The organism is Paractinoplanes maris (assembly GCF_023544465.1).
GTDB lineage: Bacteria > Actinomycetota > Actinomycetes > Mycobacteriales > Micromonosporaceae > Actinoplanes > Actinoplanes maris.
On sequence record NZ_JALPVL010000006.1, the window covers coordinates 1 to 230,686 of the forward strand.

At 70.2% G+C, this 230,686-nt stretch carries 198 protein-coding genes, 3 tRNA genes, 1 other RNA gene and 2 pseudogenes (1 of these 204 cut by a window edge); 91 read left to right on the forward strand and 113 right to left on the reverse strand.

The features are described from left to right. Nucleotides 1–896: 896 nt before the first annotated feature. Nucleotides 897–2,108, reverse strand: a complete 1,212-nt coding sequence (locus NAG42_RS44140; protein ID WP_284045527.1) for a chitosanase — start codon at nucleotides 2,106–2,108, stop codon at nucleotides 897–899. Nucleotides 2,109–2,324: 216 nt separating this feature from the next. Between NAG42_RS44140 and NAG42_RS17955 the strand changes: the two genes are divergently transcribed. From NAG42_RS17955 to NAG42_RS17980, 6 genes are all read left to right on the forward strand, one after another. Further along, the gene (locus tag NAG42_RS17955) at nucleotides 2,325–3,506 is read left to right on the forward strand and encodes an ROK family transcriptional regulator (RefSeq protein WP_250031459.1); all 1,182 of its coding nucleotides are present in this window, start codon (nucleotides 2,325–2,327) and stop codon (nucleotides 3,504–3,506) included. Between the two features lie 69 nt (nucleotides 3,507–3,575). Beyond that, nucleotides 3,576–4,844 (forward strand): ABC transporter substrate-binding protein, encoded by a 1,269-nt coding sequence (locus NAG42_RS17960; protein WP_250031460.1) that lies wholly within the window; start codon nucleotides 3,576–3,578, stop codon nucleotides 4,842–4,844. Nucleotides 4,845–4,849: 5 nt separating this feature from the next. Then, nucleotides 4,850–5,743, forward strand: a complete 894-nt coding sequence (locus NAG42_RS17965) for a carbohydrate ABC transporter permease (RefSeq protein ID WP_250031461.1) — start codon at nucleotides 4,850–4,852, stop codon at nucleotides 5,741–5,743. A 40-nt stretch (nucleotides 5,744–5,783) separates the two neighbouring features. After that, entirely contained in the window at nucleotides 5,784–6,668 is an 885-nt protein-coding gene (locus tag NAG42_RS17970) for a carbohydrate ABC transporter permease (protein WP_250031462.1), read from the forward strand. After that, nucleotides 6,665–7,921 carry a family 4 glycosyl hydrolase gene (locus NAG42_RS17975; protein ID WP_250031463.1) on the forward strand — a complete coding sequence of 419 codons (1,257 nt, stop codon included), beginning with the start codon at nucleotides 6,665–6,667 and terminating at the stop codon, nucleotides 7,919–7,921. Before NAG42_RS17970 ends, NAG42_RS17975 begins: the two co-directional genes overlap by 4 nt. Further along, nucleotides 7,918–8,931 (forward strand): N-acetylglucosamine kinase, encoded by a 1,014-nt coding sequence (locus NAG42_RS17980; protein WP_250031464.1) that lies wholly within the window; start codon nucleotides 7,918–7,920, stop codon nucleotides 8,929–8,931. The genes NAG42_RS17975 and NAG42_RS17980 overlap by 4 nt, the downstream gene beginning before the upstream one ends. 84 nt (nucleotides 8,932–9,015) lie before the next feature. Here the strand turns inward: NAG42_RS17980 and NAG42_RS17985 are convergent, their stop codons facing one another. From NAG42_RS17985 to NAG42_RS18000, 4 genes are all read right to left on the reverse strand, one after another. Continuing rightward, nucleotides 9,016–10,197, reverse strand: coding sequence for a tetratricopeptide repeat protein (locus tag NAG42_RS17985; RefSeq protein ID WP_250031465.1), 1,182 nt, complete (start codon nucleotides 10,195–10,197; stop codon nucleotides 9,016–9,018). 352 nt (nucleotides 10,198–10,549) lie between these two features. Beyond that, nucleotides 10,550–11,023, reverse strand: a complete 474-nt coding sequence (gene ispF / locus NAG42_RS17990; RefSeq protein ID WP_250031466.1) for a 2-C-methyl-D-erythritol 2,4-cyclodiphosphate synthase — start codon at nucleotides 11,021–11,023, stop codon at nucleotides 10,550–10,552. Between the two features lie 9 nt (nucleotides 11,024–11,032). Continuing rightward, entirely contained in the window at nucleotides 11,033–11,728 is a 696-nt protein-coding gene (gene ispD / locus NAG42_RS17995) for a 2-C-methyl-D-erythritol 4-phosphate cytidylyltransferase (protein ID WP_250031467.1), read from the reverse strand. A gap of 34 nt (nucleotides 11,729–11,762) precedes the next feature. Beyond that, complete coding sequence (locus NAG42_RS18000) at nucleotides 11,763–12,248, reverse strand: CarD family transcriptional regulator (protein ID WP_030443670.1); 486 nt, start codon at nucleotides 12,246–12,248, stop codon at nucleotides 11,763–11,765. A gap of 336 nt (nucleotides 12,249–12,584) precedes the next feature. Here NAG42_RS18000 and NAG42_RS18005 point away from each other — a divergent pair, with 336 nt between their 5' ends. Continuing rightward, nucleotides 12,585–13,355, forward strand: a complete 771-nt coding sequence (locus NAG42_RS18005) for a hypothetical protein (RefSeq protein ID WP_250031468.1) — start codon at nucleotides 12,585–12,587, stop codon at nucleotides 13,353–13,355. Between the two features lie 82 nt (nucleotides 13,356–13,437). Here NAG42_RS18005 and NAG42_RS18010 read toward each other — a convergent pair whose 3' ends face one another. The 4 genes from NAG42_RS18010 to NAG42_RS18025 are packed head-to-tail and all read right to left on the reverse strand — an operon-like array spanning nucleotide 13,438 to nucleotide 16,882. Next, entirely contained in the window at nucleotides 13,438–13,896 is a 459-nt protein-coding gene (locus NAG42_RS18010) for a DUF6023 family protein (protein ID WP_250031469.1), read from the reverse strand. After that, complete coding sequence (locus NAG42_RS18015; RefSeq protein ID WP_250031470.1) at nucleotides 13,893–14,954, reverse strand: type III polyketide synthase; 1,062 nt, start codon at nucleotides 14,952–14,954, stop codon at nucleotides 13,893–13,895. Before NAG42_RS18015 ends, NAG42_RS18010 begins: the two co-directional genes overlap by 4 nt. Before the next feature lie 51 nt (nucleotides 14,955–15,005). Continuing rightward, nucleotides 15,006–16,160: an acyl-CoA dehydrogenase family protein gene (locus NAG42_RS18020; RefSeq protein WP_250031471.1), complete on the reverse strand. Its 1,155-nt coding sequence runs from the start codon at nucleotides 16,158–16,160 to the stop codon at nucleotides 15,006–15,008. Beyond that, nucleotides 16,157–16,882 (reverse strand): methyltransferase domain-containing protein, encoded by a 726-nt coding sequence (locus NAG42_RS18025; RefSeq protein WP_250031472.1) that lies wholly within the window; start codon nucleotides 16,880–16,882, stop codon nucleotides 16,157–16,159. The genes NAG42_RS18020 and NAG42_RS18025 overlap by 4 nt, the downstream gene beginning before the upstream one ends. Before the next feature lie 46 nt (nucleotides 16,883–16,928). On the opposite strand from NAG42_RS18025, the gene NAG42_RS18030 reads away from it, so the two are divergent. From NAG42_RS18030 to NAG42_RS18060, 7 genes are all read left to right on the forward strand, one after another. Continuing rightward, the gene (locus tag NAG42_RS18030; protein WP_250031473.1) at nucleotides 16,929–17,756 is read left to right on the forward strand and encodes a UbiA family prenyltransferase; all 828 of its coding nucleotides are present in this window, start codon (nucleotides 16,929–16,931) and stop codon (nucleotides 17,754–17,756) included. An 87-nt stretch (nucleotides 17,757–17,843) separates the two neighbouring features. Next, nucleotides 17,844–18,560: a hypothetical protein gene (locus NAG42_RS18035; RefSeq protein ID WP_250031474.1), complete on the forward strand. Its 717-nt coding sequence runs from the start codon at nucleotides 17,844–17,846 to the stop codon at nucleotides 18,558–18,560. A 32-nt stretch (nucleotides 18,561–18,592) separates the two neighbouring features. Then, on the forward strand, nucleotides 18,593–20,011 hold the full coding sequence (radA, locus tag NAG42_RS18040) for a DNA repair protein RadA (RefSeq protein WP_250031475.1): 1,419 nt from the start codon (nucleotides 18,593–18,595) through the stop codon (nucleotides 20,009–20,011). 73 nt (nucleotides 20,012–20,084) lie between these two features. After that, nucleotides 20,085–21,275 (forward strand): DNA integrity scanning diadenylate cyclase DisA, encoded by a 1,191-nt coding sequence (gene disA / locus NAG42_RS18045; RefSeq protein ID WP_250031476.1) that lies wholly within the window; start codon nucleotides 20,085–20,087, stop codon nucleotides 21,273–21,275. A 30-nt stretch (nucleotides 21,276–21,305) separates the two neighbouring features. Continuing rightward, the gene (locus NAG42_RS18050) at nucleotides 21,306–21,638 is read left to right on the forward strand and encodes a hypothetical protein (protein WP_250031477.1); all 333 of its coding nucleotides are present in this window, start codon (nucleotides 21,306–21,308) and stop codon (nucleotides 21,636–21,638) included. A gap of 106 nt (nucleotides 21,639–21,744) precedes the next feature. Further along, nucleotides 21,745–22,284, forward strand: coding sequence for a hypothetical protein (locus tag NAG42_RS18055; RefSeq protein WP_250031478.1), 540 nt, complete (start codon nucleotides 21,745–21,747; stop codon nucleotides 22,282–22,284). A gap of 161 nt (nucleotides 22,285–22,445) precedes the next feature. Then, entirely contained in the window at nucleotides 22,446–23,063 is a 618-nt protein-coding gene (locus NAG42_RS18060) for a DUF6518 family protein (protein WP_250031479.1), read from the forward strand. Between the two features lie 499 nt (nucleotides 23,064–23,562). Here NAG42_RS18060 and NAG42_RS18065 read toward each other — a convergent pair whose 3' ends face one another. The 4 genes from NAG42_RS18065 to NAG42_RS18080 form a co-directional block, all read right to left on the reverse strand. Continuing rightward, nucleotides 23,563–24,081 carry a 2'-5' RNA ligase family protein gene (locus NAG42_RS18065; protein ID WP_250031480.1) on the reverse strand — a complete coding sequence of 173 codons (519 nt, stop codon included), beginning with the start codon at nucleotides 24,079–24,081 and terminating at the stop codon, nucleotides 23,563–23,565. A 15-nt stretch (nucleotides 24,082–24,096) separates the two neighbouring features. Then, nucleotides 24,097–24,882, reverse strand: coding sequence for an adhesin (locus NAG42_RS18070; RefSeq protein WP_250031481.1), 786 nt, complete (start codon nucleotides 24,880–24,882; stop codon nucleotides 24,097–24,099). Between the two features lie 82 nt (nucleotides 24,883–24,964). Next, on the reverse strand, nucleotides 24,965–25,501 hold the full coding sequence (gene def, locus NAG42_RS18075) for a peptide deformylase (protein ID WP_250031482.1): 537 nt from the start codon (nucleotides 25,499–25,501) through the stop codon (nucleotides 24,965–24,967). Next, complete coding sequence (locus NAG42_RS18080; protein ID WP_250031483.1) at nucleotides 25,498–26,001, reverse strand: glycine cleavage system transcriptional repressor; 504 nt, start codon at nucleotides 25,999–26,001, stop codon at nucleotides 25,498–25,500. Before NAG42_RS18080 ends, def begins: the two co-directional genes overlap by 4 nt. Nucleotides 26,002–26,022: 21 nt before the next feature. On the opposite strand from NAG42_RS18080, the gene NAG42_RS18085 reads away from it, so the two are divergent. From NAG42_RS18085 to NAG42_RS18095, 3 genes are all read left to right on the forward strand, one after another. Then, nucleotides 26,023–26,919 (forward strand): HhH-GPD family protein, encoded by an 897-nt coding sequence (locus NAG42_RS18085; RefSeq protein WP_250031484.1) that lies wholly within the window; start codon nucleotides 26,023–26,025, stop codon nucleotides 26,917–26,919. Between the two features lie 147 nt (nucleotides 26,920–27,066). After that, nucleotides 27,067–29,562 (forward strand): alpha-L-arabinofuranosidase family protein, encoded by a 2,496-nt coding sequence (locus NAG42_RS18090; RefSeq protein ID WP_250031485.1) that lies wholly within the window; start codon nucleotides 27,067–27,069, stop codon nucleotides 29,560–29,562. Nucleotides 29,563–29,571: 9 nt separating this feature from the next. Beyond that, nucleotides 29,572–30,978: a glycoside hydrolase family 43 protein gene (locus tag NAG42_RS18095; protein ID WP_250031486.1), complete on the forward strand. Its 1,407-nt coding sequence runs from the start codon at nucleotides 29,572–29,574 to the stop codon at nucleotides 30,976–30,978. Nucleotides 30,979–31,095: 117 nt separating this feature from the next. On the opposite strand, the gene NAG42_RS18100 is transcribed toward NAG42_RS18095, so the two are convergent. The 10 genes from NAG42_RS18100 to NAG42_RS18145 form a co-directional block, all read right to left on the reverse strand. Beyond that, nucleotides 31,096–33,618 carry an ATP-dependent Clp protease ATP-binding subunit gene (locus tag NAG42_RS18100; protein WP_250031487.1) on the reverse strand — a complete coding sequence of 841 codons (2,523 nt, stop codon included), beginning with the start codon at nucleotides 33,616–33,618 and terminating at the stop codon, nucleotides 31,096–31,098. Between the two features lie 379 nt (nucleotides 33,619–33,997). Then, the gene (locus tag NAG42_RS18105) at nucleotides 33,998–34,354 is read right to left on the reverse strand and encodes a histone-like nucleoid-structuring protein Lsr2 (protein ID WP_250031488.1); all 357 of its coding nucleotides are present in this window, start codon (nucleotides 34,352–34,354) and stop codon (nucleotides 33,998–34,000) included. Between the two features lie 149 nt (nucleotides 34,355–34,503). Further along, nucleotides 34,504–36,012 carry a lysine--tRNA ligase gene (gene lysS / locus NAG42_RS18110; protein ID WP_250031489.1) on the reverse strand — a complete coding sequence of 503 codons (1,509 nt, stop codon included), beginning with the start codon at nucleotides 36,010–36,012 and terminating at the stop codon, nucleotides 34,504–34,506. Nucleotides 36,013–36,065: 53 nt separating this feature from the next. Beyond that, a complete protein-coding gene (locus NAG42_RS18115; RefSeq protein ID WP_250031490.1) occupies nucleotides 36,066–36,824 on the reverse strand; it encodes a type III pantothenate kinase in 759 nt (252 codons plus the stop codon). Nucleotides 36,825–36,859: 35 nt separating this feature from the next. Then, nucleotides 36,860–37,711 (reverse strand): carboxylating nicotinate-nucleotide diphosphorylase, encoded by an 852-nt coding sequence (gene nadC, locus NAG42_RS18120; protein ID WP_250031491.1) that lies wholly within the window; start codon nucleotides 37,709–37,711, stop codon nucleotides 36,860–36,862. Between the two features lie 14 nt (nucleotides 37,712–37,725). Then, nucleotides 37,726–39,369: an L-aspartate oxidase gene (locus tag NAG42_RS18125; RefSeq protein ID WP_250031492.1), complete on the reverse strand. Its 1,644-nt coding sequence runs from the start codon at nucleotides 39,367–39,369 to the stop codon at nucleotides 37,726–37,728. A gap of 62 nt (nucleotides 39,370–39,431) precedes the next feature. Then, nucleotides 39,432–40,337: a septum formation family protein gene (locus NAG42_RS18130; RefSeq protein WP_250031493.1), complete on the reverse strand. Its 906-nt coding sequence runs from the start codon at nucleotides 40,335–40,337 to the stop codon at nucleotides 39,432–39,434. A gap of 155 nt (nucleotides 40,338–40,492) precedes the next feature. Next, nucleotides 40,493–40,921: an aspartate 1-decarboxylase gene (gene panD / locus NAG42_RS18135; protein ID WP_250031494.1), complete on the reverse strand. Its 429-nt coding sequence runs from the start codon at nucleotides 40,919–40,921 to the stop codon at nucleotides 40,493–40,495. Then, complete coding sequence (gene panC / locus NAG42_RS18140; protein ID WP_250031495.1) at nucleotides 40,921–41,751, reverse strand: pantoate--beta-alanine ligase; 831 nt, start codon at nucleotides 41,749–41,751, stop codon at nucleotides 40,921–40,923. Before panC ends, panD begins: the two co-directional genes overlap by 1 nt. After that, entirely contained in the window at nucleotides 41,748–42,614 is an 867-nt protein-coding gene (locus NAG42_RS18145; protein ID WP_250031496.1) for a Rossmann-like and DUF2520 domain-containing protein, read from the reverse strand. The genes panC and NAG42_RS18145 overlap by 4 nt, the downstream gene beginning before the upstream one ends. Nucleotides 42,615–42,786: 172 nt before the next feature. Between NAG42_RS18145 and NAG42_RS18150 the strand changes: the two genes are divergently transcribed. Together NAG42_RS18150 and NAG42_RS18155 are read left to right on the forward strand one after the other, a co-directional pair. Then, nucleotides 42,787–43,755 (forward strand): SAM-dependent methyltransferase, encoded by a 969-nt coding sequence (locus tag NAG42_RS18150; RefSeq protein ID WP_250031497.1) that lies wholly within the window; start codon nucleotides 42,787–42,789, stop codon nucleotides 43,753–43,755. A 17-nt stretch (nucleotides 43,756–43,772) separates the two neighbouring features. Next, nucleotides 43,773–44,897 carry an NADH-quinone oxidoreductase subunit D gene (locus NAG42_RS18155; protein ID WP_250032107.1) on the forward strand — a complete coding sequence of 375 codons (1,125 nt, stop codon included), beginning with the start codon at nucleotides 43,773–43,775 and terminating at the stop codon, nucleotides 44,895–44,897. A 3-nt stretch (nucleotides 44,898–44,900) separates the two neighbouring features. On the opposite strand, the gene NAG42_RS44145 is transcribed toward NAG42_RS18155, so the two are convergent. The 4 genes from NAG42_RS44145 to NAG42_RS18180 all read right to left on the reverse strand — a co-directional run bounded on the left by NAG42_RS44145 (nucleotide 44,901) and on the right by NAG42_RS18180 (nucleotide 49,038). Beyond that, nucleotides 44,901–46,412, reverse strand: a complete 1,512-nt coding sequence (locus NAG42_RS44145) for a hypothetical protein (RefSeq protein ID WP_284045528.1) — start codon at nucleotides 46,410–46,412, stop codon at nucleotides 44,901–44,903. A gap of 94 nt (nucleotides 46,413–46,506) precedes the next feature. After that, on the reverse strand, nucleotides 46,507–47,505 hold the full coding sequence (locus NAG42_RS18170) for a glycine betaine ABC transporter substrate-binding protein (protein ID WP_250031500.1): 999 nt from the start codon (nucleotides 47,503–47,505) through the stop codon (nucleotides 46,507–46,509). A 127-nt stretch (nucleotides 47,506–47,632) separates the two neighbouring features. Next, nucleotides 47,633–48,346, reverse strand: a complete 714-nt coding sequence (locus NAG42_RS18175; protein ID WP_250031501.1) for an ABC transporter permease — start codon at nucleotides 48,344–48,346, stop codon at nucleotides 47,633–47,635. Then, complete coding sequence (locus tag NAG42_RS18180) at nucleotides 48,343–49,038, reverse strand: ABC transporter permease (RefSeq protein ID WP_250032108.1); 696 nt, start codon at nucleotides 49,036–49,038, stop codon at nucleotides 48,343–48,345. Before NAG42_RS18180 ends, NAG42_RS18175 begins: the two co-directional genes overlap by 4 nt. A 35-nt stretch (nucleotides 49,039–49,073) precedes the next feature. Here NAG42_RS18180 and NAG42_RS18185 point away from each other — a divergent pair, with 35 nt between their 5' ends. Further along, the gene (locus NAG42_RS18185; RefSeq protein WP_250031502.1) at nucleotides 49,074–50,072 is read left to right on the forward strand and encodes an ABC transporter ATP-binding protein; all 999 of its coding nucleotides are present in this window, start codon (nucleotides 49,074–49,076) and stop codon (nucleotides 50,070–50,072) included. 2 nt (nucleotides 50,073–50,074) lie between these two features. On the opposite strand, the gene NAG42_RS18190 is transcribed toward NAG42_RS18185, so the two are convergent. The 7 genes from NAG42_RS18190 to folP form a co-directional block, all read right to left on the reverse strand. Beyond that, the gene (locus NAG42_RS18190) at nucleotides 50,075–50,566 is read right to left on the reverse strand and encodes a hypothetical protein (protein WP_250031503.1); all 492 of its coding nucleotides are present in this window, start codon (nucleotides 50,564–50,566) and stop codon (nucleotides 50,075–50,077) included. Between the two features lie 68 nt (nucleotides 50,567–50,634). Further along, a complete protein-coding gene (locus NAG42_RS18195) occupies nucleotides 50,635–50,919 on the reverse strand; it encodes a hypothetical protein (RefSeq protein ID WP_250031504.1) in 285 nt (94 codons plus the stop codon). 31 nt (nucleotides 50,920–50,950) lie between these two features. Next, entirely contained in the window at nucleotides 50,951–52,186 is a 1,236-nt protein-coding gene (locus NAG42_RS18200) for an ABC transporter permease (RefSeq protein WP_250031505.1), read from the reverse strand. A 141-nt stretch (nucleotides 52,187–52,327) separates the two neighbouring features. Then, on the reverse strand, nucleotides 52,328–52,846 hold the full coding sequence (locus NAG42_RS18205) for a DUF3180 domain-containing protein (RefSeq protein ID WP_250031506.1): 519 nt from the start codon (nucleotides 52,844–52,846) through the stop codon (nucleotides 52,328–52,330). Beyond that, nucleotides 52,843–53,370, reverse strand: a complete 528-nt coding sequence (gene folK, locus NAG42_RS18210; RefSeq protein WP_250031507.1) for a 2-amino-4-hydroxy-6-hydroxymethyldihydropteridine diphosphokinase — start codon at nucleotides 53,368–53,370, stop codon at nucleotides 52,843–52,845. Before folK ends, NAG42_RS18205 begins: the two co-directional genes overlap by 4 nt. Continuing rightward, entirely contained in the window at nucleotides 53,367–53,729 is a 363-nt protein-coding gene (folB, locus tag NAG42_RS18215) for a dihydroneopterin aldolase (RefSeq protein ID WP_250031508.1), read from the reverse strand. Before folB ends, folK begins: the two co-directional genes overlap by 4 nt. A gap of 5 nt (nucleotides 53,730–53,734) precedes the next feature. Continuing rightward, nucleotides 53,735–54,586, reverse strand: coding sequence for a dihydropteroate synthase (gene folP / locus NAG42_RS18220; RefSeq protein WP_250032109.1), 852 nt, complete (start codon nucleotides 54,584–54,586; stop codon nucleotides 53,735–53,737). A gap of 341 nt (nucleotides 54,587–54,927) precedes the next feature. On the opposite strand from folP, the gene NAG42_RS18225 reads away from it, so the two are divergent. From NAG42_RS18225 to NAG42_RS18255, 7 genes are read left to right on the forward strand one after another with little or no spacing between them, the layout of a single operon-like run. After that, nucleotides 54,928–55,221 carry a hypothetical protein gene (locus NAG42_RS18225; RefSeq protein ID WP_250031509.1) on the forward strand — a complete coding sequence of 98 codons (294 nt, stop codon included), beginning with the start codon at nucleotides 54,928–54,930 and terminating at the stop codon, nucleotides 55,219–55,221. A 1-nt stretch (nucleotide 55,222) separates the two neighbouring features. Beyond that, the gene (locus tag NAG42_RS18230) at nucleotides 55,223–55,585 is read left to right on the forward strand and encodes a hypothetical protein (RefSeq protein WP_250031510.1); all 363 of its coding nucleotides are present in this window, start codon (nucleotides 55,223–55,225) and stop codon (nucleotides 55,583–55,585) included. A gap of 34 nt (nucleotides 55,586–55,619) precedes the next feature. Beyond that, nucleotides 55,620–59,261 carry an ATP-binding protein gene (locus NAG42_RS18235; protein ID WP_284045530.1) on the forward strand — a complete coding sequence of 1,214 codons (3,642 nt, stop codon included), beginning with the start codon at nucleotides 55,620–55,622 and terminating at the stop codon, nucleotides 59,259–59,261. Between the two features lies 1 nt (nucleotide 59,262). Next, nucleotides 59,263–61,227 (forward strand): DMT family transporter, encoded by a 1,965-nt coding sequence (locus tag NAG42_RS18240; protein WP_250031512.1) that lies wholly within the window; start codon nucleotides 59,263–59,265, stop codon nucleotides 61,225–61,227. Nucleotides 61,228–61,231: 4 nt separating this feature from the next. Further along, the gene (locus tag NAG42_RS18245; protein WP_250031513.1) at nucleotides 61,232–61,777 is read left to right on the forward strand and encodes a hypothetical protein; all 546 of its coding nucleotides are present in this window, start codon (nucleotides 61,232–61,234) and stop codon (nucleotides 61,775–61,777) included. Beyond that, complete coding sequence (locus NAG42_RS18250; protein WP_250031514.1) at nucleotides 61,774–62,889, forward strand: M23 family metallopeptidase; 1,116 nt, start codon at nucleotides 61,774–61,776, stop codon at nucleotides 62,887–62,889. The genes NAG42_RS18245 and NAG42_RS18250 overlap by 4 nt, the downstream gene beginning before the upstream one ends. Beyond that, nucleotides 62,886–63,491, forward strand: coding sequence for a hypothetical protein (locus NAG42_RS18255; protein WP_250031515.1), 606 nt, complete (start codon nucleotides 62,886–62,888; stop codon nucleotides 63,489–63,491). The genes NAG42_RS18250 and NAG42_RS18255 overlap by 4 nt, the downstream gene beginning before the upstream one ends. Before the next feature lie 3 nt (nucleotides 63,492–63,494). Here NAG42_RS18255 and NAG42_RS18260 read toward each other — a convergent pair whose 3' ends face one another. Then, nucleotides 63,495–64,031, reverse strand: coding sequence for a hypothetical protein (locus tag NAG42_RS18260; protein WP_250031516.1), 537 nt, complete (start codon nucleotides 64,029–64,031; stop codon nucleotides 63,495–63,497). A gap of 154 nt (nucleotides 64,032–64,185) precedes the next feature. Between NAG42_RS18260 and NAG42_RS18265 the strand changes: the two genes are divergently transcribed. Both NAG42_RS18265 and NAG42_RS18270 read left to right on the forward strand, forming a co-directional pair. Further along, entirely contained in the window at nucleotides 64,186–66,765 is a 2,580-nt protein-coding gene (locus tag NAG42_RS18265; protein WP_438872422.1) for an FtsK/SpoIIIE domain-containing protein, read from the forward strand. Then, complete coding sequence (locus NAG42_RS18270; RefSeq protein ID WP_250031518.1) at nucleotides 66,762–67,445, forward strand: hypothetical protein; 684 nt, start codon at nucleotides 66,762–66,764, stop codon at nucleotides 67,443–67,445. The genes NAG42_RS18265 and NAG42_RS18270 overlap by 4 nt, the downstream gene beginning before the upstream one ends. A 1,036-nt stretch (nucleotides 67,446–68,481) precedes the next feature. Here the strand turns inward: NAG42_RS18270 and NAG42_RS18275 are convergent. Further along, nucleotides 68,482–68,883 (reverse strand): RidA family protein, encoded by a 402-nt coding sequence (locus NAG42_RS18275; RefSeq protein ID WP_284045531.1) that lies wholly within the window; start codon nucleotides 68,881–68,883, stop codon nucleotides 68,482–68,484. Between the two features lie 205 nt (nucleotides 68,884–69,088). Here NAG42_RS18275 and NAG42_RS18280 point away from each other — a divergent pair, with 205 nt between their 5' ends. Next, on the forward strand, nucleotides 69,089–69,313 hold the full coding sequence (locus tag NAG42_RS18280; RefSeq protein ID WP_250031520.1) for a DUF5808 domain-containing protein: 225 nt from the start codon (nucleotides 69,089–69,091) through the stop codon (nucleotides 69,311–69,313). 283 nt (nucleotides 69,314–69,596) lie between these two features. On the opposite strand, the gene NAG42_RS18285 is transcribed toward NAG42_RS18280, so the two are convergent. Beyond that, nucleotides 69,597–70,070: a MarR family winged helix-turn-helix transcriptional regulator gene (locus NAG42_RS18285; RefSeq protein WP_250031521.1), complete on the reverse strand. Its 474-nt coding sequence runs from the start codon at nucleotides 70,068–70,070 to the stop codon at nucleotides 69,597–69,599. Between the two features lie 64 nt (nucleotides 70,071–70,134). Between NAG42_RS18285 and NAG42_RS18290 the strand changes: the two genes are divergently transcribed. Continuing rightward, nucleotides 70,135–70,638, forward strand: coding sequence for a carboxymuconolactone decarboxylase family protein (locus NAG42_RS18290; RefSeq protein WP_250031522.1), 504 nt, complete (start codon nucleotides 70,135–70,137; stop codon nucleotides 70,636–70,638). On the opposite strand, the gene folE is transcribed toward NAG42_RS18290, so the two are convergent. The 6 genes from folE to dacB form a co-directional block, all read right to left on the reverse strand. After that, entirely contained in the window at nucleotides 70,639–71,286 is a 648-nt protein-coding gene (gene folE, locus NAG42_RS18295) for a GTP cyclohydrolase I FolE (protein ID WP_250032113.1), read from the reverse strand. It lies immediately after the preceding gene. Next, nucleotides 71,283–73,298, reverse strand: coding sequence for an ATP-dependent zinc metalloprotease FtsH (ftsH, locus tag NAG42_RS18300; RefSeq protein ID WP_250031523.1), 2,016 nt, complete (start codon nucleotides 73,296–73,298; stop codon nucleotides 71,283–71,285). The genes folE and ftsH overlap by 4 nt, the downstream gene beginning before the upstream one ends. A 309-nt stretch (nucleotides 73,299–73,607) precedes the next feature. Continuing rightward, complete coding sequence (gene hpt / locus NAG42_RS18305; protein ID WP_250031524.1) at nucleotides 73,608–74,183, reverse strand: hypoxanthine phosphoribosyltransferase; 576 nt, start codon at nucleotides 74,181–74,183, stop codon at nucleotides 73,608–73,610. Between the two features lie 138 nt (nucleotides 74,184–74,321). Continuing rightward, nucleotides 74,322–75,263: a tRNA lysidine(34) synthetase TilS gene (gene tilS / locus NAG42_RS18310; protein ID WP_250031525.1), complete on the reverse strand. Its 942-nt coding sequence runs from the start codon at nucleotides 75,261–75,263 to the stop codon at nucleotides 74,322–74,324. Further along, nucleotides 75,264–76,325 carry a zinc-dependent metalloprotease gene (locus tag NAG42_RS18315; protein ID WP_250031527.1) on the reverse strand — a complete coding sequence of 354 codons (1,062 nt, stop codon included), beginning with the start codon at nucleotides 76,323–76,325 and terminating at the stop codon, nucleotides 75,264–75,266. It lies immediately after the preceding gene. Nucleotides 76,326–76,378: 53 nt separating this feature from the next. Next, complete coding sequence (gene dacB, locus NAG42_RS18320; protein WP_250031529.1) at nucleotides 76,379–77,584, reverse strand: D-alanyl-D-alanine carboxypeptidase/D-alanyl-D-alanine endopeptidase; 1,206 nt, start codon at nucleotides 77,582–77,584, stop codon at nucleotides 76,379–76,381. Nucleotides 77,585–78,837: 1,253 nt separating this feature from the next. Here dacB and NAG42_RS18325 point away from each other — a divergent pair. After that, nucleotides 78,838–79,341, forward strand: a complete 504-nt coding sequence (locus NAG42_RS18325; RefSeq protein WP_250031530.1) for an inorganic diphosphatase — start codon at nucleotides 78,838–78,840, stop codon at nucleotides 79,339–79,341. 106 nt (nucleotides 79,342–79,447) lie between these two features. Here NAG42_RS18325 and eccD read toward each other — a convergent pair whose 3' ends face one another. Beyond that, nucleotides 79,448–80,884 carry a type VII secretion integral membrane protein EccD gene (gene eccD / locus NAG42_RS18330; protein ID WP_250031536.1) on the reverse strand — a complete coding sequence of 479 codons (1,437 nt, stop codon included), beginning with the start codon at nucleotides 80,882–80,884 and terminating at the stop codon, nucleotides 79,448–79,450. A gap of 163 nt (nucleotides 80,885–81,047) precedes the next feature. Here eccD and eccCa point away from each other — a divergent pair, with 163 nt between their 5' ends. Both eccCa and mycP read left to right on the forward strand, forming a co-directional pair. Beyond that, the gene (eccCa, locus tag NAG42_RS18335; protein ID WP_250031537.1) at nucleotides 81,048–84,995 is read left to right on the forward strand and encodes a type VII secretion protein EccCa; all 3,948 of its coding nucleotides are present in this window, start codon (nucleotides 81,048–81,050) and stop codon (nucleotides 84,993–84,995) included. A 174-nt stretch (nucleotides 84,996–85,169) separates the two neighbouring features. After that, nucleotides 85,170–86,432 carry a type VII secretion-associated serine protease mycosin gene (gene mycP, locus NAG42_RS18340; protein WP_250031538.1) on the forward strand — a complete coding sequence of 421 codons (1,263 nt, stop codon included), beginning with the start codon at nucleotides 85,170–85,172 and terminating at the stop codon, nucleotides 86,430–86,432. A 154-nt stretch (nucleotides 86,433–86,586) separates the two neighbouring features. Here mycP and NAG42_RS18345 read toward each other — a convergent pair whose 3' ends face one another. The 5 genes from NAG42_RS18345 to NAG42_RS18365 all read right to left on the reverse strand — a co-directional run bounded on the left by NAG42_RS18345 (nucleotide 86,587) and on the right by NAG42_RS18365 (nucleotide 91,357). Next, a complete protein-coding gene (locus tag NAG42_RS18345; protein WP_250031540.1) occupies nucleotides 86,587–87,765 on the reverse strand; it encodes a MarP family serine protease in 1,179 nt (392 codons plus the stop codon). Nucleotides 87,766–87,799: 34 nt separating this feature from the next. Beyond that, nucleotides 87,800–88,525: an NUDIX hydrolase gene (locus NAG42_RS18350; RefSeq protein ID WP_438872413.1), complete on the reverse strand. Its 726-nt coding sequence runs from the start codon at nucleotides 88,523–88,525 to the stop codon at nucleotides 87,800–87,802. Nucleotides 88,526–88,577: 52 nt separating this feature from the next. After that, a complete protein-coding gene (locus tag NAG42_RS18355) occupies nucleotides 88,578–89,123 on the reverse strand; it encodes a TlpA family protein disulfide reductase (protein ID WP_250032117.1) in 546 nt (181 codons plus the stop codon). A 176-nt stretch (nucleotides 89,124–89,299) separates the two neighbouring features. Continuing rightward, complete coding sequence (gene nth, locus NAG42_RS18360; RefSeq protein WP_284045572.1) at nucleotides 89,300–90,097, reverse strand: endonuclease III; 798 nt, start codon at nucleotides 90,095–90,097, stop codon at nucleotides 89,300–89,302. A 54-nt stretch (nucleotides 90,098–90,151) separates the two neighbouring features. After that, nucleotides 90,152–91,357, reverse strand: coding sequence for a CapA family protein (locus NAG42_RS18365; RefSeq protein WP_308201159.1), 1,206 nt, complete (start codon nucleotides 91,355–91,357; stop codon nucleotides 90,152–90,154). A 205-nt stretch (nucleotides 91,358–91,562) separates the two neighbouring features. Here NAG42_RS18365 and NAG42_RS18370 point away from each other — a divergent pair, with 205 nt between their 5' ends. The 3 genes from NAG42_RS18370 to NAG42_RS18380 all read left to right on the forward strand — a co-directional run bounded on the left by NAG42_RS18370 (nucleotide 91,563) and on the right by NAG42_RS18380 (nucleotide 95,871). Beyond that, complete coding sequence (locus NAG42_RS18370) at nucleotides 91,563–92,240, forward strand: Crp/Fnr family transcriptional regulator (RefSeq protein ID WP_020515203.1); 678 nt, start codon at nucleotides 91,563–91,565, stop codon at nucleotides 92,238–92,240. A gap of 296 nt (nucleotides 92,241–92,536) precedes the next feature. Next, nucleotides 92,537–93,868 (forward strand): carboxyl transferase domain-containing protein, encoded by a 1,332-nt coding sequence (locus NAG42_RS18375; protein ID WP_250031544.1) that lies wholly within the window; start codon nucleotides 92,537–92,539, stop codon nucleotides 93,866–93,868. Further along, entirely contained in the window at nucleotides 93,865–95,871 is a 2,007-nt protein-coding gene (locus NAG42_RS18380) for an ATP-binding protein (protein ID WP_250031546.1), read from the forward strand. The genes NAG42_RS18375 and NAG42_RS18380 overlap by 4 nt, the downstream gene beginning before the upstream one ends. Here the strand turns inward: NAG42_RS18380 and NAG42_RS18385 are convergent. From NAG42_RS18385 to sp36, 5 genes are all read right to left on the reverse strand, one after another. After that, nucleotides 95,848–96,789: a serine/threonine-protein kinase gene (locus NAG42_RS18385; RefSeq protein ID WP_250031551.1), complete on the reverse strand. Its 942-nt coding sequence runs from the start codon at nucleotides 96,787–96,789 to the stop codon at nucleotides 95,848–95,850. The two genes, NAG42_RS18380 and NAG42_RS18385, sit on opposite strands and share 24 nt — an antisense overlap. 31 nt (nucleotides 96,790–96,820) lie before the next feature. Beyond that, the gene (locus NAG42_RS18390) at nucleotides 96,821–100,471 is read right to left on the reverse strand and encodes an adenylate/guanylate cyclase domain-containing protein (protein ID WP_250031552.1); all 3,651 of its coding nucleotides are present in this window, start codon (nucleotides 100,469–100,471) and stop codon (nucleotides 96,821–96,823) included. After that, entirely contained in the window at nucleotides 100,468–101,274 is an 807-nt protein-coding gene (locus NAG42_RS18395; RefSeq protein ID WP_250031556.1) for an MBL fold metallo-hydrolase, read from the reverse strand. The genes NAG42_RS18390 and NAG42_RS18395 overlap by 4 nt, the downstream gene beginning before the upstream one ends. Before the next feature lie 109 nt (nucleotides 101,275–101,383). Then, a complete protein-coding gene (locus NAG42_RS18400; protein WP_250031558.1) occupies nucleotides 101,384–101,869 on the reverse strand; it encodes a RidA family protein in 486 nt (161 codons plus the stop codon). A gap of 64 nt (nucleotides 101,870–101,933) precedes the next feature. Next, nucleotides 101,934–102,089: a Sp36 family protein gene (sp36, locus tag NAG42_RS18405; protein ID WP_127498762.1), complete on the reverse strand. Its 156-nt coding sequence runs from the start codon at nucleotides 102,087–102,089 to the stop codon at nucleotides 101,934–101,936. Between the two features lie 118 nt (nucleotides 102,090–102,207). Here sp36 and NAG42_RS18410 point away from each other — a divergent pair, with 118 nt between their 5' ends. The 3 genes from NAG42_RS18410 (at nucleotide 102,208) to bagB (ending at nucleotide 105,321) form a co-directional block, all read left to right on the forward strand. After that, a complete protein-coding gene (locus NAG42_RS18410) occupies nucleotides 102,208–103,110 on the forward strand; it encodes an Rv0361 family membrane protein (protein ID WP_250031559.1) in 903 nt (300 codons plus the stop codon). 23 nt (nucleotides 103,111–103,133) lie between these two features. Further along, nucleotides 103,134–104,087 (forward strand): ATPase BagA, encoded by a 954-nt coding sequence (bagA, locus tag NAG42_RS18415; protein WP_250031563.1) that lies wholly within the window; start codon nucleotides 103,134–103,136, stop codon nucleotides 104,085–104,087. Between the two features lie 124 nt (nucleotides 104,088–104,211). Then, nucleotides 104,212–105,321: an ArsA family ATPase gene (gene bagB / locus NAG42_RS18420; RefSeq protein ID WP_284045576.1), complete on the forward strand. Its 1,110-nt coding sequence runs from the start codon at nucleotides 104,212–104,214 to the stop codon at nucleotides 105,319–105,321. 7 nt (nucleotides 105,322–105,328) lie between these two features. Here the strand turns inward: bagB and NAG42_RS18425 are convergent, their stop codons facing one another. Continuing rightward, complete coding sequence (locus tag NAG42_RS18425) at nucleotides 105,329–105,631, reverse strand: WhiB family transcriptional regulator (RefSeq protein WP_127498770.1); 303 nt, start codon at nucleotides 105,629–105,631, stop codon at nucleotides 105,329–105,331. A gap of 346 nt (nucleotides 105,632–105,977) precedes the next feature. On the opposite strand from NAG42_RS18425, the gene NAG42_RS18430 reads away from it, so the two are divergent. Continuing rightward, the gene (locus tag NAG42_RS18430; protein ID WP_250032120.1) at nucleotides 105,978–108,380 is read left to right on the forward strand and encodes a penicillin-binding protein; all 2,403 of its coding nucleotides are present in this window, start codon (nucleotides 105,978–105,980) and stop codon (nucleotides 108,378–108,380) included. A gap of 64 nt (nucleotides 108,381–108,444) precedes the next feature. Here NAG42_RS18430 and NAG42_RS18435 read toward each other — a convergent pair whose 3' ends face one another. The 4 genes from NAG42_RS18435 to pyrE form a co-directional block, all read right to left on the reverse strand. Further along, complete coding sequence (locus tag NAG42_RS18435; RefSeq protein ID WP_250031570.1) at nucleotides 108,445–108,711, reverse strand: hypothetical protein; 267 nt, start codon at nucleotides 108,709–108,711, stop codon at nucleotides 108,445–108,447. Nucleotides 108,712–108,987: 276 nt separating this feature from the next. After that, nucleotides 108,988–109,728, reverse strand: a complete 741-nt coding sequence (locus NAG42_RS18440; RefSeq protein WP_250031572.1) for a hypothetical protein — start codon at nucleotides 109,726–109,728, stop codon at nucleotides 108,988–108,990. Then, nucleotides 109,725–110,033 carry a PadR family transcriptional regulator gene (locus NAG42_RS18445; protein WP_250031574.1) on the reverse strand — a complete coding sequence of 103 codons (309 nt, stop codon included), beginning with the start codon at nucleotides 110,031–110,033 and terminating at the stop codon, nucleotides 109,725–109,727. Before NAG42_RS18445 ends, NAG42_RS18440 begins: the two co-directional genes overlap by 4 nt. A gap of 39 nt (nucleotides 110,034–110,072) precedes the next feature. Next, complete coding sequence (gene pyrE / locus NAG42_RS18450; protein ID WP_250031577.1) at nucleotides 110,073–110,597, reverse strand: orotate phosphoribosyltransferase; 525 nt, start codon at nucleotides 110,595–110,597, stop codon at nucleotides 110,073–110,075. 127 nt (nucleotides 110,598–110,724) lie between these two features. On the opposite strand from pyrE, the gene NAG42_RS18455 reads away from it, so the two are divergent. From NAG42_RS18455 to NAG42_RS18465, 3 genes are read left to right on the forward strand one after another with little or no spacing between them, the layout of a single operon-like run. Next, the gene (locus tag NAG42_RS18455) at nucleotides 110,725–111,885 is read left to right on the forward strand and encodes an FIST signal transduction protein (protein ID WP_250031578.1); all 1,161 of its coding nucleotides are present in this window, start codon (nucleotides 110,725–110,727) and stop codon (nucleotides 111,883–111,885) included. A 3-nt stretch (nucleotides 111,886–111,888) separates the two neighbouring features. Continuing rightward, the gene (locus NAG42_RS18460) at nucleotides 111,889–114,096 is read left to right on the forward strand and encodes a putative bifunctional diguanylate cyclase/phosphodiesterase (RefSeq protein ID WP_250031579.1); all 2,208 of its coding nucleotides are present in this window, start codon (nucleotides 111,889–111,891) and stop codon (nucleotides 114,094–114,096) included. Nucleotides 114,097–114,156: 60 nt separating this feature from the next. Continuing rightward, a complete protein-coding gene (locus NAG42_RS18465) occupies nucleotides 114,157–114,456 on the forward strand; it encodes a hypothetical protein (RefSeq protein WP_250031581.1) in 300 nt (99 codons plus the stop codon). A gap of 58 nt (nucleotides 114,457–114,514) precedes the next feature. Here the strand turns inward: NAG42_RS18465 and NAG42_RS18470 are convergent, their stop codons facing one another. Beyond that, the gene (locus tag NAG42_RS18470) at nucleotides 114,515–114,967 is read right to left on the reverse strand and encodes a GatB/YqeY domain-containing protein (protein WP_250031582.1); all 453 of its coding nucleotides are present in this window, start codon (nucleotides 114,965–114,967) and stop codon (nucleotides 114,515–114,517) included. A 26-nt stretch (nucleotides 114,968–114,993) separates the two neighbouring features. Here NAG42_RS18470 and NAG42_RS18475 point away from each other — a divergent pair, with 26 nt between their 5' ends. Next, on the forward strand, nucleotides 114,994–115,890 hold the full coding sequence (locus NAG42_RS18475; protein WP_250031584.1) for a metallophosphoesterase: 897 nt from the start codon (nucleotides 114,994–114,996) through the stop codon (nucleotides 115,888–115,890). 72 nt (nucleotides 115,891–115,962) lie between these two features. After that, nucleotides 115,963–116,039: transfer RNA gene (locus NAG42_RS18480), tRNA-Pro, on the forward strand. A 58-nt stretch (nucleotides 116,040–116,097) separates the two neighbouring features. Here the strand turns inward: NAG42_RS18480 and NAG42_RS18485 are convergent. The 5 genes from NAG42_RS18485 to NAG42_RS18505 all read right to left on the reverse strand — a co-directional run bounded on the left by NAG42_RS18485 (nucleotide 116,098) and on the right by NAG42_RS18505 (nucleotide 120,539). Then, a complete protein-coding gene (locus NAG42_RS18485; protein ID WP_250031585.1) occupies nucleotides 116,098–116,328 on the reverse strand; it encodes a hypothetical protein in 231 nt (76 codons plus the stop codon). Nucleotides 116,329–116,380: 52 nt separating this feature from the next. Then, a complete protein-coding gene (locus tag NAG42_RS18490; RefSeq protein WP_250031586.1) occupies nucleotides 116,381–117,577 on the reverse strand; it encodes an NUDIX hydrolase in 1,197 nt (398 codons plus the stop codon). 312 nt (nucleotides 117,578–117,889) lie between these two features. Continuing rightward, nucleotides 117,890–118,213 carry a divalent-cation tolerance protein CutA gene (gene cutA, locus NAG42_RS18495; RefSeq protein WP_250031587.1) on the reverse strand — a complete coding sequence of 108 codons (324 nt, stop codon included), beginning with the start codon at nucleotides 118,211–118,213 and terminating at the stop codon, nucleotides 117,890–117,892. Next, on the reverse strand, nucleotides 118,210–119,265 hold the full coding sequence (locus NAG42_RS18500; RefSeq protein ID WP_250031592.1) for an aspartate-semialdehyde dehydrogenase: 1,056 nt from the start codon (nucleotides 119,263–119,265) through the stop codon (nucleotides 118,210–118,212). Before NAG42_RS18500 ends, cutA begins: the two co-directional genes overlap by 4 nt. A gap of 8 nt (nucleotides 119,266–119,273) precedes the next feature. Beyond that, nucleotides 119,274–120,539 (reverse strand): aspartate kinase, encoded by a 1,266-nt coding sequence (locus NAG42_RS18505; RefSeq protein ID WP_250031594.1) that lies wholly within the window; start codon nucleotides 120,537–120,539, stop codon nucleotides 119,274–119,276. A gap of 223 nt (nucleotides 120,540–120,762) precedes the next feature. Here NAG42_RS18505 and NAG42_RS18510 point away from each other — a divergent pair, with 223 nt between their 5' ends. The 7 genes from NAG42_RS18510 to NAG42_RS18540 all read left to right on the forward strand — a co-directional run bounded on the left by NAG42_RS18510 (nucleotide 120,763) and on the right by NAG42_RS18540 (nucleotide 129,162). Then, complete coding sequence (locus NAG42_RS18510; protein WP_250031596.1) at nucleotides 120,763–121,548, forward strand: hypothetical protein; 786 nt, start codon at nucleotides 120,763–120,765, stop codon at nucleotides 121,546–121,548. Between the two features lie 179 nt (nucleotides 121,549–121,727). Further along, a complete protein-coding gene (leuA, locus tag NAG42_RS18515; RefSeq protein WP_250031611.1) occupies nucleotides 121,728–123,461 on the forward strand; it encodes a 2-isopropylmalate synthase in 1,734 nt (577 codons plus the stop codon). A gap of 110 nt (nucleotides 123,462–123,571) precedes the next feature. Beyond that, a complete protein-coding gene (locus tag NAG42_RS18520; protein ID WP_250031613.1) occupies nucleotides 123,572–124,210 on the forward strand; it encodes an HNH endonuclease family protein in 639 nt (212 codons plus the stop codon). Next, nucleotides 124,210–124,611 carry a hypothetical protein gene (locus NAG42_RS18525; protein ID WP_250031615.1) on the forward strand — a complete coding sequence of 134 codons (402 nt, stop codon included), beginning with the start codon at nucleotides 124,210–124,212 and terminating at the stop codon, nucleotides 124,609–124,611. Before NAG42_RS18520 ends, NAG42_RS18525 begins: the two co-directional genes overlap by 1 nt. A 129-nt stretch (nucleotides 124,612–124,740) precedes the next feature. After that, entirely contained in the window at nucleotides 124,741–126,204 is a 1,464-nt protein-coding gene (locus NAG42_RS18530) for a calcium-binding protein (RefSeq protein ID WP_250031617.1), read from the forward strand. 109 nt (nucleotides 126,205–126,313) lie between these two features. Next, entirely contained in the window at nucleotides 126,314–127,774 is a 1,461-nt protein-coding gene (locus NAG42_RS18535) for a calcium-binding protein (protein ID WP_250031619.1), read from the forward strand. A gap of 17 nt (nucleotides 127,775–127,791) precedes the next feature. After that, nucleotides 127,792–129,162: a calcium-binding protein gene (locus NAG42_RS18540; RefSeq protein ID WP_250031621.1), complete on the forward strand. Its 1,371-nt coding sequence runs from the start codon at nucleotides 127,792–127,794 to the stop codon at nucleotides 129,160–129,162. Nucleotides 129,163–129,222: 60 nt separating this feature from the next. Here NAG42_RS18540 and NAG42_RS18545 read toward each other — a convergent pair whose 3' ends face one another. The 9 genes from NAG42_RS18545 to ffs form a co-directional block, all read right to left on the reverse strand. Next, entirely contained in the window at nucleotides 129,223–130,260 is a 1,038-nt protein-coding gene (locus NAG42_RS18545) for an ABC transporter ATP-binding protein (protein WP_250031623.1), read from the reverse strand. A gap of 15 nt (nucleotides 130,261–130,275) precedes the next feature. Then, on the reverse strand, nucleotides 130,276–131,316 hold the full coding sequence (locus NAG42_RS18550; protein WP_250031626.1) for an ABC transporter ATP-binding protein: 1,041 nt from the start codon (nucleotides 131,314–131,316) through the stop codon (nucleotides 130,276–130,278). A gap of 11 nt (nucleotides 131,317–131,327) precedes the next feature. After that, the gene (locus NAG42_RS18555; protein ID WP_250031627.1) at nucleotides 131,328–132,329 is read right to left on the reverse strand and encodes an ABC transporter permease; all 1,002 of its coding nucleotides are present in this window, start codon (nucleotides 132,327–132,329) and stop codon (nucleotides 131,328–131,330) included. A 150-nt stretch (nucleotides 132,330–132,479) separates the two neighbouring features. Next, complete coding sequence (locus NAG42_RS18560; RefSeq protein WP_250031628.1) at nucleotides 132,480–134,231, reverse strand: ABC transporter substrate-binding protein; 1,752 nt, start codon at nucleotides 134,229–134,231, stop codon at nucleotides 132,480–132,482. A gap of 92 nt (nucleotides 134,232–134,323) precedes the next feature. Further along, nucleotides 134,324–135,328: an ABC transporter permease gene (locus NAG42_RS18565; RefSeq protein ID WP_250031629.1), complete on the reverse strand. Its 1,005-nt coding sequence runs from the start codon at nucleotides 135,326–135,328 to the stop codon at nucleotides 134,324–134,326. A 411-nt stretch (nucleotides 135,329–135,739) separates the two neighbouring features. Beyond that, on the reverse strand, nucleotides 135,740–136,333 hold the full coding sequence (gene recR / locus NAG42_RS18570; protein WP_250031630.1) for a recombination mediator RecR: 594 nt from the start codon (nucleotides 136,331–136,333) through the stop codon (nucleotides 135,740–135,742). 4 nt (nucleotides 136,334–136,337) lie between these two features. Beyond that, a complete protein-coding gene (locus NAG42_RS18575) occupies nucleotides 136,338–136,661 on the reverse strand; it encodes a YbaB/EbfC family nucleoid-associated protein (RefSeq protein WP_250031631.1) in 324 nt (107 codons plus the stop codon). Nucleotides 136,662–137,256: 595 nt separating this feature from the next. Beyond that, entirely contained in the window at nucleotides 137,257–141,246 is a 3,990-nt protein-coding gene (locus tag NAG42_RS18580) for a DNA polymerase III subunit gamma and tau (RefSeq protein WP_250031632.1), read from the reverse strand. Between the two features lie 99 nt (nucleotides 141,247–141,345). Beyond that, nucleotides 141,346–141,440: signal recognition particle sRNA small type (ffs, locus tag NAG42_RS18585), an RNA gene on the reverse strand. Nucleotides 141,441–141,521: 81 nt separating this feature from the next. Between ffs and NAG42_RS18590 the strand changes: the two genes are divergently transcribed. Next, nucleotides 141,522–141,609 (forward strand) — tRNA-Ser (locus tag NAG42_RS18590). Between the two features lie 50 nt (nucleotides 141,610–141,659). Here NAG42_RS18590 and NAG42_RS18595 read toward each other — a convergent pair. The 3 genes from NAG42_RS18595 to NAG42_RS18605 all read right to left on the reverse strand — a co-directional run bounded on the left by NAG42_RS18595 (nucleotide 141,660) and on the right by NAG42_RS18605 (nucleotide 142,793). Then, a complete protein-coding gene (locus tag NAG42_RS18595; protein ID WP_250031633.1) occupies nucleotides 141,660–142,001 on the reverse strand; it encodes an STAS domain-containing protein in 342 nt (113 codons plus the stop codon). A gap of 186 nt (nucleotides 142,002–142,187) precedes the next feature. Continuing rightward, entirely contained in the window at nucleotides 142,188–142,397 is a 210-nt protein-coding gene (locus NAG42_RS18600; protein ID WP_249999950.1) for a hypothetical protein, read from the reverse strand. Between the two features lie 306 nt (nucleotides 142,398–142,703). Continuing rightward, nucleotides 142,704–142,793: transfer RNA gene (locus NAG42_RS18605), tRNA-Ser, on the reverse strand. 133 nt (nucleotides 142,794–142,926) lie between these two features. Between NAG42_RS18605 and deoD the strand changes: the two genes are divergently transcribed. Beyond that, entirely contained in the window at nucleotides 142,927–143,643 is a 717-nt protein-coding gene (gene deoD, locus NAG42_RS18610) for a purine-nucleoside phosphorylase (RefSeq protein WP_250031634.1), read from the forward strand. 140 nt (nucleotides 143,644–143,783) lie between these two features. Here deoD and tadA read toward each other — a convergent pair whose 3' ends face one another. The 4 genes from tadA to NAG42_RS18630 all read right to left on the reverse strand — a co-directional run bounded on the left by tadA (nucleotide 143,784) and on the right by NAG42_RS18630 (nucleotide 145,464). Beyond that, nucleotides 143,784–144,236 carry a tRNA adenosine(34) deaminase TadA gene (gene tadA / locus NAG42_RS18615; RefSeq protein ID WP_250031635.1) on the reverse strand — a complete coding sequence of 151 codons (453 nt, stop codon included), beginning with the start codon at nucleotides 144,234–144,236 and terminating at the stop codon, nucleotides 143,784–143,786. After that, on the reverse strand, nucleotides 144,233–144,745 hold the full coding sequence (locus NAG42_RS18620; RefSeq protein ID WP_250031636.1) for a tRNA adenosine deaminase-associated protein: 513 nt from the start codon (nucleotides 144,743–144,745) through the stop codon (nucleotides 144,233–144,235). The genes tadA and NAG42_RS18620 overlap by 4 nt, the downstream gene beginning before the upstream one ends. A gap of 89 nt (nucleotides 144,746–144,834) precedes the next feature. Then, nucleotides 144,835–145,008, reverse strand: coding sequence for a hypothetical protein (locus tag NAG42_RS18625; protein ID WP_250031637.1), 174 nt, complete (start codon nucleotides 145,006–145,008; stop codon nucleotides 144,835–144,837). Between the two features lie 126 nt (nucleotides 145,009–145,134). Beyond that, entirely contained in the window at nucleotides 145,135–145,464 is a 330-nt protein-coding gene (locus NAG42_RS18630) for a hypothetical protein (RefSeq protein ID WP_250032122.1), read from the reverse strand. A gap of 431 nt (nucleotides 145,465–145,895) precedes the next feature. Here NAG42_RS18630 and NAG42_RS45505 point away from each other — a divergent pair, with 431 nt between their 5' ends. The 3 genes from NAG42_RS45505 to NAG42_RS18645 all read left to right on the forward strand — a co-directional run bounded on the left by NAG42_RS45505 (nucleotide 145,896) and on the right by NAG42_RS18645 (nucleotide 148,178). Then, nucleotides 145,896–146,402: a M23 family metallopeptidase gene (locus NAG42_RS45505; RefSeq protein ID WP_438872423.1), complete on the forward strand. Its 507-nt coding sequence runs from the start codon at nucleotides 145,896–145,898 to the stop codon at nucleotides 146,400–146,402. A 239-nt stretch (nucleotides 146,403–146,641) separates the two neighbouring features. Then, nucleotides 146,642–147,592, forward strand: a complete 951-nt coding sequence (locus NAG42_RS18640; protein WP_250031639.1) for a prephenate dehydrogenase — start codon at nucleotides 146,642–146,644, stop codon at nucleotides 147,590–147,592. A gap of 10 nt (nucleotides 147,593–147,602) precedes the next feature. Beyond that, entirely contained in the window at nucleotides 147,603–148,178 is a 576-nt protein-coding gene (locus tag NAG42_RS18645; protein WP_250031640.1) for a DinB family protein, read from the forward strand. On the opposite strand, the gene mtnA is transcribed toward NAG42_RS18645, so the two are convergent. Further along, a complete protein-coding gene (gene mtnA, locus NAG42_RS18650; protein ID WP_250031641.1) occupies nucleotides 148,150–149,112 on the reverse strand; it encodes an S-methyl-5-thioribose-1-phosphate isomerase in 963 nt (320 codons plus the stop codon). The two genes, NAG42_RS18645 and mtnA, sit on opposite strands and share 29 nt — an antisense overlap. 40 nt (nucleotides 149,113–149,152) lie before the next feature. Between mtnA and NAG42_RS18655 the strand changes: the two genes are divergently transcribed. The 10 genes from NAG42_RS18655 (at nucleotide 149,153) to NAG42_RS18700 (ending at nucleotide 160,798) form a co-directional block, all read left to right on the forward strand. After that, complete coding sequence (locus NAG42_RS18655; protein WP_250031642.1) at nucleotides 149,153–150,211, forward strand: PHP domain-containing protein; 1,059 nt, start codon at nucleotides 149,153–149,155, stop codon at nucleotides 150,209–150,211. Between the two features lie 19 nt (nucleotides 150,212–150,230). Then, the gene (locus NAG42_RS18660; protein ID WP_250031643.1) at nucleotides 150,231–151,901 is read left to right on the forward strand and encodes a DUF885 domain-containing protein; all 1,671 of its coding nucleotides are present in this window, start codon (nucleotides 150,231–150,233) and stop codon (nucleotides 151,899–151,901) included. A 627-nt stretch (nucleotides 151,902–152,528) separates the two neighbouring features. Further along, the gene (locus NAG42_RS18665; RefSeq protein WP_250032124.1) at nucleotides 152,529–153,536 is read left to right on the forward strand and encodes a hypothetical protein; all 1,008 of its coding nucleotides are present in this window, start codon (nucleotides 152,529–152,531) and stop codon (nucleotides 153,534–153,536) included. Continuing rightward, nucleotides 153,523–156,447 carry a sensor histidine kinase gene (locus tag NAG42_RS18670; RefSeq protein WP_250031644.1) on the forward strand — a complete coding sequence of 975 codons (2,925 nt, stop codon included), beginning with the start codon at nucleotides 153,523–153,525 and terminating at the stop codon, nucleotides 156,445–156,447. The genes NAG42_RS18665 and NAG42_RS18670 overlap by 14 nt, the downstream gene beginning before the upstream one ends. Next, a complete protein-coding gene (locus NAG42_RS18675) occupies nucleotides 156,444–156,914 on the forward strand; it encodes a roadblock/LC7 domain-containing protein (protein ID WP_127498838.1) in 471 nt (156 codons plus the stop codon). The genes NAG42_RS18670 and NAG42_RS18675 overlap by 4 nt, the downstream gene beginning before the upstream one ends. Further along, nucleotides 156,911–157,372 carry a DUF742 domain-containing protein gene (locus tag NAG42_RS18680; RefSeq protein WP_250031645.1) on the forward strand — a complete coding sequence of 154 codons (462 nt, stop codon included), beginning with the start codon at nucleotides 156,911–156,913 and terminating at the stop codon, nucleotides 157,370–157,372. Before NAG42_RS18675 ends, NAG42_RS18680 begins: the two co-directional genes overlap by 4 nt. Next, nucleotides 157,350–157,976, forward strand: coding sequence for a GTP-binding protein (locus NAG42_RS18685; RefSeq protein WP_250031646.1), 627 nt, complete (start codon nucleotides 157,350–157,352; stop codon nucleotides 157,974–157,976). Before NAG42_RS18680 ends, NAG42_RS18685 begins: the two co-directional genes overlap by 23 nt. Nucleotides 157,977–158,084: 108 nt before the next feature. Then, entirely contained in the window at nucleotides 158,085–159,194 is a 1,110-nt protein-coding gene (locus NAG42_RS18690; protein WP_250031647.1) for a hypothetical protein, read from the forward strand. 210 nt (nucleotides 159,195–159,404) lie between these two features. Further along, on the forward strand, nucleotides 159,405–160,436 hold the full coding sequence (locus tag NAG42_RS18695; RefSeq protein WP_250031648.1) for a UDP-N-acetylglucosamine 2-epimerase: 1,032 nt from the start codon (nucleotides 159,405–159,407) through the stop codon (nucleotides 160,434–160,436). 11 nt (nucleotides 160,437–160,447) lie between these two features. Continuing rightward, nucleotides 160,448–160,798, forward strand: coding sequence for a hypothetical protein (locus NAG42_RS18700; protein ID WP_250031649.1), 351 nt, complete (start codon nucleotides 160,448–160,450; stop codon nucleotides 160,796–160,798). Here the strand turns inward: NAG42_RS18700 and NAG42_RS18705 are convergent. Further along, nucleotides 160,795–161,541: a dienelactone hydrolase family protein gene (locus NAG42_RS18705; protein ID WP_250031650.1), complete on the reverse strand. Its 747-nt coding sequence runs from the start codon at nucleotides 161,539–161,541 to the stop codon at nucleotides 160,795–160,797. The two genes, NAG42_RS18700 and NAG42_RS18705, sit on opposite strands and share 4 nt — an antisense overlap. A 70-nt stretch (nucleotides 161,542–161,611) precedes the next feature. On the opposite strand from NAG42_RS18705, the gene NAG42_RS18710 reads away from it, so the two are divergent. Continuing rightward, nucleotides 161,612–162,169: a TetR/AcrR family transcriptional regulator gene (locus NAG42_RS18710; RefSeq protein ID WP_250031651.1), complete on the forward strand. Its 558-nt coding sequence runs from the start codon at nucleotides 161,612–161,614 to the stop codon at nucleotides 162,167–162,169. Nucleotides 162,170–162,286: 117 nt separating this feature from the next. Here the strand turns inward: NAG42_RS18710 and NAG42_RS18715 are convergent, their stop codons facing one another. Continuing rightward, nucleotides 162,287–162,883, reverse strand: a complete 597-nt coding sequence (locus tag NAG42_RS18715) for a TetR/AcrR family transcriptional regulator (protein WP_250031652.1) — start codon at nucleotides 162,881–162,883, stop codon at nucleotides 162,287–162,289. Between the two features lie 120 nt (nucleotides 162,884–163,003). On the opposite strand from NAG42_RS18715, the gene NAG42_RS18720 reads away from it, so the two are divergent. The 4 genes and pseudogenes from NAG42_RS18720 (at nucleotide 163,004) to NAG42_RS18735 (ending at nucleotide 168,853) form a co-directional block, all read left to right on the forward strand. After that, nucleotides 163,004–164,596 carry an MDR family MFS transporter gene (locus NAG42_RS18720; RefSeq protein ID WP_250031653.1) on the forward strand — a complete coding sequence of 531 codons (1,593 nt, stop codon included), beginning with the start codon at nucleotides 163,004–163,006 and terminating at the stop codon, nucleotides 164,594–164,596. 223 nt (nucleotides 164,597–164,819) lie between these two features. Continuing rightward, a complete protein-coding gene (locus tag NAG42_RS18725) occupies nucleotides 164,820–166,412 on the forward strand; it encodes a tetratricopeptide repeat-containing diguanylate cyclase (protein ID WP_250031654.1) in 1,593 nt (530 codons plus the stop codon). A 110-nt stretch (nucleotides 166,413–166,522) separates the two neighbouring features. Then, on the forward strand, nucleotides 166,523–167,341 hold the full coding sequence (locus NAG42_RS18730) for an SAM-dependent methyltransferase (RefSeq protein WP_250031655.1): 819 nt from the start codon (nucleotides 166,523–166,525) through the stop codon (nucleotides 167,339–167,341). 1,274 nt (nucleotides 167,342–168,615) lie between these two features. Continuing rightward, nucleotides 168,616–168,853: pseudogene (locus tag NAG42_RS18735) on the forward strand (DUF397 domain-containing protein). Nucleotides 168,854–169,330: 477 nt separating this feature from the next. Here NAG42_RS18735 and NAG42_RS18740 read toward each other — a convergent pair. After that, nucleotides 169,331–170,224: a Sco1979 family transcriptional regulator gene (locus NAG42_RS18740; RefSeq protein ID WP_250031656.1), complete on the reverse strand. Its 894-nt coding sequence runs from the start codon at nucleotides 170,222–170,224 to the stop codon at nucleotides 169,331–169,333. A 295-nt stretch (nucleotides 170,225–170,519) separates the two neighbouring features. Between NAG42_RS18740 and NAG42_RS18745 the strand changes: the two genes are divergently transcribed. Together NAG42_RS18745 and NAG42_RS18750 are read left to right on the forward strand one after the other, a co-directional pair. Then, nucleotides 170,520–170,843: a hypothetical protein gene (locus tag NAG42_RS18745; protein WP_250031657.1), complete on the forward strand. Its 324-nt coding sequence runs from the start codon at nucleotides 170,520–170,522 to the stop codon at nucleotides 170,841–170,843. A 1,579-nt stretch (nucleotides 170,844–172,422) separates the two neighbouring features. Beyond that, entirely contained in the window at nucleotides 172,423–172,734 is a 312-nt protein-coding gene (locus tag NAG42_RS18750; protein WP_250031658.1) for a DUF3040 domain-containing protein, read from the forward strand. 22 nt (nucleotides 172,735–172,756) lie between these two features. Here the strand turns inward: NAG42_RS18750 and NAG42_RS18755 are convergent, their stop codons facing one another. Continuing rightward, nucleotides 172,757–173,596 (reverse strand): phosphoribosylaminoimidazolesuccinocarboxamide synthase, encoded by an 840-nt coding sequence (locus tag NAG42_RS18755; protein WP_250031659.1) that lies wholly within the window; start codon nucleotides 173,594–173,596, stop codon nucleotides 172,757–172,759. 132 nt (nucleotides 173,597–173,728) lie between these two features. Here NAG42_RS18755 and NAG42_RS18760 point away from each other — a divergent pair, with 132 nt between their 5' ends. Further along, nucleotides 173,729–174,817 carry a DNA cytosine methyltransferase gene (locus NAG42_RS18760; protein WP_250031660.1) on the forward strand — a complete coding sequence of 363 codons (1,089 nt, stop codon included), beginning with the start codon at nucleotides 173,729–173,731 and terminating at the stop codon, nucleotides 174,815–174,817. A gap of 7 nt (nucleotides 174,818–174,824) precedes the next feature. Here the strand turns inward: NAG42_RS18760 and NAG42_RS18765 are convergent, their stop codons facing one another. The 10 genes from NAG42_RS18765 to NAG42_RS18810 form a co-directional block, all read right to left on the reverse strand. After that, on the reverse strand, nucleotides 174,825–175,253 hold the full coding sequence (locus tag NAG42_RS18765; RefSeq protein WP_250031661.1) for a very short patch repair endonuclease: 429 nt from the start codon (nucleotides 175,251–175,253) through the stop codon (nucleotides 174,825–174,827). 60 nt (nucleotides 175,254–175,313) lie between these two features. Continuing rightward, a complete protein-coding gene (locus tag NAG42_RS18770) occupies nucleotides 175,314–176,006 on the reverse strand; it encodes a DUF6339 family protein (RefSeq protein ID WP_250031662.1) in 693 nt (230 codons plus the stop codon). After that, nucleotides 176,003–176,893, reverse strand: coding sequence for a hypothetical protein (locus NAG42_RS18775; protein WP_250031663.1), 891 nt, complete (start codon nucleotides 176,891–176,893; stop codon nucleotides 176,003–176,005). Before NAG42_RS18775 ends, NAG42_RS18770 begins: the two co-directional genes overlap by 4 nt. After that, nucleotides 176,883–178,730 carry a hypothetical protein gene (locus NAG42_RS18780; protein WP_250031664.1) on the reverse strand — a complete coding sequence of 616 codons (1,848 nt, stop codon included), beginning with the start codon at nucleotides 178,728–178,730 and terminating at the stop codon, nucleotides 176,883–176,885. Before NAG42_RS18780 ends, NAG42_RS18775 begins: the two co-directional genes overlap by 11 nt. After that, on the reverse strand, nucleotides 178,727–179,713 hold the full coding sequence (locus NAG42_RS18785) for a PD-(D/E)XK motif protein (RefSeq protein ID WP_250031665.1): 987 nt from the start codon (nucleotides 179,711–179,713) through the stop codon (nucleotides 178,727–178,729). The genes NAG42_RS18780 and NAG42_RS18785 overlap by 4 nt, the downstream gene beginning before the upstream one ends. Continuing rightward, nucleotides 179,710–182,271: a Z1 domain-containing protein gene (locus NAG42_RS18790; protein ID WP_250031666.1), complete on the reverse strand. Its 2,562-nt coding sequence runs from the start codon at nucleotides 182,269–182,271 to the stop codon at nucleotides 179,710–179,712. The genes NAG42_RS18785 and NAG42_RS18790 overlap by 4 nt, the downstream gene beginning before the upstream one ends. 227 nt (nucleotides 182,272–182,498) lie before the next feature. Then, complete coding sequence (locus NAG42_RS18795; RefSeq protein WP_250031667.1) at nucleotides 182,499–183,113, reverse strand: DUF305 domain-containing protein; 615 nt, start codon at nucleotides 183,111–183,113, stop codon at nucleotides 182,499–182,501. Then, complete coding sequence (locus NAG42_RS18800) at nucleotides 183,098–183,904, reverse strand: lytic polysaccharide monooxygenase (protein ID WP_250031668.1); 807 nt, start codon at nucleotides 183,902–183,904, stop codon at nucleotides 183,098–183,100. The genes NAG42_RS18795 and NAG42_RS18800 overlap by 16 nt, the downstream gene beginning before the upstream one ends. A gap of 89 nt (nucleotides 183,905–183,993) precedes the next feature. After that, nucleotides 183,994–185,295 carry a HAMP domain-containing protein gene (locus NAG42_RS18805; protein WP_250031669.1) on the reverse strand — a complete coding sequence of 434 codons (1,302 nt, stop codon included), beginning with the start codon at nucleotides 185,293–185,295 and terminating at the stop codon, nucleotides 183,994–183,996. Then, nucleotides 185,292–185,978 carry a response regulator transcription factor gene (locus NAG42_RS18810; protein ID WP_250031670.1) on the reverse strand — a complete coding sequence of 229 codons (687 nt, stop codon included), beginning with the start codon at nucleotides 185,976–185,978 and terminating at the stop codon, nucleotides 185,292–185,294. The genes NAG42_RS18805 and NAG42_RS18810 overlap by 4 nt, the downstream gene beginning before the upstream one ends. 36 nt (nucleotides 185,979–186,014) lie before the next feature. Here NAG42_RS18810 and NAG42_RS18815 point away from each other — a divergent pair, with 36 nt between their 5' ends. Genes NAG42_RS18815 through NAG42_RS18825 form a run of 3 tightly spaced genes read left to right on the forward strand, consistent with a single transcriptional unit; the run spans nucleotide 186,015 to nucleotide 187,542 of the window. Next, nucleotides 186,015–186,614 carry a DNA mismatch repair protein MutL gene (locus NAG42_RS18815; protein ID WP_250031671.1) on the forward strand — a complete coding sequence of 200 codons (600 nt, stop codon included), beginning with the start codon at nucleotides 186,015–186,017 and terminating at the stop codon, nucleotides 186,612–186,614. A 50-nt stretch (nucleotides 186,615–186,664) separates the two neighbouring features. Further along, complete coding sequence (locus tag NAG42_RS18820; protein WP_250031672.1) at nucleotides 186,665–187,075, forward strand: phage holin family protein; 411 nt, start codon at nucleotides 186,665–186,667, stop codon at nucleotides 187,073–187,075. Then, nucleotides 187,072–187,542 (forward strand): DUF3618 domain-containing protein, encoded by a 471-nt coding sequence (locus NAG42_RS18825; RefSeq protein WP_250031673.1) that lies wholly within the window; start codon nucleotides 187,072–187,074, stop codon nucleotides 187,540–187,542. Before NAG42_RS18820 ends, NAG42_RS18825 begins: the two co-directional genes overlap by 4 nt. Here NAG42_RS18825 and NAG42_RS18830 read toward each other — a convergent pair. The 4 genes from NAG42_RS18830 to NAG42_RS18845 form a co-directional block, all read right to left on the reverse strand. Continuing rightward, nucleotides 187,520–188,530, reverse strand: coding sequence for an SGNH hydrolase domain-containing protein (locus tag NAG42_RS18830; protein ID WP_250031674.1), 1,011 nt, complete (start codon nucleotides 188,528–188,530; stop codon nucleotides 187,520–187,522). The genes NAG42_RS18825 and NAG42_RS18830 overlap by 23 nt on opposite strands. Then, nucleotides 188,517–189,737: an acyltransferase family protein gene (locus NAG42_RS18835; RefSeq protein ID WP_250031675.1), complete on the reverse strand. Its 1,221-nt coding sequence runs from the start codon at nucleotides 189,735–189,737 to the stop codon at nucleotides 188,517–188,519. The genes NAG42_RS18830 and NAG42_RS18835 overlap by 14 nt, the downstream gene beginning before the upstream one ends. 105 nt (nucleotides 189,738–189,842) lie before the next feature. Continuing rightward, nucleotides 189,843–190,211, reverse strand: coding sequence for a MerR family transcriptional regulator (locus NAG42_RS18840; protein ID WP_250031676.1), 369 nt, complete (start codon nucleotides 190,209–190,211; stop codon nucleotides 189,843–189,845). Between the two features lie 39 nt (nucleotides 190,212–190,250). Next, nucleotides 190,251–192,122 (reverse strand): glycoside hydrolase family 30 beta sandwich domain-containing protein, encoded by a 1,872-nt coding sequence (locus NAG42_RS18845; RefSeq protein ID WP_250031677.1) that lies wholly within the window; start codon nucleotides 192,120–192,122, stop codon nucleotides 190,251–190,253. Between the two features lie 86 nt (nucleotides 192,123–192,208). Here NAG42_RS18845 and NAG42_RS18850 point away from each other — a divergent pair, with 86 nt between their 5' ends. After that, entirely contained in the window at nucleotides 192,209–193,210 is a 1,002-nt protein-coding gene (locus tag NAG42_RS18850; protein ID WP_250031678.1) for a LacI family DNA-binding transcriptional regulator, read from the forward strand. A 7-nt stretch (nucleotides 193,211–193,217) separates the two neighbouring features. Here the strand turns inward: NAG42_RS18850 and NAG42_RS18855 are convergent, their stop codons facing one another. Together NAG42_RS18855 and NAG42_RS18860 are read right to left on the reverse strand one after the other, a co-directional pair. Further along, nucleotides 193,218–195,110, reverse strand: a complete 1,893-nt coding sequence (locus NAG42_RS18855; protein ID WP_250031679.1) for a hypothetical protein — start codon at nucleotides 195,108–195,110, stop codon at nucleotides 193,218–193,220. Between the two features lie 98 nt (nucleotides 195,111–195,208). Beyond that, complete coding sequence (locus NAG42_RS18860; RefSeq protein WP_250031680.1) at nucleotides 195,209–195,565, reverse strand: STAS domain-containing protein; 357 nt, start codon at nucleotides 195,563–195,565, stop codon at nucleotides 195,209–195,211. 210 nt (nucleotides 195,566–195,775) lie between these two features. Between NAG42_RS18860 and NAG42_RS18865 the strand changes: the two genes are divergently transcribed. After that, entirely contained in the window at nucleotides 195,776–197,842 is a 2,067-nt protein-coding gene (locus NAG42_RS18865) for a PhoX family protein (RefSeq protein WP_250031681.1), read from the forward strand. Nucleotides 197,843–197,949: 107 nt separating this feature from the next. Further along, entirely contained in the window at nucleotides 197,950–200,031 is a 2,082-nt protein-coding gene (locus NAG42_RS18870; RefSeq protein WP_250031682.1) for a PhoX family protein, read from the forward strand. A gap of 40 nt (nucleotides 200,032–200,071) precedes the next feature. Here the strand turns inward: NAG42_RS18870 and NAG42_RS18875 are convergent, their stop codons facing one another. The 3 genes from NAG42_RS18875 to NAG42_RS18885 form a co-directional block, all read right to left on the reverse strand. After that, nucleotides 200,072–201,841 carry an SMP-30/gluconolactonase/LRE family protein gene (locus NAG42_RS18875; protein WP_250031683.1) on the reverse strand — a complete coding sequence of 590 codons (1,770 nt, stop codon included), beginning with the start codon at nucleotides 201,839–201,841 and terminating at the stop codon, nucleotides 200,072–200,074. Nucleotides 201,842–201,864: 23 nt separating this feature from the next. Next, on the reverse strand, nucleotides 201,865–202,917 hold the full coding sequence (locus NAG42_RS18880; RefSeq protein ID WP_250031684.1) for a hypothetical protein: 1,053 nt from the start codon (nucleotides 202,915–202,917) through the stop codon (nucleotides 201,865–201,867). A gap of 69 nt (nucleotides 202,918–202,986) precedes the next feature. Further along, complete coding sequence (locus NAG42_RS18885) at nucleotides 202,987–205,905, reverse strand: ATP-binding protein (RefSeq protein WP_250031685.1); 2,919 nt, start codon at nucleotides 205,903–205,905, stop codon at nucleotides 202,987–202,989. A 100-nt stretch (nucleotides 205,906–206,005) separates the two neighbouring features. Between NAG42_RS18885 and NAG42_RS18890 the strand changes: the two genes are divergently transcribed. Further along, nucleotides 206,006–206,851, forward strand: coding sequence for a class I SAM-dependent methyltransferase (locus NAG42_RS18890; protein WP_250031686.1), 846 nt, complete (start codon nucleotides 206,006–206,008; stop codon nucleotides 206,849–206,851). Between the two features lie 114 nt (nucleotides 206,852–206,965). Here NAG42_RS18890 and NAG42_RS18895 read toward each other — a convergent pair. Further along, nucleotides 206,966–207,340: pseudogene (locus NAG42_RS18895) on the reverse strand (glycerophosphodiester phosphodiesterase); the annotation flags it as partial. 354 nt (nucleotides 207,341–207,694) lie between these two features. Here NAG42_RS18895 and NAG42_RS18900 point away from each other — a divergent pair. The 4 genes from NAG42_RS18900 to NAG42_RS18915 are packed head-to-tail and all read left to right on the forward strand — an operon-like array spanning nucleotide 207,695 to nucleotide 212,423. After that, nucleotides 207,695–209,149, forward strand: coding sequence for a type III PLP-dependent enzyme domain-containing protein (locus NAG42_RS18900; RefSeq protein ID WP_250031687.1), 1,455 nt, complete (start codon nucleotides 207,695–207,697; stop codon nucleotides 209,147–209,149). Continuing rightward, entirely contained in the window at nucleotides 209,146–210,453 is a 1,308-nt protein-coding gene (locus tag NAG42_RS18905) for a pyridoxal-phosphate dependent enzyme (protein ID WP_250031688.1), read from the forward strand. Before NAG42_RS18900 ends, NAG42_RS18905 begins: the two co-directional genes overlap by 4 nt. Further along, nucleotides 210,453–211,655 (forward strand): aminotransferase class V-fold PLP-dependent enzyme, encoded by a 1,203-nt coding sequence (locus tag NAG42_RS18910; RefSeq protein ID WP_250031689.1) that lies wholly within the window; start codon nucleotides 210,453–210,455, stop codon nucleotides 211,653–211,655. The genes NAG42_RS18905 and NAG42_RS18910 overlap by 1 nt, the downstream gene beginning before the upstream one ends. 39 nt (nucleotides 211,656–211,694) lie before the next feature. After that, nucleotides 211,695–212,423 carry a class I SAM-dependent methyltransferase gene (locus NAG42_RS18915; RefSeq protein ID WP_250031690.1) on the forward strand — a complete coding sequence of 243 codons (729 nt, stop codon included), beginning with the start codon at nucleotides 211,695–211,697 and terminating at the stop codon, nucleotides 212,421–212,423. A gap of 55 nt (nucleotides 212,424–212,478) precedes the next feature. Here NAG42_RS18915 and NAG42_RS18920 read toward each other — a convergent pair whose 3' ends face one another. From NAG42_RS18920 to efeU, 6 genes are all read right to left on the reverse strand, one after another. Next, entirely contained in the window at nucleotides 212,479–217,254 is a 4,776-nt protein-coding gene (locus NAG42_RS18920; RefSeq protein ID WP_250031691.1) for an ExeM/NucH family extracellular endonuclease, read from the reverse strand. A 238-nt stretch (nucleotides 217,255–217,492) separates the two neighbouring features. Beyond that, on the reverse strand, nucleotides 217,493–219,067 hold the full coding sequence (locus tag NAG42_RS18925) for a DHA2 family efflux MFS transporter permease subunit (RefSeq protein ID WP_250031692.1): 1,575 nt from the start codon (nucleotides 219,065–219,067) through the stop codon (nucleotides 217,493–217,495). A 145-nt stretch (nucleotides 219,068–219,212) separates the two neighbouring features. Beyond that, nucleotides 219,213–219,602 (reverse strand): BlaI/MecI/CopY family transcriptional regulator, encoded by a 390-nt coding sequence (locus NAG42_RS18930; RefSeq protein WP_250031693.1) that lies wholly within the window; start codon nucleotides 219,600–219,602, stop codon nucleotides 219,213–219,215. A gap of 18 nt (nucleotides 219,603–219,620) precedes the next feature. Then, entirely contained in the window at nucleotides 219,621–220,862 is a 1,242-nt protein-coding gene (gene efeB, locus NAG42_RS18935; protein WP_250031694.1) for an iron uptake transporter deferrochelatase/peroxidase subunit, read from the reverse strand. Between the two features lie 62 nt (nucleotides 220,863–220,924). Then, nucleotides 220,925–222,058, reverse strand: a complete 1,134-nt coding sequence (efeO, locus tag NAG42_RS18940; RefSeq protein ID WP_250031695.1) for an iron uptake system protein EfeO — start codon at nucleotides 222,056–222,058, stop codon at nucleotides 220,925–220,927. Nucleotides 222,059–222,087: 29 nt separating this feature from the next. Beyond that, on the reverse strand, nucleotides 222,088–222,954 hold the full coding sequence (gene efeU, locus NAG42_RS18945; protein ID WP_250031696.1) for an iron uptake transporter permease EfeU: 867 nt from the start codon (nucleotides 222,952–222,954) through the stop codon (nucleotides 222,088–222,090). A gap of 243 nt (nucleotides 222,955–223,197) precedes the next feature. On the opposite strand from efeU, the gene NAG42_RS18950 reads away from it, so the two are divergent. After that, nucleotides 223,198–224,772 carry a glucuronyl esterase domain-containing protein gene (locus tag NAG42_RS18950; protein ID WP_250031697.1) on the forward strand — a complete coding sequence of 525 codons (1,575 nt, stop codon included), beginning with the start codon at nucleotides 223,198–223,200 and terminating at the stop codon, nucleotides 224,770–224,772. 56 nt (nucleotides 224,773–224,828) lie between these two features. On the opposite strand, the gene NAG42_RS18955 is transcribed toward NAG42_RS18950, so the two are convergent. After that, nucleotides 224,829–226,781 carry a WD40 repeat domain-containing protein gene (locus NAG42_RS18955; RefSeq protein ID WP_250031698.1) on the reverse strand — a complete coding sequence of 651 codons (1,953 nt, stop codon included), beginning with the start codon at nucleotides 226,779–226,781 and terminating at the stop codon, nucleotides 224,829–224,831. 252 nt (nucleotides 226,782–227,033) lie between these two features. Between NAG42_RS18955 and NAG42_RS18960 the strand changes: the two genes are divergently transcribed. The 3 genes in view from NAG42_RS18960 to NAG42_RS18970 are tightly spaced (each overlapping or abutting the next) and all read left to right on the forward strand, a layout consistent with a single transcriptional unit that may run on beyond the window. Next, nucleotides 227,034–228,884: an SCO2524 family protein gene (locus NAG42_RS18960; RefSeq protein WP_250031699.1), complete on the forward strand. Its 1,851-nt coding sequence runs from the start codon at nucleotides 227,034–227,036 to the stop codon at nucleotides 228,882–228,884. After that, nucleotides 228,884–229,801, forward strand: coding sequence for an SCO2523 family variant P-loop protein (locus NAG42_RS18965; RefSeq protein WP_250031700.1), 918 nt, complete (start codon nucleotides 228,884–228,886; stop codon nucleotides 229,799–229,801). Before NAG42_RS18960 ends, NAG42_RS18965 begins: the two co-directional genes overlap by 1 nt. Beyond that, nucleotides 229,798–230,686, forward strand: partial view of an SCO2522 family protein gene (locus NAG42_RS18970; protein ID WP_250031701.1) — the 5' portion only. It continues 83 nt past the right edge of the window; 889 of the gene's 972 nt are visible here — the first part of the coding sequence; it begins with the start codon at nucleotides 229,798–229,800; its stop codon lies off the right edge, out of view. The genes NAG42_RS18965 and NAG42_RS18970 overlap by 4 nt, the downstream gene beginning before the upstream one ends.

The following is a 230,686-nucleotide window of genomic DNA, read 5'->3' on the forward strand; positions in this document are numbered from 1 at the left end:
GGCACCTGCGAGATCAGCACCCCGAGCGAGACCTGATCAGGACGCACCATCGGGCGATCCACCGCATCCGCTGTCATGACCGGTGATCCAAGCCATCACCACAACCGAAGTCACCACACCACGCCGAACAACCGGGCTACCAGCTCAACCAAGATCAACTTAAGCTACGCGGCATTGGGGCTTGGGGGCTCTCCGGGCAACGGCGCCGTAGCGAATCGTGAGGGAGGGCTGCCGTCGCCCGGAGAGCCCCCAAGCCAACAGCCACGCTATAGAAAAGCCCTCCGATGCCGACCGCTGCCGTCACAGCATCGGCTCGACGGTCGGGGCCACCAGCTCCGCCTACGGGCCGAGCACCGCAAACACCATGCTGAGCACGCCGCCCCCGCCAGGCTGACGCATCACCCGAGTGGCGAGCCCCACCACCCTTTTCCCAAGCATTCCGACACCACCCCTACCCACCACCCAGCCCCATCGCCGCGCAGCGGCAAGCATTCACCTCGACCAAGACGTACGCCGAAGGCGAAAGCAACCGGCATTGTTAAGTTCCCGCACCCCACCACCCACGTAGGCCTGCTGAACCGTACCGCCCAGCTTCGTCCCCAACGCGGCAGCCAGATCCCTCACCCGCCAGGTGACCGCCACCCCGACCAGCCACCCACCAGCCGGTGACCCAGCTCCATGCCGCCGGCAAGCTCGCCCGCAAGGGCGCGGGCAGGGGTGAGCAAGCAAGGCCGTAACTGCTCCTCCAGGCCCTGCTTGCTCACCCCTGCCCGCGCCCGTCCACCGCAAGCAAGTCCAACCCACCCAGCGAACCAGCCGCACCCACCAGCACCGGGAAAACACACCGGGGCCGGAGCCGCAGAGCGACCCCAACCCCGGTTCCCCAGACCATCACGTCAGCCGATGTGGAAACTTTCGCCATAGACAGCGAAGTCCAACGGCGTATTCAGGTCGAAATTGCTGTTGCTGAGGAAGCGACGCTGAGCTGTGTCCACACGAGAGGTGTCGGAATGCGCCTCCTCTTTTTTCATCTCGATCACGCGTTCGTCCAGGAAGGCGTTCAGCCAGGCGCGCTCGTCGCCGCCCTGCGCCGGGGGTTTCGCCCTCTTCAGGGCCTGGGTGCGGATGGCGCGCATTCCTTCGTAGCCGTGCATGACCGCCGCGTCGTAGTAGGCGAACTGGCCCAGCGCCCGCACCCCGTCGTTTTTACCGTCGCGCACTGACGGGTTGAAGTAGACCCTGTCTCGCTCTGCTTCTTGCGCCGCCTGGAAGCGGGTGTCGGCGGCTGCCGTGCGCCAGTCGTTCGTGAAGTTGGGGTCCAGCCCCGCGTGTGAGGCCGTCCCGTTGACGTTGCGCAGCGCCGGCAGGTATTTGGCCAGCACGTTTCCGGGCACCGCGTTGGTGTAGGCCTGCACGAGTTCCAGCATGTCGCCGGTGCCTGAGCAGAAGCCGATGATGCCCGCCGTGTAGCCGCGGCCGTCGCCGATGTCCTCGATGTAGCGGAACTGGGCCCGCCAGTCGAGCGACGAGTTCTCCGCCGCCGACACGAGTTGCATGGCTGCGTCTTTCTTGGCTGGGTTGTCCAAGTTGGTCCCCGTCGGTGCGGTGGTCGGCGGGGTGGTCGGTGCCGTCCCGCCGGGCAGGGTCCAATTCTGGTTGGCGGTTCCGGAGCACGTCCAGATCTGCAGGCGGGTGCCGTTGGCCGAGGTGTTGCCGGTGACGTCCAGGCACTTGCCGCTGCCCGTGTTGACCAGGGTGCTGCCCGCGACCGACCACTTCTGGGCGCCGGTGGCGTTGCAGTCGTACAGCTGGATCTTGGCTCCGTTGGTGGTTGCCGCGGCGGCGACGTCGAGGCATTTGCCGAGCGCCCGGATGCTGCCGTCGGTGTTGCCGACGGTCCATTGCTGGGCTCCGGAGTTGTTGCAGTCGTAGAGCTGGACGGCGGTGCCGTTGGCCGAGTTCGCACTGGCCACGTCGACACACTTGCCGCCCAGGCCCTTGATCGGACCGGCTGTCGCGGCACTGGCCGGAAGCAGCCCATAGATCAGGGCGGCTCCGGGGACGGCCAGGGCGACGGTGGCGTAGAGGACTCTCCTTGCGCGGATCATGGCTCTTCCGAGCGAGGGGGATTCGTGGGGATGGATCGCGCGATGAGGAGAGACGCTAGAACAGTTAAAAAGGTTTATCAATAGCCTTCGATCGACTCCTCTAGGCTGGCGGGCAGGTTGACGGCCGGACCTTGACACCCGTTGGCGGTCCGCCTACCGTCCCGGCTAACTGTTAGTCAGTTTGCCTATCGCCACATCGCACCGGGAGCCGCCGCCGTGACCCGTCTGGCTGGTTCGTCCAAACTGCTGCGCGCCATGAACGAGAGCGCGGCCCTGGCCCACCTGCTGGACCCCGGCATGCTCACGCGGGCCGATCTGCGCAAGCTCACGGCCCTGTCGACGCCGACGATCTCCGAGGTGCTGCGCCGGCTCACCGAGGCCGGCCTGGTCAACGTGGTCGGCCACAACAGTGGGCGCCCGGGGCCGAACGCCGAGATCTACAACGCCAACCCGGACGCGGCCTACGCGGCGGCCGTCTCGGTGCGTGACATCGGTGCCAGCGGCGCGCCCTCGGTGGTGGCCGCGCTGTGCGACCTCACCGGCGAGGTGCGCGGGCGGGTCGAGCAGCGCATCGACTTCCTCACCACCGACCCGCTGACCGCGCTGGTCGAGGTGGTGGCCCGGCTCCGCGAGGAGGCCGGCGTCCCGGCCGACCGGATCCGGCACGTGCAGTTCGGCGTGGCCGGCTCCTACGACCCGCACACCGAGACGATCCGGCACGTCGACGTGCCCGGCTTCGGGCGCACCGGCCTGGTGCCGCAGCTCGCGGCGGCACTGGGCACGCACGTCGGTGTCGACAACGACGTCAACCTGGCCGCGATCGCCGAGCGGCAGCGGGGCGTGGGCCGCGAGGCCGACGGCTTCGCCCTGCTCTGGCTGGGCGAGGAGGGCCTCGGTCTGGCCATCGACATGGCCGGCACGCTGATGCGCGGCGCGCGCGGCGGGGCCGGCGAGATCGGCTACATGCCGCTCTACTCACCCGATTCGTCGCACCGCAAGCTCGACCTGCAGGACCTGTTCGGCGGGGCCGCCATCCTCGAGCTGGCCCGGGACTGCGGCGTTCCCGGGCGCACTCCGGCCGAGGTGGTCCGGTCGGCCGCGGCCGAGCCGGCCAACGGTGGTGACTTCCTGATCGCGCTGGCCGACCGCATCGTGATCGGCCTGGCCGCGGTGATCGCCGTGCTCGACCCCTACCTGGTGGTGCTCTCCGGCCCGATCGCGCAGGCCGGCGGGGCGCCGCTGCTGTCCGCGGTGACCTTCGCGGTGCGCCGCGCGGCCCCGCTGGAGAGCTCGATCGCCGTGACCTCGATCGACGACGACGCGGTGCTGCTCGGCGCGCTCGACGCCGGGCTGATCGCGGTCCACGAAACCCTCATCGACACGATCCGCTCCTCTTAACCCTCATCTGAGAGGCCCACAGTGAACAAACGGCTCTCGCATGCCCTTTTTGCCCTAGCAACAGCCGCTTTGCTGACGACCGCCTGCACACCGGCTCCGAAAGAAAACAAGATCGCCGACCCCGGTACGGAGGTGTCCGGCACCGTCGAGCTGTGGCACTTCTTCACCGAGCGCGAGGCCGACGCCGTCGCGCAGGTCGTCAAGGACTTCGAAGGCAGCCACCCGAACATCAAGGTGACGATCAAGGCGGGTCAGGACGACTCCAAGGTCACCCAGGCCATCGGCGCGGGCAACGGCCCGGACGTCGGCCTCTCCTACTCCACCGACATCGTCGGCAAGTTCTGCTCGTCCGGCGCGTGGGTCGACCTCAAGCAGTACATCGATCGCGACAAAGTGGATCTGAACAAGCTCAACGCGACCACCCGCTCCTACACCGAGTTCCAGGGCAAGCGTTGCGCGATGCCGTTCCTGGCCGACGCGTACGGCATGTTCTACAACAAGGACCTGTTCGCCAAGGCCGGACTGGACGGGCCGCCCAAGACACTGGACGAGCTCACCGCGTACGCGAAGAAGTTGACCGTCAAGAACGCGGACGGGTCGCTCAAGACCGTCGGGTTCCTGCCGCTGTACGACTTCTACGAGAACGCCGCCTCGCACCTCGCACCGGCCGTCGGGGCCCAGTGGCTGACCGCCGACGGCAAGTCCGCGGTCGGCACCGACCCGGGCTGGAAGACGCTGCTGACCTGGCAGAAGGACCTCGTCGACTGGTACGGCTACGACAACCTGCAGAAGTTCCGGGCGAGTCTGGGCGACGAGTACAGCGCCGACAACGCGTTCCAGAAGGGGCAGGTCGCGATCAACATCGACGCCGAGTACCGCCTGGCCTTCGTCAAGGACCAGGCCCCCCAGCTCAAGTACGGGGTGGCGCCGATCCCGACGAGCGACGCGGCCCACTACGGCGGCGGCTACGTGACCGGCAACATCCTGGGGATCAGCAAGAACGCCAAGAATCCCGAGGCCGCCTGGGAGCTGATCAAGTATCTGACCACCGACGACAAAGCGGTCATCAAGCTTTCCGGGCTGCTCAAGAACATCCCGACCACCACCGCGTCGATCGCCGACCCGGGGCTCAACGCGGACGCCGACTTCAAGACGTTCATCGACATCTTCACCAACCCGAACTCGTCGACCACACCGCCGTCGGCCTCCGGTCCGGCCTATCAGGAGACGTTCGGGCAGTTCCTCAACAGTTACCAGGCGGGCAAGATCAAGGATCTCGACGCCGGCCTCACCGACGCCGACAAGCAGGTCAACAGCGTCATGACGCTGGGCGGCTGACCGAGATGGCGGCCAAACCCTGGGGCGTACGGGTCCGGAGAGGTGCCACCACACTCTCGTTCCTCGCGCCGGCGCTGATCGGCATCGCGGTGTTCTTCCTGTACCCCCTGGGTTCGGCGGTCTACTTCTCGTTCACGAAGTTCGACCTGCTCTCGGTCCCGCAGTGGGTCGGGCTGGACAACTACCGGCGGATGGCCGACGACCCGTTCCTGCTCCAGTCGATCCGCAACACCCTGTGGATGGTCGTGGTCTTCGTGCCGGTGCGGATCATCGGCGCGATCGGGCTGTCGATGCTGCTCACCCAGTTGCGGCGTGGTGCCGGGTTCTTCCGCACGCTGTTCTATCTGCCCGCGCTGGTCCCGCCGGTGGCCGCCACCATCGCGTTCGTCTACCTGCTCAAGCCGGGCACCGGACCGGTCAACCACTTCCTGGCGACGATCGGCATCGAGGGCCCGCTCTGGTTCAACTCGCCGGCCTGGGCCAAGCCGTCGCTGGTGCTGCTCGGCCTGTGGGCGATCGGCGATCTCATGGTGATCTTCCTGGCCGCCGTGCTGGGTGTGCCGTCCAGCCTCTACGAGGCCGCGTCGCTGGACGGCGCCAACGCCTGGCAGCGATTCCGGTCGATCACGCTGCCGACGATCCAGCCGGTGGTGCTGTTCGCCGCGGTCACCGGCGTGATCTACACGTTGCAGTACTTCGACCAGGCCGCGGTGGCCGGCTCGATCGCCAGCGGGCAGGCCACCGTGGGCGGCGGGATCTCGTCGAACTTCGGCTTCCCGGAGGGCTCGACCTTCACCTACCCACTTTGGCTCTACACCGTGGGCTTCCGGTACAGCGCCCTGGGCTACGCGAACGCGCTGGCTATCGGGCTCTTCGTGGTCGCGCTGGGGTCACCCTGATCCTGCTGCGCCGGGCCAAGGCCTTCTCCGGGGAGGAATCGTGACGGCCGTACTCGACCCGCCCGCGGTGCTGACCGCGCCGACGCCGGACCGGCGGATCAAGCGGCAGCGGCGGATGGCCTGGATCGCCAAGCACAGCATCGCGATCGCGATCAGCGTCATGTTCGTGACGCCGGTGGTCTACCTCGTGCTGCTCTCGCTGATGACCAGCGACCAGGCGCTGACCGCCGACTACTGGCCCAACTCGTGGCACCCGGAGAACTACGTCCGGGTCTTCGAGGTGACCCCGCTGCCGCGCTATCTGCTCAACACGGTCATCTACGCGGTGTCCTCGACGGTCCTCGTGCTGCTGTCGAGCGTTCCCGCCGCGTACGCGCTGGCGAAGTTGAAGTTCCGGGGCAGCAACGCGCTGTTCCTGCTGGTGATCTGCGTGATGATGCTGCCGCCGCAGGTCGTCACGGTGCCGCTCTATCTGATGTGGGCCAACGCCGGCCTGACCGGTTCGCTGTGGCCGCTGATCGTGCCCGCGCTGTTCGGCGACGCGTTCTGCATCTTCCTGCTGCGTCAGTTCCTGCTCACCATCCCGAGCGAGTATCTCGACGCGGCCCGGGTCGACGGCTGCGGCGAGTGGCGCACGCTGCTGCGGGTGGTGCTGCCGATGGCCCGTCCCGGCATCGCGGCGGCCGGGCTGTTCCAGTTCTTCTACTGCTGGAACGACTATTACGGCCCGCTCCTCTACACCAGCGAGAACGAGAGCGCGTGGACCCTGTCTCTCGGGCTCGCGTCGTTCCACAGTGTTCATCACGTGGACTGGAACCTGGTCACGGCGGCAACGGTGCTGGCGATGGCCCCGCTCATTGTCATTTTCTTCTTCGCCCAGCGTGCCTTCGTCCAAGGCATCACACTGACGGGATTCAAAGGTTGAAGATCGCAGTCATCGGGGGCGGCTCGACGTACACCCCCGAACTGGTCGACGGGTTCGCCCGGCTCGGCTCCATGGTCACCGAGCTGGTGCTGATCGACCCGGCGGCCGACCGCCTCGAGATCGTGGGCGCGTTCTCCGCCCGCATCCTCGAGCACCACGGTCACCCGGCCAAAATCTGGTGGACCACCGACCTCGACGCGGGGGTGACCGACGCCGATGTGGCCGTCATTCAGTTGCGTGTCGGCGGCCAGCAGGCCCGCATCGGTGACGAGACGTTCCCGCTCGGCTGCGGTTGCGTCGGCCAGGAGACGACCGGGGCCGGCGGGCTGGCCAAGGCCCTGCGGACGGTGCCGGTCGTCCTCGACGTGGCCGAGCGGATCCGCCGCCGGGCCAAGCCGGGCGCCTGGATCGTCGACTTCACCAACCCGGTCGGCATCGTCACCCGCGCCCTGCTCGACGCGGGCCACCGCGCCGTCGGTCTGTGCAACGTGGCGATCGGCTTCCAGCGGCGCTTCGCCGGCCACCTGGGCGTCGACCCCTCCGCGGTCACCCTCGAACACGTCGGCCTCAACCACCTGACCTGGGAACGAGCCGCCTATGTGGACGGTGTCGACCGGCTGCCGGAGCTGCTCGGCACGCACCTGGCCGACCTGGCCGCCGAGGTCGACCTGCCCGAACAGGTGCTGCGGACCCTGGGCAACGTCCCGTCCTACTACCTGTCGTACTTCTATGCCCACGACCGGCACGTCCGCCAGCTGCTGGAAGGACCCACGCGCGGGCAGCGGGTGGCCGAGATCGAGGCCACGCTGATCGAGATGTACCGCGACGTGTCGCTGGTCGAGAAGCCCGCCCTGCTCGGCGAACGCGGCGGCGCCTACTACTCCGAGGCCGCCGTCGGCTTGATCGCCTCCCTGCACGGTCACGACGACCGAGCCGTCCACTCGGTCAACGTCCGCAACGAGGGCACGCTGGCGTTCCTGCCCGACGACGCCGTCATCGAGGTGTCGGCCCGGGCCACCACCGAGGGCCCCTCGGTGCTCCCGGTCAACCCGCTCCCACCGGACCTGGCCGGCCTGGTCGCGCACGTCTGGGGGTACGAGGAGCTCGCGCTCGACGCGGCCCTGCGAGGCGGGCGCGAGCGGGTCTACCACGCCCTGCTGGCCCACCCACTGGTCGGACAGCACGAGAAGGCCGACCAGCTGACCGACCGGTTGATCGCCAGCGGCCGGGCCCATCTCGCGTGGGCCCGATGAGAGCGCTCTATCTGGCCGTCGACGGGGGCAACTCCAAGACCGACGTGGTGCTGGGGACGGCCACGGGGGAGGTGCTGGCGTACGTCCGCGGCGGCACGTCGTCGCCGCACAACATCGGCCTGGCCGGCACGGTCACCGTCCTCGACCAGCTGATCCAGGCCGCGCGGGCCCGGGCCGGGCTCGCCCCCGGGACGCCGGTCGACGTGGTCGCGGCCTACCTGGCCGGCGCCGACCTGCCGGCCGAGGTGGCGGAGCTGCAGACCGCGCTCACCGCCCGGGCGTGGGCGCTGGACACCATTGTGGACAACGACTGCTTCGCCCTGCTGCGCTCGGGCACCTCGATGCCCGACGCGGTCACCGTGGTCTGCGGCGCGGGCACCAACTGTGCCGGCCGCGCCGCCGACGGCCGTACGGCCCGGTTCGTCGCCCTGGGTCCGATCTCCGGCGACTGGGGCGGTGGCCACGACCTGGCCGAGCAGACCCTGCGCCTGGCCGCCCGGGGCGAGGACGGACGCGGCCGGCCGACCGCGCTGAGCGCCGCGGTGGCCGCCCACTTCGAGCGCCCGACAGTCGAGGCGGTCTCGATCGCCCTGCACCTGGGCGAGATCCCGCGCGACGAGATTCCCCGGCTCTCGCACCTGCTCTTCGAGGTAGCCGCGGCCACCGGCGACGAGGTGGCGGCCGAGCTGATCACCCGCCAGGCCGAGGAGATCCTGGCCCAGCACCGGGTGGCCGCCACCCGCCTGGACCTGCTGGATCGCCCGCACACGCTGGTGCTGGGGGGCAGCGTGCTCCGGGCCCAGCACCCGCAGCTGCACGGTCGGGTGGTGGCCGGCGCTCTCGGTCAGGCCCCCAAGGTGGAGATCACCGTGCCGGACATCCCGCCGGTCGTCGGCGCGGCTCTGCTCGCCGTGGACGCCCTCGGTCAGTCCGCCGAGGCCGAGGCGCGGCTGCGGGCTGCCCTCGACAACGCGGAACCCGAGCGCGCCGACCGGCTCATCGCCGGGTGAGCACGCGGCGGCCGGCTCATCGCGGCGGCCGGCTCATCGCGGCGGCCGGCTCATCGCGGCGGCCGGCTCATCGCGGCGGCCGGCTCATCGCCGGGTGAGCACCAGCAGTTCGGCCACCGCGGCCAGGACCATGGCGGCGACCAGCGACACGATGCCGCCGACCACCGCATAGACGACCAGGACCAAGGGGGCGACGAAGCCGATGTAGGCCGCCCCGGCCAGCGGACGGTTGTGGGCCCGTAGCCGGCTCAGGGCCGCGCCGACCGGCTCGGGCACCGTCCGCCGGAGCCCGATGAGGAGGCCGATCACGATCAGCACGCCCACCAGACCGGCCCAGACCTGCGAGATCCCGTCGCTGGAGAGCGTCATGAGCCCAGCCATGACACCGGCGATCAAGGTGGCGTTGGCGCCGTAGACCACTGCCTGACGCACCGCGGCGGCCGACGGCTCGGACGGGTCGAGCACCGGGCCCGACGGCTTGCTGATCGACGGCTCGGCGGCCCAGCTGCCCGAGCCGCGCTGGGGCTCCTCTTTCGGCTCGGGCCGGTCGGGTGCCTGGTAGGCCCGCGGGAACGGCTCGGGGTAGTCGCCCACCTGCTCCTCCCGCACGTCCGGCTCGGCCTGGGCCTGAGCCGACAGCGTCGCCTCGTCGGCCAGTGCCTCGAGAGCCTTGGCCCAGCGCCGGCGTTCGAATCGGACGATGCCCATGTCGTGCTGGGCGTCCCCGATCGCCGGGTCGAGATCAAGAGATTGCGTGTACGCCCGCTGGGCCAGATCGAACAGCCGGAGCCGAGCCGCCACGACCGCCAGGACCAGATGCGCCTCGGCGTCGGCGGGCGCGATCCGCACCGCGTTCCAGGCCGCGTTCAGGGCCTCCTGGCCGTTACGCGACTCGCTGAGCAGAGCCGCGCCCGTCCGCTGGGCATACGCGTCGGCCGGCCACTGCGCGAGGATCCCCGAGGCCACCCGGGCGGCGTCGCCGTATTTCTGGCTGTCGGTGAGCGCCATGGCCCGGACGACCAGGTTGGTGATGGTGTCGGGGGCGGCCGCCACGGCTTTCTCGGCGGCGCGCAGGGCCTCGGCCGGTTGCTCGGCGGCCAGGTGGATGCGGGCCAGCGTGGCCAGCAGGCCGGGTTCATCGGGCGCGGCCGTCAGACCCGCGGCGACCTCCTGGGCGGCCTCGTCATACCGTCCGAGGTCGGCGAGCAGGAGAGCACGCTGGCGGTATTCCTCCGGCGTGGTCTCTGGTTCCAGGGGCGCGGCCACACTTCGAGCGTAGGCGCTACCACGAAATAGCGTGTCCCGGGGTGAGCCGCGTCCGTCAGCCGCCCGTGGCGAGCGGTCACCAGCCCTGTCCGCCGGGCCGCGAGGTCGCCGAATCGCCGGGCCGCGAGACCGCCGGGCTCGCCGGGTCGCGATGCCGGCGACGAACAGCACGGGCGACAGCGTGCGCGGTCGCCGGGCCGCCGGGCCGCCGGGCCGGGGGCTCGCCCGGTCGCCGGGCTCGCCGGGCCGCGGGGGCGCGGGGCCGGGGGGGCGCGGGGCCGGGGGGCGCGGGGCCGGGGGTCGCGGGGTTGCGGGGCCGGGGCCGCCGGGTCGCCGGGGCCGTCGGCCGCGCTCAGTCGCGGGTGATCAGGGCGATGGCTGTTGCGGCGAGGCCCTCGCCACGGCCGGTCAGTCCCAGGCCGTCGGTCGTGGTGCCGGAGACGGTGACCGGCGCACCCACCGCGCCGGAGAGCACGTCCTGGGCCTCGGTGCGGCGCTTGCCGATCTTGGGATGATTGCCGATCACCTGGATCGAGACGTTCACGATCTCGAACGATGCCGCCCGCACGAGCCGCGCCGTCTCGGTCAGCAGGGCCACACCCGAGGCACCCGCCCACTCGGGCCGCGACGTGCCGAAATTACTGCCGAGATCACCCAGCCCCGATGCCCCGAACAACGCGTCGCAGGCCGCGTGCGCCGCCACGTCGGCGTCGGAGTGCCCGGCCAGCCCGGTCTCCCCCGGCCACAGCAACCCCGCCACCCAGCAGGGCCGCCCCGGCTCGAAGGCGTGCACATCCGTCCCGATCCCGACCCGCTGGTTGATCACGCGGTCAGGTTACTGGGGCAGGTGCAGGAGGGCCTCGGCCAGGATCAGATCGAGCGGACGAGTGATCTTCATCGACAGGTCGGAGCCGGGAACGCAGGTGACCGGGAGCCCGGCTTTCTCGACCAGGCCGGCGTCGTCGGTCAGCGGGTCGGCCGCGGCCGCGTGGGCCTCGGCCAGCACGCTGTGGCGGAAGCCCTGCGGAGTCTGCACGCTGCGCAGCACCGAGCGGTCGACCGTGCCCAGCACGGTCTCGTCAGGGGTGACTTCCTTGATGGTGTCGACCACGGGCAGCACCGGGATGACCGCGGGATGCCCCGCGCGCACGGCCGCCGCCACCGACTCGATCACCGCGGGCGGGGTCAGAGCACGAGCAGCGTCGTGGACGAGCACGATGCCGACCTCGGGCGGCACGACGGCCAGAGCCCGGGAGACGGATTCCTGTCGCTCGGCCCCGCCGGCCACCACGGTGACCGGCGCGACCGGCGCCAGAAGTGCACGAACCGCCTCGATCTCGGCCGTCGGAGCGGCGACCACGATGAGACGGACCGACGGGGAGGCGGCCACCCGGCGAACCGCGTGGACGAGCAGCGGTTCCCCGGCGAGCAGGCGCAGAGCCTTGGGTCCGCCGGGACCGAGCCGTAGGCCGGCACCCGCCGCAGGAACCAGGACCGCGACGTCACCGCGGGCATTGAGCTTCGCGGTCACGTCGCGGTCCTGTGGTTCAAGGTGGGGGTGTGGATCAGGCCTCGGTGAGGACCTTGTCGAGGAGAACCTCAGCCTCGTCCTTGGTGCTCTTTTCCGCCAGAGCGACCTCACCGACCAGGATGTCGCGAGCCTTCGCGAGCATGCGCTTCTCTCCGGCCGAGAGACCACGCTCGCGCTCACGACGCCACAGGTCACGAACAACCTCGGCAACCTTGAGAGGATTGCCGGAGGCAAGCTTCTCGAGGTTGGCCTTGTAACGCCGCGACCAGTTGGTCGGCTCCTCGGTGTGCGGAGCGCGGAGGACGTCGAAGACCTTGCCCAGGCCCTCCTCGCCAACCACTTCGCGCACGCCGACGATCTCGGCGTTCTCAGCGGGCACCCGCACGGTCAGATCGCCCTGAGCGACGCGCAGCACGAGATACTGCTTTTCTTCGCCCTTGATGACCCTTGTTTCGATTGCCTCGATGAGTGCGGCCCCGTGGTGGGGGTAAACAACGGTCTCGCCGACACTGAAAACCATAGGTTCGAAGCCCCTTTCGCTGTGTCTAGGGTAACACGCTCAGGCAGCTATGTCCTGCCCAGCCGGTCACTGTTAGTGCAGCTCAGAGGCCCTGTGATGGGCGTTTCTGCGGCTTGACAGACGGGCCGGGAGCTGCCTCAGTGACGCTGGGTGATCGTTTGGTGACGGCAATAGCGTGCGAGTCGGATATTTCGCACCTACGGCGTTTGTGAGGTCAAGCTTATCGCTAAGGTCCGGAAGCGCGCACTACTGGCGGTCGGGGCCCGGGTGAGGAAGGCTGGGGTGCAAGGTCCCCGACCGAAGAGCGACTGGGTCGGCCCGGGGGGAGGGTGAGTCATGGCTGGTGCGAGCGACAACGGCGGATGGTCGTCGGATGGCGGTTCGCCCGACGATCTGCCCGACCTGCCCGAGGAGTGGGGCGTCATCGTCATCCCGGACGACTTGTCCGAGCTGTCCGACGAGGTCGACGCCATCCGGGCCGAGTTGCGCCTGTCCGATCCACCGACCCGCTGGCAGCGGTTCCTGCGCCGGCCCGCGATGCGCCGGGTGCGCCGGGTCGCCACCACCGCGCTGCGGGCCCCGGTCCTGATCATCTCGCTCGCCGTGCTGGTCACCGTGGCCAGCCTCTTCGCCTCGGCGTGGCCCGGCCCGCCTCGCCAGCCGGTGGTCCAGCGCACAGCCACCTCGAGCCCTGAGCGCGCCACGACCCTGCCCGCGCTCGAACTGCTGGCGTCCGACGGCCAGACGGTTCCGCTGCGGGGCCGGCTACCGGCGGTCATCCTGCTGGTCGACGGGTGCGACTGCACCGGGCTGATCTCCGACACGATCGACGCGGTCGGCCCCGAGATCGCCGTGATCACCGTGACCGCCGCGACGGCTTCGGCGTCCGCCGCCGGCACCCCGCCGACCGGCGCCACGCCCCCGGCCAACGGCAAGACCGTGCGCATGCTCAACGACCCGGCCGGCAGCCTGCGCGACCACCTGCGCCTCACCGCCCCCGACACCACGGCCGCCGCCGTGCTGGTCGACCGCCGCACCAACATCATCCGCGTGGTCCCGCGCACGCTCTCGATCGAAGACTTCCGCTCCGACCTGGCCCGGCTCTGACCCCTGGCCCGGTCCTCGCCGATCAGACCGGGCGGCGGCTGGGTTGGGCGGCGGCTCGCGCCCCGGGGATCGGCAGGGGGCGTCAGCTGACGACGCGCTGCAGGGAGTAGCGGAAGACGACCGGGCCGACGTCGCCGACCACGACGTGCAGGCGCATCGCGTCGCCCAGGCCGACCTTGAAGCTGTCGGGCGCGCGGTCTTCCGAGCAGCGCAGGCCCAGACCCGAGTCGCGGCCGGTCTGGCTGAGGCTGACCCGCACGAACGATTCCGGTCCACCGCGACAGATCAGCGACACCTGGTATTCGCCCGTCTCGACGGAGGTCTCGAAGGACTGGTCGACGCCCGCCTGAAGCGTCATCGTGCTCGCGTCGGCCTGGGTGTCGGAGTCGGGCAGCTCCCGCTCCACGGCCGCCCGCCACGCCTCGACCTCGTCGTTGCCGCGGTCGGGCGGGGCGGACAGGAACCACCAGGTCGCCCCGCCGGCGACCAGCAGCGCGGCCGCCGCATAGAGCACCGCGCCGCGTTCCCGCTCACCTCTCACATCGTGACTGTAGAGGCCTCGAGCAGCGTCCCGTAGAGCGTGAGCCCGGGCCCGAAGGCCAGCATCACCACCCGTCGCGGCGGGTGAGCCCGGCGGCGCAACGCGTCGAGCACCAGCAACACGGTCGGCGACGAGCAGTTCCCGTACGCCGAGAGGACGCCCCGGGACGCGTCGAGCGCCTCGTCATCGAGACCGAGTTGTTGCTGAACGACGTCCAGAATCTTGGGGCCGCCCGGGTGGATCGCCCAGCCGTCGACCTCGCCGATGCTCAGCCCATGCCGGCCCAGCAGATCATCGACCAGTTTGCGGACGTGCAGCTCGAGCACCGCGGGCACACGGGGCGACAGCCCCATGCGGAAGCCCAGGTCGGTCACCTCCCACGTCATGTGGTCGGCCGTGGTGGTGTCGGTGACCGCGGTGACGTCGCACAGGGTGTAACCCGGACCGTCCGGGGTGAGCACCACCGCGGCCGCGGCGTCGGAGAAGAGCGCGTGCGACACGATCTGCTGGAGGTCGGTCCGGGTGCTCGCCGGCTGCAGGTGCAGGCTGGTCAGCTCGGCGCAGAGCAGCAGCGCCGGCCGGCCCCGGGCGACCACGAAGTCGGCCACTGAACCGAGCCCGGGCAGCGCCGCGTAGCAGCCCATGTGCCCGATGAAGAGCCGCTGCACGGTCGGCGACATGCCCAGGTCGCGAGCGAGCAGGATGTCCAGGCCCGGAGTGGCGTAGCCGGTGCAGGAGCAGACCGCGAAGAGGCCGAGCTCGTCGGCCCGGACGCCGGCGTCGGTCAGGGCCCGCTCCACCGCCTCCTTGCCGAGCGGCACGGCCTCGACCTGGTAGCGGCGCATGCGCTGCTCGGTCGACCACTCCGAGACGTCCTCGAGCAGGGGGCTGACCGCCGCCTGCCGGGTGCGCACGCCGGAGTTGGCGAAGATCCGCTTGCCGAGCGCGCGCTTCTCGGGGGTGTAGTGCTTCGCGAAGAAGCCTTCCCATAGTTCGTCCTGCACGGCAGGCGGCGGCAGAGCTGTTCCCAGCCCTGCGATGGTCGCGTAGCGATTCACTTGTGCCTCCCCGGCCTGAACCCCGCCGCCCCTGCCCTGATCGATACAGCGTTACCAGCGCGGCGCTGAGCCTTCCGAATCCGCGTCGCCGCCGAGGGCATCTACCCCCAGCCAATCGGCACACACATCACTGGTAGCCGGTTGTAGTGATCCGGCTCTCGCGTCCCGATAGAGACGCTCCAGCGGGTGGCCGCGGCGCATCGCGGACGTGCCCGCCGCCTCCAGCATCGAGGCGGCCACCTCGGCCGCGGTCGTGCCGGCCAGCAGCTTGGCCCGCCACACCCAGCGGTTGGTCTCGGCCTCGCCGGGCTGCTCGTCGACCCGGCGGGCGGCCTCCAGGACGGCCAGGTGGGCCGCGGCGACGGCGGCGTCGGCCCGGCCGATCCGCGACCGGATGGCCGGCAGGTGGCCGAGCTTGCGCTCGTTGACGTGCTCGACGGCGGCGTCGACCGCGGCCCGGGCCACCCCGACGTAGACGGCGGCGTAGCTGGCCACCATCCAGTGCGGGGCCAGCTGGGCCACGACCAGGGCCAGGCCCTCGACCCCGCCCAGCAGGGCGCCGGCCGGGACGGTGACGTCGACGTGCAGGTCGTGCGAACCGGTGGCCCGCATGCCGAGCGCGTCCCACGTCTCTTCCACGCGCAGACCTTCACCGGCGGGCACGAGGAACTGCGAGACCTGGCTGGGGTCGGCGACGCTGCGCGCGGCGACCAGGTAGGCGTCCGCGTGCCCGGCCCCGGAGCAGAACGTCTTGGAGCCGCGGATCCGGTAGCCCCCGTCGACGGCCTCGTAGGAGGTGGTGAGCTGGGACAGGCGGGAGCCGGCGCCGCGCTCGCTCATCGCCACCGCGTACCACTTGCCGTCGGCCGCCGCCCGGAGCGCGTCGTCGCGGGCCTGGAGGGCCTCGGGCGGCAGACCCAGGGCGTCGGCCAGCTCGTCGGTGACGCCGGCCAGGGCGCCGGTCACCGAGGCGTGCATGTTGAAGATCAAGGCGGTGGCGCCGTTGCCCCGGGCCAGCTCGTGCGCGGTCGCCGCGTACTCGGCGAAGCTCGCGCCGGAACCACCCAGCCGGGCCGGGACCATCAGGCCGAACAGGCCCGCGTCGCGCAGGTCGGCGAAGTCGTCGGCCGGAAAGCTGCCCTCCCGATCGTGGGTGGCGGCGCGGGCCGCGAACCGGGGCGCGAGCCGGCGGGCTTCCGTGGTCATGCGTACTCCTCTGCCTTGCGGCCGCGGCCCTGATAGAGGACGGCGGTGGAGCGGGTGGGGACGATCCGGCCCAGGGGACGGCCGTTGGGCTCTCGGCGCGGTCCGAGCCAGCGCAGCAGTCCGGGCATGCTCGGCCGGGCGCCGCGCACCTCCAGCCGTACGCCGTGGGAAGCGCACTCCGCGGTCAGCCGGCGCGGATCGACGAAGAGCGCGGGATCGTGGAGCCCCACCGGGGCGAGGCCGATCAGCTCGCCCAGGGTGACCGTCACGAAGCGGCTGAGCGGGTTGTCGTTGACGGTGTCGAGCACGAGCAGCCCGCCCGGCTTGAGCACCCGGCACAGCTCGGCGACGGTGCCCGGCAGGTCGGTGACGTGCTCGAGGATCTCGCCGGCGGCCACCACCTCGGCCGAACCGGTGGCCAGCGGCAGCGCCGTCACGTCGGCCCGGACCGGCCGGACCCCGCGGGTGGCCGCGTGGGTCAGCCCCGACGCGCGCAGGTCGACGCCGATGTGCCGATAGCCCTTGCCGGCCACATGCGGGGCGAGCAGGCCCCCGCCGCAGCCGGCGTCGACGAGCACCGCCCCCGCGAACGGCGCCGGCGGGATCAGCCGGGCGCGGGCCTCGGCCAGCCAGTGCAGCAGTTCGAAGTCGCCGCCCGGGCGCCACCACTCGCCCGCCAGGTCGTCGTACTGACGCGGGTCGTTACGCGGCATCGACGGCATGTGATCGAGCGTGGCATGACTACGGCACACCCGCCACACTGCTCGCATGTCCCGAGCCTTGGCAGTGATCAAGTCGTCCCATCCGGAGCCCGGTGGCGCGGTCACCGTGGCGATGACTCTGCTGGCGATCGGGGTGGGTCACCGCGGCTGGTCGATCCTGGGCGTCTTCGCCGCGGTGGGCGCGACCCAGCTCGCGGTGGGCTGGGTCAACGACTGGCTCGACGCCGACCGCGACCGGGTCACCGGGCGCACCGACAAACCGGTCGCCTCGGGCGCGGTCTCGCGGCGGACGGTCGGGGTCGCGGGGCTCGTCGCCGCGCTGGCCATCCCCCTGCTGGGGCTGCCGTTCGGACTGTGGCCGACGATTCTGATCACCCTGGTCGGCATCTTCGCCCTGCTCTACGACTGGCCGCTGAAGTCGACCGCGTTGTCGGTGGTGCCTTATGTGGTGGCGTTCGGGCTGCTGCCGGCTTTCGTCGTGGTGGCGCTGCCGGGCCATCCCGCGCCGCCGGTGTGGCTGGTCGCGGCGGGTTCGCTGCTCGGCGCCGGCGCGCACTTCGCCAACGTGTTGCCCGACCTCGCTGATGATGCGGCAACGGGCGTACGTGGTCTGCCTCACCGCCTGGGCGAGACCGGATCGGCGATCGTGGCCGCGCTGCTCCTTCTGGCGGCGACCCTCACGCTGGTCTTCGGACCGGCCGGGCCACCGTCATGGCCGGGCTGGGTGGGGGCCGCGGCCGCCGTCGTGGTGCTTCCGCTGGGGTGGGCGGCCACCAGGCGGGCCAAGGGACGGGGGGTGGCCATGTTCCGGGCGGTGATCGTCGTCGCCCTCATCGACGTCCTGCTGCTCATCTTCAGCGGCCGGGTGGTGTGATTGGACGGGTCGCCGCACGCGCTCGATCGCCGACCTTTAGGCTGAGCCTGTTTGAGGTGTCGAGCTTCATCAGCTTGGAGGATCGTGATGCGCTCGCTGGGAACCCGTCGTGTCGCCCTGGCCGCGGGTGCCGCCACGGTCGCCGCGATGGCGCTGGGCGGCTGCTCGGCCGGTCAGGTGGCCGAGACCGCGCTCCTGCAGTCCCCGATCTCGGGTCTCAACACGCAGAGCCCCGACGGCCGCGTGCTGATCCGCAACCTCCAGGTGGTCTACAACGACCCCGAGGGCTACCCGGCCAACGGTGACGCCTCGCTCGAGATGGCGCTGTTCAACCAGACCACCGAGCCGGTCACCGTCCTGATCAGCAGCAAGCCGCTGCAGAACGAGACCGAGGGCATCGTGTCGGCCCGCCAGATCGGCCTCACCGGTGGGGCCGCGGCCGCGTCGCCGAGCCCCAACCCCGAGCCCTCGGGCAGCCGGCCGTCGACCGACGAGCAGCCCGGCGGGGTCAACCAGCCGTCGGTGCAGCCGAGCCTGCCCAGCGCGCCCGCGTCCGCCCCGGCGGCCGAGGCGCTGCAGCCGGCCCGCATCACCCTCCCGCCCCTGAGCAGCGCGACGTTCCTGCCCGAGGACGATCAGAAGGTCTTCGCCACCGGCCTGAGCGACGAGCTCAAGCCAGGCAACTCGCTGAGCCTGGTGTTCGAGATCAGCGGCTACTCGCAGCCGCTCGAGATCCAGGCGCCGTTCGCCATCCCGCTGTCGCCGGCCTCGCGCGCGCCGGTGGAAGTCGAGGAGCAGGAGTAAGAACTGTCGTACCGCCCCGCTAGCTTTGCGGGGTGACAACGTCCCGCACGTCGGCCAAGGCCGCTCGCCCCACTTACGTCTGTGACGCCTGCGGCCACCAGCCGCCCAAGTGGCTGGGTCGCTGTCCCGAGTGCGGCGAGTGGGGCTCGGTCATCGAGTCCGCCGTGACCACCCCGCTCGGCGCCGGCCGGGTGGTCAGCTCGCGCATGCCGGCCGAGCCCGCACGTCCGATCGCCACGATCAGCGCCGCCCCGGCCCGCGCCGTGCCGACCAACGTGAGCGAGCTCGACCGGGTGCTCGGTGGCGGTCTGGTGCCCGGCGCGGTCGTGCTGCTGGCCGGCGAGCCCGGTGTGGGCAAGTCCACTCTGCTGCTCGACGTGGCTCAGCAGTGGGCCGCCCACTCGGGCACACCGTCGCTCGTGGTCAGTGGTGAGGAGTCGGTGAGCCAGGTCCGCCTGCGCGCCGAGCGCATGGGCACGCTGCACGACCGGCTGTATCTGGCATCCGAGAGCGACCTCGGTGCCGTGCTGGGCCACCTCGACGCGGTCAAGCCCGGCCTCCTGGTGCTCGACTCGGTGCAGACGATCTCGGCCCCGGGCACCGAGGGCGTCCCCGGCGGCGTCACCCAGGTCCGCGCGGTCACGGCCGCCCTGGTCGGCGTGGCCAAGGAGCGCGGCATCGCCACCGTCCTGGTCGGCCACGTCACCAAGGACGGTCAGGTCGCCGGCCCACGGGTGCTCGAGCACCTGGTCGACGTGGTGCTGCATTTCGAGGGTGACAAGCATTCGTCGCTGCGGCTCGTGCGCGGGGTGAAAAACCGTTACGGCGCGGCCGACGAGGTGGGCTGCTTCGAGATGAACGAGAGCGGCATCGCCAGCCTGCCCGACCCGTCCGGCCTCTTCCTGACCCGATACTCCGAGCCCGTCCCCGGCACGTGTGTGACGGTGGCCATGGAGGGCCGCCGCGCGCTGGTCACCGAGGTGCAGGCGCTGATCGGGGCCGAGGTGCAGGGCTCCCCCCGGCGTACTGTCTCCGGCCTCGACAGTGCCCGCCTGGCCATGGTGCTGGCCGTGCTCGAGCGCCGCACCAAGCAGCTCAAGCTCTACAACCGTGAGGTCTTCGCGGCCACGGTCGGCGGCATCCGGCTCACCGAGCCGTCGGCCGACCTGGCGATGGCGCTCGCGGTCGCGTCCGGTGGTCTCGACCTCGCGATGGCACCCCACCTGGCGGCGATCGGCGAGGTCGGGCTGACCGGCGAGATCCGGCGGGTCGGGGCGGTCGGGCGACGGCTCGCCGAGGCGGCCCGGCTCGGCTTCAAGGTGGCGCTGGTCCCGCCCGGCTGTGCCACCGAGGGCCCCAAGGGCATGGAGGTCATCGAGGTGAGCGATCTGCGCTCGGCTCTGCAGTCGGCGGCGCGCGCCTCGGCCGCCTCCGGTGGTGACCGACGGTGAGTTTTGATCACGCTACGGAGCATTCATCGAACCACGGCTCGTTGCGCTGGATGACAGTCCGTAGAATGTCCAGGTGCCGCTCGACCGCGATGGTTCCAAACCCGCTGCCGCCAGCCCGACGCCCCGACCCGGCGTCAACGGGTCGGCGCATCGTCCGGCGGCCTCCACCGCCGGGCCCGGCCTCACGGGCGGCGGGGTGACCGCCGATCCGCTCCGCGCCAATCTGGCCCTCATGGCGCCGGGCACCGCCCTGCGCGACGGGCTCGAACGCATCCTGCGCGGGCGCACCGGCGCGCTGATCGTGCTCGGGCACGACGCCGTGGTCGAGAGCATCTGCACCGGCGGCTTCCCGCTCGATGTCGAGTTCTCCGCGACCCGCCTGCGAGAGCTGTGCAAGATGGACGGCGCGGTTGTGCTGTCGAGCGACGGAACCCGCATCGTGCGGGCCGCCGTCCACCTGATGCCCGACCCGGCCATCCCGTCGGAGGAGTCGGGCACCCGCCACCGGACGGCCGAGCGGGTGGCCAAGCAGTCCGGCTTCCCGGTCATCTCGGTGAGCCAGTCGATGCACATCATCGGCCTCTACGTGAACGGTCAGCGGCACGTCCTGGACGACTCTGCGGCCATCCTGTCGCGGGCCAACCAGGCGCTGGCCACCCTCGAGCGCTACAAGCTGCGCCTCGACGAGGTCTCCGGCACCCTGTCCGCCCTGGAGATCGAAGATCTGGTCACCGTGCGTGACGCGGTCGCGGTCGTCCAGCGGCTCGAGATGGTTCGCCGCATCGCCGACGAGATCTCCGGCTACGTGGTCGAGCTGGGCACCGACGGCCGGCTGCTGGCCCTGCAGCTCGACGAGCTGATGGCCGGCGTCGACTCCGACCGCACCCTGGTGATCCGCGACTATCTGCCCACCGGTCGCAAGTCCCGCACGCTCGACGAGGCGCTGGTCGAGCTCGACCTGCTGACCGCGACCGAGATGATCGACCTGGTGGCCGTGGCCAAGGCGATCGGCTATCCCGGCGCCAGCGACTCGCTCGACGCCGCCGTCTCCCCGCGCGGTTTCCGCCTGCTGGCCAAGGTGCCGCGCCTGCCCACCCAGATCGTCGACCGCCTGGTCGACCATTTCGGCAGCCTCCAGCGCCTGCTGGGCGCCACCGTCGAGGACCTGCAAGCAGTCGATGGCGTGGGCGACGCGCGGGCCCGGGGTGTGCGCGAGGGCTTGTCCCGCCTGGCCGAGGCCTCCATTCTCGAGCGCTACGTCTGACCGTCCGGCGGTGCGTCTGCCCTGGGCCGGGTGGCCGCGGCCGGGGTGGTGTTCGCCTATCGCATGGGCGTCCACGTGACGCAGCTGCTGGTCGGCGGGCTCGAACCCTATCCGCTGTCCGCCTATTTCGTCTCGCTGACCGTCCTCGACGCCGCCGTGGTCGTCCTGCTTCTGCGCCGACCGGCCGCGGGCCTGGTTCTCGGCGCGACAGTTCTGGCCACCGACGCGCTGGCCAACTACGTGGTTGACCGGTCCGAGGCAATCACCCCGGGCCGGGCCGGCCAGGCGGTGATCAGCATCCTGACCGTCGCGTTGATCGCCGCTTTACCCCGGACACTGGGCGCGATCCACGGCCGGGCCTAAACCGATCGCGCCGAGCCGAAACCGGCGACACAGTGGTGGGGTGTTGCTGACGGTTGCCGGTTCGAGTTGTTCGGGGAAGACGTCCGCCGCGCGGCGCTGTGCCGCGGTGGCGGGGCTCGTGATGCACGACTTCGACGAGATCGGCGTGCCGTCCGGGGCTGACACGGTGTGGCGGCAGCGCAGCCTGGAGCAGTGGGTGCTGCGGGCGGTCGACTATCAGCGGGACGGGCTCGACATGCTGTTGCTGGGGCAGTCACCGCTCGGCGAGGTGCTGGCCAGCCCGTCGGCGGTCGAGCTCGACGGCATCGCGGCGTGCGTGCTCGACGTGGGCCCGGATGAACGGTGGCGTCGACTGGAGGAGCGCGACCCCGGTAAGTGGTCCGATCAGGCGAAGCGGGCCTTTGTCGAGTGGGCCCGGTGGCATCGCGGGCACGCCGCCGACCCCCGGCACCGGCCGTCAGTGATCACCGACGGAGCCTGGGCACCGATGCGGTGGGAGCGCTGGGCCGAATGGTCCGCCGGGGATCGGCGGTGGGTGGTGCCTGTCTTCGACACGACCGACGTGCCGGTTGAACAGTCGGCTGCGGCTCTGCGGGCTTGGGTGGACGACGCGCGGGGCCGGCGCTCGGCCCTTTCACTCGGCTGACTGCGGCGGGGGGGGGCGGCGCTCGGCCTTTCATGCGGCTGACCGCGGGCGAGCCGGCGCTTGGCCGGCGTGAGGCTCTTTCTTTCGGCTGACCGCGGTGCGGCTGGTGTCCGGCTGGAGTTCGATGTGGGCCGGGCTGGAGGTTCCTAAGATTTTCGATCATGGTGAGCAACCGGATCGTCGTCGTGGTAGCGCCCGTGGCCGGCGTACTGCTGGGCGTTCTCGACTTCGTCTGGATCAAGTACGTGCCGTCCCCGTTCGGTGGGCTGGGCAACTCCCTGGCCGTGTGGGCGGTGGCGGCTTTCCTGCTGACCCGGGGGTTCCGGTGGTCGCTGCCGGTCGGGATTCTGGGCGCGATCGTCTGCCTGGTGGTGGCTGTTCCGAGCTATTACCTGGCGGCCACACTGATTCAGAACGACGACTGGTCCAACCTGTACAACGCCAACTCCTTCCTGTGGATGGGGTTCGGCGTCGTGGCCGGGGTGGTCTTCGGCGGCACCGGTGTGCTGGCGCGCACGCCCGGGCGTCTGCGGCCCGTGGCTCTCGCCATGCCGGCGGCCGTCCTGTTCGCCGAGGCGGTGATCGCGGCCCGGCGCATCGGTGACCCGTCCTACGACACCACCGGTCAGGTCGGCTCGGTGGCCGTCCTGGTCGGGCTGGGCGTGATGATCACCCTGTTGGTGGGACGTTCGTGGGCTCAGCGCGGCCTGGCGCTGCTGATCGCCCTGCCGCTGACCGCGATCGGCTACGTGCTGCTCTCCGTCACCGGCTTCCGCTGACCGGCGCCTTCCTTGCTCATCGCGTCCGCGGCCTGACACTCGCCCAAATCGGTCTGGTCGGCGCGCGTATCGATCGGCCACGGCTCCTGACACTCTCTCACGTCGACCTGCCGGGCCCGCTCATCGATCAGCCATGGCTCTTGGCACTCGCTCACATCGACCGGCCACAACTCATGCCGCTCCTCTGAAGTCAATCTGCCGGCCGTGTCGCCTCCAGCGGCCACGATTGGTGGCACTCCCCCGAGCCGATTCGCCAAGGCGCGCATTCAGCCGCCACGACTCCCGACACTCGCGCACGTCGGCCTGCCCGGGCCGGCACACGATCGGCCACATCAGACACTCGCCCGCGTCGACCTGTCCGCCGCGCGCACCACTCCCCGCACCGCTCACATCGACCCGCCCGCCGCGCGCATCGGGTGGCCAGGGCTCTTGGCGCTCGGCTGCGTCGATCTGTCCGGGTGGCGCGTCGACGGGACACGGCTCCGGAGGGGTGCGGCGGTCAGGAGCTGAGGGGCTCGGCGATGTCGTTGGCGTGGTCGGTGACCGAGGCGCCGGTGACTGTTGCTCGCAGTGGGAGGATCTCGAGGCAGCGGCGGATGGCCGGGGCCATCTGGGGGTTGGGGACGCGCATCGAGATGGTGCAGTGTGGCACCCAACGGCCGGGGCGGTAGAGATCCCAGACCTCGACCCCGGCGGCCTCAAGGCGCTCGTGGACCTCACGGTGGTGGTTCAGCAGCTCGGTTGTGGGGGTCACGCCGAGCCACAGCACGCGGCCCACGAACTGGCCGACGAAGTCCAGGTCCAGGGTGAGGCCGCGGCCTACGGGCAGGCCGTTCAGCGCCTCGGCCACCGCGGTCGGGGAGAGGGTGCGCGCGGCGGCCAGGGAGACGTGCGGGCGGTGCTTCTCCTGCAGCAGGGTGGCCAGCGTCGGGATGCCCTCGGCTTCGAGCGCGCGCCACAGGGTGCGTACCCGGCGGGTGGCGTCGACGTCCAGGTAGAGCTCGAGCGCGGCGACCACTGGCGGTGGGCCGGCTCAGGACGTGATGGTGAGGGTGACCGGCTTGCTGACCAGGGTGCCCAGGCGGGCGCGCAGCTCGAACTGGCCGGGCGGCGGGTTGGGACCGGCGGGCGAACCGCCGGTGCAGGTGCTCGACTGGCGGCCGTTCCAGGTGACCTTGTAGGTCAGCTCCTGCCCGGCCGGGAGCTGGCGCACGTCGCCGCCCTTGGCGGTGCTGCACGTGTCGGACGACCAGTATTTGTGGGCGCCCTGATCGATGTAGAGCTCTTGCGGGTCGGCTCCGACGTCCCGGGCGCAGGCCCGCTGGCCGACGTTCTTGATTTTGAGCTCTATCTGGATCGGTGCGCCCCGCTTGAGGTTCGTGCTGGACGGGATCGGGGTCACGGCGAGCTCACCGTCGGCGCAGGATCCGTCGGCCGGCACGTTGACGTTGTTGTTCGACCCGGCGCCGTTGGGGCCGGCGCCGTTGGGGTCGGTGCCGGTGCCGCCGGTCGGGGGCAGAGTCGGCTGGGCGTCGTTGCCGGGTGACTGGGTCTGCAGGTCACCGGGGGCGGGCAGCGACGGGCCGGTGCCACCGGGCACACCGTCGACGAACGTCGGTTCCGGTGAGCTGGGCGCCGAGCTGGGCAGTTGTGTCGACGACGAGGTGTTCTGGCCGCCCTGGCCCTTCTTCGGGTCGTCCTTGTCGCCACCGGTGCAGGACACGAACAGCACGATGATGCCGAGCAGCACTGCGCCCAGCACGACCGCACGACGCCGCCAGTAGACGGCGGAAGGAAGGGGACCAACCGTCGCTTTCATGATGGGCAACACCGTAAACCCGTGTGCCCGCGAGGACCGCGCGACGCGCCGACGCGGACGCGACTGCGACTCGCGAAAATACCTACAGGTAAACCTTGCGCTGGTAGATCGCGTGCGCCCCGGCGACACGATCGAGGAACAACTTTCCGTCGCAGTGATCGATCTCGTGTTGCAGCGCCCGCGCCTCGAAGGCGTCGGTGGTGATCTCGACCGCTTCGCCGGTGCCCGGGAGCATCGCCGAGACCACGACGCGGCCGGCCCGCTTGACGTCCCCGGTCAGGTCGGGCACGGACATGCAGCCCTCGCGCCCGGCCTTCCAGCGGCTGGCCTCGATGACCTTGGCGTTGCAGAGGACGAAGGTGCCGTGCGTGGTGGCCGCCTTGGGGTGACCGGTCACGTCGACGGCGAAGATCTGGGCCCCGACACCCACCTGCGGGGCGGCCAGGCCGACGCAGCCGGGTGAGATCCGCATGGTGGCGACCAGGTCGGCGGCGAGCTGGACGATCGCCGGGTCGGCCGGGTCGACCTCGTCGCCGACCGTGCTGAGCACCGTCGCCGGGGCGCTGACGACCGGGAGCACGGTGCCCTCGGGGCCGTCCCAGGCCACCGGCGAGGTCACAGGATCTCCGACTCGGCGCGTCGCAGGGTCACCTCGACGCCCAGCTCGGCGGCGGCGACCGCGAGTTGCTCGGCCAGCTCGCCGGCCGAGCCGGCGGGCAGGTCGACCTCGGCCAGGAGCACATAGAGGGTGCCGGCCAGCCGGGTGCTGAGATCTGTGATGTTGCCGCCGGCCGCGGCGACCACCCGGGTCACCGCCGCGACGATGCCGAGCCGGTCGGCGCCGTGCACGCTGACCACGTACGGCTCGCCGCCGGCCTGGCGATCGTCCTCCGGCTCGACCGAGCTCACCGAGGTGACGACCCCGCTCAGCGACTCGAGCGCCTCCACGGCCTCCGCGGACGAGGGGCCGGTGCAGACCAGCGTCATCGTGAAGTGGCCGCGCAGGCGGGTCATCGTGGAGTCGGTCAGGTTGGCGCCGACCGCGGCCAGCGCCTCGGCGACGTCGGCGACGATGCCGGTCCGGTCCGGACCGATGACGGTGATGGCGAGCTCATGCACCTGCTTACAGTAAGACCTGCCATGACTCTTGCTGATGACGCCATCACGTGGTTCGACCAGAATGCCCGCGATCTGCCCTGGCGGCAGCCCGACACCACCGCCTGGGGTGTGCTGGTGAGCGAGGTGATGCTCCAGCAGACCCCGGTCGTGCGGGTGGAGCCCGCCTGGCGCTCCTGGATGACCCGCTGGCCCACCCCGGCCGACCTGGCCGCCGACCCGCCGTCCGAGGCCATCCGCATGTGGGGCCGGCTCGGCTATCCCCGCCGGGCGATGCGGTTGCACGCCTGCGCGGTGGCGATGGTCGAGCGGCACGGCGGCCGGGTCCCGTCCGATCTCGAGCAGTTGCTAGCGCTGCCGGGCGTAGGGACGTACACCGGACGGGCGGTGGCCACCTTCGCGTACGGGCAACGCCATCCCGTGGTCGACACGAACGTGCGCCGGGTGGTGTCCCGGGCCGTCGAGGGCAAGCCGGACGCGGGCCCGTCGACCACCGCCGCCGATCTGGTCGCGATGGCCGAGTTGCTGCCCGAGGAGCCGGCCCGGGCCGCGCGGGCCAGCATCGCTTTCATGGAGCTGGGTGCGCTGGTCTGCGTCGCCCGCTCCCCCCGTTGCCCCGAGTGCCCGTTCGAGGACGTCTGCGCGTGGCGGCGCAACGGTTCGCCGGCTCTCGAGGGGCCGAGTCGCAAACCGCAGCGGTACGCGGGAACCGACCGCCAGGTACGCGGGCTGCTGCTCGAGGTGCTGCGGCACGCGACCGGCCCGGTGCCCCGGCAGCGCCTCGATCTGGTGTGGAACGACGACGTCCAGCGGGCCCGGGCACTGGCCGGCCTGGTTGAGGACGGGCTCGTCGAGCCGCTCGACGCGGAGGTCTTCGTGCTCGCCGGGGACGCTCCGCGCGTACCCCCGCAGTCTCTGTAATTGGCACCTGACTTTCCGGGGGCTTCCGTCTAGAGTGAACGCTCACATAGACGTTTATCACGCGCACAGTGCCTTCTAGGTGCATCTATGGATTTATCACCTGGCGCTGGGATGTGATGTTGTGCGCGCGAACAACGGGAGGATCCGGTGGCCCGCACCCGAACCCGCACAGCCGGCGTGATTGCCGTTCTGGCCGCTCTGCCCCTGGCGGTCGCCCCACCGGCCGCCGCCGCGACCGACCCCGACTACACGATCACCGTCGATCCGCGATCCCCCGGCGCATCGATCAGCGACAACATGTACGGCGTCTTCTTCGAGGACATCAACTACGCGGCCGACGGCGGGCTCTACGCCGAGCTGATCCGCAACCGCTCGTTCGAGTTCCAGGCCGCGGACAATCAGTCGTACACCGGTCTGACCAGCTGGACGGCGACCGGCACCGCCGCCACCGTCGACGACGACGCCCGGCTCAACGAGCGGAACCGCACCTACCTGCGGCTGACCGGTGCGGCCGGCGTGACCAATGCCGGTTACAACAGCGGCGTCGCGGTCGAGAAGGGCGAGCGCTACGACTTCTCCGTCTGGGCCCGGTCGGACTCCGGCTCGCCGTTGACGATCTCGCTGACGACGGCCGACGGCACCGCGCTGGCCACCGCGCTGAAAATCAACGTCAAGAGCGACACCTGGTCCCGGTACGAGGGCACGCTGCGCGCGACGAGCACGAGCGACACCGGGCGGCTGTCGGTGTCGGCGATCGGCACCGGCACGCACCGGCTCGACATGGTGTCGTTGCTCCCGCACAAGACGTACAAGGGTCACGGCCTGCGCAAAGATCTGGCCGAGAAGGTGGCGGCACTGCGCCCGGGCTTCGTCCGGTTCCCCGGCGGCTGCCTGGTCAACACCGGCAGCCACTACGCGTACGACGCCGCCTCGGGCTTCCCGCGCGCCCGGTCCTATCAGTGGAAGGACACGGTCGGGCCGGTCGAGACGCGGGCCACCAACGCGAATTTCTGGGGCTACAACCAGAGCTACGGGCTCGGCTACTACGAGTACTTCCAGTTCTCCGAGGACATCGGTGCCGCGCCCTTGCCGGTCGTGCCGGCCCTGGTCACCGGCTGCGGGCAGAACCGCGCCACCGACGACCCGGCGCTGCTGCAACGGCACATCCAGGACACTCTCGACCTGATCGAGTTCGCCAACGGGCCGGTCACGTCCACCTGGGGCAAGCTCCGGGCGCGGATGGGCCACCCGAAGCCGTTCGGCCTGACCATGGTCGCCGTCGGCAACGAGGAGAACCTGCCCGAGGAGTACTTCGCCAACTTCGTGAAGTTCGAGGCCGCGATTAAAGCGAAGTACCCGAGCATGACGGTGATCAGCAACTCCGGGCCGGACGACCAGGGCGTGACGTTCGACAACCTGTGGGCCAAGAACCGCGCCCACGGGACCGACATGGTCGACGAGCACTACTACAACAGCCCGAACTGGTTCCTGCAGAACAACGAGCGCTACGACTCGTACGACCGGAACGGGCCCCAGGTCTTCCTGGGTGAATACGCGTCGCAGGACGCCAAGTTCTTCAACTCACTGGCCGAGGCGGCCTACATGACCGGGCTCGAGCGCAACGCCGACGTGGTCAGAATGGCCTCCTACGCGCCTCTGTTCGCCGACATCGACAACGTGCAGTGGCGGCCCGACCTGATCTGGTTCGACAACGACGAGTCGTGGGGCTCGACCAGCTATCAGATGCAGAAGCTGTTCATGACCAACGTCGGCGACCGCGTCGTGCCGTCGTCGGTGACCGGTGGCCGGGTCGTCCAGCCGCAGCCGATCACCGGCCGGGTCGGGTTGTCGACCTGGCGTACGGCGGCGAAGTACGACGATCTGCGGGTGACCACGCCGGACGGCACAGTGCTGGTGGCCGACGACTTCAACGACGGTGCGGACGGCTGGAATTCGCTCAGTGGACGTGGCACGTGGGCGGTCACCGACGGCGCCTACACGCAGACCGACCTCGCGGCCGAGGACACGATGGTCGCCGCGGCCACCAACATCACGGCGACCGACTACGACATCAGCGTCAAGGCGACCAAGACCGCGGGGGCCGAGGGCTTCCTCATCCCGTTCGGGATCAAGGACTCGGGCACCTGGTACTGGTGGAACCTCGGCGGCTGGAACAACACCCAGGGCGCGATCGAGAAGGCGACCGGGTCGGCCGCGGCCAAGGAGCAGCTGCTCACCCGGCCCGACACGATCACCACCGGCCAGACGTACGACCTGAGGATCGAGGTCCGGGGCACGAAGGTGACCCTGATCCGGGACGGCGAGGTCTGGGGCAGTTTCGACGACAACCAGGTCACCGAGCCCTTCGCCCAGGTCGTCACCCGCGACCTCCGGTCGGGCGAGCTGATCGTCAAGGTGGTCAACGCGTCGGCCTCCGCCGCTCTCACCAAGATCGACCTGGGTGGCCTGCGCGTCGCCCCGACGGGCCGGATGACCGTGCTGGCCGGCGACCCCGGCGAGCAGAACACCCGCTCGGCCGAGCCGATCCAGCCCGTGACCACCACGGCCCGGGGCCTCGGCTCGACCTTCACCCGGGCGTTCCCGGCGAGCTCGGTCACCTTCCTGCGCCTCCGGACCCGATAGGAGACTTCGATGACATTCGCGTTGAGCAGGCGCACGCTGATGCGCGGTTCGCTCGGGGTCGCAGCCGGGACCGGCCTGGCCGGGCTGGGCGCGGCCGGGACGGCGGAAGCCGCCGTGCCACGGACCGACGCCGAGATCTACGGCGTGCCGACCGCGCAGCCGCTGGTCACCCAGCGCGCCGACCCGTTCATCACGCCGCGCACCAACGGCCGGTACTACTTCACCGGGTCGGTCCCCGAGTACGACCGGATCGCCCTGCGCGGCTCGGCCACCCTGGCCGGCCTGTCGGACGCCGCCGAGACGGTGATCTGGCGGCGCCCGGCGAGCGGCCGGATGGCCGGGCACATCTGGGCGCCGGAGCTGCACCGCATCGACGGCCGCTGGTACGTCTACTTCGCGGCCGGCGACTCCGACGACGTGTTCCGGATCCGCACGTACGTCCTGGAATCGCCCCTGGCCGATCCGCTGGACCCCACCGGATGGCAGCTCAAGACCCAGCTCCGGACCGAGTGGGACGGTTTCACCCTGGACGCGACGACCTTCGCGCACCGCGGCCGCCGCTACCTGGTGTGGGCGCAGAGCGAGCCCGAGATCGCGGTCAACACCAGCCTCTACATCGCCCGGATGGGGACGCCGTGGTCGCTGGCCACCAAGCCGACGCGGATCACCACGCCCACCCGGGACTGGGAGATCCAGGGGTTCCGGGTGAACGAGGGGCCGGCCGTGCTGATCCGCAACGGCCGGGTGTTCCTGACCTTCTCGGCCAGCGCCACCGACGCCCGTTACTGCATGGGCCTGCTCACCGCGGACGCGGACGCCGACCTGCTCCGGCCGGAGTCGTGGGTGAAGACACCCGACCCGATCTTCGTCACCAACCCCGAGACGCACCGCTACGGGCCGGGGCACAACTCGTTCACGGTGGCCGAGGACGGGCGCACGGACGTGCTGGTCTACCACGCCCGCGACTACCGCGACATCACCGGCGACCCGCTCTACGACCCGAACCGGCATGCCCGGGTGCAGCGGCTCTACTGGCATCCGGACGGCACGCCGCTGTTCGGCGTGCCGGTGGGTGACGGCGGCCCGATCGTGCGGATCTCACCGGCCGACCGCCCGGACGACTTCGTACGGCATGCGGCCGACGGCGCGATCGTGGTGCAGCGGGCCCCGCGTGACCTGGCCGCAACCCAGTTCCGGTTCGAGGCGCAGGACGACGGCACCGAGGTGCTGCGCTCGGTCGATCACCCGTCGTCGGTCGTCGGGAGCGATCTGCGGCTGGGCTCGGCACCGGTGAAGCTCCGGCGGGAGACCACCCGGACCGGGCTCAAGCTCCGGGTGGAGAGCGGCGGATACCTGCGCATCGCCGGCTCCCGTGTCTCCGTCGGCCCAGCCGGGACAGTCCTGCGGCTGAGCTGACGGTATACGCCCGCGTACGCGTTCCCCCCACCGCGTGCGCGGGCCCTCCCGGATGTCGCCCCGGGAAGCGCAACGGCCCGGCTGCTGAGCAGCCGGGCCGTTGTCGTGGAACAGTGCTTACTCCTCGGTGGTCGCCGCTCCGAGGTCGGCCGGAACCGCGTCGGGAACCGCGACGCCACGGTCGGCGCCGGTGAACGTGAGCTTGGACTTCTCGATGTTCTCCGGGTCGCCCTCGCAGTCCACCACCACGATCTGGCCGGGGCGCAGCTCGTTGAAGAGGATCTGCTCGGACAGGGTGTCCTCGAGGTCGCGCTGGATCGTGCGGCGCAGCGGCCGGGCGCCCAGCACCGGGTCGAAGCCCTTCTTCGCCAGGTACTTCTTGGCGTTGTCGGTCAGCTCGAGGCCCATGTCCTTGTTCTTGAGCTGGCCCTCGATCCGCGACGTGAAGATGTCGACGATCTGGAGGATCTCGTCCTGGCGGAGCTGGTGGAAGACGATCGTGTCGTCGATGCGGTTGAGGAACTCCGGGCGGAAGTGCTGCTTCAGCTCGTCGTTGACCTTGACCTTCATCCGGTCGTAGTTGCTCTCGACATCCTCCGAGGCCTGGAAGCCCAGGGAGACCGCCTTGGCCACGTCACGCGTGCCGAGGTTGGTGGTCAGGATGATGACCGTGTTCTTGAAGTCCACGATGCGGCCCTGACCGTCGGTCAGGCGGCCGTCCTCGAGGATCTGCAGGAGCGTGTTGAAGACGTCCGGGTGAGCCTTCTCGATCTCGTCGAAGAGGACCACGGAGAACGGCTTGCGGCGCACCTTCTCGGTCAGCTGGCCACCCTCGTCGTAACCGACGTAGCCGGGAGGGGCACCGACGAGGCGGGACACCGTGTAGCGGTCGTGGAACTCCGACATGTCGAGCTGGATCAGCGCGTCCTCGGAGCCGAACAGGAACTCCGCGAGCGCCTTGGAGAGCTCGGTCTTACCGACACCGGACGGGCCGGCGAAGATGAACGAGCCGGACGGGCGCTTGGGGTCCTTGAGGCCGGCCCGGGTGCGCCGGATCGCCTTGGAGACGGCCTTGACCGCGTCCTCCTGGCCGATGACCCGCTTGTGCAGCTCATCCTCCATGCGGAGCAGCCGGGAGGTCTCCTCCTCGGTCAGCTTGTAGACCGGGATGCCGGTCCAGTTGCCCAGGACCTCGGCGATCTGCTCGTCGTCGACCTCGGACACGACGTCGAGGTCGCCGGCCTTCCACTCCTTCTCCCGCTGCGCCTTCTGGCCCAGCAGCTGCTTCTCCTTGTCGCGCAGCTGCGCGGCCCGCTCGAAGTCCTGCGCGTCGATCGCGGACTCCTTGTCGCGGCGCACCTGGGCGATGCGCTCGTCGAAGTCGCGGAGGTCCGGCGGCGCGGTCATCCGGCGGATGCGCATCCGGGCGCCGGCCTCGTCGATCAGGTCGATCGCCTTGTCCGGCAGGAAGCGGTCAGAGATGTAGCGGTCGGCCAGCGTCGCGGCCGCCACCAGGGCGGCGTCCGTGATGCTGATCCGGTGGTGAGCCTCGTAGCGGTCCCGCAGGCCCTTGAGGATCTCGATGGTGTGCGCCAGCGACGGCTCGCCGACCTGGATGGGCTGGAAACGGCGCTCGAGAGCGGCGTCCTTCTCCAGGTGCTTGCGGTACTCGTCGAGGGTGGTGGCACCGATGGTCTGGAGCTCGCCACGGGCCAGCATCGGCTTGAGGATGCTCGCCGCGTCGATCGCGCCCTCGGCGGCACCCGCACCCACCAGGGTGTGGATCTCGTCGATGAACAGGATGATGTCGCCCCGGGTGCGGATCTCCTTGAGCACCTTCTTCAGGCGCTCCTCGAAGTCACCGCGGTAACGGGAACCGGCGACCAGCGCACCGAGGTCGAGCGTGTAGAGCTGCTTGTCCTTCAGCGTCTCGGGCACCTCGCCCTTGATGATGGACTGCGCGAGACCCTCGACGACCGCGGTCTTTCCGACGCCGGGCTCACCGATGAGAACCGGGTTGTTCTTGGTGCGGCGGGACAGCACCTGCATGACCCGCTCGATCTCCTTCTCGCGCCCGATGACCGGGTCGAGCTTGCCCTCGCGGGCGGCCTGGGTCAGGTTGCGCCCGAACTGGTCGAGGACCAGGGACGTCGACGGCGCGGCCTCGCCCGCCGCCGCACCGGCCGCGGCCGGCTCCTTGCCCTGATAGCCGGAGAGCAGCTGGATGACCTGCTGGCGGACCCGGTTGAGGTCGGCGCCGAGCTTGACCAGCACCTGGGCGGCGACGCCCTCGCCCTCACGGATCAGGCCGAGCAGGATGTGCTCGGTGCCGATGTAGTTGTGGCCGAGCTGGAGCGCCTCACGCAGCGACAGCTCCAGCACCTTCTTGGCCCTGGGCGTGAACGGGATGTGCCCGCTCGGCGCCTGCTGGCCTTGACCGATGATCTCTTCGACCTGTTGCCGGACGCCCTCCAACGAGATACCCAAGCTCTCGAGAGCCTTGGCGGCGACACCCTCGCCCTCGTGGATCAGGCCGAGCAGGATGTGCTCGGTCCCGATGTAGTTGTGGTTGAGCATCCGGGCCTCTTCTTGGGCCAGGACGACAACCCGTCGCGCTCGGTCGGTGAACCGCTCGAACATGCCCTCGTGCTCCTCACGTGCCGTGCGCCAATGCTGAGCTCGTCTCAACAGCTGGCGGGGCCAGCGCACGGGCATCGGTGATACCCGTACTGACAACTCTATCGCCGCCGGGTGGTCTTGCTGGGCCCTCGCGGCCCCTCGAAACCTTCCGCAACGTTGATTTAGCCAACTTCGCACGCTCAACCGCTGTTCCCCCAGCGGAACGGCTACGCGGACAGCGAAATCGCGATACCGACATCCACAGGCTGTGGACAACTTCGTCCCCACCTGTGGATAACCCTACGTCGGCCGACCGAAGAGCGACCGAAAAAGCAGCGGGTCCGCCACACCATGTGTGGCGGACCCGGCTGAGTCGGTGGGACCGGCGTGGGCACGGGGGTCAGTTGCGGCCCGGGCCCTTCGCGTGGAACTCGTCGACGATCTCCTGCGGAATGCGTCCCCGGTCGGAGATGTCCTTGCCGGACTTCTTGGCCCATTCCCGGATGGCCTTGTTCTGCTCGCGGTCGGCGGTGGCGCCACCCCGGCCGCGGGCGGCCCGGCCCCCCACGACCACTCCGCCCCGGGCGGCCTTGGCACCGGCCTCCACGTACGGCTCGAAGAGCTCCCGCAATTTGGTGGCGTTCTTCTCCGACAGGTCGATCTCGTACTGAATGCCGTCGAGCGCGAACTTCACCGTCTCGTCGGCGTCGCCCCCGTCGATGTCATCAACCAGCTTGTGAATGATCTGTTTGGCCACGCGCCGCTATCCTCCCGGACACAGGTTCTCCCCAATGCAACGCACAGACAATAACGCCAAGGCGGCATCGTCCGTCAATGGAGGCCGGAACATTTCCGGTGACGGAGAGTTCCGACCTCCAGTGGCCGCGGGGACGAACTCGACGGTGCTTACTCCGGACGCACGAGCGGGAAGAGGATCGTTTCCCGAATGCCCAGCCCGGTGAGCGCCATCAGAAGGCGGTCGATTCCCATTCCCATGCCACCGGACGGCGGCATTCCATACTCCATGGCCCGCAGGAAATCCTCGTCGAGCTGCATCGCCTCGGCATCGCCGCCGGCCGCCAGCAGCGACTGGGCCAGGAGCCGTTCGCGTTGCACGACCGGGTCGACGAGCTCGGAATAGGCGGTCGCCAGCTCGAAGCCCGACACGTAGAGGTCCCACTTCTCGGTCAGACCCGGTGTTTCCCGGTGCGCACGGGTCAGCGGCGCCGTCTCCTCGGGATAGTCCCGGACGAACGTGGGCGCCTGCAGGGTGGGCTGGACGAGATGCTCGAACAGCTCCTCGACGAGCTTGCCCGGGCCCCACTTCGGATCGACGGAAAGGTCGTGCTTTTCGGCATAACGCAGCAGTTGCGCGATATCGGTGGACGGAGTGACTTCCTCACCGAGCGCCGCGGAGAGCGAGCCATAGAGCGTTACCGATGCCCACTCGCCGCCCAGATCCCGCTCGGTGCCGTCGAAGTGCGTCACGATGTGTGATCCGGCGATCGCGAAAGCGGCCTCCTGAATCCACTCGCGCGTCTGCTGCTGCATGACGTTGTAGTCCGCGTACGCCTGGTAGGCCTCGAGCATCGCGAACTCCGGGGAGTGCGTCGAGTCCATACCCTCATTGCGGAAGTTGCGGTTGATCTCGAAGACCCGATCGATGCCGCCGACGACGGCCCTCTTCAAAAAGAGTTCCGGTGCGATCCGCAGATAGAGATCGGTGTCGAGGGCGTTGCTGTGCGTCACAAACGGGCGGGCCGTCGCGCCGCCGTGCAGCAACTGCAACATTGGTGTTTCGACCTCGAGGAAATTGCGGCGGAACAGCGACTCGCGAAGGCTGCGGACGACCGTGGCGCGCGTGCGAACGGTGTCCCGCGCCTGCGGCCGGACGATCAGATCGACGTACCGCTGACGAACTCGCGTCTCCTCGGAAAGCGCCCTGTGGGCCACCGGGAGCGGCCGCAGAGCCTTGGCACTCATCTCCCACGAGTCGGCCAGAACCGACAATTCGCCGCGGCGACTGGTGATCACCTCGCCGGTCACCGAGACGATGTCACCCAGGTCGACAAGCTGCTTCCAGTCGGCCAGACGCTGCTCGCCGACCTTGGCCAGGGACAGCATGGCCTGCAGCTCGGTGCCGTCACCGTCGCGCAGCGTGGCGAAGCACAGCTTGCCGCCGTTCCGCACGAAGATGACCCGGCCGGAGACCGACACCTGGTCACCGGAGGCGGCGTCGATGGGCAGATCGGCGTACTGCTCGCGCACCTGCTTCAGCGTCGCCGTCCGCGGGACAGTCACCGGGTAGGGGGACACCCCATCGGCGAGCATCCGGTCCCGCTTCGACCGGCGGACCCGCATCTGCTCGGGAAGGTCCTCGGCGGGATCAGGGACGGCGACATTCTGCTCGGTCACGGCACGACTCTCTGTCAGGACTGTTGGGGCCCTGAAAGCCTACTCAGACCCCGTCAGACGTTCCGCTCATATACCATCCGGAGCCCGATCAGCGTGATCATCGGCTCGTGCGCGGTGATCGTCTTGCACTCGTCCTTGACCAGCCAAGCCAGACCGCCGGTGGCGATGACCGCCTTGACCGGGCCGATCTCGTCGATCATGCGGCTGACGATGCCGTCGACCTGACCGGCGAAGCCGAAATACATGCCCGACTGCAGGCACTCGACGGTGTTCTTGCCGATCACCGAGCGGGGTTTGGCCGGCTCGACCTTGCGGAGCTGCGCGGCCCGGGCGGCCAGGGCGTCGAAGGAGATCTCGATGCCGGGAGCGAAGGCGCCGCCCAGGAACTCGCCCTTCTCGCTGATCACGTCGAAGTTGGTGGTCGTGCCGAAGTCGACGACGATGCTCGGGCCGCCGTAGAGGGCGTGCGCGGCCAGCGTGTTGACGACCCGGTCGGCGCCCACCTCCTTCGGGTTGTCGATCGCCAGCTGGACGCCGGTCTTGACACCCGGCTCGACGACGACGTTGGGCAGGTCGCCGTAGTAGCGGGCGAGCATGGTCCGCAGGCTCCGGAGCGCCGCCGGCACGGTCGAGCAGGCGGCGACCCCGGTGATCTCGACCGCGTCACCGGCCAGCAGACCGCGGAACATCAGACCCAGCTCGTCGGCTGTGGAACGGGCATCGGTCTTGATGCGCCAGTTGTGGACCAGCTTGTCGCCGTCGAAGGTGGCGAGCACGGTGTTGGTGTTGCCGATGTCGATGCAGAGCAGCAAGGGGGTTGGCTCCTTATCGGGGGCGCGAATCCATGTTATCGGGGGCGCAAATCCATGGCTATGTCGAGAATGGGCGAGGAGTGGGTCAGGCCGCCGACCGACAGGTAGTCGACGCCGGTGGCCGCGTAGTCGGCGGCCGTCTCCAAGCGTAGGTTGCCGGTGGCCTCGAGCTCGGCGCGGTCGCCCACCTCGGCCACGACCTCGCGTAGCCGGTCGGGGTCCATGTTGTCGCAAAGCAGGAACGTGGCGCCGGCCTCGACCGCCTCGCGGGCCTCGGCCACGGTGGTCACCTCGACCTGCACCGGCACGTCGGGGAACTTCTCGCGGACCAGGCGGTAGGCGGCGGTGATGCTGCCCGCGGCGAGCTTGTGGTTGTCCTTGATCATGGCCACGTCGTAGAGGCCCATCCGCTTGTTGGTGCCGCCACCGATGCGCACGGCGTATTTCTCCAAATAGCGCAGGCCGGGCGTGGTCTTGCGGGTGTCGAGGACGGTGGCCTTGGTGCCGGCCAGCGCCTCGGCCCAGCGGCGGGTGTGGGTGGCCACCCCGGACATGCGGCTGAGCAGGTTGAGCGCGGTGCGCTCGGCCGTCAGCAGGGCCCGGGTGGGACCGGTGATCACGGCCAGCACGTCGCCCCGGGTGACCCGGTCACCCTCGGCCACGCGCTGCTCGAAGACGTCGGCGCCGCCGGAGGTGTCGTTGAAGACCACGGCGGCCACCGGCAGGCCGGCCACCACGCCGTCGGCCCGGGCCACCAGCTCCGCGGTGTCGACCTGGCCGGCGGGAATCGTGGCCTCGCTGGTCACGTCGTGCGGTGGCGAACCGAGGTCCTCGGCCAGCGCGGTGCGAACGATCAGTTCCACTTCGGCGACGTCCAACTCGTTCATCGATCCCCCTGTGGTCAGGCCATCTCTTCGAAGGACTGGGTCAATCGGGTCTGGCGGTCGAGCGTGTGCAGCAGGTGCCCACGCCACTCGTCCTCGGCCCCGGGAAAGTCCTCACGCCAGTGGCAGCCGCGGGTCTCGCGGCGGGTGCGCGCCGCCGCGACCAGCACCGTGGCCACCGTGAGCAGGTTGGTCGCCTCCCAGGCGGCGTTGCGCGGGGTATCGCGCTGCTCGGCCAGGCGGGCCAGCTCCTTGGCGGTGGCCGACAGCGAGTCGGCCGATCGCAGCACGCCGGCGCCCCGGGTCATGGTGCGCTGCAGCTCGGGGCGGGTCGCCGCGGCGACGACCCAGCTCCGGCCGGCCGGGGCCGGCGCGGGATCGGCCTGCGCGGGCAGATCGCGGGCGATGTCGTCGGCGATGCGCCTCGCGAAGACCAGGCCCTCGAGCAGCGAGTTGCTGGCCAGGCGGTTGGCGCCGTGCACGCCGGTGCAGGCGACCTCACCACAGGCGTAGAGGCCGGAGATGCTCGTCCGGCCGTGCAGGTCGGTGCGCACCCCGCCCGAGGCGTAATGGGCGGCCGGGGCCACCGGGATCAGCTCGGTCGCCGGGTCGACGCCGGCCGCGCGGGTGGACGCGACGATGGTCGGGAAGCGCTGCTCCAGGAACTCGCGGCCGAGGTGACGGGCGTCGAGGTAGACGTGGTCGGCACCGGTCGCGCGCAGCACCCGGTGGATGCCCTTGGCCACCACGTCGCGCGGGGCCAGCTCGGCCAGCTCGTGCTGCCCCACCATGAACCGGGCACCGGTCTCGTCGACCAGGTGGGCGCCCTCACCGCGCAACGCCTCGGAGATCAGCGGCCGCTGCACCGAGGTCACGCTGGCGGTGACGAACGAGGTGGGGTGGAACTGGACGAACTCGACGTCGGTGACCAGCGCGCCGGCCCGGAGGGCGAGGGCCACCCCGTCCCCGGTGGAGACCGACGGGTTGGTGGTCGAGGAGTAGATCTGGCCCATGCCGCCGGTGGCCAGCACCACCGCGCGAGCCAGGATCGCGCCCACGCCGTCCTCCGAGCCCTCGCCGAGGACGTGCAGGGTGAGCCCGCAGGCCCGGCCGTCGGGGGCGCGCAGCAGGTCGAGCACCAGGGCGTGCTCGACCAGACGGATCCAGGGATCGCGGCGCACCGCCTCGTGCAGGGCACGCTGCACCTCGGCCCCGGTCGCGTCGCCGCCCGCGTGCACGATGCGGTCGGCCCGGTGACCGCCCTCGCGGGTGAGCATCAACGAGCCGTCCGCGTTGCGGTCGAACGACGCACCGATGCGGATCAGTTCGCGTACGCGGGCCGGACCCTCCTCGACCAGGACGCGCACCGCCGCCGGGTCGCACAGCCCGACCCCGGCGATCTCGGTGTCGTTGGCGTGGGCGGCCGGGGTGTCGAGCGGGTCGAGCACCGCGGCGATGCCACCCTGAGCCCACCGGGTCGAGCCGTCATCGATATTGACCTTGGTGACGACGGTGACGTGCAGGCCCTGCTCGCGCAGGTGCAGGGCGGCGGTCAGCCCGGCCACGCCGGAACCCACGACCAGCACGTCGGTGGTCTCGCTCCACCCGGGGTCGGCCGCGGCGAGGCGGCGAGGGAGTTCCGGAAGGTCGGCGACATACATCCGCTCAGTACACTCCGCCGGTACGACCCCTCGGCGCCGGGGTGGAACATTCGTGGTCACCGTTACTTGTACTGCACGGGCAGGCTCTTGATGCCCTTGCCCTTGATCGTCGACGTGAGTTCCACGCCGTCGAGCCACAGGTAACAGCGCACGCCGCGATCACCCAGCGCCCACACGTCGGCACCGCCGGGCAGCGATACCACGCCCGTACGGTATTGCAGGTCGCTGTCCTTGGGCACTCCGACGTAGTCGGCGATCAGCTCGCGGCAGCCGTCGTGGAACTTGGCCCACGTGGCGTCGTCGTCCGGGTAGTCGAGATCCTTGGCGTACCAGACCCCGACGAACTCACCGTTGTGCTTGGCCGAGCACTTCACCGCGGGCATGGTGGCGATCGCGCCGTTGCCGTCGAGCTGGATCGCGTAGCAGCTGAGCAGCACGTCGGAGCGGCCGTCGGCCAGCGCGTCGCGCAGGCTGCCCTCGCGCTGCACCAGACCGCCGTCGTCCTCGACCGAGTTGAGCTCGAGCACCTCGCACCGGAACCAGCGGGCGCCGCCGTTCCAGGCCGCCTCGGTGGGCCGGGTGACGCCGATCCACAGCCGGGCGTCACGCCAGGGCCCGCCGACGAAGGTGGTCGTCTTCTGGTCGCAGACCGAGTACGCGGCCCTGGCCCCGGCTGAGCCATCGGCCGGGGGGACGTCGGCGTCGGCCGCGGGTGACTCGTACGTGCCGACGTACACGGTCTCGGTGCGGTGCTTGGCCGAGCAGGCGACCTCTTCATAAGTGCCGCGCGGGCCGACCGGGTTGAAGTTGGCACTGTGGCAGGCGCCGCTGTTGGGCTCGAAACCGGTCGCTGGGGCCATCGCCCCCCAGCCGTTGGTCAGGTCGCCGTCGACACCGCCCGGCTTGCCGCACCCCGTGGCGAGCAGCACCGAACCCAGGACAGCAATGATCCCGAGCCGGTGTCGCATGAACCCAAGCCTCTCCGCCTGCCACTGATGTCCGATTTCCAATGATATGGGGATCGGAAACGGGATCAGCGGATTTTGCCTTTTGTCAGGCGGCTGGGCTTTGTCAGGCGGCTCGGCTTGTCAGGCGGCTCGGCTTGTCAGGCGGCTCGGCTTTGTCAGGCGGCGGTGCGGCTCAGGTCTCCCCGGGTCAGACCGCCGGGCATGCCCTCGGCGGCGGCGGCCGGGTCGGCGCCCAGCTCGATGATCTTGTTTGCGGCGTCGACGTGCACGATCCTCGGCTGGTAGGCGCGCGCCTCGGCGTCCTCCAGCTGGCCGTACGCGATGAGGATGACCAGGTCACCGGGGTGCACGAGATGGGCCGCGGCGCCGTTGATGCCGATCACGCCGCTGCCCCGCTCGCCCGCGATCACGTACGTCTCCAGACGGGCCCCATTCGTCACGTCGACGATCGCGACCTGCTCGCCGGGGATCAGATCGGCCGCCTCGAGCAGGTCGACGTCGATCGTCACCGACCCGACGTAGTGCAGGTCGGCCTGGGTCACGGTGGCCCGATGGATCTTGGATTTGAGCATCGTGCGGAACATCAGGCCGCCTTCCCCAGCGTCAGAGGCACGTTGTCGATCAAGCGGGTGGTGCCGACCCGGGCGGCGATCAGCAGGCGGGCGGGCCCCTCCTGAGGCGCCGGGCCGAGATCGGCGCCGGTCAGCTCGAGGTAGTCGACCTGGACGCCCGGCTCGTCGGCCAGGATCTTGCCCGCGGCGGACAGCACGGCGGTGGCCTCGGCGTGGGTGGCACCCTCGCGCAGCGCCCGGCTCAGCGCGAGGGCGGACTGACGTTCGCCCGGCGAGAGGAATCGGTTGCGGCTCGAGAGGGCCAGGCCGTCCGGTTCCCGTACGGTCGGCACGCCGACGATCTCGACCCCGAGCTCCAGGTCGTGGGCCAGCCGGCGGATCAGCGCGAGCTGCTGGAAGTCCTTCTCGCCGAAGAACGCCACGTCGGCCCGGGTCAGCATGAGCAGTTTCTGCACCACGGTGAGCATCCCGGCGAAGTGGCCCGGGCGGCTCGCGCCCTCCAAGATCTCGCCGAGCGGGCCGGCGTTCATCGTGATCGACGGCGCCCCACCCGGATAGACCTCGTCGCGGGCCGGCGCGAAGACCACGTCGACCCCCTCGGCCCGGCACGCCTCGACGTCGGCCTCCAAGGTGCGCGGGTATTTGTCGAAGTCCTCGTGGGGACCGAACTGCAGCGGGTTCACAAAGATCGTGACGATCACCAGGCCGCCGCGCCGGCGAGCCTCACGCATGAGCTGCCGGTGCCCGTCGTGCAGGGCACCCATCGTCATCACGACGGCCCGGGGGCCCGCCGCCCGCGTCGCCTCGGCCAGCTCGGCGCGGGTGTGGATCACGTACGTCATGAGGGGCTCCCCACCGCGGCGCGGGACAGGACGTCGAGAAGCAGGGCCGCGTCCTGCGGGCGCAGCCGGCCGGAGGCGATGGCCCGGTCGGCGGTGCGGCGGGCCAGAGCCAGATAGGCCGGCCGGGACTCGGCGGGCAGGTGGTCGAGGTGCTTGCCGACGGTGCCGGCGTCGCCCCGGGAGACCGGGCCGGTCAGGGCCGCGTCACCGAGCCGCAGCGCGTTGTCGAGCGCGGCGTGCAGCAGCGGCGAGAGGATCCGCGAAGGCTCGGCGATGCCTGTCCCGCGGAGCAGGTCGGCGGCCTCGTTGACCAGCGTGACCAGGTGGTTCGCGCCGTGGGCGAGGGCCGCGTGATAGACCGGGCGGGCGTCCTCGGCGACCCACTCCGGGATGCCGCCGAGGTCGGCCACGAGCCGGGCCGCGAAGACCCGGTCGGCCGTGGTGACCCCCCAGGCGATGCCGGGCAGGCGGTCGAGGTCGGCGGGCGAGCCGGTGAAGGTCATCGCGGGGTGCAGGGCCATCCCGCGCAGGCCGCCCAGGACGGCCAGGCCGTGGGCGCCGGAGGTGTGCGCGACGATCTGGCCCGGGTGCAGTGCGCCCGTGGTGGCCAGGCCGGAGACGACTGCGGCGAGCGAGTCGTCCGGGACGGCGAGCAGGAGGAGGTCGTCGGCGGCGCGGGCGACCTCGTCGGCGGGCAGGATCGCGGCGTGCGGCAGCAGGCGGGCGGCCCTGTCCCGGGAGGCCGCGGAAACGGCCGCGGCGGCGACCACGTGGTGGCCGGCGGCGTCGAGGGCGGCGCCGAGCACGGCACCCACCCGGCCTGCCCCGACAACGCCGATGGTCAGGGGCGACGATGAGCTCATATCCAGATCCAGTCCTCACGAGCGGGTACCGGTCGAGCGCAAGTATGCGCCGCGGTTACAGGCCGGTGACAAGACCGTGTGAACAAGACCATCACCCCTCAACTCGGACCCGGCGGAGCCACTCGTCCACAGGCCCGGTTCGCCGACGTCCGGAGCGCCTAGGGTGACTGATGTGGAAGCGGGATGGCGGGCGGCGATGCGGACCGGGCTCTATGGGCCCGGCGGCTTCTTCGTGCGCCCCGATCAGGGGCCGGCTGATCACTTCCGCACCAGCGTGCACGCGTCGCCGCTCTTCGCCGGGGCGGTGCTGCGGCTGATCGAGCGGATCGATGCGGCGCTGGGCCGGCCCCGCGTGTTCGACCTGGTCGACGTGGGCGCCGGGCGAGGTGAGCTGCTCGCGGCGTTGCGCCCGCTCCTGCCCGAGCGGGTGCGGCTCACCGCCGTCGAGGTGGCGCCGCGCCCACCGGAGCTGCCCGGGGGCATCACCTGGGCGCGCGAGGTGCCGGACGGCATCGTCGGTTTGCTGATCGCCACCGAGTGGCTGGACAACGTGCCGCTCGACGTGGCCGAGCAGGATGACGACGGGCGGCTGCGCAAGGTGCTCGTCGATCCGGCGACCGGGGCCGAGTCACTGGGCGGCCTGGTCGACCCGGCCGACGAGTTCTGGCTGCGGCGGTGGTGGCCGCGGACCGGCCGGGTCGAGATCGGGTGGCCGCGCGACGCGGCCTGGGCCGACGCGGTGGGGCAGGTGCGGCGGGGCTGTGCGCTGGCGATCGACTACGGGCATCGGCGCGACGACCGGCCGCCGTTCGGGACGCTGACCGGGTTCCGCGGTGGCCGGCCGGTCACACCGGTGCCCGACGGGTCCTGTGACGTCACGGCGCACGTGGCGATCGACGCGGTGGCGGTCGCGACCGGCACGCCGTACGTCCTGGTCCGCCAGCGTGAGGCGCTGAAGGCGCTCGGGGTCGACGGCGGCCGGCCACCGCTGGATCTTGCCCGCAGCGATCCGGGGGGCTATGTGCGGGCCTTGGCAGCGGCCGGGGCCGAGGCCGAGCTGATCGAGGCGGCCGGGCTGGGTGGCCACTGGTGGCTGCTGCACAGCGTGGGCCTCGATGAGCGTGGGAGCATTCTGCTGTGACGGATGCGCTGCGCGAGATGACGGTCGGGACCGGCGCGGGCCTCGAGACCGCCGACATGGTGCTCAACATCGGCCCGCAGCACCCCTCGACCCACGGTGTGCTGCGGCTCAAGCTCACACTCGACGGTGAGCGGGTGGTCACCTGTGAGCCGATCGTCGGCTACATGCACCGGGGCGCCGAGAAATTGTTCGAGGTGCGCGACTACCGGCAGATCCTGATGCTGGCCAACCGGCACGACTGGCTCTCCGCCTTCTCCAACGAGCTGGGCGTCGCGCTCGCCGTCGAGCGGCTGATGGGCATCGAGGTGCCGGAGCGCGCCACCTGGCTGCGGATGGCCCTGGCCGAGCTCAACCGGGTGCTCAACCACCTGATGTTCCTGGGCTCCTACCCGCTCGAGATCGGCGCGATCACGCCGATGTTCTACGCGTTCCGTGAGCGCGAGACCCTGCAGGCCGTGATGGAGGAGGTCTCCGGCGGCCGCATGCACTACATGTTCAACCGGGTCGGCGGGCTCAAGGAGGAGGTGCCGGCCGGTTGGACGGAGCGGGCCCGCGAGGCGATCCGCACGGTCCGCGAGCGACTGCCCGATCTGGACAATCTCATCCGGCGCAACGACATCTTCCTGGCCCGCACGGTCGGGGTCGGGGTGCTCACGGCCGAGCAGGCGGCGGCCTTCGGGGCGTCGGGGCCGGTCGCCCGGGCCAGTGGGCTCGACTTCGACCTGCGCCGGGACGAGCCCTACCTGGCGTACGACGAGCTGGACGTGCCCGTGGTGACGCGGAGCGCCGGGGATTGCCACTCCCGGTTCGAGGTGCTGCTCGACCAGACGTACGTGTCGCTGGACCTGGCCGAGCAGTGCCTGAGCCGGGTCGACCAGATCTCCGGGCCGGTCAACGTGCGACTGCCCAAGGTGGTCAAGGCGCCCGAGGGGCACACGTATGCCTGGACGGAGAACCCGCTCGGCGTCAACGGCTACTACCTGGTGTCGCGGGGTGAGAAGACGCCGTGGCGCATGAAGCTGCGGACCGCGTCCTACGCCAACGTCCAGGCACTGTCGACGCTCATCCCGGGCTGCCTGGTGCCCGACCTGATCGCCATCCTCGGCTCGATGTTCTTCGTGGTCGGCGACATCGACAAGTAGGACCTAGCGGCGGCGGTATCCGTCCTCGTCGGGCGAGTAGCCGCCGTACGCGGCGAAGTCGCTGAGCGAGCCGACGTTGGTGTCGTTGGCCGACGGGCGGTGCCGGCGGGCCTTGTAGGTGGGGTCGCCGGTCGTGTTCCCGGGTTCGTGCGCGGCGTCGTACTCGCCGGCGGGCTCGTAGGGTTCGCTTTCGCCGTAGCCGTAGTCGCCCTGGCCGGGGTCGCCCTGCTCGGAGCCGTAATGCGGGGCGCCGTAACCGTGGTATTCGTCCGAGTCGAAGTCGTCGTTCGAGGTGCCGTACGTGTTCGCGGCGCCGTAGGTGTTGCCGCCGGCAGGAGCGCCATAGACGCCGGGTTGCTGGGCGGCGTATCCGTTGCCGGCGCCGAAGTCGTCGGACAGGGACTCGGGCCGGCCGACGAACGGACCGCTCGGCCGGACGGACGCCGCCGCGCGCGGCACACCCGTCGGCGGCGGGGACGGGACCGCAGCCGCGCCACGTTGCCGGGGCACCTGCGGCGGCGGCACTGCGGCCGCGGCCGCGGCTACGGGGCGGCCACCGGTCGAGGTGCCGGGCTCGCGACCAACTGGGCCGGCGGAACCGACTGCGCCGGCGACACCGACCGGGCCGACGGAACCGATCGGGCCGGCGAGACCCACCGGGCTGGCGACACCGACCGGGCCGGCGGGACCCACCGGGCCGGCGGGGCGGCTACCGGTCTGCATGCCGGGTCCGGTGCGGGCGGGTGGGCGCACTGCGGCGGTCGCCGTCGGGACCCCGGCTCGGCCACCGGCGGGAACCGGCGGACGGGCCGAACCCATCGGCTGGGCCGGGTAACCGGGCTGGCCGGCAAAATCTGCGTGAGCCGGGTAACCGGACTGGCCGGCAAAATCTGGCTGGGCCGGGTAGCCGGACTGGTCGGCAAAATTTGGCTGGGCCGGGTAGCCGGGCTGGCCGGCAAAATCTGGCTGGGCCGCGAAGTCCGGCTGGCCGGCGAAGTCTGGCTGGGCCGGGAAGTCCGGCTGGCCGGCAAAATCTGGCTGGGCCGGGAAGTCCGGCGAGCCGGAGAAGCTGGGATCGGCGAACGGGTCGTCGTCCGCGTACATCGGCGGGGCGTCGGCGAAGAAGCCGGATCCCTCGGCCGGAGGCGGTGGCGGCGGGGGGACGGCGGCGCGCTGGGGGCCCGAACTGTGGACCACGCCACCTCGGCCGGCCGGGGCGAACTCGGGACGCCCGGGTTGGCCGAACTCGGCCCGGAGCTCACGGCGCAACGTGGCGACCTGGTCGGCCACAGTGTCCTCGACGTCGAGGCGGCCCAGCACCGGATCGCTGCGGACCAGCGCCGAGGCGCCGATCAGCACGACGGCCACCGCGATGAGCAGCACAGCGAACCGTACGGTGTTGGAGCTCTGGCCGAGCAGCACGACAGCCGCGGCCACCGGGGCAAGCAGAACGCCCGCCCAGTTGAGGCCGCGAAGCAGGCGTGCGTTACCCGTCACGGGGTCCTGATCCGGCATGGGCGCCGATATTACCCAGACTCCCCGATCGAGCAACTGTTCGAGCGCCGGGCTTCAGATGATCCGAAACCCGGCGCTTTCTCGCATTTCGGTCTTAGCTGCCGGCCAAAGCGGGGTCGGAGCTGAACACCAGACCGACGCTGACGGTGCCGGTTTTGAGAGCGGTCAGCGTGAGCGGCCCACCGGCGTCCAAGCTGCTGAACTTGCCGGCCTTGAAGTCGTAGGTGTCGACCAGACCCTGCTGGCACTTCGGACGCTGCGGGCACTCGGCCGGGCCACCGAGGACGGTGGCGGCGCCGGAGCACTTGGCGGCCAGGTCGGAGAGAGTTTTCAAACCGTTCTTGTCGGCGAAGGCGGTGGTCACCGCGAACGCGTTCTGGTCCTGCGCGGCCGACGGCTTGCCGAAGACCAGGCCCCGCTTCTCGCCGAGCGCGGTCAGGTTGGTGATGGTGGTCTGCAGGTCGGACGAGGACGGGTCCTTCGCGTTCTTGCCCTCGACCTTGCCGGCCAGGAAGGTGGCCAGGGTGGCCGCATACTCAGGGACGATGTCGAGATCGCCCTTCTCCAGCGCGGGCTCGTAGAGCTCCCGGTTGCCGATCGTCTGCACCTTGACCGTGTAACCCGCGGCGGTGGCCGCGACACCGTAGAGCTCGGCCAGGGTGGCACTCTCGGGGAAGTCGGCGGCGCCGATCGTGAGCTGTCCGCCGGGGCCCTTGGCGAGACCGGCCGTCAAACTGTTCGCAGTTGCGAACTCTTGGGCCGCGGCCTTGGACGATTTGCGGTCGACGGCGACCGCCTTGTTGAGCGCGATCAGCTTGGTGGTGTCGAGCGCGGCCGAGGCCTTGTCGAGCGCGGCGATGAGCTCGGGCGACGACGCCTTCTGGTTGACCGCGGGGATGACGTTGTCGGTGTTCTGAAGCTTCTTGTCGTCCTCGAGCACGACGAGCTTGTCACCGGCGACCGGAGCGCAGCCGGCGCCGGCCGCCGCCGAGGGCGGTGCCTCGGTGCCGGAGGAGCCGGCACCGCCGCAACCGGCGAGGGAGACGGCGGCCGCCGTCGCGGTGGCCGCCATCAGGATCAGGTGTCGACGCATAGTGCCGCCTTCTGTGTCCCGGCGCGATCAAGGTGGTCGCGCCGCGTGTCCGACGGGCGGAGGAGAACCGCCTGCCCTGCCATCTCTACCCGCCGGGTGTGACACTTTCCAGAAATACGCCCGACCGTTACCCGGCCGGGGCCGCCGCGGTGGGCCGGCGGCGCTTGACGGCCCGCAGCGCACGGGGTGTGACCAGGCGTTGGACGAGTGCGAGGGTGCCTTCGACGGCGAGTGCGAGGAGCACCACAAAGATGCCGCCGGCCACGATCTGGTTGCCGCCGACGCTGATGCCGAGCCCGAACCCGGCGCTGATGATCTCGCCCAGGCCGCCGCCGTTGACGAAGGTGGCCAGCGTGGTCGTCGCGACCACCTGGACCGCCGCGGTCCGCAGGCCGCCCGCCAGATAGGGCACCGCCAGCGGCAGCTCGACCCGCCACAACACCTGGGTGCCGGACAGGCCCATGCCCTTGGCGGCGTCCCGGACCTCCGGGTCGACCGAGCGCAGGCCGGTGACCGCGTTCGACAGCAGGGGCGGGATCGCGAAGACGGCCAGCGCGACCACGACCGGCGGCTTGCCGAAGCCGAGCGGGGTCAGCGGCAGGATCGTCAGCAGGGCGAGCGTGGGCAGCGCGAGGGTCAAATTGGCCACGGTGATCACGGCCGAGCCGCCCCGGCCGCGGTGGCCGAGCCAGATGCCGATCGGCCACCCGATCAGGCAGCCCAGAAGCACCGCCCAGAAGCTGATCTGCAGGTGCTCGGAGAGGCGGTCCAGCAGGCCGCCGGGGTTGGTCCAGTTGAGCGGGTCGTTGAGCCAGACGATGGCTTCGCCGAGATAGTTCACGAGGCCCGCCTCCGGGCCCACGGCGTCAGCAGGCGCCCGACCCCGGCCAGCAGCAGGTCGAGGATCAGGGCCAGCGCCAGGCAGAGGACCGAGCCGGTGACGATCTCGGCCTTGTAGAAGTTGTTGCGGAAGCCGCCGAGGATCAGGTCACCGAGACCGCCCTGACCGATCAGCGAGCCGACCGTGACGAGCGCCACGGTGGAGACCGTGGCCAGCCGCAACCCGGTCATGATGCCCGGCAGCGCGAGCGGGAGCTCCACCCGGATCAGCCGGCCGAACCGCCCGTAGCCCATGCCGGTCGCCGCGTCCCGCACCTCGTCAGGCACCTGGGTGAGGCCGGTCAGCGCGTTGCGGACGAGGACCAGCAGCGCATAGAGCACCAGGGCGATCAGCACCGACGTGTCGGTCGTGGTGCCCACCGCGGGAGCCAGCAGGGCCAGCAGCGCCAGCGACGGAATCGTGTAGAGCACGCCCGAGAGTGCGAGGATGGGGCCGGTCAACGGTTTGATCCAGTAGGCGAGCACGGCGAGCGGCAGGGCCACGATCAGGGCGAGGACGACCGCCCGGGCGGTCAGCCCCGCGTGGAACTCGAGCGCGCCGCGCAAGGTCTCGGCGTTGTCCAGCACGTACTGCCAGGAGAACCACGGATTACCTGGCCCGTCATCGGCGGGTGCGGCCAGCGGCACTGACACAGCAGCCGCCGGGCCCCACGACAGGAAGGACATACGTGGACGCTACCGCGATCAACGAGCCGGGGCGCGACAGCCGGAGCGCGGCCTCGATCACGCTTCAGGACGTCGGCAAGACCTACCCCGACGGCACGGTCGCGGTGGGCGACTTCAGCCTCGAGGTGGGTGCGGGCGAGCTGGCCGTGCTGATCGGCCCGTCGGGCTGCGGCAAGTCCACGATCCTGCGCATGATCAACCGGCTGATCGAGCCGACCCACGGCACCATCCTGATCGACGGCCGGAACGTCCTCGAGCGCAACCCGGTCGAGCTGCGCCGGCACATCGGCTACGTGATCCAGAACGTGGGCCTCTTCCCCCACCAGAACATCCGCACGAACGTCGGCACCGTGCCGCGCATGCTGGGCTGGGACAAGGCCAAGGTCGCGACCCGCTCCGACGAGTTGCTCGAGCTCGTCGGGCTCGACCCGGCCCGCTACTCCAAGCGCTATCCGCACGAGCTCTCCGGCGGTCAGCGGCAGCGCGTCGGCGTGGCCCGGGCGCTGGCCGCCGACCCGCTGGTGCTGCTGATGGACGAGCCGTTCTCGGCGGTCGACCCGATCGCCCGCGGCCGCCTGCAGGAGGAGTTCCTCAAGCTGCAGGCCACCGTGCGCAAGACGATCGTGCTGGTCACCCACGACATCGACGAGGCCGTACGGCTGGGCGACCGCATCGCCGTGCTCGGCGAGGGCGGCACCCTGCGGCAGTACGCGCCTCCGGCCGAGCTGCTGAGCCGGCCGGCCTCCCCGGCGGTGGCCGACTTCGTGGGCGCCGATCGGGGCATCCGCCGCCTTGCCGTCACCTCCATCCGTACGGCTCTGCAGCCGGGCGGACCGGCCGGTGACAAGCCGGTGGTGGACGCGGGCGGCACGCTCTACGACGCATTGGCCGCGATGCTGGCCGGCGACGTCAGCGAGGTGGCCGTGGCCGAGGACGGCAAGACGATCGGGACGGTCTCGCGGACAGCGCTCTTCGAGGAGCACAGCCGCGAGACCGCCTAGGATCAGCGGGTGCCGCGGTAGCCACCCAGGGTGGCCAGGCCGATGATCCAGCCGACGAAGAGCCCGTACGAGGCGCCGTTGCCGGCCTCCCGGAAGGCGCCCACCAGCGACGGGTTGGCCAGGAAGAGCGTCGTCAGCAGGGCCGCGAAGCCACCGGCGAAGACGTACGACGCCCAGCCGGCGAAGAACTGGCTGATCGTGCCGCGGGCCCGGGCCAGCTGCGAGCCGGGGAGCAGGTAGAGGAAGAGTGCGGTCAGCACGACCAGCAGGATCGCCTTGAGGTCGCCGACGATGATCTGCCGCAGCGAGTCGTCGGAGTCGAACGACCAGCGGGGCCAGGCCAGCAGGTTCAGGAACCAGCCGCCGGCCGTTTCGGGGTTGGCGTTGTCGCTCGCCCACTTGGCATACCAGGGGCTGCCGAAGACGAGCACGAGTATGAGCGCGGCAAGTGTGCCCGCACCAGGCGCAGACTTGTAACGATTACCGAGAGCCATGCGCCGCTATTTCCCTGAGCGGCGCTCACTTCAAACGACGAGCGTAAATGCCGCGTTTGCCGGAATGATCAATGTTTCTGCAGGTAGTCGATGAAGGCGGCCCGCAGCAGGGGCTCGTTCTCGCCATACCCGTGGCCCTCGAGCTCACGCCAGAGCGCGACCGCCTCGTCGACCGTGGGGCCGATCGAGTTGGGAGCGCCGTCGAGCTGCGACGCCTCGTCGGCGTCGGGCAGGTGCTTGAGGACCGACCAGAAGAAGCCGATATCGCGCCGCTCCCGGGCCAGGTGGAAGGCGCGCTCGCGCAGCTCCTCGGTGGGCAGGGCGTCCAGCTCGGCGAAGCTCGGAGTGGTCATGGTCAAAAGCATAGGCGGAGCGGCCGGACGATCATCGGCCTGTGCCCCAGGGGCCCGAGTCCCAGCGGTCGGGCTGGGGCGTGGTGGACGCCGTCGACCACGTCTCGGGCAGGTCGGGCTGCCAGTTGGCGCCGTTCGTGGCCGGGGCGGTCCAGTCGGCCGGGCCGGCCACCGGCAGCGGACGGCCGTAGGCCTCGACCAGCCGGGTGACGATCAGGCCGGCCGCGAGGACGCAGGCCGCGATCGCGAACAGCGAGATGTCGAAGTCGCGGCGGTCGGCGTAGTCGAGGAACAGGGTGAGCGCGGCGACGGCGAACAGCGTGCCGAAGATGCCGCCGCGCCGTCCGTAGGCGCTGGTGCCGGCCAGCATGGCCAACCCGAGCGCGATGCCCGTCCACTCGAGGCCGGTGCCGGGGACGACCGGGGTGCCGGACTGCGCGGCGAACAGGGTGCCCGCGGCGACGGCGAAGAACGAGGACAGCAGCAGCGAGCCGATCACCGGCACGGCCACGGCCACCCCGCGGCGACGGGCCGGGTCGCCGGCCGGGCGCAACCGGCCCAGCCAGCGCCGCACCGGCGTGATCGTGCCCACCGCACCCCCGAGCACAGCGAGCAGCGCGAACCCGCCGAAGAGGAAGAACGCGTGATCGGTGGGGTCGTAGGTGCCCTGGACATCGACCGGAGCCACGCGCAGCTGGTCGAAGACGATCACTCCGAGGGCCGCCGCGAGCGTTGCCGCCCAGCCGGGCACGTGCAGCACGAGGATGGCCAGACCAAGGATGATCGCGCCCGCGGCGGCGAACACCAGCGCCGGCACCATGGCCTTGACCAGGCCCTGGTCCCCCTGCTCGGCATACTGCAGGGCGGCCGCCAGGGCGATCGGGCCGAGCGCCAGGTTGGGCACGCCGGCCCGCAGGGTCAGGCCCGCGCCGAGGGCCAGCGCGCCGATCGCGGCGCCGGTGATGAGCAGGTCGTCGAGGGCGGGCCGGCGGAAGCTGTCGGGCTCGAGGCGCCACAGGAGGAAGCCGATCGCCGCGGCGGCGACCAGCAGCACGACCTCCCAGCCGAGGTGGATGCCGAGCCGGTCCCGGCCGTCCTCGACCTCGGTCCGGCGCAGGACGTCGGCCGTGGTGTCACCGGTGCTGTCCAGCTCCTCGGCCCGCCGGCGCTGCTCGGCCGCGGCCAGCGTGTTGGCCCGATAGGCCGCCGGATCGGTGGGCGTGGGTTCCTCGGTCTGCCGACGGTAGGTCGGCTCGTCGTACGCCATCGTCGCGCCTCCTCGTGTGCGCTCACCGTGCAGTGAATTACGCACGCCGATATCCGCCGGGCGCGTGCCCGCGCCCAGAGCATACGGATACGAGTCGGTCTCAGTTCAAGGCCGAGATCCGCAGGGGACACGCCCGGCAACTCAGAGTAGGCCGGTGGGTCGAGGAGAGCCGTTCTCGTTCTCGGAGTCGGGTTGCTCGGGGATGCGGCACGCCCGCTCGAGCCAGAGAGCCGCGGCGACCAGCGCGACCGCCGAGATCACGCCGCCGATGGCGACCGGCAGATCGTCGCGGGCGGCCTGGGTGGGCTCCATGGCCAGGAACACCAGCAGGCCCGCCGAGAAGCCGGTCGAGATGGCGCCGACCAGTGAGGACGCCTTGGCCAGAGCGACATAGCGGGCCACCGCCAGCGGGTCGACCCGGGGCGCTCCGGGCTTGCGCTGGATGCGGGCCGCCGTGTTCTGCGCGAGCAGGCCCTCGGCCACGGCGAGCACGGCCAGCACGATCACCGGCGACCACGGCAGGTCGGGCAGCGTCGAATAGGAGAGGCTCAGCAGCAGCCAGCCCACGGCCGCCGCGACGAGGCCCGCGACGATCAGCACCGAGATGCTGGTCGGGCGCAACGAGGGGTCCGACTTGGGCGCCTGCGGGTTGCTGCTCACCCCGTCGATCCTAGTGCGAGATCGGGTCGTGGGGTCAGACCGGCGACGTCGTCCGCCGCTCCGGGCGCGGCCAGCAGGGCGGCGACCGGGCCGTGACCGGGGAGCTCGGCGCCGGGCTGCAGGTCGAGCCAGGGCCGCAGCACGAAAGCACGCAAGTGAGCGCGCGGATGCGGCAGCGTCAGCTCCGGATCGTCGCTGAGCACGGGCCGGCCGTCGTCGTCCCAGACCACGATCACGTCGACGTCGAGCGTCCGCGGGCCGAAGCGCCGCTCCGGGTCGCGTACCCGGCCGGCCGCCCTCTCGGCCGCCTGGGCCCGGCGCAGCCAGTCGATCGGCGCCGCTCCCGGGTCCGAGACAAGAACCACGGCATTGAGGTACGGCGGTTGGTCGGCGTCACCCCAGGGCGGCGTCTCGTAGATGCCCGAGCACTGCTCGACCTCGCCGCCGAGGCCGCTCACGGCCTGCCGGAGGTGCTGCTCGCGGTGGCCGAGGTTGCTGCCGAGGGAGAGGACCGCCCGGGTCACGCCCGGCTCCGGCGCAGGGTGACGGCCACGTCGGCGAACTCGAGCGGGATCGGCGCCTGCGGCTTGTGGACGGTGACCTCGGCCGTCTGCACGCGCTCGTCCTCGAGGCAGGCGGTGAGCAGCCGGTCGGCCAGGGTTTCGATCAGGTTGACCGGCTCGCCCCCGACGATCCCGGCCAGGCGGCTCGCCAGCTCGCCGTAGTGCACGGTGTCGGCCACGTCGTCACTGGCCGCGGCCGGGGCGAGGTCGAGATCGAGCCGTACGTCGATCACGAAGTCCTGCCCCTGCTCACGCTCGAAGTCGAAGACGCCGTGCCGGCCGCGCACCCGCAGCCCGGTCAGCGTGATCCGTCCCTCCACCGCGCTCACTCCTTCTCACTCCCGGGCACGCTGCGCAGCCGCGGGGACCCGGTCGCCCGCCACACGGCGAGCGCGTCGGCGGTGGCGGTGACGTCGTGGACTCGTACGCCCCAGGCCCCGGCCGCCGCGGCCAGGACCGACGTGGCCAGCGTCGCGGCCTCGCGGTCCTCGACCGGCCGCGGGCTCCCGTCCGGACCGGCCAGCAGGCGGCCCAGGTAGGTCTTGCGGCTGGCCGCGAACAACACCGGGTAACCCAGGCCGACGAAGACGTCGAGGTGCCGGCTCAGGGCCCAGTTGTGCTCGGCGGTCTTGGCGAAGCCGAGCCCGGGGTCGAGGATGATCTGCCCGGGGTCCACCCCCGCGGTCAGCGCGTCGGCGACCCGTTCGAGCAGCTCGTCGCGCACCTCGGCGACGACGTCGGCATAGACGGCGAGCCGGCTCATGTGGCGGGAGTGCCCCCGCCAGTGCATCAGGATCCAGGGACAGCCGGCCTCGGCCGCGACCCGGGCCATGCCCTGGTCGGCCAGTCCGCCCGAGACATCGTTGATCACGCTCGCGCCCGCCTCCAGACCCGCGAGCGCGACCGCGGCCCGGGTGGTGTCCACGCTCAGCGGCACACCGGCCCGGGTCAGTCCCCGGATCACCGGAACCACCCGCGCGATCTCGGTCTCGGCGTCGACGCGCTCGGCCCCGGGCCGGGTCGACTCACCACCCACGTCCACGATGTCGGCGCCCGCCCGGTGCAGCTCGATTCCGTGCCGGACGGCGGCTTCCACGTCCGTGTACTTCCCGCCGTCCGAGAAGGAATCGGGCGTGACGTTCAGGATCCCCATCACGACCGGGTGATCCACGTTCATCAGTGCGCGCCCCGCGACCTGGGCATCCGTCGGCTCAGTCGTCACGGACCGAGGGTACGGCGGGCGGGGTTGTCGCACGTGCGTACGATGGCCCGTAACTCAATTTCACGCACGCCATCACCTTGCGTAACGTTTCGGACGCTTGTAGCCAAGAACGGCGGGCCGTACTCTTCGGAACTAGGCATCATTTGCAGGAACCGAAGAGAGCAGACGAGCATGGCTGTGCCCCAACGGCTCACTCGACGCGCAGGGTGGGAAGTAGCACGATATGGGCGGTGCCGTGAAGCTTCACAACTGCAGCGTGCCCGGAACCCCCTAGCCGGGCACGGGGAGGTTTACCGATGATCGCCACTGAGCTCGTTACGCAGGCGGCCGCCGTGCTTCAGCAGGCCACGCTCGCCGCGCCCGAACCCAAGGGCATCAACACCGAAGGTATCGTCACCTTCTTCGCCAGCAACATCGCGCCGATTCTTCTCGCCGTCCTCGGCGTGATCTTCATCGGCCGGGCGAGCCGGGGTGAGATCTCCAAGGTGCTGACCAGCTCGGCCATCGCCATCGTGGGCCTGGCCTTCATCGCCGGCGCCGCGACCCTGTTCTTCGTCGGCGACGCCCTGATCAAGCTGATCTTCAACTGAGATGCGGCTTCGTACCGACGACGACATCTACCGGGCGCGCCTCGTATATCTGGGCCCGCCGGGATACACCCTGCCCATCCATCTGCCCTATGCGCAGTACGGCATGTTCGTGGTGCTGGTGCCGCTGTTCATGTTCCTGCACTACCTGATGACCTTCGAGTTCGATCCCTTCCCGGCCTGGGAGATCGCGCTCGCCATGGTCACGACCTCGTACGTGTTCCGTCATGTCGACCCCGACCGGCCGGCCCGGGTCGTCATCCGGACCGCGCTGACCGACTGGCGTCGCACCCGCGAGCCGGCGATCGAGCGTCGCGATCCGAGACTTGTCGCCACTCGCATCCGGGTTCGGGAGGAGTTGGTATGACCAGTTCATTGGCGCGCTCCCACGGGGCTGACGCATGACCGGACCTCTTCCGCACGGGCATCCCCGCGCGGATGCCGACACGCAGGGCAGGCAGAGTAACGGAGTGCGTTCGAACCATCACTCCCCGTCCGCGGCGGAGGAAACCGCCGAGGACTTCGTGACCGCGCCGGGGCACGGCGCGGTCGGGGTCTTCCAGTCGCCGCAGCCCGTGCGGCGGGGTGGCGGCGGCGCGGTCGACACCACCCTGGACATCGATTCACCGTTCCTCGATCTCTTCGGCGGGGCCGCACCCCCGTCGCCGGTCGCGGCCACCGCGCCGGGGACCACGGTCGAGGAGCAACGACCCGAACCGGATCTCGACTTCGATTTCGGGTTCGACTTCGACGACCGGCCGCCGGCCGCCCCCGTCCCGTCGGCTCCACCGGCCGAGCCCGCGCCGATCGCGTCCGCGCCGGCCCCCACTCCCCTCGCGGGCCCGCCCGTGGCCGGCCCGCCGATCACGCAGCCGCCGGTGGCACCCCCTCCGGTGGACGAGCCACCGGCGCCGTCGCCGCCCATCGCCCTGCCGCTGGCCGCATCGCCTCCGGTCGCCGAGCCTCCGGTGTCGTCACCTCCCGCTCCGCCGGTCGCCGACCGCGACCACGCGGATGCCGTGGCCTGGGAGGTGCCCGAGCCGATCTCACCGTTCAGCCGGGCGCCGATCGGGCCCAAGGCCGACTACTTCCAGGAGAACGGCGGTGCCGTCGCCGACGCCGACGCCGACTTCGAGGACTGGCCCGACTTCGACAACTGGCCGCCGTCGCCCCAGGCGGGCGCGGCTCCGGCGCCGTCCTCCCCGGCCCCCGCGCCGCCGGTGTCGACCCCTCCGCTGTGGCAGACCGTGGGCGGTGCGGCTCCCGCGCGCCCCGACGACCTCGCACCGGCGCCGGCGGGGCCGGTCGAGGCGTACGACCCGCAAGCGCCACCGATCGAGGCACCCCTGCCCGTGCCGGCCACCGACCGGGCGCCGGCCAAGCGCAAGGAGAAGTCCCCGGCCCGGCGCAAGAAGGAGCCGAACCTTCCGGAGCAGCGCGACAAGATCAAGACGCCCCGGACGATCGCGCTGCGGCCCAACAAGCTCAAGTTCAGCGACCGCGACCCGGTCATGGAGCTGGAGATCAGCGAGATCGCCGGCCACCTGACCTTCACCCAGAGCACGGTCACGGCCTGGTATTACCTGCCCGAGGTGCGCTGGGCCTTCCGCCCCGACGCCGAGCGCGAGGCGTTGCTGAGCGCGATCTCCGAGCAGTACGCGGGACTGGCCGGTTTCCGGTTGCACCTGCGCCGCACCAACCGGCCGTTCCCGGCCGACGAGTGGGCGCGCACGGTCGACTCCTTCACCGCGAAGCCGCTGCCCGACGTGCGCGGCGGCACCTCCTGGTCCGATCATCTGGTGGCCGCCCAGCGGCACCTGCTCTCGGTCAACCACGCCGAGGGGCAGACCTACCTGGGGGTGACCTTCGCGCGGCGCTCGCTCGGTGACACGTTCTCCGAGCGGATCCTGCGGATGTTCGGCAAGGGCACCTCCGACGGTGAGCGCCGCAAGCTCAACCGGGCGGTCGAGCAGTTCGACGAGGTGCTCAACGCGTTCGGCATGCGCGGGCGGCGGGTCACCCCGCAGGAGCTCGAATGGCTGCTGTTCCGCTCGGTGGCGCTCTGCATGGCCCCGCCCGGGCCGCTGTCGCCGGTCACCAACGGGCAGTGGGACACCGGTGACCTGCTGGCCCTGACCGAGCAGGTCGAGCGCTACCGGACCCCGTACGGTTCGACCGTGAAGCTCGTGAACCGGATGACCGGCGAGGAACGGCACGTCGCCGTGCTGTCGGTCGGCCGCATGGAGCCGCTGGAGATCCCGGAGAAGCATGAGCCGTGGATGCACTTCCACGAGCGGCTGCCGTGGCCCATGGAGCTCTCGTCGCGGATCGACATCCTCGGCTCGGGCAGCTCGTTCAAGAACCTGGAGCATCGGCTCCGGATGATCCGGTCGCAGCAGCTCGACTACGCCGAGCACGGCATCGACGCGCCCCCCGAGCTGGAGCGTCTGGCCAAGCGCGCGCTGGTGATCGGTGACGAGATGACCACCGGTCTGCCGGTCGAGTCGGCCCGCGCGCACGGCTGGCACCGCATCGCGGTCGGCGGCGCCACCCGGGAGGAGTGCCTGGAACGGGCACGCCGGCTGATCCAGCTCTACTCCCGGGAACTGCGGATCTCACTGCAGCACCCGAAGAACCAGGACCAGCTGGCCCGCGAGTTCATCCCGGGCGAGCCGATCGCCAACACCGGCTACGTCCGCCGGATGCCGGTGAAACTGCTGGCCGCGGCGCTGCCCCAGGCCGCGTCCACGGTCGGCGACCGGCGTGGGGACCTGATCGGGCGTACGTCGGGCACCTGCCGCCGCCCGGTCTTCCTCGACCTGCACTTCCCGATGGAGGTGCGCGAGCGGTCCGGCCTGGGCGTGTTCGTGGCCGAGCCCGGTGGTGGAAAGTCGACGCTGATGGGTGCGCTCGGCTACCTGAACGCCCGCCGCGGCGTCCAGGTGACCCTGCTCGACCCGTCGGGGCCGCTGGCCCGGCTGTGCCAGATGCCGGAACTGCGCCCCTACTCGCGGGTGCTCAACCTGACCGGCTCGGAGCAGGGCACGCTCGCGCCGTACGCGTTGATTCCGACCCCCGTACGCTCGGAGTTCGCGACCGGTCCGGCCGGCGACCGGGAGTACGAGATCGCGGTCTCCAACGCCCGCGCCGAGCGCCGCATGCTCGTCCAGGACATCTGCTCGATGCTGGTGCCGCCGCAGGTGGCCAAGGAGGCGTCCACGGCGACCCTGCTGCGGCACGCCGTCCGCCAGGTGCCGGCCGAGGAGACGTCCACTCTGGACGACGTCGTGCGCACCCTCCAGGGCCTCGACGACGAGGGCAAGGAGCTGGCCAACCTGCTCCTGGACACCGCCGAGATGCCGCTGGCCCTGCTGTTCTTCGGCTCGCCGCCACAGCACCTGCTGGGGGCGGACGCGGCGCTGACGGTCATCACGATGGCCGGGCTCCGGCTGCCCGACCTCAAGATCGAGCGCGAGTACTGGTCGGCCGAGGAATCGCTGGCGCTGCCGATGCTGCACACGGCCCACCGGCTGGCGGTGCGGCGATGCTACGGCGGGCCGATGTCGTCGCGCAAGATGGTCGGGCTGGACGAGGCCCACTTCATGGAGGGCTGGCGGTCCGGGCGCTCGTTCCTGGTCCGGCTGGCCCGCGACTCCCGCAAGTGGAACCTGGCGGCGCTGGTGGCGTCGCAGAACCCCCGCGACATCCTCGGTCTCGACGTGCAGAACCTGGTGTCGACGGTCTTCGTGGGCCGCATCGCGGAGGATCAGGAGATCGCCTCGGAAGCCCTGCGGCTGCTGCGGGTGCCGGTGCACGACGGGTACGAAGCGACGCTGGCCTCACTGTCCCAGGTGGACACGTCGTCGTCGTCGCGGCTCGGGTTCCGTGAGTTCGTGATGCGGGACGTCGACGGGCGCGTGCAGAAAGTGCGTGTCGACGTGTCGTACGTTGACGGTCTGCTGGAGCACCTCGACACCACGCCCACGGGCGCCAAGGCGACGCCCTCGGCCATTTCGATGTCGCCGTCCGACCTGGAGGTTTGAGATGGTCCGTCGCGGGTTGGCGCTGCTGGCCACGATGGCCGTCATGATGGTGGCGTCGATCGCGTGGGCGGTGGCCGCTCCGGCCGCGTCGGCGGCTCCGGTCGGGTTGCCGTCGCGGGCGCCGGGTGGGGCCTGCAGCCTCGAGGAGTGGCAGCAGGACGTCAAGGGATGCGTCAACCGGTTGGCCAAGGTGGGTGAGACACGGGCTACGTGTCTGACGCCGCCAACGCCCAGCACGCCGGATTCTGGTCTGGCCGGGTGGTTCGCCGAGCGTCCCGAATCGGCCAGCAAACCAGGACCGCAGGGCATCTACAGCCAGTACGGCTACGCCGGCTACAGCTATACGACCTACGATCTTGATAGTGGCTGTGCTTCAACACTCGTGGATCCGGATTACAAGTTCGAAACGACCATCGCCAATGGCGAATTCATGGTCGCCACTTCGATCATCGGAGCATCGAACGCGCTGCGGGAACGTGCTTGGAATCCCGAATCACTCTGGGGTTGGGCTAACCCGCTGGTCGAACAGGCGACGAAGGCGGTCTACGAAAAGGTCTTCAGCGTCTTCGGTGTCATCACGCTGGCAGTCGTTGGCCTCTACTTGCTCTGGCGTTCACGGCAGGCTGAGATGGGCGCGGCGACCACTACGGCGGGGTGGGCAATCCTCGTCATGGTTATCGTCACTGCCATTGCCACTTGGCCCGTCAAGTCGGCGACGGTCGCCGATGCAACTTTGGTGACCACTCTGGGCGTCATTCACGATGCTGTCGGCCCTCGGCCGGCAAATGGTGACACCGTCGCCGGCTGCAAGTTGGGCGACCCGGCAGCCTGCAAGGACAACCGGCCGCCAGCTGTTCGCGCCAGCGATACCGCTACTGACACCATGCTCTACCGCAACTGGCTGCGTGGCGTTGTCGGCTCCGCAGACAGCACAACCGCCCAGAAGTACGGCCGCGCTCTCTACGATTCGCGGGCTCTGACATGGGGCGAGGCCGAGAAGATCCGGCAGAACCCGGAAACCCGGGACGCGACGCTCAAGGCGAAGAACACGCAGTGGGAGAAGGTCGCCGAGCAGATCAAACAAGAGGATCCTGAAGCGTATGACTACCTTCGAGGCGTCAACGGCATGGACCGCGTTGGTGCCGGGTTCATTGCTGTACTAGCAGCCGTCATGTTCGCGATGTTTGATTTGACTGCTTCCATCTTGGTACTTCTGGGATTTTTGATCTTTCGATGGGCCGTCATCGCAGCCCCAATTTTGGGAACGGTAGGTCTACTACGCCCGGCCAACGGAGGAATTAAGCGACTCGGCAATGCTGTTGTCGCTGCGGTCTTCAACATCGCGATATTCGGCACAGGTGCTGCTATCTACCTGTTCGCCGTCGATTTGATCATGAATACCGCGACTCTTCCGGGCTGGCTGCAGGTCGTGCTCGTCTTCCTGAGCGGCTTGGTGGGCTGGATTCTGCTCCGGCCCTATCGGCGAGTCACCCAGCTGGGCGGCAAGGACAACGCCCGCACGATTGCCACCGGCTCCTGGCACCGGAACTTCTTCCGCGACATGCGCGAAGCCGCCAAGTCGGATCCCAACGACGGCGATCGTGGTCAGGTGGTCGGCAAGGGTGGCCGCTCGGTCTACGTCGACCAGGGCAACCTGCGGCCCGAGGCGCGCCTGGAGGACCCGGCGCACTCGGCCAACCGCGGCAACCAGACGCCGGCGACCACTGTCGTGCGCGAAGGCGTATCCGGCCCGATCAGGCCGGACGGCAAGGAGTCGGTGCGCGACGAGGCGCCCGCCCCGGCGGCCACGACACCGGGTACGACCCGGGCCACGCCGCGCCGTGGCACCGGCTGGACCGAACCAGACGTGACTGAGCAGCCCTCGTCCTACGCGATCTACCGGCCCGAGACCGGCAGCACCACCGCCGAACCGGCCACCCCGCGCATCCGCTCCGAGGCCAAGTGATCGCATGCCCCGTTCTCTCGAACTAGGCCTCAACCGGATCTTCCGGTCGCGCTGGGGTGTGGCCGTCGTCCTGCTCGTCATCGTGCTGGCGATCGTCGGCCTGGCCCGGCTGTTCTCCGACGCCAACGACTCGGGGCCCTCGCTCGGCACCGCCTCGCCGGACCCGGTGGTGAGCGTCGACCCCAAGGACGACGACAGCATCATCGACACCGCGCCGCCGCCGAGCCCGTCGACCACCCCGGGACGAGCCAAGCCGGAGGCCGTCGCCTACGCGTTCGCGTCGGCCTGGGTCGATCACCAGAACGTCACACCGAAGGCCTGGCGCGCCCAGTTGCTGCCGAACTCAACCAAGAAAATCGCCGACGAGCTGGAGGGAGTCGACCCGGCCGGTGTGCCGGCCGAGCGCGTGATCGGACGACCCAGTCTGGTGCCGGTGAGTGAGACGGTCGTCAACGCGGCCGTCACCATGGACACCGGTCGGCTCGACCTGCGCCTGGTCGCCCCCGACGGGCATTGGCGTGTCGACGGGATCGACTGGAATCCGGCGTGAGCGTCCCCCGGCCGCGCAAGATCGTGCTCCTGGTCGCCCTGGTGGCGACGCTCGCCCTACTGTGCTGTGGGGGTGGCATCACCGCACTGTTCGTCGGTGGGCTCACCGACGAGGGCAAGGACAAACTGAACTCCTCGCTCGGCTGCGGCAAGGGCGGCCCGATCGACCCGGACACCAAGTTGCCGCGGGTCCGGCCGTACGGTCCGGAGCAGATGCGCAACGCGGCGGTCATCATCAAGGTGGGCGCCGACCTCAAGTTGCCGCCACGGGCCTGGGTCATCGCGGTCGCCACGGCGATGCAGGAGTCGAGGCTCAACAATCTGGGACACCTCGGTGCCCGCAACGACCACGACTCGCAAGGGCTCTTCCAGCAGCGGCCGAGCTCCGGCTGGGGCACGGTGGCGCAGGTCCGCGACCCGGTCTACGCGGCCACGAAGTTCTACAACAAGCTCAAGACCATCCCGGGCTGGCAACGGATGTCGCTGACCCGGGCCGCCCAGCGTGTGCAGATCAGCGCCTACCCGGATGCCTACGCGAAGCACGAGCCGGTCGCGACCCAGATCGTCAACCAACTGGCCGACGGCGCGGCGAACGCGGTCGGCGACTCGGTCGCGATGGTGTGCGCCTCGGGCGAGCAGATCGCGGCGTCGGGTTGGACGCGTCCGGTGGGCGCGGTGGTCGGCTCCGGGTTCCGCACCGCGGGCCGCCCGACCCACCAGGGTGTCGACCTGATCGCCGGCAAACAGACCCCGATCACCGCGTCGGCGAGCGGCATCGTCTCCAAAGTGAAGTGCGACGAGGACCACAGCGGGCGGCGCACCTGCAACGTCGACGGCTACCCGGGCAAGGGCGGATGCGGTTGGATGGTGGAGATCCAGCACGCCGGGAACGTCATGACGAGGTACTGCCACATGATCGTGAAGCCGTTCGTCCGTGAGGGCGAGGAGGTCACGGCCGGCCAGCTCATCGGCCGGGTCGGCACCAGCGGCAACTCGTCGGGCCCGCACCTGCACTTCGAGGTCCACCTCAACAACGACCGGTCCAGCGCCGGCGCCATCGACCCGGTGCGGTTCATGCGGGAGCAGGGCACCCCGCTTGGAGGCGCGGGATGACCGGCGGTCCGGTGCCAGATCCTTCTGCCGCGCGCCACGACTGGGCGCCGGATCCGCCTCGGCCGATAGTGCCGACACCTGCATCGATGAGCGGCGCACTGAGAGGACGTCGCGTACTCATCGGGTTACCCGGTCTTGGTTGGCGCGGCGACCTGCGGGCCGACGAGAAGGTGGTGCAGGGAAGCCGAACCTACGTTCCTGTGATGCCTGAGGCCGAATGGTATCGAGCCGAGGCTGAGCAGACCGAGGTCTTCGCCCCACTCGTCCCTGTCGAGCGGGTATGGGTCGAGGAATATGGGCTGAGTGGACTGCCGAGCGACGGCAGCGATCTGATGTCCAAGCTCGTTTCCCTCGATGAGCCTGCTCGACGTCCCGCTGTGGCGGCACTCGACGCCGGCGCCCTGACAGGACGTCGAGTGGTTCAGTTGCTTGACTCCGGGAAAGAACAAAGAGATCTTCGAGCAGTCACCGAAATGCACACAAGCGACGACGGCGACATTTGCATCCGAATAGCGACTGAGCTCGATTGGTACCGCTGGGGCTGGAGCGGTAAGACACCGAGGACACTTGAAGTGCCCGTTCACAAGGTGTGGCTCGAGTAAAAACTACGGGACCTTTGTCGCGCTACAGACTCGCCAGCCCTCTTCGTCCACCAGACCGAGACGCCATGTGTCCGTGATCCGCTCGGATCCGTCACCCAGCGATCTGGTCAGATCGGCGTCGACGGTGCCTTGTTGGCCATCGGTAGCGACACGCAAGCCCTCCCAAACGACCTGAATGCCGATCGAGAATTGCGCCTCTCGCCGTTCAATGTCCGTTCGATAGGCCGCCAGCTCGGAGAACTCGCCACCCGACTTGCAGGAGTAGAGACCGACCTCTCTCTCGTCGCGATTGACGAGATAGGCCCGGAGGAAGTTGTCGGCCGCCGCGCCTGGAGTGGTGCGCACGATCTTTGTTTCCTCGTCGTAGAGCAGCACGGCAATCCCCACGCCGCCGAGGCAGAGCAGTCCCAGCACCCCCGCGCCGAGCGCCAACCACAACCGCAGCCGCCGATTACGGGGCTTCCGCTCCGGCTCGCCCGGCACCGTCAAAGTGTCCGGCGGCGGGGGCGTCGGTCCGGTCGCGGGCTCCTGCGGCTGCACACATACGACAGTAGTGCCTCCGCACCCGTGTCACCCCAACCGCACCTGGAGCGGGACGATCCGTACGACGCGGACACCGAACCCGGCACCGGGAACGCGGAGCCCCGGCTGCTCTGGGATAAGTTTTATCCGCACACAGGAGGTGGGAGCGGTGGTGGATTCGGCTTTGCGGGTCCAGCAGGCTGCCGCTTTGCATCGGCAGGCGGCGGCCTTGACCGACGCCGCCTCGTCGGCGCTCGACTCCGAGGCCGCCGGCAGCGACCCGCTCGAGCAGCATCGCCTGGCCGAGGAACTCCGCGCCGCGACCGCCGCGCTGGCTCCCGGCTGGCTCGGCTCGCCGCTCGACGCGCAGTCGGCCAACACTCCCCTGGGTGGTGTCTACCCACCCCAGTTCGTGCGTCTCGGCGTCGCCCAGCCGCTCGACGACGCGAGCTTCCCCGCGATCATCCCGCTGCTCGGCACGGGTCATCTCACGATCGACGCGACCGCCACCGATTCGCGCGTCTTCGGCCTGCTCCGGTCGATCCTGCTGCGCCTGCTGGCCGCCGCGCCGGCCGGCTCGCTGCTCGTCCGCGCGGTCGACGGCACCGGCGGCGGCGAGGTCTTCGCCCCGTTCGCCGGTCTGCGGGACGCCGGCCTGCTGTCCCCGCCGGCCACCGACCGTCAGGGCCTGCGCGACGTGCTCGCCGAGGCCGAGAAATGGCTGCGGCCCGGCCGTGGTGCCGCCCCACGCCGCAGCCGGCGCGACCGGATGATGCTGGTGGTCATCGCCAGCCTGCCCGAGCTGACCGAGGGTGAGGAGCTGCGCCGCATCGCCGCGCTCGCCCAGCAGGGCCCCGATTCGGGTCTGCACCTGATCGTGGCCGGCTGGCCCCCGCCGCCGCTGACCGCCGAGACCACTCAGGCCCCGCTGCCGCGCACGACGATGGTGTCGGTCCGCAACCCGTACGCGGTGATCGGCGACCCGCCCGGCGCGACCTTCGGCTCCACGCCCGATGTCTCGTGGCTCAACGCTCCGGTCTTCCTCGACGAGGATCCGCCACCCCACCTGGTCGACGCCGTGTGCCGCGAGCTCGTCGCCCACTCGGCCGCGGCCTCCCAGGTCACCCTGGCCGACCTGTTGCCCGAGCCGGGTGAGCAGCTGTGGCCGGGCGACGGCGGCGAGGGGCTGAGCACGGTCGTCGGACACGACGGTGAGACCCCGCTGGCCCTGCGCTTCAACGACCTCACACCACACTGGATGGTCGGGGGCCGGTCGGGCGCGGGCAAGACGGCGTTCCTGGTGAACGTGCTCTACGGCCTGTGTGCCCGCTACAGCCCGGCTGAGCTGGCCCTCTACCTGCTCGACTTCAAGGAGGGCGTGACCTTCGCCGAGTTCGTCCCGACCCACCGCGACCGCACCTGGCTGCCGCAGGCCCGGGCCGTCGGCGTCGAGGCCGATCGGGAGTACGGGCTGGCCGTGCTGCGGGAGCTCAACGCGGAGATGTCGCGCCGGTCCACGGCGTACGAGCGGGCGGGCGTCTCACGCCTCACCGACTTGCGTGCCGCAGCCGCCGAGGACGGTCTGAAACGACCGCTGCCGCGGATCCTGTGCGTGATCGACGAGTTCCCGGTGCTGCTCGCGGGCAACGACCCGGTGGCGACCGAGGCGACCACGCTGCTCGAGTCGCTGGCCCGCACCGGCCGCTCGTGCGGCATCCACCTGGTGCTGGCCAGTCAGCACACCGCCGGCCTGGAGGCGCACTACGCCAAGCGCGACTCGTTCTTCGGCCAGTTCCCGGTGCGCATCGCGCTGCCCGGCGGCGGCGACGTGCTGGAGCCGGCCAACGACTCGGCCGCCGGCCTCCCGCTGGGCACCGCTGTGGTCAACACGGCCGGTGGCCTCGGCGGGCCGCGCGGCGCCACCCGCGGTCACGAGCGGATCATCCGTTTCCCCGACCCGCACGCCGACAACGATCTGCTGAGCGACCTGCGGCACCGGTTGTGGGGCGCGCGTGACCCCGAGTCCCAGCCGCCGCGGGTCTTCGCCGGCTACGCCCACCAGCATCTCGCCGACGACCCGACCTACCGGGCGGCGCTGGCCGGCCGCAAGGCTCAGCCCGCGGCTCTGGTCGGCCGCCTGCTCGACGTCAACCTGACCACCGCGTCGTTCCCGCTCGACAACGCCCCCGGGCGGCATCTCGCGATCTTCGGGTCGCAGGCGTCGGCGTCCGAGGTGCTCGACGCGGCCGCGCGCAGCATCGCCGCGTTCCACCAGCCCCGTACGGCCCGGTTTGTCATCGCCTCCCTGGTCGCCGAGGGTGACCGGCTCGCCGAGACCCTGGCCGCCGAGATCAGCCACCGGCAGGAGGTGTCGCTGGTCGACGCGGCCGGTCTGGCCGACGAGCTCAACCCCGACCGGCCCGGCTATCGCGTGGTCTTCGGCATGGACGCGATCGCGCCCGGCAGCCTGACCGGGTTGCCCGCCCTGCTGCGGGACGGTCCGGCCCGGGGTGCCCATCTGCTCTCCTGGTGGCGCGACCCGCACCTGTTCACCGACGGGCGCGACGAGGTGGCCGGGCTGCTCTTCCTCAACGTGCCGCCGGCCGAGGTGGCGGCGACGATCGGCCGGCCGGTCACCTGGCAACCCCGGCCCAACCGGGCGCTGCTGCACGACCGGCGGGACGACCGCACGGTCACCGTCCTCCCCTTCCTCGACCCCGGCGTGACCGACGATCAGGGTGGCCCGCTGTGACCGATCAACAGCAGGCCACCGGCGCGATCCCGGCCCAGCCGGCACCCCCGGCGCCGGGCCCGTGGGCCGACTATCTGGCCGCCGCCCAACGCCTCGACGCGGTCCGCCGCGCCGCGAGCGCGGCGGCGACCGAGCATCAGGCCGCGGTCACGGCCGCAAGACAAGAGCTTTCCCTCGTACGGGCCCAGCTGGCCGCCCAGGAGGCCCGGCTGGCCCGCGACCTGGCCGTACCCGGCGCCGAACTCATGCCGCAGCCCGCCGACCGCGACGTGGCCGCCCAGGTCGCCACCGGAGGCCCGGCCGCGGCGCTGGCCGCACTGCAACAGGCCCGCCGCACAACCGAGGCCGGCGACGCCCTGCTGACCGAGACCGCGCCAGCCCGCCAGTGGCGCCCGTGGGCCCGCAACCTGCTGATCTACGGCCCGTTCGCCGCGGTCGTCCTGATCGTGCAGATCGTGCTCTACTTGGTCGCGTCGCCCGGCTCGGTGCCGACCTACGCGCTGTTGTGCGGCTTGAGCATGCCGGTGCTGGCCTTCGGCCTGGGCTGGGTCACGATCGGCTTCGTCTACGGCGGCGGCCCCGACCCCGTCGACCGCACCCCGATAGTCGGCGCCATAGCCTGCCTGACCCCGGTCCTGCTCACGTGCATGGGCGTAGGCCTCACGTCGTTCTTCAACTGACCGCACCCCGGACCGCAGCACCCAAGACGGTGGGCACCCAAACAGTGGGCACCCAAGACCGCGGGCATACAAGACCGTGGGCACCCAAGACCGCGACACCCGCGAGTTGCGCCCACCGAAGACGTTTGCGTCCAGAACCGCATCTCCCAGGGCCGCACTTCCCAGGACCACACCTCCTAGGACCGCCGCCCGCCGCACTCCAACTCCCGCACCCAGGCTCCCCGCGCCCAGGCTCCCGCACCTCTCGGTCCGCACCCCAGCCCCGCACCCCAGCTTTGAAGACCGCGGCTCCTACGATTGCGGCCTTCAAGACGGCGGCTCCCAAGACCACGGCGCTCAAGACGGCGGCTCTCAAGATCGCGGCCCTCAGAACGGCAGCCCTCAAAATTGCCGCTCCTAGGATCGCGACTCTCAAAACCGCAGCTGCCAAGACGGCAGACTCCTAGGACCGCAGCTGCCAAGACCGCAGGCTCCCAAGACCGCAGGCTCCCAAGACCGCAGGCTCCCAAGACCGCAGGCTCCCAAGACCGCGAACTCCCAAGACCGCAGCTGCCAAGACCGCGGACTCCTGGGACCGCAGCTCTCAAGGCCGCAGACTCCCAGGACTGCGGACTCCTAGGACTGCGGACTCCTAGGACTGCGGACTCCTAGGACTGCGGACTCCTAGGACCGCAGCTCTCAAGGCCGCAGACTCCCAGGACTGCGGACTCCCAGGACTGCGGACTCCTAGGACTGCGGACTCCTAGGACCGCAGCTGCCAAGACCGCAGGCTCCTAGGACCGCAGCTGCCAAGACCGCAGGCTCCTAGGATCGGAGCCCTCAAGACCGCGGGCTCCTGCGGTCGCGGGCTCCTGGAATCACGGCTCCCAAGACCGCGGGCTCCTAGGATCGCGGCTCCTAAGATCGCGACCCCAGGATCGTGGCTGTAAAGACTGCAGCACGGGGGACCGCGACCCCCAGGACCCTGGCGTTCCCGCTACAGCGTTCAGGATCGCAGCAAGCCGGAACCGCGGCCAAGCCCGGACCGCAGCCGGCGTCAGGGCAGCGCGGCGGTCAGATCGATCTCGACCAGCTGGCCACCGAACCCCAGCGCGGCCACCCCGAGCAACGTCGACGCGGTGGAGAAGGCCGGCGCGAGCGGCGACGCGTTGAGCCGATCCCAGACTGCGGCCAGCACCGCTGACTCCGCACTGACCACATAGATCACCGAGCGCACCACGTCGCCCGGCGTGGCGCCTGCGGCTTCGAGCACTGCGAGGCAGTTTGTGATCACCTGATCGGTCTGCGCGTCGAAATCTCCCGGTTCGCCCACAACCTTGCCGGCGAGGTCGAGCGGGCATTGACCGGCCAGATGGGCGAGCCGGCCCACGGAGGAGATCGTCACGTGCGAGTAGCCTGGCGGCTCATGGATGGTGGACGGATTGAACTTCTCAATCATCTGGCCAGTATCACCAAGCCCGCTCCGCCGAGACACTCTTTATCGCCCGCGTCGGCCCCGCCATCGCCTTGAAGATCAGCGCCATTACGGCTGCGGCGGGAGGCCATCGCGGCCGTGGAACAGCGCGGTGTCGGACAGGTCGGCGACGTATCGCGGGCAGGTGACCAGATCAGTACATCTCGATGTGCCTGCGCGGAGCTTCCCCATGGCAAAGCCCCCTGAGATGCGCGATATTGGGTGTATGCCGGGATGGCGAGGTCCGTTCTATTCGGATTCGCGGGATCCGCGACTCCTCGTGCCTCGTCGCTCGGGGCTGGGCCTGACGCTGAACTTCGGTCATCCGGCCGCGTGGCGAGTCCTCGGCGGCATCTTCGCGGCAATGGTGGCCATCGCGCTTCTCGGCACCCTGCTGGAGGCGCAAGGGCGATGAACCGGCGCCCGGGAGAGCAAACGCGATCAAGCGCCACCCGGGAGACCAAGGGCGATAAACCGGCACCCGCGACAGCAACCGCCATCAAGCGCCACCCGCAAGGCCAAGGGCAATGAACCGGCACCCGCGACAGCAACCGCGATCAAGCACCACCCGCGAGACCAAGGGCAATGAACCGGCACCCGCGACAGCAACCGCGATGAAGCGGCGCCCGCGGGAGCAAGGGCGATGAAGCGGCGCCCGCGAGCCCCTGCGGCGGCGTGGCGAAGCTCTTGAACACCTCTCAGCCGAACCATCCGGGGACGTCGACGGGGAAGGCGGTCTCCGGCACGACCGTGCGCAGGGACGACTCGACCTCGGCGACCCGCTCGGCTCCGAGGGTGGCGACCCACCGCGCCCGCAGGTGGTCGAAGATCTCGGCTGACTGGGTCAGCACGTCGATGCCGCGCGGCGTCAGGCGGATCAGTTTGCGGCGCGCGTCGGCCGGATCGTCGGCCCGCTCGACGTAGCCGAGCCCGGCCAGCCGGTCGACGGTCTTGCCCGCGGCCTGTTTGGAGACGCCGAGCCGCCGGCCGATCTCGCTCGCCGACGTGCCGTACGGTCCGATCGCCTGCAGCGCGAACCCGTGCACCGGCCGCACGTCGGGATGCCCGCGCTCCGCCAGCTCGGCGTGCAGTTCGTCGATCAGCGAGCGGAACCCCGCGAACAGCAGCAGCGGGAGTTCGAAGCCGGGCGGCGGCGACGACACCTCAGCCATTGGCAAACTCGACAACTTGGTTTACGGTTCCGACAACCACGTTGACGAGTTTACCGGAGGACCGATGTTCACTCAGCACACCCTCGAGTCCGCTCCCGACGGCTCCCGCCCGCTCATGCGGGGAACCGTCGAGCATCTGGGCCACCTGCCCGATGCCGTCGCCCGGCTGGCCGAGTCGCCCGAGATGCTCGGCGGATTTCTGCAGGCCAGTGCCCTGTTCGAGCGGAGCACGCTCGATCCGCTGGCCCGGGAGGTGGTGGTCATGGTGATCGCCGCGGGCAACGACTGCCGGGTCTGCCTGGCCCTGCACACCGGCCGCCTGCGCCAGCTGGGCGCCGACGCCGGGCTGATCACTGACCTGCGTACCGGAAAGCCACCGGCCGACGAGCGGCTGGCGGCGTTGTGGACCTTCACGAAGCGGGTGCTGGCGACGGCCGGGGAGGTCCCCGACGACGAGCTCGCCGCTTTCCTCGACGCCGGGTACACCACGCGCAACGCGCTCGAGGTGGTGCTGGGCATCGGCACCTACACCATGTCGACCCTGGCCAACCGGCTGGTCCGAACGTGATCAGTGGGCGTTGATGAGGGCCATCGCCTCGGCCCGGACCTTGGCATCGGTCTGGTAGGCGCCGCGGACCGCCGAGGTGACCGTGCGGGCGCCGACCTTACGGATGCCGCGCATCTCCATGCACAGGTGCTCGCACTCCAGCACCACGATGGCCCCGCGCGCGTCCAGCTTCGCCATCAGCAGATCGGCTATCTGCGAGGTCAGCCTCTCCTGCACCTGCGGCCGCCGGGCGAAGACCTCGACCAGCCGGGCCAGCTTGGAGAGCCCGGTGATCCGCCCGTTCGGGCCGGGGATGTAACCGATGTGCGCGACACCCTTGAAGGGGAGCAGGTGGTGTTCGCACATGCTCATCACTTCGATGTCGCGGACCAGGACCATCTCTTCGTGGTCGGCCTCGAAGCTCGTCTTGAGCACCTCGGCCGGGTCGACCCGGAGGCCGGCGAAAAGCTCCGCGTAGGCCCGGGCCACCCGGGCCGGGGTGCGCTCGAGACCATCGCGATCGGGGTCCTCCCCGATCGCGATGAGGATCTCTCGAACTGCCTTCTCGATCCGCCCGAGGTCGACGGCCTGCTCGACCGGAGCACCGGTGAGCTTGCCGTCGACCAGCCGGGCGGCGAGATAGTCCAGCTCGTCGTCGTCGCTGATCAGTTGCTGCCTTCCGAGCTGCTGCCGTTCGGGTTGGGGCCGACCGCGACCTGACCGTCCGCGTGGGCCTGAGCCTTCAGCTTGTCCCGCTCGGCCGGCGTGAGCACCGGCGGCGCCTCGGAGGGCAGGCGCTTGCCGAAGCCGTTGAACGGCGACATCGGCGGGCGCTTGACCACGCGGGCACAGATCCGGTCCATGTCCTCGCGGGTGATGGTCTCTTTCTCCATCAGCTCGAGAACCATGGAGTCGAGGACATCCCGGTATTCCACCAGGATCTCCCACGCCTCGTCGTGCGCCAGCTCGATGAGCGCGCGCACCTCGGAGTCGATGTCGGCGGCGACCGAGTCGGAGTAGTCCCGCTCGTGGCCCATGTTGCGGCCCATGAACGGCTCGTCCCCGCTGGTGCCGTATTTCACCGCACCGAGCTTGGAGCTCATGCCGTACTGGGTGACCATGGCGCGGGCCAGGCCGGACGCCTTCTCGATGTCGTTGCCGGCACCGGTGGTGGGCTCGTGGAAGACGAGTTCCTCGGCGGCGCGACCACCCAGGGCGTAGGCCAGGGTGTCGATCATCTCGGCCCGGGTCTGGGTGTACTTGTCCTCGGTCGGCAGCACCAGCGTGTGGCCCAGCGAGCGGCCACGCGGCAGGATCGTCACCTTGTGCACCGGGGCGGAGTGCGGCAGCGCGTAGGCCACCAGCGCGTGCCCACCCTCGTGGTACGCCGTGATCTTCTTCTCGTTGTCGCTCATCGCCCGGGTGCGGCGCTCGGGGCCCGCGATGACCCGGTCGATCGCTTCCTCGAGGAAGTAGTTCGAGATCGCCCGCTTCTCGTTACGCGCGGTGAGAAGCGCGGACTCGTTGATCACGTTGGCCAGGTCGGCACCCGAGAAGCCCGGGGTCCGGCGAGCCACCGCGTCGAGGTCGACGTCGGGCGTGAACGGCTTGCCCTTGGCGTGCACCCGCAGGATGGCCTTACGACCCTCCATGTCGGGATTGTCCACCGGGATCTGCCGGTCGAAGCGGCCCGGGCGCAGCAGCGCCGGGTCGAGGATGTCGGGCCGGTTGGTGGCCGCGATCAGGATCACGCCGCCCTTGGTGTCGAAGCCGTCCATCTCGACCAGCAGCTGGTTGAGCGTCTGCTCGCGCTCGTCGTGACCGCCACCCATGCCGGCACCGCGGTGCCGGCCGACGGCGTCGATCTCGTCGACGAAGACGATGGCCGGTGCGTTGGCCTTGGCCTGCTCGAACAGGTCGCGGACGCGGCTCGCGCCGACACCCACGAACATCTCGACGAAGTCGGAACCCGAGATCGAGTAGAAGGGAACCCCGGCCTCGCCGGCGACGGCCCGGGCCAGCAGCGTCTTACCCGTGCCGGGCTGGCCGAACAGCAGCACGCCCTTCGGGATCTTGGCGCCGAGGGCCTGGTACTTCGCCGGGTTCTGCAGGAAGTCCTTGATCTCGTGCAGCTCCTGGACGGCCTCGTCGGCGCCCGCCACGTCGGCGAACGTCGTCTTGGGCATGTCCTTGGTGAGCATCTTCGCCTTGGACTTGCCGAAGTTGAGCACCCGTGAGCCGCCACCCTGCATCTGCGACATGAACAGCAGCAGGAGGATCACCAGAATGGCGATCGGCAGCAGGTTGATCAGCAGGCTGAAGAGGATGTTGTCGCCCGAGACGGTGGCGTTGACCGTGCCCGTGATCCGGCCGGCCGTCTTGGCCTCCTGGACCTCGTTCCAGATCGTCTGCGTGATCTCGTACGGATATTGGGTCTCGATTTTGTCGGTGGTCTTGCCCTCGAACCGTTCCGGCGTGGCGAGGTCGATCTGGAGCGTCTGCTCCTTGTCCTTCTGGACGACCTTCGCGATGCCGGGCTGATTCAGGCGCTCGAGAGCCACCGAGGTATCTACGCGCTGGTAGCTGGGACCACTGGTGAAGAAGGAGCTCAGCGCAATCACGCCGATGATCACCAGAATGATCCAGACCACCGGGCGGCGGAAGAAACGCGTACGTTCCATACTGTTGTCGGGCGCCAAGCGCCCGGACCCTCCTGATCGGCGTCCTGGTCACCTCAACGTGCCGCTCACCGGCGGACCCGGGGTTTTGATGACCCCCGGCGTCGCGGCAAGACCGAAGCGGTGAAATCTTCCCGGCCCCTCCGACGCATGTGACACTGCGCCATCGGTCACTCGACGGTACACCGTGGGTGCCGGTTGCGAACCCGTGAGCCCGCTGCCCGGACACTTCCCGGCGGCCGCCCGTTCAGCCAGCTTTGCTGGCAAATCCGCCCATAAGGACTGATTTCTGAGAAGGGGCTGAGAAAAGGTTCAGCTACGGGCGTAGACCTCGGGCTTCAGCACCCCGACATACGGCAGCTCACGGTAGCGCTCGGAGAAGTCCAGACCGTAGCCGACCACGAACTCGTTCGGGATCTCGAAGCCCACGTACTTCACCGGCACCTGCACCTTCACCGCGTCGGGCTTACGGAACAGCGCCACCACCTCGACGCTGGCCGCGGAGCGCGACTGCAGATATTTCATCAGCCAGGAGAGCGTCAGACCGGAGTCGACGATGTCCTCCACGACGACCACGTGCCGGCCGGTGATGTCGCGGTCGAGGTCCTTGAGGATGCGCACGACGCCGGACGACGTGGTGCCCTGCCCGTAGGACGAGACGGCCATGAACTCCATCTCGGTGGACGGACCGTGATGGCCCAGCGCGCGAGCGAAGTCGGCCATGAACATGACCGCGCCCTTGAGCACGCAGACCAGCAGGATGCCGTCCTCGGCGTTCGCGTGGTCGGCGGAGACCTGCTTCGCCAGCTCCTCGATCTTTTCCCGGATCTGCTCCTCAGAGATGATCACGTGGTCGATGTCGGCGTCGTACCAGGAGCCATCAGCCATGGCCCAAGACTGCCGCATGAAGGTTGCGGCCTGTCGCACGGGGCGCCGATCAAGAAGCCCGGAACCGCAGGGAATCGGGTGGTTCCGCCCTCGGTGCCCGGGAAATCGGACACAGTGAGTGACAACTCTCACAGCGGATCAGGGCACTCGAAGGAGGATGTCCTTCTCGCGCGTGACCTGGATGCCGCCCGGCAGGTGGACCGGACCCTGCCCGTGCCACTCGGTGACCAGCGCGTCGAGGGCGGCGACGTGCCGATGCGACAGAGCGCTGCCGGGCGCGCCCAGGTGACGGGCCCACATGTGCAGCACCCGCCGGCGGATCGCCCGGGGCATGACCAACAAATCGGCCACCAGAAGTTCGGCGGCCTCACCCAGCGCCGACGCCGCCTGCCGGTCCAGCTCCTCGTTGTCGGCCGCGATCAGCTCGGCCGAGCGCGCCAGGTTGGCCACCACGGCCGGCCCCAGCGTCTCCACCAGCGCGGGCAGCGCCGACGCCCGCACCCGCGACCGCGCGAAAGCCGGGTCGCTGTTGTGCGGGTCCTCCCACGGGACCAGCCCCAGCGCCGCACACGCCTTGCGCGTGTCGGCCCGGGCCACGTCGAGCAGCGGCCGGAGGAAAAGCCCGCGCCGGAACGGCATCCCGGCCAGGCCGCGCGGCCCCGCTCCCCGGGCCAGAGCCAGCAGAACCGTCTCGGCCTGATCGTCACGCGTGTGCCCGAGCAGGACAGCCGCGGCTCCCACCCGGGACGCCGCCGAGCTCAGGGCCGCGTAGCGCGCCTCGCGCGCGGCCGCCTCCGGACCACCGGGCCGGCCCGCCACCGACACGGTCTCGACGAGAACCGGATCAAGACCGGCCGTCGAAGCCCACGCGGCGAGCTCCGCGGCCCGGCCGGCCGACCCCGTCTGCAGCCCATGGTCGACCGTGACCAGCCCGACCGAGGGGCCGACAAAGCGGGCCGCCGCCGCCAGCGCCAGGGAATCCGCCCCGCCCGAGCACGCCACCAGAACCAGGCCGTCGGCCGGCAGCGCCCGCCGCACGGCCAGCCGCACGGCGGCGACCGCGGGCGGGATGCGGGCCACTTACCCGCCGATCGCCGGCTGCGGTCCGTGCACGCGGGCCACCCAGGCGTCCGGGTCGCCGAGCTCCTCGAGCCGCGGGAGGGTCAGCGGCGAGTCGAAGATCTTGTTGAAGCCGGTCATGCCGACCCGCTCGACCACGCCGTGCACAAACTTGCGACCCTCGGCGTACTGCCGCATCTTGACCTCGATGCCGAGCAGCCGGCGCACCGCCTTCTCCAGCGGGTTGCCGCTCTCCCGGCGCCGGTTGAACTTGGACCGGATCGACTCGACGCTCGGGATCACGTCGGGCCCGACGCCGTCCATCACGAACTCGGCGTGCCCCTCGAGCAGGGTCATCAGCGCGGTCAGCCGGTCGAGCACCGCCTTCTGCGCCGGGGTCTGCACGATGTCGAGCACCGACGAGCGCGAATCCGGGTCACGCAGCGCGTCGGACAGGGTCGCCACGCCGCGGCGCATGCGCTCGAGGATGTGCTCGGTGCTCTGCGACGCGTCGGTGAAGGCCTGCACCTCGCCCAGGAAATAGCCGCGCATCCAGGGGACGGCGGTGAACTGGGTGCGGTGGGTGACCTCGTGCAGGCAGACCCAGAGCCGGAAGTCACGCGGGTCGGCGCCCAGCTTGCGCTCGACCTCCACGATGTTCGGAGCGTTGAGCAGCAGCTGGCCGGGGTTGCCGGAGAAGACCTCATACTGCCCGAGGACGCGGCCGGAGAGATAGGCCAGGATCGTGCCGGCCTGCACACCGGTGACCCGGGAGCCGATCGCGTCGGCCAGCCCGCCCGGCTGCTTGTCGCCGGAGAGCCGGCTGACCAGCGGGATGATCACCTGTTTGAGGCCCTCGATGTTGACCGCGGCCCAGTCCTTGCGGTCGACCACCCGCACCGGCGGCACCTCGACCTGCGAGGTCAGGCCCGTGTAGGCCGCGACGTGGCCGGCCGCCTCGTCGGTGAGATCGCGCAGCTCGGACACCACCGCCATCGCGTCCTCATAAGAGACCGCGGGGCCCGATTTCGACAGCGCGCCGGCGGTTGCGGCGGCCAGATCCCAGTCAACGAACTGCGCCATGCCCACCACCGTACCCGTGGAAATCGACCCCACCCTCAGGTACAACCCTGAGATCAGCAACCGCAGGCGACCAGCCGGGCGGCCACCGCGTCGAGGGCCGCGCGCCCGGTGACGGCGTTGCCCGAGCCGCTCGCCATGATCGCGAAAACCAGCAACCGATCATCCGCCGTGGTGAGCATCCCGGCCATCGTGTTGACCCCGCTCAGCGTGCCGGTCTTGGCCCGCACCACGCCCTGGCCGCGCTGGTGGGGCGTGGGCGAGACGAACCGCTTGACCATCGTCCCCGACCACCCCGCCACCGGCAGGCCGCCGAAGAGCGACGACAGCGCCGGCTGCTGCCCCGACGCGGCCAGCGACAGCAGCTGGGTGAGCATCGTCGGGCTGATCCCGTTGTTGCGGGACAGCCCGCTCGCGTCGTACAGGTTGGCCTCGTCCGCCGGCAGCCCGAGTTTGCCCAGACGGGTGATGATCGCCTGGGTCGCGTCGTCGAAGGTGCCCGGCCGGCCGTCGGCGATCGCCACCTGCCGGCTCAGCGCCTCGGCCGCGGTGTTGTCACTCTGCTCGAGCATCCAGTCGGTGAGCTGCACCATCGGCGGCGACTGGACCACGCCGAGCGGCCGGCCGGGGGCGACCCCGGTCGTGCCGGCCGAAGCCGCGGCCGGGGCCTTTCCCTTGCGGACGGCCGACCCGGGCACGCCGAGCATCCGGGCGAACGCCTTGGCCGCGGCATTGGCCGGATCCGACGATCGCGGGTCGCCACCGAATTCGTGATGGATCGGCTTGATCCGGCCCGCGTTCACCATCAGCGCCTGGATCCGCGACACCTGCCCGTAGGAGATGTCCGACGGATCCCAGCCCCGGGCGGTCTCGGGCCCGCTGAACAGCGACGTGTCGTAGAGAAGGCGGGTCGGCGCGACGCCGCCCAGCGACTTCTTGACCTGGGCCGCGAGCAGGTCGAGCCGGGCCGCGCCGGGGAACAGCTTGTTCTTCGTCGTGGCCAGCGTCGGGTCCCCGCCGCCGACCAGCACGACCTCGCCGGGAGCGTTGCCGGCCACGGCGCGCGTGCTCAGCCGGTAGGACGGTCCGCGCGCGTCGAGCACCGCCGCCGCGGTCAGCAGCTTCGTCGTCGACGCGGGCGTGGTCATCGTGTCCGCGTTGCGGGCGTAGAGCACGTCCCCGGAGGCCACGTCGAGCACCGCGACGTGCACCTTGGTGCCGAGGGCAGCCGATTTCACCAGGGGGTCGATCGCCTTGGTCACGCCGGATGCGCTCGGCGCCTGCCCTCCGCCGTCGGCCGCCGCGAGCACCGGGGTCGGTGACGGGTCGGGCGTCGCCGGAGCGGGCGTCGGCGTGCTGCTCGGTTCGGCCGAGCTCAGCCATCGGTCGACCGGTCCGGGCCGCAGGAGCCCGATTGTCCCCGCCGCCAGGAGTACGACTGCGAGAAAGGCGAAGATCCATTTCGTACGGGATTTTCGTCCGCCCGCCCCGCTCGGTGAACCACCGTCGGGCGTACCGCCGAGCGCAGCCCGTGCCGCCCCTTGCGAAGTACCGGGCGTGCCCCCCACCTGAACGGCAGCCCGGCCCGACCCCGTACCCGGCGAAGCCGGCCCGTTCCCGGTCGGCCCGACCGGTGGTGGTCCAACCGGTGGCGGGCCGGCCGATGGCGATCCGACCGGTGGCGGCCCGGCCGATGAGAATCCGACCGGTGGCGGGCCGGCCGATGGCGATCCCAACGATGGCTGTCCGGAAACCACGCTCGCCGGCGGACCGCTCGCAGCGGCCGGTGACGTGGGTCGCACGGTGTTCAGCGGGACCGACGCCCGTCCGTACGTGCCGCCACCCGGCTCGGTTGCCTCGGGCGGCGTGGCCCAGGCGCCCTGCCCCCGCTCCGACGCCTCCGGCTGTCCGGCCCCGGCCGCGCGCAGCGCCTCCCCGGCCACCTCCATCGGTCCTCCACCGGCCCGGGACGGCGCGGACAGGTCGCGCGTCCTCTCGCCGCCGGATTTGTCGGAATCCGGGCTGGGCGTCGGCGGCTGCATCCCTCGATCTTCCGACCCATTCGCACCGCCGGGCATCGATTGCCCCGATTGAGGGCCGGACTCCCCCGAGATCTGTACCCGTCCAGGTGGTGCTTCCGGCCGAACGGGTGGCTGTCCCACGGTCGCCCGACCGCCCTCGCCGGCCTGTTCGGCTGATTGCTGAGGCCCCTGGGGCGCCAGGTGACCATCGAGATCCATGGTCAGCCCCGCTTGGCGGGAAGCGCCACCCTCCGGGCCGTCACCCGGGTTACCGTTTCCGGAGCCACGATGCGACTCGGACACGCCGTCATACCGGGGAGCGTCGTGTGAATCTTCCCTCCTCACGAGCCCCTCCTAGAGCACGGCGTAAGACTTAGGGGAGACTAGCGACATCCGGCACACCGTCGCGCGCGGATCCTGTCGGCCGCATCCCGGCCGCGGTTCTTCCCCGCCCGGACCGGCATCTCTCAAGCGGGCGAACAAGGGAGCACATGATGGATTTCGACGTAGTGGTTGAGATCCCCAAGGGCCACCGCAACAAGTACGAGGTCGACCACAAGACGGGTCGCATCCGCCTCGACCGGACGCTGTTCACCTCGACGCAGTATCCGGCCGACTACGGCTTCATCGAGGGCACCCTGGGCCAGGACGGCGACCCGCTCGACGCGCTCGTGCTGATCCAGGAGCCGACCTTCCCCGGCTGCCTGGTCCGGGCCCGGGCGATCGGCATGTACCGGATGACCGACGAGAAGGGCCGCGACGACAAGGTCCTCTGCGTCCCGTTCGAGGACCCGCGTCAGGAGCACCTGCGCGACATCCACCACCTGGGCGAGTTCGACCGGATGGAGATCCAGCACTTCTTCACGGTCTACAAGGACCTCGAGCCGGGCAAGTCGGTCGAGGGCGCGACCTGGACCGGCCGGGTCGAGGCCGAGGAGGAGATCCGGGCGTCGTTCAAGCGCCAGGAGGCCGCCGAGGCCGAGGGCACCGACCACTGACGTAACCCCCGCCGCGCCCCGCCGTCGCCCGCCGACGTCGCGCGGCCCAGCACGTCCCGCCGCGCGGGCGGCTCCACGCCGCCCGCGCGCTGCTTTTCCCCGGCCGTCAGGCCAGGCTGATGTCGCCCACCGCGTCGTAGAGTCCGACCACCGCGCAGGCCACCGGGATCACCGCCACGACCACGAGCGTGTCGAACAGGTCGGCGGCCCGGCCCAGATAGGGCGAGGGCGGCTTGCGCGAATACGTCGCGCCGGCCACCACCGTGATCAGCGCCAGCACGAGCGCCGCCCCACTCACCCCGAGCAGCACCGTGGCGTCGGCCCCGCGCAACAGGTCGGCCCCGAGCGCGGCGACCCCGGCCAGACCGCCCACGACCAGCGGCACCCGCTGGCGCAGCGTGACGAAGAGCCGCGAGCGCAGCAGCAGCGCGGTCGCCGAGACAGCGATCAGGATGCGCGCCGACAGCGTCCCGGTGACGGCCAGAACGCTGAAGGCGCCCACGGCCAGCACGGCGTGCCCGAGCAGCATGCCGGCCAGCAGCTCCTCGGTGCGGGTCACGGCCGCGAAGACGGTGGCCCGGTCCGGGCGCTCGCGAGCGGCGTCCAGCGCGCTCGACGTGCTGGCGGTGGTGAAGCCCTCGGACGCCTCGGCCCCGGTGGGCAGGGTGACCGGCGGTGTGGGCATCTTGCCGAACCGGATGGCCAGCAGCGGCAGGGCGCCGATGCCGCAGACCAGCACCGAGATCAGGACCGCGGCCGAGCCGGCGGCGGTGGTGACCATGCTGACCAGGGCCGTGATCGCTCCGAACAGACCGGCCACGGCACCGGCCGTGAACAGCCGCAGCTGCGCCGCCACCCCGACCGCGCCCAGCGCCGCGGTCAGCAGCAGCGCGACCGACCCGGCCAGCAACTCCGAGCCGCCCAGCCAGGGCAGCAGCCCGAGGACGCCGACCCGGTCGTCGGTGGCGACCAGGACCGCGCCGCCGGCGAAGCCGAACGGCATCGCGTAAGCACCGAGGGCCGCGCCCGCGCGGGCATCGCCGTACGCCCGGGAAGCTGTCACCCCGGCCAGGGCGAGCAGCACCGCGAGACCGAGGCCGGCGAAGGCCGCGCCGGACCAGGCCGGACCGGCGGCGAGCACCGCGAGCAGCCCGAGGGCGAGCAGGACACCGGCGCCGACCAGCGTCGCCGTGCGGGTGGAGGCGGGCGTCCAGGCGCTGCCACGACGACGGGCCCCCTCGGCGATGGCCTCGACCACGTCGTCGTACTCGAGCTCGGGCCACTCGTCGTGGGCCGGCACGAGATGCAGGATCTCGCCGTCGCGCACCCCCTGCGGAAAAAGACCCTGACCGGTGGCCAGCGCGACACCGTCGGTGCGGCGCAGCACCCAGCCGCCGTGTTTCTCGCCGTCGTCGGCCAGCCCCTCGCCGGCGTGCCGCAACACCTCGGGCAGCAACTCGGCCAGCGGCACGTGCTCGGGCAACGCCACGTCGATGCGGCGCTGCGGCGCGCTGATGGTCACCCGCGCCAGACCGATGCTCATGGATCCGCCCTCCCCGTCGCGTGCCGCACAGAAGATCGAAGATGACGAGGCTGCGGACGCGAGCAGACTTTACCTACCATGAGGCCGACGCGACGTCCGGCAACGGCGTCACGTACAGGGAGTGACCATCGCTCCCTTGTCGACGAAAGGGATGAAACGCGGCATGAGCACGGTGGTGATCAAACGGTCGGCTCGGCGGCCCGCGCCGGAGATTCCGACCGGGGAGATCGCTGTCGAGCCGCCGCCCGAGATCCCGCAGGCCACGGGCGGCCGCTGGCAGCAGGCGATGATGGCGCTGCCCATGCTGGGTGGTTCGGCCGCGATGGCCATGATGATGGGCCGGGGCACCGGTGGCGCCTTCTCCTATGTGATCGGTGGCCTCTTCGGCATCTCCTCGATCGCCATGCTGGCGACCAGCCTCGGCTCCAACGGCTCACCGAAGAAGGCCGAGATGATGGCGGCCCGCCGGGAGTATCTCCGGCATCTCTCGGGGCTGCGCAAACGCGTACGGGAAACGGCCCGCAAGCAACGCGTCGGCCTGCTCTATCGCCATCCCGATCCGACGAAGCTCTGGTCGACGGCCGGAAGCCACCGGGTGTGGGAGCGGCGGACCAGCGATCCCGACTTCGGTGTCGTCCGGCTCGCCGTCGGACCACAGACGCTGGCCACCCCGCTGCTGCCGCCGGTGACCCGGCCGCTCGACGAACTCGAGCCGATGACCGCGGGCGCCCTGCGGCGCTTCCTCGACGCGTACTCCGTGGTGCCCGATCTGCCGGTGGCCGCCTCGCTGCGCGGGTTCGCGCGGGTCTTCCTGCGCGGCCCGGGCGCCGAGGTGCAGGGCCTCACCCGTGCCGTCGTCGCCCAGCTGGCCACCTTCCACGCGCCGGACGACCTGATCGTCGCGGTCTGCGCCGGGCCCGAGCGCCGGGCCGATTGGGAGTGGGTCAAGTGGTTGCCGCACAACCATCACCCGGCCCGCACCGACGCCCTGGGCCACGTGCGGCTGGTCGCGAGCACCGGCCCGGAGCTCGAGCAACTGCTCGAGGACGTGATCGGCAACCGGCCACGCTTCGGGTCGGGCGGGCACAGCAGCCCGCACGTCGTGATCGTGCTCGACGGCGCCGACCTGCGGGGCGCCACCCAGCTCGACGACGGCATCGACGGCGTCACCGTGCTCGATCTCGACGAGCAGCCGCCACGCCTGCTCGACCGGTCGCTGCTCGTGCTCGAGGTGGCCCAGCACAGTGGACGCCGGGTGCTCAACACCTATTCCATGGAGCACGAGGCCGAGGTGGGCTCGCCCGACCGGCTCGGCGTCGAGCAGGCCGAGGCGGTCGCGCGCCGGCTGTCCCCGCTGCGGCTGGCCGCGATGTCCAAGTCGTCGGACACCCCGCTGGCCACCGAGATGGGCCTGTCCGACCTGCTGGGCATCGGTGAGCCCGACACGTTCAGCGTGGCCCAGGCCTGGATGCCCCGGCCCAACCGCGACAAGCTGCGGGTGCCGATCGGCGTCGGGGCCGACGGCGCGCCGGTCGAGCTCGACCTCAAGGAGTCGGCACAGGACGGCATGGGCCCGCACGGCCTGCTCATCGGGGCCACCGGCTCCGGCAAGTCGGAGCTGCTGCGCACGCTGGTGCTGGCCCTGGCCACGACGCACTCGTCCGAGACGCTCAACTTCGTCCTCATCGACTTCAAGGGCGGCGCGACCTTCGCCTCGCTCGACCGGCTGCCGCACACGGCCGCCGTGATCACCAACCTGGCCGACGAGTTGCCGCTGGTGGACCGCATGGTCGACGCGATCGACGGCGAGTTGATCCGGCGGCAGGAGGTGCTGCGCAAGGCCGGCAACTACGCGAGCCTGCGCGATTACGAGAAGGCCCGGGCCGGTGGCGCCGCCCTGCCACCGCTGCCGTCGCTGCTGGTGATCTGTGACGAGTTCTCCGAGCTGCTCTCGGCCAAGCCCGATTTCATCGACCTGTTCGTCCAGATCGGACGGCTGGGCCGGTCGCTCGGCGTGCACCTGCTGCTGGCCAGCCAGCGCCTCGAGGAGGGCCGGCTGCGCGGCCTCGACACCCACCTGTCCTACCGCGTGGGTCTGCGGACCTTCTCGGCGCTCGAGTCGCGGGCCGTGCTGGGCGTCCCGGACGCCTACGAGCTGCCGCGATCACCCGGCCACGGCTACCTCAAGTTCGGCACCGAGCCTCTGCTGCGCTTCAAGGCGGCGTACGTCTCCGGACCGGTGGCTAAAACGGGCGCCCGCGCCGCCGCCGGTGGCGCCGGGGCTGACCCGCAGGTCCTGCCCTATTCGACGCGGTACGTCCCGGCGCCCAAGCCGGCCAAGCCGGTCGAGGCGCCGGTGGAGACGGTGTCCGGCGAGATCGTGCTCGACGTGATGGTCGACCGCCTGGGCGGGCAGGGACCGCCGGCCCATCAGGTCTGGCTGCCGCCGCTGACCGTCTCGGCGGCGCTCGACGAGTTGCTCGGCCCGGTGGTCGCCGACCCGGCCCGCGGGCTGGCGTTCGCCAACCCCGAGCTGCACGGCGCCCTGCAGGTGCCGATCGCGCTGGTCGACAAGCCACGCGAGCAGGTACGCGACGTGATGTGGCTGCAGCTGTCGGGCGCGGCCGGGCACGTCGCGGTGGTCGGCTCGACGCTGAGCGGCAAGTCGACCGCCCTGCGCGCGATGATCTGCGGGCTCGCGCTCACCCACACCCCGGCCGAGGTGCAGGTCTACTGCCTCGACTTCGGTGGCGGCGCGCTCGGCACGCTGCGCGATCTGCCGCACGTCGGCGGGGTGTCGAGCCGGCTCGACACGGTCGGTGTCCGCCGCACCATCGGCGAGATCTCCACCCTGCTGGCCGAGCGGGAGGCCCGCTTCGCCGCGATGGGCATCGACTCGATGGCGTCCTACCGCCGGCGCCGCGCCAATCCGGCCAACCCGGGCACCGACACCGATCCCTTCGGCGACGTGTTCCTGGTGATCGACGGCTGGGCCACACTGCGCAAAGAGTACGAAGAACTCGAACCGGTCATCACCGACATCGCTACCCGCGGTCTGTCGTACGGGATCCACGTCGTCGCCGCGACCTCGCGGTGGATGGACTTCCGCCCGGCCATCCGCGACATGTTCGGCTCCCGGCTCGAACTGCGGCTCGGCGACCCCAGCGACTCGACGGTCAACCGCCGGGCCGCGATGACCGTGCCCGAGAAACCCGGCCGCGGCATCGTCGAGCACCCCACCGACAAGAACAAATTCCTGCACCTGCTGACCGTCCGGCCCGAGCTGAGTACGCTGGCCGACACGACCGACCTGGTCAAGGAGATCGCGGCCAACTGGCACGGGGCACCGGCGCCGCGGGTGCGCCTGCTGCCGGCCCTGGTGCCGTACGAAGACCTGGACCTGTCCCGCACCACCGGCCTGCGCCTGCCGATCGGCATCAGCGAGGCCGACCTCCAGCCCGTCGAGATCGACTTCGCCTCGGATCCGCACTTCCTGCTCTTCGGCGACGCCGAGTGCGGCAAGTCGACGTTCCTGCGGGCGCTGGCCACCACGATCACGCAGCGCTTCGCACCCGAACAGGCCCGGCTGATCCTCGTCGACTACCGGCGGTCCCTGATGGACCTGCCGGAGACCGACCACCGCATCGGCTACGGGATCCAGGCCCAGAAGACCCTGGAGCTGATGCAGTCGGTCGCCGGTTACATGGAACGCCGCCTGCCCGGCCCCGACGTGACGGCCCAGCAGTTGCGCGAGCGATCCTGGTGGACCGGGCCCGAGCTGTTCGTGCTGGTCGACGACTACGACCTGGTCATGGCCGGTCCGACCAACCCACTCACCCCGCTGCTGGAATACCTGCCGCAGGCCCGTGACGTCGGCCTGCACCTGATCGTCACGCGCCGGGCCGGTGGCGCCGGCCGGTCGCTCTACGAGCCGATCATCCAGCGGTTGCGCGAGCTGTCGGCACCCGGTCTGGTGATGTCCGGACCGTCCGACGAGGGGCCGTTGATCGGTGCTGTGCGGCCGGCCCTGCTGCCGCCCGGCCGTGGGCGTCTGCTCACTCGCCGTGAGGGCATACGGCTGATTCAGTTGGCCCACCTGCCGCCGTACTGACCTGCGCGAGGAATTAACAGACAGACGGTGCGATAGGCATAGACAGACAGCAGCCGCACGGCCCTGTTTCGGAGTAATCTGCATCGACCATCCAGGATCCAGAATGGCGATGCGAACCGTGAGCGCTGAATGGGTGAGTGACCGGCCGGCCAGGCCACGACGGCGTGGTGCTCGTTGGTGAGCGCACGCCGTCTTGCCGCGGCCGCGACAGCCGGGTTCTTCGCGCTCGGCCTGCCGGTCGCCCCGGCCGCGCACGCCACGCCCCCGGCCGGCTTCCTCGCCGAGCCGAGCCCGCTGCAGGGTGATTCGGTCCGCGCCGACGAGTGGCATCTGGGCACGCTGGATGTCTCCGAGGCCTGGACCTATGCCCAGGGCGCGGGCGTCACGGTCGCCGTCATCGACTCCGGGGTCGACTCCGACCACCCCGACCTGGAGGGCCAGGTGCTGCCCGGCCTCGACCTGGTCAACAGCAAGGGTGACGGCGACACCGACCTGGTCGGCCACGGCACCACGGTCTCCGGCATCATCGCCGGCCGCAACGACGACACCGCCGGCGTGGTCGGCATCGCCCCCAAAGCCAAGATCCTTCCGGTACGCGTCCTGGACGAGGACAACCGCTACGGCGACGCCCTGATCGTCGCCCAGGGCGTGCGCTGGGCCGTCGACCACGGCGCCCGGGTCATCAACCTCTCGCTGGGCGGCAACGGCAGCAGCGCCGCCCTGGCCGCCGCGCTCGACTACGCGTTCGCCAAGGACGTGGTCGTCGTCGCCTGCACCGGCAACACGAGCGCCTCGTCGTCCGGCGGGGTGTGGTATCCGGCTCGTGAGCCCGGCGTGCTCGCGGTGGCCGGGATGGAACGCGACGGCACCACCCTGTGGTCCGGCTCGATCACCGGCAAGGAAACGGTCGTCACCGCGCCCGCCACCCAGCTGGTCGGCGCCAACACCGGCGGCGACTACTGGAAGGTCCAGGGCACCAGCTTCGCGGCCCCGATGGTCTCGGCCACCGCCGCGCTGATCCGCTCCCGCTGGCCCGACATGCCGGCCGGTGAGGTCATCAACCGGATCATCCGCACCGCGAAGGACAAGGGCGCCGCCGGCCGCGACGCACTCTTCGGCTTCGGCCTGGTCGACCCGGTCGGTGCGCTGACCGCCCCGATCCCGCCCGTCTTCGAGAATCCGCTCGACACGTCACCGTCGCCGGGCATCGCCCGCTTCGGCAGCGCCCCGGTCCCCGGCCAGGCCCAGTCGGCACCCGACGGCACCACGCAGAACCTGGTCCCGATGTCACCCCGCTCCAACCCGGGCACGGGCGCGGCCCCGATCGCCGCCGCGGCCGCCCCGTTCCACCAGGCGTGGTGGGCCGCCGCGGCGCTGTTCCTGCTTTCGGCCCTGGCCGCGGTCCTCACGATCCGCCGCTTCGCCGGCACCACCTGACCCGGCGGCGTCCTGACCCGGCGGCGTCCTGACCCGGCGGCGTCCTGACCCGGCGGCGTCACCGGTCCGCAAGCCAGGGCCTTCCAAGCGCGCCATGGCCCCGACGGCCGCACCGCGTTCCGCCTGGCTGAGGGGCGCGTGCGTGCGCGGACGGTCAGGCGCAGTCGCCGGTGCGGACTCCGCGGGTGCGGGCCTGGCCGGCCCGGGCGACCGGGGCGGCCTCGTCCGCGGTGAGGGCGAAACCCGTGTTCTTGTCGTCGGCCGCCGCGGCGAAGATGACGCCCAGCACCTGGCCGCCGGTGGTGATCAGCGGGCCGCCGGAGTTGCCGCTGCGGACCAGGGACCGGATCGTGTAGATCTCGCGGGTCACGTCGCCCGAGTCGTAGATGTCGGGCCCGGTGATGCGGCCGACGTCGCGGACCCGCGCCGACTGCGCGTCGTACGGCCCGTCCTGCGGATAGCCCAGCACGATCGCGCTCGAGCCGGTGTTGGCCTGCTTGCCGACGAACGGCATGACCGGCGCGGTCAGGCCGGGCACATAGAGCACCGCCAGGTCGCGATCGGGGTCGTAGACGACCACGGTGGCCCGCTTACGACCGCCGGCCACCTCGACCTCGGTCTCTTTGGTGCCCGCCACGACGTGCGCGTTGGTCATCACCCGCTCGTCGGCGTAGACGAAGCCGGAGCCCTCGATGCGCCGGGAGCAGCTCGGCGCGGTGCCCAGCACCTTGAGCACCGAGCGTTTCGACCGCGCGACGATCTGGGAGCCCTTGAGCTTGGGGTCGGGCGCCGCCACGTCCTTGGCCTTGGTCGGCGTCAGGCCGCCGAAGACGTCGGGGAACCCACTGGTGTCCAGGGTGTCGCTCAGCGCCGATGACAGCGCCTGCGCCCGCTCGGGCATCAGGCTGTTGATGCCGCCGAGGATGGCGCTGTTGCGTACGGCCGAGTTGAGGCCGGGGAACGGTGTCGAGCCCAGCGGAACGGCGATCAGCCAGGCGACCAGCAGCACCGCGACCAGCGAGACGGCGGCACCGCCGGCGTCGTCCAGACGCTGCAGCGGCCGGCTCTGGATGGCCCGCCGCAGATGGGTGCCCAGCCAGCCGGCCAGGGTCTGCCCGAGCACGGCGACCGCGAAGATCGTGACCAACGAGACGACCAGCCGCGCGGTCGGGTCGGTGAAGCGGTCGGCGATCAGCGGGCCGACCTGCAGGCCGATCAGCACACCGCTGAAGAAGCCGCCGAACGAGAGCGCGCCGATGACGAAGCCCTGGCGGTAGCCGCTGATCGCGAAGACCAGCATGAGCAGGATCAGGATGCCATCGACCACGAACACTCACCCAATGTAGAAGTCGCGGGCCAGCACCTGGTCATGGCAGAACCTCGTCCGGCGCCCCGCCGCGGCCGGCGGGCACCGGGGCGCTGGCCTCGGGCAGCTCGACGAGGGGGCCCGGCTCCCACGGCCTGGTCCAGCCACCCATGTCGAGCACTGCCGAGATCACCCCCGCCGTGAAGCCCCAGACCAGCATGCCCCGCACCTGGAAGGCGGGGCTGACCCAACCGCTGGGGTGCCGCACCCGGATACGGTTTCCGGGGTCGACGAGTTCACTGATCGGCAGCCGGGCCACGTGGGCGACCTCGGCCGCCTGCAGAGGGCTCACCGGGTGGGGCCGCCGCCACCAGGCCAGCACCGGCGTGACGACGAACGAGCTGACCGGGATGTAGAGGTCCGGCAGCAGCGCCAGCGCCTCGGCACTGGACGGGTCGAGCCCGACCTCTTCGTTGGCCTCGCGCAGCGCCGTGGCCACGGCGTCCGCGTCCTCCGGGTCGGTGCCGCCGCCGGGGAAGGCCGGCTGGCCCGCGTGGTTGCGCATGGTCGCGGCCCGCTGCAGCACCAGCAGGTCGGGGCCGCCCGGGCTGTCAGCCGAGGGCGGGCTCTCGCCGAACAACACCAGGACGGCGCTGGGGCGGCCACCGCGGGCCGGGGGTCGCAGCGGCGTGAAGTCCTCGGTGCGGCTGTCGCCCACCCGGGTCAGCAACGGCTCGAACCAGGACGGCAGATCGTCGGGCCGCTTCAGCACCTTGGCCTCGTTCACCGGGCCACCCCCGCCGCCGAAGCCGGGAACGCCCGGGGACGACCGAGGCCGATCACGGAGTCACCGTCACACCGGTGTGTTTGCGGACCTGCTCGGACAACCCGCGGGCGTCGAGCGGCAGGGGATGCACGTACGAGCGTCCGGCGGAGTCGAGGAAGACGGTGACCGGCAGGTTGACGCGACCCAGCCCGTTCAGCAGCGCGCCCTTCTCGTCGAACAATGTCGGCATGCGCACGCCCTTGTCAGCGGCGAACTCGGCGCCCATTTCCCGTTTGTCGCCCGAGTCGACGCCGAGCACGGTCAGGCGCCCCTCGGCCTTGGTGGCCAGGCTCTGCATGACCGGCAGCTCGGTGCGACACGGCCCGCACCACGAGGCCCAGATGTTGATCACCGCGGGCCCGCGGAGCTCGCGCAGGGCGACCTTGTCGTCGCCGGTGAAGCAGGGCAGCTCGACGTCGGGCAGATCAGTGGCGCCCGCCGTCGCCGAGACTGGCGCGGCCGACGGCGGCGGCGCGGTCACCGCCGAACACTCCCCGAAGGGCGACGCGACCGCCGGCTCGTCGTCACCGCAGGCGGCGGTCGTCACCGCGAGCAGCACTACCAACGGCCCGATGAACAACCGCGCCGGCGATGGACCCGAGCGGGCTTGAAACGAAGACGCCGGGCTAGCGGTCAAGCGCCGCAGCACTGAGCGGACCCAGCGAGGACCGACCGGGGACATCGGAAGCATGGTGAGTCGCCGCGGCAGTGGGACGGCCGGGAACTGCGGGAGCCTCACGGAGCCTCCGGCGCGGCCACGGCGGCCGCCGGCACCAGCGCCGGGTCGACCCCGGCGGCGACCGCCAGCTCGCGGGCGCGCGGACCCTTCAGCAGCTTGGCCGCGGCCGCCGCCTCGGTCGGGCCGGTGCCGTAGGACGGGCACATCGGGGCCAGCGTGCAAGCTCCGCAGGCCGGCTTGCGCGCGTGGCACACCCGCCGGCCGTGGAAGATCACCCGGTGCGACAGCATCGTCCAGTCGCGTTTCTCGATCAGATCGGCGACCAGAAACTCGATTTTGACCGGGTCGTCCTCGGCCACCCAGCCGAAGCGGTTGGTCAGCCGTCGGAAGTGGGTGTCGACGGTGATGCCGGGGACGCCGAAGGCGTTGCCGAGAATGACGTTGGCCGTCTTGCGGCCGATGCCGGGCAGCGCGACCAGCTCGTCGAGTGTGGCCGGCAGGACGCCGTCGTGCCGCTCGAGCAGCGCCTGACCGAGCTTGATCAGGGAGTCGGTCTTGGCCCGGAAGAAGCCGGTCGGCTTGAGCAGGGTCTCGAGCGAGGCCCGGTCGGCGGCGGCGTAGTCAGCCGCCGACTGATAGCGCTTGAACAGCTCGGGCGTGACCGTGTTGACCCGGACATCGGTGGTCTGGGCCGACAGGATGGTGGCGACGGCGAGCTCGAGCGGGGTGGTGAAGTCGAGCTCGGCGTGCGCGTCGGGATGTGTGTCGGCCAGGAGCCGGGCCATCTTACGAGCTCGTCGCTTGCGCCCGATGGGCGTCTCCGCCGCGAACCGCTTCGCCGACCGCACCACCAGAGTCACCGCTAAAGAGTACGTCGCCCCGGCGACAAGAAGACCGGCAGGAACTCGTCAGGCGGACGGTTTGATCGAGCCGTCGGCGCCGAACGAGGGACCCGTGCCGGGGAAGTCGGCCTCGCTCAGCTGAGCGACCAGCTTGCGCCCCCGCTCGGCCGACGAGTCGCGGGTCGGCAGTCCGGTGGAGCCCAGATAGGTCGAGAGCAACTTCCCACCCGCGTACGACCCGTCCTTGCCCAGCGTGACGTGCAGGATCCCGCCGTACTTGAGCACGCCGGTCCGCGACAGCGTGCGCCCGCCCCCGGCGAAGTTTCCCAGGCTGTACGCGATCAGCTTGCCTTTGTAGAACTCCATGCCCCGCAGCACGTGCGGCCCGTGCCCGATCACCAGGTCGGCACCCGCGTCGATCACGGCGTGGCTGAACTTGATCGGGTCGCCCCGGTTCTCGCCGAAGAACGTCTCGGTGCCCGGCTTGACGTGTTGCTCGTCGGCGCCCTCGGCCCCCATGTGCACCTGCACCACGACCAGGTCGGCCTGCCCTTGGGCGGTCTCGATCACCGACCGGGCCTGGTCGAGGTCGATCAGGCTGTTGGCCCCCGCGTACGAGGAGAACCCGACCACCGCGACCTTGACCCCCTTGACCTCGACGACGGTGATCTCGTCGGTGTTACCGGTGGCCTTGACGCCGACCTTGTCGAGCGCCGCACGGGTGTTGCGCGCGCCCTGCGGACCGAAGTCCTTCGAGTGGTTGTTGGCCGTGTTGACCAGGTCGAAGCCGCCGGCCTTGAGGTGCTGGGCGTAGGACGGCGGGGACCGGAACGCGAAGCAGTTGGTCGCGGCCGCCCCGCACTTGGAGGTGCCGGTGTCGGCCGTGAGCGGTTGCTCCAGGTTGCCCATCACGAGGTCGGAGGCCAGCCCCGCCTTGACCGAGTCGAAGAATCCCTCGCCGTCGGCCGGCGGCATCCGGCTCGGTGCGTTGCTCATCATGATGTCGCCGGTTGCCGAGAGTGTGATGGTCCCCTCAGTGGCCGCCTCGGTGGTCGCCGACTCCTCGACCGGGGCCGCCGCCGATCTGGACGGGCGCGAGCCCGGCGACGAGGTGGCCGGCTCGGCCCAGGTGGCCGCCGAGTTACCGGAGTCGCGGTTCGCGAAAGCGACACTTCCGACACCGACCGCCGCCAATACCGCAAGGACAATAGCGACAGTAAGGACAGGGCGCCCGAAAAGGCCCGGCCGCTTGTGCGAGGGGTGGGAATTCATCGACGGCGACGATACCTTCAGGTGGCTACGCGGAAGAACCGTCGAAAGGCTGGTCGTCGCTCACACCGGGCGACGAAAAATACTGCCCGTCACGGTCGGGCCGGTTACCCTGCGGTATCTGGATCAAGGGGTGCCCGCCCGATTCTTGCCCGCGTGCGCCTAGACTGATCGAGCGCAGGCGTTGCGCGTGTTCGGAGGTGCGGCGATGGATGAGGTACTGGCGCGCAGCGGGATCTTCCAGGGCGTGGACCCGGAGGCCGCCGAGGCGCTCGCCAAGGAGATGGACACGGTCGAGGTCCGTAAGGGCGACGTCCTGTTCAACGAGGGCGAGGCCGGTGACAGCCTGTACATCGTGCTGTCCGGCAAGATCAAGCTGGGCCGGCGCGCTGCCGACGGCCGGCAGAATCTCGTCTCGATCATGGGCCCGTCCGACATGGTCGGCGAGCTCTCGCTCTTCGACCCCGGTCCGCGCACGGCCACCGCGACCGCGGTGACCGACGCCCGGCTGGCCCGGCTCAAGAAGACGTCGCTGCGTCCGTGGCTCAACAACCGCCCCGAGATCGCCGAGCAGCTCCTGCGGGTGCTCGCCCGCCGGCTGCGGCGCACCAACGACGCGCTGGCCGACCTGATCTTCACGGACGTGCCCGGCCGGGTGGCGAAAAACCTCCTGCAGATGGCCGGCCGGTTCGGCACCCGCGACGGCGGCGTGCTGCGGGTCACCCACGATCTCACCCAGGAGGAGCTGGCTCAGCTCGTCGGGGCGTCCCGCGAGACGGTGAACAAGGCGCTGGCCGACTTCGCCTCCCGCGCGTGGCTGCGCCTCGACGGCAAGAGCGTGATCATCCTCGACCCTGAGCGTCTCGCCCGGCGCGCCCGCGTCTGACCTGAGCTGATCTTTGAGGGGCCGTCCCGTCGGGGCGGCCCCTTAAAGGCGTACTTATCCCCTCCATAGGCGACAAACCAGCCGCATTCGCATCCGTGTCGCACCCGCTCGACCACTCGTTACGGAGGTGGTCGAGAGGCACCGGCGGATACGAGAGGGCGCGGCTTTGAACATGGTGGGGGTCGTACAGCGCATCGGGGTTTCGTCGTGACCGACGGCACCGAGCGGCACTCACCCGCGGCGAACCATGGCGTCGCCCGCACGGGCCGGGAGGGCACGGCCCACGGAGCACAGTCGTGACCGTGCTCGACACCACCATCGACTCGCGTACCCCGGGTTACCACGAGGGCCGCAACACCTCCCTCGACCGGCTGGAACGGCTCGAGGCGGCGATCGAGGAGGCTCGCGCCGGTGGCGGCGAGCGGGCGGTCACCCGCCACCACGCCCGCGGCAAGCTGCTGCCCCGGGAGCGCATCGAGATGCTGCTCGACCAGGACGCCCCGTTCCTGGAGCTGTCCGCGGTCTGCGGCTGGGGCACCGAGTTCGCGGTCGGCGCGGGCGTGGTCACCGGCATCGGCGTGGTCGAGGCGGCCGAGTGCATGATCATCGCGACCGACCCGACCGTCGAGGGCACCGCGGTCAACCCGTACGCGGTGGAGAAGATCCGCCGGGCCGTCCGGATCGCCGTGGCCAACCGCCTGCCGCTGGTCAACCTGGTCGAGTCGTCGACCGAGGTGGCCGGCGCGGGCTCACCGCCGGGCGGGGGCATCGCCCGCGACCTCAGCCGCCTGCCCGCCGCCCGGGTGCCCGCGGTCGGCGTGGTCTTCGGACCCACCAACGGCGACGCCGCCTATCTGCCCGCGCTGTCGGACTACACGATCATGGTGCGCGGACACGCGAAGGTGCTGCCCCGCGGCGGCTCCACCGGCGCCGAGGTCCGGGCCGCGGCGGCGCCGGCCGACCAGCTGGCCGAGGACGAGCGCGACGCCCTGCGGCTGGCCCGCCAATCCGTACGGCGGTTGAACTGGCGCAAGTGCGGCCCGCCGCCCCGCTGTTTTCCGCCGTCCCCACCCAAATACGACCCTGAGGACCTGCTCGCCCTGGCCGGCAGCGGCCGGCCCACCCTGGTCGACCCGCGGGAGCTGCTGGCCCGCATCCTCGACGGCAGCGATTTCGACGAGTTCAAACCGGCCGTCGGCGCCTCCGTGCTGGCCGGCTGGGGAGAACTGCACGGATATCCGGTCGGGGTCCTGGCCGCGTCGGGCGGTCCGCCGACCACGGCCGACACTCAGAAGGCGGTGCACTTCATCCAACTCGCCAACGCCACCGACACCTCGCTGCTGCTGATCCAGCCCGGCGAGTCCGGCACCCTGGGCTCGGGCGCGATCGACGCCCTGGCCCACTCCACCGTGCCGCTGCTCGCCCTCAACACCGGGCGCACCGGCGACCCCCGCTTCGCCTTCCGCTGGCCGGCCGACGGCCCCCTGGCCAACGGCGACGACGACGGCGTCATCGACCCCCGGGACACGCGCACTGTGCTCGGCCTGTGCCTCTCGGCCGTGCACAGCGCGGCTGTCGAAGGCGCCGGGCACGTCGGCGTGTTCCGTTCCGGAAAGGTGGACCAGTGATCCGACGGCTTCTGGTGGCCGACCGCGGCGAGACCGCCCGCCGGGTGTTCGCCACCTGCCGGCTGATCGGCATCGAGACGGTCGCCGTCTATGCCGACGCGGATTCCGACGCTCCCCACGTCGGCGAGGCGGACTACGCCGTACGCCTGGACGGCGGCACACCCCGCTCGTCCTACCTGCGCGGCGACCTGATCATCACGGCCGCCCAGCGCACCGGGGCCAATGCGATCCACCCCGGCATCGGCGAGCTGGCCGAGGACGCCGACTTCGCCGCGGCGGTGGCCGACGCCGGGATGATCTGGGTCGGCGCCCCGGCCAAGACGCTCGGCGTGCTGCGTAGCAAGCGGGAGACCAAGGTGCTGGTGGCCGAGGCCCGGGTGCCGGTGCTGCCCAGCTTCGGTGACCCGTCCGAGGTGACCGGTTTCCCCGTGCTGATCAAGCCGGACACCGGGCTCGGCGGCGTCGGTCTGCGGGTCGTGCGCGACGCCGGGACGCTGTCCGAGGCGCTCGCCTCGACCCGGCGCGAGGTCGGCGGCGAGGTCTACTGCGAGCCCTACGTCGAGGACGTACGGCACATCGAGATCCCGATCCTGGCCGACGAGCACGGCGCCGTGATCCCGTTCGGCGAGCGCGAGTGCTCGATCCAGCGGCGCTACCAGAAGATCGTCGAGGAGACCCCGTCGCCGGCCGTCGACCCGGGGCTGCGCGAGGAGCTCTGCCGGGCGGCCATCGTCACGGTCCGGGCGCTGGGCTACGTGGGCGCGGGGGCGGTCGAGTTCCTGCTCGACCCGAGCGGCGACTTCTGGTTCCTCGAGCTCACCCCGACGCTGCAGGCCGAGCACGCGGTCACCGAGTGCGTGTCGGGCTACGACCTCGTACGCCTGCAGTTGCTCGTCGCCGAGGGCGGCAGCCTGCCCATGCCGGGCCCGCCGCCGATCCGCGGCCACGCGATCGAGGTGCGCCTGTGCGCCGAGGATCCCGCGTACGCCTGGCTGCCCGCCACCGGCACCGTGCACCGTTTCGCCGTGCCCGACGTGGCCGGCCGTTTCCGCCCGCTGCCCGCCCCCGGCCTGCGGCTCGACTCCGGGGTCGAGAACGGCTCGGTGATCGGCGTGCACCAGGACTCCACCCTGGCCAAGCTGGTCGCCTGGGCGCCCACCCGGCAGGAGGCGGCCCGCATGCTCGCCTCCGCGCTGACCCGCACCCAGCTGCACGGCGTCGCCACCAACCGGGACCTGCTCGTGCGGGCGCTGCGGCACCACGCCTTCCGCACCGGCGATGTGGACACCGGTTTCCTCGACCGGCGGCCCGAGGTGTTCGCCCCGCTGCTGTCGGCGGTCGACGCCGTCCGCCTCTCGTGCCTGGCCGCCGCCCTGGCCGGAGCGGCCGCCCGGCGGGCCGCCGCGGCTGTCCTCGGGTCGCTGCCGTCCGGCTGGCGCAACGTGCCGTCGGGCTCGCAGACGGCGGTCTACGACGGGCCGGCCGGCCCGGTCGAGGTCGGCTATCGGATGAACCGGCACGGCGAGCTGGCCGGCTGGTGGGTGCGCACGGTCGACCCCGAGGAGCTCGACCTGGCCGGGCTGGGCCAGGCGCCGGTGTCGGCCGACTACCCCGAGACGGTGGTCGTGCACGCCGGTGACGAGCGGGTGGTGCTCGACGTGAACGGGATCCGGCTGACCTTCAACGTGCACCGGGTCGGCGAGGTCTCGTATGTGGACAGTCCCGAGGGGTCGGTGGCACTGCGCGCGCTGTCCCGGTTCCCGCTGCCCGCCCCCGACGCGGTCGAGGGCTCGCTGATGGCGCCGCTGCCCGGGGCGGTCCGGCGGGTGCTCGTCGTGCCCGGTCAGCGGGTCCGCGCGGGCGAGCTGCTGCTGACCCTGGAGGCGATGAAGCTGGAGCACCCGGTGCACGCGCCCAGTGCCGGCGTGGTCGCCTCGCTGCCGGTGCAGCCGGGAGCCGAGGTGGACACCGGCGAGCTGTTAGCGGTTCTCGCTCCCGAGTAGGCCGAACCACTTCTTTTTCGGCGGGCGCGGGTTGCGCACGGTCGGGGTGTCGTCGCTCGGGCCGAGGCGCGGCGGCGGCACGTAGTGCGGCGGGTTGAGCTGGACCGCGGTGAGCATCTCGCGCAGCTGCTGGGCGGTCGGCCGGTCCGCCGGGTCGTTGGCCATGCCGTACCGCAGCACCTGGGTCAGCCCGGCCGGCACCCCCGGCAGGTCGGGGATCGGCTGGTGGAACAGGTCCATCAGGGTCAGCAGGCTGGGGCTGCGGTCGCCGTCCCAGCGCGGCGGGCGGCCCCGCATGACCGCGTAGAGCGTGGCGCAGAGCGCGTAGACGTCGACCGCCCCGCTCGGCTCGTCGTGCCGGAACATCTCGGGCGGGGCGTAGGCCGGGGTCAACACCTCGAAGGTCACCGAGGAGTCGCGCATCTCGCCCAGCACGGCCAGTCCGAAATCGGCCAGCACGGCCGTGTTGAACTGCGAATACAGGATGTTGGCGGGCTTCACGTCGCGGTGCAGCACCCCGTTGGCGTGCGAGTGCACCAGCGCGTCGGCGATCTTGACCCCGAGGTCGCGGGTCTCGGCCGCGCCGAGCGGTGAGCGCCGCATGCGGTCGAGATACGACCCGTCGCAGAGCTCCATGATCAGGTAGGGGTGCTGGTCGACTGTCACGCCCACGTCGAAGAGGTCGACCACGTGCGGGTGCGACGACATGCGCCCCGCGGCCCGCGCCTCCCGCAGGAAGCGGGCCTGGTCACGGTCACTCTCCAGGCGACGGTTCTCCACCTTGATGGCGACCTCGCGGCCCACCGAGTCCTGCATCGCGCGATAGACGGTGGCGTACCCGCCCCGCGCCATGATGGATAAACCGGACATGCCAGGCACGTACGGAGCGGGCAGTGCTCCGCGCGGTGTCTCGGTCATGAAGATGAAAATACGCCAGCGGCCCGGGCGATCATCCAGGCACGTCAGACGCGTAGGCGACAGTCGCGGGTGCGGTGGCTCCCAGAGGCTCGGTGGCGAGCGCGGCGCGCAGCTCCTCGGCTGCCACCCGCTCACTGACCTGCTCGGTCGCATAGGCCAGCCGGACCGCTTCCTCGGAGGCCGCCCGGGCGTCCTGGCACCGGTCGGCCGCGGCCAGCACCCGGGCGTGGACCATCGCGGCCAGCACCCCGCTGCGCACGTCCTCGGCCTTCACCTGGCGGGCGCGCTCGATCCAGGTCAGGGCGGCGTCCACCCGGCCGTCGGCCAGCAGGGCCGAGGCGTACGAGGCCAGGGCGTGCCGCCGCGAGAAGAGCAGCGACGGCACCCCGGTGTCGGTGGCGATCGGCGCCAGCAGGCCCATCGCGGTCGTCGCGTCACCCGTACGCAGCCGCGCCTCGGCCAGCAGCACCCGCGGGCCGACCTGGGCCGGCGCCATCGGATTGTGCGGCTCGACGGCCGACATCACCCGGCGCGCGTCGGCCTCGGCCCCGGCCAGGTCGCCCCGGTTGAGCGAGACGAACCCGCGCACCGTGCCGGCCATGCCCAGCAGCAGCGGGTGGCCGGTGCGGTCGGCGTAGGCCAGCGCGTCGGTCAGCAGGTCGTACGAGTGGTCGAGCTCGCCCAGGCCGCGGGCAATGGCGCCCCGGACGACCAGAGCCAGACCCCGCCCCCAGTCGTCCCCGACCGCGTTGAAGTCCCGGTAGGCCCGGCGTGCCTCGCCGTCGGCCTCAGCCAGCTCGCCCAGCTCGGAGGCCGCGTACGCCTCGACGGCGCGCAGCGTGCCGACGGCCCAGGCCTCGCCCACCCGGTCACCGAAGGGCAGGAAGACCCGGGCCAGCCGGCGCGACTCCTGCAGGCGGCCGGAGAGCAGCCGGGCGAACGCCGTGGTGCCCCGCAGCCACGAGCGGCCCACCGGGTCACCCAGCTCGGCGAAGAGCCGGGCCGCGCGCCCGAGCACCGCGTCGGTGCCCGCGAAATCGCCCCGGGTGGTGGTCACCCAGGCGAGGTTCTGCAAAGCCCAGGCCTGCCCGTGCCGGTCACCGGCGGCCAGCGTCACCTGGTAGGCCGCGGCGAACCGGCTGCTGGCCTGGCTCAGCCGGCCGGCCAGGAAGTCGGCCATGCCGAGGCGGCGCATCGCGTTGGCCCGCTCCGGCAGCAGCTCGGCCTCGGTCGCCACCTCGAGCGCCTCCTGCCAGGCGGCCACCGCCCGGCCGATGTCGCCCAGCGCCTCGTGCGCCCGGCCGACCACCAGCAACGCCTCGGCCTTGTTGACCGGCTCGTCGGCGGCGTTCTTGGCGATCCGCTCGCCCTGGGTCAGCGCCTCCTCGGCCCGGCCCAGGCGCAGCAGGGCCCGGGCGTGCACAAGCTGGTCGGACAGCGGCAGACCGTCCGGGGTCAGCGCGGCGGCCCGCTCGGCGTACTCGATCGAGGCGGCCGGTTCGATGTTGGCCAGCGCCCGGCGGGCCAGGCGGCCCAGCGCGCTGACACCGAGCGGGGCGACCTCGCGGACGGCGGCCTCGGGGCGCAGCCGCACCGCGTTGGCCAGCTCGACCGCGCACTCGGCGTGCGTGGCCACAAAGGCGTCGCGCTCGTTGTCGGTCAGGTTGAGCCGGCCCGCGCTGTCGTAACCGACCCGCTCGAGGCTCTCGGGGGCGGCCCACTGGGCCAGATAGGCATGCCGCTCGGCCAGGTCGGCCTTGCCGATGCCGGAGTAGGCGGCCTCGCGCATCAGCGGGGTCGCGAAGGCGTAGCCGCCCCGCGACCGGTGCAGCATGCGGCGCTGGAGCAGCTCGTCGATCGAGCGTTCCAGCTCGACCGCGGCCACCGCCCCGGGCCGCGCGTCGCTCGACGCCCGGCGCTCGCGGAGCGCTTCGATGACGCCGGCCGGCACCCGGTCTCCCGCCACGGCCGCGTCGCGCAGCACGGAGCGCGGCTCGGGCGGCAGCGCGTCGATGCGGGCCGCCAGCACCGCGGCCAGGTCACGGGAGAGCAGCTGACGGCCGAGCGAGCCGTCGGCCAGCTGCCACTTGCCGGCCGCGTTGGCCCCGACGGCCGGGGTCAGCGCGCCCCGCTCCATGAGCAGGGTGACCATCTCGGCCAGATAGAACGGGTTGCCCTGGGCGGTGGCCAGCAGCCGATCGGTGTCGGGCTGCGGCAGCTTGCCGCCGTTGAGATAAGAGGTGAGCAGGCGCGACGCGTCGGCACCGCGCAGCGGCGGCAACGTGTGCACCTCGGCGTCGGCCAGCCGGGTCAGGGCACCCGCCGTACGCACCAGCTCGGGCCGGCCGAGCAGCAGCACCACCACCGGGCCGTCGAGCAGCGAGAGCATCCGGCCGAGTGCGTCCACGGTCGACGCGGTGGCGTCGTGCAGGTCGTCCACGATGACCACCAGCGGCGCCTCGGCGGCCAGCGCGCTGAGCAGCTCGGCCACCGCGGCCGAGATCGCCTCGGCGTCGGCCCGCTTGGTCGAGGGCTGCCAGTCGGCGTCGGCCGCCGGGCCGACCGGGTTGGCCGGCGCCTCGCCATAGCCGAGCAGTGCCAGCAGGCGGTCGATGTCGACGACGGCCGGCTCGCCGTCGCGACCGAGCCGGTTGGCCAGTTTGCGCAGCCTCTCCTCGACCACCGAGCGGCCCACGCTGGCCACGACGTCCTTGGGCAGGCCGACCGATTTCCGGACGAGATCGGCCAGCGGAGCGAACCGCCGGCGCTCACCGAACGCGCGGCAGCGCACCCGCAGGACCCGGGCCCCGGTGTGCGCCGCGTAGCGCCCGTTGCCCACGTCGTAGCCGGCGGCCAGCCGCTTGACCTCGCCCGCGAACCGGGACTTGCCGATGCCCGCCTCGGCGGTCATCACCATCACGCGCGACGTGCCGGAGTCGATCGACTCGGCCAGCCGCCCGGCCACCCGGCCCAGCTCGATCTCGCGGCCCACGAAGGGCGCCTCGTCCCCCAGGCCGGAGCGGGTGCCGGGCGCGTCGTGCAGGCCGAGCAGCTCGAACGCCGGCACCGGCTCGCGCTTGCCCTTGAGCCGCAGCGGACGTAACTGACGCCAGGAGGCCACGTGCCGGGTGCCACCACTCGTGCGGGAACCGGCGTAGACCGCGCCGACGGCGGCCGCGTCGGCCAGCCGGGCGGCGGTGTTCACCGTGTCGCCGATGACGGTGTATTCGATCGCGGCCTGGATGCCGGCGACCACCTCGCCGGTGTTGAGCCCGACCCGCAGGCCGAGCGGGGCGCCGCCGCCACGCTCGTCGTCGAGCACCCGGCGGACCGCCCGCTGCATGCTCAGCGCGGCCCGGACCGCCCGCTCGGCGTCGTCCTCGTGGGCCACCGGAGCGCCGAAGACGGCCATGATGCCGTCGCCGGTCAGCTTGTCGACGTGGCCGCCGAAGGTCTTGACCGCACCGGCCAGAGCGGCCAGCACCCGGTCGGTGACCGCGCCGACCCGCTCGGGGTCGAGGTCCTCCGACCAGGAGGTGAAGTCGGACAAGTCACCGAAGAGAACCGTGACGATGCGCCGCTCGGCCGCCGGCAGGGTCGCGGCCGCCGCCAGCGCCGCGCCGCAGTTGTGGCAGAAGCGGGCGCCCGGCACGGCGACGGTTCCACACACAGGACAGGTCACAGCGGATCCAACCTGCTTGCGGGTGTTCCTGATTCCCCGTTTTTGTGATTCAGGTAATCCAGTTGCGCCGAAGCCGACCAGACAGCCGCGAATCGCACGGCCGGATCGATGTCCGGATAGACCACCTCGACGACCTCTTCGGCGGTGCGTGCGCCGGCCGCCATCGCCGCTTCCACCTGCGCCAATCGCTGCCGGCGGTGAGCCAGGTATTCCTGGGCGAGGGCCGCCACGTCACTACGCGAAGGTCCGTGCCCGGGCAACATCAAGACCTTCTCGTACGCGGTCAGACGCTCGAGGCTGCCCAAATAGGCACCCAGATCGCCGTCCGGATGGGCAACAACCGTGGTGCCACGGCCGAGAATCGTGTCACCGGTGAACATTGCCCGGGTCTTCCCCTCGGTCACCAGAAAACACACCGAATCAGAGGTATGCCCCGGAGTGTCCAGCGTGGTGATCGTGAGCCCGCCGCCGGTCAGGGACCGAGGCAGGCTCTCGCTGCCGACGCGGTGCGCCGGATCGGCGGCCAGCACCGGGACGCCCCCCATCATCACGGAGAGCTGCGCGGCGCCCTCGACGTGATCGTGATGACCGTGGGTAACCAGAATGAAGTCACCCGGACCGTGGTCCGCGATGCGCCGCAGATGGGTCTCGTCGAGCGGTCCGGGGTCGATGACGACAGCGCGGGCAGCCCCCGCGGCCCGCAGCACCCAGGTATTAGTGCCGTCCAGCGTCATCGGGCCCGGGTTGGGCGCACGCAGCAGCGTCACCCAGCCCGGCAGCCCGTTCGGCTCAGCACCCCCCATGCCGGAAATCCTACGTCGCGCAGGGGGTTGAACAAGAGGACCGGATGTGCGATCTCAGTGTCCGCTCAGGTCACGCATTGCGACCGGAACGGCCGATCGGGGTGGGGGTTTACGCCACCTCGACGATGATTTCGACCTCGACCGGCGCGTTCAGGGGCAACTCCGCCACGCCGACCGCGCTGCGCGCGTGCCGCCCCTGCTCGCCGAAGACGTCACCGAAAAGGTTCGAGGCCCCGTTGATCACAGCCGGCTGAGCCGTGAAGCCCGGAGCCGACGCCACGAAGCCGGTCAGCTTGACGATCTTGACCACGCGGCCGAGGCCGACCAGCGCCTCGATCGCCGCCAGTCCGTTCAGCGCGCACAGGCGGGCCAGCTCGGTGCCCTGCTCGGCGGTGACCTCGGCGCCGAGCTTGCCGGCCTGCGGCAGCTTGCCCTCGACGAGGGGGAGCTGCCCCGAGACGTACACGTAGTTGCCCGTCTGCACGGCGGGCACGTAGGACGCCAGCGGCGGCACCACCGCGGGCAGGGTCAGACCCAGCTCGGCGAGCTTCGCGTACGCGTCGACGCCCCCTTCACCACTGATCGGCGTGGTCAAGCTGTGCCTCCGTTGTCGTGCTCTCCTGGCCCTGCGTTCGTCTCCTGCACTCCGGTGCAGTCGATCACGACTTCGGCCGCTTCATGTAAGCCACCAGCTGCTCGGCGTTCGGCCCGGGAACCACCTGTACGAGCTCCCACCCGTCCTCGCCCCAGTTGTCGAGGATCTGCTTGGTCGCGTGGACCAGCAGGGGCACGGTCACGTACTCCCACTTCTGCATCGCTGCCTACTCCCTAATCGTCGGAACCTCGATCAGCTTAGGGCCCGCGACGAGGTCGCCTTGGCTAGGCTGAGCGAGCCGCGGAGCGGACCGAGACCGGGAGATCACGGAGGGCGACATGACACACCCGCAGGGCGGCGAACCGGGCCGTGATTCGCCCGGACCGCCCCACGAGTGGCCGCCGCCCGCCCCCTCCCCCGTCCCGCCACCCGCGCCCCCGCCGGCGACCGACTTCATCGACGCCGCCCCGTCGCCGGACGACGCGACCTATCCCCCGCCCGGCGCCTTCGCGGACGAAGCCGAGGCCCCGCCGCACGAGTCCGTGTCTCCGCCATCGCACGACTTCGCGGACGAGACATCGCCGCACGAGAGCACCCAGGTGATCTCGCCCGAGCCGAGCGGCTGGCAGCCCGCCCCCGCGACCTCGCCCTGGCACGCCCAGCACGAGGCCCCCGGCGAATGGCAGACGACTCCGCCCGAGCACCTGGCCTGGCAGCACACGATCCCGGTCGACATCGCGCAACCCGAGCCGATCTGGTCCGGTCCGCAGCCCCACCCGCTGCCGCCCGAGCCGGGCCCGCGCCGCAAGGGTGCGCTCTGGGTCTCGCTGGCATTGGTCGGCACCTTGTTCCTCTGTGGCGGCGGTGCCGTCTCGGCCTACTTCCTGCTGCGCGACGCCGACAACCCCGGCTCACCCGATCCGGCCACGGCCGTCGAGCGCTTCCTGACCGCGGTCTACACCGAGCAGGACGCGGCCGCGGCCGACGACCTGGTCTGCCGCGAGGCCCGGGACGAGACGAAGATCTCCGACCGGGTCACCGACATCAAGGCGTACGCCGGCGGCTACACCGACCCGGTCTTCCGCTGGGCCGACCCCCGGGTCTCGGACAGCTCCGACGACCGCGCCCTGGTCTCGGTCGAGCTCACCATGTCCACCGCCGACGAGAAGACGGCGTCGCAGGATCTCGAGTTCACCGTGATCCGCAAGACGGGCTGGCTGGTCTGCGAGGTGGCCGGCTGACCGGTCGCCGTACCGTTGAGGCCATGGGCGAGCACGTCAGCAGATGGCCGGCACGACTGCATGTGGTGACCGGCAAGGGCGGCACAGGTAAGACCAGTGTCGCCGCGGCCTTGGCCCTCGGGCTGGCCGCCGGGGGCAAGCGCACGTTGCTGGTCGAGGTCGAGGGGCGGCAGGGCATCGCCCAGCTCTTCGAGACCGAGCCGCTGCCCTACAAGGAGTTGCGGATCGCCAAGGTCGCCGGCGGCGGTGAGGTGCGGGCGCTGGCCGTCGACCCCGAGGAGGCCCTGCTCGAATACCTCGACATGTTCTATCACCTGGGCGCGGCCGGCCGGGCCCTGCGCAAGGTGGGCGCCATCGACTTCGCCACCACGATCGCTCCGGGCCTGCGCGACGTCCTGCTCACCGGCAAGGTCAAGGAGGCGACCACCCGGTCGCAGGACGGCCGGCGGGCGTACGACGCGGTGGTGCTCGACGCCCCGCCGACCGGCCGCATCGGCCGCTTCCTCAACGTCACCGCCGAGACGGCCAAGCTGGCCAAGATGGGCCCGATCAAGACGCAGAGCGACGGCGTGGCCTCCCTGCTGCGCTCGCCGATCACGTCGGTGCACGTGGTCACCCTGCTCGAGGAGATGCCGGTGCAGGAGACGCTGGACGCGATCGCCGAGCTGGAGGCGCTGCGCATCCCGGTCGGCCGGATCATCCTCAACGCCACCCGCCCGGCCCTGGCCACCACCGGCAAGGTGACCAAAGCCGAGCTCAAGCGGGGCCTGGTCGAGGCCGGCCTGCCGTCCGACGCGGCCACCGTGAGCGGGCTCGCCACCGAGGTGAAGGCGCACCTGACCCGCCAGGAGCTGGAGGAGTCGCTGCGCGCGGAGCTCACCGAGGCCGGCCGCCCCCTGGTCGAGCTGCCGCTGCTGCCCCGCGGAGTCGACCAGGGCGGGCTCGACGAGCTGGCCGCGGCGCTGATGTCTGCGTGACGTGACACAGTCACCGTGCGCGGGATCAACGACGGATTACGCTTGAGTGGTGGCTGATGTGACCACCGAAGTAGAAGCAACACCGGCAGTAGAGGCAGTAGAGGCACCGGCGGATCCGGCTCGGCTGGATGTCGACGGTCTGCTGGCCGACCCGTCGACGCGGATCGTCGTGTGCTGCGGCGCCGGCGGGGTGGGCAAGACCACGACCGCGGCCGCGCTGGGGCTGCGGGCGGCCGAGGTGCACGGGCGGCGCACCGTGGTGCTCACCATCGACCCGGCCCGCCGGCTGGCCCAGTCGATGGGTCTCAGCGAGCTCGACAACACTCCGCGCCAGGTCAAGGGCATCGACGGGGACAGCGGCGGTGAGCTGCACGCCATGATGCTCGACATGAAGCGCACCTTCGACGAGGTGGTGCAGCAGCACACCACGCCGCAGCGGGCCGCCGAGATCTTCGCGAATCCCTTCTACCAGGCCATGAGCTCGACCTTCTCGGGCACGCAGGAATACATGGCGATGGAGAAGCTGGGCCAGCTGCGGGCCACCGACGACTGGGATCTGATCATCGTCGACACCCCGCCGTCGCGCTCCGCCCTCGACTTCCTCGATGCCCCGGCCCGGCTGTCCCGGTTCCTCGACGGTCGCATGCTGCGCATGCTGCTCGCTCCGGCCCGCGGTGGGCGCAGCATGTTCAGCCTGGTCACCGCGTCGTTCGGGCTGTTCTCGCGGACGGTGCAAAAGGTCCTCGGGGCCCAGCTGCTGACCGACTTGTCGGGCTTCGTGAGCGCGCTCGACTCGATGTTCGGCGGCTTCCGGCAGCGCGCCGATCAGACGTACCGGATCCTGCAGGACCCGCAGACGGCTTTCCTGCTGGTGGCCGCGCCCGAGCGGGACGCCGTCCGGGAGGCCGCCTATTTCGCCGAGCGCCTGGTCGCCGAGCGGATGCCGCTGGCCGGCCTGGTGCTCAACCGGATGCACCGCACCGAGGTGCCCGCGCTCTCGGCCGACGTCTCACTGGCCGCGGCCGAGGTGCTGACCGCCGCCGGCGACCAGCCGCTGACCGCCGACGCGCTGCTGATCCACGCCAACCTGGTCAGTCAGACCGAGCGGGAAGAGCGGGTGGCGGCCACCTTCATCGACGCGTTCCCGGCCGTGCCGACGGTCTCGGTCACGGCGCAGCCCGCCGACGTTCACGACGTCGACGGGCTGCGGACGATCGGTGCGCTTCTGGCGTGAGTGCCGGTCAGCGGGTGGGGACGAGCACCTTGTCGGCGCCCTTCTCCCGCATCGCGGCCTCGAACATCTTGCGCCAACTCGCCACGTGCGGGTGCCGGCGCAGCAACGCGCGCCGCTCCCGCTCGGTCATGCCTCCCCAGACGCCGAACTCGATCCTGTTGTCCAGGGCATCGGCGAGGCACTCGTAGCGAACCGGGCAGCTGCGGCAGATCCTCTTCGCCACGTTCTGCTCGGCGCCCTGCACGAACAGCGCGTCAGGGTCGCCACTCTGACACGCCGCCATGCTGGGCCAGTCGCTGATCATCCCCATGTAAAACGTCCCCCCTTGCGTTACCCCCCTCGACGCCCGCTGCGCTTCCGACCCTCGAACGAGTTCGGTCCCCAAGCGGCACAGACGTCGTGCGACAAGCTCGCCGGACCATCATGCTCTGTAGTCGGGCGATTACGCAACGTTGTACCTGAAATACGTACAGCCCGGCGGTTCCGGGCAAAGGCCACGAAGGCCATGCTGGCCTCTCCGGCTTGTTACGGGAGGGGTTCTCGTAAATCCCCCCAAGATCTGGGCCGCCGGTGCACACTGAATCGGGGCGAAGCGTGACCTTTCCGAGGGGCGGTCGCGTGCTCTCTTCGCGTACCCTGCTCAGGTGACCTCCTGGATGCGCCGACGCGATCACAACATTTTCGCCAACGCGACCTCGTTGTTGATCTGCGGACTACTGGCCGGCGTTGTCGTCGCGGCCGCCGCCTTCCCCGCCGCCGCCATGTCCGGCCTGGCCGCCAAGGCCGGTGGCGAGACGTTCGCGCAGCTGCCCAGTGAGCTCCGAGACTTCAGCTCCCCGCAGATCACCCGCATCTACGCCGCGGACAAGAAGACGCAGATCTCGCAGTTCTACGACGAGTTCCGCAGCGACGTCCCGCTGAAGGGCATGTCGAAATACATGCCCGCCGCGATGGTGGCGGCCGAGGACCGGGAGTTCTACAACCACAACGGCGTCGACCTCAAGGGTGTCGCCCGCGCGTTCGTCAACAACAGCGGCAAGTCGGAGTCCAAGCAGGGTGCCTCGACGATCACCATGCAGTACGTGCGGATGTCGCTGGCCTACTCGGCGACCAACCCGCAAGAGGTCGTCGACGCCACCAAGGACACGCCGAAGCGCAAGATCACCGAGATGAAGTACGCGCTCCAGGTCGAGAAAGAGCTGTCCAAAGACCAGATCATCGAGCGCTACGTCAACACCGCGCCGTTCGGCAACCAGGCGTACGGGGTCTACGCGGCCAGCCAGGTCTACTTCAACAAGAAGCCCAAGGATCTGACGGCCGGCCAGGCCGCGATGCTCGCCGGCATGGTCAAGGCGCCCTCCAGCTTCAACCCGACCACCGCCGAGGGTTACAAGCAGATCAAGCAGCGCCGCGACAACTACATCCTCCCGGCCATGGTCGAGATGGGCACGCTCACCGCCGCCGAGGCCGAGAAGGCGAAGAAGGAAGCGATCCCGCGCCAGGTCAAGCCGGTCGGCAACGGCTGCGTCTCGGTCGCCAACAACAACTGGGGCTTCTTCTGCGACTACTTCTACCGCTGGTGGATGAGCCAGGAGGCGTTCGGCGCGACCCCGTACGACCGGGAGCGGCGCCTCAAGAGCGGCGGTTACCGCATCATAACCACGCTCGACCTGAAGGCTCAGGCCGACGCGCGTAAGCGGATCAACAAGCGCATCGACGACAACGACAAGAACGCCCTGCTGCTGGCCGCGACCGAGCCCGGCACCGGCAAGGTGCGGCTGCTGGCGGCCAACCGTAAGTACAAGCTGCCCGACCCCGCGCACCCCAACCCGCTGTCCTCGGACAAGAAGAAGGCCAAGGCGGGCGTCCGCGCGACGTACCCGAACACGACGAACCCGCTGCTCAGCGGTGGTGGCGACATCAGTGGCTACCAGGCCGGCTCGGTGTTCAAGATCTTCACGATCGTCGCCGCGCTCGAGAAGGGCTACCCGCTGGCCTTCCCGATCAAGGCCGAGAAGCGCTACAAGTCGGGCTACATCATCAGCTCGCGCAACGACTCGGCCTGCCCCGGCACGCATTTCTGGTGCCCCAGCAACTCGGGTGGCGGCGGTGAGGGCATCTACAACATGCACTCGGCCTTCGCCAAGTCCATCAACACGTACTTCGTGCCGCTCGAGGAACAGGTCGGCGCGGAGAACGTGGTGGCCGTGGCCAAGCGGTTCGGCGTGCAGTTCCGCGTCGGCCAGGACGCGAAGTACGCGAACAACCCGGTGTCGGCCAACCAGTGGGGCGCCTTCACCCTCGGCGTGTCCGCCTCGACGCCGCTCGACATGGCCAACGCGTACGCGACGCTGGCCGGCGACGGCATGCACTGCGAGCCCACCCCGATCGAGCAGATCGCCACCCAGGACGGCAACAAGCTCGACATCGGCAAGCCGCGCTGCTTCCGGGCGACGAGCAAGGACGTGGCCCGCGCCGCCCTCGACGCGGCCCGCTGCCCGGTCGGCGACTCGGCCCAGCTCGGCCGGTGCAACGGCGCCACGGCGCGCCAGACCAAGTCGACGGTCAAGCACCCGGTGTTCGGCAAGACCGGCACGACCGACGCCGACAAGACGGCCGCGCTGATCGCCGGCACCACGTCGCTGGTCATCGCGGGTTACCTGGTCAACCCCGACTGGCCCGACCACCGCGACCGCATGTCGCACGACATCGTCAACCCGGCGGTCTACCAGACCCTCGGTGACTTCATGGACGGCAAGCCCAAGGAACAGTTCAAGGAGCCCGAGAACCGCAAGATCGCGTACGGCGACCAGAAGTCCATCCCGAACGTCGAGTGCGATTCGATCGAGGACGCCCGCAACCGCATCGAGGACGCCGGCTTCGACGTCTCGATCGGCAGCGAGCAGGAGTCGGACTGCCCGGCCGGCACCGCGGCCGGCACCAGCCCCGACGGCCGCACCATCAAGGGCGGGTTCGTCACCATCAACCCGGCCAAGGCCAAGGCCGGCCCACCGGCCGGCCCGGGCGGCACCCCGCCGTCCAGCGGACCACCGCGGTAAAGCCATGACAAAGGGCGGGACACCTCACCGGTGTCCCGCCCTTTTCCTGTCCGCGGAGCCGCCTTTACGCGCCCTCGCCGGTCAACTCGGCCAGGACGTCCCGGGCATCCCCGCTCCCGGCCACGGCCAGCCGGCGCAGCTCATCCAGGTCTTCCTGCTCGGCCGCCAGCTCCACCAGCACGTCCACCGCGTCGCCGCTGCCGGCCGCGGCCAGCCGTCGAAGCTCCTCGATGTCGCCGCGCTCGCCCGCCAGCTCGACCAGCTGATCGGTCGCATCACTGTCGCCGTTCGCGGCCCGTTCCCGAAGCTCTGCCACATCGTCATCGCTCACAGCGCCATCCTCTCGCGTCCCTCGTCCTCTTGTCGCTCCCGCGCTCACGGCCGGCGTGCCTCCACCGATGCCATGACCAGCGCTTCGCGCAGCCCACAGCAGGAAGTACGGCCGCCGGCCCGGCTTCGCCTGACCCCGGTCGGGGCGACGACCCGCGGGGTGGGCCGACCCAGCCGCCGACGGCACGCCGCCGGCCCGAGGTACAACGGCAACCAGGCTTCCACAGTGGTGGGTGTTTGTGTCACGCCAACAACCGGACAGAGCCGTGCCCGGTGGTCAGACGCGGGAACGGCGCTGGGCGGCGAGGCCGCCGACGAGCAGGAAGGCGGTGACGAAGCCGAGGCGGGTCACGGCCAGGAGGAAGAGGCCGCGGGCGTCGTTGCCGGTCAGGTCGCCGATGACCTGGAGGAAGGCCACGCAGAAGGCCAAGCCCACGGCCAGCGCCACGCGCTCGTCGACCACTGCCCAGACCAGGATCAACACGCCGAGCAGGAGGAGCGGCTCGGCGCCGAGCGCGACCGCGTCCACCGGAACCAGCGCGAGCACCGGCAGCAGTGGATTGTGGACCGGCGTCCGGGGGCCGGGGATCAGCAGCAGCACGGCGGCCAGTGAATAGCCGGTGACCGCTCGCCAGTCGGCCGCGTCGGCGGCACCGATGACAAAGGTGGTGACCGCCGCCAGAACCGCCGGCACGCGGAGGCCGGCGATGATCGAGCCGACCGCGAGAGTGGCCCCGGCGAACACGAGGATCTGCATGGTGCTCAGCGGCAACCAGCCCGACGCGACCTGACGGGCCGAGCTCAGGGCACTGAAGATCAGCAGCAGCAGGGCGGCCGCCCGGGCCGCGTAGAGCCACCTGTACTCGCCGCCGCAGCGGGCCCGCAGGCCGCCGAGAACCAGCGCCGGGATCTCGCGCCACACCGGCCGGCCCGCCGTGAGCAGCACGTCCAGCATCTCGTCGCGCGGGTGGCCGGCCGGGTAGAGGCGCAGCAGACCGGCGTACAGCTGCTCGCTCACGCCAGACCGCCCAGAGGCCGCAGCACGACCCGGGCCGCGGAGGCCATCCGGGCGGCCTCGGCCTGAAGGGCGGAGAGGCCGCCCGGGGTCAGCGCATAGTGACGGCGGGCGCGGCCGTTGACCACTTCCTCGCGGACCACCTCGATCAGCGCCTCTCTGGTGAGGCGGTCGAGAGCCTGATAGAGGGTGCCCGTGGCAAGTCGCACGCGCTCGTTGGAGAGCGACGCCACCCGGCTCATGATCGCGTAGCCGTGGGCGGGCTCGTCCTGCAGCGCGGCCAGAATGAAATACGTCGGCTCCCTCACGGGACCAACATATGCCGCTGACTTACATATGTAAACGGGTCAGGCGACGGCCTCGAGATCGGCCCGGGTGAGCAAGGCCCGCAGCTTGATGCCCTCGGCCGACAGCGCCTGGGCGCCGCCCTCCTGGCGGTCGATCACGCACAGCGCGTGGTCGACGTGGGCACCGAGTTTGCGCAGGTCACCGGTCGAGATGACCACCTGGCCGCCCGAGGTGACCACGTCCTCGACCACCAGCACGCGGCGACCGGCCACCTCGGCCCCCTCGGCGAGCCGGGCGGTGCCGTACTGCTTGGCCTGCTTGCGGACGAAGGCGGTGGGCAGCTTGGCGTGCCGGGCGACCGCGGTGACGACGGCGATGCCACCCATCTCCAGCCCGGCCAGCACCTCGGTGCCCTCCGGGATCAGCACGGCCATCTCCTCGGCCAGCCGGTCGAGCAGTTCGGGGTCGGCCTCGAACTGGTACTTGTCGAAGTACTCGTTCGCGATGCGGCCCGAACGCAGGGTGAACTCACCGGTCAGCCGGCTCACGGCGCGGACCTGCCGCGCAAGGTCAGATTCAGTCACAAGGGTCAAGCCTGTCAGGCCGCACCCGAGGGCCGGAAGGCGCCCCACAGACTGCGCCCCGGGGACGCTGGGCGGCACCCCACCCGCAACCACTCAGCAACCGACAAATGGTGCCGATCAGAGGATCATGCAAAGCACCCCGCACCGGTGGTTCGGCGTGGGCCAGAGCAGCGCGCCCGATTCCCGCAAGGCGGGTGCGGCGGCCGCGGCCGAGGCGATCGGCGGGCGCGAGGCCAAGGCCGTCTTCGTCTTCGCCTCGGTCACTCATGACCTGCCGGCGCTGCTCAAGGGCGTACGGATGGAAGCCGGACCGGACGCCGAGATCGTCGGCGCCACCACGATGGGCGAGCTGGGCAGCGCCGGGACGACCGACGGCGGGATCGCCGTGGCGGCTCTCGGCGGCGACGGGTTCACCGTGCAGGCCCGGGCCGCCCGGATCCACAAGTCCGATCCGCGGGCCGCGGGCGCGGCGGCCGCCGAGGCGATGCACGGCCTGGACGACGAGAACCAGGTGCTGGTGCTGCTGGCCGACGGGTTGTCGGGACAGCAGCACGAGATCGTCCGCGGGGCGTACTCGTCGATCGGGGCGGGCGTTCCGCTGGTCGGCGGCTTCGCGGCGGACGACCGGCAGTTCCGGCAGACCTACCAGTTCATCGGCGACGAGGTCCTCACCGGCGCGGTGGTCGGGCTCGCGCTCGGATCGGACGGGCCGATCGGCATCGGCGTCGCCCACGGCTGGCGCCGCAAGGAGCCGCCGATGGTGGTCACCAAGGCCGCCGGCCCGCACGTCTATCAGCTCGACGGCGAACCGGCGCTGGACGTGCTGCTGCGCCGCAACGACATCGAGGGCTCGGCCGACGACCTCTTCGACCGCGGCCGCGCGCTGCAGCCGCTCGGGCTGTCCCGGCGCAGCGGCGAGGACATCCGGGTGATCCACGCCGGCGACGACGAGGAGCGCTCGGTCTGGGGCTCCGACGACGTGCCCCAGGGAGCGCTGGTCTGGCTGATGGAGGGTGACCGGCAGTCGATGCTGGACGGTGCCGCCTGGTCGTGCACCGAGGCGGTCGCCCGGCTGGACGGCCTGCCCCCGCTCGGCGTGCTGGCCTTCGACTGCGGCGGCCGGTGGGCCGGTCTCGTCGACGGTGGGCTGGAGCAGGAGATCCAGGCGATGCGTACGGCGTTGAGCGACGCACCGTTCGCCGGCTTCTACACGCTCGGCGAGATCGCCCGGGTCCGTGGCGCCCTGGGTACCCACGCTCTGACGCTCGTGACGCTGGCCCTGGCCTGACCCATGGAATCCTGGTCGACCCATCTCCTCACGGAGTACTTCAGCGCCGTGAACGCGGCGGAGGACGAGGCGACGGCGATCGCCGGTGCCGTCGAGCGGGCGACCGAGATGGTCGAGGCCGAGGTGGGCGCGGTCGTGCGCGAGGGCCGGGTCTCCGGGGCGTACGGCTTCGGTCCGGTCGTGCCCGAGGCGGCGTTGCACGACGTGGCCGCCGGGCAGCCGATCCTGGTCGTCCCGTACGTCGGGGAACTGCACGCCGTCAGCAACCCGCTCGGCGGCGAGACCGGTGACGCGTTGATCGTGGCCCGGCTGACCGACCCGTTCGATCCGGCCGAGCGGCAGATGCTGCAGGGCATGGGCCAGGTGCTCGGCCTCGCGCTGCGCAGCATCCGGGTGCTCGCCGCGGAACGTCACCTGCGCGCCGAGAAGGAGCGGCAGGCGACCAGCGCGCAGACCCGGCAGCGGCTGGTCGAGTCGCTGCTGACCATCCAGCGCGCGATCTCGGCCCGGCGCCCGCTGCCCGAGATCCTCGACGCGGTGACCGGCGGCGCGGCCGAGTTGCTGACCGGGGCCACGGTGACGCTCATGCTGGCCGAGGGCGGCCAGGATCGGCGGCTGACCATCGCCTCCACCCACGGCGACACCGAGGCGCCACCGGAGAGCCTGGCCCGCGCGGCGATGGCCGGTGGAGCGGTGCTGGTGCGCCTGGACGACAGCGGCTGCCTGATCGCCGCGCCGGTGCGGGTGACCGGCGAGATGGCCGGCAGCCTGGTGGCCCGCCTGCCCGGGGTGTCCGAGCAGCAGACCGAGCAGCGCGATCAGCTGGCCGCCTTCGCCCAGCAGGTGAGCCTGGCCCTGACCGACGCGCGCACGGTCGAGGCGGTCCGCGAGGCCCACCACGACCTGATCACCGGGCTCCCCAACCGCGCCCTGTTCCTCAAGATCCTCAACCGGGTGCTGGCCTCACGGAGCACCACGGCCGACCCGACCAGCGTGCTCTTCATCGACCTCGACCGGTTCAAGGCGGTCAACGACAGCCTGGGTCACGACGCCGGCGATCAGCTGCTCGCGCTGGTCGCGCGGCGGCTGCGGGGATGCGTACGGGCCAGCGACACCACCGCCCGGCTCGGCGGCGACGAGTTCGCCGCCTTGCTGCACGACTCCCCGGCCGAGTCGGCCGAGATCGTCGGCGAGCGCATCGTCACCACACTCAAGGAGCCGTTCCGGGTGGCCGGCCGGGAGGTCTTCATCGGCGCCAGCGTGGGGATCGCGATCTCCCGCGAGGCCGATCAGAAGAGCGAGGAGCTGCTGCACAACGCCGACGTGGCGATGTACCGGGCCAAGAAGGAGGGGCCGGGCCGGGTGCTGCTCTATCAGCCCTACATGCACGCCGAGGCTCTCGACCACCTGAGCCTGCGCGGTGACCTGCAGCGGGCGCTGCGGGACGGCGAGTTCCGGTTGCAGTACCAGCCGCTGATCCGGCTGACCGACGGCATGCCGGCCGGCGTCGAGGCGTTGATCCGCTGGCACAGCCCCACCCGGGGCTTCGTCTCGCCGGTCGACTTCATCCCGATCGCCGAGGAGTTCGGGCTGATCGTCGACATCGGGCAGTGGGTGCTCGAGCAGAGCGCGAAGCAGGTGGCCCGGTGGCGGCGCGACTTCCCCGAGCTGAGCCTCAACGTCAACGTCTCGGGACATCAGCTGGTCCATCCCCGGTTCGCCGACAACGTGATGCGGGCGCTGGGCATAGCCGGGCTGCCGTCGAGCGCGGTGACTCTCGAGCTGACCGAGTCGGTGCTGGTCAGCGAGCCCGACCTGGGCAAGTCGGCGCTGGGTGTCCTGCGCGAGCTGGGCGTCCAGCTGTCGATCGACGACTTCGGCACCGGCTACTCGTCGCTGGCCTACCTGCGCGAGCTCCCGGTGGACGAGCTCAAGATCGACCGAGCGTTCATCGCCCGGGCCGAGCTGACCGGCGAGGACCTCGCCCTGGTTCGCACGATCGTCGAGCTGGCCCAGATCCTCGGTCTGCGGGTGGTGGCCGAGGGGATCGAGAATGCCGCCCAGCTGGCGGCGTTGCGCCGGCTCGGATGCGGCTACGGACAGGGTTATCACCTGTGCCGGCCGGTCGATCCCGAGGACATTCCGGCCCGGCTGGCCGAGGCGCAAGGGGAGTCACCCGTTGGCGTACTTGATCACCGCTCTACCGCATGAGCCATGCTCTAGGGGTACTTTTCGGCTAATTAAGACATTTACCCCGGAAGGAAAATAACGGTGACACCCTTCGCGTTGCTCTTCCTCCTCGCCCTCGCCGGCTCCTCCTTTTTCGCCCTCGGCCGGGCCCTCGGCCGCGGGGAACGTTACGAGAAGGGTTACCGCGAGGGATTCCGCGACGGGGAGACCGGCTCCCTGGCCCGCGCCGCGCGGCTGATCCAGCTCAACGACCGCCCGGCCATCGCGCCGGCCATCGAATCCATGCTCGGGCCGTACGCGGTGCCGCAGCAGCAGTTGCCCGGGCGCAGCAACAGCCCCGCGGTCACCGCCGTCCCGGTGCGGCCTCAGCTCGCGATCTGACCCGCACCGATCAGGACCAGCGGGGGTACGGCCGTGGCCGGCCCCCGCCCCGCCCGGCTCACCCCAGCTGCTTGCGCACCTCGGCCGCGACCCGGCCCCCCTCGGCCCGGCCGGCCACCGCGGCCTGCGCGGCCTTCATGGCCGGGCCCATCTGCGCCTTGCCGGTGAAGCCCCCGGCCGCCAGCGCACCCGCCACCAGCTCGGTGATCTCGTCGTCGCCGAGCTGCCGGGGCAGATAGCGGTCGAGCACCTCGCCCTCGGAACGCTCCTTGGCCGCCTGCTCGGTCCGCCCGGCGTCACCGAACGCGGTAGCTGCCTCGCGGCGCTTCTTCGACTCCTTGTTGAGGACGGCCAGCACCTCGTCGTCGGAGAGGTCACGAGCCTGCGACCCGGCGACCTCGGCGTTGCGCACGGCCGCGAGCGCCATCCGCAGCGTCGCCGTGGTGAGCTCGTCGCGGCTCTTCATCGCCGAGTGCAGGTCATCGTTCAGGCGGTCCTTCAGCGTTCCCATGGACGGAGAAACTACCCTTGCTATCCATGCGCAAGCGCTCCCTTTTCACCCTCGGTTCCGCGATGCTCGCCACCGGGGCCGCCACGTTCGCCTACGCCTCGCTGATCGAGCGCAACCTGTTCGCGCTCCGGCGCTTCGACGTGCCGGTGCTCGAGCCCGACGCCGAGCCGCTGCGCATCCTGCACCTGTCGGACCTGCACATGATGCCCGACCAGCGGCGCAAGCAGGCCTGGGTGGCCGCCCTGGCCGGCGTCGACCCCGACCTGGTCGTGGTGACCGGCGACAACATGGCCGACCCGGAGTCGCTGCCCGGCGTGCTGCGCGCGCTCGACCCGCTGCTGTCGGTCCCCGGCGCGTTCGTGTTCGGCTCGAACGACTACCGCGGCCCGCGCTGGAAGAACCCGGTGCGCTACCTGCTGCCCGAGCGGGAGTACGTCCAGGGTGACGCCGACCTGCCGGCCGAGGACCTGCGCCACGCCCTGACCGACGCGGGCTGGGCCGACCTCAACAACGCCCGCACGGTGCTCAAGGCCGGCGGCCGCTCGATCGAGCTGGTCGGCGTGGACGACCCGCACGTCAACCGGGACGAGTACGACACGGTGGCCGGCCCCAGCTCGACCGACGCCGACGTCCACCTCGGCGTCACCCACACCCCCGCCTCCCGGGTGCTGAACGCGATGTCGGCCGACGGCTTCGAGCTGCTGCTGGCCGGCCACACGCACGGCGGCCAGGTCTGCGTCCCGTTCTACGGCGCCCTGACCACCAACTGCGACCTGCCCCACCAGATGGCCAAGGGCCTGCACCGCTGGCCCGGCTCGGACTCCTGGCTGCACGTCTCGGCCGGCCTGGGCACCCACCCCACCGCCCCGGTCCGCTTCGCTTGCCGCCCGGAGGCCTCCGTACTCACCCTCATACCGCGCTGACCTGCAGTTTTACGCTTCTGGGGATACCGATTTCGCGCAGGCCGAAGCGTCGGATAGTATTTCCAGGCAGCTCGGGGTGTGGCGCAGCTTGGTAGCGCGCTTCGTTCGGGACGAAGAGGCCGTCGGTTCAAATCCGGCCACCCCGACCAGGTGAAGGGCCGTCTCCATTCGTGGAGGCGGCCCTTTTCTCTCCCTGTTTCTCAAGCGCTACTGACAGCTGGCCACCATCGTCGCAACCGGGCCGAGCACGGCGGCCACGGCCAGCAGATAGGCGATGACGGTCCGGTGGCGGACCCGATACCACGGACGCGCCGGCTCCGTGTCGGCCGCAGCCGTGGAGACCAGCTCATCGCTCACCGGGGGGTCGAGATCTCCCAACATCTCGGAGAAGAGGGAGTCCTCGGACTGCCGATCGATCGGGGGTGTCTGCTCTGGCACTGCGTTCTCCTGCCTTCTTCATGGGGTGGTCGGGGCGCCCGTCGCGGTGTCTCTAAGCCGCGGCCAGGCTGGGCGTCGTCCGCTTCTTGGCCGGCAGGTCGGCCCGCCGGGTGTAGAGCGCCGGCGGGCGGCCGGAAGGAATCAGGGCCGTCTTCCCGACCGCGGTGATGAAGCTCGAGTCGGGGTTGAGCATCCGCCGGCGGAAATTCGAGGTTTCGAGCTTGGCTCGGCCGACGATCTCGAACACGCTCTGAAGCTGGCTGAGGGTGAACTCGGGGGCACAGAACTCCAGCGCGATGGGCGAGCGGTAGAGCGAGCGACGTGTACGCTCCAGCGCCTCGTTCAGGATGCTCCCGTGATCGAACGCCAGTCGCGCGGCCAGCGAGTCCTCGACCTCGACCCAGTCCGCCGACTGCGCGTCCGTGCTGGCCACCGGCTCCGGCAGATCGGGCGCGATCGCGGCGTACGCCTTGGTGATCACCCGGCCGCGAGGATCGCGGAAGGGTCTCGAATAGACGCCTAGGTCCATGAGCTTCGGGTGGAACCCGGCGAGGGCGGTCTCCTCCGCCAGCTCGCGGAGCGCCGTCATCTCCAAGGTCTCGTCATCGGCCCGGAGGAAGCCTCCCGGCAGCGCCAGCCTTCCCTTGAACGGCTCCTTGCCCCGCCGGACCAGCAGGACATGCAGGCGGTGCTCCCGGATGGTCAGGACGACGACGTCGGCCGAGACCAGAGCCTTCTTCCTCGGCCGATGGGCCACGACCTGCCCGGAGAGGATCAGTTCGGTGAGTTCGTCCGGAGTGACCACCTGCGAGTCGTCCACGTGCACCGGGAAGTCGCGGGGCACGTCAGAAAAGTAGATCGGGATGCCACGGCCGTGCAGGCGACCCAGCTCGTAATTCGTGGTGTTTCCGATATACCCGTCCGGTGCGACGACATAGATCGCGTCGGACCGGAAGAGCTTCTCGAAAGTCGCATCCTGAATATCCCGGTCGGACATCGCCGGGAGATCGGTCTCGAAACGCACGAAATCAGCGCCGTGATTCACGATCGATGACACCGGGGGCGAAAGCACGGCCAGATTCGCCCGATCGAATACGAAGGCCGCTTTCTTGGCTTCGTCGTAGTGCTTACGGAAGCTGCCGATAACCGAAACCGCAATTCTTCTGGCCATGTATATTCCTTCCCGTCCTCGCCTCGGAGCCGCGGACGTCCTGATAGGAGGGTCGGCGAGCCCCTCTCGGACGCTCACCGGAGCCGGCGGCGATCACTGCCACCAGCACGACTGGTACGTCTCGATGGTGGCAGGTTGACTCACCTCACTCACGCGTCGAAATAGTGCGGTCGACCAGAAGTCAGGTCTTTCCGCAGGTCGAGGCCAGTTCGGAGGTATTGGTCAAGAACGGCGTAATGCGAGCACGCGAAGATCAGCGTTCCGACCGGTTATCAAGGCGCGACTCAGCGTTACTTCGCCACCTATATCGAAGCCGCGAAACGGTGCCTCAAGGTAATCAGGCGATGACGGAATGGTGGCGGCAAAAGACACCGTGCGCAACGGGAAAGGTCAGACCTCGGCGGTTTCGCGGAGTACCCACTCCAGATAAGCGGGATTACCGCCGGCAACCGGCAGGGCCAGGACGCAGGGGACGTCGTACGGGTGCTCGGCGTCGGCCCGCTCGACGATGCGATCGACCAGGGCGGCCCGGGTGTGCAACGCGACCCGCGCCTCAGGGTCGTCGTGGACCTCGCCGTCCCAGCGATAGATCGAGCGGATCGCGGCGATCTGGTGGCCGCAGGCGGCCAGGCGGTCGTCGACCAGGCGGCGGGTGAAGGCGGCCAGCCAATCGGGGTCGGCGGCGGTGATCACCACCTCGACGACACCGGTCACGCGGCGAGTTCCTTGGCGAGCTGCTCGGCGATCTGGACCGTGTTGAGGGCGGCCCCCTTGCGCATGTTGTCGCCGGTCACGAAGAGGTCGAGGGCCCGGGGGTCGTCCATCGCGCGGCGGATGCGGCCCACCCAGGACGGGTCGGTGCCGACCGCGTCGATCGGCATCGGGAACTCACCGGCCTCGGGGTCGTCGACCAGGATCACGCCGGGAGCGTTGCGCAGCGCCTGCCGGGCCCCCTCGGCGTCGACCTCGGCCCCGAAGACCGCGTGCACGGCGATCGAGTGGCCGGTCACGACCGGGACCCGGACGCAGGTGGCCGAGACCTTCAGCGCCGGCAGAGCCAGGATCTTGCGCGACTCGTTGCGCAGCTTGAGCTCCTCGGACGACCAGCCGAGCGGCTCCTGCGCGCCCGACCAGGGCACCACGTTGAGCGCGAGCGGCGCCGGGAACGGGCCCAGCTCGTCGCCCACGGCCTGGCGCACATTGCCCGGCCGGGAACCCAGCAGCCGGTCGCCGGCCACCTTGCTGAGCTGGTCGTGCAGGGTGTCGACGCCGACCTGACCGGCGCCCGAGGCGGCCTGATAGGACGCGAGCACCAGCTCACGCAGGCCGTATTCGCGGTGCAGCGGGGCGATCGCCATGATCATGGCCATCACCGTGCAGTTCGCGTTGGCGATGATGCCGCGCGGGCGGTAGCTCAGCGCCTCGAGGTTGACCTCGGGCACGACGATCGGCACGTCCGCGTCCATCCGGAAGGCCGCCGAGTTGTCGACCACGAGGACACCGCGGGCCGCGATGATCGGCGCCCACTGCAGGGACACCTCGTCGGGCACGTCGAACATCGCCACGTCGACGCCGTCGAACGCCTCGGGGGTCAGCTCGGCCACCGTCAGCTGCTCGCCGCGACAGCTCAGCTGCCGACCGGCCGACCGCGACGACGCGATCAGCCGGATCTCACCCCAGACGTTGCGCCGGGAGGAGAGCAGCTCGAGCATGACCGTCCCGACGGAGCCGGTGGCCCCGACGACGGCGAGCGTGGGCTGCGCCATGACGGCGCTTACCGCCCGGTGCCCGCGTAAACCACTGCCGTTTCGCCGCCGCCCAGCTCGAACTGGTCGTGCACGGCCCGGACCGCGGTGTCGAGATCACTGTCCCGGCAGACGACCGAGACCCGGATCTCGGAGGTGGAGATCATCTCGATGTTGACGCCGGCCTCGCCGATGCAGGCGAAGAAGGAGGCGGCAACCCCGGGGTGCGACCGCATGCCCGCGCCGATCAGCGAGACCTTGCCGACGTGGTCGTCGAAGAGCAGGCTGCGGAACTTGATCTGGTCCTTGATCTTGTCGAGCGCGGTCATCGCGGTCGGGCCGTCGGCCTTGGGCAACGTGAACGAGATGTCGGTGCGCCCGGTGCCCTCGGTCGACACGTTCTGCACGATCATGTCGATGTTGATCTCGGCCTGGGCCACGGTGTCGAAGATGCGGCCCGCGGCGCCCGGCTCGTCGGGCACGCCGACGATCGTGATCTTGGCCTCGCTGCGGTCGTGGGCGACCCCGGTGATCAGCGCTTGTTCCACGTCAGGGTCCTCCATCGATCCGGTGACCAGGGTGCCGGGCTTCTGAGAATACGAAGAGCGTACGTGGATGGGCACCTTGAAGCGGCGCGCGTACTCCACGCATCGCAACATCAGCACCTTCGCCCCGCCGGCGGCGAGCTCGAGCATTTCCTCGTACGTGATCTGCTTGATGTGCTTGGCGTCGGGCACGATCCGCGGGTCGGCCGTGAAGACGCCGTCCACGTCGGTGTAGATCTCACACACGTCGGCGTGCAGGGCGGCGGCCAGGGCCACCGCCGTGGTGTCGGAGCCGCCGCGGCCGAGCGTCGTGATGTCCTTCGTGTCCTGCGAGACGCCCTGGAACCCGGCGACGATGGCGATCGCCCCCTCGTCGAGCGCGCTGCGCAGCCGGCCCGGGGTGACGTCGATGATCCGCGCCTTGCCGTGGGTCGAGGTGGTCAGCACGCCGGCCTGCGAGCCCGTGTAGGACCGGGCCTCGTAACCCAGGTTGTGGATCGCCATCGCCAGCAGCGCCATCGAGATGCGCTCACCCGAGGTGAGCAGCATGTCGAGCTCGCGGCCGGGCGGCAGCGGGCTGACCTGGTTGGCCAGGTCCATCAGCTCGTCGGTGGTGTCGCCCATCGCGGAGACCACGACGACCACGTCGTCGCCGGCCTTGCGGGCCGCGACGATGCGCTCGGCGACGCGCTTGATGCGCTCGGCCGTCGCGACCGACGAGCCACCGTACTTCTGCACCACCAGTGCCACGGCGAAACCAATCCTTCGGCTGTGCGTACCGGCGAGGCCGGTCAGGACAATCGCCACCACAGTAGCCGCGCCCGGGCCCGCGCCCGACAGGCGATCCCAGAATCCGGCCCGATGGGCAAAGACAGCGCGGTGGAAAGCCGGGAAACCCGGACCGGCGCGACACGCCGAAGCTCGATGACGGTCGCTGCCGGGTGATACGGCCCGTGGAGGCGAGAATGTCTCGGTGCGCCCACGCTCGATCCTTCTGTCCGCCACCGCCCTGCTTCTGACGGGTGTGGCGGCTTGCGGTGGTGGCGACGAGCCCGAAGCAGCGCCACCCTCGTCGAGCGCGCCGTCCGGTCAGGCCGGCTCCGACGCCCACGACAGCCTGGCCGCGCGCGCCGCGTCGGCCATGGACAAGGCGTACGCGGCTCTGTACTCCCTCGACGACGGCCGGGGCGGGCCCCGCAACGTGGTCGCCACCGTGGGTCAGGACGGCACCTGGCGGGTGGACGTCAGCGGCGGCGCGCTCGGCGGCACGGCCGACGTGACGATCACCTCGACCGCGGCCGGCGTCTTCCAGTGCACGCTGGGGTCGCAGTCCAACCCGATCACCTCCACCTGCGTGAAGGTCGCCAAGCCGGGCAAGCCGGTTCCCGACGAGTACGACCCCAAGGTCCAGCGCCTGTTCCGCCAGTGGCTCCCGGTCTTCACCGATCGGCAGGCCGCTCTCGCCGTGACCGAGGTGCAGCCGCTGGCCGGGGCCAAGGGCAACTGCTTCTCGATCGACTCCATCTCGGCCTCGCTGGCCGACCCGGTCGACATCGGCGTCTACTGCTACGCCGAGGACGGTGTGCTGACCGCGGCCCGGGTCGGCTTCGGCGTGCTCAAGATCGTGAGTCAGGTCGCCGGCCCGGCCACCGTGCCGCTGCCCGGGCCCGAGGTCGCCGGGCCGCCGATGGGCATGGACACCCCGCCTCCGCCGCCGGTCAACCCGGTTCAGCCGTCCGGTGTCGTTCCTTCGGCCTGACGCTTCCCACCATCCGGGCGTACTGCTGGCAGCGGCGGAACCGATCCCGTAGGGTCGGATTCGACATGTGGCAGTCCCTCCTTCTTCGCTGCCGCGACGAGGCCCCATCCCAGGCCGGCACCTCGTCGCGGAGTTGACGCGCGCCGCCTTCTCGCCTCGTCCTTTGGAGCAGTTCCCACATGTCCACCAAGTCGGACCCTTTTGCCACGCAGCGCTCCAGCAAGATGCCGTTCGAGCGCTACGTACCGTACGAGAAGCAGTTCGCCATCGACCTGACCGACCGGCAATGGCCGGCGCGGCGCGTCGAGGCGGCCCCCCGGTGGTGCGCGGTCGACCTGCGTGACGGCAATCAGGCCCTGATCGACCCGATGTCCCCCGAGCGCAAACGGCGCATGTTCATGCTGCTGGTGCAGATGGGCTACAAGGAGATCGAGGTCGGCTTCCCGGCCGCCAGCCAGACCGACTACGACTTCGTCCGGCAGCTCATCGAGCAGGACCTGATCCCCGACGACGTCACCATCCAGGTGCTGGTGCAGTGCCGGGAGCATCTGATCGACCGCACGTTCGAGTCGATCCGCGGGGCCAAGCGGGCGATCGTCCACTTCTACAACTCGACGTCCACGCTGCAGCGCCGGGTGGTCTTCGGCCTCGACAAGGACGGCATCACCGACATCGCCACCACCGGGGCGCGGCTCTGCCAGAAGTACGCCGAGATCCACACCCCGGACACCGAGATCTTCTACGAGTACTCGCCGGAGTCCTACACGGGCACCGAGCTGGAGTACGCGCTGGAGATCTGCTCCGCCGTGATCGACGTGATCGACCCGGCGCCGGACCGGCCGCTGATCATCAACCTGCCGGCCACCGTCGAGATGGCCACCCCCAACGTGTACGCCGACTCCATCGAGTGGATGCACCGCAACCTGCCCCGGCGCGACTCGGTCGTGCTGTCGCTGCACCCGCACAATGACCGCGGCACCGCGGTCGCCGCGGCCGAGCTGGGCCTGCTGGCCGGGGCCGACCGCATCGAGGGCTGCCTGTTCGGCAACGGCGAGCGCACCGGCAACGTCGACCTGGTCACCCTGGGGCTGAACATCTTCTCCCAGGGCATCGACCCGATGATCGACTTCTCGGACATCGACGAGATCAAGCGCGCCGTCGAGTATTGCAACCAGCTGCCCGTGCACGAGCGTCACCCGTACGTCGGTGACCTGGTCTACACGGCCTTCTCGGGCTCCCACCAGGACGCGATCAAGAAGGGCTTCGCCGCCCTGCAGGCCGACGCCGACGCGGCCGGGGTCGACATCGACAAGTTCACCTGGGGTGTGCCCTACCTGCCGATCGACCCCAAGGACCTGGGCCGCAACTACGAGGCCGTCATCCGGGTCAACTCGCAGTCCGGCAAGGGCGGCGTGGCGTACATCATGAAAGAGGAGCACAAGCTCGACCTGCCGCGACGGATGCAGATCGAGTTCTCCGGCGTGGTGCAGCACCACACCGACGTCGAGGGCGGCGAGGTCAGCCCGCAGGAGATGTGGGACATCTTCGCCGGCGAATACCTGGTCGAGCACCAGACGACGAAGGCGTTCAGCATCGAGAGCTACTCCACCTCGATCCGCGACGGCAAGGTCGAGATCGACGTCGAGATCTTCCACCGTGGACAGCGGCGTCCGCTGGTCGGCGTCGGCAACGGCCCGATCGACGCGTTCACGCAGGCCATCGAGCCGCTGGGGATCACCGCGCGAGTGCTCGACTACAACGAGCACGCGCTCACCTCGGGTGGTGACGCGCAGGCCGCGGCCTACGTCGAGGTGCAGGTCGGCGACCAGGCGGTGTGGGGCGTCGGCATCGACGAGAACATCGTGAGCGCCTCGATCAAGGCGGTCACCAGCGCGGTCAACCGGGCTCGCTGATCATCTGTCCGCGCGCCGTTCTCCCGTACGGGTGAGGGCGGCGCGCGGGATGATCCACCCAGGGGGCACGACTCGGGCAGAACGGGCGCACCCCTCCTACTCTGGGGCATGTGCCCCCACGTACCCCACTGATCCTCGCCGCCGCCCTGCTCACTCTGGCCGGGTGTGAGGGCGTCTCCCTCGATCCGCCCGCCACGCAGCCCACCAAGCAGTCCACACAGGACGTCACGACCTCGCAGAAGCAGCTGGACGCGTTGACGGTCGCCAAGGCCGGGACGATGGCGAAATACAGCCGCGACCGGTTCCCGCACTGGCGCAGCACGGGCGAGAACTGCGACGTCCGGGACTCCGTGCTCAAGCGCGACGGCAAGAAGGTCAAGTACTCCGGCTGCAACGTCGTCGCCGGCACGTGGACCAGCTTCTACGACGGTCAGGTGCTGACCTCGCCGACCAAGGTCGACATCGACCACATGGTGCCGCTGGCCAACGCGTGGCGCTCGGGCGCCGCCAAGTGGACCGACGCCAAGCGCGGCGACTTCGCCAACGACCTCGACGACCCGCAGCTGATCGCGGTGTCGGCCTCCGCCAACCGGTCGAAGGGCGACCAGGACCCGTCCACCTGGAAACCCACGGAGACCAGCAGCTGGTGCGAATATGCGAAAGACTGGGTCGCGGTGAAGACCAAGTGGAAGCTGACGGTCACCACCAAGGAGAAGACCGCACTCGAGGACATGTTGGAGAAGTGCTGATGACCACCTCCCCCGCGGAGCCGGTGCCGGCGGCCGCCACCGAAGCGCCGCCGACCGGCACCGAAGAGCCGCCGACCGCCGGTGAACAGGCCGCCGCCGGCGACGAGGCCGCGCCCGCCGACGAGGCCGCGCCGCCCGCCGGGACGGCTGTCGTGGCGCCGCCGACCACGGACATCGTGGCTGGTCAGGGTGGTGTGATGACCGACGAGGTCGGGGTGGTGACGGGCGACCTGACGCTGCGGACGGAGGTCGACGGCTACGACGTCATGGTGCGCGTGCAATACAAGGACGCCGACGAGTGGTACACCGTGACCGGCGCCAAGGCTCCCCTGCACGACCCGAAGGACGCCGAGGCGATCCACGCCGTCGTCGTGGGCATCCTGAACCGCCCGGAAGGCTGACCCGGCAGCGGCTGCCCGGACGGGCAAGATTGATTCGTGGTGATGTCCCGCCGACCCGACGGGACAGCGGAACGGCCCCGTATCGTCCTACACTCCTGAGGCTTCATGTCGCTCAGGAGAGGAACGGCCTTGAATATCCGCAAGCGCTCGCTCCGGGTCGCCACGGTCGCGGTCGGCGGTGCCGCAGTTGCCGGCGTCGCCTGGATCGCCCTGCCGGCCTCAGCGGCGGCCAACGGGATCGTCTCGATCGTCAGCTCCAACGTCGTCAACTACGCCGCGGCGCCGGGCACGTCCAGCGTCGTGACGATCACCCGCTCCGGCAACACGGTGATCGTCGATGACGGCCCCGGCATCGACCCCGGCGCGGGCTGCGTCTGGGTCTACGGCGACCAGACCAAGGTCAGCTGTACGCCCAAGGTCCCGGTCAACTGGATCCGCGTCGACCTGGGCGACCGTAACGACATCGTCGTCAACCGGACCGACCTCGGCATGACCGCCCGCACCGGAGCCGGCAACGACCGGATCACCGGCGGTCCCAAGCGCGACGACGTCTACGCGGGCGACGGCGACGACGTCCTGCAGACCAACGGCGGCGACGACGTCCTGCGCGGCGACGCCGGCAACGACCTGGTCATCGGGGGCGACGGCAACGACACCCTCTCCGGCAGCACCGGCAACGACACGATGAACGGCGGCGCCGGCGACGACGGCACCTCCTACGGCGGTCCGGGTGACGACACCATGTACGGCGGCGACGGCGACGACAAGACGTTCAACGGTGGTCCCGGGAACGACAAGATCTACGGCGGCGAGGGCGACGACTTCCTGCGCGGCGACGAGGGCACCGACATCGTGGACGGTGCCGACGGCAACGACCTGATGTTCGGCGGTGCCGGTGACGACCGGCTCATCGGCGGTGACGGCACCGACGACAGCTTCAACGGAGAGGCCGGCAACGACCGGCTCGAGGGCGGTAACAGCACCAACCACATGCAGGGCGGGCCCGGCAACGACGAGTTCGTCGGTGGCCCGGGCACGGACCACATGCGTGGTGACGCCGGCAACGACGCCGAGAACGGCAACGACGGAACCGACTTCTTCCACGAGGACGTGGAGTACGCGGCCGGCACCGACGCCGACACTTTCATCGGCGGCGCCGGCGACGACGTACTGGTCTACTCGGCCCGCCAGAAGGCGATCACCGCCGACGCCGACGGAGTCAAGGGTGACGACGGCGCGGCCGGCGAGGGCGACACGATCGATCCGTCGGTCTCCCACATCTGGGGCGGTTCCGGCAACGACCGCATCACCGGAACCGCGAGCGCCGAGACTCTGCAGGGCGGCCCGGGCAACGACACGATCCTCGCCGGCGCCGGTGACGACGCCCTGTGGGGCGACCTCGGCATCGACACCTTGGACGGGGCGGCCGGAATCGACTTCTGCGCGGACCCGATCGAGACCGGCGAGTCGGTCATCAACTGCGAGTACGGCTCCGGCGTGCCGAGCGTGTCGGCCGCGAAAGCGCGCGACACCCGTAACGAGAAGGTCGAAGAGATGAAGCGCCTCCACCGCATGGAGGCCGCGGCCTTCTGATCCGTCCGGAGAGCTGAGCTCTGCGGCGGGGAAATCGAATCCGAGCACGACGGCCGTTCCTTTCCACGGGAGGAACGGCCGCTTCACGTCCTTCACGAGAGGAATGACCTTGAATTTCCGCAAGCGCTCGCTCCGGGTCGCCACGGTCGCGGTCGGCGGCGCCGCCGTTGCCGGCGTCGCCTGGATCGCCCTTCCGGCCGACGCGGCGACCACGGGAATCGTCTCCGTCGTCGAGTCGAATGTCGTGACCTATACGGCAGCCACGGGCAAGGCCAACACTGTTGTCCTCACCCAGTCCGGCAACACGGTCACCGTCGACGACACCATGGCCATCAAAGCCGGCGCGGGCTGCGTCGCGGTCAGCGGTGACACCACCAAGATCCGCTGCACCCCCCTGGTCACCGTGAACTGGACCCGCGTGGACCTCGGTGACGGCAACGACATCGTGGTCAACCAGGCCAACCTCGGCATGACCGCCCGCACCGGAGCCGGCAACGACCGGATCACCGGCGGCGCCAAGCGCGACGACGTCTATGCCGGCGACGGCGACGACGTCCTGCAGACCAACGGCGGCGACGACGTCCTGCGCGGCGACGCCGGCAACGACCTGGTCATCGGGGGCGACGGCGCCGACTCGCTGTCCGGCAGCATCGGCAACGACACCCTGAACGGCGGTCCCGGCAACGACACCGCGTCCTACGCCGGCGCGGGCGACGACATCGTGTACGGCGGTGACGGCGACGACCAGTACTTCTACGGCGGCGACGGCACCGACACGATGTACGGCGGGCTGGGTCTCGACGTCCTGTTCGGCGACGGCGGCAACGACCTCGTCGACGGCGGCGAAGGTGCGAACTCGATCTACGGCGGTCCCGGTGACGACCAGATCATCGGGGGCCCGGGGAACGATTACCTCCTCGGAGACGAGGGCAACGATCGCCTCGAAGGCCGCAACGGCACCAACAGCATGCAGGGCGGTCCCGGCGACGACGAGATGATCGGCGGCGACGACACCGACCACTTCGACGGCGCCGCCGGTAACGACACCGCCAACGGTGGTGACGACATCGACTTCTTCTACGAGGGCGGCGACGTCTTCCCCGCCGGCACCGACGCCGACACCTTCATCGGCGGCCCGGATGACGACGTGCTGATCTACGAGGACCGCAAGCTGCCGGTCACCGCCGACGCCGACGGAGTGCAGGGCGACGACGGCTCGGCCGGCGAGGGCGACACCATCGACCCCTCGGTCTCGACGATCTGGGCCGGCGCGGGCAACGACCACCTGACCGGCACGGCCGGCGCCGACACCCTGCAGGGCGGCCCGGGCAACGACGTCATCGACACCGGTGCCGGCGACGACGCTCTGTGGGGCGACGGCGGCATCGACACCATGGACGCCGGGGCCGGCACCGACTTCTGCAACGACCCGATCGAGACCGGCGAGTCGGTGCTCAACTGCGAGCTCGGCGGTGGCGCGTCGACCACGCGGGCCAAGGCCGCGCGCGCGGCGCAGATCGAGGAGAACGAGCGCCTGCATCGTCTGGCCGACACCGCGCGCTGGCGCTGAGACCCCGGAGAATCCCCATGAGACTGAGTAAGAGCGCCAGGCGGGTGGCCGTGTCCGTACTCGGCGTCGGCGTCGCCGGGGTGGCCTGGGTCGCCATGCCGGCCGAGGCCGCGACCGCCGGCACGGCCGACGTCACGTCGTCGACGATCGTCCGCTACCGGTCCGCCTACAAGCAGACCCACAACGTCGTCATCACCCGCTCCGGCCGCACGGTCACGATCGACGACGTCGTGGCCGTCAAGGCCGGATCCGGGTGCGTGGCGGTCAGCGGCGACAAGACAAAGGTCCGCTGCACGCCCGCGAAGAATCCCACGTGGCTTCTGATCGAGCTCGGCATGTACAACGACGTGCTGGTCAACAAGGCCGACATCTCGATGACCGCGCACGGCGACGACGGCAACGACCGGATCACCGGCGGGCCCCGACGCGACATCCTCAAGTCCGAGTTCGGCAACGACACGGTCTCCGGCCTCGGCGGCAACGACGAGCTCGACGGCGACGTGGGCAGCGACACCCTGTCCGGCGGCGACGGGGACGACGACCTTTTCGGGTGGGAGGGCAACGACCGCCTCTCCGGCGGGAACGGCGGCGACGAGCTCTACGGCCTCCAAGGCATCGACGTCGAGGACGGTGGCGCGGGCAACGACTACCTCGGGCAGGACACTGATCCGACCGGCCCCGACGCGGACGCGTTGTACGGCGGCCCGGGGAAGGACGTCGTGTATTACGGCCACCGGAACAAGGGCGTCAAAGCCGACGCCGACGGGGTGAAGAATGACGACGGAGCGGCCGGCGAGAGGGACAGCATCGGCACCTCGGTCGAGGAGATCTACGGCGGCCGCGGGCCGGACCGCCTCATGGGCACTGCCCGCGCCGACCACCTGCACGGTGGGTACGGCAACGACACGATCGGCGGCCTCGGCGGGAACGATCTGCTCGAGGGCGGCGCCGGCCGCGACTACCTGAGCGGATCGAGCGGCAACGACGAGCTGGTCGGCGACGAGCCGGCGGACGGGGGCATCGCCGCCGACACCCTGCTGGGCGGAGCCGGCCGGGACACGGTCGACTACAGCTGGTACAAGGCTTCGCTGGTCATCGATCTCGACGGCGTGGCCGGTGACGACGGCAAGCCCGGGGAGAAGGACACGGTCGGCGCGGACGTCGAGAACGTCAACAGCGGCGAGGGCAACGACCGGCTCACCGGCAACGCCGCGGACAACCTCCTCGACGGCGGGTCGGGAACGAACACCATCGCGGGCGGTGGCGGGGACGACGATCTCCAGGGTCCCGGCCGGCTCGACGGAGGCGCCAACCGCACCGCGGCGGGCGACATCTGCGACGAGTGGGGCTACATCACGGTGGTCAACTGCGAGCGCTTGCGCAACTGACCTCCGGCACACGAAACGGCCGTTCCTCCGGTGGGGGAACGGCCGTTTTCGCGTACGGGGTCAGACCGGCGTAGCCGCGGGCCGGCGACCCGCCACAACGTCCTCGTTGACCACCGGGAAGTGACACGCCGTCAGGTGCGACGCCGGGTCGTCGAGCCGCACGGTCAGCGGCGGCTCCTCGGTGGCGCAGATGTCCTGCGCCTTCCAGCAGCGGGTGCGGAACCGGCAGCCGGACGGCGGGTTGATCGGACTGGGTACGTCACCGGTGAGCAGCACCCGGTCGCGCTGGGCCTTGTCGCGCCGGGCCGGGTCGGGCACCGGCACGGCCGACATCAGGGCGACCGTGTAGGGGTGACGCGGGTTCTTGTAGAGGTCGTCGCGCTCGGCGATCTCCACAACCTTGCCCAGGTACATGACCGCGACCCGGTCGGAGATGTGCCGCACCACCGACAGGTCGTGGGCGATGAACACGTACGTCAGATCGAACTCGCTCTGCAGATCGTCGAGCAGGTTGACGACCTGGGCCTGGATCGACACGTCGAGTGCGGACACCGGCTCGTCGGCGACGATCAGCTTGGGCCGCAGCGCGAGCGCCCGGGCGATGCCGATGCGCTGCCGCTGACCGCCCGAGAACTCGTGCGGGTAGCGGTTGACGTGCTCGGGGTTCAGGCCCACCAGTTCGAGCAACTCCTGCACGGCCTTCTTGAGGCCCTGCGGGGTGGGGATGCCCTGGATCTGCAGCGGCGCCGAGATGATCGAGCCGACCGTGTGCCGCGGGTTCAGCGACGAGTACGGGTCCTGGAAGATCATCTGGACGTCCCGCCGGAGCGGGCGCAGCTGCGAGACCGACTTGTGGGAGATGTCCTCGCCCTCAAAGACGATCTTGCCCCCGGTCGGTTCGAGAATCCGGGTGAAGAGCCGGCCGGCGGTCGACTTGCCGCAGCCGGACTCGCCGACCAGACCCAGGGTCTCGCCGGACTTCACGTCGAGGTCGATGCCGTCGACCGCGCGCACGGCCCCGACCTGGCGCTTGAGCAGGCCCTTGGTGATCGGGAAGTGCTTCTCCAGCCCCGACACCTCGAGCAGGTTCTCGCTCATCTCAATTGTCTCCGCTCAGAGGTTCGGTAGTACTTCCTGCTGGAAGAGCCGGGTGCGCTCCTCTTGAGGCAGGTGGCAGGCGACCTGGTGCAGGTCGCCGTGCAGGACGGGCACCTCGGTGAAGGACCGGTTGCCGTTGCGTCCCGCGTACGGGCAGCGGGGGTGGAAGGCACACCCGCTGGGCAGGTTGATCAGGCTGGGCGGCGAGCCCTTGACCGGGTTGAGGCGCTCGCGCACGTCACGGTCGAGGCGCGGCATCGACCCGAGCAGACCCCAGGTGTACGGGTGCTGCGGGTTCTGGAAGACCTCGAGGGCCGGGCCCTTCTCGATCACCTTGCCGCCGTACATCACCAGGACGTCGTCGGCCAGCTCGGCCACCACGCCGAGGTCATGGGTGATCATGATGACTGCCGAGCCGAACTCCTCCTGCAGGTCACGGATCAGGTCGAGGATCTGCGCCTGCACGGTCACGTCGAGAGCCGTGGTGGGCTCGTCGGCGATCAGCAGCGACGGGTCGTTGACCAGCGCCATCGCGATCATCGCGCGCTGCCGCATACCACCCGAGAACTGGTGGGCGTAGTCGTTGAAGCGCCGCTCCGGCTGCGGGATGCCGACCCGGGCGAGCATGTCGATCGTCCGCTCGCGGGCGATCTTCTTGTTCACATTCGGGTGGTGCACCCGGTAGGCCTCGACGATCTGCGACCCGACGGTGAAGTACGGGTGCATCGCGCTCAGCGGGTCCTGGAAGATCATCGACATCTTGCCCCCGCGCAGCAGGCGGACCTGCTCGTCGGAGGCGGTGACCAGTTCCTCGTCGTCGACCCAGATCTCGCCCGACACCTTGGCGTTGCTGCGGGTGCGGTGCAGGCCCAGGATCGCGAGCGAGGTGACGCTCTTGCCGGAGCCGGACTCGCCGACGATGCCGAGAGTCTGGCCCCGCTCGAGGCTGAACGACGAGTCGGAGACCGCCTGGACGATGCCGTCGTCGGTCTCGAAGCGGACGTTGAGGTCCTTGACCTCGAGGAAGGGGCGGGCGTTGGTGGCGCCGATGGACACGTGACTCTCCCTCAGGCCAGCCGGACACGCGGGTCGATGATGCCGTACACCAGGTCGACGATCAGGTTGGCGAAGACGATGAAGGCCGCGGCGATCAGCGTGACGCCGAGGATGATCGGCAGGTCGTTGCCGCGGATGGCGGTGAGCGCCTGGTAGCCGAGGCCGCGCAGGTTGAAGACCGTCTCGGTGAGCACCGCGCCGCCGAGCAGCGCGCCGAGGTCGAGACCGAAGACGGTGACGATCGGGGTGAGGCCCGAGCGCAGGGCGTGCTTGCCGATGACCGTACGCTCCCGCAAGCCCTTGGCCCGCGCGGTGCGCACGTAGTCCTCGCCCAGCGTCTCGAGCATGTTGGCCCGGGTGAGCCGGGCGTAGGTCGCGGCGAACAGGAACGCCAGCGTGATCCACGGAAGCAGCAGTTGGATGAACCAGTCGCCGGGACTCTCGGTGAACGGCACGTAGTTGCCCTGGGGTAGCCAGCCGAGCCAATACACAAAGATCGCCGAGCTGAGCAGACCGGTGAAGTAGATCGGAAGCGAGACGCCGGCCAGGGCACCGGTCATCACCGTACGGTCGATGATCGATCCTCTTCGGAGAGCCGAGATCACACCGGTGGAGATGCCCATGATGAGCCACAGGACGGCGGCGCCGAGAGCGAGCGAGAGCGTGACCGGGAGGTCGCCGAGCAGCAGCGGGGTGACTTCCTGGTCGGTCTTGAAGGAGTAGCCCAGGCACGGGGCCGGGCAGTGCTGGACGTCCGGGCCGTTGGCGTAGTCCCGGCCGGCCACCAGGCCTTTGAGGAACTTGCCGTACTGGACGACGATCGGGTCGTCGAGACCCATCTTCACCCGGATGCCCTCGACCGAGGCGGCATCCGACGTCTTGCCGATGTAGAGGAGCGCCGGGTCGCTGCCGGTGGCCTTCGGGACCAGGAAGAAGATGCCGAAGGTCACCGCGGTGACCACGAGCAGCGTGATGACCGCGTTGATCAAACGCCGGATGAGATATGCCAGCACGACGATCGGCCTCTTGGATGAGCGGGCACCGGATCACACGGATCCGGTGCCCGCCCCTCACGGGCGGCCTTCACCAACCCTTCGAAATACCTGTGGACGGTTCGGCCTTGCCGTTCTTACTTGCCGTCGCTTCTTACTTGCTGTCGCTTCTTACTTGCCGTCGCTGACGCCGAGAGCCTGGAAGTCGACCTGGCCGAAGGTGTCGTGGATGTAGACGTTCGTCAGCCGCGGGTTGCGGTAGTTGAGCGCCTTGGCGGAGACCACGGGAAGGTAGTAAGCACCCTCCATGATCTTGGTGTTGATCTGCTTGTAGTACTCCGCGGCCTTCGTCGGGTCGGCCTCGAGGTTGGCCTTGTCGAAGAGGTCGTCGATCGCCTTGTCCTTGATCTCCGGCAGGTTGTAGTTGCCGTTGGCCGGGATGAAGCGGCTGTCCGCGAGCGGCTGCATGTAGCCGGAGCCGGTCGGGTAGTCGGCCGCCCAGGCGGCCATGATGATCCCGTAGCCCTTCTTCTTCACGTTGTCGGGCGAACCGGTGATCGACGCTTGCTGCGCACCGTCGTACTGGTCGATCTTGGCGGTGATGCCCACGGCCTTCAGCGAAGCCTGCAGGGCCTCGGCCGCCTTGACCTCGGCCGCGCGGTTGTTACGCGCGGTGATGGTCAGGTTGAAGCCGTTCGGCTGCCCGCACTTGGTCAGAGCTTCCTTGGCCTTGTCGACCTGCGGCTTGCCCTGCTTGCGGTTGAACGGGTCGTAGTTGGCGTCCGAACCCGCGATGTTCTCCGGCAGCATGCTGGTGCCGATGTCACCGGCGGCCAGCGGGCCACCGAAGGCGGCCTGGAGGGCGGTCGGGTCGGCCGCGTAGATCACGGCCTTGCGGCACTCGACGTTGTTCAGCGGCGCGACCGAGGTGATGCCCGCGTACCGCAGGAAGCCGGACACCGGGTTGTCGGCGTTCTTCTTCAGGTTCGGGTCGCTGAGCAGCTTGGTGCGAGCCGCGGCCTGCACGCCGACCTGGCCGACGTCGAGGTCGGCGGTGCCGGCCAGCAGACGGCTGTCCAGGTCGTCGGGGTTCGTGGTGATGGTCAGGTTGATCGCGTCCGGCAGAGCCTTACGGATCGGGTCGGTGGCCTGGTCCCAGTTGGGGTTGCGGACCCACGACGCGCTCTTGCCGGGCTGGATGTCCTTGAACATGTACGGGCCGGACGCGGCCGGCTTCTTGCCGTACTGCGCGCCGGTGTCCCGCTTCTGCGGCACCGGGCCCGAGCCGGGCATGGCGAGCAGGTACAGGAAGTCACCGCTCGGCTTGGCCAGCTTGAAGGTGATGGTCTTGTCGTCCGGCGTCGTGACCGACTTCAGACCCAGCTTGTTGGGGTCCGTGTCCTTGTACGGGCCCTTGTAGTTCTGGCCCTGGTCGAGCACGCCGGGCAGGTAGACCGGGCCGCCCGAGAGGACGTCGCTGGCCCAGACCCGCTCGATGCCGTACTTGATGTCCTTCGACGTGATCGCGCTGCCGTCGTCGAACTTGATGCCGTCCCGCAGCTTGAACGTGTAGGTCAGCTTGTCCGCGCTGACCTCCGGCTCGGCGGCGGCCAGGTCGGGCGTGAGCTTGAGGCCCTCCTTGCCCGGGGTGGCCGTGTAGTCGACCAGCTTGCGGGTGTAGAGACGGTTCAGGTTCCAGACGAACGCGTAGTAACCGCGAACCGGGTCCCACGAGTCAGCATCCTGCGACGACCAGAGGTTGAGCGTTCCGCCCTTGGTGGTGCTGGGGTTGACCACGTTCGTAATGGCCGCGTTGTAGCCGGCCTCTGACCCCGAGGAGCCCTTGTTGTCATCGCTGTCCGAGCTGCCACCGCACGCGGCGGTGGTCAGCCCGAGCGTGACGGCGATACCTGCGGCCGCCATCACCCTTTTCTTGCTTGCCACCTGTTCTCCTACCTCCTCGAACAGCGAACCCGGCCGGTCCGCGGGAAATGCAGTTCCATGACCCTCGGCGCTCAGCGAGCCTTCGGGTCGAGCGCGTCGCGCAGGCCATCACCGAAGAGATTGAAGGCCAGCACGGTAATGAAGATCATTCCGCCCGGAATGATCATGTACATGGGGTCGATCGAGTAGAAGGTCACCGCGTCCGACAACATGCCGCCCCAGGACGGGTTCGGCGGCGGGATGCCCACGCCGAGGAAGCTGAGCGCGGCCTCGGTCAGGATGTTGGTCGGGATGATCAACGTCGCGTAGACGAGGATCGGGGCGGCCAGGTTGGGCAGCAGTTCCTTGAACAGGATGCGGCCGGAGCGGGCGCCCATGCTGCGCGAGGCCTCGACGAACTCACGTTCCCGCAGCGACAGGGTCTGACCGCGGACGATGCGGCCGATGTACGGCCAGCCGAAGAAGCCGATGACGCCGACCAGCACACCGACCCGGGACCATCGGTCACCCAGGCCCAGGAACGAGTCGGGCAGCACCGAGACGAGCGCGATCGCGAACAGCAGCTGCGGGAACGCCAGCAGGAAGTCCATGATCCGGCTGATCACGGTGTCGACCCAGCCGCCGAGGAAGCCGGCGGCCAGACCGAAGACGGTGCCGATGAGCGTCGACACGAACGCCGACAGGAAAGCGACCGAGAGCGAGGTCTGCGCGCCGTACAGAATGCGGCTGAAGACGTCGCGGCCGGAGGTGGGCTCGACGCCGAACAGGAACTCGCGGCTGATGCCGCCGAGCTTGCCGATCGGCGTGCTGAAGGTGGGGTCGATCTGATCGATGTGGTACTCGTCGATCGGATGCCCGAACCACTTGGAGAGCACCGGAGCCAGGATGGCGACGACGATCAGGAAGATGACAACGATGCCACCCGCGATCGCCACCTTGTCCTTCTTGAGCCGACGCCAGGCGATCTGCTTGAGCGATCGACCTGTGATCGCCTTGTCGCCTGTGCGATCGTCGGCCGCGTCGGCAGTAGGCGTCGTCGTGTCGTCCTTGATCGACGCCTCTGGGCCTAGCGACATCTAAGCGCCGGTCCTCTCCCGGCGACCGGACGAGCATGAGTCCACGGCCACCGGTGCGCAGGGTTCGGCAAAGAACCCGCGAGACCAGAGGGCGATGGCCCACGCAGCGAACGGCAACCGATCGGTTATCGCATGCCTCGAGTGCCGACCCTCGTCGCGTGACGGTCAGATCAGACCCACGCCACGAAGGCACTCGACGGCGGGTGTGCCGCCATCGGAAGGAACACTCACCTAATCCGGGGCTTCAGGTCAAGTTCACGGACCGCACACGTCCGGTTCCGTGTCCCCGCCGTGATGTGACCGTGACCTGCGGCTCCGACCAAACGGAAACTACCGCGTAGATGGCCTGCAAGCAGCGATTCCGGGCGAAAATGCTATCGCCTTGTGATCATCCGATCACCCCACGTACGGCTAGACGGCTCGACGCCCCTCGAAGGCACGACCGAGAGTGATCTCATCGGCGTACTCCAGGTCACCGCCAACCGGCAGACCACTGGCCAGTCGTGTGACGGCAATCCCCATCGGCTTGATCATCAATGCCAGATAGGTCGCGGTGGCTTCACCCTCGGTGTTCGGGTCGGTGGCGAGAATCAACTCCTTGACCTCACCGCTGCCCAGTCGCATCAGCAACTCGCGGATGCGCAGGTTGTCGGGGCCGATGCCCTCGAGCGGATTGATGGCCCCGCCCAGCACGTGATAGCGGCCCCGGAACTCGCCGGTCCGCTCGATCGCCACGACGTCCTTGGGCTCCTCGACGACACAGAGCACCTCGTTCGTCCGGCGGGGGTCGCGGCAGACCCGGCACTGCTCCGACTCGGCCACGTTGAAGCAGGTGGTGCAGAAACGCACCAGCTCCTTGACCTTGCGCAAGGCGGTGGACAGCCGGTTGACGTCGGCCGGGTCCGCGGACAGGACGTGAAAAGCGATCCGCTGGGCGCTTTTCGGGCCCACGCCCGGCAGCCGCCCCAGCTCGTCGATCAGGTCCTGGATGGCACCTTCATACACGCGATCAGAACCCTGGCAGGGTCAAGCCACCGGTGGCCGGCCCCATCTTCTGCTCGGTGAGCTCCCGCTGAGCCTCGGCGGCGTTGTGGATCGCGGCGAGCACGAGGTCCTCCAGCGTCTCGACGTCATCCGCGTCGACGGCCTTGGGGTCGATCTTCACCGACTTGTACTCCCCCAGCCCCGTCACGACGACGGTCACCAGCCCACCACCCGCGGTGCCGGTCAGCTCGGCCGCGGCCAGCTCGGCCTGCGCCTCCGCCACCTGCTGCTGCATCTTCTGCGCCTGCTTCATGATCTGCTGCATGTTCGGCTGTCCGCCCGGGCGCATGGCACCGCTCCTCATATCCGCTTGTGTGTTGTCCGCTCAAGACCAGTGACCACGCTGAAGCCCATCGATCACCACCGCCGAGCCGAACGCGACCGCCGCCCAGCGTAGCCGCCACCCGCCCCACCGACACCACAAGCCACACCCGACACCCCACCGCACCCAGCGGCAGAACCCACCACCCCGGCACCCGAGTTCAGGCCGAGATCAATGAGCTAGCCCGCTCACGACCGGTGTCACAGGGTCCGACAGCTCAGAGCCGCTTACGAGCCCAGCCACCCACAGCCGACGCCCACCAGCCCGACCGGCCCGCAGTCACTGCCCTCAACCCCAGCCACCCACGCCCACCAACCCGACCGGCCCGCAGCCACTGCCCTCAACCCCAGCCACCCACAGCCGACGCCCACCAGCCCGACCACTCACAGCCAGCGCCAGCCAGCCTGACCGCTCCGAGCCGCTGCCCACAAGCCCCGACCACCCACAGCCAGCCCAACCACTCCGAGCCGGCGCCCCACAAGCCCGACCGCCCACAGCCAGCGTCGTCAACCACGAGCCGCCCATGGGCGCTGCCGGCGAGCCCGCCCACTCAGAGCTGGTGTCAGCTCTCGCCGATCTTCTCTGCGCCGAACGCCTCCTGCAGAAGTCGCATCGCCAGTTGCTCGCTGCTCTCCCGTGCGGTCTTCTCGTCGATCACGTCATCCAGCGGTTCGTCTCCCGGATCGAAGCCCTCGAACTTCGTCCCCGAGGGCGGCCCGTCGAACTCGGGGTCGTAGGGCGCTTCCTCAGTCGGCGAACCGTCGGCCCAAGCTTCGCCGGCCGGCTTGGCCCCCGGCCGACCTCCCGACGGTCCGCGTGCCCCGGCCGCCGCAGCGCGAGCCGCGGCCAGGCCACTCCCCGGTCCGGAGTTACGTCCTCCGGCCGAGGCCGTCGACCCACCACCAGCCGCGCCACTCGCACCCGCCGCGCCGGCAGCACCCGGCGACGTACGCGCGGCGTTGGCTGCGGCCCGAGCCGCCGCAGCCCGAGCCGCGGCGATGGCTGCGTTCCCACCAGCAGCGGCACCGCCTGTGCTCGGCGAAGTTTCGACATCCGGTCGGGCCGGTCCATCGCCTGCCCTCGGACCCGCCGACTCGTCACCTGATCGGCGGTCGCCTGCTGACCCGCCTCCCGGTCGGCCGTCGCCTGCTGACCCGCCACCTGATCGGCCATCGCCCGCTGACCCGCCACCTGATCGGCCGTCGCCCGCTGACCCGCCACCTGGTCGGCCGTCGGCTGCTGACCCGCTACCTGATCGGCCGTCGGCTGCTGACCCGCTACCTGATCGGCCGTCGCCCGCCCACGACTCTTCCGAGATCTCACCGACCGTGGCGGCATCGCCGCTCGGCGCGGCGCCGACGGTCGCGACGCTTCCCGGGTCGGCCGGGCCGTGGCCGTCGACCGAGCCGCCATGGGATCCCTCCGGACTGGCGTTCGTGCTGCCTAAGCCACGGGCTTCGGTGCCGTCGGCAGCGCCTGTCGTTGGCAACCGGCTGCCCGAAGCAGGAGGCAGCGCGCCGGGACCGCCCTCGCCGGTGCCGCTCCCGGCAGCATCCGGGTTGTGAGGGTCCACTCGCGTTGGCGCCTCGCCAGTAACCGTGCCGACACTGTTCGAGTCGGCGTTGCCGGGCGGCTCCGCACCGCTTGGGACCGTGGGCGCAGCGCTCTGCTCGTCCGATCGGGCCGGTGGGCTCGTCGGGATCGCGCGGACCTCAGGCCATTCGTCGTCATTGTCCTCGGCAACCGGCGCCGGAACGGTGGAGGAGCCACCCGGACGGGCCGGCTCCGGCCATTCGTCGTCGCCGCCGGAAGCCGGGGCCTCCGGCTGACGTCGCTGGGTGTGCGGGGCTCGCCCGGCACCGGCCGGCTGGGCCGCCTGCTGCGCCGCACCCGAGGGCGCCGCGCCGGAGGGAGCCACGGTCGACGGTGCCGCGGCCGCTCGGGCCGGAGCCTGCCGCTGCCCGCCCCCATCGGGCCGCTGGGTCGGCGCGGCCGGGCTGCGACCCGGCCCGCGCCCACCGCCGCCGGGCGCGGAACCGTAGGGCGTAGCGCCCGCCGACCCCGCGACCTCGCAGCGAACCTGCCACTGACCGCCGAGCACCTCGTAGAGCGCGTTGACGATGAGAGCCGCGCCCTGGGTGATCCCCTGCGCGTGCCGGGGAGAAGGCACGGTGAGAACGACCGTCTCACCTTCCAGCTCCCGCACGGTGGCGTCGGCGGCCATCGCTCGCAGCACCACACCGCGCGGCTGCTTCCTGATCTCGGCCAGCACCTCGGGCCAGACCTGCCGCACAGCGTGCGCCGTCAACTGACCCGGCCCGGCCGCGACCGCCTCGACCGCTGCCGCACCTGGTTCTTCAGGCGCATCCGGCAGCACCCCGGCCGGCTCGCTACGCCGCCCCTGAGGGGCCGCCGCAGCCTCAACCGTCCGCGCGGTCACATCGCTGTCGGGCGCGGGCACGTCGTCAACGGCCGCCGTCGCGGAAGGTGCTGCTTGCGCGGGAGATGCTGCTTGCGCAGAAGACCCCGCCTGCGCGGAAGGGGCTACCTGCGCGGACGCTGCTGGGGCAGAAGACGCTGCCTGCGCAGAAGACCCCGCCTGCGCGGAAGAGGCTGCCTGCGCAGGAGACGCCGCTTGCCCGGAAGGTGCTGCCTGCGCCGAAGGCGCCGTTCGTCCGGAAGACGCCGGTTGCACGGACGGCGCGGCCGGCGCGGCGGCAGCAGAGCCACCACTTCGAGCGGAGTGATCGTGTGGCTCGGGCTCGTCGTCCCACGGCGGTTCTTCGTCATCAAGCTCGGCAACCGGCCCACCGCGACCCGCCCCCGCGCCCGGCGCACCGCCGTGGCCACCGTCCGCGACCTCATTCCAGTCCGGCCCAGTACCCGGGTCCACCGGGGCAGCAGAAACCGGAGCAGCCGCCGATGCGCCGGACACCGGAGCAGCAGAGACTGGAGCAGCCGACACGGGTGCAGCATCGACCGGCGCCGCCGACACCGGAGCAGCCGCCGAAGCGGCGGACGCTGACAAGTCAGAACCCTGCGCAGCAGATCCTGGCGCAGCCGCCGGAACAGCTGAAACCGGCGCAGCAGCGGGCACCGGACCGGCCGCTGAAGCAGCAGACTCCAGGGAGCCTGCCGACGCAGCAGAACCCAGCTCAGCCGCCGGAGCCGCAGCACCCACCGGCGACTGGGCCGCACCCGGCCGCCCGCCACCGCCGGAGGCCCGCCGAGCGGCAGCCATGGCCGCAGCCCGAGCAGCGGACCGCCCAGCCCCGTCAGCGGCCGGAGCACCCTCCGCAGCCGACGACCCAGGCGACGCCGGCGCGGTAACCGCCGGCGCGGACGCAACACTCGGGGCCGATACCTCGGCCGCCGGCAACGGTTCCCCGCCGAGGGCCATGCGGCGCTCCATGCGCTCGAGACGCTGCAACAGCGCCCCGGTCGAGTCCTCGGCCCCGGGCAGCAGCATGCGTGCGGTCACCAGCTCGAGCAGCAGCCGCGGCGCCGTCGTGCCGCGCATCTCGACCAGGCCGTTGTGCACGATGTCGGCGCAGCGGGAAAGTGTCGCCGGGCCGAGCCGAGCCGCCTGGGCGCCCATCGTCTCGAGCTGGTCGGACGGACCGTCGATCAGGCCCTTGGACACCGCGTCGGGCACCTGCTGGAGCACGATCAGGTCGCGGAAGCGCTCGAGCAGGTCGGACGCGAACCGCCGCGGGTCGTGGCCGGCCTCGGCCACCCGGTCGATCGTCGAATAGGCCGCCGCCCCGTCGCCCGCGGCCAGCGCGTCGCACATCTCGTCGAGCAGCGTGACGTCGGTGACGCCGAGCAGTGCGACCGCCCGGGCGTAGCTGACGCCCTCGGGCCCCGCGCCGGCGATCAGCTGGTCGAGCACCGACAGCGTGTCGCGCGCGCTGCCCCCGCCGGATCGCACCACGAGCGGGAACACCGACGGCTCGACCTGGATGCCCTCGGCGTCGGCGAGCTGCTGCAGGTAGGGACGCAGCACCGCGGGCGGGATGAGCCGGAACGGGTAGTGGTGGGTGCGGGACCGGATGGTGCCGAGCACCTTTTCCGGCTCGGTGGTGGCGAAGATGAACTTCACGTACTCCGGCGGCTCCTCGACGAGCTTGAGCAGCGCGTTGAACCCGGCCGGCGAGACCATGTGGGCCTCGTCGATGACATAGATCTTGTAGCGGCTGCTGGCCGGCGCGAAGAACGCCTTTTCCCGCAGCTCACGGGCGTCGTCGACACCGCCGTGGCTGGCCGCGTCGATCTCGATGACGTCGATCGACCCGGTGCCGTCGTTGGCGAGCGAGCGGCACGAGCCGCACACCCCGCACGGCTCGGGCGTCGGCCCCTGCTCACAGTTGAGCGAGCGGGCCAGGATGCGCGCGCTGGACGTCTTGCCGCAGCCGCGCGGCCCCGAGAACAGATAGGCGTGGTGCAGCCGGCCGCTGCGCAGAGCCTGCGACAACGGCTCCGTGACGTGCTCCTGGCCGATGACTTCCGCGAACGTGCGCGGACGGTACTTGCGATATAGCGCGAGTGCCACTCCCAGCCCCTCCTCGACGACCGCGCCATTGTCCGTCGGAGGTACGACAAGAACCAACCCCGGTATCGCCCGGGTGGTGAGGAGAAGCCTGCCGGAACGTAAAGGGCCTCCCGTGCACCCGTCAGAGCCCGCTTATCCTTGCTGCCTTCCGGCCCTGGGGAGGTTCACGAGATGCACGCCGCACGAGAGGCTGACCTGAAGCTTACCCGGCGCCCGCACGGCGCGGGCGGGGACCCTGCGTCTGCGGGCACGCGCGCGTCTGTATCCTGGCTGACGGAGGATTCGCCTAGTGGCCTAGGGCGCACGCTTGGAAAGCGTGTTGGGGGAAACCCCTCACGAGTTCGAATCTCGTATCCTCCGCCATCACGAAGAAAGCCGGGCCCGAGGGCCCGGCTTCTCTCTTTTTGCGAAGTTCAGAGTCGAGCGGCCGCGATGGCGTCGTCGACCTCGGGAAAGATGGCGAAGTACCGGCGTACGCCGACCGTCTCCATCAGCTGACTGAGGAACGGGTTGGCGCCGGCGAAACTGAGCCAGCCACCACGCGCTGTGATGACCTGCTTGCTGGTGATGAAGGCGCTCAGGCCCACCGAGTCGCAGAACTTGAGGTCGCTCAGGTCGACGACAATGCGGGGGACCGGTCGTTCCAGAAGCTCCGCCAGCGTCCCGTGGAGCTGGTTGGCGGTGTCGGCGTCGAGCTCGCCGCGAAGGTGGAGAACGGCTATGTCGCTTCGATGATCGGTGACTGTGGCCTGCATGGGAATCGCTTCCTGGCGCTGTTGATGGCAACTCAGGCTAGATCCGCGTCAACAATTGTCACCGGACAAACCGTCCGCTGGAAGGGGAACGCAATGGGGGCCAGATCCACAAAGGATCCGACCCCCATCGAAAGTTCGGCTGGCCGATGAAGTCAAGCCTGCGGCACAGCCTGGGCTCCTGGCGCTTTACAGCTTGCGCCACCGCCAGCGTGGTCCACGCCACGCGTCCGCCAGGATCATGGCCGAGGCCCGCCCTGGACACTGCTGCACCTTCGACTTGCCCTCGGGTCCGCCCATCTGAGCTTCGACTTCCCAGGCCTGGCCGTCGGTGCGGACGTAGACGTCACGGCGCGCAAGCCGGACGTCACCATTCCACCAGTGACTGTCAACTCTCACGAGTCAAATCTAGGACAGTTAGCAGCCATCGGCGCAGGGCTATCTTGTGAAAGTTTCTCACCAGGTGGTTAAAAGCGCATTGTCTGATCCGGTGGTTTTCGCCTTCGTGACTTGCGCGACAGCGAAGTTCTTTGGGCCGTCTCCTCGCCACTACAGTCTGTCATCGGACCAGCTGGTGATCGGGGTCGCGCGGGGTCGAAACGACCGTGTTACTTATCCGATACCTGATCTAGGAGTCAATGACGAAAGGTCACCGAATGATAAAGAAAGCCCGGCGGCTCCGTGATCACGGAGCCGCCGGGCTCTTGGCGGTGGTGAAGGGATTTGAACCCTTGGAGGGCTTGCACCCTCACACGCTTTCGAGGCGTGCTCCTTAGGCCGCTCGGACACACCACCGCGAAGTAGGTTACCGGACGCCCGGCGGGGTCGGCAGCCGGGTTCCCCTTTGCCGCTCCGACCCCGGGCGAGCAGGGCCGACCTGGCAGGATCGCGGTATGACCGGTACGAATCAGCGAGGAGTGACAGGACGATGAGCGTGCACATCGGCGGGCAGCCGGGCGACATCGCCGAGCGGGTCCTTCTCCCGGGTGACCCGATGCGGGCGAAGTGGATCGCCGAGACCTTCCTGCAGGACGCCAAGTGCTACACCCAGGTCCGCGGCATGCTCGGCTACACCGGCACCTACCAGGGCGTCCCGGTGTCCGTGCAGGGCTCGGGCATGGGCATGCCGTCGGCGTCGATCTACACCCACGAGCTGATCAACGAGTACGGCGTGAAGTCGATCATCCGCATCGGCTCGTGCGGTGCGCTGGCGCCGGACCTCCAGCTGGGCGACGTGATCGCCGCGATCGGCTCGGCGACCGACTCCAACATGAACCGGTCCCGCTTCGACGGCCTGATCGACTACGCGCCGGTGGCCGACTTCACTCTGTTGCGCACCGCGGTCGAGGTGGCCGAGCGGCAGGGCACCGCGCTGCGGGTGGGGCCGATCCTGGCGGCTGACGCCTTCTACACCGACCGGCCCGACCTCTACGACTCCCTGGCCGACTACGGCGTGCTGGCGGTCGAGATGGAGTCGGCCGCGATCTACACGATCGCCGCCCGCTACGGCGCCCGGGCGCTGACCATCCTGACCGTCAGCGACCACATCAAGACCGGCGCCAAGATGGACTCGGCCCAGCGCGAGCAGGGCTTCGGCGACATGGTCCGGATCGGCCTCGAAACCGCGATCTCCGGCGCCTCCTGAGCGCTCACCGCGGCGATCCCGGCTTTATTCGGTACGAGGTAAGGCCGGCCCCTGCGGTGACGGCTCGATCCGGTACGGGGTGAAGCGGGCAACAGCGGTCACGGCCTCATCCCGTACGGGAAAGGGCCGTGACCCCCCGGTCAGCGGAAGAAATCGCGCAGGAGTGTGGCGCACTCGTCCTCGAGCACGCCCGCATAGACCTCGGGCCGGTGGTTGAGACGTCGATCACGGACGACGTCCCAGAGCGACCCCACCGCTCCGGTCTTGGGCTCCCAGGCTCCGAAGACCAGGGTCGACACCCGGGCCAGCACCAGCGCCCCCGCGCACATCGTGCACGGCTCCAGCGTGACCACCAGCGTGCTGCCGTCGAGGCGCCAGGTGCCGGCCCGTTCGGCGGCCTGCCGGAGCACCAGGATCTCGGCGTGCGCGGTCGGGTCGCCGCTCGCCTCGCGCTGGTTGCCCGCCGCGGCCATCTCCCGGCCCTCGGCGTCGAACAGCACCGCCCCGACCGGCACGTCCTCCCCGGCCGCGGCGGCCACGTCGAGCGCCCGCCGCATCCAGGCCTCGTGGCGCGGGGAGGCGACCAGGCTCACGCCTCGCGCAGCTCTTCCATCTCGTCGCCGCAGCCGATGCGCTGGCAGATCTCGGCGGTCACGTCGGCCGGCAACATGCCCTCCTGACCGCACAGGCCGAGCAGCCGGTGCGCGGTGATCCCGAGGTCGTTCAGCACGTCGGCGTCCCCCACCGGATCGGCGTCGGGGTCGGCCGCGGGCTTGTCGGTCTCCTCGTCGTCGGCCACGGCCAGCTCGTCGATCTCGAGCGCCGGCGCCTCGATCTCACCCAGCAGCATGGCGCCCAGCCGCGACTCGTCGGCGAAGGCCGAGTCGGAGCCGAAGACCCGCAGGTCCTCACCCTCGTCCAGGCGCAGGATGGCCAGATATTGGTCGTCGCTCTCGACGAACAGCAGAGTGACGTCGGCGTCCGGCTCCACGTCCTGCATCGCGTCGACGACCTCATCGATGTCGGCCAGCCCGCTCAGGTCCATCTCGGACGCCGTCCACCCGTTTTTACCCCGGCCCACGGCGGCAGCGAATGTCGACAACTTTCCCCCCACGCGACGTATGTCTTCGCGAGTGACGGTAGCGGCAAGAACGGCGGGTGCGGCGCGCCACGCCTGGTGGGCGGTCGAAGTCAGTTGACCAGGCGACGACGCAGGGCGATGAGCTCGCGCAAGCGGGCCCGGCGCAGCCGCTGGGGTTGTCTGGTCTCCCGGGCCGACTTCGCGCTGGCGAGCGCGGCCAGCAGCTCGAGGCGGCGACGGCGACGATCAGGGTCGGGATCGAGCCGTGGGGATGTGGGGGGCATGAAGCCGAGGTTGAACCTTTACAAGTCTTTAAGTCAAGCCCCGGTGTTCTTTGAATCAGCGCCCTGTGCGCACCGCGACGAGGGCGGCACATCGGGTCGCCGACAACCCGGTCAGAATCGGACGAATCACCACAGCGGCCAATCGTGCGTCGACATCCACCGGCCGGCCACGAAAGCGGTGGCGATGGACAACCCGAGCCCGCTGGCCAGTGCCACACCGACAGCGGCCCCGCGGACGCCGATCGCGGTCAGGATCAGCGCGACGGCCCAGGCGCTGACCGCGGCCAGAATCGTCCACCAGGCGTAACTGGCCAGGTCACGGCCGAGTGCCCCGAACAGCGCGAGCCAGACCGAGGCCGCGCCCAGACCGGCGAGCAAGGCTCCGGCGCCGACCGGATGGGGCTCGCGGTAGGTGGGACGGGACGACCCGGGGAACAACCCGGACGGGGCCCGCATCGGCGGGGCCGGATGCGGTGACGGTGCGGTCGTCTGCCAGACCTCGTGCCGGTCCGTCACGGTCCACCTCCGACTCACCCGTACGTCTGCTCAGGTGCCAGCCTAACCAGCGCGGGTCGGCAGGACCGGCTCACTTCTGCCACGATGGCTCGGTGCCTTTGCTCCGTACCCTCTCCGGTTTGACCGTTCTGGCCGTCTGCCTGGCCGGCTGCGGCGGCGTCTCCGGTGGCGGCAACGCCAGCGCGACCCCGCAGTTCGTCGACCCCGCGGCCACGTCGGCCACGTCGGCCGCGACGACCCCGGCGGCGGCACAGATTCCGGTCACGCCCAGGTCGACGGCCGCTTCGTCGGCGGGCGGTCTGGCCAGCACCCGTCCCCCGGCGACGCGACCGGCGCCGACCCGGACGAATTCGGCCCCGCCGGCCAAAAAGGTGACGTATGTCTTCCCGGTCAAGGCGTCGAACGTCGACTGGCACACCACCCACTCGAAGTACAAGGCGACCGACCTCTTCGCCGACTGCGGGAAACCGGTGGTCGCCACGACCAGCGGCGTGGTCCTCGAGATCAGCCTCACCGACAAGTACGTCAAGGGCTCGCCCGACGGCCCCAACAACGGCGGCAAGTCGGTGTCGCTGCTCGGTGACGACGGCGTGCGCTACTACGGCTCCCACCTGAGCAAGGTGCAGAGCGGCATCAAGAAGGGCGTCCGCGTCAAGGCCGGGCAGCAGCTCGGCCTGGTCGGCCGGACGGGCAACGCGAACAACGTCTGCCACCTGCACTTCGGCATCTCGCCGCCGTGCGCCAAGGTCGGCGACTGGAAGGTCCGGCGCGGCGTCGTCTGGCCCTACTCGTACCTCGCCTCGTGGCGCAAGAGCGGCACCAAGAGCCCGGTCGCCGAGGTCGCGGCCTGGAAGCGCTCGCACAACTGCAAGGCCTGACCGAGCTTCGGCGATACACACGGGGCCGCACCCTCGCCCAAGGGTGCGGCCCCGTGCTGCCGGGAAGAAAGCCTTGTGATCACCGTAGGGCGGGGATCCCGCTCCAGGTCGGCGCGAAACGGACAAAGACCGCAGCTAAGACGGCTGACTGGTACCGCCCGAACGGCTGATCTTGGCGGTGGAGCGTCGACCGGTGCGGGCGGCGCCGCTGTCCACAGGGCATATGCAAAAGTTTCGGTGTGCATATCGCGATCGTCGGACTCGGGCTCATCGGCGGATCGTTGCTGCGCGCCCTGACCGCCGCGGGCCACACCGTCGTCGGCTACGACTCCGACCCGGCCACCCGGGACCAAGCGAGCGCCGCGGGCTTGCGGGTGGCCGATTCCGTGCCCGCCGCCCTGACCGGCACCGACGTGGCGGTGCTGGCCGTTCCGCTGCCGGCGCTGCCGGCGGTCCTGGCCGAGCTGACCGGCTATCCCGGCGTGGTCACCGATGTCACGTCGGTCAAAGGACCCGTACGCGATCTCGCCCCACCCCGCTTCGTCGGCGGTCATCCCATGGCCGGCAAGGAGACCTCCGGCTTCGCCGCCACCGACGCCACCCTGTTCGACGGCTGCGCCTGGGTCCTCTGCCTGGAGCCCGGCGAGACCGCCCTCCCCGACTGGCTGACCCTGGCCACCCTCTTCACCGGGCTCGGCGCCCGGGTCGTCCCACTGACCGCGACCGAGCACGACCGGGTGGTGGCCCAGGTCAGCCACGTCCCGCACCTGTCCGCGGCCGCGCTGGCCGGCCGGCTGCACGACAACCCGCCCGCCGCCACGCTGGCCGCCGGCTCGTTCCGGGACGGCACCCGGGTGGCCGCCACCCGGGCGGAGCTGATCGCCGCCATGTGCGGCGGCAACGCCGTCGCGGTCCGGGAAGAGCTCGATCACCTGCTCGCCGAGCTCCAGGACCTGCGCGCCCGGCTCGACGCGCCCGATCCGGTGGCCGCGCTGATCCCCGTCCTGCGCCCGGCGGTGGAGCTGCGCCGAGCCTGGCCGCCCGCTCCCGGCACGCCGGTCGAGGTGGCCGCCGACATCTCCGTACTGCTCGGTCTGGGCCGGACCGGTGGCTGGATCACCGCCGTGAGTGAAAGCGGCCGGAAAGTGACCGCAATAGTTCCTAGGGTGAGGGAAACCGCGAACCGCTGAGGAGCCCGCAATGCCCGGTCAGGTCGGCGCCATCGACAACGAACAGCAAGGCCTTCTCGCCTATCTCGCCCAGATGCGATACGTGCTGCGGCTGACCGCCTACGGCCTCACCGACGAGCAGCTCCGGGCCACCCCGGCGGCCAGTGAGCTGAGTGTCGGCGGCCTCATCAAGCACTGCTGCTCGACCGAGGCCGGCTGGATCTCTCAGGTGCGCGACGAGCCGCAGGTTCTCGACTACCAGGCCTACGCCGACAACTTCCGGCTGGCCGAAGGCGAGACCATCGACGACGTGCTGGCCCGTTACGACCGGGTCGCCGCGCGGACCGAGCAGACCGTGACCGAGCTGAACGACCTCGGGCACCGCGTCGAGATCGACCACTCGGTGCCGTGGAACAGCAAGGACATGACGCACTGGACGCTGCGCTGGATCCTGCTGCACCTGATTCAGGAGACGGCGCGGCACACCGGCCACGCCGACGTCATCCGCGAGACGGTGGACGGCGCCACGGCGTACCCGTTGATGGCCGCCGCCGAGGGCTGGCCCGAGACCGACTGGCTCAAGCCGTGGACGCCGGCCAGTCGGTGATCACCCGCTGATCGGTCACGACGGCCGTCACCAGGTCGTGCGGGGTCACGTCGAAGGCCGGGTTCACCGCGTCGGCCCACGACGTGACCTCGGCCGAGCCGCGATCCTCGATCGGCACCGCGCCGCCGTGCGGCGTGTCCAGGTCGATCGTCGATTCGGGGGCCACCACGACGAACGGGATCCCGGCCCGGCGGGCACCGAGTGCGTGGGCGTACGTCCCGATCTTGTTGATCACGTCGCCGTTGGCGCAGATCCGGTCGGCTCCCAGGATCACCGCGTCGACCTCACCCCGGGCCATCAGGAACGGCCCGGCCGAGTCGACCGCCACCCGGTGCTCGATGCCCCACCGGGACAGCTCCCACGAGGTGAGCCGCGCGCCCTGGAGCAGCGGCCGGGTCTCGCTGGCGATCACGCCGGCCAGCCGGCCGCGCTGGTGCAGCTCGTGCACGACGCCGAGGGCCGTGCCGACAGTCACCGCGGCCAGCCCGCCGGTGTTGCAGTGGGTGAGCAGCCGCGGAGGGCCGCCGCAGAGCTCGACCAGCAGGTCGGCACCGCGCGCGGCCATGGCGTCGGAGGCGGCGATCTCCTCGTCGCGCACGCGGCAGGCCTCCTCGAGCACGGCTTGCGGACCGCGCGGCAGGAGGGCGGCGGCCCGCCGGGCACCGCGAGCCAGGTTGACCGCCGTCGGCCGGGCCGTCTCGACCCGCCGCACGGCCAGGGCCAGCGCCTGCGGGTCGTCGGCGTGCACCCGGGCGGCCAGCGCCACCCCGAAGGCACCCGCCACCCCGAGGGCCGGAGCTCCCCGGACGGCCAGCGACTGGATCGCCGCGACCAGCTCGCCCACGGTGTGCAGGCGCAGAATCCTCAGCTCCCCGGGCAACGCCGTCTGATCGATGATCTCGATTGCGTCGTCCACCCAGTCGATCGTCCGCATGCCCGCGATGGTAGCCAGCGGCACGCCCTAAGCTGGCGGCATGGCGTCTCGTGATCCGGTGGCCGACCTGCGGCGCATCGCCTTTCTGCTGGAGCGGGCGAACGAGTCGACCTATCGGGTGCGCTCGTTCCGCTCGGCCGCCAAGACCGTCGCCGCGCTGCCCGTGACCGAGCTCAACGAGCGCGCCCGGGCCGGCACGCTGGGCGAGCTGGCGGGCGTCGGCGACGTCACCGCCCGCTGCATCGCCGAGTCGCTGGCCGGGGAGGAGCCGGTCTATCTGCGCCGGCTCGAGAGCACCGAGGGCACCGACCTGCAGGGCGCGGCCCGCAAGCTGCGCGAGGCACTGCGCGGCGACTGTCACGCCCACTCGGACTGGTCGGACGGCGGCTCACCGATCGAGGAGATGGCCCTGGCCGCGGTCGAGCTGGGGCACGAATATCTGGTGCTGACCGACCATTCGCCCCGGCTGACCGTCGCCCGCGGCCTGCCCCCGGCCCGGCTGCGCCGCCAGCTCGACTACGTGGCCAAGCTCAACGACGCGTTGCCCGACGGTTTCCGCATTCTCACCGGCATCGAGGTCGACATCCTGGACGACGGCTCGCTCGACCAGGAGGACGAGCTGCTGGCCCGGCTCGACGTGGTGGTCGGCTCGGTGCACAGCAAGCTGCGCGACGAGTCGCCACGGATGACCAAGCGGATGGTGAACGCGCTGGCCAACCCGCACCTGGACATCCTGGGCCACATGACCGGGCGCAAGGTGGCGGCCGAGGGCGCGGGCGACCGCGGTCACCGCAAGGGACACACCCGCCCGCCGAGCACGTTCGACCTCGACAAGGTGATCGCCGCCTGCGTCGAGCACGGCAAGGCCATCGAGATCAACTCGCGGCCCGACCGGCTCGACCCGCCCAAGCGCATGCTGACCGTCGCGGTCGAAGCCGGCTGCCTGTTCACCATCGACACCGACGCGCACGCCCCGGGCCAGCTCGATTGGCTCCGGTACGGCTGCGAGCGAGCCGCCCTCTGCGGCGTGCCACCGGAAAGGGTGGTCAACAGCTGGTCGATGGAGCGCTTGCTGGAGTGGACCGCCGGGCACAAGTGAAAGGCCGTAGGGTCGTTCCGTGGGACGAATTGATGACCTCGCCGACCGCTATGTCACCGAGTGGGCCGAGCTGAGCCCGATCGGTGCCACCTATGTGGGCATCGCCGGGCACGACGGCAAGACCGACGATTTCACGCCCGAGGGCTTCGACGCTCAGACCGAGCTGGCCCGCCGGACGCTCAACGAGCTCGATGTGATCGACCCGGAGCACGAGGCCGAGGCGGTCGCCAAGGACGCGATGATGGAGCGGGTCGGCCTCGAGCTGGCCCGCGACGAGGCCGGTGTCAGCCGGAGCGAGATCAGCGTGATCAGCAGCGGGTTGCACGCGCTGCGGGGCGTCTTCGACGTGATGCCGGCCGAGGGCGAGGAGGCGGTCGCCAACATCTCGGCCCGGCTCAACGACCTGCCGCACGCGCTCGAGCAATACAAGCGCACCCTGCTCGAGGAAGCCGACGCCGGCCGGATCAGTGCTCGCGCGCAGATGCTGGCCGTCGCCGAGCAGTGCGACGCCTGGACCGATCCCGACCGCGACGACTTCTACCGCGGGCTGGCCGGCCGGCTCGAGGCCGAGGGGGCGCTGGCCGCCGAGCTGACCCGCGGCGCCGAGGCGGCCACCGCCGCCACCGCCGACTTCGCCGAGTTCCTGCGCCGTGACCTGGCCCCGCGCGGCCGCGACAAGGAGGCGGCCGGCCGGGAGCGGTACGAGCTGGCCTCGCAGTATTTCCTCGGAGCGAAGGTCGACCTGCAGGAGACGTACGAGTGGGGTTTCGCCGAGCTGTTCCGCATCGAGCAGGAGATGCGGGCGACATCGGCCGCCATCGCCGGCTCGGGCGCCTCGATCGACGAGGCGGTGGCCGCGCTCGACGCCGACCCGGCCCGCCTGATCCCGGGCAAGGAGGCGTTCCGGGACTGGATGCAGTCGCTCGCCGACAAGGCCATCACCGAGCTGAACGGCACCCACTTCGACATCGAGCCGCCGGCCCGCACGATCGAGTGCTGCCTCACGCCGACCAGCGACGGCAGCATCTATTACACCGGCCCGAGCGAGGACTTCAGCCGTCCCGGCCGCATGTGGTGGGCCGTGCCCGAGGGGGTCACCGAGTTCTCCACCTGGCGTGAGGTCACGACCGTCTATCACGAGGGCGTGCCCGGTCATCACCTGCAGATCAGCCAGACGCTGCTGCGGGCCGACACGCTCAACCGCTGGCAGCGCCTGCTCTGCTGGAGCTCGGGGCACGGCGAGGGCTGGGCCCTCTATGCCGAGCGCCTGATGGACGAGCTCGGTTATCTCGCCGACCCGGGCGACCGGCTGGGCATGCTCGACGGCCAGGCGCTGCGGGCGACCCGGGTCATCGTCGACATCGGCATGCACCTGGAGCTGGAGATCCCCCGCGACAACCCGTTCGGCTTCCACCCCGGCGAGCGCTGGACGCCGGAGCTGGGCTGGGACTTCCTGCGGGCACACACCCGCATGGAGGAGAAGACGCTGCGCTTCGAGTGGAAGCGTTACCTGGGGTGGCCGGGGCAGGCGCCGTCGTACAAGATCGGCGAGCGCATCTGGCTGCAGGCGCGGGAGGAGACCCGGCAGCGCAAGGGCGCCGATTTCGATTTGAAAACGTTCCACCGGGACGCTCTGAACCTGGGTTCGCTCGGCCTGGACCCCCTTCGTAAGGCACTTGCCCGCATCTGAGCCGTTTCGGGCTTTTCCCCGGTTCGCGCCGGGCAAATGCCCCGGGAAAGCCCCAGCAGGCCCGAAGCGGGACCGGAAAACAGTGACCGGTCCAGCACTTTTAGTCAGGCGATTGCTCACAGCAATCGCCTGACTACTTTTCGCTTAATTGATACCGGTCTTATCGGTCAATGTTCCTGGATCTTGTGGCTTCTCGTGCGGCCACTCTGCCGTTACCATCGCCGCGATGTCTTTCTCGCCTTCGCCGCAACCGGCGTGGGCTGGGGCTTCCGACCTCGGTAACGGAACTGAACGCTCGTTACAACGACGACGACGGCACCTTGTATCCCCCGATCAGCCGAGACAGATCTGGCCCTTGGAAAGGGGTTCCTTGAGGTTTTCTCGGATAGATTGGCCCGGATCCGTGCGCCTGACGGCTACGGAAAGTAGCCACCATTACGGCTCATCGCGTGTGCATGGCGGAGGACGAAAGCAATGAACAGCCGGCGAACCCGTTTAGGCTCCGCACTCGCGGTGATTTTGACGGTCTTGGTCCTTGTGCCGACAGCGGTCCTGTTCGGTCGAGTCTGGACCGACAACTCTGACAAGCGCGACAGCACTCAGCTGGAGAAACAGGGCGTGGAGTACATGACCGCCCTGACCCCGCTGGTGAGCGCTCTCGCCGAGTCGCAGTCGACCGGCATCCAGGGCGTCAGCGAGCCGCCGGAGTCACTGGCCGCGGCCGTGACCCGGGTGTCCGCGGTCGACGCCAAGCTCGGCGACGACCTGCGCACCAAGCCCCGCTGGGCCGACCTCAAGGACAAGATCTCCAAGCTGCCCAAGGTCACCGGCCCGGTCAACATCCTCAACGCGCACGTCGAGGCGAGCGACCTGACCCTGGCGCTGTATGCCGCCGTCCGGCGCAACGCCCAGCTCAACCGCGACCCCGACGGCGACATCTCCAACCTGCAGCAGGCCGTGGCGGTCGACATGCCGAGCACGGTGACGGGGGTGAACCGGATGGGCGATTACGCCAACCTCCTGCAGGGTCTGCCCGCCGCCAGCCGGGCCCAGGTGCAGGCGCAGTTCGCCTACGAGGTGCTCAGTGTGCAGGATTCGGTCAAGCAGCTGACCGAGAACCTGCAGGCGGCCGTCGACAACACCGAGAGCGACACGCTCAGCGGCAGCCTGGTGAGCGCGCTCGACTCGTTCCGCCGTGGCGTCGAGGCGATGAACCGCGGCGCCAACCCCGGCGGCACGCCGAACGCGGCCACCATGTCGACCGCGCAGTCGACCCTGCAGCTGGCGCTGAGCAACCTGTCCGGCATCACGTTGCGCGAGATGGACCGGCTGCTCGACAACCGGCTCGACTCGATCGACTACCGCCGCACCGAGGCGATCATCATGGCCGCGCTGGCCCTGTTGCTGGTGCTGGGCGCGCTGATCTGGCCCGCCGTCAACCGGCGCCGCGAGGCCGAGGCCACCCCGGAGCGTCCGGCCGGCGCCGGCGAGTCCACCCGCGGCGCCCTCGACCGTACGGGCCCCGCGCCCGGTCCGGTGGGCCCGTACGGCAACCCGGGCAACCCGTACAACCAGGCGCCGGGCTACGGCGACCTCGACCCGACACGGCGGGAGCGGTCCGGTGCTGTTCGGTAAGTTCCGCATCCTGGGCAAGCTCGCCCTGCTGGTGCTCGTGCCGCTGCTCGGCGTCGTGGCGCTGAGCGTTCCGATCATCGTCAACCGCGTCCAGGCCGCCACGGACGCGCAGAACACCTCGAACACGGTGGCGCTGGCCGGCCGGGTCGGCACGGCCGTGCAGGAGCTCCAGGAGGAGCGCCTGCTGTCCGTCGGTTTCCTGTTCGGCCTGGTCGGCCAGGCCGACCTGGTCGTGCAGAGTGCCGCCGCCCGCGACGCCGTGGCCCGCGTGGACGACGGCAGCGACGCCGTCTCGCGGGAGCTCACCCGGGCCCTGCGCAACGCCGGCCGGCTCGACAACACCCGGCAGAACGTGCTCAACCGGGCGATCCTGCCGAACATCCTGGTCACCGACTTCACCACCCGCATCACGCCGATCATCAACGGGCTCGCGCTCTCGTCGAACGCCGACCTCAAGACCGGTGTCGGCCGGCAGCTCTTCGCCCTCGAGCAGGCGCTGCGCAGTGACGACCTGATCAGTCAGGCGTCCGGCTTCCTGACCTCGGCCGTGGTCACCAAGCAGCCGGGCTTCATCGGCCTGTTCTCGCAGTCGCTGATCCAGCTGCAGCAGATCATCGCGAACGCCGAGTCCTTCTTCACCGGGAGCCAGTACAAGCTCTACCTCGGCGCCCAGGACGCGTTCTCGGCCCGGGTGGGCCCGCAGTTCCTTCAGCTGGCCGCGACCGACCCGGCCACCGCCATCGGCCAGCTGCAGATTCAGACCCTGTTCCCGTCGCTGCAGTCCGTGCTCGTCCTCGGCGGCTTCGTCGAGAAGCGCGTCGCCGCGGACGTGGACGCGATCGTGACCAACAACCGCGACAACGCCATCCGTGACGCCGTCCTCATCGGTGGCGGCTCGTTGCTGCTGCTGTTCCTGGTGGTCGGCCTGAGCCTGTTCATGGCCCGCGCGGTGGCCCGGCCGCTGCGCCGCCTCACCACCTCGGCCGACCGGATCGCCCGCGCCGCCGAGGCGGAGCTCGAGCGGGTGGCCGACGACGACGCCGAATCGGTCCGCCCGATCCGCCTCGACCCGGTCGACGTCGAGGCCCAGGACGAGATCGGTGACCTGGCCCGCGCGTTCGACCGGGTGCAGACCACCGCCGTCCGGCTGGTGGAACGGCAGGTGCTCGGCCGGCGTAACACCGCCCAGATGTTCGCGCACGTCGGCCGCCGTACCCAGAACCTGGTCGGCCGCCAGCTGGCGCTGATCGACAATCTGGAGCGGCGCGAGACCGACAGCGACCGCCTCGGCGAGCTGTACCGCCTCGACCACATGTCCAGCCGTCTGCGCCGGAACGCGTCCAGCCTGGTCGTGCTGTCCGGGGCCACCGGGGCCGACGAGCACATGGCTCCGCTGCCGCTGCAGGACGTCGTCCGTCTCGCCCTCGGTGAGATCGAGGACTACACCCGGGTCGACGTGGACGTCCCCGAGGAGATCGTGGCCGTCCCGGCCGTCCTGGCCGACCTGACCCTGCTGCTGGCCGAGCTGATGGAGAACGCGACCGCGTTCTCGCCGCCGCACACCCGCGTCGTGGTCACCGCCAACGAGCTGCGCGGCGGGGCCCGCCTGGCCATCGTCGACCAGGGCCTGGGCATGCCGCCCGAGCGGCTGGCCGAGGAGAACGCGCGACTCACCCGCCGTGAGCGGCTCGACCTCGCCCCCAGTGAGGTGCTCGGTCTGTTCGTGGTCGGCCGGCTCGCCCGCCGGCACGGCATCGAGGTCACCCTGACCGAGACGCCGGGTGGCGGCATCACCGCGTGGGTCGACCTGAACCCGTCGCACCTGATCGCCCGGGTCCTCAGCACGACCGCGCCCGACGTCCCGCCGTTCCCCTCGGTGGTCCCGCCGGCTCAGAACGGCTACCTCACCTCCGAGTTCGCCCAGGTCATCGCGGGATCGGCGGCGCGCGCCTCGGTCCCCGGCAGCCAGCAACCGTTCGACGCCAACGTGCTCCACCGGGCCACCGCGACCCTGGAGACCGGACAGTCGTGGAACGCGTTCGCCCCGATCAAGGCGACCGCGCAGGTGACCGGGCACCCGGCCGAGGCGTACGCGGGCCAGCCGGTCTACGACGCCGAGCCGGTCTATTCGCCCGGCCCGGCCTGGCAGCAGCCCACCGGATTCCAGCAGCCCTCGGGTTACCAGGAGCCGGTGGCCTACCAGCAGCCGGTCGTCACGCCGGATTACGACCTCAACGCGCCGGTCGCCGGCCGGGTCCCGGCGGCGATGCCCGAGCTGCCCGCCGCGGGCCCGGGTGCCTGGCACCAGCAGCCGTCGACGCCGCCGCAGACCACCTGGTCACAGCCGGTCGACGACACGCCGGCGCCGGTCGCCTGGTCGCAGCCGGCCGTCGAGCCGCCGCCGGCCATGCCGGCCATCCCACGGCAGCGGACGAACGAAGAGGACTACCGGTACGCCCCTCAGGCGTACCAGCCGCCGTCGGCTTCCGAGCCCCGACCGGCCGAGACGTCGCAGCCCAGCCTGGGTAACACCGGGCCGCTGCGCCGCCGGGTGCCGGGCAGCCAACTGCCGGAGGAGGGTGTCCGGCCGCTCCCCGCGCGTCCGCCGTCCCAGGACGACGCGGTCGCCGCGAGGGCCGCGTTCGACGACTTCGAGGCCGGGGTCAGCCGCGCGCAGTGGGACGTGGCCGAGACCCAGATGTCCTCGCCGCCGTCGGCCGGGCACGCGCCGCTGGCCCGGCGGGTGCCGGGGGCCACCCTGCCGCGGGACGAGCCGAACTACCCGCCGCCGGCTTCCCCGAGCCTGCCCCTGGACCCGGACGAGGCCCGAGCCCTGATGGAACAGTTCGAGTACGGAGTCGCACTCGCGCTGAACGAAACGAAGCCACAACCCGAGGGACAACCGCGATGACTTCCCCCTACAGCACCGACACCGGCAACGGCCGCGACTACGCTCAGTCCCAGCTGAGCGCCGAGGCCAAGACCTTCAACTGGCTGCTCGACTCCTTCACCTCCGGCACGGCCGGCGTGATCGAGGCCATCGCGGTTTCGTCCGACGGTCTGCTGATGGCGATGTCAGCGATCAAGGACAGGCCCAACGCGGAGCGCCTGGCCGCGGTCGTCTCGGGTCTGACCAGCCTGGCCGGCGGCGCCGCGAGCTGGTATCGACTGGGCTCGCTCAACCGCGTCATCATCGACATGGCCGACGGATACCTGCTGGTCACGGCGATCAGTGCCGGATCGGTGCTCGGGGTCATCGCCGATCGCTCGGCCAACCTGGGCACGCTGGCGTACGAGATGACGCTCTTCGCCACCCGGGCCGGTGGCGCCCTGAGCCCGCGCCTGATCGCCGAGTTGAAGAACGCCGTTCAGCAATGACCTATCCGGACCCCGACGACCCGGCACACCCGGCTCGGCCGAGTGTCCGACCCTTCCTGCAGTCCGGCCCGCTCCCGGCCGGCGGCTACCGTCCCACGCACACGGACGAGCAACCGCCGGCCACCGAGCAGACCACTGCTCTGCGCCCGTTCGTCATCACGTCCGGGCGCACCGACGGCGCCGACCCCGACATCGGGATGGAAACACAGGTGACCGCCAGCCCCGGCGCTGGTCCGGTACGTCTCTCACCCGAGATGCGGGCCATCGTCGGACTCTGTTTCGAGCCCGTCTCCGTGGCGGAGATCTCCGCCCGGCTGCGCCTGCATCTCGGCGTCACGCGCATCCTGGTCGGCGACCTGCGAGCCGCCGGCCAACTGGACGTCCACGTGCTGAACAACGAGACCCCCGACCCCGAGACCATCATGCGAGTGATCCGTGGACTTCGAGCAATCACCTGACCGCGTCGTCGGCACCGCCGCCGTGAGCAGCGGCGGCCGTCCGAAGAAGGCGCCGGTCCCGGTCAAGATCATCGTGGCGGGCGGCTTCGGCGTCGGCAAGACCACCACCGTCGGCGCCATCTCGGAGATCTCTCCGCTGACCACCGAGGCCGAAATGACCTCGGCCTCGGTCGGCATCGACAATCCGGGCCAGGCCACGATGAAGACGACGACGACCATCGCGATGGACTTCGGCGTGCTGACGATCGACCAGACGCTGAAGCTCTACATCTTCGGCACGCCGGGACAATCGCGCTTCGCCTTCATGTGGGACGACCTGATCAAAGGCGCCCTCGGCGCGCTGGTCGTGGTCGACACCAACCGGATCGACGACTGCTATCCCGCGGTCGACTACTTCGAGCGCGCCGGGCTTCCGTTCGTCGTCGGTGTCAACACCTTCAACGGGCAGATGAGCTACAGCCTGGACGAAGTGCGCTGGGCCCTGGCCATCCGCGAGGACGTGCCCGTGCTCTCCTTCGACGCCCGTTTCCGCGGGTCGGTGCGGGACGCCCTCCTCGTCGTCCTGGATCAGGCGCTCGACAAGGCGATCCGGCAGAAGTCGTAGTCCCTCTGACGACGGGTGTGCGGTGGGTCGCTGAGATCGAGGTTCCCAAATCAGCCTCCGAGCGGGCAGAGTGGTAAACGGCGAGACCCGCTACGGAAGGACGGTCACGTGCGAGGCGGATTGGATGACGCTCTCGACAAGCTCGCGCGCCGTGACGAGCTGCGCCGACGAGCCACGGGGGAGACACCCGGCACCCCGGCGGCTGTGACCGAGCTGGTCGAGGCGGTCGCGGCGGTTGTCGCGCGCCATCCGGAGCTGGGCGTGAGCGTGGGCGTCGAGGGCGCCGGCGACCCCCTTCTGCTGCACTTCTATCTCGCCGAGGGCCAGGTCCAGGTCAACGCCGAGAGCGCGGCCGCCCTGTCACCCGAGCCCACCGGCCCCCGGCACGCCGACTTCGACCTCGACGCCGACGACACCGGCGAGCGTCCCTATTCGGCCGCGCCCTATTCGCCCGCCCCGCCGGAGCCGGGCGGCGACACCCGGCGGCTGAGCCAGGACGATCAGGATCGCTTCGGCCCGGCCACCTTCGGTCACACGTCCGCGCCGCCGGCCTCCGACCAGGGCTACTACGCCGACTCCGACACTGCCGAGCGACGGTACGGCTCATTCGACACCGACGCGCACCGGCCCACGCACGACCGGGCCGATCCGCGCCATCCCGCGCACGACTCGACCGACGCGCGCCATCCCGCGCACGACTCGACCGACGCGCGCCATCCCGCGCACGACTCGACCGACGCGCGCCATTCCACGCCCGACTCGGGTGATCCGCGTTATCCCGCGCACGACCCGGGTGAGTCGTCGCGCGATCTGGGCGCCCGCCTGCGTGACCTCGGCATGGCGACCAGCGGGCAGCCGGGCCCGGAGTATCCGCCGCATCCGTTCGCGGCCACGCCCCCGCCGCCGGTGCCGCCGCAGTCAACACCGCCGCGCCCGGCCGTGGCGCCGCAATCGACACCGCCGCGCCCGGCCGTGCCGACGCAGGAGGACTCGGCCGGCCCGACCCGGCGCATCCGTCCCGAGCAGCATCGGCCACCGGCCGAGCCGTCCGCGGCCGAGCGCGGCGTCTCGGTGCCTGAGCAGCGCAGCATGCTGACGCCGCTTCCCCAGCCGATCCCGTTGCAGGTCGAGCGGCCGGAGGAGACCGAGATGGCCGCCCGCCGCTTGGCCGCGCTGCTGCGCGACGATCCGTCACTGCTCGATCAGCCCCGTGGTTGAACGCAGCGTGATGTCGGCCGTCGCTGAGCGACTGGTCGGTTTCCGCCCGAAAAGCCCGGCTGAGATGTCTGGGTTAGCCCTTTCGGCCAGATCACCACTCAGGACCTTGTATCACGCTGTGTAACTGAATTAACTTCCAAGGCGTTCCCCACTACGGCGCGTGACCTTGACCGGTTTCGCGGCCCACCTGCGTACGCCTCGGAGTCCTCGATGTCGCTGCCCGAAGTTCACCTGGTCGCCGGAACGGTGGCCGAGGCCGTACGGCTCGCTCCCGTCGCCCTCGCCATGCGCGAGCAGGGCCGGCTCGCTCCCGTCCCGATCGCCACCGGCACCCACCCGGACGCAGTCGGTCAGGCCCTCACGGCCTTCGGGATCACCCCGCGGATCACGCTGCCGTCCGGTGACGGCCACACCGAGACGATGCGCCGCTTCGACGACCTCTGGGCCGTCCGGACGCCGGGCGCCGTCATCGTGCGGGACGGGCTCGCACCGGCGCTGGCGGCTTTCTGGCGACGCGTCCCGATCCTGACCATCGACGCCGGTCGCCGCTCGGGCGAGCTCGGCTCGGCGTCGGCCCTGGACGCCCAGCGACGCCTGCTGGCCCAGGTCACCACCGTGCACCTGGCCGCGACCCCGCTGGCCGCGATGAACCTGCTGGACGAGCGGGTGGTCGCCGGCGACACGCTGCTGACCGGCGGCACCGCCCAGGACGCGGCGCAGCTGCTCGCGGCCAGGACGATCGCCGCGCCGCCGCGGGGTCACCGCACGATCGTGCTGGGCGTGCCGGCCGAGCGGGCCGCGGCCATCGGCCCGGCGCTGCGCTATCTCGCCGGTCGCTACCCCGACCTGGAGGTTGTCCGGGCGGCCGACTTCGCGCCCGGTCTCGAGTTCGCCACCCTGCTGGCTCAGGCCTACCTCGTGGTGACCGACGACGAGGACCTGGTCGAGGAGGCGCTGGCCGCCTACTGCCCGGTGCTGATGATCGGCTCGGAGGCCCGGCATGCCGAGGCCCTGCACGCCGGCAGTGCCCGCCTGGTCGAACCCGACCCGGCCGCGATCTCCAGTGAGGTGGCCGGGCTGCTGGAGACCCGGGTGCGCCGCGACTCGATGGCGCTCTCCGGCAACCCGTACGGCGACGGTCTCGCCGCCTATCGCGTCGCGCAGGCCGTGGCGGCCCTGCTCGGCCATGGGCAGTTCCCCGACCCGATGCCCGCCCAGCCCACGGCCGGAGTGGCCCGATGAAGGAGAGCGTCATGGACGTCGTCGGTTTCTGGACCAAGTCGTGGACGAGCGACGACCGGGTCGCGGTGCGGCAGATGCTCGCACCGGACGCCGAGATCGAGTGGAACCTGGACTCGCCGGTCGACGACGAGGAGCTGGTGCAGGTGCTGCACCGGATCGCCGCCTTCGCCGACACGGTGACCGTGGTCGGCGAGACCCGGGCGGCCGACGGCGCCGCGCTCGTCTACGACCTCGAGGCGCCGTTCGGCACGGTACGAATGATCGAGTTCCTGACCGTGGCCGGCGGCCGGATCACCGAGGTGCGCCAGGTCTACGACGTGACCGCCACCGACCGGTTCTTCCCCGGGCTCTACGCCAATTAGCGCACGCGGTCGAGCAGCGCGAAGAGGTTGACCCAGTGGCGCTGCTCGGCCTCGCGGTCGTACATCGACGTGTCCGACATCGTGAAGCCGTGCGGCGCTCCCGCGTAGACCTCGGACGTGTAGGTCACGCCGGCCTCGTCGAGGGCCGACTCGAGTGTCTTGATCTGGTCGGGGGTCATCGACTGGTCGTTGTCGGCGTGCGCGAAGTAGAGCTCGCCGGTGATCACGCCGACCCGCAGGTGCGGGCTGTCCGGCTGATCGGTCACGACCCGCCCGGCGTGGAAGCTCGCCAGCGCCTTGATCCGGTCGGGGTGCGCCTCGATCGCCCGCAGCGCGTTCATGCCGCCCATGCAGTAGCCGACGGCCACGACCGGCCCGTCGGCCACGCCGGCCTGGGCGTGGAAGAAGTCGAGATAGGACTGCGAGTCGGCCGCCACCCGGTCGGCGGTCAGCCCCTGGATCAGCGGCATCAGCCGGCCGAAGGCGGCGCCCCGCTTGTCGGCGTCGGTGAGCTCCTCCGGCTGGATCAGCGGGGACGCACCGCCGCGGTAGAGGATGTTCGGCGCGAGCACCGCGTAACCCCGCTCGGCGATCCGCTCGGCCATCTCGGCGATCCGCGGGCGCAGCCCGAACGCGTCCATGAACAGCAGCACACCCGGGAACGGCCCGTCGCCGGCCGGCCGCACGAAGTAGGAATCCGCAGTGCCGTCCGCGGTGGAAATCTGCACGGTGTTCGTCTGCATGCCGCACCTCCGGCAGCGACCGTAGCACCAACCGGGGAATCATCCCCGGTCTAGTCGTACCCTGTCATCCATGGCAGATCGACTGCGCGCCGACGCGCAGCGTAACCGGGTCGCGCTGCTCGCCGCCGCCCGCGAGGTCTTCGGCGAGCACGGCCTCGACGCCTCGCTCGACGAGATCGCCCGCCGGGCCGGGGTCGGCAACGCCACGTTGTACCGGCGCTTCCCGACCCGCCGCGATCTGATCGCCGAGGTCTTCGCGGGGCAGATGACCGGGTACGTCGAACTGGCCGAGACCGCGCTGGCCGAACCCGACCCGTGGGCCGCCTTCGTGACCTACCTGACCCGGCTCTTCGAGGTCCAGGCGACCGACCGCGGGCTGTCCGAACTCCTGGTGACCAGCGGTTTCGAGGAGGACGAGCGGCTGGCCGGCCTGCTCGCGAGCGCTCAGCGCAGCGCCTCCCAGGTGATCCGGCGAGCTCAGGCCGCGGGCCGGCTGCGGGCCGACTTCACCCGGCAGGACATCAGCCTGCTGATGCGGGCCAACGCCGGTGTGCTCCGCAGCTCGGCCGACCCCAGCGCCTGGCGCCGTCAGCTCACGCTGGTGCTCGACGGACTCGCGGTTGATTGATCATCGATATTTAAAGCTGTTTAAGGACCGTTTAACGCGCTGCGGCCGACACTCGGCTCTCATCCCCACGAAGGTGCGACTCCGGGCCCCCACCCGGAGTCGCGCTGCTTTCGCTGGTCAGGCGAATCCGCGACCGGCCTCGGCCAGGGCCTCGGACACCAGATCCCACAGGTTGGTGCCGGGCGGCTTGTCGAGCCAGAGGTGCAGCGCCACCCGCAGCGAGGCCAGGAAGGCCGCGGAGGTCATCTTCACCCGTACGCTCGCCGGGTCGTCGCCGGACCGGGCCGCGATCTCGGCCGAGAGCTCGCGTTCGAGCGCGGCGAAGGTCTGCACCTGCGCCGACACAAGAGCGGGCTGGGTGCGGACGAGACGGCTCTGCGCGACCCAGTGCGGGTCGAGCTCGCCCAGCTTGAGATAGAACTGCTCGGCCGCCGCGGTGAGGGCCGCCCACGGTGTCTCGCCCGCCGGGCGGGACCGCACCTGCTCGATCAGCAGATGGATGCGCTGGTAGTCCCCGTAGAGCAGGGCCTCTTCCTTGCTGCCGAAATAGTTCGAGAACGTCCGCCGGGAGACCCCGGCCTCGTCGGCGATGGCCTCGACGGTGACCCGGTCGGGACCGTGCTCGATCGCCAGTCGCATCGCGGCGGCGTGCAGGGACTGCCGGGTGGCGGCTTTCTTGCGTTCACGGAGCCCGGGCTCGGCAGCGGTGCTCATGGTCCGAGCGTACCGGCGTGTGATTCCCTTCTCAATGTGCAAACTTGCGCAATGGGAAAGGTCCGTCGATAGTTGTATGAGGCAACCACTTCTGAGCATCACCACGATGGAGGCTGCGCGATGAGCGCCTCGACCACCACGAGCGTCCGCCCGGGCGCCATGTCACACCGCCAGATCATGGAGGCCCTCTCCGGCCTCCTGCTGGTGCTCTTCGTCGCGATGGCCAGCTCGACCATCGTGTCCACGGCGCTGCCCAAGATCATTGGCGCTCTCGACGGCAGTCAGACGCAGTACACCTGGGTTGTCACCGCGACCCTGCTCACCGCGACCGCGTCCACCCCGATCTGGGGCAAGCTGGCCGACCTCTACAGCAAGAAGCTGCTGGTCCAGATCGCCATCGTGGTGTTCGTGCTCGGCTCGATCGTGGCCGGCTTCTCGCAGACCGCCGGTCAGCTGATCGCCGCCCGCGGGTTCCAGGGGCTCGGCATGGGTGGCGTCCAGGCCCTGGTCCAGGTGGCCATCGCCGCGATGATTCCGCCCCGTGAGCGCGGCCGCTACAACGGCTACCTGGGTGGCGTGATGGCTCTGGCCACGGTCGGCGGCCCGCTGCTGGGCGGTCTGATCGTCGACTCGACGCTGGGCTGGCGCTGGTGCTTCTTCATCGGTGCCCCGATCGCCGTGATCGCGCTGGTCGTCCTGCAGAAGACCCTCAACCTCGAGGTCATCCGCCGGGCCAATGTGAAGATCGACTACCTCGGCGCCGGCCTGATCGCGGCCGGCGTCAGCACCCTGCTCGTCTGGGTCTCGTTCGTCGACAGCTCGTTCGGCTGGATCTCGTGGCCCAGCGCCGCGATGGTCGGCGCCGGCCTCGTGCTGATCGCCCTGGCCGTCTGGGTCGAGACCCGGGTCGCCGAGCCCGTCGTGCCGCTCGACATCGTCAAGCAGCGCAACACCGCCCTCGCCATCATCGCCAGCCTCGCGGTCGGCATGGCGATGTTCGGCGGCGCCGTCTTCCTCGGTCAGTACTTCCAGATCGGCCGGGGTTACAGCCCCACCGAGGCGGGTCTGCTCACCATCCCGATGATGGCCGGCATCCTGGTCTCGTCGACGGTCACCGGGCGCATGATCACCAAGAGCGGCCGGATCAAGCCGTACATCCTGACCGGCACCATCGTGCTGGTGGCCGGTTTCGCCGGGCTCTCGATGCTCGACCACGAAACCCCGCTCTGGTACGTCGGTATCGCGATGGCCCTCGTCGGTGCGGGCGTGGGCATGTCGATGCAGAACCTGGTGCTGTCGGTGCAGAACACCGTCTCGCTCAAGGACATCGGCGCGGCCAGCTCGACGATCGCCTTCTTCCGCTCGCTGGGCGGCACGATCGGCGTCTCGGTCCTCGGTGCGGTGCTCGCCCGCCGGGTCAACGACCAGATCACCCACGACCTGGCCAACGCGGGCGTGCCGGCCGGCAGCACCAGTGGCGGCAGCACGCTCAACCTGGCCGCGCTGCCGGACTCGATCCAGCACATCGTGCGGGCCGCCTACGGCGACGCGACCGGGCACATCTTCCTGATCAGCGCCGCCATCGCGGTGGTCGGCGTGATCGCCGCGGCGCTGCTGCGCCCGGCGGCGCTGCGCTCGACGGTCGACGTCGCCTCCTCGTCGCCCGATTCCCCGGCTTCCTCGGGGACCAAGGAAGCCGTCCTCAGTCGCTGACACATCCCGGCTCCAACGCGGCGTCCGCTCCGGCGGGCGCCGCGTTTGTTGCCCCTGGGGCGAGATTGCTCACGCGGGTCAATATGGAACCGCAGCCTCACGCAGAGCTAACCTTCGAAAGCGGAGCGCTGATCATGGTGTTTTCCTCAACACCCGGGCGGTGCTGTCGATCAGTGGCGCAGGAGCGAGAAAGGGGGCTGGCCACGTGGATCCGGACCGGGAAGTGCTTGACACCGAGCGGCTGGACGCCGCCCTCCTCGAGCTGGAGGACGAGATCCACTGGGATGCCGTGCCCATGCTCGAGCTCGCCGAACGCTACGAGCGTCAGGCCCGCCTGCTCGGTGACGACATGCTCGTGGCCCGGGCCCGGCTCAGCCAGGCCAACATGCGCATGCGCTCCGGTGACGTCGCCGAGGCCGCGCAGCGCATCTGGCACATCCACCAGTGGGCGGTCGACCACGACGCCCGCCGGCTCACCGCCCGCACCCATCTGATCTGGTCGGCCATCCACCGCCACCTCGGCGACGCCGCGCAGAGCCTCGAGCATGCCGTCCTCAGCGTCGAGCTGCTCGACGACACCGCGACCCCGCACATGCAGATCTGGCACCGGGCCAAGCTGGCCGACGCACTCGCTTTCGCCGGCTCGTTCGAGACGGCCCGCGACCGTTTCGACCAGGCGGAACGGCTGACGACCGATTTCAACCGTCCCTTTCTGCGGCTCTACGTGCTCAACAACTACGCCTACTCGGAGCACGCCGCCGGCAACTACGAGCACGCGGAGCGGGTCGCCCAGCGGCTGCGCGTGCTGGCCGCCACCCACAGCTTCGAGCTCGACGCCACCGTGCTCGACACGATCGGCGCCATCGAGCTGGGCAACGGCCACTACGCCGCGGCCGAGCAGACGATGCTGCAGTGCATCGAGAAATACAGCCAGATCCGGCGCGACGACGCCGACGCCATGCCTGAGTACCTGCTCAACCTGGCCCGGGCCCAGCGTGGCCTCGGGGCGTACGAGCGCGCCCAGCGCAGCCTCGACGAGTCCCGTGAGCTCTGCGCCGACCGCGAGCTGGGCCACTTCCTCGTGCAGGTGCACCAGGAGCAGGCCGAGCTGCATGCCGCCCGGGGTGAGTTCGCCGAGGCGTACGAGGCCCACAAGGCATTCTTCGAGGCCTACGTGGGGTTGCGGTCCCGCCAGCGCGAGGCGCAGGCCCGCACCCGGCAGGCCCTGTTCGAGACGGCCGAGGCCCGGCAGGAGGCGGAGCGCTTCCGCGAGCAGGCCCGGCGTGACCCGCTGACCGGGTTGCACAACCGCCGCTTCATCGACGAGCAGCTGCCCCGCCTGATCGGCACCGATCCCGACCTGACCGTCGCCCTGGTCGACCTCGACCACTTCAAGCGGATCAACGACCAGCTCTCCCACGACGTGGGCGACCAGGTGCTCGTGCAGGTGGCGAAACTCCTCGAGACCGAGCTGGCGGCCGTGTCGCCCGACGGTTTCGTGGCCCGGATGGGTGGCGAGGAATTCCTCATGGTGCTGCCCGGCTGCCCGACGGCGCGGGCCGGTCGTGAGTTCGACCGCATCCGCCGCGCCGTCGGCGCCTACGACTGGGCCGGCATCACCCGCGGCCTGCCGGTCACGATCAGCATCGGCGTGGCCTGTGTGAGCGAATCCGAGAAGCTGACCCAGCCCGGCCTGCTGTCCACAGCCGACCGCAATCTGTACGCGGCGAAGCACGGCGGCCGTGACCGGGTGGTGTGCGGCCTACCCGGTGCTGATCGCGCCCCGTCCTACCGTGATCACGCCTCGGCGGCCTGAGCAGCGCGCTGGGCATCGAACGACGAACGTGCTTTTGATCGACTTCGACCGTTACGCTTTACCGCACTGACGGACAGTCGGCCCGGTGCGGGTCAGGCGAGGAGGCGGTCGTGGGCGATTACTCCCCGGTGCCTGAGGTGGCGCCCCCGGGCGTGAACATCAATGTCCCCCACTCGGCCCGCATCTACGACTACTGGCTGGGCGGCAAGGACAACTTCGCCGTCGACCGCGCGGTGGGCGACGCCATGATCAAGGCGATCCCCGGCATGCGTTACATGGCCGCTGAAAACCGCAAGTTCGTGCACCGGGTGGCCCGCGACCTGGTGGAGAAAGAGGGCGTCCACCAGTTTCTGGACGTCGGCACGGGCATCCCGACCCGGCCCAACCTCCACGAGATCGCCCAGCGGATCGCCCCCGAGTCGCGGGTGGTCTATGTGGACAACGATCCGATCGTGCTGGTCCACGCCCGAGCCCTGATGATCAGCACCGAGCAGGGCCGCAGTGAATACATCTCGGCCGACCTCCGCGCCCCCGAGTCGATCCTCAACGACAAGGTGCTGGGCGACACCCTCGATCTGGAGAAGCCGATCGGCCTCACCCTGATCGCCATCCTGATGCTGATCGCCGACGAGGACGACCCGTGGTCCACGGTCCAGGCGCTGCGCGACGCGATGCCGTCGGGCAGCCTGCTGGCCATCACCCACCCGACGGCCGACTTCGCGCCCGACGAGGTGAACGAGGCGGTGGCCGCGGCGACCGGGGCCGGCATGACCCTGGTGGCCCGGCCCGAGGCCGACGTGCGGCGCTTCTTCGGCGACTGGGAGTTGCTCGAGCCGGGGCTGGTGCCGGTGTCGAGCTGGCGTCCCGACGAGCCGGTCGACAATCCGGCGGCCGCTTATTACTGGGCGGGCGTCGCGCGCAAGCCCTGACCGCCGTCCCGGACGCTCGCCGGCCCTACCCGTTTGTCGGCCACCCGCCAGTCCGCCCGGCTCTGAAACCTCGTCGGTCCCGACCTTGACATCTCTTCGGCCCCGGCTATGACCACCTCGGTCAGCCATTCGCCGGCGGTGACGTTTCGTTGGGCGCTCTCCAGCCCTGACCACCGGGGCACTCGCCGGAGCTATCCCCATCCAGCCGCGACCACTGGGCACTCGCCGGAGCAGATCCCATCCAGCCGCGACCACCGGATGCTCCCCGGAGCTGGTCCCGTCCAGCCTGACCCTTTTCGGGCAACCGTGAAGACTGACCCTATTTCAGGCCAGCCGCGAACGCTGACCGTTTTGGGCAATTCGCTCAGCCCAGGCGGCTGGACTCGGCGGCCGTTGCCGACTCTCGCATCACTCCGGAGCATGCGTGGCTCGACATCGGCGGACGGGCTGACGTCACAAGCGCGACAGTCGCGGGCCGGAAGCAAACCGGCCGGGCCGCCCGGCACGGGGGAACCGGACGACCCGGCCGGAGCCGGGGAAAGTTCATCAACTGAGGTTTAGGCAACCCCGGCCCTGAGAACGCATGTCGTCGCCGCGAGACGCGCGGGCCGACGGACTGACGCCACAGTGGAGCAACGATCAGTAACCACTGCGCGCCTGCGAACGATTGATCCCGCCGCCCGGTAATCACGTCCCAGGCATTTACGCTTAGTGATCACTACTGACGCCCTGTCAACAGAGAGGAGCGGAGCAGAGGGCCGGAACCGTGATCAATCACGGGCATCCCACTCTCCCCCATCATTCGCCGGCCGCCGGCCCCCAGGCCGGGACAAGACATGCCGCACATCCCCGAAGCGGTGCGACACCACCGCCGCTCGAGCCGTCGCAGCACTCACGTCGTCGGTGATCGACTCGGTCCGGTAGAGCAGCGCCGGATTGCCCCGTCGCGGCTCGGCCGGCTCGCCATCGCCTTGATCGAAGTGCTCGGGACCGATATTCGGAACAGCCATCTCGTTACCTCTCGCTAGGACGCCCCCGCCAGGGAGCCTCGCGCCGAGGCCGCGACGCCGTTTCCGCGACCGACCCGTCACTCAAAGATGTCACCCTAAGTGACACCCGCAAGATGCGTACGTGCGTTATCATGCTCACAATCCCGTGAGTACGCAAGGCCAAATGCACGTGCATTTGCACAAGGTGTGAGGCAATGATTGCGCACAGGAGAGCAGCTGACTCCGGACGATCCTCGCCCGGAGGAGAAACTAGGGAGCTTCAACATGACGTACGCGGTCAACGGCATCCCCGCCGGCCAGTTGGAAGGTGTCACCTGGCAGAAGAGCCGGCGCAGCAACCCCAGCGGCAACTGCGTCGAGTGTGCCGTCCTGCCCAACGGCGAGGTGGCCATGCGCAACTCCCGGGACCCTGAGGGTCCGGCTCTCATCTACACCCCCGGCCGAGATCGAGGCCTTCCTCGGCGGCGTTCGCGACGGCGACTTCGACAACCTGCTCGCCTGAGCCGGCGTACCCGAAAGCCTGAAATCTTGTGGCCGAGGTCGAGTCGGATGACAGAGCTCGGATGAACGAACGAGGTCCCGGACCGGCGCGGGACGAGCCGGCTCAACGGGAACAGCGCTGGCCCTTCGCGGCCGGCCGCTTCGAGTGCGACGTGCCCATCTCCACGTCCCGCTCGGGGCAGATCGCCCACCGGACTGATCGCGACAGCTCGCACCCGAGCAGCGACTCCGGGCCGACGGCAGCGATGCCGCGGGTGGCAAAGCAGTGGCCGGGCAACGCGATGAGCAAGCGCCCGGAAAAGAGATGGGCCTGCCTGGTTGTTCAAGCCAGGCAGGACCCGAGACGGTGAAAGGTCTCGTCCACGGTCGTCGGCAGCGGGCGTGGGCGAGCCAACCGATATTCACCCGGGGCCGGGGCTCCAGACGAATTCGCAGAGCCTACCGCGCGTCCGGGCTCGGCTCCAGACAGTCGTGAAGATCAGGCGGGACGGCCGACCTCGTGGAGCAGCTTGCCGAGAATCTCGGGCGTGTGCCCGGGCGGTTCGGCGTCGATGCAGACCCGCTCCATCGCCATCGCGTACTGGTCGACGTCCTCACGCTTGTCGAGGTAGATGGCGCTGGTGAGCTGCTCGACATAGACGACGTCGGGAAGCTCGGGCTCGGGGAAGCGCAGGATCGCGAACGGGCCACCGGCCGCGGCGTGCCCGCCGGCGTGGAACGGGATGATCTGCAGCCGTACGTTGGGCTTCTTCGACGCCTCGATGAGGAACTCGATCTGAGCCTTCATGACGTCGACGCCGCCGATGGGCCGGCGAAGCACAGCCTCATCGATCACCGCCCACAGCTGCGGGCCCTCGGGGCGGTCGAGAATCGCCTGGCGCTGACGGCGCAGCTCGACCCGCTTGTTCATCTCTTCCGGCGTGACGCCGGCGTGGCCGAGCATGATGACCGCGCGCGCGTAGTCGGGCGTCTGCAGCAGGCCCGGCACGAACTGGATCTCATAGGTGCGGATCAGCGTCGCGGCGGCCTCGAGGCCCAGGTAGGACTGGAACCAGCCGGGCATGACGTCGCTGAACTGCTGCCACCAGCCCGGATTGTTGGCCTGACGGGCCAGCACGAGCAGTGCCTCACGCTCGTTGGCCTCATTCACGCCATACAGGGTCAGCAGGTCGCTGACGTCGCGCTCCTTGAAGCTGACCCGGCCGAGCTCCATCCGGCTGATCTTGGATCCCGAAGCTCGGATCTCCCACCCGGCGTCCTCACGAGTGATGCCCTTGGCCTCGCGCAGGCGACGGAGTTGGGCCCCGAGCAGGATGCGCAGGACGGTAGGGCCGCCGGTCGGGGCCTCCTCCTGCTGCGTACCCGCGCTCACCTGGCTCCTCGTCATCGCTTTGTGGGGGCTGCCCGGCCGCAGTCCCTCAGCATCCTAAAGGGGAGATCGTCCACAACGAAACAGCCCGGGCGGGTGCCCGGGCGTTCGCCCAATGCGGATGCACGTGCATCCGGCCTTGCGAACGCCTTGGTACGCGAGCATGATAGCTGACAGACACGCACCATCTGCTGACACAGCGTGCTGAAAGTTCGGCTTCTCGGCCGACACGTCCGACTCGGTGGCGTTCCCCCGCCCACCGGACGAGCGAGTCCCGAGATCTTGGAGGGTCATCTCGATGTCCACGGCTCCGACGTCCGCCCCGACCATCGCCCCGCCCCAACGCGACCCGGCAGATGTGGCATCCGCCGACAGCTACCACCCCTCCGACCGCGTGTGGGTCTACCGCGACGGCTGGCGCGCCGGAGTCATCGAAGCAGCCTCCCCCCGCGCCGTCACCGTCACCTACCGCCCCGGCGCCCACCTCGGCACCGGGGTCGACACGTTCACGGCGCCCTACGTGAGCGCCCGCTCCAGCGAGGACCCGGCCGTCGACCGCCGTCACATCGGCCGCGGCGTCTACACCCCGTCCGGCCTTCCCGTGCGGCACTCCGCGGCATGACCGGGGCGGTCACCGTCGCGGCCGTTGTCGGCTTACTGAGCCTGCTCGCCGGCGTGGGCCCTGGGATGGCACCTCCGCCGCACGAACGAGTGGTGCCCGTCCTGCGGTGACCAGATGACCTGCCCCACGTGCGGCAGCGAGGCGGCCCTCTCCGAGGCCGCCGCCGTTCCTCCCCGGCTCTGACCGGGTCGCTCTTCCCGCCGTACGCGGATAGACAGCCACCCAGAGGCGCCGACCTCCCCGCCGTACCCCTACTCCGCCGGATGCGGTCCCATCACCTCGGCGGCCTGAGTCCTGCCGCTCCGATCCTCCCGCACCCTCAGCCCCGCCTGGGCTTTAGTCCGGCTCCAACACCCCCACTGCAGCCGACACCCACCTGCGCTTCGGTCCGCTCCCAGTGCGGTTCCGCACCCCAGGCAGCCCGGGCGATAGCACTTCCGAGCACGCCGGCCGCCTCCTGGATCTCTGCCAACCCTTCTCGCAGACTGTGCCGGCGACGCCCGCAAGTGGCCCATCGCGCGGTTGTGCCCACCCGGACAGCGCAGCTACATCGCCGCGCGAAGCGCGGAAGCGGCTCGCAGTTCGCCGGCGAGCCCCGTCGCTACGACACCTGCCGCCGGTCTTCTTCGCGCGTAGACGGCTTCTCGTAGCCGAGTTGCCTTCCCCAGCAGCTCCGGCCGTAACACCTACCGCTGCTCTTCTGTGCGAGCCGCGGGCCGCCAACGAGAATTGAAAGATATTCTTGTTATTGCGCTTTGAACTACTTCACCTGATAAACAGGCGGCGACATTTGTTACCAGGACTGCAATAACATCTCTCTTTCGAGGCCGTCACCAGGGAAAGGGAAGCTCTGCGGGTGCAGACCCACGGTCCCACAGCGTTGCCACCAGGCACTTCGCCCGGTATGCGGAACGCTCACGCTCCACATTGGGGAGCCCTGTCACCCTAGAGGAAATTGTCCGGAACAAGCCACCTCCGCCCTATTACCGAGCGATCTCCACAGCCGCTCGCGCAGCCTTCTCCGACCACGCTTCGTATATGCACGAGCATGCCCGGACGACCTCGAAAGAGGGTATTCACAGCGCGACTACGAACCGTCGATCTACTCGCCCGCTGCCCCAGATCATCCCGCTAGATACCCAGATAGGAGTTACTGAGCGGTTCTCCGCTGGATGCGAATCCGTGGGGTCGCCCACAGCGCGGTGATGCTCGCCCTCGACCGGCATACCGGACACATGAGACATCGGCGCAGCCGGACGCCACCAGTCGGCGCCCAGCCAAGAACGTCGGCGGCGTTCCTCCTCGCTCGAGACGCTCCCGCCGCCGCCCGGCACCTCCCCGGCCGGCACCTCCTCGTACCGTACGAAGTGGACGGATTCGATCCAGAGCTGGGTCGAGGTGGCGGTGCCCACCCGTGCGAGTGACGCGTGCGCCGCGCCGGCCCGCAGCGGACCCGATGTCCGCCGCAAAGCCGCCTTTCTGGGTTTCTGTGAGAGCCGTCGCCAACGCGTTTCAACGGGTTACCAAGCCGCAACGGCGGGTATCAATTCGCCGTCGAGCGGCAGGCAGTCAGTCGGAGGTGGTCACCGTGCTCGATCCTCAGGAGAAGGCCGAATTCGATGGTTTGGTGACGCTTCTGCGCACGACCGACCCGAGGTTCTGCCGCCGGATGAACCGCATGACCAAGCCCCGCACCCTGCTCTACACCACCGCCGCGGCGACGCTCTGGATCCTCGCGCCGGTCTGCATCGTCTTCGGCGGCTGGACGGGCGCACTCTTCGCGGTGCTGGCCATCGGGTACGGATTCCGTCTGTACACGAAGCGCAACGGCCACCGCCCCCAGCCGGCCTGGTGGGTGGCGACGCGAGGCCGCCCGACCCATCCGGCCTAGCGGATCCGCCACGCCGCAGACCCTAGACCCACTTGTCTCCGGTGAGGCGCTCGTAGACCTCGACGTACCGGTTGCGGGTGGCTTCGACAACCTCGTCCGGGATCTCCGGCCCCGGCGCCGTGCGGTCCCAGTCGGTCAGCGTCGACGACCAGTCCCGCAGGAACTGCTTGTCCAGGTAGCGCTGCGTGCCACCCGGCTTCCACTCATCGGCCGCCCAGAACCGTGACGAGTCCGGCGTGAGCAGCTCGTCCCCCAGCTTGAGCGTGCCGTCCGCCGCGAACCCCAGCTCCAGCTTGGTGTCGGCGATGATGATCCCCTGCTCGGCCGCCACCTGCTGCCCACGGCGGTAGACCTCGAGCGTTATCCACTTCAGCTCGGCCGCGACCTCAGGGTCGGTGGCGCTCTCGACATCCGCGTACGTCATGAACTCGTCGTGCCCCTCACCCGGCGGCACCTTGGTGGTCGGCGTGAAGATCGGCTCAGGCAGCTGTGACCCCTCGATCAGCCCAGCCGGCAGCGCCACCCCGGAAACGGCACCGTCCCGCTCATACTCCTTGAGCCCGGACCCCGCCAAATACCCCCGGGCGATGCACTCCACCATGACCATGTCGAGCCGCTCACACCGAACAGCCCGCCCAGCCCACTCCGCCGGCACGTCAGTGCTGGACACGATGTGGTTGGGCACCACGTCAGCCAACTGCTCGAACCACCACAGCGACAGCTGAGTCAGAATCTTGCCCTTGTCCGGAATGGCCGTAGGCAGCACCACGTCATAGATCGAGATCCGGTCCGACGCGACAAGCAGGATGTCCCGCCCATCCGCATAAACCTCACGAACCTTCCCCGAGTGCAAAAGCTCCACGTGCTCCCCTTAGCCGAACGGACTGCCGCGTTCACGCTAGCCGACACCCTCCGCGGGGTCGGGCGAGACACCTGGGTGAACTCGCGCTCAGCGGGTGATGAACCAGGGCATCATCTGGCTAAGGTGATGACCATGGCGCAGATGTTTCAGGTGGTCGACCTCTTCGCGGGCTGCGGCGGCATCACCGCCGGATTCCACGGAACGGGACGATTCGAGACGGTCGGTGCTGTGGAGATCGACTTGGCGGCGGCCACGACATACACGGAGAACTTCGGAGTCGGCATCGTTCACCGAGGCAGCATCGTGGGCTGGTCCCCGCCCGAGCGGGCGGCGTTCGCCGACGTGGTCGTCGGAGGGCCGCCATGCCAGGGGTTCTCAAATCTGGGTTCGAAGAAACTGGATGATCCCCGTAATCAACTGTGGCGCGAATACGTGCGGGTGCTCAACGAGATCCGACCCAAGGTTTTCGTGATCGAAAACGTCGATCGCTTCCTGAAGAGCACCGAGTTCGCCGCACTGCAGGATGAGACGAGGTCCGGCGGCCAACTGGAGAAATACCGTTTGAACTGGGAGCTCGTCAATGCGGCCGAGTTCGGTGCCGCTCAGGTGCGACGTCGGGCGATCGTCATCGGCACCAGGATCGACCTCGATCCGATCGAGATCCCGAACCCCACCGTTCGACGCCGGGAGAACTGGCGCACCGTTCGCCAGGCCCTGGACGGCATCGATACGAACGTTCACGTGGACAACCAATTCCTGCCGTCCCGGACGATCACCTATCACGACGGTCGACCGGTGCCCGGTTGGTACAAGAAGCTTGATCTTCACGTGACCCGTAACTATCAACAGCTTTCGCTCGACCGATTCCGCGCCATTCCGGCGGGTGGCAACAGGTTCAATCTTCCCGACGACCTGAAGAGCCCGTGCTGGATCAAGCACACCACCGGCTCCGGCGATGTGATGGGTCGACTGCGATGGGACCAGCCTTCGGTCACCATCCGTACCGAATTCTTCAAGCCTGAGAAGGGTCGGTACCTGCACCCGTCCGAGAACCGCGCCATCACCCACCTCGAAGCAGCTCGCCTTCAGGGCTTCAGCGACGAGTTCCGGTGGAGCGGTTCAAAGGTCGACATCGCGCGTCAGATCGGGAACGCGGTTCCGGTGGAACTCGCCCAGGCGATCGGTGAGCACCTCGCGAAGAACTTGGACGCGCGCCTCTGACGAGGTCTCAGCCCGATGAGGGTCGCACAACAGCGGCAATGCGATCGGCGGCCTCGACGGGGTCCTCGTGTTCCCAGATCCGCACCACATCCCAACCAAGTTCGTTCAGGTGGGCATTGGTGGCTTCGTCCCGCTCTCGATTCTTCGTGAGTTTCTCCGCCCACCACTGAGAATTCGCAGCAGGGCTGGTCGCGTGCACCGGGCAGACATGCCAGAAGCAACCGTCGACGAAGACCGCCACCCGGCTCCGGGTGAACGCGATGTCCATGGTTCGCCGAGTCATTCCGGGAATCGGCACCGTGACGCGAAACCGTAGGCCCATGGCATGCAGTCGCCGGCGTATCGCCACCTCGGGCTGGGTGTCGCGACGACGTTGCCGACTCATTCGACCGGAAACGGCCACCGAACTGGGAGTCGGGCTCGATACCACCGGCATGTCCGCCACGGTACCTCTCATCGGATGCTGGTCGCGGCAGCCCGGAGCCGGTGGGCTGTCTCAGTGCAAAGCTGTCTGCACAACTCGTCCAACTGCGTGTCGCTCAACGCTCGGGCATCGACGAATGCCAGGTAGCGCCGCAGCCATTTTGGTGACCTCACGAATGAGCAACCGATGGTTGACATCCGGCGGTGCCGCGACCACAGCAACCGCGAGTGCCGTGGCCAGCCGCGGGTCACCGCCGATGATTCGTCGTTCGAGCAGTTGGTTGAGGTCGCTTTCGGAGAGAGCGGCCAGCACGTGATCACGGCCGGCGAACACCACGGCTTGCCACCAGAGCCTGGCCCACATGTGCCGAGTGAGATCGCTGGCTATCCAGCGCTCCTTGTTCTCGACGCCGAACCGCCACATGGTGACATCGGGCAGTGCCACCAACGAGGTGAAGGACCACAGCTCGCGGCTGCCCCCATCAGCCCAGCTCAGATCCATGTGATGGCGGACCACAGGTGCCGCCGCTCGATCGAACGCCACCCGTGCCTCGGCATTCGCCGCACCAGGAAACCCATGTGCGAGGGCCACCTCGACGATCGACTCGACGAACAGCTGAATCTGCCGGGAAGAGACCCGTCCACCGACGGGAGCCCACAACTGGTCAGGGTGCGTTGTCGCCCTCACCGGCACCTTGCCGGCCTTCAGATCGGCGTGGAGCGCGGCCGCGACCACCAGCGGAATACGTGGCCAGAGCTCTGTCATCGGAAAGTACGCCCCCGGCCCGCCTGTCGAACGGCTCCGGACAGTCGAGTACGGAGGCCGGCAATGTCCTGGCCGGTGGACGGTGGGATCAGTTCGAGTCCGGAGATCTCCAGCGTCCGGTCCAGCACGTCACCGACGGTGTCCGGTGGCCAATCCTCACGTTCGATCAGGTCCTCCCGGACGCTGAGAGCGATCTCCAACAGCAATGCGGCCACGCCGGCCTCGAGTTCGTCCAGCAATGCCTGCTGGCGCCGATCCTTGGCCCCACGCATAAGAGCCGCGCAGAGTTCCCTGTCCTGTGTGTTGATCAGGACGCGGAACGCACCGAAGAAGGGCGCGAGCAGTTCGGTGCTGCTCTCGAGGTGCCAGCTCGCCGCGGGTGAGAGGCGAGTCGCGGCAAAGTCGATCTGCTGCATCGGGAACATGGAGGACTGACTTTCAAGGGCCACCCGCTGCATCTGCTCGCACAGAACCGATCCCGCGATCGAGGCAACGCCGGGTTGAAGGGTGGTCGGCCGCCTAGCCAGGCAGAGTGCACTCCGAAGGGTGAGCGTCCCTGAAACACGTTCACCGACCAACCGCGCATCGAGCACAGCGATGCCGTCCGCTCCCAGGGGAACCGGGCTACCCGCCTCGGTCATGCCGGTCGACGAGCTGGTCCAGGAGAAAGCGACGACCACATCAGCCGGTTCGACGCCGGTCTCGTGGCGAAGACGGTTCGCGTCCACCCGAACCCGACGAGCAAGGCGGAGGTCCGTGCCGGGATCCCAGCCGTCGATCTCGTCCGGCAACACGGTCCATCCCTCCTCCTCGGTCTCGATGTGCCACGGTTCCCAGACGACTGTCTCGGGAAGCGGCACGAGGTACGGCTTGACATCAGCCGGCATCAGTCACCTCCTGGCCTACCTTGAATCTGACCACTGCGTCCGGCACGTACGTGGCCAGTACGTACCAGTCGGAAGCCTGTCCGGGGGACAACATGATGGCGGCACCTTGAACCACGGCAGCGTCGCTGACCGACTGCCATTGCAGGATCTGCGGTACGAGGGCTCCGGCGGGCGGTTCACCTTCTCTGCCGCCGCCCTCGACGACGACCTCGACCTCGGCGGTCACCACGCGCCGAACACTCGAGGCCGGGGCGTGAACAGTCGCCACCAGGAACGGCCGGCCGTCATGGAACCGGAGTGACGGCGGTCCCGACAACCGAACTGCGCCACCTCGTGCCGGCCGGCCTCCTCCTACGCCGCCTCCACCGTTTCCACCGCCGCCGTTCGTTCCCGGGCGACCGCCGGCAGGCGGGGTGTCCGTGAGTCGGGCCGGTACGACACTTGCCAGACGCGCGGCGAATTGCCCGAGACCTTGGCCACCGGATCCGCCCGCCTGCGTCCCCATGCCGAACCGCTCGTCGATCTGCTTGAGAATGAATGTTCGCGCCCCTTGGACCACACCCCTGGCTGCTCCGCTCAAACCTTTGGAGACCCAGTCGTCATGGGTCGGCGGCTCCGACGACGCGAACAACTCGTCGGCGTCCTCGGACGCTCTGAACACACCCCCGTAGCAGAGTCTGCTGTCGGGATGTGGCGGACCAGGAAGGTAGTCGACCACCAACTCCGCCACCCGCATGCGTGCGACGTGATTGCTGGGCCCGTCGAACGGTCGAGCCGCGGTCACGATGTGCCGGGCACTCGCGCCACCCGCCGCGGCAAGTGACAGCGCCAGAGCTCCCGCATCCTTGGGCGGAACCGTCCGGGCGAATTGTGAGCCGCTGCCCGCGCGGATCTCCTGAAGAGCCTCCACGAACGGCGCGAAGTCCTCCAGCGTCTCGGGCGAGGGCACACGCACCCGCGATCCGTCGACGCCGACGAAGAACCGCATGTGCGTTCCGGACTCGTCGGGAACCATCTTGGGCCAGAGATTCCACAGGATCGCCGACGTCAGATAGGTAGCCGCTTCGTGCGGACTCCGTTCGCGCGCCTCCTGGTCGTGACCTGTCAGGCCGAGGTCAGCGGCGAGCACGACGATGTCGGTTCCGGTCCGACCGTCCGCGAATCCTGGAAGGTTCAAAGCCCTGGAGAACGCGGCGGCCTCGTCATCCACGATCGGATCGGGTACGTCGTCCGGACCCACCTCACCCCACCAATGGCGGCCCGTGAAACGGCGATCGCCGCTGTACCAACTGTGTCCCAGCGCGGCCCCCATCAGCCTTCGCCGTGATTCGCCCTCGGTGTTGGTGTCCACCAGGATGGCCCCGACGCGACTGATCCGGTAGAAGATGCCTTTGCCGAAGCCGTAGGTGCCGCCGCCGAACTCATGGTCGCTGGGCTCACCGACGTTGCGAAGGAACTGGACGAAGTCTGCCTTCTCATCACCCTGCGCCTTGATCCCGGCACGGAGTGGACCACCCAGCCCCACCGTATCCCGATCGGAGATCACCAGGGCGATCGCCCCGGGCCGGAACGCGCCTTCGAGTTCGACGTTCGATGCCACCGCGGGTCCGGGGAGCAGCAAATGTCGCCACGACTCCGTCTGCGTTCCCAAAATCCGTACGTCGATCTCGAAATCGACCACGGCACCCGGCAGACGTGCGTCCCAGCTGTTCTGCGCGGCCTCTCTGACGAGGACCGCCAGCGGATCCAACGCAGGCCGACCCAACTGCTTGACAATGCCCTCGGCCGCCGCCGAACCCTCCGGCGCGAACGGCTGCGACCACCACCGCACGGTCATCGAACCAGCTCCGAGGCGATCTCACTCAGCGACGCCCCGTGTGCGTGAGGAAGGAGAGCGGCCAGCTCGACGCTGTAGCGGACGTCGGTGATCCCGTCAGGCGATCTGCCGTTCACGATATCGGAACCCACGAGGCGAGGTACGGAGCCGTCGACCCGAACGCGCAGGACCTCCTCCACCGCGAACCTGTCCGGGTCGGGTCGGACGGGGTCCGGGTGCCAACGAGCCGCCGCAAGTCGAGACCGAAGAGAGTCACGGGCAGCCCCCGACTCCTCGATCCGAACCACGACATCATTCAGGCTGAGCCCGTTCGGGTCATCGACGACCCGCAGGAGCACGAGGTCGAGAGATCGGCCGTCATGAGTGTCAAGCTGATCCAGACCATGAATCGTGACGGCATCACTCTGGGCGCCCAGCGTTTTGACTTCGATACAGCCGCCCTCGGCTTCGAAGTCGTGCGGTTCGTTCAGCGGTCCACGCCAGGACTCGACGGGAAAACCCCGCTCGGCGAGCAGCAGCTCGCTCAAGACCGTGAGCTCGCCGAACAGTCCCATCTTCGCCTGGGGTGACAATTCACGGACCAACAGGTTGCGGAACAAGTTCCTCCAGCGGGCCACGACGCGGACAGCGGTCGACGCCGGTCGATCCACCCTGACGATCTCCTGCAGCACGTCCCGCAGGACTTCGTCGAACTCCCCGAAGAGGTCGGGCTCGGTGCATGAGACATCGAGATAGTCGATGTGGGGACCGCCGAAGGAAAGCCGCCGCACGGTGGTGCCGAGAACCGCCGGACGCCGGTCGACCGGAACGCCTTCACCGAGGGCCGGTACGAGGAGGTGCCGGACGCCGGCACGGTCGAGAGCCACCCGACATGGCTGTGCCGCGAAGGACAAGGCAAGCGGGAAGGACTCGAACTCCTGTGCGCGGGGCAGATTGAGAACCGCCCATGCACGCTCGAGTTCGGACGGCTCGAAGCCGCTCATACGAGTTCCTCGGTGTCGACATCCAGCGCCTCGTCGAGATTCACGCTCTCGACGTCGGAGAGGTCCACCGACACATGGCTTGCTCTGATCGTCTTGGTGTTCACGTCGCCCGGAAAGGTGATCCCCAGACCGACGACCGGAGCCATGGCGTCCAACGGCTTTCGCTTCAGTGTGGTGCGCCCGGTGGAATCCGTCCGAGCCGGCTCACTGAGCTGATCGATCAGATAGAGGACGAGCAGGCCACGATCACGGTTCACCGGGTCGCTGTTGCGCAGTGCGACCAGATCTCCTTCGCTCTTCGCTCTGGCCTCGGAAACAGAGAGGTCAAGGTCGAGAGCCCGGTCCTGCTTGCTCATGAGCGTCTTGATGTCGGCGCGGTCGGGATTTCCGTCGTCAAGACGCGAGCGGACGGCGTACTTGATCTCGAGGCCGCCCAGTTCGGCCGTCCTGCCTTCACCGACGACGACGGCGACCGACCAACTCGCCAGGCTGGGTCGACTGTCCGAGAGTCGATTGTCGATGTATTTGGTCATCAGCTTGGGATCGAGATCCGTGGAGTCCTCGTGCACCTGGTACTGCGTCAGGAAGTTCTTGATGAAGCTGACCGGGACATCCCGAATGAGCAGGGCCGTGCTGAGCGTCTCCAGGTTGCCGTGCAGTACCGCATCCTGCACCAGGTTCTCTGCCGCCTGCTGATTGCGGTCCAACCAATCGGCATCACGGTGATGGAAGTATCGGGTCTGCAGACGCCGGCCGGCGTAGGAGATGTACGCCGGCTGCGCACCGCCCATCTTGGCGGTGATCCGCAGTGAGGGATGGGTCTTGATCCGGACGGCAACCTGGGTCGGGGTCAAATTCTCCCGCTGGTAGCGGTCGATGTCGTCCCGCATCTCGTGCTCGACCGTCGCGAGGTGTCGGAAGGCATCCGAAAGGCTCGGGGTCATCCAGATCCGCGGCAGGTCCTCGTAGCCCGTTCGATAACCGAACCAGCGGCCCATCTGGAGAAGAGTGTCGTAGGCCGTGGCACCGCGAACGAAGAAACTGACGACGAGGCCCTCCAGCGTCAGACCGCGGGACAGGGTGTTACCACCGACAGCGATCGCCACGACCGACGGCTCCGAATAATCCAGGCGGTCCTCACTCCGGAAGTTGTCGAGCACAACCTTGGTGTCGGCGATGACGTCCGCGAGGTGTGTCACGACCTCGTCGAACGTGTTCTGGGCGCGTCCGAAGTCTTCCGACGGCACCTTCGCGGATTCCTCCTCCCACAGCCTGCGCCAGGAGCTGAGCGCCTCCGGACCGCCCGAGGCAAGGCCGTCGAGGGCTTTCTTCCGCAAGAACAGGAGGGGATCACGGTAGCTCTCGTGCACAGCGATCTTGACCGAGGTGTGGATCAGCATGGTGCTGTGACCGACATCCCGCCGCGCTCGGCGAGCGGCGGTGGCCAGCCAGAACCAGTGAACGGCGGACACCAACTCGTCGATCATCGTCGGAGTGAACCCTTCGGCTGACTCCTTGCCTCCCGGCCGGAGCAGCGGGACGTCGTCCTCCGAAACTGTTCGCACCATGTCGTAGCCGTCGGGCGGGCCGTCGCCCGGTTCCAAGCTCTCCCACTCGACGGCATAGCGTCCGAAGATCTTCTCCGGTCCGAAATATCCGTCCGGTCTCGGCAGATTGAGGATGAAGGACTTCGGATAGAGGTCGTCCGGAGTCGTGGGCTCGATGAACACATTGGCGAACGGCGTCGCCGTATATCCGATGTAGGTGCATTTCGGCATCAGCGCCAGCAACTTGCGGATCAGCGGGTTGATTCGCCCCGTCGCGACCGAAGCTTGATCCGCCTCGTCGTCGATCACCAGCACAGGGACCGACTCGAGCGCCTTGCGTCCGCTCGACGTGTCCAGCCACTGAACGAGTTTGCGGAGAACCGCGGCGTTCTTCTTGACCACCACGAGTACCGGCTTGTCGGGATTGAGCACCGCGCCGGCGTACTCGGGTGGGACGACGAAGTCTCTCTGCTCGGTCGTCTTGGGAACCCAGTGATCCGGGTTCAGGTCCTTCAGGTACTCGTCGAGCCGGACCTGCGTCTGTCGCCGGAGGCCGTTGTGGATACCGGAAAGCACAATGACCAGCCGGTAGTCCACGTCCGCCAACTTGGCCGCGACAGCAGTGAAGTTCGTGGTCTTGCCGCTCTGCACGTAACCGACGACGAGTCCTTTGGAGTCCCACCGAGGCTTGTCGGGCCTCGGAGTGTGCGCCACCACCGTGTTCGAGGCCACGTCGACCGACTCGATCCGCTCCGAAGGCCAGTCCTCGTCGATGAACTGCGTCTTGAGCGACTGCCAGAAACGGTCCGCCCGGTTCGGTCCGCTGTACCAGTCCTCGGAGCCCGCCGTGATGACGGGAGGGCCACCGACCTGCACCTTCTCCTTGTCGGCGAGGAACTGTTTGGCGAACTGCTCGACCATCACCGGATCCAGCGATTCGGAGAAGCTGGATACGGCCGCCTCGACCCCGTGCTTCCGGGCCCAATCGGCGAAGACCACGTACAAGCTCACTAGTTGCTCCTCAGGTCGCACTCAGGGTGCAACTTAGCCGAGGAACGAGGCCACCGGACCCAGCATCGCCGGATCGCTCGGCCCGCATACTTCGCCGAAAGATCGGCAACGGATGGGTCGATCGGCGGAGGCCACTTCAGAGTCGCATCCATCGGGCGGCGCCGGGGTGATCGGTGCCCGGACGCCGAAAAGGCGGCCCCGCCAGGCCGCCTTTTCGGAGTTCGCGGTCAGCCGTTCATGAGTTGGAGCATCTGCTGGATCTCGCCCTGGCGGGACTGCTGCACCCGCTCGGCGAACTTCTTCGCCTCGCTGTTCTTGCCGCCGGTCAGTTCGACCTTCGACATCTCCATCGCCTGGTGTTGGTGGGCCAGGAAGAGGTTGAGGAACGCCGTGTCGAAGGAGGCGGCCTTCACCTTGCTCAACGCCTTGATCTCGGCCTCGCCGGTGCCGGGCAGGCCGCCGTGGTCGGCGTGCAGGCTGGGGGCCTGGTCGACCTCGGTGGGTGCGTCCCAGTCCTCGAGCCACGTCCGCATCATGGCGAGCTCGTCCTTCTCGGTGGCCTGGATGGCCTGGGCCAAGGTGGCGAGCTGGGGGTTCTTCGCCCGCTTGATGGCCGTGGTGGTCATCCGCAGGCCCTGTTCCTGGTGGTAGGCCAGCATCTGCAGGAACATCACGTCGGTGTCGTTGTGTTCGTCGCCGGCCTTGATCTGGGCTACTGCCTCGGCGGCGACCGTGGTGCCGGCCGCGGGGGCTGCGGGCTCTTTGGCGGTGCCGCACGCGCCGAGGATGAACGGCGCCAGCATGGCCGCGGCGATCAGGCGGCGCTTCACAGCGGGAGCCACAGGGCGAGGGTGTAGACCGACGGCTCCCAGCTGTTGATCGCCGTGTGGCCCTGGCGGCACTGGAACTTCTTGCCGTTGAAGGTCACCACGTCACCGGCCTTGTAGGTCGCGCCCGCGGCCCAGGTGCCACCGGCGACGGGAGCGGCCGGCGGCTTGGTGGCGGCCGGCGGCGCGGTCGTGGGCGCAGCAGTCGGCGGCGTGGTGGGGGCCTTGGTCGGCGGGGTGGTGGGAGCCTTGGTCGGCGGCGTGGTGGGGGCCGGGTTACCACCGGACGCGCCACCGCCCACGTTCAGGTCGACGCAGTTGTAGAAGGCGTTCCCGGTGTCCGCGATGTTCCAGACGGCCAAGATTTTCTGCCGGCCGGGGAACTTGCTCAGGTCGATCGTGTGGTTGACCACCGCGGCCGGCTGCGCGCCGCCGTCGTCGAACGAGGCGACCTTGCTGGTGCCGATGAAGTAGTCCCACGTCGACGTCTTGTGCCGGGCGGTCAGCACCCAGCTGAAGTTCACCGACGACCCGACCGACTTGGCCGGCCAGGCCCGTGACTCGTCGGCCAGCACCGAGAAGCCGGCGACGCCACCGTCACACGACTTGAGGCCCTTGGGGCCCTCGACGCTCTGCGGCTCGAACTGGATCTGACCGCAGTTGGTCACGGCACCGGACGCGCACAGCGCCTGACGGCTCGGGGGTGACGACACGTATCCGTGCGCCGAGGCCGGTGAGGCGACCGCCAATGTTGTGCCCGCTGTGATTCCGAGGGCCATCAGGGGATAGGCGATCTTCCTGCGCATGTGGGTCTCCGTACTGTCTCGTCGCGGCAGTTACGGCGGCGACGCTACGGAGAGCTTCCATAACGGAGCCTTAAAGGCCCCGAAAACAATCATGAAACCGTACGGCGGGCCCGTCGCGGACGAGCCGGTGCTTGCAGATAGATGCCGACCCGCGCGCCGCCCAGCGGGCTGCGGGCGATCACCATCTCGCCGCCGACCATCTCGGCCGCGCGGCGCACGATGTCGAGCCCGAGCCCGGTCGAGCCGGCGCCGCTCACTCCCCGTTGGACGGATTTGGCCGGGTCGGCGATGCCCGGACCGGCGTCGTCGACGAGCAGTCCGGCCGGCGAGACGCTGACCCGGAAGGCGACGCGTTCCGGGGTGTGCGAGAAGACGTTGCCCAGCATCGCGTCGACCACGCCGATCAGTTCGCTGCGCGGGACCGGCACCATCACCGGTTCGTCGCCCCCCACCACCTCCCACGGGCGTTCCTGGTCCTCGGCCAGCACCGACCAGAACGCCAGCCGGTCGGCCAGCACCTCGACCAGGTCGGTCTGCTCCCGGCCGCGCGCCGCCACCCCGAGCCGGGCCCCCTTGATGATCGCCTCGAGTTCCTCGTCGAGCAGGTCGCAGGCCTGGCGCATGCGCTCGCCGATCGGGCCGGGCGGCATCGCCTCGGCGTCCAGCCGCAGGGCGGTCAGCGGGGTGCGCAACCGGTGCGACAGGTCGGCGGCCAGCTCGCGTTCCCGGTCGAGCAGGCTCTTGAGGTCGTCGGCCATCGTGTTGAAGGCGTTCGCGGCGTCGCGCAGCTCGGTCGGGCCGTCGGGGGTGACCCGGGTGCCGAGCTCGCCGCCGCCCAGCTTCCGGGCCGAGCCGGCCAGTTCGCGGGTGGCGCGCACGAGGCGGCTGCCGAGCCGGTCGGCGAACAGTGTCGAGCCCGCGACCAGCACGATGGCCAGCCCGCCGAGCACGAACCAGGCCGCCCACACGCCGCGGGTGAGCTCGGTGTCGGGCACGAAGACCTCGACCACGACCGTACGGCCGTCGGTCAGCACCGTGGGCTGCAGGTAGACCAGCCCGCCGGTCACCGGGGCCAGGGCCGAGCGCCGGTCCTCGGCGGCGACCGCGATCTGCGCGTCCGAGGTGTGGGAGACGCCGATCGCGGCCACGCCGGGCAGGTGCACGGCGAGCCGGCTCTCACTGCCCGCGGTCGTGCTCGCCACCGCGTTGGTCAGCAGCGTCGGGTCGGCGTCGACGCCGAGCACGGTGACCAGCGAGGTGGCCTGCTGGCGGGCGTCGCTGACGGCCCGGTCGTACGCGATCTGACGGGTGGCCACAGCCAGCGGCACGAGGAAAGCCAGCGCGACCATCGAGGTGATCGCGAGCGCCAGCCGGTTGAGCGCCCATCTCATCGGGGATCGACCATCATGACCCCGACCCCCCGTACGGTGTGCAGGAACCGAGGCTGGGCGGCGGTCTCCCCGAGCTTGCGACGCAGCCACGAGATGTGCACGTCGATGGTCTGCTCCTCGCCGATGCGGGCCTGGTTCCAGACCTCGTTCATCAGCTCGCGCCGGCTGATCACCTGGCCCACCCGCTCGGCCAGATAGGCCAGCACGTCGAATTCGCGCCGGGTCAGCTGCAGCGGCTCACCCCGCAGCTCGGCGCGGCGCTGGCGCGGGCTGATGACCAGCTCCCCCACGGTGATCGCGGTCGGCGCCTCGGTGGTCGTGGCCCGGGCCCGGCGCAGCACGGCCGAGATGCGGGCCAGGATGTGCCCGCCCGAGAACGGCTTGGTCACGTAGTCGTCGGCGCCCGCGCTGAGCAGGCTGATGATGTCGGCCTCGGAGCGCCGCGCGGTGGCCACGATGACCGGGACGTCGGACACCGAGCGCATCATCCGCAGCGCGTCGGTGCCGTCGATGTCGGGCAGCCCCAGATCGAGGATGACCAGGTCCGGCCGCTCGTCGGTGACGATCTTGAGGGCCTCGGCGGCGCGGCCGACCGGTCGCACGACGTGCCCGGCATCGGTCAGCGCGCGGGACAGCGCCGCCGTGATGATGCGGTCGTCCTCGACCAGCAGGATCATCGCCATGGCGTACACCATAGGGGCAGATGAGACGATGTCCTCGTGCGATCTTCCCGTTGGGCACCGATCGCGGGGTGGTGTGCCGCCACCGCGTCGAGCATCGTGCTGGCCTCGGTGGCCCTGCTGCCGGTTCTGCGCACGTCTTCGCCCGAGGACAGCGCGCTCGCGCAGTTGCCCGCGGCCGAGTCGAGCACCTTCCCCGCGCCGTTGCCCAGCGTGACGACCTCCGCGACACCCAGCAGTCGGCCGGCCACCCGGAAGCCACCGGTCACGACGTCGAAGCCCACGACGCCATCACCGCGACCGACGACCACCGCGCCCAAGCCACCGCCGGCGGCGACCGGCACCACGCCGCCGGCCACGACCGAGGACGGCTGGACGGTGACCACCGCCGCCGACGGCAAGCGGACCTACGTACGGTCGTTCCGGGTCGAAGGCGGTCAGGCGGTCATCCGGATGACCTCCGACGCGGTGGTGTCACTGGTGACCGCGACCCCGGCCGACGGCTGGTCGGTGCAGAAGGTCCAGGACACGCCGGACAACATGGCGGTCTACTTCAACGAGACCCAGCACAGCTTCATCATCCACGCGACGTGGTTCAACGATCGTCCGTTCGTGCAGGTGAGCGAGGTGGGTTCCTGATTACCGGCCCGACAGGCGGGTAAGTGAGACCCGAGGAAGGGAGCTCACTGATGACGACGCACACCGACCAGCAGCCCGTCGGCCAGCTGGTCAGCCAGCTGAGCGAGCAGGTGTCGACGCTGGTCCGGGACGAGCTGACGCTCGCCCGCATCGAGATGGTCGAGAAAGGCAAGCGCGCCGGAGCCGGAGCCGGGCTGCTCGGCGGGGCCGGCGTTATCGCCCTGTACGGGCTAGGCGCTCTGTTCGTGACGATCGGGGCGCTGCTGGCCCTGGTCATGCCGGTCTGGGCGGCTGCCCTGATCGTGACCGTGGTGCTGTTCGCCGTGGCCGGGGTGGCCGCGCTGATCGGCAAGAACCAGGTCAAGAAGGCCGTGCCGCCGGAGCCCGAGGAGGCCATGGCGAGCGGCAAGCGTGACGTGGAGGCCGTGAAGGCCGCGATCCAGGAGGGACGGCACGCATGAGTGACACGAGGTCGGCCGACGAGGTCCGCGCGGAGATCGCCGAGACCCGCGCCGAACTGGCCGAGACGGCGTCGGCCCTGGCTGCCAAGGCGGACGTGAAGGCCCAGGTCAAGAACGCGGTGGCCGACAAGAAGCAGGCCGCCGCGGAGAAGACCGGGCAGATCAAGCAGACCGCGGCCGAAAAGGCGGCCCACGCCAAGCAGGCCGCGGCCGAGAAGACCGAGCAGGTCAAGCAGGCCGCCGTGGAAAAGACCGAGCAGGTCAAGCAGGTGACCGCTCAGACCACGGCCCGGGTCACCGAGGCCGCCGCCGAGCACAAGGACACGCTGCTGGGCGGGTCCGAGCCGGGCCGGCACGAGGCGGCCGGCCGCGCGAAGACCCGTCGGCCGATGCCGATCGCGGCCATGGCGGCGGGAGCCGCGGCGGTCGTCGCCGCGATCACTCTCATCCGGCGTCGCCGACGCTAGAAACCAGCGCTGGAACGGCGTCCTGCGGGAAGTGCTCGAGAAGTGCTTCCTCCAGGACGCCGTTCAGCATCCGGGCGTATGTCGCGGTCAAGTGGAACCGGTTGCGGTAGACCGTGACGTTGCCGATCACCGGGGTGCACACCGCCGTGCACAACCACGGCAGGACCGAGATGTACCCCGTACCGGTGGCCTCCGCCGCATCGGCCTCGGCGTCGTTCCACAGGCGGGCGGTGGCGTCCGCCCGTGATGTGGTGCAGGCCTTGATGTCGTCCGGGTGAGCGGCAAGGCACTCGGGGGCGCTCTGGTCGAGCACCGGGGTGTTGCCCAGCACCACCACCTGGCCGGCGAAGCGGCGCAGCGTGCGCAGGGTCTCGGTGAGACCGGTCCGCCACTCGCTCGACGTGATGAGCTGCGCCCGGCCGTGCTTCTGCGAGAAGCTCTCGTTGGTCACGATCACCAGCTCCGGCTTGATCGCCGCTACCCGGCCGGCCACGAACTCGCGGAACCGGTCGCATTCGGTGAAGGGGCGCTGCTCCTGCTGGTTCCAGAACGTGATGGCCAGCGCCGGGCAGGCCGGTTTGCCGAAGAACTGCAGCCGCCAGTCGCGCCGCTCGGCGATTGCGGACAACGCCGGCAGCCACATCCCGGCGTGCGAGTCGCCGTAGAGCACCACGTCGATGGCGCTGGCCCGGTCACCGAAGACGCACGGCTCGACCTGGACGGCCTTCGGCCCCGCCTCGCACGTCTCGTTGTCGAAACCGAGGTCCTCGGCGGTGGTGGCCAGCGACGGGGTCAGATCGGCGGGCAGGGCGCCCTGGACGGTCGCCTGGCGGACGGCGGTGACGACCTCGGTCAGGCCGATCCGCGGGGCGGGCGGCGCGACGGCACGCGGGGGCGGCGGGACGGACGCGGTGCACCCGGCGATGACTCCGAGCAGCGCCATCATCGGCACCGTCCGCGACGTACGGGTGGACTCACGGCGGGCCATGCGGCGCTCCTAGTCGGGGTTGATACTCGCTGCCGCTCCCGGTGCCGGCCGCGGGCGAGGTGGACGTCTGCCACCGGGCCACCACCAGCGGCGCGACGATCAGCCAGGCGGCCAGCGACAGGGTGAGCACCGGCGAGCCGCGCAGGCTGCGGCTGCGCCGGACCGGTTCCTCGATGCCGAAGTAGGTGATGACGGCGAGCCCGAGGGAGGCCAGGACGAGCAGCGCCCGGGTGGTGGCGGGCAGCGGTTCGCCGTACGCCTGCTCGGCGATCACCAGCACCGGCCAGTGCCACAGATAGAACGAGAACGACACGCGACCGAGCCGGACCAGCGGCCACCGGCCGAGCACCGAGTCACCCCGCCCGGCCAGCACCAGCACCGTGGCCAGCACGGGCAGCAGGGCGGCGTATCCCGGGAACGGCGTGCTGTCGTCGAAGGTGAGCGCGGCCACCACGATCAGGGCCAGCCCGGTGCCGGCCATCGCGGTGGCGATCCGGCCGGGGATCCGGTCGAGCCGCGTCGCGACCAGCGCCAGCAGGCACCCCGCGCCCAGCTCCCACGCGCGCGTCACGGGCGAGAAGTAGGCCCAGGTGCCGGTCTGCCAGATCGAGTACGCGAGGGACGCGGCCACGGCGGCGGCCAGCCAGTAGCCGATGGCCCAGCGGAACCCGAGCCAGAGCAGCAGCGCGATGGCGATCGGCCAGACGAGGTAGAACTGCTCCTCGACGGCGAGCGACCAGAAGTGCTGCACCGGCGACACCGCATCCTGCGAGGCCAGATAGTCGACGCCGCCGGCCGCGAAGCGGTGGTTGGCGCTGAACAACGCCGACCAGACGACGTCCCCGGCGATCTCGTCGCCGCGCAGGAAGCCGAGCCAGTGGTAGCTCGCCAGCAGTGTCGACACGAGCACGACGGCGGCCGCGGGCAGGATCCGCCGGGCCCGCCGGGAGTAGAACTCGATCAGGGACAGGCCGCCGGTCCTGCGGATCTCGCGCAGCATCAGCGAGGTGATCAGGAAGCCGGAGACGACGAAGAAGACGTCCACGCCGACGTACCCGCCGGCCAGGCCGGGAACACCGGCGTGGAAGAGGACGACCAGGACCACCGCGACCGCGCGCAGGCCCTCGATGTCGGGCCGGAACCGCATCGCCGATCCGGCCGCCGCGGGGGCCGCCGGATGGCGTACGCCGGTTGTCGTCTCTGTCATCGCGCACACGCTAAAGCGTCGAAAAGCCGCTAACTGCCGTTCACGGCGGATACGGCACCTTGCGGGACGCTTTGGCTGTTCGGCCGCGCGCGGGCCGACGCTGTGCTAAGCGGGCTGGAAGGTGCAGCTGTTGGCCGGGTGGGTGGTCGAGGCGATCACCGCGTCGAGCCGGTCGCGGGCGGCGGTCAGCTGGGCGATCTGCGCGTCGATGCGGTCACGCTCGGCGGCGAGCAGCGCCCGCGACTCCGGCGTGCTGACCTTCGCGTCGACACAGGGCAGCAGGCCGGCGATGGTCCGGCTGGTGAGCCCGGCCGCATAGAGATGCTGGATGAGCTGCACCCGGTCGACCGCCGGCTCGGTGTAGTGCCGCTGGCCGCTCGCACTGCGCTCGGCGGTCAGCAGACCCTGCTCCTCGTAGTAGCGCAACGCGCGCACACTCACACCGGCCTGGTCGGAGAGCTCGCCGATCCGCATGATGACCCCCTACCTCTGACGTTGACGTCAGGTGCGAGCTTAACGGTAGGCCCGGACGTCGGCGACCGACCACCAGCTGTCCGACGCCGTGGTCAGCGTGATCCGCACGTGCCGGACCGGCCGGCCCCGCAGGTCGGCCTCGGTGAACTGGCCGGTTCTGGAGGCCCGGGCGGTCCACCAGTGCCTGCCGTCGGCCGAGGCGGTCACCGCGTAGCCCCGCGGGTGGTCGCCGAGGTCGGCACCGGTGTCGAAGACGATCCGGCCGACGGACTGCCCGCGGCCCAGGTCGACCTGCAGGAACTGACCCGGCTGCTGGCCCGTTCCGCTGGTCCAGCGGGTGCTCGCGTCGTCGTCGACGGCCTGGGCCACCTCGCCCGGCGGATTGGCGGCCGCCGTCCAGCCGGCCGGTACGATCGGCCGGTCGCTCGACCGTCCACGCCAGACGAACGTGGCCAGCGAGCCACCCGGCAGCGTGTACTCGAACGTCCGGCCGCCGTACTGCACGGCGAACGCCTGCGGGTTGTCGTTCTCGTTGTGCGCGACCAGGACCGTGCTGCCGTCCGGGTTGACGAACGCGACGTCCATGACCCGGCCGTTCCAGCCGGTCGTGCCGAAGGAGGTGCTGGCCACCCGTACGGCTCCCGGCTTCACGAATCGGGCCAGGTGACCGAGCGTGTAGAACTCGGCGTTGCGGGTCACCGAGCCGTCGTCGTTCACGGTCAGCACGCCGGTGCAGGTGCCGCAGCCCCCGTTGTGCGGGCCGTTGGTCTCGTCCAGGGCCAGATTCCAGTTGATCACCGTCTTGGCCCAGTTCCGGGTGTTGCCGATGATCAGGTTGCGGGCGTGCCACTTGAGCGTGTCGGAGAACGTGGCCGCCGGGTCGCTCGACTGGCTGCCCGAGCACTCGGTGAAGTAGATGTCCTTGGCCGGGAACTCGTTGTGCAGCGCGGTCATCGCGCTCGGGTCACCGTAGTAGCAGTGGTAGGCGGTGCCGGCGATCCACCTGGCGGCCGGGGTGGCCAGAAGCTCCTGCGGATAGTGATCGATGTCGTCGACCGAGTCGGGCGGTGTGCCGGCGGCGTCGTTCGGATGCTCGGACCAGTTGTGGTCGTACCCGAGAATTTTGGTCCTCTCGCCGGCCGCCCGCAGCATCGGGCCGAGGCGCTCGATCACCTCGGCCGCCTGCCACGAGGGCAGGTCCATGCCGGGGTAGCCGGCCGGTGCGCGGTTCTGCGGCTCGTTCTGAACGGTGAGGGTGTCGATCGGGACGCCCTCTTTCCGGTACGCCTGCACGAACTTGACCAGGTAGGCGGCGTAGGCCCGATAGATCGCCGGCGAGTCGATCAGCCGGCCACCGCTCAGCGAGCCGTTGGTCTTCATCCAGGCCGGCGGGCTCCACGGCGTGGCCATGACCCGCAGCTCCGGGTTGAGGCGGCGGGCCTGACGCAGCAGCGGCAGGATCTGGGCGCGATCGTGCTTGACGCTGAAGTGCCGCAGCGGGTAGTCGGTCCGGCCGGCCGGCACATCGTCGTACGTGTAGGCCGGCCCGTCGGTGAAGTCGGAGGCACCGATGGGCTGGCGCAGATAGCTCAGGCCGTTCCGGAAGAGCGACTCCATCGCCGCGTTGCGGGCAGCCGGGCTGAGGCGGTAGAGCACGGCGGCCGACGAGTCGGTGATCGAGGCGCCGAAGCCGGCCATGGTCTGGAAGCGGCGGTTCGGATCGACGACCACGGTCGGCACCCCGGCGCCGGCTCGGCCGAAGGCAACGGTGCCCTGGTCCGCGAGGCGTTGGCTGCCGTCCGGGGTGGTCACCCAGACATGGGCGCTCTGCGTGTCGTGAGCCGCCGCCGGCAGGGGCGTGGCCAGGACGGTGGCGGTGATCGCCACGAGGACGGTTCCTATGCGGGCCACGAGTCTCCCCTGTAACAGACAGAAACGTTTCTGATACACCTAGGTAATCGCGGCAGTCGACAGGTGTCAATGTCTATGCTGCGGTCATGACCCAGGGGCCCACAGTTCGTGACATCGCGGCCCACGCGGGCGTGTCTATCGCCACCGTCTCGCGCGTGCTCAACGATCAGGAGCACGTCTCGCCCGGCACCCGGGATCTGGTGCAGCAGGCCATCGACGAGCTCGGCGGCCGCTCCCCACGGCGCCGCCCGAGCCGCACCGGCGCGATCTTCGTCCGCTGCCCCTACCTGCTCACCGACTACTTCGGACTGATCGTCTCGTCGATCGCCGAGACCCTCGACCTGCACGGCCGCCAACTCGTGCTGAACGCCGGCGAGGCCGCCCAGGAGGTGCCGGTCCTCGGGTCGCTGCCCGCCCGGCCGGGCATCGGCGGCGCCATCGTGGTGCTGCCGCCCGAGCCGGGCGAGGAGCTGATCGCCTTGCAGGGCACCGGTTTCCCGTTCGTGGTGGTCGACCCGCGGGAGGATGTGCCCCGCGACATCGCCGCGGTCTCGGCGGCCCATTTCGCCGGCGCGCGCAGCCTCACCGCGCACCTGACCGGGCTCGGCCACCGCCGGATCGGGTTGCTGGCCGGCCCGGACAACTGGCTGGCCAGCACCGCCCGCCGGGCCGGGCACGTCTCGGCCCTGGCCGACGCCGGGGTGCTGCTGGACCGGCAGCTGGCCCTGCCCGGCGAACCCACCGTCCGCTTCGGATTCCAGGCGGCGCAACGGTTACTGAATCTGCGCGACCGGCCGACGGCCCTGGTCTGCTTCAACGACAAGGTGGCCTCGGGGGCGCTGGCCGCGGCCGTGCAGATGGGCCTGAGCGTCCCGGAGGACGTGTCCATCGCCGGCTTCGACGACATCGACCTGGCCCAGGCGACCCGGCCGATGCTCACCACCGTGCGCCAGCCGCTGGGCGAGATGGGCCGGATCGCCGTGGGCCTGCTCGTCCGGATCCTGGACCGGCACCGCCTGGACGCCCTGCACGTCGAGCTGGCCACCGAGCTGATCGTCCGGGCCTCGACCGGCCCCGCACCCCGCTGACCGGCTCCTACGGCTGCTGCTGCCGGCGGGGTGGATCGGTGATCAAGCCCCAGGCCGGTGCGGCCGGCTCCGGAGCGGCCAGCGGACGTGGCTGAGGGACGACCGCCTCGGCCGGGTCGGGCAGTGACTGCTGAGCGATGGGCAGCATCGAGACCCGGGGCAGCGTCACGATCGCCGGGTCGACCTCGACGGCCTGCACCACCGAGCCCCGGCCCTCGTGCTTGACCAGGATCATCGCGTACTCGGGAAGGTCTTGAAGGACCCGCGGCTCGAGCACGTATTCGTAGACGCGCTGGGCGGACTCCGCATCGCTCCAGTTCGTGCCGTTGGCGGTCGACTCGGTCTGGCTCCAGTTCCGGGTCTTGCTCCAGGTCGAGGTCGTGTAGCGGCGCAGACCGTGCCGGGACGAGCGCTCACCTTTCGATCCGCCCTTGGTCTCGGACTCGCCGGTCGTGTCGGCCAGCGTGTGGGTTTCCTCGCCGCCCAGCGTGCGGGTCAGCTGGCTGAGCACGAACTTGTGCCCGCGCCCCACGAACTCGGCCGCCTGCGCCGCCTCCTGATGGTTGCCGAGACGCATCAGCGCCACCTCGCCACCGCCGATCGTCTGCAACGACTCCGCGCGCAGATGCGAGAAGAACAGCACCAGCCGGATGCCGCGCCGCTCACAGAGGGTGCTGAGCCGTTCGATCGCCCGATGGTCGATCTCGTCGGCGCCCAGCAGCACCAGCGAGCCGATCGGCGTGCTCTCCCGGCGCACCTGATGACCCAGCCACTGCACCAGCAGATCCTTGAGCAGCTCGTGCTGGGCGCGGCCGCCGCCACCCTCGGCGACCAGGCAGGTGAGGTCGGCCGGTGGGGTTGTCGCCGGGTCGCTGCCCATGGCCTCCAGCGGGTGCAGGAAAGCCTCGATGCGACGCGCCCGCGACTCCTCCGGCCGCAGCAGCAGCAACTGCTCCTCCTCGGACGGCGACAGCTGGCCGGTCTGTCCCAGCCAGACGCGCAGGGCGGCCAGGAGCCGGGCCATGGTCAGGTCGGGCGCCAGCACGGTGGCGATCCGGTTGAGCAACGACGCGTCCTGCGACCGCTCGGCCCGGTTCCCGCCACCCGGCGCGTCGCCGTACATCGCCTCGACCAGCCCGTCCACCAGCTCCGCGGGCTCCAGCCCGGCGACCAGGTCGAACGACGCGAGCTCAGCCGGCAGCACCACCTCGCGGACGGTTCGCCCGGTGCCGAGCGCGAGCTGCATCAGTTCCCCCGGCAGCGCCTCGCCGGTGAAATCGGCCAGCACCATCCGGCCCCGGGTGGCCAGCAGCGAGCCGCCGAAGACGGTCAGCACCGCTTCCCACCCGTACGACGTACCCCCCACGATGTCGACCCGGCGGGTGCCCGGCGACGGGCTGGCCGCCGACCACTCCGGCAGGGCGTCGACCGCCCGTTGTTGCTGCTGGTCGTGCCAGTCACGGCGGCTGTCCCAGGACGCATACGCCGTCGCGTGCTCAGCCTCGGCCTTGCGCTGCGCCTCGTCGACCGACTTGCGGGCGAGCGACGGCTGAAGACCGGCCACGATCGCCCCGGCGACACCACCGAGCGCGAACAGCCCGGCCAGGAAGAGCACCAGCGTCCGCCCGCCGTCGGAGTCCCGGGTGAGCACCCCGCCGCAGCAGCCGATCAGCACGGCCAGCCCGAGCCCGGCCCCGAGCGAGATCAGGACGCGCTTGACCACGCCGCGCTGGGCCCGGGTGAGCCGTTCCCGCAGCTCGGGCGGCACGGGCGCGGGCTCCGGCGGCGGCTCCATGAACTTCCGGCGGTACAGGTTCCGGTCGTTGAAGATCCAGCCCAGACGCTCGCCCTCGGTGGCGAGCTGCTCGAACGGCTTCGGGGCGGGAACGGGGCTCGTCATCGCGGGGGACTCCGGGGGCCGTGGCCGATGTTCCCCTGACCGTACCCGCCGCACCCCCGGCGAAGCGGCAGCGCGGCGGCGGCCCGGTCAACCGGTGCTCAGGCCACGCTGTCCGACAACCACACCGGGGCGTAGAGAGTGTCGTCCTCGCGGCGCGGGCAGAGCCTCGTCGCCTCCAGCAGCAGCCGCACCGGCCCGCGGGCGTTGGTCACCTCGAAGCCGTATCCACCCCGCAGAGCGTTGGTGTAACCGGTCAGCAACACCTCGACGCACTCGCTGCTGAGGTCCTCGACCCCGGCGACGTCGAGGACGACCCGGCCCCGGCGGCCGCGGGCGAACGCGTTCCGCAGGGCTCGCCGCAGGTCGCGGTGCGCGGCGCGGTCGAACACCCCACCCAGCAGGAGATAGGTCGTCTGGCCGGTGCGGTCGGTGTCCCTCTCGATGGAGAAGCTCATGAGCCCGGTCTATCCGGGGCAGGTGGACGGCAGCCGAACACGTCACGTTCCGTCGCTGAACCATCAGCGTGACCGCGCGGCCGGCTGGACCGAGGTCCTCGAGCGCCTGGGGGACGACGCTTTTGACGCCGCGCCCGGGATCCGGAACCGGGCCCGTTGATCTCCGATCCGTGTTTACCTGTTGTTCACCAACGTCGATGGAGGCCAACGATGCCCGATCCGCGCCGTTTGCTACCCCTGCTCGGCCGTCACGGCGGGGGCCGTGACGCGATGACCTGCCAGTACCGCTGCGGGAACGCCTGTGATCACCCCGCGCCCAACGAGACGGACAACCCCTATCTGGGCGACATCGTCAACGCGGCCCTGAGCCGCCGGGGCCTGCTGCTCGCCGGTGGAGCAGGCGCCCTCGTGCTGGGCACCGGTGGCTCCTCGGTGGCCGCGGCGGCCCCGGCCACGACCGCCGTCGCTGCCGCACCCGGCCCCGGGGGCGCGCTCACCTTCAAGCCCATCCCGCCGAACGAGATCGACTCGGTGCTCGTCCCCAACGGCTACGACCACGCGGTGGTCATCCGCTGGGGCGAGCCGATGATGCCGGGCGCCCCCGCCTTCGACCTCGGGCACCAGACCGGCGAGACCCAGTCGAAGCAGTTCGGCTACAACAACGACTTCCTCTGCGTGGTGCCCTTCCCCGGCAGCGACCGGCGGGCCCTGCTCGTGTCGAACCACGAGTACACGAACGAGGAGCTGATGTTCCCGGGCTTCACCACCCAGGAGGCCCTGACCGTCGATCAGGTGCGAGCGGCGATGGCCGCCCACGGCATGTCGGTCGTCGAGATCGAGCGGGTCGGCCGCACCGGTCAGTGGCAGCCGGTCCGGTCCGGCCGCCGGCCCTACAACAAGCGGCTCACCATGCTGGCGACGCCGTTCCGGGCGGACGGTCCGGCGGCCGGCTCACCACCGTTGCGGACGGCCGCCGACCCCCGGGGCACCACGATCATCGGCACGCTCAACAACTGCGCGGGCGGGCTGACGCCCTGGGGCACGGCCCTGTCCGGTGAGGAGAACTTCAACCAGTACTTCGTCGGGGGCGACGCCGTACCCGAGGCGGCCAAGGCCCGGCTCAACCGCTACGGCATCACGACCACCGCGCGCTACCCGAGCGGGTCCCGGCGCTGGGAGCGGGCGCAGGAGCGGTTCGACCTGTCCAAGCACCCGAACGAGGCCAACCGCTTCGGCTGGATCGTCGAGGTCGACCCGCTGGAGCCGGGCGCGTTGCCCCGCAAGCACACCGCGATGGGCCGCTTCAAGCACGAGGGCGCCAACGTCATCGTCGCGAAGAACGGGCAGGTCGCGGCGTACATGGGTGACGACGAGCGGTTCGAGTATCTGTACAAGTTCGTCTCGCACAAGCGCTACCGGCCCGGCGATCGGCGGCACAACCTGACCCTGCTCGAGTCGGGCACGCTCTACGTCGCCAAGCTCACCGGGGACAGCCCGGCCACCGAGATCGACGGCACGGGCAAGCTCCCGGCCGACGGGGCCTTCGACGGTACGGGTAAATGGATCAAGCTGGTCTCGGGCAGCACGTCGTTCGTACCCGGGATGACCGCGACCGAGGTGCTGACCTTCACCCGCGAAGCCGGCGACAAGGTCGGCGCGACCAAGATGGACCGCCCCGAGGACGTCCAGCCGAGCCTGCGGAGCGGCAAGATCTACGCGGCGCTGACCAACAACACCAACCGCGGGCTCCCGTCGTATCCCGGTGTCGACGAGGCCAACCCGCGGGTGGGCAACAAACACGGCCAGATCTTCGAGGTCGTCGAGGACCGGGGCGACCACACCGGCGAGACCTTCACCTGGTCGCTGCCGATCGTCTGCGGCGACCCCAACGACCCGGCCACCTACTTCGCGGGCTACGACAAGACCAAGGTGTCGCCGATCTCCTGCCCCGACAACGTCGCCTTCGACAGCACCGGCAACCTCTGGATCTCGACCGACGGCAACCAGCTGGGCAGCAACGACGGGCTGTTCGCGACCGCGATCGAGGGCCCGGAGCGCGGTCACCTCAAGCAGTTCCTGACGGTCCCGCCCGGCGCCGAGACGTGCGGACCGTTCATCACCGGTGACGACCGGTCGGTCTTCGTCGCGGTGCAGCACCCCGGCGAGGTCACCGGGGCCACCGTCGACAATCCGGCGTCGACCTGGCCGGACGGCGACTATGCCCGGCCGGCGGTCGTGGTCACCTGGCGCCTCGACGGTGGCCGCATCGGCAGTTGAAGCGTTTACCCCCCGTTCATGGCCAGTCGGTAGCTCGCCGGCATCGGCTCTCCTAGCGTTCGGGCAGCCCACCATGGGTGTGCGGCCAGGACGATCAAGGAGAGCCGATGCGTCGACTTCTACCCCTTCTGGGCCACAGTGGTGGCTCGCGGGACGCCATGACCTGTCTCTACCGCTGCGGCAACGCGTGCGACCACCCGGCGCCCAACACCTCGGACAACCCGTACCTGGGCGATGTCGTCAACGCGTCGATGAGCCGGCGCGGTGTCATGCGAGCCGGTGCGGCCGGCGCGCTGGTCCTCGGGGTGAGCGGCGTCGCGGCAGTCCCGGCAGCCGCCGCGCCGGCCCCGGCCGCCGCTGCTCCCGTGGCCGGGGCCGGCCCCAAACCGGGCAAAGCAGGCAAAATCAGCTTCAAGGCCATCCCGCCCAACACGCTCGACAATCTGGTCGTGCCCAACGGCTACGACTCGGCCGTCGTGATCCGCTGGGGCGACCCCGTGGTGGCCGGTGCTCCCTCGTTCGACCTGGACCGGCAGACCGCCCAGCGCCAGTCGCAGCAGTTCGGCTACAACAACGACTTCGTCGGCGTGCTGCCGTTCGGCAACGCGGGCGACCGCGCGCTGCTCGTGGTCAACCACGAGTACACCAACGAGGAGCTGATGTTCCCGGGCTTCACCAGCCTGGACGCGCTCACCGTCGAGCAGGTCAAGGTCGCGATCGCCGCCCACGGCCTCTCCGTGGTGGAGATCGAGCGGGTCGGCCGCACCGGGCAGTGGAAGCCCGTCTCGTCGCGCCGCCTGCCCTACAACAAGCGCATCACGGCGCTCGAGACCGTCTTCAAGCTGACCGGCCCGGTGGCCGGCACGCCGGCGGTGAAGACCGCGGCCGACCCCAAGGGTCAATGGGTCATCGGCACGCTCAACAACTGCGCCGGCGGTGTCACGCCGTGGGGCACCGTTCTCTCCGGCGAGGAGAACTTCAACCAGTACTTCGTCGGTGGCGACGCCGTGGCCGAGGCCGACAAGCCGAAGCTCAACCGCTACGGCATCACGACCACCGCGCGCTACCCCAGCGGCTCGCGCAAGTGGGACCGGGCGCAGGAGCGCTTCGACCTGGCCAAACACCCGAACGAGGCCAACCGCTTCGGCTGGATCGTCGAGGTCGACCCGTTCGACCCGGACGCCCCGCCGCGCAAGCACACCGCGATGGGCCGCTTCAAGCACGAGGGCGCCAACGTCATCGTGGCCAAGAGCGGGCACGTCGTGGCCTACATGGGTGACGACGAGCGGTTCGACTACCTCTACAAGTTCGTCTCGGAGAAGAAGTACCGCCCCGGCGACCGCAAGCACAACCTGACCCTGCTCGAGTCGGGCACGCTCTACGTCGCCCAGGTGACCGGGGACAGCCCGGCGGCCGAGATCGACGGCACGGGCAAGCTCCCGGCCGACGGCGCCTTCGACGGTACGGGCAAGTGGATCAAGCTGGTCTCGGGCACCAAGTCGTTCGTCCCGGGCATGACGGTCGCCGACATCCTGACCTTCACCCGGCTGGCCGGCGACGCGGTCAAGGCGACCAAGATGGACCGTCCCGAGGACGTCCAGCCCAGCCTGCGTACCGGCAAGATCTACGCGGCGATGACCAACAACACCAACCGGGCCGTCGGCACCAACCCGGGCGTGGACGAGGCCAACCCGCGCGTCGCCAACAAGCACGGCCACATCTTCGAGATCACCGAGGACAAGGGCGACCACACCGGCGAGTCCTTCACCTGGACGCTGCCGATCGTGTGCGGCGACCCGGCCGCCGCCGACACCTACTTCGGCGGATACGACAAGACGGCCGTCTCACCGATCTCCTGCCCCGACAACGTCGCCTTCGACAGTGCCGGGAACCTGTGGATCTCGACCGACGGCAACGCTCTGGGCACCAACGACGGCCTGTTCGCGACGCCGATCGAGGGCTCCGAGCGCGGCCACCTGCGGCAGTTCCTCACGGTGCCGCGGGGCGCCGAGACCTGCGGCCCGTTCATCACCGGGGACGACCGCTCGGTCTTCGTCGCGGTGCAGCACCCCGGCGAGATCACCGGCGCCACCGTCGACAAGCCCGTCTCCACCTGGCCCGACGGCGACTACGCCAAGCCGTCCGTGGTGGTCTCGTGGCGCCTCGACGGCGGCCCGATCGGCAGCTGATTCCTCGGTGGCCGCGACGCTCGGCGTCGCGGCCACCGGGTCAGCTGGTGAAGGTGAAGTACTGGTAGGCGCTGTACGTCGGGTAGTTCACACTGTCGTTCGGGGCGCCGGTCAGATAGGCGGTCCGCACCCTGAACTCCCGGCCGGTCATGGGCGGGTGATTCCAGGCGAAGTAGGACTTGCCGTCCTTGTTGAGTTTGAGCACGGCGGACCTGAACGTCCGCCACTTGCCGCCGCCGGCGGACATCTCGATCGTCAGCTCCTGGACGCGGCCCGGATAGGGCGTCATCGTCACCGTGAAATACGGGCTGACCTTGTCACGGAAGAACGTGAAGGGCACCGCACCGATCTTCCCGGTCTTGTACTGCCGGGACATGACGAACGAGGTCGCGACCCGGGTGTGCAGTGTGGACTTCACCTCCTTGGGCGCATAGGTCGTGTCACCGACGAACTTGGCGAAGACGCTGGTCGTCCGGGTGAGCTTGATCGACGCGGTCAGGACGCCCTGAGCGTTGGCCGGCATCCGCCGCAGCAGTCGGCGTCCCTGATCACCGCCGTACGGGTCGGCCCAGATCTCGATGGTGCGGTGGGGCGCGCCCAGTTTCGCGGTGACGGTCACCGTCGAGCCGTACGCGTTGACGGTTCCGTTGCCGGTCAGCGTGAGCGACGGCGTGGTGCGCGCCGGAGGAGTCGTCGACGGGCGGGGCGCCGGCGAGGACGTCGTGGGTGACGGGGTGACCGGGTCGGGTCCGTTGATCACCCAGATCCGGAAGTGGTTGGCCGGGTTGTGGCTGATCGCGAACAGCCGCGGGCCGTCGGGTTGCCAGGCCAGCCGGTCGGCCACGTCGGGTGTCTTGCTCACGTGGGTCGACGGCAGGGTGAAGGTCTCGTCCGCCGCCTCGGAGCCGCCCGGATAGATGGCGACGTCGGTGCCCGTGTCGAAGTTGTTGTAGCCGATCGCCGTCCGCCCGTCCGGATGCACGGTCACGTCGTTCGGGTGGCAGAGGCCCTCGTACGCCGCGGAGTGCAGATACGGCGTCGACGCGGCCGCCTTCCAGGGCGCGCAGGCCGTGCCCCAGCCGATCAGCCCCGCGCCGTCGGCGGTGAGCGTGGCACCCCGCAGGAACGAGTCCGAGAACTTGGCGCTGGTCTGATATTGCTCGGCACCGTCGGCACCGAGCGCGTACGTGTAGGTCCGACCGCTCGTGGCCGGGTCGTTCGAGGTGTCGGCCACGATCAGCCGGCGGGCCGAGGCCAGCAGCTCCGGGGAATCGTGGAACGTGCTGCGGTCGGCCGTGTTGTCGTGCACGCGCAGCACCCGGGTGGCCGGCTCGAGCACGCCGAAGTTGCCCGCGAAGTCGCCCGCGGCCCCGGCGTCGTAACCGAACCAGACCTGCCCGCCGACGGTGGCCACGGTCTTCGGGAACATCGTCGCGTCGACCGAATAGTGCGTCTGCTCGGTGACCGTGGCCGCGTCGAAGGCGACGATCGCGTGCGCGCCGGCGACCGCGGCATAAAGCGTCCTCGAGTCGGGCGAGAGCGCGAGCCCCTGGATCCCGGGCAGGCCGGAGCGCACGCTGACCAGCTCACCGTGGTAGTCGGTGACGACCAGCTGACCGGTCTGGTCGTCGCTGATCAGCACGTGCTTGTTGACCGGGTCGACGAGCAGGTCGCTCGGGTACGAGATCGGCAGGAACTTGCCGTCGGCCAGCACCTCGGCCGCCGAGGCGGATCCGGTGCCGATGGCCACCACGACGGCGGCCGACCCGGCCACGGCGGTGGCGACCAGGGCAGCACGAAGCTTGCGCACGTAGGGAACTCCTGTCCGAGCCGCTATTTCGTGAAGGTGAAGTACCGGTAGGGCGTGTAGGTGTTGTAGTTCAGGTTGTCGAGCGAGATGCCCGGGAGATAGGCGGCGCGGACGCGGTAGAAGACGCCCGTGGCGTGGGCGCCGGTCAGCGTGTAATACGACTTGCCGACCGAGTTGAGCGACGCGTCGACGTTCTTCCACTTCTTCCACTGGCCGCCCGAGTGCACTTCGAACTGCAGCTGCTGGCGGCCGCCGGGCTTGGTGCTCATCGTCGTCGTGAAATACGGGTGGACGGTCTGCCGGAAGTGGGCGTACGACACCGTGCCCAGGTTGGCCGTCTTGTACTGCCGCGTGCTGGTCAGCGAGGCCGGGATGGTGGTGTAGATCCACGCCCGGCGCGACGCCGCGGCGTACTGCTCGGTGCCGAGATAGTTGATGGTCAGGCCGACGCTGCGGACCGCTGTGAGCGAGACGAAGATCTGGCCGTTGGCCGGCACGGTGGCCCGCTTGATCAGCGCCGGGGGCTGGTCGGCCCCGAACGGGTCGGCGTAGACCTCGATCACCTGGCCCGGCTTCTGCGGCGCACCGCCCAGCTGGATGCTGAACTGCGTGGTCGCGTTGTACGAGCCGTACGCGATGTACGGGTGGACGGCCAAGCTCTTGGTCGTCCTGGTGATCTCGATGGTCTTTGTCGCGGCGGCCGGGGCGAAGACGTCGTTCCCGGCGTACGACACTCTGTAGATCGCGGTACCGGCGACCTGCAGGCCGGGCTCGATCCAGTGGAAGCTCCCGTCGGCCCCGGTCCTGAGCGCCGGCAGGGTCACCTCGGCTCCCGGCCCGGGGCCGGTGCGGGTCACGCTGATCTCGGAACCGGCGGGCACGGCCGGGGTGGCGCTGATCCGGCCCCGGATGCCGACCGTGGCCGCCCACGAGTACTGCGACGACGACACCATCGTGATCGTCGGCACGACCAGCTCAGCCCGCGCGGAGGCGCCGGCCGGCCCGGTGCCGGAGGTCACGACGGCGATGGTCGCACCGGCCATCATCAGAGCCGTGAGGGCAGCACGAATGCGCATGAAGTTTCTCCCTGTTGTGGCCGGCGCCGGAGACCCACGGCGCGGGGGCACAGCGTACGGGAAAGATCATCAATCGTCATAGCGGCAGAGGTGCCCGGTACGGACGGAACGGTCGAGGTGCCGGCCGAACTCGGGCAGCACGGTCTCGATGCGCCGGATCGCGTCGCGGATGCGGGCCGTGACCGCCTTGCGGGCCCGTTCCGCGTTGCCGGCACCGAGCGGCCGGACCGCCCCGCCCGGCCGGGTCGCGCGGCGTAACTCATCCAGCAACCGTTCGCGCTCGTCACCGGCCACATCGGCCAGTCGCCGCCGGTAGGCCCGCAGCGCCGTCGCGTCGAGGGTCGGCTCCCCGGCCACCCGGTCGAGCAGCACCGGTCCGCCGCCGGCGGCCAGCTCGAGAGCGGTCACGCCGGCACCGGACCGGGCCAGCAGCACCGACAAGTCGTGCAGGCCCTTGCAGTCCCGCAGGTAGGCCGCGTGTCCGCGATAGCTGACCCGCCACATCTCGCCCGACCGGCAGATCGTCGCCCCGGTCCCCGGCCCCAGTGTGGCCAGGGCCCGCCGGGTCTCGTCGGCCCACAGCCGCGCACCCAGCCGCTCGTGGACGTCGAGCGCGACTCGCAGCGACTCGGCGGCCCCGGCCGGGTCGCCGAGCGCAGCCCGCAGCAGCCCGACCCGATGGGCATGCGCGCCCATGAAGCAGACCAGGGCCCCGTTCACGGCGCAGGTCCCGGCCAGCGGCTCCAGATCGGCCAGCAACAGCGCGCAGAGGTCGCGATCGGCCAGCGCGATGGCCGCGGCGGTGAGCTCGCCGACGAAGACCGACCACAGGTACGACCGGTCGGCCCGCCAGTCCGGGAGGGCCCGCACGGTCTCGACCTCGCGCCGCGCCGCGCCCAGGTCTCCGGCCCGCGCCAGGAATCCGGCCGCCACCGCGTGGGCGTGTGCGGGTGCGCCGACCCACCAGCGCACCGCTTCGGCCGCCGTGCGACGCAGTTCGTCCGGGTCGTTGCGGGCACGCACCACCTCGAGCCGCTGGGACATTCGGACGTTGCCGGTGTCGCTGTCGCCGACCTCCTCGCCCAGCACGGCCGCCTCGGCGATCAGCCGTTCGCCGGTCTCCAGGGCGCCGTCGAGCAGGGCGAGCGCGGCCTGCCTCGTGCGCAGGAGGTAGTCGTGCCGCGGTTGCCGCAGGCTCTCGGTCAGATAGGCGAACTCGCCGAACGCCGCCCGGAAGGCCGCCGAGCCGTTCTCCAGGTGGGCGTTCGCCGTCAGCAGGAAGCCCTGGGCCTGCCGCTCGGGGTCACCCGCGGCCCGCGCGGCCTCGATGATCTCGGTGGCGATCAACACCCGCTCGGCCCCGGTTCCCGGCGTCCACAGCAGATCGTGCCGGGCCAGCAGGCAGCTGGCCAGCGTGACGGGGTCGTCGAGGGTGCGGGCGATGGCGACGGCCCTTTCCGCGTACGGCGCGGCACGGGGCCGGTCGGCCGGCACCGAGTGCTGCAACTGGCGCGCCAGAGCCGCCGTGACCTGCGCCTCGGCCGGTGTGCCGAGCCCGTCGAGGGCATGCCGGGCCGTCTCGAGCGCGGTGATCAGCTCGGTGCGGGGCATGGCGAAGCGGGCGCCCACGCTGTCCAGGCCCAGCGCGACCAGAGCGAGCAGGCCGGCGTCGGTGCCGGCCGGCCGCCACGCCACGTCGAGCAGTGCACGAGCCGCCGCGGCGTCGCCCGCCCGCAGCCGCAGACCGGCCTCGGCGGTGAGGAGCCGGACAAGGTCGGCGTCCGGCAGCCGGGCCCCCGCGTCGGTGACCGCGGTGCGGGCGCGCCGCAGGTGAGCCGCGGCCTCGGCGAAGGCGTAGCGGCCGGCGTCAGCCTCGGCGGCCGCGTGGGCCCAGGTCACCGCGGGGCCGGAGCCGCGCAGCGGGACGGCGGCGGCGAAGTGCCGGGCCAGTTCGGCCGGGAAGACCGGCGCGCCCCGCTCGTGCCGGCGCTGCAGGGCCGACCCGACACGTTCGTGCAGCTCGACGCGTCGGCGGGCGGGCAGCGCGGCGTAGATCGTCTCGCGGAACAGGTCATGGGCGAACCGGACCGGTGCGTCAGCGCCGCCGGTGAGGACACCGGCCGCGAGGGCCGCCTCGATCGGCTCGGCCGTGGGTGCGCCGACATCGGCCAGGACATCCGGCCGGAGTACGGGCCCGGCCACGGCCGCCGCGTCGAGCAGGTCCGCGCAACCCTCCGGCAGCCGGGCCAGCCGTCGGCCGATCACCTCCCGGACGGCCACCGGCACATCGCCGGTGCTCCCGCCGGCCTCCATCAGGCGGCACAGCTCACGGGCGAAGAACGGATGCCCGTCGCTGCGGGTGTGCACGGCCGGCGCCCACTGCCGAGCCGCCGTGTCCCCCGCGATCGCGCGCACCAGGTCACCGGTCTCGGCGGGGCCGAGGCCGCTCAGGGCGATCGACTCGGCCGGCTCGGCCAGGCCGGTCAGGACTCCGGGCGGAAGCTCGTCCGGCCGATAGGCGGCGACCAGCAGCAGCGGGCGCGTGCGGGGCTGCCGGGTCAGGAACTTGAGCAGGCTCACCGAGGTGTCGTCGGCCCACTGAAGATCGTCGAGGATGACGACCACGGGGGCGATCCGCTCGAGAGCCTCGCTGACCGCCGCGAAGACCCGGGCCCGAGCATCGTCGCCGGCCGCCGGCCCCGGTTCACCGACGATCGCCGTCAGCCGCGGGTCGGGTGGCAGCACCCGCAGAGCTTGCGTCCACGGCCACCAGGCGGGCGCGCGGGCATCGTCCCAGCCTGCCCCCCAGAGCACCGTGGACGGGTGGCACTCGGCCGCGAAGCGTCCGAGCAGAGCTGTCTTGCCGATCCCGGCCTCGCCGCTGACCAGCACCAGTCCCGCCCGCCGCGGCCCCGCCCCGGCCCGACCGGCGCGCCCCGCGGCAAGCATCCGGGCCAGCGCAGCGTGCCGGCCGACAAATGGCGTCACCAGCGCATTCTGGCCGCTCGGCGAAGTGCCAGACAGGTTCTGGCGGATGTCCGACCGGATCTGGCGCGTATCAGGTGACAGCAACTTCTGGGGAGGGACCATGTTCGACGCGCGGCAATACAAGGCGACAACCCGGGCACAGTGGGAAGAGGCCGCGGAGGCCTGGCACCGGTGGGGCCCGTTCATCGAGGCCTGGCTGGGCCGGGCCACCGAGGTCATGCTCGACGGCGCCGGGGTCACCGCGGGCAGCCGGGTGCTCGACGTGGCGGCCGGGACCGGTGGTCAGAGCCTGGCCGCCGCTCGCCGGGCCGGCCCGTCCGGCCACGTGCTCGCCACCGACATCAGTCCGGCGGTGCTGCACCACGCGGCGTCCGAGGCGGCCGCGGCCGGCCTGACCACGGTGGACACCCGCGAGCTGGACGGCGAGGGACTGGCGGTGCCGGCCGGCGAGTTCGACGCGGTGATCTCGCGGGTCGGCCTCATCTACTTCCCGGACCAGCCGGCGGCGATGGCGGGCATGCGCGCGGCGCTGCGCCCGGGCGGACGCCTGTCCGCGGTCGTCTACTCCACCGCCGATCGCAACGACTTCTTCGCTGTCCCGGTGGGCATCATCCGGCGCCGAGCCCAGCTGCCGCCGCCCGCGCCGGGGCAGCCCGGCCCGTTCAGCCTGGGCGCCCCGGGCGCGGCCGAACGGCTGTTCACCGAGGCGGGCTTCCACGACGTACGGGTCGAGACCGTGCCATCGCCGGTGCGCCTGACGAACGCGGCCGAGTGTGCCCGGTTCGAGCAGGAGTCATTCGGGGCTCTCCACCAGATGTTGTCCGGGCTGTCGAAAGAGGAGCGAGGCGCGGCGTGGACCGAGGTCGAGGACGCGCTCCGCCGGTTCGAGACTGCCGACGGCTTCATCGGCCCGTGCGAGATGCTGGTCGTCTCGGGCGTCAGCTGAGGTGGTATGCCCGGGGCAGCCGATAGCCGCGCACGGCGAACAGGTGCGCAGGCGGTCCGGGTAGTCGGTGATCAGGCCGTCGACGCCGTCGTCGAGCAGTTCGGCCATGGTCGGGGTGTCGTCGACGGTCCACGGAATGACCTTGATCCCGTACGCGTGGGCGTGCCGGACCATCGCGCGGGTGACATACGGCTGATAGCCGGGGTCGGCGACCGTGCCGTTCTGGGGGAAGCCGTGTACGGGGGAGAACGCCGAGGCGCCGAACGTGCGGATCGCCCGGATCGGGTCGCCGCCGAACGTGTCGATGTCCAGGCCGCCCAGCCACGGTGAGGCGCCCGGCTGTCCGACCTGCAGGAAGTCGTAGTTGGTGAGCGCGACCAGCGGCAGTCGCGGCTCCTCCTGGCGCATCCGCTTCAACGCGCCCCAGTCGAAGCTCTGGATCGTGACCTGCCGCAGCAGGCCGGCCCGGCGGATCTCGGACGCGGTCACCCGGACGAACTGCTCCCGCGGTGCGGTCTCGCTCGGCGCACCGGCCTCGTCTGCTCTTCATGGACTGTCTCCCTTCGTCGTGCGACCAGCCTCTCCCGGACCGCGCGGTGAACGGGCAACATCCACGTGAACCGATGCCGACGATCGGCTCCGCCGTTCGTGAATGAATGCACATATGCACAATTGAACGGTCGCCCGGGCATTGAATCAACGACAGAAGTATTGACACATTTGTGGCGCGCGAACAGAACGTTGAATGAATTGATTCCCCCTGGCGGGCCGTCCGGCCATCGGTTACGTTGAGGGCAGCACTCGCCCTTGACCTGCTTGAACGGCCATTCGGGGAGTTGTCCTGTGCCTGATTCGCTTCCGCTCCTGCTCACCCCCAGAATGGAGCCGATCACCCAATCGGTTCTGACTGAAGGCGCTCTCCTGCGACAACTGACCGACGGTCTCGGGTCCCCGCTCAACGTGGTCCTGCCCGAGGCTCTGGACGACAATGTGGAGGGTTTCCGAGCGGTCTATCGGCACCATCGGTTGCGCGGTCAGATCTATTTCGCGCACAAGGCCAACCGGTCGTCGGCGTTGCTGCGTCACCTCGCCGCCACCGATGCCGGCGTCGACGTCGCCTCGCTGGGCGAGTTGCAGCACGCGCTCGGCTCCGGGTTCGGCCCCGGGCGGATCATGGCCACCGGTCCCAAGAACCGCGAGTTCCTCTGGCTGGCCGCCCGCAGCGGCATCACCGTGAACGCCGACTCACTCGACGAGCTGAGTGAGCTGGCCGCGCTGGTCGCGGCGGGCCGGCTTCCCCGCGTCCGGGTCATGGTGCGGCTGGCCGAGTTCGCCTCCCGTGGCGTCCGGATGGTCAGCCGCCGCAGCCGTTTCGGGGTGCCCTCGGGCCAGCTGTCCGAGGCACTCGACCGGGTGGAGAAGCACGCCGACCAGCTCGAGCTCACCGGGGTGGCCTACCACCTGGACACGATCGGCTTGGCCGAGAAGGCGATCGCGCTGGAGAGCTGCCTGGTCGCCCTGGACGAGTGCCGGCGTCGCGACCGGGCCGCGTGGTCGATCGACATCGGCGGCGGGTTCGGGGTCGACTACCTGGCCGACGGGCAGCAGTGGGAGCGCTACACCTCCGAGCTGGCCCAGGCCATGCTCGGGCGGCGGGCGCCGCTCACCTGGAACGAGCACGGCTACGGGCTGCGCAACGAGGCGGGCACCCTGCGCGGGACACTCGGGCTGTATCCCGCGTCCCGGCCGGACTCGGGTCCCGGCTATCTCGGCCGGCTGCTCTCGGCCACGGCGCCCGAGCAGCGCCGGCCGCTCGGCACCCTGCTGCTCGACAGCATGTGTGACCTCGACATCGAGCCGGGCCGGGCGCTGCTCGACCAGTGCGGTCTGGTGCTCGCCCGGGTGCTCGAGGTGCGGGAGGGCGCCGACCTCCTCGTACGGCTGGATCTGAACGCCCGGGACGTGAGCCTCGAGGAGCACGGGGTGCTGATGGACCCGGTCGTGATCCCGCGCGACGGCAACGCCGTGCCCGAGACCACCGAGGTCTATCTGCTCGGCAACCTCTGCCTGGAGTCCGATCTGATCACCCGGCGCAAGGTGGTCCTGCCTGTCCGGCCCCGGCCCGGCGACCTGCTGGCGTTCGTCAACACGGCCGGCTACTTCATGGACTTCAGCGCGACCCGTGCCCTGCACCAGCCCATCGGGCGCAAGGTCGCGCTCTTCCGCCAGGGCGGCTCCTGGAGCTGGTGCCTCGACGAGCACTACTGGCCCGTCCACGAGAGCCGGGAGGCAGCATGAGATACGAGGACATGACCGAGGCGATCGGCAACACCCCGCTGGTGCGGATCGACCCGGCCGTGCACGGTCTGCGCAACATCGACCTCTACGCCAAGATGGAGCTGCTCAACCCGTTCGGCTCGCTCAAGGACCGGGCGGCCTGGCAGATGGCCCGCCCGCTGCTGGCCGGCGCGGCCGAGCGGGGCGACACGGTGGTCGAGCTCTCCAGCGGCAACACGGCCAAGGCGCTCGCGATGATCGCGGGCATGCACGGCCTGCGGTTCAAGAGCGTCACCAACCGGATGAAGGTCCCCGAGGTCAAGGACCTGTTGCTGCTGCTCGGGGCGGAGATCGACGAGCTGCCGGGCCAGGCCGAGTGCCTCGACCCGAGCGACACCGAGGACCCGCTGTCACGCATGCACCGCACGCTGACCAGCAACGGCAGCGGATACGTGCACACCGATCAGTACTTCAACGAGCGCAACGTCGAGGCCCACCAGCACGGCACCGGTCCCGAGATCGTGAAGGACCTCGACGGCCGGGCGCCCGACTATTTCGTGGCCTGCGTCGGCACCGCCGGGTCGTCGACCGGGGTGGCCCGGGCCCTGCGGCAGCACGATCCCGACGTCCGGGTCATCGGCCTGGTCGCCGCCAAGAGCGATTTCATCCCGGGCATCCGCACCATCGACGAGGTGCACGAGGTCGGGCTCTTCGAGCCCGGCGTCTACGACGCGATCGAGACCATCACCGCCGACGAGGCCATCGACGGCCTCCTGACGCTGGTGCGCCGATGCGGTACGCCGGCCGGGCCCACCGGTGGAGGCGCCTTCCACGGCGCTGTCCGCCACCTGCGGACGGTCGACGCCGGCCTGACCGAGCGCCGGACGGCGGTCTTCATCGTCTGCGACCGGGTCGAGAGCTACCTGTCGTATCTGCGGGAGCGACGGCCCGCCCTGTTCGGACGCCCGCCGAGGCGCAACGACACCCGGGGCCTGGACGAGGCGGAGATCGCGGCCGCGCCGACGGCCGACGTCGAGGAGGCCCGGCGGTGGCCGGGCCTGGTCGTCGACCTGCGCAGCCCGTACGCCTTCCAGGCGCTGCACATCGACGGCTCGATCAACATCGTGGACGAGCTCTTCGCCGAGCTGCTCCACGGTGGACTACCCTTCAGTCGCCGGCAGCCGGTGCTGCTGGTCTGCCCGGTCGGCGAGAAGTCGGCCCGTTACGCGGCCCTGCTGACCAGGATGGGGCACCCGTCGGTGCGGTCGCTGGCGGGCGGCATCATCGCGTGGCGGGACGCGGGCGCACGGCTGGTGCGTGACTGATGACGCTCGCCCTCGACCTCGACGTCCGCTCACAGTTCCCCCAGCTGGTGGGCAATCCGGGCGTCGCCTACCTCGACAGCGCCGCGACGACGCAGAAGCCGCAGGCCGTGCTGGACGCGGTGACGACCTATCTGACCAGCGAGAACGCCAACGCGGCACGCGGCACCTATCCGTGGGCGAATCGCACCACCGCCCGCATAGAGGACACCCGCGACCGGGTGCGCCGGTTTCTTGGCGACCGGTCGCCGGCGACCTCGGGCGTGCACTTCGTCAGCGGCACCACCGCGGGGCTGCGGGCGGTCGCGCTCGACTGGCTGCCGCTCGTGCTGGGGGACGGCGACGAGATCATCGTGCCTTTCGCCGACCACAGCGCCAACCTGGTGCCCTGGCTGGACGCCGTCGAGCTGCTGCGGCGGCAGGGCACCCACGTCGTGGTGCGGCCCATGCCCTACGACGCGGCGCACGATTACGACGTGGCGCGCCTGCCGATCGGGCCGCGCACCCGGCTGATCGCCGCCACCCACGTGCATCACGTCTATGGCAACGACATGAACGTGCACCGGCTGCGCGCGGCGGCCGGGCCGGAGATCCCGATCTGCCTGGACGCGGCGCAGAGCTTCGGTCACCTGCCTGTTTCCGTCCGGGATCTGGACGTCGACTTCGTGGTCTTCTCGGGCCACAAGGCGATGGCGCTGCCGGGCATCGGAGTGGTCTGGGCTCGCAACCAGCGGGGACCGGCCTTCGCGCCGGCCGGGTGGAGCGGGTCGCCGAACACCGCCGGGATCGTGAGTCTGGCCGCCGCGATGGACTGGCTCTCGTCCGTCGGGCTCGATCGGATCGCGTCCTGGTCGGTGTCTCTGGCGGCCCGCTTCACCGCCGGGCTCGCGGCCTTGCCGGGCTATGAGGTGCTCGGTTGTCAGAGCAGCCTGACCGCCGGCTCGACGGTGCAGCGGCGGCACGGCATCGTCACCTTTCGCCACCGCGAGATCGGCTCGCACGACCTCGGTTTCATCCTGGCCGCGGACGGCCTGCTCGTGCGGGCCGACGGCCACTGCCAAGGCTCCGAGGGGGAGAAGACCTCTTCGGTACGGGTGAGCTTGCATGTCTACAACACGGCCGAGGAGGTCGACCGGTTGCTGGAAACGCTGGCGGCTCTCGATTCCCAGGGGGTCGCCACCACCTCGCCACGCCCCTCCTGTTAGAAATGATTGTCGTTTCAATTCGTTTCTGAGGATGGGCCCATGCCGTCGACGGCGCTCGACTCCGCCCGCTGGCGCACCGCCTGGGACGAGGTGATGACCGGCTTCGTCCCCGGCTTGGAAACCTTGGAGGCCGCCATCGGCACGGCCGCCGAGTCGGTGCTGGGCCGCCCACCGGCGCGGATCCTCGACCTCGGCGGCGGCCCCGGCGTGATCACCGAACGCATGGCCGGCCGCTGGCCCGGCGCCCAGGTGACGCTGATCGACATCGACCCGGTCCTGCTGGCGATGGCCCGCGACGGCGTGCCCCCGTCGGTGACGGTCCTCGACGCCGACCTGAGCGAGCCCGGCTGGACCAGCACCGCCGGCGGCGCCCACGACCTGATCACCGCCATCATGACCGTCCACTATCTACGCCCGGAGCGCGTCCGCAGCCTCTACCGTCGCTGCCACCAGGCGATGTCCCCCGGCGGCCTGCTGATCATCGCCGACCTGATGCCCGACGACGGCCTGCCCACCGTGACGAGCGCCCTCAACCCCGCGCCGGGCGAGGCGGCCGCCGAGCTGGCCTGGACCCAGTGGTGGGGCGAGGCCGCCGAGGCTTTCGCCCACCTGATGCCCGCCCGCACCGAGGTCTTCCGTCACCGCGCCCCGGCCAACTTCGCCGGCACAGTCTCGTGGCACCTCGCCGCCACCCGGACGGCCGGCTTTCGCGAGGCCGGCCTGCTGTGGCGACATGGGCGGCACGCCGCGTTGCTCGCTCTCGCCTGACGGGCGAAAGCCCCCGCCTCCGGAACCGGAGACGGGGGCTTCGCCTAACCTGGTGCTACTTGGTGACCTTGACCGTGTAGGTCTGGGGTGCGGCGGTGTTGCCCGCGCGGTCGGTCGCCGTGTAGGTGACCTTCAAGGTGCCCTGGCCGACGCCCTTGACGTTGATGCTCCAGTGGCCCAGGAGCAGCGACGGACTGTCGGTCACCTGCTTGGCCCTGGCCGCCGCCTCGGTCTGCGAGGACGCCTTGACCCACGTGGCGCCGTCGTAGAAGTACCACTTGGCCGCGCGTTCCTGGATCAGGGACACCTGGACCTTGGTGGTGCCCAGGCCCTGGTCGGCCACGAAGCCCGAGACGGAACGCCACGACGAGGCCGACGCGGGGTTGCGCGGCACGTCGAGGCGCACGATCGGCGCGTACGTGTCGGCCGTGACCTTCACCGAGCCGGCCTTCACCGCCGTGCCCGCACCCACCGCGTTGAACGGCGTGACCGTCACCGGATAGGTGCCGGCCTTGGTGTAGGTGTGCGCGACCAGCGTGCCGTTGGCCGACATGGTGGTGGAGGCGCCGTCACCCCAGTTGACGACGAGCTTGGCGGCGCCGTCCACCTTGCTCACCGCGAGCACGGTGAACTGCGAAGCCCAGATCGACTGCGGGGCCAGCAGATACTTACCCGCCGGCTGAGTCGTGACCTGGACGACCGCCGCGCCCTGGAAGGTGGCCGCCGCGGTGTTGCCCGCCTCGTCGGTGAGCTGCACGGACACCGGGTACGAGCCGGCCTTCGCGTACGTGTGGGTCAGGCTCTCCGCCGGGGCCGAGCCGTCACCCCAGTTCACCACCCGCTTGATCTTGCCCGGGGCGCTGACGTCGTCGGCCAGCGCGACCTGGGTCAGCGTCACCGACTGGCCCGGCCACAGTGCCGTCGCCCCGAGCTGGAACGTCCCGGTCGGCGGCGTGGTGTCGGCCGGGGTCGCCGTGCCGGGCGTGCTGCGCGGCGTGCCGTCGGCCGTGATCGGCGTGTTGGCGGCGAAGTAGCCGACCAGCATCGTCAGGTCGTTGTCGCCGGTGGTGACGCGGTTCGTGCCCTGCCCCAGCGTGACGAAGTTGTCGCCGCCGGCGGCCAGGAACGAGTTCGACGTGACGCGATAGGTGCCGGTCGGGCTCAGCACGACGCCGTTCAGCTTCAGGGTCGACGCGATGATGCGCGAGCCCCGGGGCCGGCTGACGTCGTACGAGTAGGTGAGCCCCTTCGACGAGCCGAGGTGCAGCACCGGGCGGGACGCCTCGTCCGGCTGCCACTGCTCCTCGAGCACCTGCTTGATCTGCGCCCCGGTGAGGGTCTGGGTGACCACGTCGTTGGCGAACGGCTGCACCGCGAAGGCGTCGGCGTAAGTCACCGTGCCGTCGGTGCGGAACAGCAGGTCGGCCCGCAGACCGCCGGGGTTCATGAACGCGATCTGGGCGCCACCACGACCGGCCGCGCTGGTCTGGTCGAGCTGCACGTCGGCGATGAAGTTGCCGAGCACCGACTCGGCGCCCCGGTCCTCGGTGCCCGTGGCGCTGTAGGCCCGCTTGATGTCCGCCGTGATTTTGCCGAGCGGCTGCTTGCCCAGCTCGCTCGCGGTCGCCTTGGCCTTCGTGACGATCGCCTCGACGGCCGGGTCGGCCGGGTAGCCGGTCACCTCGAGCAGCCCGGCGGTCGACTTCGTCACCGACTTGGTCGCCGGGTCGAAAGTCAGCACCGCCTGGCCCAGCCGCAGGCCGTAGTCCTCGGCCTGGATCACCGGACGGGTCCGGTCGGTGCCGGGGACCGGAACCTCGAACGCGTACGGCTGGTGGGTGTGCCCGCTGAAGATGGCGTCGATCTCGGCGCTCACCCGGGTGAAGTCGCCGAAGACCGGGTCGGCCTGCAGCGCCGCCGCCGAGCCGATGTTCTCGGTCGCGGCACCCTCGTGGGCCAGCAGCACCAGGACATCGGCCTCACCGTTGGCCTCGTTGCCGTCGGAGAGCTCCGCCGCCAGCGTGTTGGCCTCGGCCACCGGGTCGCGGAACTGCACCCCGGCGATGCCGTCCGGGCTGACCAGCGACGCGGTCTGCTCGGTGACCACGCCGATGTAGCCGACCTTGACTCCGCCCAGCGTCTGCACGCTGTAGCCGGGCAGCACCCGCCGGCCGTCCTGGTAGACGTTGGCCGCCAGATAGGGGAAGTCGGCCCGCGACTCGACCCGGCCCCGCAGGTCGGCCAGGCCCTTGTCGAACTCGTGGTTGCCGACCGCCGAGACGTTCAGCTTGCCCGCGTTCAGCGCGTCGATCGTCGGATTGTCGCCGTCGATGGCCGAGATAAAGGTGGACGCGCCGATGTTGTCACCGGCCGAGAGCCACGCGGTGTTGGGGTTGGCCGCACGCAGCTGGTTGACCATCCCGACCAGCTGGGCCGCGCCCCCCTTCCCCGCGGCCGGCTGCTCGAGGCGGCCGTGGAAGTCGTTGATGCTCAGCAGCTGCAGGTCGACCGGCCCGCTCGCGCCGGTCCTGAGGCCGACGACGACCGGGTCGTGGTCGCTGGCCCGGTACGGGCCGTCGGAGTAGAACGGCGCGTATCCGTCGTACTCGTAGGCGAACGACTCGACCGAGTTGATGTTCCACACGTCGACGCCGGTCACCCGCGAGGCGAGCGAGGCCGAGGCCAGCGCGTGGTCGAGCGATCCCGACTCCCCGCCGAAGACGTACGACGACTGGTCGGCGTCCGCGACGTTCCGGTAACCGGCGTCGGCCAGCACCTGGATCGGGTCTTCCTGGCTGTACGCGTTGAAGTCGCCCAGCAGGAGCACGTCGGAGGTGCCGAGCGAGCCGACGAACTGCGCCAGCGCGGCCGCCTGCCGCTTGCGGTCCCCGTTGTACGCGCCCTGCCCGTCCCCGGTGTCCACGTTGTCGCCGGTCGGCTCGACCGAGGCGCTCTTGGACTTGAGATGGTTGGCGACCACGGTGAAGGTGGCCGAGCCGGCGGTGAAGGTCTGCGCGATGGGCTCCCGCGCGTTCGACCAGACCGACTCGTCGTTGACCGACCGCGCGGCGCCCCGGGGGGTCACCGCGGCCGGCTTGAAGATGATCGCCGTGGTGATGAAGTCCTGCTGCTCGGCGCCCGGCAGGTCGGCCGGCGAGCGCACGTAGTCCCAGGTGCCCGCCCCGTCCTTCGCGTTCAGCGCGCCGACCAGGGTCTTCAGCGCGACCTGAGGATCGTTCGGCTCGAACCGGACCGAGTTCTCGATCTCCATGAGCGCGACGACGTCGGCGTCGAGCGCGCTGATCGCCGAGACGATCTTCGCCTGCTGCTTGGCCAGCGCGGCCGCGTCGGTGGCGCCCCGGGCCTCGCCACCGAAGTGGACGAAGTAGTTGAGCACGTTGAAGCTGGCCACTCGCAGATCGCCGCCCACGTCGGCCGGAGCCGGCGTCCGCGGGTGGGAGTCCTTGAAGGTCGTCTGCAGCGAGGCCGGGTCGGCCGGCTGCAGGCGCCACTCGCTGAAGCCGAAGCTCAGCACGCTCGGGCCGAACTTCTCCACGCCGTCGCCGACCCGGACCGGGTCGTCCTTGGTCAGGTAGGCCGGAGCCAGCCCCGCGGTGGCGAGGTTGGTCGTCCTGCCGTCGTCGAGCAGGATCCGCCGCGCCTTGTTACCGGCCTTGATCGCGTTGGCCTCGGCCGAGCCGGGACGCGCCCGGTCGGTCGGGATCTTCGCGACGTCGTTGCCGGCGGCCAGGATGATCTCGCCGTACCGGTTGGTGTTGTACACGTCCGAGACCGTGTACGCGCCGACCGGCGCGACCAGCATCGACTCGACCGACTCGCGGGCCGCGTCGTCCAGCGGCAGGCTCAGCGCCACCGGCGCGGGCAGCGCGACACCGGTCGCGCAGACCGCCGTGTCGCCCTTCGCCGCGGTGGTGATCTCGGTGAGGCCGTTGAACTCGGTGACCGTGCCGGTGACCCGCACCTGGTCGCCGATGGCGACCGTGGGGGCGTTGGCGGCACTGGCGCCGAAGAAGACAAAGATCGCGTCGGAGGCGGTGCCGGCCGCGACGGGGCGGTCGCCGCCGGTGCCCGCGGTCTGCACGTAGACGCCGTTGTAGCCACCGCTGCGGTGGTCGGCGGTCACGACGCCCTCGACGGTGACCTTGGTGTTGGCCACGGGGGTGTCGGCGCCGGTGCCCTGCACCTGGGCGATCGTGTGTGTGGGGCCGGTCGTGCAGTCGGCCGGCTCCTCGGGCTCCTCGGGCGGCACGACGGCGTTGAGAGCGCCGAACGAACTGGTCGCGGGGACCTGCCACGTGCCGTCGATCTTTTGCAGCGACTGCCCGACCGGCGTCGAGTCGATCTCCGAGACGCCGATGTCCACGCTGGTCACCCCGGCCGCCGGGCCGGCGGTGGCGGTCAGGACGCCCTCGTAGCTGAGGAACTCGGCCACCGAGCCGTCCGGCTTGATCAGGGCGAAGCCGTCGGGAGCACCGTTCTGCAGGCCGTTGGCCGGATAGGTCTGGACAACCACGCCGGCGGCCGGAACGGCACCGCTGAGCGTGGCCGTGTTGTAGACCGCGCCGCCGCTGCCGTTGTAGAGGACGATCTGCCAGCCGGTCAGGTCGAAGCCGGCCGGGGCCTGCACCTCGATCGCCTCGCCGCTGTCGGTGCCGGCGTTGTCATAGTGGATCTCGCTGAGGAACGGGTCGCCGGGCTCGGCGGCCACGGCCGGTCCGGCCAGGCTCACGCCGACGGCGACGGCCAGGGCGGCCGCACCGATCGCTCGCAGCGCCGCCGCGGACGGGCCGCCACGCGAATATCGATACATCGAAGATTGTCCTCCGGTGGAAGGTGATCCGCCGGACGTTAGATAGCGCGCATGACGATCGATCCTCGGTACGGTAACGAATAGGCATTGGGGCAGGTAAATGGCGGGGTGGAGTCGGCTTTACGACCGTTTATTGTTCGCCTTTGTACCACCCGCTCCGCCGATTACGTCGCATAGGGACGAAACCGCCCCGCCACGCTCGACGAGCGGGACGGGGCGGCCGGTCGTGCCGGAATCGTCAGTGCATCATGATCGGTGTCTCGACCACGGGCTCGCCGGGCGCACCCGAGCCGCCACCCGGGCGACCCTTGCGCGGCAGGAAGGCGATCGGGATGAACGTCGCCACCACCAGCGCGAAGCCCACCCAGAAGGTGGTCGCGAACGAGTCGGCCGCGAACTGCAGGCCGCGCGCGAGGATCTCCGGCGGCAGGGGGATCTGAACGCCCTGCTGGGTGGCGATCGCCGCCCCGGCCTCGGTGATCGGCTCGCCGCTCTGCGGGTTGGTGAGCCCCGGGACGTCCGGCGATCCGTTCAGCTGGCTGGTCAGGATCACCGACATGATCGCCGTGCCGATCGAGCCACCGATCTGCTGCAGGATGTTGACCAGTGTGGAACCGCGGGCCACCTCGAGCGGCTGCAGTGTGCGCAGCGCCGACGTCATGATCGGCATCATCGTGCCGCCCATGCCGAGGCCCATCACGAACAGCGAGCCGCACAGGAACAGATACGACGTGTCCGTGCCGACCTGGGTGAATCCCAGGAAGCCGACGGCGATCAGCGTCATCGCGAAGGGCACCGTGCGCCCGACCGGGATCTTGTCGGCCAGCATGCCGGCGATCGGCATGGTCAGCACCGCGCCGATGCCCTGCGGCGCGATCAGCAGGCCGGCGTCGAGCGTGCCCTCGCCCCGGACCTGCAGGAAGTAGCTCGGGAACAGCAGGCCCGCGCCCATGAAGGCGATGATGAAGACGAACAGCGACAGCGACGCGACGGTCAGGCTGCGGTTGCGCAGCAGTCGCAGGTCGAGCAGCGGGTGCTTCGGCTTGAACGAGTAGAGCACGAAGCCGATCACCAGCAGGGCGCCGACCAGCATGGTGACCCAGACCTTGGTCGCCGTGATCGTGCCCGTCTCGGGCAGCGACGACACGCCGTACAGGAAGAGGGCCAGACCCGGCGAGAGCATCAGCATGCCGACGAAGTCGAACCGCTCGGCCGGGTGCGTCTCGTCCTTGGGCAGCGCGAACCACGCGTAGACCAGCGCGATCGCACCGATCGGCAGGTTGATCAGGAAGACCCAGTGCCAGCTCGCGACCTCGATCAGCCAGCCGCCCAGGATCGGGCCGCCGATCGGGCCGAGCAGCATCGGGACACCCAGCACGGCCATCAGACGGCCGATCCGCTCCGGGCCGGCGGCGCGGGTCATGATCGTCATGCCGATCGGCATGAGCATGCCGCCACCGAGACCCTGGATCACGCGGTACGTGACCAGTTGCTCGATCGAGCCGGCGGTGGCGCAGAGCACCGAGCCGAGCGTGAAGAGCAGCAGAGCCATCATGTAGAGCCGCTTGGTGCCGAACCGGTCGGCGGCCCAGCCGCTCAGCGGGATCACCGTGGCCAGGGCCAGGGTGTAACCGGTCATCGTCCAGGCGACCTGCGCGTACGTCGCGTTGAACTCGGTCTGGAAGGTCGGTAGGGCGACGCTGACGACGGTGATGTCGAGGATCGACATGATCGCCCCGAGCACCACCACCCCGGCGATTTTGAGCACCGCGGCATCGAGCTTGGCCGGAGGCGCAGCGGTTTGGTCGGTCACGAGAGAACTCCCCCAGTTTCTGCCTTTTCAGGCCGCGCGCTCCTTCGAACCCCCGCGCGCACAGAAGCGTCCATGCTGCCACTGCTTCGTTTCCAGCAGCATCCCGTTTTCAGCATGCCCTCAGGAAGCGAGTCACCCGGGGGTTTCAGTCGCCCGGGGGATCCTGCTCCAGAAGTTCCCGCAACAGACGCTCGTCGTCGGCGCTGAGGTTACTCACGAATCGGCGCAAAACCGTCGCCCTGTCGGGTTCCACCTCCATCAGGCGGCTCATCCGGTCGGCCACCAGGCCCGCGGGGGCACTCAAGGCCCCGTACCGGAAAGCCCTTCCGTCCCGATGCCGGACCACCGCGCCCTTCTCGAAAAGGCGCGTGAGAGTCGTCACAACGGTGCTGTAGGAGAGCGGACCCGCCGGAACGAGCGCGTCGCGGACCTCGCCCGGAGTCAACGGACGCACCGCGGAGTCGAGGACCGTCATGATCTCGATCCCCTCCAGCTGCCCCGGCCTGCGCCGGCCGGCCCCCGTCGGTGTGGTCACGACAGGACTGTATCGACGCTAGGCGAAGAGCGAGCGGCCCCAGTAGTCGTCGGCCGCGGGGATGCCGGGCGGGCAGGCGAACAGACCGCTGGAGACGTGCCGGATGTATTCGTTCAGCTGGTCCTGACGAGCCAGCTTCGACTGGACCGGCACGAACTGCTTGTGCGGATCCCGCTGATAGGAGATGAAGAACAATCCGGCGTTGAGCCGGCCGAGCCCGTCCGAGCCGTCGACGAAGTTGTAGCCGCGGCGCAACATCCGGGCACCGCCGTTCACCGTCGGATGGGCCAGACGCACGTGCGCCACCTTGGCGATCAACGGCTCACCCTTGCCATCCAGGGCCGTGAAGTCGGGCTCGTCGTATTCGCCCCGTCCGGAGAGCGGCGCACCCTCGCCCTTGTTGCGGCCGACGATCGTCTCCTGCTCCAGCAGCGAGGTGCGGTCCCAGGTCTCGATCAGCATCCGGATCTTGCGGGTGACCAGGTAGGACCCGCCGGTCATCCAGTCCGGCCCGTCGCCCGGCTTCACCCACAGGTGCTCGTCGAGCAACGTCGCCTCCTCGGCCTTGAGGTTGGCGGTGCCGTCCTTGAAGCCGAAGAGATTGCGCGGGGTCGCCTGTGCGGTCGAGGTCGAGGACGTACGCCCGAAGCCGAGCTGCGACCACCGGACGCTCACGACGCCCATGCCGATGCGGGCCAGGTTGCGGACGGCGTGCACCGCCACCTGGGGGTCGTTCGCGCAGGCCTGGACGCAGATGTCGCCGCCCGAGAGGGCCGGGTCGATCGTGTCGCCCGGGAACTTCGGCAGGTCGGCCAGCGCGGCCGGCTTCCGGCCGCGCAGCCCGAAGCGCGAGTCGAACAGGCTCGGGCCGAAGCCGATGGTGAGCGTCAGACCCGCGGCGGGCAGGCCGAGCGCCTCGCCGGTGTCGTCGGGCGGCGCCTCGGGCAGACCACCCACCGCACCCAGCGCACCCGCCTCCTGGCCGGCGGTCATCCGAGCCGCCGCGGCGGTCCACGACTGCAGCATGTCGACGAGGGCGGCCTTGTCCTTGGTGATCACGTCGAACGCGACGAAGTGCAGCCGGTCCTGGGCGGGCGTGACGATGCCGGCCTGCCGGGTGCCGTAGAACGCGGTCCGATCGGGCGCTGCTGCCGCCGCCGACCCGGACCCTCCGCCGGTCAACCGGCCCCCGACGACGCCGGCCGTCGCGGCTCCCACCACGCCCGCGCCGGCCAGCCCGATCACCTTGCGCCGCTGCATCTCCAAGACCTTCCTACGGACGGGTCGAAGCCGGGCCCGGAGACGGGCCCGGCTTCGGGGGATCACTGGCCGGCGACCAGCGCGGCGACCTTGCTGATCGGCTCGGACAGCGCGTTGATCTCATCGCTGAGCGTCTTGAGATCGGTCTGGCTGAGCGTGTTGTGCAGCTTCCAGCCGTCACCGTCGCGGTGCTTCTCGAGCGCCGCCTCGACCGAGGCGAACCGCTCGTCGAGGGTCTTGACCAGGGCCGGGTCCTTCTCCTCGAGGGCGGGGCGCAGGGCCGCGATGGCCGCTTGGGAGCCCTCGACGTTGGCCGCGAAGTCCCACAGGTCGGTGTGCGAGAAGGTGTCCTCCTCACCGGTGATCTTGCCGGTGGCCACCTCGTCGAGCAGGCCCTTGGAGCCGTTCGCGAGCTGCACCGGGGAGAGCGTCACGGTGTTCGCCTTGTCCACGATGGTCTTGACATCGGCGAGCAGCTGGTCGGCGGCCGGGCCCGACTTGCTGACGTCCTTGGCCACCCACAGGTCCTTCTCGATCTTGTGGAAGCCGGTCCACTTCTGGCCCGCCTCCAGGTCGGCCTCGCGTGCGTCGATCTTGGGGTCGAGGTCGCCGAAGCTCTCCGCCACCGGCTCGATCCGCTCCCAATAGGTGCGGGCCACCGGGAAGAGCGCCTTGGACTTCTCGATGTCGCCGCCCTTGACCGCGTTCACGAACTCGGTCGTCTTGTCGATCAGCGCGCCGGTCTGGCTCTTCACGTAGCGCTGGTAGTCGGCCGTGGCCTGGGCCAGCTTGGCGTCCTCGGTCAGCGGCGCGGCCGAACCGCTGACCTTGAAGGCGTTGCGGATGCCCTTGCCGATCATGCCGGGCTTGCAGGCGGTCTCGTACGTGCCCGCGGCCAGCTCGACGATCAGTTCGCGGGACAGGCCGGGGGCGATGTTCTCGACCTCGCCCATCACCCGGTCGCCGGGGGCGTAGACGTAGAACTCGGTGACCTTGTTGCCCTTGTTGGCGATGGCGAACGTCGTGGTGCCGGCGTCGGACTCGGACGAGGCGACCTTGCACTCGGTGTCCGAGGCGTCGACGGTGATCTTGTCACTCGACGCCGCATCGGATCCGGAGTCGTTGCCGCCGCACGCGGCGAGCGGGACGGCCGCCGCGGTGGCGGCTACGAGGGCGAGCAGGCGAGGGGTGCGCACGTTTCTCCTATGTGGTGATGTATCGGTGCTCAGGAAGCAGCCGGGGCCGGTGCTGGTTCGGTGGGGCGGCTGGATGCTTCCGATCGTTTCGACCGGCTCGGCCGGCTCGGCCAGAGGAAGATCACGAGGACCGGGATGCCGTAGGCGAGCCACGCGATCGTCTCCAGGACGGTCGGCGCGGGCGTGAAGTTGACCATGCCGCGCAGCAGCTCGGCGTACCACGTGCCGGGCGGCCAGGCGCTGCTGATGTCGAACGCCGTGGTGTTGAGGCCGGGCAGGATGCCGGCTTCCTGCAGATCGTGGACGCCGTATTTGAGGATCCCGGCCGCGACGAGCACGAGCAGCGCACCGGTCCAGGCGAAGAAGCGGCTCAGGTTGATCCGCAGCGCACTGAGGTAGAGCAGCCAGCCGAGCACGATCGCGGTGAGCAGGCCGAGCGAGATGCCGATCAGCGGGCGCGCGCTGTCGGTCGTCCCCTGGGCGGCGGCGTAGAAGAGGATCGAGGTCTCGAGCCCCTCGCGCACCACGGCGAGGAACGCGACGCCGACGATGGCGAGCGGTCCCACCGCGATCGCGTCCTCCATGCGGCCCCGCAGTTCGCGGCCCATGTGGCGGGCCATCCGCCGCATCCAGAAGATCATCCAGGTCACGAAGACGACGGCCACGATCGAGGCGACGGCCTCGAAGAGCTCCTGGTGGGTGAAGGACAGCCGGGCCACCCCGAACTGCAGCAGAGCCGCGAACCCGATCGACAGCACCGCGGCGACCGCGACGCCGGCCCAGACCCATCGCAGGAGCGGCTTGCGATCCGATTTGACCAGGAACGCCACGAGGATCGAGACCACGAGCGTGATCTCGAGCCCTTCGCGGAGCCCGATCAGGTAGATGGCCGTCATCGAACTCCCCAGGTAAGCCAACCCTTACTACGCTGAGGCTTACCTTCTTTTATTCGCTTGTAGAAGTCAACTCAGCCGCCAGGCACCCGGCCCGCTGGTGAAAACCATCACCACACGACCGCCGCGGCAGACACGAGCAGCAGTCCGCCGAAACTTCCGATGACTATTGACATGTTTCGATGGCCATAACGACACTTGACACACCACGGGAGCGCTCCCAAATCCACTGGAAGGAGGTGCCTCGTGATCCGTCCCCGATGGCGCCCGGCGATCGCGGTGCTGGCCGCAGTGCTCGCGGCCGGCGCCGCCATGACCGCCGTCCCCGCCCAGGCGGCGCCCGAGAACGAGGGTGCCGCCTGCACCGTCCCCACACTGCCCGACGCCGGCTCGCTGTCGGCCGACGCCAAACTTCCGGATCCGTTCCGAAAGCTCGACGGCACCCGCATCACCACCCGATCCGCGTGGACCTGCCGTCGCGAAGAGATCAAGAGACTGTCCGAGAAGTTCGTGTACGGCGAGAAGCCGGCCACCCCGCAGTCGGTCACCGGCACCGTCTCCAGCAGTTCGATCACCGTGAACGTCTCGCACCAGGGCCGCAGCTCCAGCTTCTCGGCCCGCGTCGAACTGCCGAGCGGCACCGGCCCGTTCCCCGCCGTCGTCGTCCTGGGCGGGTTCGGGGCCGACACCGCCGCCATCAAGGCAGCCGGCGCCGCGGTCATCAGCTACGACCCGTACGCGGTGGGCAAGGAGGGCACGCCGCGCACCAACAAGCAGGGCGCGTTCTACAGCATCTATGGCGCGACCAGCCCGACCGGCCTGTTGATGGCCTGGTCATGGGGCGTCAGCCGGATCATCGACGTGCTCGAGCAGGCGGGCGGCAGCATCCTGCGGGCCGACGCCACCGGCGTGACCGGCTGCTCCCGGTTCGGCAAGGGCGCGTTCGTGATCGGCGCGTTCGACCAGCGGATCGCGCTGACCATGCCGATCGAGTCGGGCACGGCCGGCGCACCGATCTTCCGAGGGGTCCCCGGCGAAGGCGCGCAGAGCCTGTCCTCGGCGTACGGGGAGCAGCCCTGGCTCGGTGACGCGTTCAGCACCTTCACCGGCAACCCGAACCGGCTGCCGGTCGACACCCACGAGGTCGCGGCCATGGTGGCGCCGCGCGGACTGTTCATCATGGACAACCCGCACATCGCCAACCTCGGGCCGCGCTCGGCGAGCGTGGCCGCCCTGGGTGCGGCCGAGGTCTATCGAGCGCTCGGGGCGGGCGACAACATCTCGTACGTCTCGGATGTCAGCGATGGCACCCACTGCGCCAATCGCGCCGAGTGGCGCACCCCGCTGCAGCAGAACATTCGCAAGTTCCTGCTGAGGACGGGCAACGACCCTGGGGTCTTCCGCACCTCGAGCCGGGCCCAGGGCCGCCTGGCCGACTGGATCGACTGGACGACCCCGGTTCTCGACGGCAGCACCCCCACGACACCGCCACCCACCACGCCGCCACCCACCGCGCCGCCGCCGTCTTCGGGGGCTTGCACGGCCTCGGCCTCGGTCAACGCGTGGACGGGAGGCTTTGTCGCCACGGTGCGCGTCACCGCCGGTGCCGCACCCGTGAACGGCTGGAACGTCGGCCTGACACTGCCGGCCGGCACGACCATCAGCAATTCCTGGAACGTGACCCGGAGCGGCACCAGTGGAGCCGTCCAGCTCCGGAATGTGGACTTCAACGGCCGGATCGCCGCCGGTGGGTACGCCGAGTTCGGCTTCCAGGCCTCCGGCTCGTACGGGAACCCGGTCTTGACCTGCACGGCGGCCTGACATGCGGAAAGGCCGGACATCCAGGGGGATGTCCGGCCTTTCTCAGGCGGTGCGGACTAGCGGGTGAAGGTGAAGTACGAGAGCCCGGTGAACGTCGTGGCGTTGACGGAGTCGGCGCCCGCGCCACCCGACCGGTAGGAGACCTTGACGCGCAGGCGCACCCCCAGGTCGTAGCTGCCGTCGGCGTAGATGACCGCGCGGCCGTTGGCGGTGGTGAAGTACTGGTTACCCCAGACGCGCCACTTGCCGCCCGAGTAGTACTGCACCTCGACATAGATCAGACGACCCGGGTACGGGGTCACCGCGATGTTGAAGATCGCCGGCTTGCTCACCCGGTAGTGCCGGTAGCTGGTCCCGCCGATCTTCGCGGTCTTGTAGTAGCCGCTCAGGGTGTTCGTGATGTTGACCTTGGTCGACACGACGACGCGGGTGGTCTTGGCGGCGTAGCGCGAGTCGCCCGAGAACGTGGCCCACACGGCCGTGTTGCGGGTCAGACGCAGGCTCGTCGCCAGGTCACCCTTGCTGTTGACCTTGGTGTTCCGCAGCAGGCGCGGCGCCTGGTCCGAGCCGTACGGGTCGGCGTAGATCGCGACGCTGCGGTTCTTGTAGGTCGAACCCAGGTGGGCGGTGAACTGGACCGTCTGGCCCTGCTTGAACACCTGCTTGTTGCGGTTCAGGGTCAGCGTCGGCGAGGTGCGGGTGACGTCGAGGACCTTGTCCGCGGTGACCGCGCCGTGCGTGGCGCTGCCGGCGAAGGCGACCCGGTAGGTGACCTTGCCTCCGGCCCACGGCTTGTCGGTGATCGTGAACTTGCCGTTGGCGTCAGTCTTCTTGCTGGCCAGGACGGCGCCGGCCGGATTGTCGAGGTCGAGGCGCTTGACGGTCACGGTCGTGCCGGCCGGCAGCGGGACGGGCGCCTTCAGCGTGCCCGTGATGGTGACCGTGGTGGCCCGGGTGGCCTTGGACGGGCCGGACAGGGTGAGCGTCGGCTGCGACTTGCGGGGCTCGGTGAAGACCCGCATCGCGAACGTGCCGGCGTCACTCTTGGAGACGGCGAAGAGGCGGGTGCCGTCCGGCTCCCAGGCCAGTGCCCGCGGCTGCACCACGTCGAGATCGGAGCCGACGCCGGTCCCGGTCAACGTGTACTGCCGGATCTTGGCCTGGCCGGCCGGCGTGAAGACCTCCACGGCCGGGCCGTACCGGTTGCCGACGGCGGTGGCGATGGCGCCATCCGCGGCGATGTCCAGCGCGGCGCCGTCGCCTCCCTCGAACAGGTCGAACCGGCGAGCGGCGGCGAGGTTCGCGACGTCGTAGAGCGTCGCCTGGTTGACCCCGCCGCTGACGGTGCCGATCGTCTCGCCGTCGGCCGAGAGCGAGATGTCGGCGAGCGTGCCACCGTTGCCGGCCGTGGTGCCGAGCTGCTTGGCCGTGCCGTCCGACACGTCGAACGCGGTGACGGTCGAATAGGACGCGGCGGCCAGCCGGTTCGCGGTCGACGCGAGCTTCGCGGCGCCGCTCCAGCCCGTGCCCGCCTGGTCGAGCACCGGCTCCGGCGTCTCGGCGGCGGGGTCGATGGAGCCGAGGTTGCTGCCGTACGTGAACCACACCTTGCCGCCGGCGAAGGCCACATCGAGCGGGGCGATCTCGCCGGTGGAGTAGGAGGCGGCCGGCACGAGCGTGACCGGGTCGAGTGCGACGATCGCGTTGCCCGACTCCGAGGCGGCGTAGAGCAGTTGCGCGTCGGTGGAGAGGGCCAGGTCGGAGACGCCGGCCAGGGCGTGGGTGGCCTCGACGGTGCCGTCGAAACCGGTCGAGACGACCTTGCCGCCGGTCGGGTCGACGACCAGGACGCGGTCGTGCACGCCGTCGACGACGACGTCACCCACCGAGTCGACGGCCAGGGGCTTGATGGAATCGGCGAAGGCCGGCGCGGCCATGCCGATGGCCAGAGCGGAGCCGCCTATCAGTGTGACCACGGCGGTGGCCGGGCTGATCACTCGAGTACGCATGATGTGTCCCCCATGGACGGTGAAGGCCGATCGGCCGCCCCGGACGTTACATCGAAGATCGCCGAATTCGCGTCCTCCGAACGGCCGAACCGCCCCCGGATCGTCGGTACACCCCCGTCCCGGCCTCCGGCGAGCGACTTGTCAGGAGCGATATTTGGTACGAGTCGACTACGCTGGGTGCGAATGGCCTCCAGCGGGCCGCCCGCCGGTCCGCCCGGCTGCGGCCGTCGAGTCGTGGACGGGGTTCAAGCGATGAGGGTTCAGCCGCGTCAGCAGTTGCTGGATATCTGGGAGGCCGTCGCGCGGTCCTCCTGGAGGGACCACGAATGGGTGTCCGGCGGTCGCTTCGGTGGAAACTCCATCAGCGACGCCGAGCAGCTTCTCTGCCTGCTCCTGCCGGCCACTCAGGTCGAGACGTTCAACCTGGACCGGCCGGATCAGACGGCCGAGCGGATGGTTCACGCACTGCGCCGGATGGGCACCGCCACTGACATCCCGCGCGTCCTCACCCGGATCCTGAACGACTATTTCGACCGGTACACCGAGGACTTCTCCGGCGGCGGCTATTACGAGCTCTACGACACCGAGGCGTCCGACAAGACTGCCCCGCTGGAGTTCCAGACGTCGCCGATAGTCGACTCGTACGCCCTCTCCATCACACTTTCGCTGGCCACGCTCGGTTTCTGCCGGGTCTACCGGCGATCGGTCACCCGCGACGACGTGCGCTCCGCCATCAGCGATCTGGAGGCCGCGGCCAGCCGGCGGCTCAGCGCCGCCATGATCGGCCTGTTGCGGAGCTTCTCGGTAAATGTCTTCCCGGTCGACTCCGCCGAGGGCGAACGGCTCTGCACGACCGTCAACCAGAACGGCCTGCCCCGGCGAGCGGTGGTGGCGCAGTTGCACACGCGGCTGCGACAGACCATCGCGAGTTTCCGTGAGGTGCTCATCGGGTCCGGTCAGACCAACGACCTCGAACTGCCCGACCGCCTGTTCGAGTGCGGCTGGTCGTGGAGTGTGGTTCGTGGGGCGCCGTCGATCGAGACGACGGCCCAGGTCGGCCGGCAAGAAGCCGGAGTCGGTCAGGACAAGCCCTATCTCTACTTCACTGTCATCGCGCTCAACGCGGTCGAGGACCTCTTCTCCGAGCGCACCCGCATCCTGGGCCTGCTCGACGAGGAACAACAGCGCCTGGCCCGTGCACTCCAACTGCGCTCCGACCTGACCCGCACCTACTGGGCGACGATCGCCACTTTCGGCGAGGGTGGCAAATGGCCGCTGGAGAACGTTCCCTGGCGGACCACGGACGGCGAGCAGTCGGATTACTTCACGCTTCAGGTCACCGCCCTGGCCGTGAAAGGGCTCGAACAGGTCCGCGGTAGCAACACCGAGCTCGCCCGGGTCGGCCGGGTGCTGGCCAAGCTGGCCGATCGAGCCCGCATCACGAGCCGAGCCGTCGAGAACGACCCCAACCTCGTCATGCACTACCCCGGCATCCGGATGGCGCTTGCCGGCAGTGACGAGCCGACGGACACGGACGAGAAGAGACCGCTGCTGGCCTGGTCGGTGCCCGAGTTCGCGGCCCTGCTCCTGCTGCGCACGGCCCACGTGGCCAACCTGATCAACGATCCGGTCGAGCGCCACCGCCTGCTCGACCTCGGCGACGAGGTCTGGGATCACCTGGCCCGGCGGCGCCTGAGCTCCGGAGACGGCTACGGCCTCTGGGACGACGCGTCCCGGGTGTTCCCCGATCTGCCCCGGCTCGAGCAGAAGGCCTCCTGGTATTACACCGAGCGGGTCGTCGAGGCGCTGGTGGCGCTGGCCAAGGTGCTGGACCAGCCGCCCAGCCGCAACGAGGAACTGGCCAGGTACGCGGACGATCTGCTCCGCGAGGCGGAACAGATCTACGACCGCGAGCTGCTCACCGGCAGCGCCGAAGGCGGACCCGGACTCCGGAACACTCTGCAGAGGGTGGAGATCACCCTGCGCCGGGCTCGAGACATCCGGACCGAGCGGCCGGGAACCGCCGCGGCACTGGCCCTCGACATCCTCCGGGAACTCGACCGCCTGAACGCGGCCCGGGGCGACTCCGGCTCGGAGGCGTGATGCTGATCTTCGCGGCGTCCGACAAGGGAGGCACCGGCCGCTCGGTGACCGGCAGCAACCTGCTCTATCGGAGCGCGCTGCAGGGCAACGACGTCTGCTACCTCGACTTCGACTTCGGTTCGCCGACCTCCGGTGCCATCTTCGATCTCGGCTCCGTGGAGCGCGGGACGAAACAGGACGGCCTGCACGCCTACCTTCAGGGCATCACCGGAGAGCCGCAGCGACTGGAGATCTGGAAAGAGTCCGATCGCCGGGAGCTGCGCGGCCGGCCCGCCGGCGCCGGCCGGATGGTTCTCCTGCCGGGCGACATCGCCAGTGGCGAGTTCGGCTACACCGCCGAGACGGTCGAACGCTGCTGCACCTTGTTCCTCCGGCTCGAAGAGGAGTTCGACCTCTGTCTGGTCGACCTCAGTGCCGGGCGGTCACACGCGCTCGACCTGGTCCTCGCCGCGACGGCGCACCCATCGATGCAGTCGGTGCGGAGCCGCTGGCTCGTGTTCCACCGCTGGACCAGGCAACACCTCATCGCGGCGGCCGGGCTCGTCTACGGCGAACGCGGCATTCTGATGACCGGCGAGGCGCACGGTCACAACGCCCGAGAGCTCACCAGCTCATTGCGGTTCGTCCACACCGCCGTCGTCCAGCCCGACTCCGTCGAGCTCGCCGGTCTTCAGCCCCAGCAGATCGCCTGGCTGCGCACCTGCGACGCCGCTCTCAAGGATCTCGCCGGGCAGTTGCGGGCCGGACGGTCCCTGCTGCTCGGCAGCATCCCCCTCGACCCGGTTCTCCAATGGCGCGAACAGCTCATCACGGACAGCGACGTTCTGCTGAGGGGGATAGCCAACGAGTCGACCAGGAACGCGTTCGAGACCCTGGCCAAGAAGCTCGTCGACGACTCAGCCTGGGAGCCACTATGAGTGACCCGTGGTCTGTGGACATCAGAGAGTCGACAGCGCGGCGACGCGCCGAATCGGCCCCTCTCGCACACCTCTCCATCGAGCTCGGACACCTCTACTCCGAGGAGTTCGCCGGCGGCCCGGAGGGTCTGGCCCGCTATTTCGAGCGCGTCAACCCGTGGGTCACGGCGGCGCGAAGCATCTTGGGCAAGAAACTGCGGAAAGTCCGTCCCCGGATCAGCACCTGTTTCCTGATCGATGACTACTTCGCTCGTTTCAGCTCGCCGGCCGAGGTCCTGCCCCAGCTGATCAAGGCAGCCGAGAGTCAGGAGGTGACCATCGACTACATCGCGAGGGAGTCCGGCCTCGCCGTCGCCGACGGGATTCCCCTGGCCGACCTCATCCTCAGCCAGCTGGTGCCGGACCCGCCGCCCGGCAGCACGGGCGTGCGACCGCCGGTCACCGTCAGCGGCTGGCTCTGCAACGGCCAACGAAGTCCTGGCTTCTCGCCCGCCCGGCCCGGCGAGACACAGCGGCAGTGGCAGCCTCCGGCCGAGAACGGCGCCTTGAACAACCACTCGACCTTCGTCGACGTTCAGCTGTGGGACGAACGAGGCGGGAAGCGGACGTGGTCGTGCCCTTACCTGGCGGCGATCTGGCAGCTCCTGCGACTCGGCCTGATCAGATATGACGGCACGGTCGTCGCCCGTCCGGTCTCCGTGGAACAACTGCCCGAGGAATGGGACCGGCTCCCGCCCATCGTCCAGGTCAACCCGGACGCCGATGCCTTCAGCGCGTATTCGACGTTCTCCGTGCTCGGCCAGCGGTTCCTGAGCGTCGAACACGCTGTGCGGACCATCATCCAGCAGGTGAAGGTCGAGCAGGCCGTAGCCGATCAGGTGGCCA

What these genes read in the sequence shown, in the direction of transcription:
- eccD (WP_250031536.1), bottom strand. Translation starts at nt 80,884, where the DNA reads ATGAGCATCGGTCTGGCGCGGGTGACCATCAGCGCGCCGCAGCGCCGC.
- NAG42_RS18695 (WP_250031648.1), top strand. Translation starts at nt 159,405, where the DNA reads ATGTCGCTGCCCGAAGTTCACCTGGTCGCCGGAACGGTGGCCGAGGCC.
- NAG42_RS18275 (WP_284045531.1), bottom strand. Translation starts at nt 68,883, where the DNA reads ATGATTGAGAAGTTCAATCCGTCCACCATCCATGAGCCGCCAGGCTAC.
- NAG42_RS18000 (WP_030443670.1), bottom strand. Translation starts at nt 12,248, where the DNA reads ATGGTTTTCAGTGTCGGCGAGACCGTTGTTTACCCCCACCACGGGGCC.
- NAG42_RS18230 (WP_250031510.1), top strand. Translation starts at nt 55,223, where the DNA reads ATGCGGCTTCGTACCGACGACGACATCTACCGGGCGCGCCTCGTATAT.
- NAG42_RS18680 (WP_250031645.1), top strand. Translation starts at nt 156,911, where the DNA reads ATGACCTATCCGGACCCCGACGACCCGGCACACCCGGCTCGGCCGAGT.
- NAG42_RS18255 (WP_250031515.1), top strand. Translation starts at nt 62,886, where the DNA reads ATGACCGGCGGTCCGGTGCCAGATCCTTCTGCCGCGCGCCACGACTGG.
- NAG42_RS18655 (WP_250031642.1), top strand. Translation starts at nt 149,153, where the DNA reads ATGGCGTCTCGTGATCCGGTGGCCGACCTGCGGCGCATCGCCTTTCTG.
- NAG42_RS18775 (WP_250031663.1), bottom strand. Translation starts at nt 176,893, where the DNA reads ATGCCGGCTGATGTCAAGCCGTACCTCGTGCCGCTTCCCGAGACAGTC.
- NAG42_RS18525 (WP_250031615.1), top strand. Translation starts at nt 124,210, where the DNA reads ATGACCACCTCCCCCGCGGAGCCGGTGCCGGCGGCCGCCACCGAAGCG.
- NAG42_RS18745 (WP_250031657.1), top strand. Translation starts at nt 170,520, where the DNA reads ATGTCCACGGCTCCGACGTCCGCCCCGACCATCGCCCCGCCCCAACGC.
- NAG42_RS18020 (WP_250031471.1), bottom strand. Translation starts at nt 16,160, where the DNA reads ATGACCACGGAAGCCCGCCGGCTCGCGCCCCGGTTCGCGGCCCGCGCC.
- NAG42_RS18325 (WP_250031530.1), top strand. Translation starts at nt 78,838, where the DNA reads ATGGATTTCGACGTAGTGGTTGAGATCCCCAAGGGCCACCGCAACAAG.
- bagA (WP_250031563.1), top strand. Translation starts at nt 103,134, where the DNA reads ATGGGCGAGCACGTCAGCAGATGGCCGGCACGACTGCATGTGGTGACC.
- NAG42_RS17980 (WP_250031464.1), top strand. Translation starts at nt 7,918, where the DNA reads ATGAGAGCGCTCTATCTGGCCGTCGACGGGGGCAACTCCAAGACCGAC.
- NAG42_RS18315 (WP_250031527.1), bottom strand. Translation starts at nt 76,325, where the DNA reads ATGGCGCAGTTCGTTGACTGGGATCTGGCCGCCGCAACCGCCGGCGCG.
- NAG42_RS18630 (WP_250032122.1), bottom strand. Translation starts at nt 145,464, where the DNA reads ATGCGGGCCCCGTCCGGGTTGTTCCCCGGGTCGTCCCGTCCCACCTAC.
- NAG42_RS18100 (WP_250031487.1), bottom strand. Translation starts at nt 33,618, where the DNA reads ATGTTCGAGCGGTTCACCGACCGAGCGCGACGGGTTGTCGTCCTGGCC.
- NAG42_RS18960 (WP_250031699.1), top strand. Translation starts at nt 227,034, where the DNA reads ATGAGGGTTCAGCCGCGTCAGCAGTTGCTGGATATCTGGGAGGCCGTC.
- leuA (WP_250031611.1), top strand. Translation starts at nt 121,728, where the DNA reads ATGTCCACCAAGTCGGACCCTTTTGCCACGCAGCGCTCCAGCAAGATG.
- NAG42_RS18070 (WP_250031481.1), bottom strand. Translation starts at nt 24,882, where the DNA reads ATGAAAGCGACGGTTGGTCCCCTTCCTTCCGCCGTCTACTGGCGGCGT.
- NAG42_RS18575 (WP_250031631.1), bottom strand. Translation starts at nt 136,661, where the DNA reads ATGCGCCCGGGCGGACAGCCGAACATGCAGCAGATCATGAAGCAGGCG.
- NAG42_RS18800 (WP_250031668.1), bottom strand. Translation starts at nt 183,904, where the DNA reads ATGCGCAGGAAGATCGCCTATCCCCTGATGGCCCTCGGAATCACAGCG.
- NAG42_RS18870 (WP_250031682.1), top strand. Translation starts at nt 197,950, where the DNA reads ATGCGTCGACTTCTACCCCTTCTGGGCCACAGTGGTGGCTCGCGGGAC.
- NAG42_RS18030 (WP_250031473.1), top strand. Translation starts at nt 16,929, where the DNA reads ATGTCCCGAGCCTTGGCAGTGATCAAGTCGTCCCATCCGGAGCCCGGT.
- NAG42_RS18290 (WP_250031522.1), top strand. Translation starts at nt 70,135, where the DNA reads ATGTTCACTCAGCACACCCTCGAGTCCGCTCCCGACGGCTCCCGCCCG.
- panC (WP_250031495.1), bottom strand. Translation starts at nt 41,751, where the DNA reads ATGACGTACGTGATCCACACCCGCGCCGAGCTGGCCGAGGCGACGCGG.
- ftsH (WP_250031523.1), bottom strand. Translation starts at nt 73,298, where the DNA reads ATGGAACGTACGCGTTTCTTCCGCCGCCCGGTGGTCTGGATCATTCTG.
- NAG42_RS18965 (WP_250031700.1), top strand. Translation starts at nt 228,884, where the DNA reads ATGCTGATCTTCGCGGCGTCCGACAAGGGAGGCACCGGCCGCTCGGTG.
- NAG42_RS44145 (WP_284045528.1), bottom strand. Translation starts at nt 46,412, where the DNA reads ATGCCGGATCAGGACCCCGTGACGGGTAACGCACGCCTGCTTCGCGGC.
- NAG42_RS18385 (WP_250031551.1), bottom strand. Translation starts at nt 96,789, where the DNA reads ATGACCGAGACACCGCGCGGAGCACTGCCCGCTCCGTACGTGCCTGGC.
- NAG42_RS18155 (WP_250032107.1), top strand. Translation starts at nt 43,773, where the DNA reads ATGACGGTCGGGACCGGCGCGGGCCTCGAGACCGCCGACATGGTGCTC.
- deoD (WP_250031634.1), top strand. Translation starts at nt 142,927, where the DNA reads ATGAGCGTGCACATCGGCGGGCAGCCGGGCGACATCGCCGAGCGGGTC.
- panD (WP_250031494.1), bottom strand. Translation starts at nt 40,921, where the DNA reads ATGTTCCGCACGATGCTCAAATCCAAGATCCATCGGGCCACCGTGACC.
- NAG42_RS18035 (WP_250031474.1), top strand. Translation starts at nt 17,844, where the DNA reads ATGCGCTCGCTGGGAACCCGTCGTGTCGCCCTGGCCGCGGGTGCCGCC.
- NAG42_RS18280 (WP_250031520.1), top strand. Translation starts at nt 69,089, where the DNA reads ATGGCAAAGCCCCCTGAGATGCGCGATATTGGGTGTATGCCGGGATGG.
- NAG42_RS18920 (WP_250031691.1), bottom strand. Translation starts at nt 217,254, where the DNA reads ATGTATCGATATTCGCGTGGCGGCCCGTCCGCGGCGGCGCTGCGAGCG.
- NAG42_RS18200 (WP_250031505.1), bottom strand. Translation starts at nt 52,186, where the DNA reads ATGGCGTACGACGAGCCGACCTACCGTCGGCAGACCGAGGAACCCACG.
- NAG42_RS18130 (WP_250031493.1), bottom strand. Translation starts at nt 40,337, where the DNA reads ATGCGACACCGGCTCGGGATCATTGCTGTCCTGGGTTCGGTGCTGCTC.
- NAG42_RS18005 (WP_250031468.1), top strand. Translation starts at nt 12,585, where the DNA reads ATGGCTGGTGCGAGCGACAACGGCGGATGGTCGTCGGATGGCGGTTCG.
- NAG42_RS18560 (WP_250031628.1), bottom strand. Translation starts at nt 134,231, where the DNA reads ATGGCGGCCGCAGGTATCGCCGTCACGCTCGGGCTGACCACCGCCGCG.
- NAG42_RS18565 (WP_250031629.1), bottom strand. Translation starts at nt 135,328, where the DNA reads ATGTCGCTAGGCCCAGAGGCGTCGATCAAGGACGACACGACGACGCCT.
- NAG42_RS18500 (WP_250031592.1), bottom strand. Translation starts at nt 119,265, where the DNA reads ATGGCGCAGCCCACGCTCGCCGTCGTCGGGGCCACCGGCTCCGTCGGG.
- NAG42_RS18195 (WP_250031504.1), bottom strand. Translation starts at nt 50,919, where the DNA reads ATGACCACTCCGAGCTTCGCCGAGCTGGACGCCCTGCCCACCGAGGAG.
- NAG42_RS18890 (WP_250031686.1), top strand. Translation starts at nt 206,006, where the DNA reads ATGTTCGACGCGCGGCAATACAAGGCGACAACCCGGGCACAGTGGGAA.
- NAG42_RS18760 (WP_250031660.1), top strand. Translation starts at nt 173,729, where the DNA reads ATGGCGCAGATGTTTCAGGTGGTCGACCTCTTCGCGGGCTGCGGCGGC.
- NAG42_RS18545 (WP_250031623.1), bottom strand. Translation starts at nt 130,260, where the DNA reads ATGAGCGAGAACCTGCTCGAGGTGTCGGGGCTGGAGAAGCACTTCCCG.
- NAG42_RS18145 (WP_250031496.1), bottom strand. Translation starts at nt 42,614, where the DNA reads ATGAGCTCATCGTCGCCCCTGACCATCGGCGTTGTCGGGGCAGGCCGG.
- NAG42_RS18410 (WP_250031559.1), top strand. Translation starts at nt 102,208, where the DNA reads ATGACACACCCGCAGGGCGGCGAACCGGGCCGTGATTCGCCCGGACCG.
- NAG42_RS18805 (WP_250031669.1), bottom strand. Translation starts at nt 185,295, where the DNA reads ATGAGATGGGCGCTCAACCGGCTGGCGCTCGCGATCACCTCGATGGTC.
- NAG42_RS18700 (WP_250031649.1), top strand. Translation starts at nt 160,448, where the DNA reads ATGGACGTCGTCGGTTTCTGGACCAAGTCGTGGACGAGCGACGACCGG.
- NAG42_RS18830 (WP_250031674.1), bottom strand. Translation starts at nt 188,530, where the DNA reads ATGGCCCGCCGTGAGTCCACCCGTACGTCGCGGACGGTGCCGATGATG.
- NAG42_RS18240 (WP_250031512.1), top strand. Translation starts at nt 59,263, where the DNA reads ATGGTCCGTCGCGGGTTGGCGCTGCTGGCCACGATGGCCGTCATGATG.
- NAG42_RS18770 (WP_250031662.1), bottom strand. Translation starts at nt 176,006, where the DNA reads ATGACAGAGCTCTGGCCACGTATTCCGCTGGTGGTCGCGGCCGCGCTC.
- NAG42_RS18170 (WP_250031500.1), bottom strand. Translation starts at nt 47,505, where the DNA reads ATGCGTCGACACCTGATCCTGATGGCGGCCACCGCGACGGCGGCCGCC.
- NAG42_RS18365 (WP_308201159.1), bottom strand. Translation starts at nt 91,357, where the DNA reads ATGAATTCCCACCCCTCGCACAAGCGGCCGGGCCTTTTCGGGCGCCCT.
- hpt (WP_250031524.1), bottom strand. Translation starts at nt 74,183, where the DNA reads ATGGCTGATGGCTCCTGGTACGACGCCGACATCGACCACGTGATCATC.
- NAG42_RS18095 (WP_250031486.1), top strand. Translation starts at nt 29,572, where the DNA reads ATGACATTCGCGTTGAGCAGGCGCACGCTGATGCGCGGTTCGCTCGGG.
- NAG42_RS17965 (WP_250031461.1), top strand. Translation starts at nt 4,850, where the DNA reads ATGGCGGCCAAACCCTGGGGCGTACGGGTCCGGAGAGGTGCCACCACA.
- NAG42_RS18675 (WP_127498838.1), top strand. Translation starts at nt 156,444, where the DNA reads ATGACTTCCCCCTACAGCACCGACACCGGCAACGGCCGCGACTACGCT.
- NAG42_RS18540 (WP_250031621.1), top strand. Translation starts at nt 127,792, where the DNA reads ATGAGACTGAGTAAGAGCGCCAGGCGGGTGGCCGTGTCCGTACTCGGC.
- NAG42_RS18825 (WP_250031673.1), top strand. Translation starts at nt 187,072, where the DNA reads ATGAGTGACACGAGGTCGGCCGACGAGGTCCGCGCGGAGATCGCCGAG.
- nadC (WP_250031491.1), bottom strand. Translation starts at nt 37,711, where the DNA reads ATGAACGAGTTGGACGTCGCCGAAGTGGAACTGATCGTTCGCACCGCG.
- NAG42_RS18430 (WP_250032120.1), top strand. Translation starts at nt 105,978, where the DNA reads ATGCGCCGACGCGATCACAACATTTTCGCCAACGCGACCTCGTTGTTG.
- NAG42_RS18880 (WP_250031684.1), bottom strand. Translation starts at nt 202,917, where the DNA reads ATGCGCATTCGTGCTGCCCTCACGGCTCTGATGATGGCCGGTGCGACC.
- NAG42_RS18245 (WP_250031513.1), top strand. Translation starts at nt 61,232, where the DNA reads ATGCCCCGTTCTCTCGAACTAGGCCTCAACCGGATCTTCCGGTCGCGC.
- NAG42_RS18710 (WP_250031651.1), top strand. Translation starts at nt 161,612, where the DNA reads ATGGCAGATCGACTGCGCGCCGACGCGCAGCGTAACCGGGTCGCGCTG.
- NAG42_RS44140 (WP_284045527.1), bottom strand. Translation starts at nt 2,108, where the DNA reads ATGATCCGCGCAAGGAGAGTCCTCTACGCCACCGTCGCCCTGGCCGTC.
- NAG42_RS18455 (WP_250031578.1), top strand. Translation starts at nt 110,725, where the DNA reads ATGCAAAGCACCCCGCACCGGTGGTTCGGCGTGGGCCAGAGCAGCGCG.
- sp36 (WP_127498762.1), bottom strand. Translation starts at nt 102,089, where the DNA reads ATGCAGAAGTGGGAGTACGTGACCGTGCCCCTGCTGGTCCACGCGACC.
- NAG42_RS18820 (WP_250031672.1), top strand. Translation starts at nt 186,665, where the DNA reads ATGACGACGCACACCGACCAGCAGCCCGTCGGCCAGCTGGTCAGCCAG.
- NAG42_RS18425 (WP_127498770.1), bottom strand. Translation starts at nt 105,631, where the DNA reads ATGGGGATGATCAGCGACTGGCCCAGCATGGCGGCGTGTCAGAGTGGC.
- NAG42_RS18780 (WP_250031664.1), bottom strand. Translation starts at nt 178,730, where the DNA reads ATGACCGTGCGGTGGTGGTCGCAGCCGTTCGCGCCGGAGGGTTCGGCG.
- NAG42_RS18915 (WP_250031690.1), top strand. Translation starts at nt 211,695, where the DNA reads ATGCCGTCGACGGCGCTCGACTCCGCCCGCTGGCGCACCGCCTGGGAC.
- NAG42_RS18475 (WP_250031584.1), top strand. Translation starts at nt 114,994, where the DNA reads ATGCGCAAGCGCTCCCTTTTCACCCTCGGTTCCGCGATGCTCGCCACC.
- NAG42_RS18395 (WP_250031556.1), bottom strand. Translation starts at nt 101,274, where the DNA reads ATGGGGGGTGCTGAGCCGAACGGGCTGCCGGGCTGGGTGACGCTGCTG.
- NAG42_RS18720 (WP_250031653.1), top strand. Translation starts at nt 163,004, where the DNA reads ATGAGCGCCTCGACCACCACGAGCGTCCGCCCGGGCGCCATGTCACAC.
- NAG42_RS18285 (WP_250031521.1), bottom strand. Translation starts at nt 70,070, where the DNA reads ATGGCTGAGGTGTCGTCGCCGCCGCCCGGCTTCGAACTCCCGCTGCTG.
- NAG42_RS18715 (WP_250031652.1), bottom strand. Translation starts at nt 162,883, where the DNA reads ATGAGCACCGCTGCCGAGCCCGGGCTCCGTGAACGCAAGAAAGCCGCC.
- NAG42_RS18840 (WP_250031676.1), bottom strand. Translation starts at nt 190,211, where the DNA reads ATGCGGATCGGCGAGCTCTCCGACCAGGCCGGTGTGAGTGTGCGCGCG.
- NAG42_RS18955 (WP_250031698.1), bottom strand. Translation starts at nt 226,781, where the DNA reads ATGCGTACTCGAGTGATCAGCCCGGCCACCGCCGTGGTCACACTGATA.
- NAG42_RS18595 (WP_250031633.1), bottom strand. Translation starts at nt 142,001, where the DNA reads ATGCAGGCCACAGTCACCGATCATCGAAGCGACATAGCCGTTCTCCAC.
- NAG42_RS18060 (WP_250031479.1), top strand. Translation starts at nt 22,446, where the DNA reads ATGGTGAGCAACCGGATCGTCGTCGTGGTAGCGCCCGTGGCCGGCGTA.
- NAG42_RS18785 (WP_250031665.1), bottom strand. Translation starts at nt 179,713, where the DNA reads ATGAGCGGCTTCGAGCCGTCCGAACTCGAGCGTGCATGGGCGGTTCTC.
- NAG42_RS18235 (WP_284045530.1), top strand. Translation starts at nt 55,620, where the DNA reads ATGACCGGACCTCTTCCGCACGGGCATCCCCGCGCGGATGCCGACACG.
- NAG42_RS18025 (WP_250031472.1), bottom strand. Translation starts at nt 16,882, where the DNA reads ATGCCGTCGATGCCGCGTAACGACCCGCGTCAGTACGACGACCTGGCG.
- NAG42_RS18705 (WP_250031650.1), bottom strand. Translation starts at nt 161,541, where the DNA reads ATGCAGACGAACACCGTGCAGATTTCCACCGCGGACGGCACTGCGGAT.
- efeU (WP_250031696.1), bottom strand. Translation starts at nt 222,954, where the DNA reads ATGACGGCCATCTACCTGATCGGGCTCCGCGAAGGGCTCGAGATCACG.
- NAG42_RS18765 (WP_250031661.1), bottom strand. Translation starts at nt 175,253, where the DNA reads ATGCCGGTGGTATCGAGCCCGACTCCCAGTTCGGTGGCCGTTTCCGGT.
- NAG42_RS18860 (WP_250031680.1), bottom strand. Translation starts at nt 195,565, where the DNA reads ATGAGCTTCTCCATCGAGAGGGACACCGACCGCACCGGCCAGACGACC.
- mtnA (WP_250031641.1), bottom strand. Translation starts at nt 149,112, where the DNA reads ATGCGGACGATCGACTGGGTGGACGACGCAATCGAGATCATCGATCAG.
- NAG42_RS18470 (WP_250031582.1), bottom strand. Translation starts at nt 114,967, where the DNA reads ATGGGAACGCTGAAGGACCGCCTGAACGATGACCTGCACTCGGCGATG.
- NAG42_RS18370 (WP_020515203.1), top strand. Translation starts at nt 91,563, where the DNA reads ATGGATGAGGTACTGGCGCGCAGCGGGATCTTCCAGGGCGTGGACCCG.
- eccCa (WP_250031537.1), top strand. Translation starts at nt 81,048, where the DNA reads ATGAGCACGGTGGTGATCAAACGGTCGGCTCGGCGGCCCGCGCCGGAG.
- NAG42_RS18910 (WP_250031689.1), top strand. Translation starts at nt 210,453, where the DNA reads ATGACGCTCGCCCTCGACCTCGACGTCCGCTCACAGTTCCCCCAGCTG.
- NAG42_RS18190 (WP_250031503.1), bottom strand. Translation starts at nt 50,566, where the DNA reads ATGGCTCTCGGTAATCGTTACAAGTCTGCGCCTGGTGCGGGCACACTT.
- NAG42_RS18905 (WP_250031688.1), top strand. Translation starts at nt 209,146, where the DNA reads ATGAGATACGAGGACATGACCGAGGCGATCGGCAACACCCCGCTGGTG.
- NAG42_RS18085 (WP_250031484.1), top strand. Translation starts at nt 26,023, where the DNA reads ATGACTCTTGCTGATGACGCCATCACGTGGTTCGACCAGAATGCCCGC.
- NAG42_RS18460 (WP_250031579.1), top strand. Translation starts at nt 111,889, where the DNA reads ATGGAATCCTGGTCGACCCATCTCCTCACGGAGTACTTCAGCGCCGTG.
- NAG42_RS18835 (WP_250031675.1), bottom strand. Translation starts at nt 189,737, where the DNA reads ATGACAGAGACGACAACCGGCGTACGCCATCCGGCGGCCCCCGCGGCG.
- NAG42_RS18865 (WP_250031681.1), top strand. Translation starts at nt 195,776, where the DNA reads ATGCCCGATCCGCGCCGTTTGCTACCCCTGCTCGGCCGTCACGGCGGG.
- NAG42_RS18850 (WP_250031678.1), top strand. Translation starts at nt 192,209, where the DNA reads ATGACCCAGGGGCCCACAGTTCGTGACATCGCGGCCCACGCGGGCGTG.
- NAG42_RS18225 (WP_250031509.1), top strand. Translation starts at nt 54,928, where the DNA reads ATGATCGCCACTGAGCTCGTTACGCAGGCGGCCGCCGTGCTTCAGCAG.
- NAG42_RS18665 (WP_250032124.1), top strand. Translation starts at nt 152,529, where the DNA reads ATGACCGCCCTGACCCCGCTGGTGAGCGCTCTCGCCGAGTCGCAGTCG.
- folP (WP_250032109.1), bottom strand. Translation starts at nt 54,586, where the DNA reads ATGAACGTGGATCACCCGGTCGTGATGGGGATCCTGAACGTCACGCCC.
- efeB (WP_250031694.1), bottom strand. Translation starts at nt 220,862, where the DNA reads ATGCAGCGGCGCAAGGTGATCGGGCTGGCCGGCGCGGGCGTGGTGGGA.
- NAG42_RS18645 (WP_250031640.1), top strand. Translation starts at nt 147,603, where the DNA reads ATGCCCGGTCAGGTCGGCGCCATCGACAACGAACAGCAAGGCCTTCTC.
- NAG42_RS18855 (WP_250031679.1), bottom strand. Translation starts at nt 195,110, where the DNA reads ATGACGAGCCCCGTTCCCGCCCCGAAGCCGTTCGAGCAGCTCGCCACC.
- NAG42_RS18625 (WP_250031637.1), bottom strand. Translation starts at nt 145,008, where the DNA reads ATGCCCCCCACATCCCCACGGCTCGATCCCGACCCTGATCGTCGCCGT.
- NAG42_RS18810 (WP_250031670.1), bottom strand. Translation starts at nt 185,978, where the DNA reads ATGGCGATGATCCTGCTGGTCGAGGACGACCGCATCATCACGGCGGCG.
- NAG42_RS18125 (WP_250031492.1), bottom strand. Translation starts at nt 39,369, where the DNA reads ATGTATGTCGCCGACCTTCCGGAACTCCCTCGCCGCCTCGCCGCGGCC.